This window comes from Photobacterium sp. TY1-4 (assembly GCF_025398175.1).
In the GTDB taxonomy this organism is placed as follows: domain Bacteria; phylum Pseudomonadota; class Gammaproteobacteria; order Enterobacterales; family Vibrionaceae; genus Photobacterium.
Window position 1 is genome coordinate 1,665,759 of sequence record NZ_CP099734.1, and the last position, 230,686, is coordinate 1,896,444.

The following is a 230,686-nucleotide window of genomic DNA, read 5'->3' on the forward strand; positions in this document are numbered from 1 at the left end:
TGGTACTCTCCACGGTAGGTGTGGTCGGTCTGCTTCTACAGACCGGAGCCAAAAATGGCACCTTTCAGTATAGGCTGTCGGGTCATCGCGGGATGTTGAGGAAAAGAAAACGCCGGCTTGAAAGCCGGCGTTTGCAACAGAATACGGACAGTTTAGGCCGCCAGCAGGGCGCTGAAATCATCCTTGCGCTGATTGAATCGGCTGACCAGATCGTCGATGTCGATTTGGCAGTAAGGCTTGAGCCCGCTCATCAGCATCCGCTTACGGCCGGTACCGACGACTTCGCCGTTCTCTTTGAAGCAAAACTCCAGGGTAACGCTACCGCGTTTGCCGTCGACATCGATGTCGGAACCGGTCAGTTCAACAGTGGGCGCACTGAGATCCAGACGCTCAAAATCCAGCTCCATGCTTTCATAGATCACCAGCGGGCGAGCCGGGTTGATCATGATTTGCTTGGATTCCATCAGCGGCACCATGATATGCGGGAAGTTCATCCCGGAAAATTGCACATAGTTCTTCGTCACTTGCTCAATCAATGGCTGATTGGTCGTGGTATCGCCACGCCGCGTAACGTGCAGATATTCTTTACCGGCGCCGTCTACCATCGAGAAGTCGGTGTCGGATTTTTGATCGATCCGTAAAGGGATCCCATCGGTGATCATGCCTGCAAACTCGAAGCGCATGGACTGGCTCAGACCGACCTTAGAGAGAATAACAGAGAAAAGCAGGTCGCCCGGCACACAGAATCGCTTATTGTCTTCATCGTGAATCGGGTTGAAATCTCCAGCGATTTTCTTGGCGAAATGGCTGGCTTGCTCACGGGTGAAAGACACTTCACTGTTCTGCTCAGAGTAATACGAATCTAACAACATGCCTAACTTATGAATACCTTGATTAATCAAACTGCCACGTAGTTTACATGAGAACTTCATCAGAGAGGTCTAGCCAGTGACAGGCGTTTATGGCTTGACTCCCGAAGGAAAAAAAGCTTACTGCGATGATGGTTTTTTCAACGCGCATCCAGTGTACCATGAAAGTCGTTCACCTTACCTCACAGTTTATGACCTTGATAAATATGAGAAAAATCTTTGGTTTGGAAATGACGGGCCAGTTCCTGCGGGTAGAAGCGAACGGTCGTCAATTGAGCCAGCGGTAGCCATTCGTAGCCAATTTGATTGGGATCGATCTGGCTTGCCGGGCTGGTGAACATCAACGCGTGAGCTTCGACAAAGATTTCGATTTGATGAAAATCCGGGGTCGGGAAGGGGATCGGGCTGCGTTCGGCGATGAAATCGCGGATGCAAAGCACGTCTCCCATTTGCGCTTCGGCGCCCAGCTCTTCGCGCAATTCTCTGTGGAATGTGTCTGCCAGCGTCTCGCCATGTTCGACGCCGCCACCAGGGGTGATGTACCAGACACCGTCGTTATCTCGATGTTTGCAGAGTAAAATGTGATCCTGTTTATAAAAAACGGCACGGACTGAAATACGAGGTGTCATTGGCTACAATTCCCCCTGTGTGATCAATGAAGCGCTCATTAAAGCAAAATTCTGAGATTTATAGGTGCAACGAGCCGCATAATTATGTAAGCTTTCTCTCACATAACAAAGCTAATGTACATTTTATTAGCAAATAAAAATGAATTCTGGCTGGGTTACTTTATCTGAGCGATAAAAAAGTACCGAATACGTACGACAATCATCTTCTAGACGTGTAGAAGCTCAGGAAAAAAAGTAGCACGGAAGCTGCAAATAAAAGCACTCAGTAAACGGCGGTTCGCTGCCGTTTGCTGAGTGCTACTAAAATCAACAACTCCCGCGTTAGAAACTATTCTCAGCGTTAGAAACGATTCCCGATTTAGAAACTATAGCCGTCCCGCCAACGGAATCATCCTCACCATCTCACCATCTCACCAATCTCCGCCCCCGGTTGTTCCGGTGTGATCTCAACCAGACTGCCTGGCAAAGTTCACGACAAAATCGGTAATTTGAGCCAGGTTATTGATGTCGAGTTGTGGTAAATCAGTGTTGGCCGCAACATTGGCGGCCACGGCGATAATGTTCGGGTCGTCCGGGTGCAGCCAGGGTTTGCCGACTTCCTGGCGGTGTAGCTCGATTTTCGGGAAGTTGAGCTGTTTGAACCCCTCCACCAGGATCAAATCTAATTGGGTCTGGTCCAACTGCGCAATCAGTTCAGGCAAGCTGGCTTCCGCATCCGGTGTTTCTGTGATCAAGGCGCGGCGGTACCGGGAGGAGATCAGCATCTGGCTCGCCCCGGCTTTGCGCAGCCGGTAACTGTCTTTGCCTTCTTTATCAATATCAAAGTTGTGATGGGCATGTTTGACCACGGCTACGCGAATACCGCGAGCGACCAGTTCGGGCAGCATGGCTTCCAGCAAGGTAGTTTTGCCGGTGCCGCTCCAGGCCGCGAAGCCCAGTAACGGCAGGGTTGCATTCATCTGGCTCATGATTCCTGTCCAAATTTCTCGAGTTCTTGTGGGGTATTCAGGTTTACAAATGCACGAGGCTGATCGCTGAAATCCACGGTGATCATCTTGCACTGCCTGTAGAGCAAAATGATTTTGCGATCGCCATCTTCCAGAAACTGCTCCAGTGTCGGTAAGATCCGCCGGTTGATGAGTGTCACGACAGGCTGAATATGCGCGCCGTCATGGGCGACGACGATCTCTGTATCTTCCTGGCAGGCGGCAGCCATCCGGGCCACCAGATCGCCCGGTAGGTTGGGGCAGTCACAGGGAACAAAGCCAATCCACTCCGTTTGCAGATGATGCAACGCCGCATGCATGCCGCCCAGCGGCCCCGGATAGTTTTGAATATGATCGCCAAATACTGGACCGTAGGCCTGGTAGCGATCCTGGTTGCGGTTGGCGTTGATGCTGATTGCGCGGGTTTGTGCCTGAAGTGTTTCCAGGACATGCTCAATCATGGCGCGTCCGTCCAGCGGGACCAACCCTTTGTCGTTGCCGCCCATGCGACTGGCTTGACCGCCAGCCAGAATGACCCAGTGCATATTCTCAGGTGTAGGCTTGCTCATGGTTTTCCTCTTCTACGAGCTGTCAATCTGCTCGCTCTTTTAACTGTGTACCAGAAATGCTCTATTGGCGGCGACATGGTGCTATCTGGACATTGCATGGGTCGCTGCATTGGTAGCAGGTGTTCACCTGCTGGGTGCCCCGTATCCGTAGATCTCGGGCCAGTGTGGCTGGCCGCTCATTCGATTCAGAACATGCTCATCCGCCAAGATTTCTAACCCTACCATATGTAGGGTGTTCATGGCTTCTGCGCCGCGCAATTGCGGGTTCTGAGTGGCGAATTTCAGACCATCGCTGACATTCGGGGGGGACGACGCGAAGAGAAGATTCGACGGTCTCGGTGTCATTGCCAAAGACATTCGCGCTGACCATGCTGACGGGGATCTGAGCATGCAGCTGTCGATTTAAAGCTGCCGTTATAAAGCAGTCGGTTTCAAGGGAATTGGACAAACAATAAAGGCATGATTAATTCATGCCTTTATGATGGGTTGAACCAACTGAATGTCGATCTTATCGTCGCCATATCGTTATCATCTTTTTGTTATCCGAAATTGTGTTACAGAAAGATCAGCCCAACAGCCAGAATTGCGGCAGCCGTGAACACGGTCCGGCGGATGATCCCCATATCGGTCGGTACAATCATTTCAATATGATTCATAGCAGCTCCTTTGTCGTATCGATGGTCAAAATACCTCTTCGGTTAATTTAAGTGTAGCTAACTCCAGCAATTTGTGTGAAAAAATTGTTAACTTTCAGTCTGGTATACGCCAATCAAGGCGGTTCATGATTGTGGGTTCGCGTCAGCCTACCGGAGCTAATAATGTGGGATGAGGAGCTGCTGCCCGGCGAAAATCGTTGACCCGGTCAAATCATTGGCACTCATGATCCGGGCAACCGTGGTGTTATTACTTTCTGCTAGCTCACTCAGGGAGTCACCCGGTTGAATATCATGAATAATAAATTTTTGCTTCACATATTCATCGCTGAGTCGGTTGTTGTAAAACGTTTGACGTGTCTCGTGCGGCAGCAAGATTTTGTTGTCCCGATTGGCATGGGTGTGACCGCTGAGATATCCCGGGTTCAGGGTATACACGGTTTGATTGTCGAGTCCGGCGTGCCGGGCAATCAGCTCCAGTTGCACCCGGTTGCGGACCACCACTTCCGTCAGCACTGGCTGGGGCTTGATTTCCAGTAACGGCAGATCATGCTGGTGGCGCTGTTTGACCAGGTCGGCCATGGCCAGTAGTTTGGGAACATAAAGCCGGGTTTCCTGCGGGAGTTTGAGCGACCAGAAATCGGTGGACACCTGGCTGGCGCGATTACGTTTAATCGCCCGCCGAACACGGCCTTCGCCGGTATTATAGGCGGCAATGGCATGGAGCCAGTTCCCGTTAAATTTATCATGCAGGTATTCGAGTAAATCCAATGCCGCTGTGGTTGACGTGACGATATCACGGCGTCCGTCATACCCCTGTAAATACTCCAGCCCGAATGTTTTTCCGGTCGGTCGGGTGATCTGCCATAACCCGGCGGCCCCTCGGTGGGAATAAGCTTTGGGATTGAAAGCACTTTCAACAAACGGCAGCAGCACCAGTTCGAGCGGCATGTTGCGCTTGTGGACCTGTTCATAGATATAGAACAAAAAAGGCTCGGCCCGTTTGGTGACTGTATCGAGGTGGTGCGGGTTGTTCAGGTACCAGTCTTTGTAGTAACGGATGCGCTGATCATTCGGCACCGGCAAATGAAAGGACTGACTGAGGACTTCCCATAAATCCTGCGGCACGGGTGGTGTGGGACTGGTATCAGCCAGAGTCGGCGCTTCCGTTGATGTTTCAGGCTCGGTAGGAAGCGGGATCACGCAATGGTGTCCTAATGATTCGAGTAATTCATCTTCATGTTGAAGCGGATCGGCTCCGGGAGTCTGCTCAACGAATTGTAATCCCTGGCAACCCGTCAGAAAGAGGGTGATCAACATTACTGCTCTGTACGTCATAAGCATTTCTTCCACTGAAGGAGCCCGAGTGAGCGTGGTTCAACTAAACAGAGTGTGATTTTTAGCCACAAAAAAGTGATAAGTTCATATATTTATAGCAGCAAAATAGTGATAGCACCCAAGCATGTACAGGGAGTCTGGCCAATATGCATGGGGATTCTTAAGATTGAGACACTTTGATACCTTTGATTCGGAGGCGCAAGTTTCAGCCCGGGGAAACGCTGTATTACACTGAGTTATATTGGTTGCCAAAAACCAATGGCAGCCAGGTAAGGCCAACAGGAGTGAATAAGATGGCAGATGTGCAATATCCAATCGGAACTGTCCTGAAGATTCGTTGTAGCACCTACTGGCATTACGGGATTTCAGACGGGGCTGGTGGCGTGATCCATAATTCGAAAAAAAGGCGTCAGGTTCACTATGACTCCCTGACGGAATTTGCCGAAGGGCGCGCGATCGTCGTCAGTGAGATTACCAGCACGAAACCTACGCAGGCTTACGCGTACGCTGCAGCACAGGTGGGGCGTCCTTATAATTTGTTCAGTCAGAACTGTGAGCAATTTGTCCGCGAAGCGCACGGGTTGTCTGTTGAATGTACCCAGTTTCAGCAATGTCTGTTGGCGTTTGCCGGCGGCTATATTGCACTCAATGCGCGGCTGCCGGTTCTGAGAATGGCCGGGATTGGCTTGTTGCTGGGCGCGGTCACGGCCCCAAGCGAGCAGCGGCCGTACCGACGCGCCGTCAAAGGGGCCAAATTGGCCGCTGCCGGTTCCATGTGGCTGGCGCATTGGGCCAGAAAATTGACCTTTTAGGCTCATCGTTCCGCCAGAGCGATATTGATTTATGACTATTGGATCTCTCCCACAGAATTCATGTCGCCGTACAGGTATGTTAATAAAAAGTAATTGAGTAATTACACTAATCGGGTGAGATTTCTGTGACGATTTTAATTGAACGTAACCATGATATGCCGATGGCTGATATTACGGCGCTGTCAGAGCAAATCGCTGGGGAGCTGGCGCAAGAATACGGGTTGAACTGGACATGGCAGGGGAACCGCCTGATGATTCGTCACGCTTCTGCCAGGGGTTTTTTGCTCTCGGAAGAAGGCAAGGTCACCATTGAGCTTAAGCTGGGGTTCGCCGCCAGTTTGTTTTCATCCAGCATTGAAAGTCATATCTCTGAGCGGCTCGACAAGCTGCTGCTCGCTAGTTAATCCCACCGTTGCTGTTTCCGGGGCCACTCACTTAGGCCCTGATTTCAAACCGTCTTTTCTACGCCAATTCGCAGTTTTACGAATCTTTGATCCAGCCCACGATAAATCGTTGTTTTAGTAAGACCATTCTAATTGAAATTCTTATTCTCTAGTTAAGCAGTCAGGCAATACCCACTGGCTGACACAGTTATCACAGAGATACGGAGGGCAGATTCATGGGCATCTTTAAACAGACTGCGGAAGAATCCAGAAAAGAGCAGATTCGGGACGCAATGGTTTACAACATCTGGTTAGCCGGCCTGGGCGCTTACGCGAAAAGTACCGAGGAAGTAAACCAGCTGTCAGATAAAGGCAAAAGTTTATTTGATGAGTTGATTGAACGGGGCCGGATGGTTGAGTCAAAAACCAAGGAACGCGTGCATACTGCAAGAACTCAAACCTCGGTTGCGATTGAGGAGCGAGTGCACACCATGGTTCAGAAATTGATTGGTATCGATAACGATCGTCTGGATCGGGTGGATGACAAAATTGATCAGCTGACCGCCAATATCGAAGCGTTACTGGCGCGTCAGGAGGCCAATGTTGGTAAGGCCGCTGCGAAACCGGCTGAAAAAGTGGCCGAAGAGAAAACTGCTACGGAGAAAACTGTGGCAACCCGTGCCCGTAAACCCGGCGTTGCTCGCCGTAAGCCGGTAAAAGCTGCAGCTTCTACTGCTGGCAAAGCGACCGCTACGACGGCATCGGCCGAAAAGCCATCGGTGGAAAAACCGTCCACGGCCAAGCCATCGGCGGCGGCAGGAGAGACGACCGCAACCAAAGCGGATGACAAAAAATCAGCCGCGGATTCATAACCCGCGGCAGGTGAGGGTGATCATACCAAAGCGCCATCACCGTTCAGTATGAATACCGGATATCAGCGGTTGCCGGTGAGAACATTAACTCTTTTTATCCAGCGTTGAATCGCGGGGGAGATGACGATGAGCGATAACACAGTAGTGAAAGCGGCGAAAAATGTCGTAGAAAGCGGTGAAGGGATTGCACGCAACATTTGGCTGGCGGGCCTGGGCCTTTACAGCCGTAGCCTGGATGAAGCGCAGCAATTGAATGAAAAAACCACACAAGCATTCGAGGAGCTGGTTGAGCGCGGTAAGCAGGTGGAAACCGAAGCGAAAGAGTGTATCGGTAAAAATGCCGAAAAGGCGACCGATGAGGTTGAAGCGGGGATGAACGATCTGTTCTATCGCTTGAGCGGCGTCGATCGTGAAAAGCTGGAGCGCATGGATGAGAAGATCGATAAGCTCACCGCTGCGGTCGAGAAATTGGCGACCGAAAAATAGTCGCTGATGCAGAATTACCACTTTTATGCCAGTCAGATCAATAGGTAATTCTGTCGGGTGAATGGTCGACCCAGTCAGCAGATCATTTACCTTTTAGGTTGCGCGTGGGCCATGCACGCGCACCTTTTTTCTTTTGCGAGTCAATCTGTTGTAAGACAAGCGGAAACTGACGGAGTGTGTTGGAATCGCCGTATCAGAGCAGTCAGGTCAGTGCAGCGAGAGTTGCCGGATATTGACCAGTACGGATATTACATTCTAAATTTGTAACTGAGATGTAATAAAGGTGGTGCTTATGGATAGTTGGCGAAATAGGGCTTTCAACAAGGTTTTATTTCGAATCATGCGGCAGCGGCTTGCCAATTGCCATTCGACCGAAGAAATGCGTGATTTGATTTTAAGTATTGATAACTATGGTGCTTTTATATCATCTCCCAGGGGGATGGAGGTGATCCCAACTCGCTTTGCCAATGTTCCCTGTGACTGGGTCAATATGCCGCACAGTAATGGAAAGCATATTATCCTCTACTTTCACGGGGGTGGTTTTTGCTTCCACAGTCCCAAAATTCACAATGCATTCCTCGCGCGGTTGGCGAATGCGACCAAATCCCGGGGATTGATGGTGAATTATCGTCTGGCCCCTGAGAATCCGTACCCGGCAGCACCGGATGACTGTTTCGCGGTGTATCGGGCTTTGTTAAACAAAGGCTATCTGCCGCATCAGATCATTCTGGCCGGAGATTCAGCGGGCGGTAATCTGGCGATGACGACGATGCTCCGGGTACGGGAAGCCAATTTACCGATGCCCGCCGGGGCAATCTTGATGTCCCCGGTGTCGGATATGGCGGTCACCGGCGAATCGGCCTTCAAGAAATGCAAGGATGATCCGTTTTTCGACCTCAGTACCTTGCTCTTAATGCGCAATAACTATATCGGCTCGCAAAATCCCTGTGACCCGGATATCTCGCCTTATTATGCTGAGCTGCATGGCCTGGCACCGGTCTTCATTACCGCCGGGACGGAAGAGTTGCTGATGGATGATGCTTTGCGTCTGGCTGAGAAGGTTGCAGATGCAGGCTGCGATGTGACGATTAATATCGTAAAAGGGGTGCCGCATGTTTATCCGCTGTTTTACCAGCTCAGCGAAGCACGGGAAGCCATTAAGCTGATGGCTGAGTTTGTCCTCGACCGTTACAAGCAAGCCAAGATGGAGCACAAGGAAGCCTGTTAGCCCGAATCAGCCTGCCAGCGACAAGCGCAGGCTTTCCCCACCAATCACTGTCAGCACACTTCGCTCAGGAACGCGTAGCGCTTCATCGCTGTATCATCCCCATTGTGTGCATGGCTTTAAGTTGAACTCATGGTTTGTTGCGGATTTGAATTTCTTGCGGGAGCTTGAGCCAGATATGTGTGCTGCACTCTTTCCGATTTGATTGAAACGCCTGTGTCGTCATGCTTTTCCGGACTGTATGTTGAGGTTTAGCGTGGATTCGATATGCTCACCCATGCATGAATAGCCGACCGTTGTCACAGGAGTTTTAGATGGAAGCGCAACAACTGACGTCGTACCTCGATGCATTACCGGCCGCAGAGCCCGGGTATCCGTTCGGCCCGGAAGCACTGGTGTACAAGGTGAAGGGAAAGATGTTCGCGCTGGTGGGCGAACATGCAGGTTCAACACGGGTGACGTTGAAATGCCAACCTGCTGACGGCGAGCTGCTGGTGAGTCAGTTTGACGGGATTATCCCGGGTCATTACATGAATAAGCGTCATTGGATCACGGTGTCTTTGGCAAGCGATGTCGATGATGCCATGTTGTGCGATCTGGTCAGTCAGTCATACGCGCTGGTTGTCAGTAAATTGAAAAAGGCTGATCGTGAGTCCCTGGTTATGCCGGAAAACCCGACGGTGGATTCATGAAGAGATGTGATAGGGTCGAACGTCTGAATTACGCCCTGTGGGAATTGCTAAAACTCTGATTGCAATGCTTTGATTGTATTGCTGGCGTATGTTCACGCCAGCAATGGATGATGAGTCAGGCTTGTGTTGTCTAGACGTCGTTGGATGACTTCGGCGTCGTTGGATTGCCTAGAAGTTGTAGGTGAGACTGACCGGGTTTTCGATGTCCTGAATGGTCGATTCCTGACGGCCTTCATATTTCGCCAGCACCGCATATTTTCCTTTCGAGACCTTCACCATCACTTCATTCCCCTGACCGACGGGTTGTCCGTCCAGGTAGAACTGCGCATGTTTGTTGCTCAGCAAACGGATATCAAAAGATTCCACCCCGACTTCCTTCACAATCTGAGCGTCGATCTTTTCATCATACTGAACAAACAGGTTCAGCCCAACCTGGTACTCGACATTGCCTTCGTAGTCCATGGTTGCTGCCATCACCTTGAAATTGTTCGTCGAGCTGGTGATGTCGATCTGACCAAAGCGATTTTCAATGGCATCATTGATCAGCTTAGATGTGGTTTGCTTGCTTTCAAAACAGGCGCGGATGGACTGGTAAGGTGAGCACTGGAGTTTGCCGGACACGGACATCGGGACTGGGTTGGCAAACTCGGCTTTCAGACGATTAACTGCCGCACTTCTGATGGCATTAAGCTTGTCGTTGTAGGTCTTCTTCGACTCGCGCAGCGCACCGTTGAGTTGGTCGATTTTATGGTTCAGTTGTTTAATCTGAGCGGCGTTCTTGCTGATCTGTTGCTGGTTTTGCTTGATGGTCTGTGAGGTTTTCTTCATGGCACTGAAGTAAAACTCAGTTTTCTCACCACTGCCTGACAGCATTTCATCGCTGAGTTTCTGCTGATAGTCCAGATACAGTTGCTTATCCCGGTTAATCGCAGTTTTCAGATCTTTGCTTTGCGTATTGAGCGAGAAGATCGTGCTGCTGACCTTAGTGAGCTCTTTCAGCTCGGTCGTGTTGTTGTACTGGGCTTGCAGCGCCTTGACCTGTTCGGTCTCGCTGTCGCTCAGTAACGTCGTGCCATGGCTGTTGAAGGACAAACCAATAGCAGCCAGAAGAATCGCTTTCTTAAACATGGGGTGATTAACCTTTGGCAATGATTACTTTCCACAGACATGCCAGGTTGTTTGGTTGTAGTACGACATATCTTAATCAAGCATTTACTGTAATCACAATTGTGAAAAGATGCATGCTTTTTATCTTGAATAGCCGTAAAAATAATACATTAATCAAGTTTTTACCCGTGGTTTTCCCGCTTGTTGCGATAGAAGGAAAAATAAGTAAGCGTTCACCAGTAGGTACTTGACCCGGTGGATCACTGGTTAAATACGCCTGGGTAGGTTGGCGGAGGGTAACTGCCTCACGATTTTCGTCAAAGCAGACAAGATCGGCGTACCTCGCTTATTGCAGGTTTCAACAAGTGAACGCATGCGCTCCTGAACTTGTCACCAGCATTAGATTTACGACAGCACGGACAAGTTGCATCAGGCAATCAGGCAATCAGGCAACGATAACGTCAGTTTCCTTCAGTGTCGGGAGTTGTCGTTGACGCTCTGTGAGGCTTTGTTTAGCTCCTTGCGGCCAGCAGAGCTTTGAGCTTATTCCGTTCAGCCCGTTCTTTAGGGCCATCGGAATATGGTGGTTTTGATGAGTTTGAGCAACTGATTTTCAGGTTGTCTTCGTAGTGGCGAAGTTGCTCCCAAAACTCTTCGATGAGCGCGTTAGCTTCGTTCGTCAACACCAACTTACTTTGACCGCATTTCACTAGCTGAGAATGTTCGGTTTTCATCATTTTTGGTAACAGATCAATGGTGCCGACAGCACATTCGTATTCTTACCTTATGTTCGAGTCCTGCTACAGAGGCGGATTGAAATTGTGAATACGATAGACTAGTAAGTCACCAGATGCGATTCGATTACATAATTCTTGGTGCTTTTCATCTTCTGATAAATTGCCCTGTAAAGGGTTATCAATCAATGATGCATAAAGACGGGAAATACAGAACTGCACCCCCCAGTTGTGCGAATGCGAGCTTAGTAAAAGATGAGCCTGTAGCTTGTTCTTAAATGAGTCCAATGAAAAACTGCTATCCATACCAAATGGGCAATGTTTGGCAGTTGTTATCAAATAGCATAGGCCTACACGATTAATAATAAGTGTGTTCGTAAACCTGGCTGTCCTTAGAATCGTGTTCAGATCCAAAATCAACCTCTTCCATCGTATTGTTCTTTCTTGCTTGCTTCTATTTTTGCAAATAATGCATTGGCTCTCTTCATTACAGTGTTTGCTGCCTTTTGCTTACGAGTATTGAGGAATTGATCAGAGAACTGTATGTAGCGTTTGGCCATCGCTAGCTGAGTTTTGATTAAAGGAGAAAAATCAGCAGGAACATCCTTTGCTACTTGGTTTACATCATTCTCTAAATATTGAAGCTGTCGCACAGTTTTCAGATTACGCAACCGTTCGTTGAAAGCGTTGAACTGGATCTCATAGTAGTCACTAGCCGCTTTGTATGGGAACTTGATTGAGTTATCTGATTGTTTTAATTCATGATATCTGTTAATCGACTGAACAGCATTAAACAGTCTCTCTCCCTTGGCTATCAGGGCAACATTATGTTCATCCTCTGAAAAATAGGTATCCCCAACAGCGATGAGCATTTTCAATCGTTGAGAATCAAGAGTGTTCATTGCGGTACGAAACTGGTCTGCAAAAACTGAATTAGCTGCAGAACTGGGCTTAAAGTCAAAATTATGATCAATCTGAGAGAGGTCCGTTCTCAAACGCGTAATGTCCTGTCCTATCTTGGGATCAAAGTAGCTACCTGCCTCCAAGATCGAGTTAATCTGATCGATGATTAAAGACTTACTTGATTGCCAGCTGAGAGTAATACGTTTGTTCATCTCGTTTAGAGAGTGAGAGTCTGGATAAAGACTCAAAGCTTCTTTAATAATGCTTTCAATTGCATAGTAGTCAGGGTAGCGGTTGGTGCTGTTGTTTAAAATAGAATCAATGCGATCTTGATACCAGTCGATAGCTTTATCTTGATTCAGGCGTAACAGAGTTGCCTTTAAAACGCTGCTTTCTGGTGGGAGTGTTGGCAATGTCTTCAGTAATGACTCGACAGGCAGCGCTAGTAGCTTTTCTTCATGGTCTTGTGCATTTCTGATATCGGTTAGCTGAGCCTGAAGCCCTGACCTTGCTTGGTTCAGAGAGTGATAGCCATAGGAGGCAGCAGCTGCCATAACTAATAACGAAGCAACGAGTACAGGAAAGTGACTCTTTTTCCGCGTTAGTAGCGTTTCGATCTCAGCAAAACTGTTGAGTCGCTCAGAGGGATTAAATTGGAGGCCGCTGAATAGCACCTTCCATAAGTAGCCAGGTAGTTGCTTAGGCCTAGTTAGTTTGAGAGCTTGTTCTTGAGCTTGGTTTGATGGTGTTCGATTGTAAGGGTGTTTACTCGTGACAAGCTCATAGGCAATGCATGAAAAAGCGTAAATATCATCTTGAAAAGAAGGCGAATTACCAGAAATTAGGCTCGGTGATGCATAAGCTGGCGTATAGCCGGCTATGATGCTGGACTCGTCATGTGTGATGGATGCATATTTATCGACACTTAGGCTCTGTGCCCGTGCTACACCAAAATCAAATATTTTGATGACGCCGCTTCGGGTGAGCATAATGTTACTGGGCTTTAGATCTGAATGAACGACGCCCATGCTATGGGCATAATTGAAAGCAGACACGATTTGCTTGAGCAGTGAAAGAGTCTTCTTCGGGGGTAGCCCGTTAGGACGAGAACGTAAGATAATATCTTCAAGTGTCTCTCCGTCTAAAAGCTCCATTACCAGATAATAAAATTTGTCGAAACCAAAACCGAACACTTTCACAATATTCGGGTGGCTTAGTGATTGTGTCTGTTTAGCTTCTTTTATCAGTAAATCGTTATAATCAGGGTTTTCAAAGGTATTTGACTGAAGTACCTTTATTGCAACATCTGAGGCATCAATACCTTCAGATTCTAAAATCAAATCCTTCGCTTGATATACCTCGCATAAGCCACCTCGACCGATAAGCGACACAATTCTGTAACGGTTATCAATAATATCTCCACTATCCAAGCTGGAATTTTTGTGGTCTGTATTATCTACAGAAGTGTTGATAATGTCATCATGGGTACTATTAACAGAGTGATCATCAGATAACTCAGCTGGCTTGATAACAGTTTCATCATTTTTCTGCTGTGATGAATCATCGGTAGCACTATTACGAGGGGTGCTTTCATTTTCCATAACTAACCCAAAGTATATTCGTTAACTAACAACACGACATAAATAACACTAATTAATCACAAGATCTAGAAGTTGGGCTGTTATACGCTGAAATTAGATCGATACAGATAATGAGAATATGATAGATTACATCGATTTTTTGATCTTGATGGAATAAAAATTAATCTTTAAATCTTTAGCGTTGATTTTTAAATGCCTGCCAATAGGATTCAACGGTTAATAAATGAAGTTCAATTTAGATATCTGTGCTTTCGTACAGGTGTCTGTGTTTCAGGGGCATTTACGATGCAGCTTACACTAGAGATAGCCAGTTATCACAAATACGCGACAGAGACTGAAATTTCTAAATCTTTCTCTTCGAGCGATCACGGCAGATTGATTACGCTTGGGCGGGTTAGAGAAAGTGATTGGTATTTACCTGATCCGGAAAGGGTTATTTCAGCCGAACATGCTCAGATTCTAATTACTAAGGACTCATTTGTTATAAGAGACGTATCTACCAATGGTTTATTCATAAATGGGTCAGCAAGCCCATTGGGCCCAAATAACACCTATTACCTTGAGCACGGGGATGAAATTAGTATATCCGACTATCAAATTAAAGTTTGTATACAAGCAGCTGAAATTAAAGATGTGAGTTTAGTCCAAAAAATAGAAGGAAGTGAAAGTGTAAGGCATAGTGAGTCTGAAGCAGATGAGATATTAGTTCAAGATTTTGGAATCTCCTCGTGTCTATTAGTTGATGATGCTATTAATACGCAGAGGAAGAGGCAAACATTAGAAATCGACTTAGATGAAAGTTTTCAGATACCCGACAATCACTCTGAAAAAACCAGAGCTGTAGGGAGCATCCCTGAAGATTGGAGCTTATCACTGGATAGCCAAGATCAATTGACCAAGGAGACGGCTGGACATGCTGAAGAAACCTTCGCTGCCTTGTCTTCAAAATCATCAACAACAGTTAATCTTGAAAACATTGATATCTACGATTCTTTTGTTAAGGGGTTGGGAATAAATCCAAGTATGATTCCGGACGCTTCGAATGAAAGGTTTTGGATATTAATGGGATCCTCATTAAGGCTACTACTGGAGGGTATCGCTGAAACTTTGCATAGCAGAACTGAATTCAAGCAGCAGAAGCGCTTAAATCAGACTTTATTCCAAAAGACAGAGAATAATCCAATAAAATATTCAGGGACTATTGAAGACCTTATACACAATCTATTTATCCGTGAAAGTACAAGCTTTATGGGCCCTGAATTGGCTATAAAAGAAGCTTTTGACGATATTAAAGAACACGAGAAAGCACTTCAGGCCGGCCTTGAAGGAAGTATTCAAGGGATTCTTACAGTTTTATCACCAAAGAATATAAAAGTAAGTAGCATAGATGAAGCAAAGTGGCGCCGAAAGCTATTCACAAGTGAAAGTAAAGACAGTTGGAATAACTATCAAAGTGTTTATAAGAAAATGACGAACGATATGAACGGTTACAAGTTTTATATGGATGATTTTAATAAAGCATATGAAACATACATCAATAGTAAGTAAGGTCATGCTATGAAGAATTTCGCTGTGTTACTAGTGTCGCTCATTCTACTGGGTGGTTGTACGGTCGCAAATTATGTTGTACCGGCCTATACAAAGTTAGAGTTCAGTGTATCTGAAGAAGTTAATCCGGACTTAAATGGACGACCGTCACCTGTTGTCGTCAAAGTGTATGAATTATCATCGAGAACCCTTTTTGAAAGTCATCATTTTTTCGAATTATATGACGAACCTGAAAAAGTATTAGGTCCAGATTTGATCGCTAGAGATGAGTTTGAGTTCTATCCTGGTTCCGAAAATTCATATGATGTAACACTTCAACCTGGTGTCAGGTATACAGGTATTTTAGTTGCATACAGAGATCTGGAAAATGCTCGTTGGAGAGAGATTGTTGAAATTGATAACACAGACTATGAAACCTATCAAATAGATGTTGGAAAGCTAGCTATATCCGTCTTGAATAAGTAGGCCCGTCCAAATCAAAGGAAATTAGAGATGAGTGATTTCAGTCGCGTGGCATGGACCGAGGGCATGTTCCTGAGGCCGCAGCATTTCCAACAGCAGGAGCGAGCATTTCTGAGCGAGTTGGCTTCAACCCTGGAGAAATCAAAGCCATACTATTGGGGTGTTTATAACATCATTATTGATGAATCATTACTAAATTTGTCTCAGTTTGGCATCATTACGTTGTCAGCACAAATGCAAGACGGCGTGTCGATAAGTTTACCCAAGAAAGATGCTCTACCATCTCCTTTGAAAATAGAAAAGAACACAAGGGACAAAACTGTCTATTTAGCCATTCCGGCGGATAAGAGCAATGGCTTAAATTTATCTGATTTAAACTCAACAAAGGTAACAAGATTTCATTTTGAGGATCATGAAATTGTAGACAATTCTGTTGGCAGCGAGGCCTCTGAAATTATTCAAGTCACGAAGTATAGCCTTGAGCTCACAACGGATGAGAATAGTTTATCTGGCTATGTAGTGCTCCCTATCGCAAGAATCAAAGAAGTCGATGATGACGGGAAAGTCGTTCTTGACGATAAGTTTATTCCGCCGACAATAAACTCTCAAAGTAATTCGAATATAAAACGTTTCATCCATGACCTTAGAAGTGTTGTAAAGTTGCGTGCAGATTCAATTGCAAGCAGGCTGGGGCAAGGACAAGGTACATCTAACTCAATCATTGACTTTTTGATGCTGCAAGCACTGAACCGATACGAGCCGCTTCTTATACATTTAGAGCAGACGAATGGAACGCATCCGGAAGAGATCTTTAGGATTATTTGTTCAATGTCAGGTGAAATGGCGACATTCTCTAGCCATAACAAGCGGCCGCCAATTTTACCGGTCTATCAGCATGATGAATTGACGACTGTTTTTGGCAGCTTGATGCTGGTGGTCAATCAATATATGAGTACGGTACTAGAACAAACAGCCTTGCAGCTAAATATAGAATCAGCCAAATACGGAATTAAAGTAGTCACTGTTCCGGATAAAACCCTTTTTGACTCTGGAGTTTTTGTTTTATCAGTGAAAGCTGATATTTCTGTTGAAGAATTAAGAAAGCGCTTTCCTGCACAAATAAAAATTGGTCCAGTTGAACATATTCGTGATCTTGTCAATAATCAGTTGCCTGGGGTTTCTATTTCGCCATTACCCGTGGCACCACGCCAGATTCCATACAATGCTGGCTATCACTATTTTCAGCTGGATCAGAAAAATAGTTACTGGAATAGATTAAGTGCAAGTGGCGGGATAGCGCTTCACTTGTCAGGTCGATACCCAAATTTAGACATTCAGATGTGGGCTATTAAGTAGCTCGAACAATTGAGGATATGTTGTGGCTGATTCAACAGTAATCAAACCAAAACCAGGCCGATTAGGATTGATGGAGACCAATGTCGGTGTAGTCAAGGCACCATCATTGAACTATGACAGAACAGTGGTTCATAAGAGCTCCACAAAGCTGGGTGTTATGCCACTCTCGAAAAATCCACTTGTCGAGGAAGCATCAATCATATTCTCAATTATTTTCAAGGTCAGAAGTGCTCCGGATAACGCGAATGTCGATAATCTGAAAAACTACTCAATTGATAGTCTGAAAAACTACGAACAGAGATTGAAAGATAATGATTTGTCACTGAGTGATATAGAATCTGCTAGGTACTGTTTGTGCTCATTTGTTGACGAGACCGTATTGAACACAACTTGGGGTGGTCGATCAAGCTGGTCTGAAGAAAGCTTGCTTTCTATTTTTCACATAGAAACTTTTGGTGGTGAATATTTCTATACGCTACTCGATGATGCACTGGCAGATCCTCAAAATAATCTTTTACTCATCGAGTTTTTATATATGTGTCTTTCTCTAGGGTTTATTGGGAAAATGCGTATTGAAGATAATGGTATGGATCAGATAGAAACTTATAGATATAAGGCTTTCCAGATAATAAAGAGAATGTCTGATAATACTGAATCTCTGATTAGCCCCACATACAAGAAGAACTTACTGATCGGGGTAAAACCGACTCAAGGTATTCCGCTGTGGGTGGTTACAGCAGTGTTTGCTGTGATGACCTTAGGAATCTACATGGGGTTTTCTTATAGCATCAATAGCTTGTCTGATCCTGTTTTTACTCGTATTAACAACATAGCTCAGTTAGAACAGGGTGCGGTTATTTCTGACAGTGAAGGCAATCCTTCAGTTAAGCACCTCAAGCAACTTTTACAAAGTGAAGTTTCTAAAGGGTTTATTGAACTGATTGAATTGAATGACAGGCTGAGGATTATTATTAATTCTAGTGAGTTGTTTTCCTCTGGTAGTGCTGAAGTAAAAGAGGGTATTTTGCCTATTCTTGCAAAAGTGGCTCGAGTTTTGGAATCAACAAATGGGCGTATTTTAATCACCGGACATACTGACGATCAGCCCATTTTTACGAGTAAATATCCATCTAACTGGCACCTATCGCTAGCCAGGGCAACAGCTGTTGCAAATATATTAGCAATGGGTTCTGAACTTCAAGGCCGTTTATGGCCGGAAGGAAAAGGGGATGCGAGCCCCAGGTATCCCAATAACTCAAATTCTAAGCGCGCCGAAAATCGCCGTGTTGAAATTGACCTGCTATTTAACTAATTTTAGGGCTGAAGATGTTTTACAGATTTATTCATTATCTTAAAGCAATTTTATACTCAAAGTGGGCTATCACTTTGATCGGCTTACTAGCGTTATCCTTCTTAATCTGGTTTGGAGGTCCGCTGATTGCAATTGCAGGCAGTGAACCGTTTTCTAATCCGATCGCAAGATTGGTAATAATCTTGTGCCTGACATTTTTTTGGGCAGGTATTAATATTTACCAAACAAAAAAAGAGAAAAGGAGCAATGAGGAGAATGTAAACTCTTTGTTGAATATTTCAGCGGAAGAGGATGATAAAGAAGGAATTGACCATGAGATCGAAACGTTACGCACACGAATTACCAAGGCGATCTCAATCCTAAAAACATCTTCATTACTGAAAGGAAAGAGCTTATATGAGCTGCCTTGGTATATTTTAATTGGCCCACCGGGAACAGGGAAAACAACTGCCCTGTACAACTCAGGTTTGGAGTTTCCGCTTAAAGACCAACTAGGTGATGATCCGTTGGCTGGGGTTGGCGGTACCAGGCACTGTGATTGGTGGTTTACTAATAAAGCTATTCTGATTGATACAGCAGGTCGGTATACGACACAGAACAGCAACGCTAAGCTCGATAGTAAAGCCTGGCTCGGATTTCTCGGTCTGCTTAAGAAATATAGGACTCAAAAGCCGATCAATGGTGCAATTATCACTATCAGCCTAACCAGCTTGATGAATGACACGCCTACTGAAAGAACACTTCAGGCGCGTGCAATAAAGCAACGCCTTCAAGAATTGAAAAATAGGCTGGGCATGAATTTCCCTGTATATGTTATTTTCACAAAGGCTGATTTGGTCGCGGGGTTTAATGAGTTTTTTGAAGGGTTAAGCCAGGCTCAGCGTGAGCAGGTTTTTGGCATAACCTTTCCAGAGCAGTCAAGCGAAGATGAACAGGGTGTGGTTTCTCAATTCAATCGAGAGTTTCATAGAATTTTAGAAAACTTAACTCAACAGATTAACGAAAAAGTTTTCAACGTAGGCGACAAAGAAAATCGCCTGCTGATTTACGAATTTCCAAAACAGCTTAGGATGTTGCAAGCAGCAGCGGATGATTTGTTGAAAATAATATTTATCCCTAATAGCTTTGAAGAGCCACCAATGTTGCGTGGGGTGTATTTAGTTAGTGCGACACAGAAAGGCACACCTATTGACAAGGTTATTTCTGATGCAACGCATAGTCTCGGGATGGGAAAATTTTCGTTACATCAACATGGTGGTCAGTCGAAAGGTTACTTTGTCAAAAACTTGTTCGAAGAGGTGATCTTTCCAGAGCAAGATGCTGGAACATTGAACCGTATGCATGAAAGAAATAGCTTATTGATTCGTCGTTGTGTCATTGGCGCAAGCTGTTTTCTTCTTGTTACTTCTACTGTGTTGTGGAGTTTGAGTTACCGCTGGAATATGCTTTATGTGGACAAAACTGAAGAAGCGCTAGATGAGTTCGATCTAATTACAGGGAATCGTTTATCAAAAGATACTGATATCGTTTCCCTGGTAAAGGCTCTGGACTATTTGAAACAATCACCTAATTCTATTTCAAAAAGTTTAGATGGTGAGGTTGTTGTTGCCAAAAACTTAGGGTTGTATCAAGGTAATAAGATTGGCGAGCCCCTTAATGCTGCCTATTATCGAGTATTGAAAGAACACTTTTCACCTCTTATTACCTCTGCTTTAATTCAGGATATGAATCAGAATCAGTCGTATTTGGAATATTTATATGAGTCATTGAAAACTTATTTGATGTTGTTTGATAGCGATCGATTTAATAAAGAGCAAGTTCTGAGTTGGTATGTTCAATATTATGATCGCAATTATCCGGGTGAGATAAATGCTGATCTCAGAACGTCTTTGTTAGTTCATACCGATGCCATGCTTGAAAGTGGTGTGAGAACTACTGACTATGACGATGATAGTGTAAGGGTGGCTCGCGAGGTCTTGAGTGATCTCCCACTCTCCGAAAGAGCATATCAACGTCTGAAGCTTGACTATAAATCAAGCCATATACCTGACTTCCGTATCACCAATGTCATTGGTAGCGATAGTCACTATATTTTCTACCGGGAAAGCGGGAAGAAATTGAGTGAAGGGATCCCTGGACTTTACACCTATAACGGATTTCACAGTATCTTTCAGTTAGAAAATCAAAGAATAGTCAAGCGATTGATGGAAGACTCATGGATTTATGGTGATGAAGAAATAGAGCTTTCGAAAATTACTAACGACGAAATTATGAAAGAAGTTGAGAGTAAGTATCATCAGGAGTACATCTTTGAATGGGAAAAATTAATTTCTGATCTCAGGCTCAAGGAATTTGATTCAGCTTCAGAAGGAATTGACATCGTTAACGTGCTTTCTGGACCGGAGAGGCCGATCCAGAACATGATCTATGCTATTCAGAAACAGTTAAAGTTAAGTACACTACCAGCTGGAGATGAGGTGACTAAAGCAGCGGAAATTGCGACTCATGCTGCAGACGTTGCGTTAGAAAATAAAAAAGCAAGAATTGAACGGTATCTTCCGGTGTCGGAAAGTAACTCTCGTGGTGATTTACCGGGAGAAGTTGTAGAAGATTATTTTTCAGAAATTATTGATGTTACGGAAAGTGACTTAAAGCAAATAAATAATTCATTGACTACCCTGGACAATGAACTGTTAAATATTGCGAATGTTCGTTCAGGAAAAGTGAGTCAGCTACCATTGTTAGCTACAAGTCATAATACAGATGTCAATAGTTCGTTCAGGAAACTAAGGGATACGTTACCTGAACCATTTAACTATTGGTTAGTAGAAGCACATAACAAAACAACTCAGCTATCTCAAGAAGGAACACAAAGTCAGCTCAATGACATCTGGCAAGATCAAGTTTATCGAGAATATAAAAAATCAATCCGTGGAAAATATCCTTTATCACCGAATTCACGTAATGAAGTGAAGCTGAAAGACTTCTCTAAGTTTTTCGGTTACGGTGGTGTGATTGATAGTTTCTTTAGTCAATATGTAGAGCAGTACGTAGATACTTCGAGAAGAAAATGGCGGTTTGTTAATAGTATTGGGATTAGTAATAGTTCACTACGTCAATTTCAGAGAGCAAGAGAAATTCGAAATAAATTTTTTGATCCGGGTACCCAAAATTTGAATGTTGAATTTGGGATGGAAACTGTTTATTTGGACCTACATATCAGTAATTTCCGTTTTGAGCTCGGGGATACATCGATGACTTATCGTCACGGACCGACACGAGTGAATAGCTTTAAATGGCCGACAAATGATCGAGATGATGGCGTCAGATTAATTTTTACGCCACCACAATCTGGGTTTTCCATCACTAAAGAATACCCGGGAGAATGGGGGCTATTCAGGATGTTCACACAAGCGAAGAATCAGCGTGCACAAACAGTTACAGACAAGATGATCAATGTTGATTTTAAAGGAAATAAAGTCGCAATGAAACTGTTACCTAGTAGTGTATCTCATCCATTTTGGCTTAAAGCACTGGAGAACTTTTCATGTCCGGCACGGCTTTAATATCTAAATTTGGCTACTTTGGCAAAGTGCCTGAGCGTGGGGATTATATTTATCATGATGTCTCTGTTGAATTTACAGAAGTTTGGAGTGAGTGGTTGCAGTCAGTACTCGCAGTGAGTAAAGAGCAGTTAGCAGAGCAATGGCTGGAAGCCTTTTTAACCAGCCCTGTGTGGCATTTTTCGCTATCACCGGGCGTTTGCTCTGACAAGACGGTGATAGGTACCATGATGCCAAGTGTTGACCAAGTTGGTAGGCACTATTTTTTTACCACGGTACGAGAAGTTAATAAGAACCCGTATGACTACTGGATGAGTCGAGACTGGAGTTTAAAGATTGAGCGGCACTTGCTTAAATTGTATGACGACGAAAATGCTCTGGAGCCTTGGCTCGCTACGTTCAGTGACAATGACTGGCTGATTGAAGATGAGCCTGTGCCATCATCGCCAAGAATAATGAAGGGCATGATTGTGGTTGACGAGAGTGAGTCAGATTCTGACTACTTTATACACCACTTAGCAGAGTCAAGTTTCGATAACTACTGTATTTGGTGGACCAGTGGATCACAGAAAATTCAGAAGTGTAAATTTATCACATCTGGCTTGCCTTTAGTGGGGCAGTTCTCAGCGATGTTAGATGGCGAATGGCAGAAATGGGGTTGGTGATGATGGACTATTGTTTGAACTTTTCATCATTCTCAAAAAGTCATGAGGGCAGGGTGCGCTCATATAACGAAGATGCTTTTTTTTGCTCTGATGCCAATGGCGTTTGGGTTGTTGCTGATGGGATGGGGGGGCATGAAGCGGGGGATTATGCCAGTAAATTACTCGTTGAACTGATTGAACATCATTTGAGTAAAGTAAACGAAGAAGATGTTGATACGGTACTTTTACGAAATATTGTTACCGAAGCAAATTACAAGATCAAACAGTACTCAATCAATGAGTTAAATGGGGAAGTTGTCGGAACCACGGTCGCAATATTGCTCATTCAGAATGGCCGTTATTACTGCCTTTGGGCAGGTGATAGCCGAATTTATCTCTATCGAAATAATCAGTTGGTTCAAAAGACACGGGATCACAGCCAAATCATGGATATGGTAGATCAAGGTATTTTGACTGAGGAAAGTGCAGAGCAGCACCCTATGGCGAATGTTATCACGAGAGCTGTAGGCGTTGAAAATGAGATAGACATTGATGAAGTATCAGACATTTTATGCGATGGTGATAAGTTCTTACTTTGCTCCGATGGTTTAACAAAAGAGTTAAACTATCATCATATATCTGATTGCCTTCGTGCCAGTGAGGTGAATGATTCTGTATTAGCTTTAATGCACTCAGCGCTGGTGAGAGGGGCTTCAGATAATGTTACTTGTGTCATGGTGAAAGTATCAGAACAAGTACAGCAAACCAAGTTAGAAACGACAGTCCCTATTTTTAAGAAGAAACGTTAAGCAGGTATTTATTGGTGAGTGATATGGATAACATTCAACTTGATTTTGAAGAGGTATTGAAACCTATTTCTGCCGAGAGTCAAACTGGTAATGACCCCCGTTCAGATACATCGCCTCATTCACCTTATTATCTGTTGAAGGATGTCAGGAATCAGGCTCGTGCGGCAGAAAGATTAGCGCTTATTGATAATGAGCCGCTATTAAGTTTGTCTGATAAATGGCGTCAAATTCTTAGGCAAGTCCCTGATCTTCTTGCTAACGAGGCAAAAGATCTTGAATATGCTGCCTGGTACATCGAGGGACTCACAAGAAATTATGGCTTTAAGGGACTGGGCACTGGTTTTAAAGTTGCTCGTTTACTAATTGAGGAATTTTGGGATGGCCTTTACCCGGAGCCTGATGAGGATGGACTGGAAACTCGCCTCTCTTCTTTGATTGGGCTCAACGGTGTTGATGGTGAAGGTACGCTTTTGATGCCAATTAGCTGTATTCCATTGACTGAGCTCCACAATGATAAATGCTTTTCATTGTGGGAATATGAACAAGCTGTTGATATTGAACGCTTTGAGCAAGACAAACGACAGCAAAAGATTGCGGCAGGCGGGACTTCATTAAAAGAGGTTAATGATGCGGTCTTGGCCTCGGGTGTTAACTTTTATCAGACATTGTATAAAGACATTGAATTTTCTATACAGGAGTTTGATGCGTTATCTGCAGTCATGGACCGAGCTTGTGGTACACCGGTACCAACTTCTCAGATTACGAAAAAGTTGAATGTTTGCAAAGATACAGTGGAGTATCTGGCAGCAGATAAGTTGCTTTTTATTACTCCTGATGATGAAAATTCGCCATCTGAAGTGCTGGATGAAGTTGTTGATCATATGAGTGGACGTAGTGAGTTGAGCATGGCTCTTAATTCGCGTAGCGATGCTATTGATAATTTAAAGTTAATCGCCGAATTTTTTAAAAAAACAGAGCCTCATTCACCAATGGCTTACGGTATTGAGCAAGTCATTCGCTGGAGTGCGATGTCATTACCGGATTTATTAGAAGAGTTAATATCAGATGGGGACGCTCGGAAAGGTTATTTCCGTCTTGTTGGTATTGTTTCAAACTTAGATGAATAGCGTAAATCTTCTCAGGTTGACTAGAAAGGGAGAGTAAAATGGAAAGTATCCATGGGAAATTATCAAGGGTACGTAAGCCGAGAGTACACATCACCTATGATGTAGAAACGGAAGGCTCTACAGTTAAGAAAGAACTTGCGTTTGTTGTTGGTGTGATGGGTGATTTTGCGGGGCAAAACACGAAAGAACTGAAACCAATTAAAGATCGTCGGTTTATACAAATTGATCGTGATAACTTTGACGATGTACTAGGTAAGATGAACCCGAAGCTTAGTTTTAAGGTAGAGAATAAACTCGCTAATGACGGAACTGATATTGAGGTTGATCTAGAGTTCAGATCAATGGCTGACTTTGAACCTGCTGCCATTGTAAACCAAGTCGATCCATTACGTAAACTGATGGAGACCCGAAATAAGCTACGTGATCTGATGACTAAAGTTGATCGCTCTGAAGAGCTAGAGAATTTGCTGGAGTCAGTGCTGAACAATACAAAGGATTTGCAACAGCTGTCTGATGAATTAAGCATAGGAAGCAAGGAGCCATCAGAATGAGTACTAGCACTTTAACTACGCATGATACGGATAGATCTGAGGAAAGCATCTCTCTGCTTGAACAAGCTATTTCCGCAACGAAACAAACAGATAGCTCCCGCGCCGAAGAATTGCTGCGTACGCTTACCCAAGAAGCGCTGAAGGGAACTGTTATCTGGAATAAAAACCTGACAGTCACGTTCAGAGAAGCGATTGCTGCAATTGATACAGCGATTTCTTCTCAGCTTGCTGAAATTATGCACCATGAACAGTTGCAGAAGCTTGAGGGTAGTTGGCGCGGGCTGAACTACCTGGTCATGGACTCAAACACCAGCCAGACGCTGAAGATCCGTATGCTTAATATGAGCAAAAAAGAGCTTCATAAAGATTTGAGTAAGGCTGTTGAGTTTGATCAAAGCCAGATATTCAAAAAGGTTTATGAGGCGGAATTTGGTACACCGGGTGGTGAACCTTATGGCGCGCTTATCGGCGATTACGAGTTTACCAACCACCCCGAAGATATCGAAACCTTGAGTTTAATGTCTAATGTGGCCGCAGCGGGATTTTCGCCATTTTTATCTGCAGCCTCGCCAGCTTTGTTCGGCTTTGATGAATGGACTGAGCTTGCGAAGCCTCGTGACTTGGAGAAAGTCTTCGAATCTCTTGAATACACAAAGTGGCGTTCGTTCAGAGAAAGTGCAGACTCCCGCTTTGTTACCCTGACGATGCCACGTGTGCTTGCTCGCTTACCATATGGTGAGGCTACGGCACCTGTTGAAGCGTTCCGGTATGAAGAATTTCAGGTCGATGAAGAGTCGGGCCTTTCTGTAAAAGCAGATCATGATGATTACTGCTGGATGAATGCCTCTTATGTGATGGGGGCTAAGCTGACAGGCGCCTTTGCCAAGTACGGATTCTGTACCGCAATTCGTGGTGCGGAAGGAGGTGGTCGTGTTGACAATTTGCCATCACACATTTTCTTGAGTGATGACGGTGATCCGGACTTGAAATGTCCGACAGAAATCGGAATTACGGATCGTCGTGAAGCTGAGTTGGGTAAACTAGGCTTCCTGCCACTTTGCCACTACAAGAATACGAACTATGCAGTGTTCTTCGGCGCTCAAACTTGTCAAAAGCCTGAGCAGCACAATAATCCGGACGCGACTGCGAACGCGGCAATTTCTGCACGCTTACCCTATATGATGGCGACGTCCCGGTTTGCGCATTACCTGAAAGTGATGGCGCGTGACAAGATTGGCAGTTACATGGAAGCGGAAGAAGTTGAGGCTTGGCTCAATCGCTGGATCCTGTCGTATGTGAACGCGTCTGAAGGTGGTGGACAGGAAATCCGTGCTAAATATCCGCTTGCTAATGCCAAAGTAAAAGTGAAAGAGATTCCGGGCCAGCCGGGTGTATACAATGCGATTGCTTGGCTGCGTCCTTGGCTACAGATGGAAGAATTGACAACGTCTTTACGTCTAGTCGCAAAAATTCCAGACATCGGATAACTACTGATTAAGAAGCTGGTGTAGAACCAGCTTCTTAATGAATGGGTGTGAATTGACTCAGTCCTCGATCAAATTTATCGAAACAGATCATTTATCAAGCTTTGCTGATAGCGAGAGTCATGCAGAGATCTGGTACGCGCAATCGGAGTTATTAGATAATTTTCTAAAAACTACCGAGAATCACTTGTCTCTGAGGATATGGTTGGAGAAAGAGCCAGATTTAAATATATCTGACTTAACCGCTGAAAGTATCAAGATGCTATTGCGGCGGGCAATTGAGTCGATTGATAAAAGGCTGAATGAACAAGTTAATGAGATCCTACACCATGAAGACTTTAAAAGATTAGAGTCAAGCTGGCGAGGGATACGTTATCTGACGGAGCAAAATAGTGGCGGCGAAACTGAGATGGCATGCAAGGTTAAAATAATCAATATTAACTGGAATGAACTCAGTCGTGATATTGGACGAGCGATAGATTTTGACCAAAGTGATTTTTTTAGATTAATCTATAGCAATGAATTCACTATGCCAGGTGGTGAGCCGTTTGGCTTATTGCTTGGAGACTATCGAATATCTCATAAGTCTCATTCGGGCTTGTCAAGTAATGACATTGATACATTACAAGGTATATCAAGTGCTTCTGCTGCTGCATTTTCGCCATTTATTACGGCTGCTGATCCTTCCCTCTTCGGTGTGGATCGCTTTTCAGATCTAGCTCATGTGAAAGATATCGCCGCACAGTTTTCGCAAGCAGAATATTTTAAATGGAGAAGTTTAAGAGAATCTGAGGACTCTCGTTTCCTGGGGATCGTTGTGCCAAGTATGTTGATGCGAGAGCCTTATAAGCGAGATGGTTCTCGACGAGAGTGTTTTTATTTCAATGAACAAATTCAAGATAGCGAGACAGATTACTTGTGGGGAAATGGCGCTTACGCCTTTGCTGCAGTCACGTTGAAAGCATTCTCGGAGTCGGGGTGGTTTAGTCAAATTCGAGGCATTGTGCCAGGACAATTTAAGCGTGGTTTGGTGTTTAATATACCCAAAAGCCGACTCAATTTGTCAAGAAATGTAGAAATGTTCAAGCCTGCTGTTGACTTACAAGTTGGTGATCATCTGGAAAAACAGCTGTCGGATGGTGGTTTCATTCCTCTGTCTGCCTTGTATCAGACCGAGTATCTTGCTTTTTATAGCAATGCCTCTGTTAATAAGCCTAGAAGATATGAGTATGAAAGTGCGAATGTGAACTCTAAATTATCGTCTATGTTGCAATATACATTGTGTGCATCTAGATTTGCGCACTATATAAAAGTAATGGGTAGAGACAAGATTGGTTCTTATAATACAGCCGAAGAACTTGAAAATGAGTTTCAGCGTTGGCTGTTTCAATATACCACTGCTTCAGATGAGGCTTCAGATGTAGTGAGGGCTAAATATCCGCTGAACGAAGCTAAAATTAAAGTTCGTGAATATACTGGAAAGACTGGTTATTTTTATTCCATTATTCACCTTCGCCCACATTTCCAGTTAGATGAAATGGTGTCCAGTATGCGGCTTATCACTGAACTCTCACCAAATAATTACACTACGGGATAAAGCATGAAAAAAATCAAAGAACTCATTCAGGAGTCTCAATTATCTGAAGCAATTGACTGTATCACTCAAGCTCTAAAATCTAGTCCAAGTGATGCGACCTTGAGAAGTACGTTCGTTGAATTGCTATGCATTAACGGCCAGTATGAGCGTGCTGATCAACAGTTGAACTTAATTGTTAAGCAAAACCCAGATTACTTGATTGGGGCGAATAATTTACGGCAGTTACTTCGCAGTGCTGTGGCCAGGGAAGACTTTTCTAAAGGCAAAGCAAGTGCTGTCATTATACGCAGTGGCGATCAAAGCTCGGAGAATTTACTCAAGTCAATATTCTCCTATATTCAAGAAGACTCTGAGAAATACTTACAATATATCAGAGCACTAGAAGAAAGTCGTGTGTCTTCGGCAGTAACTGTAGATGGAGTGAAGAGCACGACACTTCGTGACATTGATGATTCGCTGGGGGGCTATTTAGAGCTCTTTGGAACGGATGGCAACTATTATCTTGTACCAATTGATGCAATTTTAAGCCTTGAGTTCCAACCTGTTTCTTCGCTGGTCGAAATTGCCTGGCGTAAAGCTGTGGTAGATATTGAAGGGGGCTTGCAAGGAGAAGCTTTCATACCGATGACTTACCTCAATAGTCAGACAGATCAACACAAGCTGGCGCGGGAAACGGAGTGGGTTGAGCATTTAGCGAGTGATGTCTTTGTGGGGCAGGGGCAAAAAATGATGTTGTTTGGGGATGATGCTTTGCCCCTATCGCAGATAAAACGACTTGAAAAAACCACTGTATGATTTTGCAGGTCATCAGGCATGAATTTAAATCGACAATTACAGCCTTCATTTATCGATAAATTGATAGATGAGTCACCGGAAAGTGAGCGTGACTCGCTGAATTATTTTACCTGGCGTGACCTGAAGCATAGCGTCAGAAGAGATCTGGAAAATCTCTTGAACGCTAAAAAGCAATGGTTGATTTGGCCTGAAAGTTTAAGCGAGCTGGATAGATCTGTGCTGTCGTATGGCTTACCTGACTTCTCCTCTATGCCCTTGAGCAGCATGGACGGCAAGGAACGGCTCTGTGCCACGATAAAAGAAACCATCTTAAAATTCGAGCCAAGATTTATTGATGTTTCCGTTTCTATCATTGAGGAGGAGCAGCCTCTTGAGCGGACATTAAAGTTGCGAATTCATGCTTTGCTTTATACCCGGCCGGAACCGGAAGAAATTGCCTTTAACTCTGAGGTTGAGCCTGTGTCACTAGGGTTTACAATAAGCGAGTCATAATTATGAGTGATGAGATTTTAAAGTATTTCAATCGTGAGTTAGCTTACATCCGCCATATGGGAGGCGAGTTTTCTAAGCGTTATCCTAAAGTCGCGACGCGTCTCCGGCTAAGTGAAGAACACATGGAGGACCCGCATGTTTCCAGGCTTATCGAAAGTTTTGCACTGTTGACAGCTCAGACCCGACGGTCACTTGATGATGCCTTTCCACAGCTAACAGAAGCTCTGATCGGGCAACTTTTTCCAGATTTTTATGCGCCAATTCCTTCCATGGCGATGATAAAAATGTCGACCCAGAACATTACGGATAGTTGTCTTGAGCTGCCTAAGGGCAGTGAAGTTATAACCAGTGTGGAAGGATTTAAACCGTGTAAGTTCACCACAGCTTATGATACTGAGTTGTGGCCTGTGGAAGTTGTTGAAGCAACATTCGAGAATGCACCTTTTAAAGCGCCTAACCCAAGGTTCATCAAAACAACGAAATCTGTCTTAAAGTTAAAGTTGAAAACTGAGTTCGATAATGTTCACCTTTCAGAGTTAGATATCAGCAAACTCAGATTTTACCTGAACGGCCCGAGTCAGGTGAGCCTTGCCCTTTATCAGCTGATATTTAAGTCTAATCTTGGACTTGCATTCGCAGCGGAAGATGGTGGTGAAATCACGGCATTGCTGCAACCACGACATATACAGCCTGTCGGGTTTGATGAGAAACATCAAGTTGTTCCATATCAGAATCAGAGTTTTAATGGCTATCGCCTGCTCGTTGAAAACTTTATTTTTCCTGAAAAATTCTTGTTTTTCGAAGTTGCGGAGCTTGAAAAGAGCTTTTTCAGCGATACTGATGAGATTTATCTATATCTCTATTTCGATGATGTAAATGATTTTTTACCAAAGCAAGTGACAGAAGAAAATATTTTGCTTGGGTGCACACCAATGATCAACTTGTTTGAGCAAGAATTAGAGCCTTTTTCGTTAACGCCATCAACCAATGAACATCTTCTGGTACCCAGATATGACGAAGCTGAAATTAATGAAGTTGTTTATATCAAGAATGTTGATGCGTTTGATAAAAATGACAATCGAGTAAGTATTAATCCGTTTTACGGCAAAGGAGTGAGTAACTACCTTTGCGAAAATGAAATGTACTGGCATATCAGGCGAGAAATCAGTGACTGGGCAGGAGGGCACTCAGAACCGGGCTGTGAATGCTATTTGAATGTTGTCAACCATTTCGATAAAGAATTTTCAACGGATGAGCACGAAGAGTGGATCGTCGCAGTCACTGCGCAGTGTAGCAATAGAAACTTGCCAATTCGTTTACCCTATGGTGGCGGACAACCGAAAATGTCTGTGGTGAAGAAAATAGACTCGATCGGAAAGGTTGATTGTATCTTTGCGCCGACTCCCCCTGTGAGACCTGATTTTGAAGAATCTTCAAGGTGGCAGTTCTCAAAACATTTAACACTAAATCATTTCTCGGGGGATGACGGCTTACTCACCCTTAAAGAAGTGTTGAGGTTGTATGATTTTGAGAAAACACCTCAAAGTAAGGCCCTGATAGAGTCCATTACAGATTTGTCAGTAAGCCCATGCAATGCGCGTGTTGTTCAAAATGGCAAGGTTGGCTTTTGCCATGGCTCAGAGATCTTGATTGAGTTTAGTACTAATGATTTATCAGGGATAAATTTATTCTTCTTCGGCACTGTGCTGTCGAGCTTTTTCTCGCAGTTTACAGCAATCAACAGTTTTAGCCGCTTGAGTGTCAAGTTACGAGGCAGTAACCAGGATTATCATCGCTGGCCGGCACAAGCGGGTGGGAAGGCCTTGTTATGATCAATTTAAAGCTGATTTCATCGCTGAATACGGATGACTATTACGGAACCATTTATGCGCTGAAAAAACATACAAATGCCCTCGCTGATGAAACAGAGTTTGGCACTGATTGCCAGCCTGTTAATGAAACAATCAGGTTTTCCATTCCTCAGCACCTGGGGTTTACTGGCTCGGTCATTGATTCGATCCGTGTGGATAATGAAAGTGATGGTAAGGTCGTTGTCGATGTGAACTTGATGGGACTGACTGGCCCGAATGGTGCTTTACCAAGGCATTATACAGAACTCATTTTGGAACGGGTTAAAAATAAAGACACAGCAATGCGTGATTTCTTCGATATTTTTAATCACCGACTGATATCTCTTCAATACAGGGCATGGGAGAAATATCAGTATCATATTGCTTACGAAAGATATCTTACTCAGCATCAATCGACATTTGATGATGTGCTGAAGTCTATCACGGGCTCTATTGATGATATATCCGTTTTTTTTGGTGGTTTCTTTTCTGGCGACATTCGCAACACGTCAAGCCTCAAGTCGATGTTAGCGCAGGTGAGTGGTTGTGAGATTCATATTACGGAGTTCGTTGGTCGGTGGATAAGCTTAGATGCTGAGGAGCAGACTCAGCTTGCTACGCGAGTGAACCCGGAAGGTAATCATGCGAGGCTGGGTGTTAGTACGATGATTGGCCGGCGTGCCTGGGACATCTCATCAGCAGTCGAGATTGAAGTTGTTATTGATAACGAGTCTACCCTTTCCGCACTGATGAATAATGATGGATTAAAAGAGACACTTTTCAGGCTGGCGAGTTATTATTTGCCACCATCAATACAGGCAAAATGGAAAATATCTGCTGGTATTCAGAGTCTCCCTATATGCCGCCTGAGCCACCTTGGGCCTCGGCTGGGGATGGGCGGGGTACTATTCCCGAGTAAAAGTCGGATGAAGCAAAAAATAACAATTCCAATTCAGTGAAGACAGTCGCTGTCATAGAAAATAAGGATCAAACTATGTCAACAATGACATTGAAGTCTCTCGTAGACAAATTATCGCCAGGTTGTAAAAAGTCACTGGAAGCAGCTGCTGCCTTATGCAACAGCAAAACGCACACCAGTGTAGAGATTCATCACTGGCTGTCTGCATTACTTGAGCAACCTGATGACACTCTGAATGCCATCGTTCACTACTTCGATATTGATGCTTTTCAGCTCAACGAGCAACTTCAACAGAAACTTGATCGGTTTGAAACAGGGTGCTCTCAGCCACCGGGCCTATCAAGCCATATTGTGACTTTGCTCCGAACAGCCTGGATGTCAGCAACCATTGACTTTGCAGATGACACCATTTCCGTTGTGCACATTGTTTATGCGTTGGTCAGTGATGATAGCCTTGGCGCAATGATTTTCCGTGACATACCGCAACTGGCAAGAGTAGAACCGCAACGGCTGATTGTGGCCTGGCCGGAAATAGCGCCAAAAGCGGCAGGCCAAGCCGAATTGGACGGTTCGGAAAAGTCGCTAGGAATCAGTCAGCAGGCGCTTGAGCAGTTTACCATTGATTTAACAGAGCAAGCTCGTGAGCAGAAGTTAGATCCCATCTTGGGGCGCGATCACGAGATCCGCCAGATGATCGATATTCTCACCCGGCGTCGTCAGAACAACCCTATGTTGACCGGTGAGGCGGGGGTTGGTAAGACCGCGGTCGTCGAGGGGCTGGCACAGCGAATTGTACAAGGCGATGTTCCGGAATCGCTGCGGGATATCAGTATCAAAGTACTGGATTTAGCTCTGCTACAGGCTGGTGCCGGCATGAAAGGCGAGTTTGAAAGCCGTCTGAAGAGCCTGATAAAAGAAGTGAAGCAGTCATCTAAGCCAATTGTTCTATTTATTGATGAGGCACATACCCTGATTGGCAGCGGTGGGCAGGCAGGCCAAAATGATGCAGCTAATCTGTTAAAGCCTGCACTGGCAAGGGGCGAGTTGCGTACGATTGCTGCAACAACCTGGGCCGAGTACAAAAAGTTTTTCGAGAAAGACGCAGCACTGACTCGCAGATTTCAGGTTGTTAAAGTTGAGGAGCCTGATGAAGAAACCGCTGTTGTCATGTTGCGTGGTTTGCTCCCCGTGATGGAATCACACCATAACGTCATGATCACAGATAAAGCACTTCAAGCGGCTGTGAAGCTGTCTAATCGCTACATCAGTGGGAAGCAGTTGCCGGACAAGGCGGTTTCACTACTCGATACTGCTTGCGCACGTGTTGCTATGAGTCAGGTTAGTGTACCCAGTGATGTTGAATTATTAATTCGTCAGCAACAACAGGCTGAAGCTGAGCTTGCTATTCTGGAAAAAGAGCTTGTTACGGGGGCCACTGCGGCGGGCAGGATCGCTGAATTGAAAGCTCAGCAGGACAGTGTTGCTACGGCGCTCGAGCTGAAAAGAAGCAGTTGGCAAGCTGAAAAAGAACTTGTCACACAAGCAAGGCGACTGTCGCATAAATTGATCGATCAGACGGAAGAAGACAGCGAGGCTGATCTACAGACATTGCTACAAATTAAAGAGCGGTTGGATGCATCTGAAAAACCCATGGTTTTTTTTCAGGTTGATGAAGCACTGGTTGCCGAAGTCATTTCTGACTGGACTGGCATTCCGCTTGGTCGTATGCAGAGTGACGAAATAGAAACGATTTTGACATTGGATGAGCAATTGAAGGAGCGTGTTATCGGCCAGGATCACGCCTTGGCGTTGATGAGTAAAGTTGTTCAAACTGCTCGGGTGGGTTTAAGCGATGAGCAAAAGCCAAATGGCGTGTTCTTGTTGACTGGCCCTAGTGGTGTTGGCAAGACGGAATCAGCACTGGCGTTGGCGGAGCAGATCTATGGTAGCGAAGATAATGTTATTGTTATCAACATGTCCGAGTTCAAGGAAGAGCATAAAGTTTCCCTATTGTTGGGTTCACCTCCTGGATATGTCGGCTATGGAGAGGGCGGCGTACTGACAGAGGCTGTCCGTCGTAACCCTTACAGCGTTATTCTGTTGGATGAGATGGAAAAAGCGCATCCTGGTGTTCAGGATATTTTTTACCAGGTATTTGATAAAGGTACAATCAAGGACGGGGAAGGGCGAGAGATAGACTTTAAGAATACAATCATCATTATGACGTCTAATGTCGGAACGGAAACAACTCTGACACTATTTGAAGATGATGAAACAGCACCTACAATTCAGGGCTTGAAAGAAGCGTTAAATGACGATCTGTTGACCGTCTTTAAGCCGGCCTTTTTGGGAAGAGCCAATGTTGTACCATATTTGCCCCTAAATCAAGTCATGTTGAAGGAAATCATTCGACTGCAACTCGAAAAAGTTTCTGAACGGATAAGTAAAAATTACCAGGCAACCCTGAATTTTTCTGATTCGATTAGTGATTTGCTAATTGATAGATGCATGGATAATAACGCTGGTGCAAGAAATGTAATAAATTTCATTCAAAGTAACTTATTACCTGTGATTTCATCTGAAATCTTATATAAAGTGTCAGCAAAAGAATCTATTGAAGATATTATGGTTGATTATGTTAATAATGACTTTATCATAAATATTACTTGCTAATTATAATTTGCGAGCAAGATCATAGTACAAAATCCCTGTTCTTAATTAAGTAAAATAGGTGTGCAATAATCACCATCAATTAGAAATTACTTAATTGATTAATAGCATATTAATTTGTCTGGTGCTTTTGTTAACTATAGATAATCAGATAAATAATTCATCGTGACCCAATAGGGATTAACCAAGTAATGCTATAGGAGATTAGCATGCAATCTAATACTTATCTGAAATATGCCGATATTAAAGGTGAAGCTACAGCAGAGCAGTACAAAGATCTGATCACTTTGCTTTCTGTTGACTGGAGTGTAGGCCGTGAAATTACGTCATATACAGGTACAGCTCAGGACCGTGAAGCTAGCTCAACGCGTCTTTATGACATGACAATTACTAAGCTTCAAGATAAGGCGTCACCGGATTTATTTAAAGAAGCCACGATTGGTAAAGGCAAGCCTGCGACCTTCCACATCACTAAACAGGGTGAGAAGGTTGAGGAAATTATGAAGATTGAATTAACAGATGCCATGATTTCTCACTATAGTGTTTCGATTCAAGATGACCGTCCAGTAGAAACGATCACCATTTCTTATACTGAAATGATGATGACTGTAACGCCAACAGATGACCTGAACAACGTTCAAGCGCCGCTTGTTTATGGTTACAGTGGCGTTAAAGGGCAGCAAATGTAATTGAGTGTTTAAATACGGGATAGAAACTATCCCGTATTTATCGTTTTAGGTTTGGATAGAAATGAAGACATCGACACAAGAAAATAATATTATCCGTATTGATACTCCGTTGGGTAAGGATGTACTTCACCTTACAAAGATGGAGCTTCATGAAGGGATATCAGTTCCATTTTCTATTCATGCGTATGTTTACACAAATGGTGTGTTAATTAATTCTAAGGACTTAATTGGTAAGCCGGTTTCTTTCACTGTTCTTTATCATAGTGGTGATAGTGTATCAGAAAAGTACCTTCACGGTTATGTTTCTACTTTACGATCAAATGGCAGCCGTGTCGCGGCCAGTGCGGAAGGTGATAAATATCAAGACTATGTCATTGATGTCTGTCCCTCTCTGGATTTTTCCTATCAGCGTACAAATTGTAAAATCTATCAGAATTTAAATATTGAAGATATCGTAAAGAGCGTATTGTCAGTACACAATGTTAATATCAAAGTGGACTTGAAGAGAAGCTACGCTAAGTATGAATACAAAGTTCAATATCATGAAACTGACTTTGATTTTGTGCACCGATTACTTGAAGAAGAAGGTATTTTCTATTATTTCACGCATTCTTTATCCAGCCATACCATGGTTCTTTGTGATGATGTAACCTGCTATAAGCCCTGTGTTGAATCATCCGTTGCTTTCAGTACAGGGAGCCTGACTGAAGCACATATTCACCGTTGGATCGGGGGCCTTGAGGTCTCACCAGGTAAAGTTGCCAAGAAGGGCTATGACTTCATTAAGCCAGGAGCCAAGCCATCAGGCTCCCAAGCCGAGACATCATTGTCTAAGCAGCAATCTGCGACTGAGGTTTTCCATTATCAAGCGGGCTCTGAATTGAATGACAGAATCCAGGATCAGAGCGCGCTGATGCTTGAAGCACTGCAAAGAGATACGGAACTGTCTTCCGGTGCCAGTAATTGTCGAACATTTAGTGCCGGGCAATATTTTACTTTTAAATCGCACGAAGATAAGCGCCTTGAAGGTAAGAGCTTTCTTCTTACACATGTTTACCTGGAAATCGCAATTGCCAGTCAGACAGGTTCATCAAAATCTTCCCACCAAAGTGTACATAACCAGTTCTCCTGTGTACCGAAAGAAACCTTATACCGGCCAAAGCCTATTACCTCAAAACCGCGAGTTTACGGGGTTCAAACTGCCTGCGTTACTGGTGAAAAGCAGGATGAGATTCATATCGATAAGTATGGCCGTGTAAAAGTTCTTTTTCATTGGGATCGTGAAGGCGTTGCAGATAATACCAGTTCTTGTTGGATAAGAGTGGCGCAGTCGTGGGCTGGAAACGGTTGGGGGGCCTCATTCTTCCCGAGAGTCGGTCAAGAGGTTCTCGTCGAGTTTTTAGATGGCGATCCTGATCAGCCGATCATTACTGGTGCCCTTTATAACGGGAATAATCTTCCGCCGTACTCTCTTCCAGCGGAGAAATCAGTCAGCGGAATCAAAACACGCTCCACGAAAGAGGGCGGCGGTAGCAACTTCAATGAGATCCGGTTTGATGATAAAAAAGATAATGAACTTTTCTATCTTCATGCCGAGAAGAACTATCAAGTCTTTGTTGAAAATGATGCATCAGAGACTATAAAAAACAATCAGAGTGTTCTTGTTGAGAACGACCGTTTATCTCAGGTTAAAAATAATTATTCGAGTAAGGTTGATAACGATAGAAATGAAGAGGTTGGAAATAATAAGACTGAAAAGGTCGGTAACAATAAGTCTGAGAAAGTGAGTAATAAGCTTGAAATTGATGTGGGGAGTGAGATGGTCATTAAATGTGGTGGTGCATCTATCAAACTGTCCAGTGATGGTAGTATTGATATTAAAGGTACTAACATCAAAGTAAATGGCAGCAAAATTGCGCTTAAAGCCGGGATGATAAACCTTAATTAATGCTTTTTTTTACAAGTCGATTGGAATGATAGTTATGGGTTTACCTGCTGCAACAATTGGATGTTTTCATGTTTGCCCCAAAACAACCGCAAAAGTTCCTCATGTTGGTGGTCCAATTGTTGCGGGCTCAGGAAACGTCCTGATTGGCGGTGTTCCGGCGGCCAGAAAAGGCGATATGGTGATTTGTATCGGGCCGCCAGACTCAATTTCTGCTGGCTCCGGTAGTGTATTGATCAATGGTAAGCCTGCTGCTCGGCAAGGTGAATCAACCCGCCATGGTGGTAAAGTGGTTAATGGTAACCCTACCGTGTTAATAGGTTAAGGTTTTGTTCGTGAAAGTTGAACCTGTTTTGGCCTGCTTAGGAGAGAACCGAAATTACGAGATGATACTGGGGTTGTCTGATAAAGAATGGGCCACTCCGAACTTCATCGATACACACGATAACACACAGATCTTAGCGAACAGCTTTGAGTTGCATCAAGGTGAGGTGCTACCGCTAAGAATTAAATTTATTTTATCGCAATCACTTTCTGGCGCTGATATTCCATGGAAGTCGGCCCCTGTTATCTTGCTTCTGCCACAGCCGGAAAGTCACCAGACGATATATAATCATGATGATTTATATCGAGAATTGTTTTCTCAGCTTTGTGAGGTGATTGTCGATCTTAAAACTCACTCGCAATGCTTCTTATTTCCCTATGGCCGCAGTGCTCTCATTCTTGCGTGGAATAAAATTATTGCGCTACTCAGAGAGCACGGGTCTATCTGGGTTTTAGCCGTTGATAGCGATCCTCGTTTCAGGGGATTGGATAGCCCAGGTGGCTCGAGTAACGTTCTCATTGCGAATGAAAGTGTTTTATTGACGAAACTGTATCGCTCTGAAACAGGATTAAATTGCCAATGGCACAGTGTTGAAGCACAAACCCGTGACAAGCAGCCGTCCGTAGCTGTGGAGTCCCTGTTTCATCGCTTTAAACGGCAAAGTGGCGAAACGGTCCGGCAACTCTATGTACCCTATACCGATCACGAATCAGGCGCAGCCGAGTGGGCGAATGTATACAGCTCGCTCCATCCGCATGTTGATGCCAATACTCAGGTGGTGATGTCTGGGGCGATCGTGGGGGAGCTGGGCGCTTGCTCCGGCCTTTATAATCTTTTCCGTATTTATGAGAGTTACCAGCGTGAGATACATGACGGATTTACCTTGCAGCTCGAGTCATCTGAACAACTATACCGTGCTGTGGCTCTGTACAGTTGGCATCAATAAGTAGAGGTTTCACATGGATGGCTCGATGCAGGTGCAACTAAAGGCCAATGATGGAAAAGTGTATATTTTTACGTCGGCGAAGCTTGATGATGCGAAGTCGTTACCGCTCTCTTTTGCGACGATTCAGCTCGTTCGTGTTCATCTGAATAAATTTTCCCGTATGAAGCCTAAACCAGGCGCAGATCTTTTTGCCGTGCTTGGGATGATAGATTTCGGTGCAGAAGTACGAGCCAGAAGCCTCGGCGGAGCGAGTTTAAGTGGTGTACTTGAAAGTTTGGCTCAGGCTATTTTCGCAAAACAGCTGTTCGTCTATGAACTGCCTGAAGTCTTACCGGTGATTGTACACCAGGATGAGCCATCTCAGCCTCCTCGTCCACCTGCAGCGGTACCAAAACCCAAAGTCAGCCGTGATCAAAATAAGCCGGAGCCGGTTAGTCAGCTGAATCATACGCCGGCCTCTGCTTCGGTTGATGAGATGGAGTACAGTGGTGATCCGGTCTCGATGTCGACCGGCGAAGAAATACTTACGCTGGTGGACATTTCTCTGGCCGGGTCCTCTCCGTTAGTCTGGCAGCGTACATACCGTTCGTCATTGAGTCAGACCAATGTTGGGTTGGGTTATGGCTGGCGCAGTAATTTTCATTATGAATTAACTGAAGCCGCTCCCGAAATAAACGGCTGGCGCTTCACTGACGATATGGGCCAGGTACTCGACTTTGAAAAGGTTATGCCCGGTGCCGTCAGCTATCACATTTCCGCGGGGGCATGCCTATGGTACGAGCGTGCCGACCTCATTTCACTTACGCTAAACGATGGGCGTCAACTTAGGTTTATCCTGGCCGACAGCGAGTGGCGGCTGTCCAGGCTCAGTTTTGATTCCTTCAGCGGCTATGACTTGCGCTATTCCGGCAAGGGTCAGCTTGTTTTCATTTCGGCCAGCAGCGGACTTCAACTTGAATTGTTTTATGATGCCGCAGGGCTTCTTACACAGGTTCAGATCCCTGGCCATGCAGATGGCTTGTCAACTACCTTGGCTCACTACCATTATGATGAACAGGGGAATTTATGTGAAGCCAGCAACCGGCAACAAGAAGTCGAAACCTATCGTTATCAGGATCATTTACTGATCCAGCGTATCCGCCCGTCCGGGTTTAGTCACTATTTCTCCTGGGAAAGGGTTGGTTCAAACGCTCGGTGTAAAGAGCAGTGGGGCGATGATGGTTACTACCACTATCGGTTTGAATATGACAGTGAACAATACCTCTCCATCAGCACAGACAGCCTCGGGAACCAATGGCGATTTTTCCATAATGAGTATGGTCGTCTGGTAAAAAAGGTGTCCCCACTTGGCCATACGTGGCAGATTTCCTATGACGCACAGCAACGTAAAGTGGCTGAAATTACCCCGACCGGCGCTAAAACTGAGTACCGTTATAATCATCTGGGCCAGTTAATACAGCTGGTCTCACCTGATAAAGGTGTAATCTCATACTCATATAACGCCTTGGGATTGGTGGATCGCATCACGGATCGCGCCGGGCGTTCGTCATTTTACGATTTCAATAGCCTTGGCCGACTTCGTTCGGAGCGTCACCCGGGCGGGCTGTCTATTCATTATCAATACGACAGAAAAGGCAGAGTTGTTGAAATGGCCAGCTCCCGGGGAGTGGTGATTAAGAACTGGTGGGATCAACAGGGAAAACTGGTTGCCCAGCAGCGCAATAGCGCCCTGACACGTTATAGCTATAACTCATTGGGCGAGTTGAACGGTGTTGTCAATCAAGATGGCTGGGTGAAAGCGTATGTCTACTCGCGTGCAGGTGTTGTCACTCAAGTGAGTGAATATCATCAGGCCGAGCCAGAAAGCGTATTCACCCATCAATTCGACTATGACTGGGCCGGCCGCTTGCAAAGCATGCAAGACCCGCAGGGAAGAAAAACACACTTTGTCTATCAGGGGCTGTCCCAGCCGTGTGAAGTGATTCAACCCGACGGAAGCGGGCTGAAACTGGAATATGATAAAGAGCGTAACCTCACGGCCATACAGCGCAGTGACGGGGCGGTTTACCGGTTTGTTTATGACAGTGAAGAACGCGTCATACAGACTGTCGGATTTGATGGTCGTGTTCAGGACTATACCTATAACGGCGACGGTCAACTGGTGTCGGTCGCCGAGCAGGCCGAACGATTTGTCTGCTTCAGGCGAGATGACGCCGGCCGGGTGGTGGAGCAACGCAGCACGTGCGGCCAATCGACCTTTAGCAACTACTTTACTTATGACGAACTGGGGCGTTTAAAGCATGCCAACAACGCCCACAGAAAAGTCACGTTCGAGTACCACGATAGTGATCAGGTTAGTGCCGTCTGGCAGGATCACTGGCAGATCACGCACTCCTTTGATGCAAGCGGCAGGCGAGCTGGCACCCGGCTTCCTGACGGCAGTCAGGTGAGTTACCGTTATGCTGAGTCGGGCCAGTTGTCAGCCGTCGTGTGGCAAGGGGAAACCATCGTTGCCCGGCAATTTGACGTGTGCGACAGAGAGGTCGCGCGCCAGTACGCCAACGGGGTTGATGTCCAGCAAGCGTTTGATGCGCAAGGCAAGCTAGTCCGGCACTCCCTGCATCGCGCCGATCGGGGTGTGGTGACACGGCATTACGTCTATAACCCGGGGCAACAACTGGTCGGGATAAAAGATGATGAGCACGGCGACGCACACTTTGAATATGATGACCTGAATCAACTGGTTTTTGTCAAAAACTCGGCAGGTGAGCAGTTCCCGCGTTTTGACGGGTTTGGGAACCCGGCAGATGATAGCGTGGAGGTTGAAGATGACCGTCTGCTGCGCACGGAGACCCACCTTTACCGGTATGACAAATACGGGAACCAGGATCGCGTACAGAGTGACGCAGGGTACGAGCAGCGTCAGTTCAACGGTCTAAACCAGCTGGTGAGTGTCAAGACAGGTGGTAAATACTGCCAGTTTCTGTATGACGTGCTGGGACGCCGCAGCGCTAAGATCAGCGAGGAGGGCCGAACCGACTTTCTGTGGGATGGTAATCAACTGATTGGAGAGCACCGCAATGGCGACTTTACCTGGTACCTCTATGAGCCGGGGACGTTCAATCTGATTGCGATGTGCCGCCAAGGGCAGGTGTACAGCTACCACCTGGATCATTTGGGTACCCCGCTGAGCTTAACCGACCCGCAAGGTCGGGTGGTGTGGCAGGCGGAATATCAGGTGAACGGTGATGCCAATGTTATCATTGATGACATTCCGAATCCCCACCGCTTTCAGGGCCAGTATCATGATCCGGAAACCGGGCTGCACTACAACCGTTTTCGCTACTACGACCCGGATGCAGGGCGCTTTATCCACCAAGACCCCATCGGCCTGCTAGGCGGCATCAATCCGTACCAGTACGCCCCGAACCCCATCCAGTATGTTGATCCGCTGGGGTTAAGTTGTAAGGAGGGAAAAGTTGCCCCTTATAATGCGATGAGTCAGCCAGCCGCTATTCCTGAACTTGGCACTATAGAGCCAATCACAGGAAAGGCTTGGGCTGGTTTTCTTAAAACGATGATCAGTGATGCGACATTTGGCATTGTTTATGGTGATACCGGTTCAATACCTTTCTTACGTCCGGACCCGATTGATCGAGCAGATATGGCAGCCTACGAGTCGGTTGCTGGGCTTGAGCGCTACGCATCAACCGTAACCCCAACAGGTGCCGCAAACTTCGCTAAGAATGCAGTAACAGAAGGAATTCAGTTAGCGAAGCCTTCAAAAGCAGTGCGCGAGCTAGTTGATATCGTTGATGTCAAGAAAGTAGCTGGTGATGTTTTGCCTAACCCGATGGATGTGGTATCCTCAAAGAGAAAAACGGTTTCAAACACAAACAGAAAGCTATTCGGAGATAATCTAAACTCTAAAGTTGAACTTGAAGCTAATGCCTTAATAGTCGCAAATAAAACTGATGGAGTTGCCATTTCCCGAGCGGGTATACCTGAGTTGGGTATAGTGGGAGTGTCCTTTCAAAATATTCCTTTTTCTTTGAAGAAAGGAAAAACTTTCCCTGGTACCGAGCGGTTTGGTGAAAATAATGCATTTATTAAAATAACAGATCAAAATGCCTACCTTGATGAAGTGGCTAGGCTTTATGCGAAAACTGGCAATGATTTAAATCCGGTGATGAGAGATAAAATTAAGGCTCACGTAAAAGAAGGTACCGAGTTTGGTCTTCGTGATTATAAAGGATTAAAAGGTATACCGGGGCTTCATGCTGAGGTTCAGTCTGCAAATTATGTGTTGAATCAAGTGAAAGCAACACCAGGTTTTGATATTGGTAGGGTTCAGATCTCAACCTATAAAATTCAGAACAGTCCTGGCCAAGGTGAACCATTTACTGCTTGTAATCACTGTAGCGGTATTTTACAAGGTTTTGATATATTAACTGGGCATTGATGATGATAGTAATTAAAAGTGAACTTGAATATGATAGCTCCCAAAAGTTTTTCTATTCCGGGAGTGTGTTTAGTGGTGTCATCGCCGAAGTTGTAGGTGGTGTTGTGAACGCAACACTATTGTGTTACCAAGGGGAAGTAGTTGGTGACTACACTTTACCGTTTCCGCTTTATGAAACCAGCAAGTTAGGGATTGACGCAGATTTTTTAGAAGGAGACGATGAGCCTTTTAAATTTCGGGGTGAACCTTATAACGGAGTTGCTTTTTCTTTTTATAAGGGTGAGTGCTCGCTTGTGAAGCAGTATGAAAGCGGTGAAGAAGTCTCAAAAGCCGAATATTCAAATGGTCTTTTGCAAAGTTTAGAGCACATTGAACCGGATGATAGCCTGACGCAAGACTTTGTGTGGGATGAAGGTGGGAGTATTAAAGACTTCAGCATTCATGCGAGCGGTAAGTTTCAAATGGCTCTACATTTTGAGTCAAAAAATAAGATATCGTTATTGGTAGTACGTGGCGACTATTTTCAAAAAATAGGAGCTTTGAAAAAGTTGGTGTTAGTTGATCGGTTCGATCGTCCCGAATTTTTAAAGGAGGTTGGTGCCGGAGCAAAGCTAAATATATCAGGTCTGAGCATAACAGATAGCATGTTTGGTGATTTGCTGCAGGGGGATGGGTTGAAAGACACTCAACAGCTTCAAATTTATAATACCGGTATAACCAATGAAAGCTTCCGAGAAATAATTGGGCTGAGTAGGCTCACAGAGCTATATGTGGAATCTGACATATTGACAAGTGAAGAAGTAAAGTCGTTTAAGTTGGTTCATCCTAATTGTTATGTTCGGTTTAATGGTGAAGAAGTTATTGTTTAACTTTGAAGGCTGAGCGAACTACTTGATCAGCTTGTCGGGTTGTTTCTGGCAGGCGGTATTTAGGCGCAAGCTTTAAGATCCACTCATAAGCCGTTGTTAACGAAATTCGATGGCCAATAGAAACATAAATTGGTTTAATGTCGGTCTGAGTTCTTAATACATTACCAATTACCTCATTGTGATCAACAAGAGGTGCAATAGCGCCTCTTGTTGTATCTGGTTCTTGATACTCTCCGAGCAATCGCGTTTTACCGCAACCAATCGTTGGCACATCAAAAATTACACCCAAATGACAGGCAAGTCCAAAACGCCGGGGATGGGCTAGACCTTGTCCATCACACACAATTAAATCAGGTGTGCGTTGAAGCTTTGCAAACGCCTTAATTAATGGAGGCAATTCCCGAAATGAAAATAACCCTGGAATATAGGGGAAACGCTCTATATCTTCGGCGGTTGCCGTTTCAACAATCTCTAAAGTCTCGGCGTCAAGTATAACGGCAGCGGCAACCAATCTATCGTTGTCCTTCTGATAGGCAACATCAACTCCAGCAACAAGTTTTACTTTATTAACTTGGTCTGTCTTGACAACTTTAGTTGCTAGCTCTTGTTGCAGATTTAAAGCTTCTTCCTCGGATAAATTCCAAGGGTGATGAATGATAGGTTCCATAGGTTATTTGTTTGAGCTTACTGGAAGACTATTGGTCGTATGCTTTAAGAGCATTCCATCAATGATTGATTGTATAGCTTGCTGATCCTCTTCTAACATCTGTCTGACAGCCTCAAATTTCAGTTGTAGGTTGTTGGACTGTGCTTGGTTGCCTTTGTTGCTTCGTACTTGGGTGGTATGCATGCCGTACCTGTCTGCCACTTACTGTTGAGTATACTTATTGTCCTTCCAGAGTTTTAAAAACTGTTTAGAGAAGGGCCATTTTGATAAGCGCTAATAGTCTACTTATGATTGTATCATATGTTTCTGATGAGGGTATTCAAAATACCCGATTTCTTACCAAGTTTGGTGGTAATCCCCCAGAATAATAACAGCAGCAAAAAGTAGAATTTTCTCGTAACCTAAACGAAAGGAGATTCTGCATGAAAAAATCACGGTACACGGACAGTCAGATCCTAGCGATCTTAAAACAGGCAGAAGCAGGTACACCTGTGCCAGAACTCTGCCGCGAACATGGCATGAGTAGTGCAACTTTCTATAAGTGGCGCGCCAAATACGGCGGTATGGACAGGGTGAGATTACGTATGTTCAATTTTCGAACAGCTGTGATTTCCCTCGGGCTGGTTGAGTAATTATTAGACACCTCATGCATATCACACCTGTGTTAGATGGTTGAAAATTACTCTTTTTGTAGATCCCAACATGCCTTTCATGTGGTAATTTTACAATTTGTTAACTCGCGCTCTCACCCTGGTGGTATGGATGCCTCTCTCATGGCGCGGCTGAAAGAATTGGAAGATGAAAACCGTCGTTTGAAGAAGATGTATGCCGAGGAGCGCCTCAAGGCTGAAGTCATCAAAGACGCCATGGAAAAAAGTGGTAAAGCCCTGTGAGCGGCGCTTGCTTGCTCAGCATTCGGTGGCGCGATTTTCAATTAGCATTCGCAAGGCTTGCCGGTGGTTCGGCATCAGCGAAACGTTATCAGCCTAAGATGGCAACGGAAAATGATGAGATAGCTCAGTGGCTTGTCACGCTCACTTCTGAGCAAAGTGACTGGGGCTTCGGGCTATGTTTTGATTATTTGCGCAATGTTAAAGGCTTCCCGTGGAATCATAGCGGGTTTACCGTATCTATTGTGAGTTGGCACTGAACCTGCGGATACGTCCCCGGAGAAGGCTCAACCGAAACAAGCCGGAGCCATTTAAAAGAGATAACCTGATGAATATTTTTACGCTAGATGGGAAAAAAGTTTTTGACGGTAGTGAAGTTGAATTTGAAAAAAGATTCCTCTTTATATAGTTTAATAATCATAAATATGATTTTCCGGCGAAAGAGCTGAAGCCTATTTCTGAATTGATTAATTTTTCACAATGTGTTAGACCAAATGAAATTTCACTAATACTAGGATTTAAAATATCGTCGTTAGGAAATATGAACGTTTTTCATGGCAGAAAAAAAGGATTGAAATTATACTTCTATGTTAGTCAAACGGATACTAGACCATTGTTGATGATATTTTCCCTGGGCGAATATCAATTAGGAAGGGTGATGTGCTTTTTCGAGTCTGCAATAGAGATTTAATGTGAAGTAGTCAACGATAATCGGCCAAAATTTGATAAGTAAGCCAGAATCTTCGCGGGCTTGTTCGGAGTCAATCTGTCATTGTAATGCTCAGCTTGATCTGGTTGTAATAATCGATCAGATAACCTGATATCGAGTGTTTTTGAAGTTCTGGTCGCCATGGGCACCATATACAAATCGCTTCGGGCTATATTAGACTTCATCGCTTTGAACGTAAGCGGGTATTTCTACCCGCCTGGTGGTTAATGGGCTCTTTGCTATAGGGCAGAAGATCGCTGACATTTTGGCTGAGTGAAAGCGTATGTTTACTTGCGTGCAGGTGTTGTTACCCAATTGAGTGAATATCATCAGGCTAAGCCAGAAAGCGTATTAACCTAATAATTGTTCAACGATCTAAACCAGCTGGTGAGTGTCAAGACGGGCGGTAAATACTGCCAGTTTCTATACGATGCCTTGGGCCGCCGCAGCGCCAAGATCAGCGAAGAGGGCCGAATCGACTTTCTGTGGGATGGCAATCAACTGATCGGAGAGTACCGCAATGGCGACTTTACCTGGTACCTCTATGAGCCGGGAACGTTCAATCTGATTGCGATGTGCCGCCAAGGGCAGGTGTACAGCTACCACCTGGATCATTTGGGTACCCCGCTGAGCTTAACTGACCCGCAAGGTCGGGTGGTGTGGCAGGCGGAATATCAGGTGAACGGTGATGCCAATGTCATCATTGATGACATTCCGAACCCCCACCGCTTTCAGGGCCAGTACCATGATCAGGAAACCGGGCTGCACTACCGACCGAGGTGAGCGGGCTGGTCTAACTGACCAGCTCGTTCAACAGATCCTGGTGGGTGTAAAAAGGCGACTGGGCTGACTCGGTCAGGTAGGGTTCGACCATCGAAATCAATCGTAACACGCCGGCGCGGATCAGGTCATTTTCACTGTATTTGTCGTCCAGCAGGGTTTGATAATTGAGCCAGTTGAGGCTGACCAGCAGCAGGTTATCCGCCAGTAGCGGTAAGCTGGCTTGATCACATTTGAGTTTGCCCAAACTGATCAAATGCGCCAGCATATCTTTGCTGAGCTGACGGAGTTTGAGGATCAAGGCACGGATCTTTCGCTTGATCTGCGGACTCTGGCTATTGAGCGTCTCTAAATTTCTGAACAAGAACCGATAATGGGTAAACAACGCCATAATGGTATGCATGAACGGCCAGTAGTCGTTGAAATCTTTGACCTGCTTCGGGTACTCGTTGCTCAAGGTTGTCACGGAGTTTTGCAGCTCCGCGACCAGCGTAGCGATAATTTCATCTTTACCGCGGAAATGGTAATACAGGTTGCCCGGACTGATCCCCATTTCCGTTGCAATGATCAAGGTGCTGACCTGAGCGATACCGTCACGGTTAAAGAGTTCAAGGCTGACTGCTAAAATCCTGTCACGGGTTTTCATAAGAACTTCCTTGTGTTGAAACCGGTTTTCGCTAAGCGACTATTCCTCAGTCTCTAATTGCGGTAGTTTGTCACATAAAAACTGATACTCGCTTTGCATCTGTTGCTTGATGTCGTCGCAAATGAAGGAGACCAGTGTGCTGCCCACCAAAGGCACGGCAGAGGTTACGGTCATGCTGACATCGTTACGCGTGGATATTCCTGGCGTATCTCCCGGTTCGCTCAACAACATTCGGCCGCTGACGGACGCCGGAACGCCAATTAACTCGACTTCGATATCGCACAACAGCTGTTCGTTTTCCTGCCAATGCCAGCTTTCTGTCTGACGCACCGTGTTAAAGCTGCCGAGAAAGCGTTTGAGCACACCCGGGACGTTTGCCGGCACTTCTCGTTGGGTTTCAATGGAAAAGCCGTCTTCGGTTTCTTCGATTTTCAGGACCTGGATATTCCTGGCGCCCAGTTGCTGATACTTTTCCAGGATCAATGCTTCTTCACTGAAATAGCGGAGCAGGGTATCCAGATCTTCCTTGTACTCATGAATGGTGGTGACTTGCATAACGTTTCCTTCCGTTTTCCGATTTTATGTCTCACCAGACCATACCGGTGATGCGATTGCTATAATCTGGTCGGATGACTTAGTTTCAGTGTGCATCCGGAAGCACAAAACACAAACATCAGCCCTTTGAAATCAGGGCTGGATCAATATTCCATGTGGGTATTTTGACGATTTAGAGTAACTGTTCACAAAAGCCTGGCAGGATTTATGAAACGTACATGTGTTGTTACGTCTAAAGCAAAGTTTCACCGGAGAAGAAGACGAGCGGCAACTCATGGCTTTGATGTTATAGTTTGTTTTGATTGTAAAATTTACAGTTTCCATCGTTCATTGTTTGAATTGATGGATTTCTTCCGCGAGTGGTCTGTCGTACTCAATCGAAAATGCTATCAAAAAAGGGGTGGCAGAGTGTCGAGGGGGGCTGTGTTGCGGGGGTACGGCCACGGTAAGTGCCGTGTGAAATACCCGTAACACTGGTGGATGGCTGGTATTCTTTTAATACCTAATGCACTATAACTTTATATTTGATACACCATATTCGACCAATGTCGTATACAATTAACTTATAACACTATGAAAACAATGCTATAAATAGCTTATCCAGACAAAGAGGGCGGATTTATGCTTTTCCCATATCGAAACATTGTTGTATTGACCGGCGCGGGGATCTCCGCGGAATCGGGCATCCGGACCTTCCGGGATCAGGATGGGCTATGGGAAAGTCATCATATAGAAGACGTCGCCACGCCGGAAGGTTATCGCCGAAATCCTGCGCTGGTTCAGGATTTTTATAATCAGCGCCGTCAGCAACTGCTCAGTGAGACGGTGGCACCGAATGCGGCGCACCTGGCGCTGGCGAAACTGGAGCAAGAACTCGAAGGCAAAGTGACTATTGTCACGCAAAATATTGATAACCTGCATGAAGCCGCCGGTACCCAAAATATTATCCACATGCATGGTGAGCTGCTGAAAGCCCAATGCAGCCAAACAGGCCAAACCGTGAACTGGCAAGGTGATATTTCCCTTGATGATCATTGCCACTGTTGTCAGATGCCGGCGCCGATGCGTCCAAATGTGGTGTGGTTTGGAGAAATGCCGATTGGCATGGATCGTATTCATGATGCGCTGGTGGCAGCGGACTTGTTTATCTCAATCGGTACTTCCGGCGCGGTTTACCCGGCGGCCGGATTCGTCCATGAAGCCGCGATGCACGGTGCTCATACCATCGAGTTAAATCTGGAACCAAGCGAAGTGGAAGATGAGTTTGCCGAGAAACGCTATGGCCCGGCTTCGGTGCTGGTACCGGAATTGGTCGACGAGCTGCTCGCCTGCAAATAATATCTGGTGTATCGCCGCATGAAATCGCCCGCTATTAGCGGGCGATTGTCGTTCAGGAGCTGACACAAGTGGATTTGATGAGCCATTTGGCGCGGGTGAGATCGTAGAGCCAGTTGAACACCATGGCGTAAACCAGAAAGAAGACCACCACACCCAGATCCAGGATCAAGACGGTCCAGAAGTCCAATTGCAACGCCCACATGAGCAAAGGCACCGTGACCACCAGTAAACCCAGTTCAAACCCGAGTGCATGACCTGCTCTCATGAGCCATGTTCGAGTGATGCGCTGGTGACCGAAAATCTGATCAAACATCAGGTTATAGAGGTAGTTCCACACCATTGCCATCAAAGAGAGGAGCAGCCCAATCCCACCGACCAGTGTTGGATCATGACTGGTAAACAGGCTGGCGCCCAGCATCATTATGAGCAGTGCAAAACACTCAAACAGCAGTGAGTGGAGGAGCCGTTCTTTGATGGACATCGCTCTTTCGGAAGAGGCTGCTTTCCCAGTTGAGATAGGTTTTTTGATAGCAATAGCTTTTTGGGTCGAAATAGCTTTCCCGGTTGGCCGGGTTTTTTCGAGAATCATCGCATTTTCGATTGATCTGGTTTTTTCGGCTGACATCGCTTGTTCCTGGCATTGGCTGAATTGTGAAACCTGATATCAGTCAATTTATCGTTTATTCTGATATTATCTAGTTAGTTAATATCAGAATATTTGATGGTTATGTACAGTCTCGATCAGCTACAGATGTTTGTCACCGCCGCCCGGCTGGGTTCATTTTCGGCCAGCGCTCGCCAGTTAGGTAAGGTGCAGTCCGCGGTGAGCCAGGGGATTTCGAACTTAGAGATTGACCTCAATGTTGCGTTGTTCGACCGTTCGACCCGCAAGCCAACCCTGACCCGTGAAGGCAAGCACCTGCTGTCGTTTGCCGAAGCTATCTTGCAGCAGAATAAGGAGCTGGGAAGTGCTGCCCGGGCGCTCAGTGAACAAGAGGAAAGCGAGATTTGTATCGCGGTGGATGATCATTTGCTGGTTGATGCATTTTTCAGCCTGATGACTGCTTTTTCACAGCGTTTTCCCTCGACATCGGTGACGACGATTACCGCAGCCAGTGTAGATATCCCGGATTTGATCCGCCATGGTCGCGCGACCCTGGGATTGATGATCAGTGATTTGACGATCCCGCGAGATGTCGATATTCGCTATATCGGGAACCTGCGGTGTATTCCGGTTGCCGCACCCGATCATCCGTTGGCTAGGTTGGATACGGTGACGCCGTCCGATTTAATTCCGCATCGGCAAATCTTAATCAAGGGCGGGAAAGGGATCGCCACGGTGCATCAGCAACCTTTATCGGCCCGCTTCTGGTACGCGGATGATCACCGGACAGTAAGAGGGTTTATCGCGCGTGGCCTGGGTTGGACATACTTGCCAGAGCATAGTGCTGACGACATGATTCAGGCAGGTCAAGCCGTGGCGCTGGCGGTGACGTTTGATCAAAAGGCCTGGACAGTCCCGGTCGAGTGCCTGCAGGGGAAGGGACATCCGCCCGGACCGGCGCTCAAGTGGTTGAATCAGGCACTGAATACGCTGTTACCGGGGTAAGCTGCGATTGAGTCGACCGGAATGTTACAGGCAGGGGCCGGGCATAAAAAACTCGGGCCTGGGCCCGAGTTTGTAATCTGTGAAGCGGTTGGGGGGTTACTGACCCGCTTTCAGCTTCTGGAAGTACTCTTCGTACAGCGTATTCGCACTGCCGACATTGTTCTGCCATTCACCGGCATCCATCACTGCTTGTGGCGGGTAGATGTTGGTGTCGTTGACAAACGAGGCCGGCAGCAGTTTTTTCGCACCTGCAACCGGGGTCGGGTAACCGATTTCCAGCGCGACTTTCGCAGCGTTGTCCGGACGCAGCAGGAAGTCGATCATCTTATGCGCGGCTTCAACGTTCTTCGCGGCAGCCGGAATCGCCAGGCTGTCCATCCAGAAGATGGCACCTTCTTTCGGCCAGACAATCTCAACCGGCGCACCTTCCTGACGGGCCATATAAGCAGAGCCGTTCCACAACATACCCAGAGACGTTTCACCCGCCATGTACGGGTTGGCCGGGTAATCTGAGTTGAATACCAGCACGTTCGGCATGAGTTTCTTCAGCTCTTCATAGGCAGCTTTGATCTCTTCCGGCTTGGTGGTATTGGCTGAGTAGCCCAGTTTGCGCAGCGCAATGTGGAAGAACTCACGGGCATCATCCATCATCATCAGCTGGCCTTCCCATTTCGGATCCCACAGGTCCGCCCAACTACTGATTTCAGCTTTATTCATCATATCCGTGTTGACGCCAATCCCGGTTGCGCCCCAGATGTACGGAATCGAATAGTCGTTGTTTGGATCGAACGGCTTGCGCATGAAGTTCGCATCCAGCTGTTCAAAATTGGACAGCTTAGATTGATCGATTTTCTTCAGCATGCCTTCGTCACGCATTTTGGACACGTAGTAGGTGGAAGGGACCACCAGGTCGTAGCCTTCACCATGCGTCTTCAGCTTGGCATACATGGTCTCATTGGACTCATATGTTGAGTAGATCACTTTAATGCCAGTTTCTTTCGTAAACTGTTCCAGTACCTCGGCTGGGATATATTCAGACCAGTTGTAGAAATACAGCTCGTCGTCCGCCGCTGTGGCCATGCCGGAAAACATAGCCATCGCGCAGACGCTGCCGGTCATTAAAGAAGACCATTTGTTCATTGTTATATGCTCCAATTTAACAGGAATTCTGAGAGTATTCTCAGGCGAGGGTTCTTGCAGCTTAAAGTGCCGAAGAACGCGCTGTCGCCTTCCCTCATTTCGTTGCCATTGTGGGGAGGCTCCCGGGCAATGACGTTAACATACTGAGTTATCAGGTGGAATATTATAGCAGAAGTGGGCCAAAGCGCAGGCGGTGAATTGTTTCAGGGGGCGTTGTCTGTCGGCAATCTGAGCAGAATGGTCACAATTGCGAAGCAATCGGAGGCGGGACGGGCGTGCAGGCAGCCGATCAGCTGCCTGCAGCATTGGAGATTACTCTCCGGCTTTCAGTTTCAGGAAGTAATTTTCGTAGCGAATGTTCATATCGCCGACTGAATCCTGCCACTCACCGCGATCGAGATCTTCTTGCGGCGGGAACAGCGTCGGGTTGTCTTTGTACTTGGCATTTGACGCCTTAATCGCAGTCAGGTAGCCGGTATCTTCAGAGATCTTGGCTGCAATCTCAGGGCGCAGCAGGAAATCAATCATCTTATGGGCTGCATCGACATTTTTGGCATTTTTGGCAATGGCCAGGCTGTCGACCCAGAAGATGCCGCCTTCTTTTGGCCAAATCAGTTGAATTGGCAGACCTTCACGCTGAGCCGCGGCTGCTGAGCCGTTCCACAGCATGCCCAGGCCAACTTCGCCGGCCAGGTATGGCGCCGCCGGGTTATCCGAGTTGAACACCAGGACGTTCGGCATCAGTTTTTTCAGCTCTTCATAAGCTTCGTCGATCTGTTTCGGATCTGTTGTGTTGCCGGAATAGCCCAGCTTGCGCAATGCAATGTGGAAGACTTCACGCGTGTCGTCCATCAGCATCAGCTGGCCTTTCAGCTCAGGGTTCCACAGGTCAGCCCAGCTGTCGAAGTCAGCCGGATCATACATGTCGGTATTGACCGCCAGACCGGTCATTGCGATCACGTGTGGGATCGAATAATCGTTTTTCGGGTCAAAAGGCTTGTCCAGGTAATTGCTATCAAGTTCGTTGAAATTGGTTAGCTTTGATTTATCGATTTTCTGTAACATGCCTTCATCGCGCATTTTCGCAACGAAGTAAGTTGACGGCACGACCAGGTCATAACCTGCCGGGTGCGCTTTTAACTTCGCGTACATAGTCTCGTTCGACTCGTAAGTCGAATAAATCACTTTAATACCAGTTTCTTTTGTGAACTGTTCACGAAGCTCCGTAGAGATATACGGGCCCCAGTTCATAAATACTAATTCCTTGTCTTCTGCATTGGCGAAGCTGGAAAACAGCGCTGCTGCGCATGCAGTACCGGTGAGAAAAGCGGACCATTTTTTCATTTGATTATCGTCTCCAAAACCCGTTTAGGGTATTGATAAAAAACAAGTGGCCGAATAGGGCCACTTGCTCCGTTTATTGGCAAGGTGCCAAATTACTTAATTTTTTCCCGAGCTAAAAGCTGGGAGCTGATCACCAACACCAGGGAGACAATCAGCATAATGGTTGCCAGGGCGTTCACTTCCGGTGAAATGCCGACTTTAACCATAGAGTAAATCTTCAGCGGCAGGATCTCATAGCTCGGACCGGTCACAAAGGAGCTGACAATGACGTCATCTAGTGACAGGGTGAAGCTGAGCAGCCAGCCGGCAGCAACCGCAGGTTTTGCCAGCGGCAGGATGATTTGCTTCAGGATCACCCATTCGCTTGCGCCTAAATCTCGCGCGGCTTCCAGCATTTTGACATCAAAGCCTTTCAGGCGGCTGTACACAGTCACCACCACAAACGGCAAACAGAACGTGATGTGCGACAGCAGCAGGGTTAAAAAGCCCAGCTCAGCACCAATCAGGATAAACAGCGCCAGCAGCGATATCGCCATGACGATATCCGGTGACATCATCACCACAAACAGCATGCCGTTGACAAAGCCTTTGCCGCGGAACTGATAGCGGAACAGGGCGACGGCCGTCAGGCTGCCGATAATGGCGGCTGCGGTTGCCGAGAACACGGCAATGTTGATCGAGTGCCATGCCGCCTGCATCAGGCTGTCATTACTGACCAGTTGTTCATACCATTTGGTGGTAAACCCGCCCCATTTCATGCCGAACTTGCTGGCATTAAAGGAGTTCACAATCAGAATGATGATTGGGGTATACAGGAACGCATACACAACCGTCATCAGGCTGAATTTAAATAGGCGTCCCATTATTCCAACTCCACTTTACGGTTTAACAGCTTGCCGGCGCGGTAGTAGGCATACAACATGACGGCCATGGCGATTGTCAGTGCAATACTGGTTGCCGCGCCAAACGGCCAGTCCCGGGCGTTGAGCACCTGGCTCTTGATCACGTTACCGATCAGCAGGTTCTTGGCACCGCCCAGCAGGTCAGCCACATAGAACATTCCCAGCGCAGGCAGCAGCACCAGCAGGCTCCCGGCGATAATGCCCGGCATGGTGAGCGGGAAAATCACCTTCACAAAGGTCTGGAATTTGTTGGCTCCTAAATCCCGCGCCGCTTCGATGTAGTTGTGATCCAGCTTCTCAATTGCGGAGTACAACGGCAGTACCATAAACGGCAGCAGGATATACACCAGGCCAATCATCACGGCATATTCGGTGTACATAATGCGCAGCGGCTTATCAATAATATCCAGGTAGAGCAGGGTATTGTTTAATACGCCGCGGGTCCCCAGCATGATCTTCAGGCCATAGGTCCGGATCAGGGAGTTGGTCCAGAACGGTACAATCACCAGGAACAACATAAACGGACGCCACTTCACCGGCATTTTGGCGATCGCATAAGCGAACGGGTAGCCAATGAGCAGGCAGAGCAGGGTCGCCACCAGCGCCATATAGAACGAGTGCAGCATGACCTTGGCATACAACGGGTCAAACAGCCGGATATAGTTCTCGAGCGTGAAGGTCATCTCGATCAGGTTGGCATCATCCCGGGTCAGGAAGCTGGTTCCGATGATCATCAGGTTCGGCATGAAGACGAACAGGACCAGCCAGCTGACAATCAGCGTGATGATGATTGTCTGAAGATTAAGCTTCTTGTTCATCAGCCAGCACCACTTCCCAACTATCAACCCAAGTAACAGCGACTTTCTGATCAAGCGAGTGGTCTACATCCGGATCATCTTCGTTGAAAAATTCGCTGACCATGACCGATTGCCCGGATTCCAGTTCCACGACTGAATCCAGCGTCATGCCTTTGTATGTCCGCTCACGTACGTAGCCAATCATGCCGTTGGCCGAATCGCCGTTGTTCAGCTCTTCCAGACGAATATCTTCCGGACGCAGCAGCACTTTCAGCTTATCGCCGGCGTTGACCGGCAGCTTGCAGTGCAGCTTCGCTGGGCGGCCTTCCAGTTCGGTGAGAATTCGCTCATCATCCAGGCGCTCGGTCACGGTGGCGTCAAATACATTGATCTCGCCAATAAAGCGGGCAACGAACAGGTTTTTCGGCTCTTCGTAAATTTCACGCGGTGAACCATCTTGCTCAATGTTGCCGTTGCGCATGACGATGATGCGATCAGACATCGACAGGGCTTCTTCTTGATCGTGAGTTACGAAAATAAAGGTGATCCCCAGTTTACGCTGCAGCTGCTTGAGCTCAATTTGCATCTGCTTACGCAGCTTGTAGTCCAGCGCGGAAAGTGATTCATCCAACAGCAGAACCTTCGGCTTATTGACCACAGCACGAGCAATGGCAACACGCTGCTGCTGGCCACCGGAAAGCTGATGGGGTTTGCGCGGGGCATATTCATCCAACTGGACCATGCGCAGTGCTTCCATCACGCGAGGCTCAATGTCGCGCTCAGCAACTTTCTGCATGCGAAGGCCAAAGGCTACGTTGTCAAACACCGTCATGTGCGGGAACAACGCATAACTTTGAAAGACCGTGTTGACATGACGTTGCTCGGCTGGCAAATCGGTGACGTGACTGCCTGCGATGACAATGTCACCGGCGTCAGCATTTTCGAAACCGGCAATCAATCGGAGAACGGTTGTTTTTCCGCAGCCAGATGGGCCCAGGATGGTAAGAAACTCACCATCATTCACATTCAAATCAAGACCCGTGATGATTTGCTTTCCGTCAAAGCTTTTGCTCAGCCCTTTGAGCTGAATCACCGGCGCTTTCGTTGTTTCTGCAGCGTTCAATTGTACGTGATCTCCACCGTGGGGTTTCATCGGATCCCCCCAACTATTCGGATGAATTTAGGGGGCGCATGATAGTCGCCTAAACGTGTAAATTAAAGCGTTTTTTCATGGTTTTTTTAGCCTTATTTCATTGTTGTTGCCGTCTATGTATGGCAGCTGTCATCAGACCCATCATAGATAACATTTTTCGTGGGCAAAGTGATGACAGTCCCAATGTATTTCAGTGCGGAAAAAACATTGAAGGCGTTGTTTTTTCCGTGATGGGGGATAGCTGTAATGAATAGGTTTCGCTGAGTTTCGGTCAATTTGCGGGGGTGCCCACCAGGAATCTTGCGGATTTCGGGCCGAACGATTTTTATATCTATCTCAGCTGTCGTACAATCACGCCTTTATGACTCTGCAAAAGTTGATGAAACAGAATGAACAATAAAACTTTCCATGTGGGCGGCTCGATAGAGAAAGCGATGAATGGCAGCGCTGAACTTCAGGCGGTCGCCGTGCTCCAGGAAGCCTGGAAGGTCACAGCCAAACATTTCTTCACTTTCTTTCCCGCGATTGTCGGATTGTTCCTGGCTCAGGTCGCGCTGCTGATGGTCGGGCTGCAAGTACAGTTGGGCGATCCGGCGATCTTCTTCGATGCCATTATCTCTGGTGAAATGATCACCCCGGAGATTATTCAGGCCGGCTATATGGCAAACTTTTGGTCGGATGTACTGAGCGCGCCGCTCTACGCCGGTTTGAGTCTGATGGCCTTGAATCACGCCGTAGGTCTGCCGAGCAAGCCGAGTCATTTGGTGAAAGGTTTCCCGTTCACGCTGGTTTCCGTCGTGACCATGCTGTTGATTTCCTCGCTTCAGGGCGTTGGCAGCGCAATATTCCCACTCATCGGCCTGTTTTTGTCGATGGCATTCAGCATGGCGATCATTTTGGTTTGTGAAAAACGAATCAGCCCGCTGAAGGCGATTCAGTATTCTGTGGTTGCGACCATCCGTAAACTGTTGCCGCTGACGGCGATCTTCCTGGTCATTCTGATCCTGATTTCCCTGTCGTTTGCGACCTTCGGTCTGGGCCTGATTTGGACCGTGCCGTTTTTCTTCAACGTCAAAGGAATTATCTATCGGAACCTGTTCGGCATTACGCTCCAGGTGACCAATATGAAGCCGGGCAGTGGTGACGATCCATCAAAACAAGAAGAGACAAAGGTTTTTAACGCGTGATCCCCCTGAAAACAAAAATAAGAAAAAACACATGGATGATGGTGCTCGCCGGGCTGACGGCCTGTGGCGAGACACCCCCAACGACTCCGACAACCGCCAGTGAACCCCTCCATGCTGTTTACGCCACCAAGCCGGATTTCAGCGCCATCACGGATGTCAAGCAGCGCAAATCCACATTCTTTGATTACCTTCGCCCGGCGGTGGTGTTTGAAAACCAGCGCATTGAAGGCGAACGTCAGTTTCTGCTCGACATTCAGCAGCAAATGGATGCCGGGCAGCAGCTGGGGAGCGATGTGATGGCACAGGTGAATGATTTGTCCCTGGCCTATATGGTGACCTTAAATAGTGACGCGGTCACTCAGCCCTGGCTGGACAGCATGCTTAAACGCGTGGATGTGCTGCCCGAGAGCCTGGTGCTGAGCCAGGCTGCGAATGAATCCGGGTGGGGCCGGTCACGCTTTGCCGTTGAAGGGAATAACTATTTTGGCCAATGGTGTTATCGTGAAGGCTGTGGTTTGGTCCCGTCCGGTCGAACGGAAGGGGCAAGTCATGAAGTCGCGGTGTTTGCTTCGCCTCATCTGTCGGTGAAGGCGTATTTTATGAACGTGAACCGAAACCCTGCTTATGCCGAGTTACGGGAAATTCGAGCTTTACAGCGTCAGGCCGGCCAGCGTGTTGAAGGTCAGCGACTGGCGGAAGGGCTGCACCGTTACTCTGAACGTGGTCATGCGTATGTTGATGAAATCCAGTCCATGATCAAACACAACAATCAATATTGGCGCCAAGGATAAAGGATGAAGTTAGGCCATTGGCTTTTGGCTGGCATGTTGGCCAGCGCAACGGTATACGCCCAGGATGTTGCTGCTCAGAACATTGAACTGCGCTACAGCGCGCTGTATGGCAAGCTGAAGCAAAATGTGAAAGAAGGTCACGACGATGTGCGGATTGCCTTGTTCCTGTTGGAGCAAAACACAGGAGAAGTCTGTCGCATTCATCATGGCTCAATGCGCAAAGACAAGCACTATGAAGAGCTGGTGATCCCGGCCAGCAACGAGCTGCTTGTACCCATCGATAATAATCTGCGTCAGGCCAATCCGGATGTGACCTTTGTGATCGATGACGGCATTACCTGTGATATGTCCATGCAGGTGGTTGCGAATCAAACGTATGGCCAGCAGATCAGCCGGGCCGAGATTGCGGCATTGACCCCGCAAATGGATCAGCTTCTGGCGGATTTAGGCGGCATGTTCTCCAGCTGGTTTATGCCGGAAGTGGGGGGCGTTGTCCTGCATTTTGACCAAGAGATCGCCGATGGTTTGTCGACATCCCAAGGCAAAACCATTGCGGTGAACCAGCGCAAGGCGGTGATCAAACTGGCCGAGTTGTCGGAAGGTGAAGTGGTTTCCTTCCCGTTCCCGGCCAACAAAGTGACGCCGTGGATCCCAAAAAGCTAGTCTGACACCTTGCGATGCAACGCTAGTTTATTCGGCTTTCATCAGCGCTTTGAATACAAACGGCCCGGGTCATTGCCCGGGCCGTTTTTTCTATCCTGTTGAACGATCGTTTGCACAATTATTGAAACCCACGGTGCTTATGCCAGGACTTGCTGCATCTCAGTCTTGATGCTGTCGGACTGGGTGCCGAAGATCGCTTGCAGGTTATCGCCAATCACCAGGACTTCCCGGGCGCCCAACTGCTTGATCTTCTCAATGTCCGCTTGCTTGATGTCGTGTACAGACACGCGCAGGCGGGTGATACAGGCATCCACATGCTTGATGTTGGCTTTACCGCCCAGGGCACCAATCAAGTTTTCAGCAAGTTCAGAGCCGATTTCTGCAATCTGGCTGACCGCACTGGCTTCTTCTGTTTCCCGTCCCGGCGTCATCAGGTTGAGTTTGGTGATCAGCAGACGGAACACGGTGTAGTACATCAGCGCCCACAGCGGCCCGATGATGATAAATAACCAGGCATTTTGTGACAGTGGGTAGTAGATCAGAAAGTCGATCGCACCGTGAGCGAACGTGACACTGTGATGAATGTCCAGCGCACTGACCAGTGCAAAGCCGATTCCGGTGAAGATACAGTGGATCACATACAGGACCGGAGCGACAAACAGGAAGGAGAATTCCATCGGCTCGGTGATCCCGGTCAGCCAGGAAGTCAGGGCCGCTGAAACCATGATCCCACCAACCAGCGCACGTTTCTCTGGTTTGGCAGAGCGGTAGATCGCCAGGCCAATCGCCGGAAGTGCCCACATGGAGTACATGTAGCCGCCCGCCAGATTCCCCGCAGTTGGGTCTCCGGCAAGGTAACGCTGGATTTCCCCTTTAATCACGGCGCCGGTTTCCGGGTTGACGTATTCGCCGACTTCAAAGAAGAACGGCACATTCCAGATGTGGTGCAATCCGAAAGGGATCAGTGCCCGTTCAACAAAACCGTAAATACCAAAGGCTAAAGTCGGACTCTGATAGGCTGCCCAATGGGAGAAGGTGTCGATTTGATTGCCGATCGGCGGCCAGACGTAGCTCATGACGACCCCGAGGGCGATGGCGGTCACCCCGGTCACGATCGGGACAAAGCGCTTTCCGGCAAAGAAACCGAGGTATTCCGGCAGGCGGATGTTGTAGAAGCGCTTGAATAACACCGAAGCGATGGCCCCGATGATAATCCCGCCAAATACGCCGGTGTTGATGGTTGGGATCCCGATGACAGTGGCGGTTTCGATGCCGTGGAGCTTGGCCATCACCCCCATGGTCGCCGTCAGGATTGCAAATCCCACGGTGGCAGCCAGCGCTGCAACCCCATCGTTATCACTGAGCCCCAGTGCGACCCCGATGGCAAAGATCAGGGCGAGGTTGCTGAACACCGCGTCACCGGACATGGCCATGATGTCTGACACCACGGTAGGGAGCCAGGAAAAGTTTGCCGAGCCAATCCCGAGGAGCAGACCGGCAATCGGTAAGACGGCGACCGGTAACATCAGTGACCGGCCGATGCGTTGTAACAGACCAAAAGTAGAGTTGATCATCATTATCGTCCTTGTAGTAAGTGGTGCTTATGTTCAACGCTTACTGTACGGAATATAAATATCGTGAAGGTAAGGTATGGTTATCGGTTTGTAAGAAGACGCTTACAAACCCATTCAAAATTGATCTTTTTATGCCGGAGATAATTGATAGAATGAAATTTATAAAATATGTTTATTGTTTGTTCATTGCGACTTTGACCCGGTGAGACATAACTTTGCACAAGAAAACAATTCTGGTTGTCGATGATAGTGAAGAAATTCGGGATGCGTTGAGCGAATATTTAGGCCGTTCCGGATTTGAGGTTTTAACTGCTGCTGATGGGGATGAAATGTGGCAGCACTTTCACCGCCGGGAGCCGCATTTAATTGTGCTCGATATCATGTTGCCGGGCGATGACGGGCTGACCTTGTGCCGGGAAATCCGCACCCGCTCTCATGTGCCGATCCTGATGCTGACTGCGGTCTGTGATGAAGTCGACCGGGTCGCCGGGTTGGAAATCGGCGCCGATGATTACATGACTAAAACCTTCAGTCCGCGGGAGCTGCTGGCCCGGATCAAAGCCTTGCTCAGGCGTAGCCAGTTTAACCGCAGTGCTGTGACAAGCCGTCAAATTCAGTTTCTTCACTGGACTTTTGATACGGTCAAACGTCAGTTGATCCACGATAACGGGGAGATCACCCAACTGTCAGGTGCTGATTTTTCTTTGCTCAGCCTGTTGTTACAGCATCCGAACCAACCCTTAAGCCGCGACGATATTGCCCGCTTTGTCTGGGGGCGGGATGCCGATCCGCTGGAAAGGGGGATTGATGTGCAAATGAGCCGGCTGCGAAAACATCTGCAAGATGACGATCGCTCCATCATTATCACCGTCAGAAACAAAGGGTATATGCTTGCTGTCGATGCCCGAGGCGAATGAGGATTGGCCGGGGGGATGACGCAGTGAAGACCGGTTTTTTCAAATCCATCACGTTCCGGGTGGTGATCACCTTGCTGACCACGATTCTGATTGCCGAATTGCTGGCAGGGCTGATCTGGTATCAGACCAATAATGCCACCAAGGAAGAGAGTGCCCGCAATACCATCGCCAATATCACCAAAGCCGCTGCAGATACGTACAGCTATTTCCAATCCCTGCCGGTGAATTATCGCCATCTGATTTTGAACCAATTACGTGAAGTCGGCGGGACCCGGTTTTTTATCTCGATTAACCATCGGTATATCGAGATGGATGCCGTCACAGATTTGTCGTTCACCGATTGGTTAACCGTGTTTGCAGCCCAGCAGCTGAACCAGCAAGTCGGGGCTGATCGCCATGTTGCGGTGACGATTACCCGCCGGGAAGATATTCGCCTGTTTAATTCCGGGATTAAGCTCGCAGAGCTTCCCGAAATCTGGACCAAATACAGCCTGGTGCTCGGGGAGTTGGATTTACCGATTGTGGTGATGCAAATCAAAATATCTGAGCAGGAATGGTTCTATATTGCGTCGGTGTTGCCGGTCCCATTTTCTTCACTGACCAGCCAGTTCATTGATCAGCGCCAGTTGTTATTTCTGGCTGTGGCTTCAGCGTTACTGATGTTCGGTACGGCCTGGGTACTCCAGCGGGAAATCCGGCCGATTAAATCTCTGGCAAAAGCCGCAACACTGATGGGGAGCCCGCTGACAGTCGCTGAAATTGCAGAAGCCGGCAGCAATGAAACCCGCAGCGCCATTCACGCATTTAACAAAATGAACCGCCGGGTGAAGGCTTATATTCGGGATCGGGAAATGTTGTTCAGCGCCATTTCACATGATCTGAAAACGCCGCTGGCCTGCCTGAAACTTCGCACGGAGATGCTTGATGACGCGCGAACCCGCCAGCGGTTTGAGAAATTACTTGATGAAGTCGATTTAATGCTGAAAGGGGCACTGCAGTGCATCCGGGATACGGATATTCACGAAGAGCCGGAGTGGATTGATATCCAGCAGCTCCTGCAGGGATGTGCCGATTACCATAATCGCCAGCAGCCGCGGGTCACGATTTATCCTGCCCAGTCCAAACCCTACCTTGGCAAACCCATTGCCGTGAAGCGTTGCATTTACAACATCATTGATAATGCGGTGCTCTATGGGGAGCGTGTGGAAGTTCAGGTGACTGATTCGGCGGATGCGTTGCATTTACAGGTTCGGGATCATGGGCCAGGGATAGACCACAAGCTGCTGGAGAAGGTGTTTGAGCCTTACTACCGGGCAGGGAGAAAGGATGACACCGGTTCCGGGCTGGGGTTGACGATTTCCCGCAGCATTGCCCGCTCTCATGGCGGTGATCTGAAGCTCAGGAACCATGACGAGCAGGGACTGGAAGTTGAGTTGTGTTTTGCGAGAGACGGATGAAGTTTTTATTGATGAAGTTTTTATGGATATTGATCCTGAGCGGTTGGACGCTCACCGTAAATGCCGAACAGAGCGTTCATTTTTTGCATTGGTGGACCTCTCGGGGGGAAGCCAATGCGACTGCGATTGTTGAGCAAACCCTAAAAGCTTCTGGATATTCAGTGGCCAGCGTGCCGATTCAGGGCGGCGGTGGCGGGACCGCAAAATCTATTTTGCAGGCGAGGGCCATTGCCGGTAATCCACCGGATATGGCCCTGCTGGAAGGACCTGCCATTAAGTCTTGGGCGGCATTGGGCTTTCTGCATTCATTGGCGCCGGTTGCCCAAAAGCAGGGATGGAACCAGCACCTGAACCCGCTGGTACGCGATATTCACCAGTTCAATCAGGAATATGTCGCGATCCCGATCACCATTCACCGGCTGAACTGGGTGTGGGTGAATCATGAGGTTCTGGCGACCTATAAGCTTCCGGTGCCCCGGGACTGGCAGGAGATGCTGACCGTGTTTCGTCAGCTGAAGCAGCAGGGGGTCCCGCCATTGGCAATCGGGAACGAGCCGTGGCAGGTGGTGCAGTTGTTTGAAAATATCGCGTTTGGTCTGGGTGGGCCGGATTACTATCGCCGCGCTTTCATCGAGCTGGATGCTCAGGCGCTCGACAGCGCGGTGACCCGGGAAGCTCTGAGCCTGTTTCGCGACATCAGCGAGATTGCATTGCCGGACCTGACGCGTCAGCGCTGGGAAGAAGCAACTCAGGCATTGCTGAGCGGTCAGCGTGCTTTTCAGATCACGGGGGATTGGGTGGCCGGGGAGCTGATTGCACTGGCCGGGCAGTTTCCGGAGACCATTTCTTGTTACGCAGCCCCGGCCCGGCAACCTGGCTTTATTTACAATATGGACAGCTTTGCGCTGTTTAAAAGTCCGACCCTGAGCGAGCAACAGGCGAATGACATTGCAGGTGTGCTCTCCAGCCCGGACTTTTTGCGTCAGTTTAATCAGACCAAAGGCGCGATCCCGGCCCGTCGGGATGTATCTTTGGCCGGATTTAATGCCTGTTCGGTCAAGGCCATGGCTGATTTCCGGCAGGCGGAGCAAACCCAAACGCTGGTTCCCAGTATCATTGACTCCATGGCCGTCAGCCCGGTGATCCAGAAAGCAACCACCAGTGAGCTGTACCGGTTTTTCAATCATCCTTCGGTCTCCGTGGATGATGTGATCACGCATATCAAGAATATGGAAGCCAGCGGGTTAACACTGTAATACCATGATTTTGTGGCTGCGCCGGGCCTGATTCGCACCCCATAAGCTCCTGACGCGCGGTAATACACTCTGGCGAGTGTTTTACCGCGCTTTTTTCGACCTTCCGGCCGATAAATTCTCATCAATTCACGAAAAACTGATTCATCGCAATTCATTTCCCGAGTCTCTCGACGATACTTGGCTTGTATTTGGGAGGGAGGTAACAGTTTACCGCCCTCCGTTTTCACGTATCTGTACACCAGAATGAATACAACGAAGAGTGGGACATGGATAAATTAATTGATCGGTTTTTGCGTTATCTGAGTATCGATACTCAATCAGACGCTTCCTCAACCCACAGCCCAAGCACGGAAGGACAGAGAGTGCTCGCCGACGATATCAGGCAAGAGCTGATCGCATTAGGGCTGAGTGACGTCGATTTGGATGAACACGGTTATCTCATGGCCCGTTTGCCTGCGAATGTTGACTATGACGTCCCGGCGATTGGGTTTATTGCGCATCTGGATACGTCACCGGATGCCTCCGGCAAGCATGTCACCCCTCAGGCGGTTGAGAACTATCAGGGCGGGGATATTGCATTGGGGATTGGCGATGAAGTGCTGTCACCGATCCAATATCCGGAGCTGCACCGGCTCCACGGCCAGACGCTGATTATGACTGACGGGACCACGCTGCTCGGTGCCGATAACAAGGCCGGAGTCGCCGAGATCCTGACCGCTGTGGCGCATCTGATTGCCCATCCGGATATCCCGCATGGCGAGATTTGTGTTGGCTTTACCCCGGATGAAGAAATCGGGCGGGGTGCTGATCGGTTTGATGTCGAGAAGTTCGGCGCCCGGTGGGCTTATACCATCGATGGCGGACCGGTCGGTGAGCTGGAGTATGAAAACTTCAATGCCGCTGCAGCCAAGGTGACATGCAAGGGCGTGAACGTCCACCCGGGCACGGCTAAGGGGAAGATGGTGAACGCGATGCACATCGCCGCTCAGTTCCAGCTGATGATGCCGGCAGACGAAACCCCTGAGTGTACCGAAGGCTATGAAGGTTTTTATCATTTAGTGGCGATGGAGCCGTCTGTTGCAAATACCATACTGCATTACCTGCTGCGTGATTTTGACCGCGACGGCCTGGCAAAGCGTAAGACTGTGATGCAGGAAACGGTCGGTGCGCTGAATCGGCAGCTAGGAAAATCGCGGGTGACGCTGGAGATCACGGACAATTACGCCAACATGCGAGAGATGGTCGAGCCGCATCCGCATGTCATTGAATTGGCGAAGCAGGCCATGATTGCGTGTGACGTGCAGCCGGATGTCAAGCCAATCCGCGGCGGCACTGACGGTGCGCGCTTGTCTTACATGGGGCTGCCGTGCCCGAACATTTTCACCGGCGGTTATAACTTCCATGGGATCCATGAATTTATTACCCTGGAAGGCATGGAAAAAGCGGTCAATGTTATCGTGAAACTGGCTGAGAAGACCGCGCTTCATTATCGTCCGGCCTAGCGGCTGTGTTTTTCGTCATGCCTTATTTGGCTGTGGCGTCATCAGTGCCTTAAGACAACTCTTGATTGAGGTGCTGAACCCGATCCCTCCCATGTGTGCCGCTGTGCAGGCGGCACCATTTGCCAATATTTTCCCAATTTTCTTCTCTCTTCCATGTCTTTACTGCGAATTGTTTCCAGTTGCGGTAAGGTTCAAGCTATCTCGACTTCTGTCCATATTTGTACATGCACTACTTCTCTGATTGCTAATGTTTATAAATTTACACAGTAATCTCCCATTTGGGTTGGTTATCTGTGGTTGATGGTGCTAAAGTTGTCCATATATAGACATTGTCATAGTCAAGAGGTGGCGATGAACGCATCCCAAGCCACAAATCAGGCCATCCAGGCGAATACCGGGAATCAGGTATTGCCCGTCGTGTTTAATATTCTGGATAAATGGTCCTGTACCCAGGCGCAACAAATGGCGCTGTTGGGGCTGAGCAGCCGCTCCACGCTGAACAAGTACCGAAGTCATCCGGAATCGGCCAAGGTGTCGAACGACCTACTGGAGCGTATGAGCTATATCCTGAACATTCATAAGTGTCTGCGCATTCTGTTCAGTGCTGAAGAGAGTGTGTATCAGTGGGTCCAGAAGCCGAATGCCCATCCGTTTTTTGCCGGTCGTTCAGCCATGGATGTGATGATACAGGGCAAAGTCGTGGATTTATATCAGGTGGCATCTCGCCTGAATGCCTGGCGAGGTGGGAAATCGTAAATGGCATACCCACAGCAGCCCTTTCAGGATCAGCACTGTTTTCGTTTGATCCCATCTAAGTATCCGCCCATTAATTTGTATGAAGATGTCGCCTCGCCAGAGCAGCTCGAAGCGGTGTTTGCCGTCGAAGCCCTGACAAATCCACGTTTGTCGGAAGAAGTCGGCAATTTCAGCCAGATCCCGGCCGATGAACGGCTGGTCGGGATCCCGCATTGCAGTTATGTGATGGCGGCGTTTACCCATATCAATCCGGATGGCGCAAGGTTCAATACTGCGGACTTTGGCGGTTACTACGCCGCGCCGGATGTAAACACCGCCATTAAAGAAACCGTGCATCATATGGAGCGGGTGATGGGCTACACCCGGGAGCCGGCGCAGGATATTCAAATGCGCTGCATTGATGCCTGGTTCAGCGCCGAGCTGACAGATTTAACTGCCCAGCCTTATCTCGATTCTGAGCTGTATCACCCGACCAACTACAGCCATTCGCAGGAACTGGCCACAGAAATCAAAACTGCCAAGGGGGACGGGATTGTGTATCAGTCTGTCCGCCATCAGGGCCATGACTGTTATGTGCTGTTCAAACCGAATCTGGTCAGTAAAGTCTGCCAGACCCGCCATTACACTTACAAATGGAACGGAGTATCGGTGAACTCGGTGCTGGAGATGAGTTTGATCTGATCTCAACGGTTTCATCATTGGAGTGAAACAAAACGCCCTGGCATGTGCTCAGGGCGCTTTGTTTAACGTTACGGAGGTGAGGGCATTACGATTTCAGGTAACGCTCCACCAGATGGTTTCTGAAATGCTCCGCATTCAACCGCTCGCCGGTCGCTTCAATCAATAGCTTGTCGGTGGAGAGCGAGGAAGCTTTCTTCCAGATGTGCTTATCCAGCCAGTTGAAAATCGGCTGTAGATTACGTTCGCGGATCAGATTGTCGACGTTCATCTCTTTGCGCATCGCAGCCATAAACTGGGCCGCATACATGGCGCCCAGAGTGTAGGACGGGAAGTAACCAAAGCTGCCGTCGGTCCAGTGGATATCCTGCATACACCCGTCGGTGTAGTTTCCTTTGGTCGACAGGCCGAGGTACTCGGTCATTTTCTTATCCCACAGCTCCGGGATATCCGCGACTTCAATATGGCCTTCAATCAAGTCACGTTCAATTTCGTAGCGCAGGATCACGTGTGCCGGGTAGGTGACTTCGTCGGCATCCACCCGAATAAAGCCTGGATTGACGCGGGTGTTGAGCAACGTCAGATTCTGGCTCGACAGCGCCGGGTCATTGTTGCGCCCGAATGCTTCCGCAGCCAGGGGCGCCAGAATTTCAACAAACGGCTCACTGCGGGCGAGTTGCATTTCAAAGAACAGGCTCTGGGACTCGTGAATGCCCATGGAGCGCGCTTCACCAATCGGCAGGCCATGCCATTTCGTCGGCAGACCTTGCTCATAACGGGCATGGCCGGTTTCATGCACAACACCCATCAATGCGGAAGTGAAATCAGCTTCATCATAGCGGGTGGTAATGCGTACATCAGTCGGTACCCCGCCACAGAACGGGTGGACACTGACGTCCAGTCGGCCATGGTGGAAATCAAATCCAAGTTTGGTCATCACATCCAGACTCAGCGATTTTTGCTGCGCAATCGGGAACGGACCAGCCGGCTGAGTGACCTTTTCCGTGCCTTGTTTTTCGCGCACCTGGCGGATCAGGTTTGGCAGCCAGCGCTTCACGTCACTGAACAATTGGTCCAGCTCAGCCGTCGTCATGCCGGGCTCATACAAATTCAACAGTGCATCATAACGGCTCAAACCGGTTGCTTCCGCACGGATTTGCGCTTCACGACGGGCTAATTCAACCACTTTCTCCAGGTTGAGGCTGAATTCATGCCAGCTGTTGTTGGCTCGTTGGGTGCGCCAGGCGTGCTCACACTTCGAACCTGCCAGCGATTTTTCCTCTACGAGATCGGTGGGTAACAGGTTGTTGATCTGCCATGAACGCTTCATTTCTTTCAGGCTGACGGTTTCCTCTGCAGACAGCGATTCTCTTTCTGCCTGCGCAAACCAGTCGTCCAGGTGAGCGGCAGTTGCCAGCTCATGTTGCATAACAGCCAGTTCAGCCATGGCTTCCGAACGGGCTTCATTCCCACCTTCAGGCATCATGGCGGCCTGATCCCAGCCGCAAATTGCATTCAAGTGAGCGAGGCGAGAGAGCTTCTGATAATGTTGCTCTAGTTTTTTGTAGAAAGTCATTACCTATCCTTATGTTGACTACTACTTGGTAGATGAATCTCCTGCCAAGTTTTATGATCAAGCATAAAAGTTTTTGATTCGTTAAAAAATGGTAAACCGAAAAAAAATATGAATTTTTTGTAAAAATGAGGTCAGAGTATCGGGAGGTTGAAAAATAACCTTCTGTAAATAAAGAATTTTTTTTCATCGCTCCGTTCCTTGGTTTGACGCTTTGACGGGTTAATCAGTCAATTGTGTTGCCAAAACATAGCGTTTCAGATGAAAAGAACACGGAGTCGGCGGTTAATCGCTGTTTATCCAGTCAACGGGTGAGTGTTTCTGGATAAAGGGCGAGAAGTGGCTGAAAATACAAAGTAATTATGTTATTAGTTGCGCATTGTTCTGAGTTTCAGGGGTGGTTTGTAAGTGTGTATGACATTTGGTAAACCTTGGTAAAAGCCGCAAATATCCCCCTGACACTTCGATATACTGGCCCGAACCGGAAAAGAGGATTGGCGATATTACCATGCAAAGGACAACTCGACTTCGCGCAGCCGTGATTGGCACCGCGCTACTCTCTGGCATTTTTTCCACCGTATCCCTGGCGGCGCCAACGATTATCCCCGATCCACCGAGCCTGGGGGCACAAGGGTATGTTCTGATGGATTTCCACACCGGGCAGGTGTTGGCGGAGAAACAGGCCCACGAGAAACTGAACCCGGCGAGCCTGACCAAACTGATGACCAGTTACGTTGCCGGCCAGGAGATGAAAAGCGGCAATATCAGCAAGGATGACAAGGTTGTGATCAGTCGCAACGCCTGGGCAAAAAACTTCCCGGATTCCTCAAAGATGTTTATCGAGGTGAACACGGAAGTCGCGATGATGGATCTTTACCGTGGCCTGATCATCCAGTCCGGTAATGACGCCAGTGTGGCCATTGCTGAACACGCCGCCGGCTCAGAAGACGCGTTTGTCAGCCTGATGAACTCCTGGGCGAAGAAATTGGGGATGAACAACAGCTCGTTCTCGAATCCTCACGGACTCGACAGTGATGCGCTGTATTCGACACCGTACGATATTGCGCTGCTTGGTCAGGCGTTGATCCGTGATTTGCCTGATATTTACCGTCTCTACAGTGAGCGTTCTTTTACCTACAACAATATTACCCAGCGAAACCGTAACGGCTTGCTGGGCGATCGCAGCATGAATGTCGATGGTATGAAAACCGGCTATACCAGCGGCGCGGGTTACAGCTTGGCGAGTTCGGCAACGGAAGGCAACATGCGACTCATTGCGGTCGTCATGGGAACGAAAAGCGCGAAAGCCCGCGAAGCGGAAAGCAAGCAACTGCTGAACTATGGTTTTCGATTCTTTGAAACCTTGTCGCCACATCATCAAGGTGAAGAAGTCCTTAAAGAGCGGATCTGGAAGGGAGAGAGCGCTTCGATTTCGCTGGGAACAGCGACAAATACTTACGTGACCTTGTCACGGAATGACAAAGATAAACTGACTGCCAGCATTGAACTGAAAGGCAAATTGATGGCGCCGGTACAAGAAGGCGATGTCGTCGGTCAGATCCTGTACCAAGTGGATGGCGAAACCGTGGCGCAAGCCCCGTTGGTGGCCTTAGAGACTGTGACTGAAGGCGGCTTCTTTAGTCGGCTTTGGGATTCGATTCATTTGTTTTTCGTTGGCTTATTCAGTTAACGGTAAGTCACTTGTGAAATCACAGAAACGCTCCCTATTGGGAGCGTTTTTTTGTTCATTCTGCACCTTTGGTCGCGACGATCAGGGTCATTTCACCAAACGGGGTCTTGAGCGGATATGTGCTAAGTGATACCGGGTTGTTGGCTGCCAGTGTAGCTTCTAGCTGACCGTGACTCAGAGAAAGTGGGCCATTTGCCAGCTCTGCAGGTAATCGGCCTAAGACATGATAGAGGGGCTGGGTTCTGGTTGTGTTCAGTGCCTCATGAAAGCTAATGAAAGTGCCACCTGGTGCCAGTGACTGCCAGAGATCATCAATACACTGCGCTAGATCCCGGGCAAAATAGAGCGACATTGCTGCAATCATCAGTTGATACGGTCCACCGAAATCTCCCTGGTTCATATCACCCGGGCGTACCGAAACGTGTGAAGCCAATCGTGTATCGGTGAGCACCTCTTTTTGGAGGACTTCGCAGCAGGGTGGCAGGTCAAATAAGGTGATTTGACTGTTCGGTGACTGCTTCAAAATATCTCTGGCAAGCTGAACAGAACCTGCTCCCAAATCTAAAATCGTGAGTCCGTCACGCCAATGGGGGATGTCCCGTATCAAGGGCAAGAGGATAGGGTTGCGGATACTTTGATGAAAAGCTTGTAATCCTGAGGTCGCATTCTGCCAGAATTGTTCATTTCTCATATTCAGAACCGCGTGCTGTTCCTGTCGCGGACTGAGCCAGGTCAGCATGGTCTCCGGTGTGAGTTGTTTTATCCGTGAGAGATGAAGTAAAGTCTCACCAAGATATGATTCAGAATCACTGAGCAATAAGGGCCGATAGCTGTTTTTTACGGTATAGCCGGCGTTTTTTTTGTGCATGAAACCCAACGCGACACAAGCATTGAGCAGCAGCTCAAGTCGATCCGGGCGCCAGTTCAGGTCATTTCCAGCTTCCTCCGCAGAAGTACATTGTTGAAAGCGATCAAACAACTGATGAGTGAAAGTAAACTCAAGTAATTGCCAATGGATAGGACCTAACAGTGCCGAAAATAGCTTACTTTGTTCTGGGGTGCCGCATTGGGTTGTTGTCATGATTTAATTACCACTGATAATTCGCTGAAATCGAGAACGTTCGGGGCTGGGTATCTTCAACAATGATTCCAGCTGGCGTATTGACGGCTCGGCTAAAGATCGATTTATCGAAAATATTGTTGATGGCGAAGGCAAGCGTAAGCGAATCAATTTGATAGTCTGCACTGAAATCGACGATTTCATACGCGTCTTGTTTTAATGTGTTTTTACTGTCGAAGTAATAATCATCACTGCCACGGATCGCCAGCTCCGTCGAGACAGCCAGAATTGGCGCATAGCTTAATCCGACCGACCAGGTGTAATCCGGCGTGTTTGGTAAATCATTGCGGGATTGCCCCGGCGCGATAGGGGAGCCTGATGAGAATTTGCTTTCACCCTGCTGCAGACCGACTTGAACGTTTAGCCCCCATTGCTCATCAATTTGCCAGTTCAACAGTCCTTCAATGCCGTAGATATCCGCTTCTGAAGCATTTGATACTTTCTGAACCATCCCCGGCAGGATATCAATCATTTGCTTGTCATTGATCTGGTTGTAGAACAAGGCAAGATCTGTTTGGAGATTTTGGTCGAACCAATGACTCTGGTAACCCAGCTCAAAGCTATGCGTATATTCCGCTTCATAAGTAAAATTATCCCTTGAAATGGCAGAGCTGTAGTTAAAGCCTCCGGGTAAGTAGCCAGTCGACCAGCTGGCATAAGTCATTTGTTGTGGGTCAAGTTGGTAGCTGGCAATCACATTGGGTAGCCACTGCACTTCGCTGAGGTTGGCTGTGATCGGCTGTGGGCCAATACCGCTCATACTGCCGTCCTGATCGGTGTGTTCTACGCGCAATCCGGCGGTGACAGTAAGCGCGTTACCAAGCGGCACCTGAAGATGACCGAAGCTGGCAATGCCCCATTGTTCAATGTCTGTTCGACGGGGAGGGCCTGAAAAACCCATCGTGAAATCAGTATGGGTATCTTGCTGGTAAAGGTAGGTTCCGGCCGCCCATTGGATACCTGAGGTATGGCGGCTGACCAAACGGATTTCCTGAGAGACTGTGATATCGTGTAAATGTGATGTCGTTGCAGGGACCGGGCGAGGGCCGGTATCGGCATCAATCGTGAAGTCCTGCAAATAGTCCGTATAGCCGGTAATGGCTGTCAGCATGGTCTCATCAAATTCATGATCGACACGTAAAGCGTGCAGCGACGTGGTTTTGTCCTCATTGGACAGGGTGTTTTGATTGACGGTAAAACGGTCTGTTTTCATCGGGCCGGAGAGAAAACGCATAGTCGCTCTGCCGTTATTGCTGTCTTGCCAGCGGCTTCGGAGCTCAATCGTGGTATTTTCGCCTGGCGTATAGTTGAACCCGGTCATGACGTGCAAACGGTCATGATCATTTTCATCCGCGGACTGACGGAATGCGTTGTAGTAAGGACTCTCTGCATCAACGGCACGAATCGCAATTAAGGCAGCAAGACTATCGGTCCCTCCCTGAACGCCGGCTTCGAGCTGGTGGCCGGCCGCATGCCCTTTTCCGGCTTCTGATAGCAGATAGCTATACTCCCCCCAGCCTGAAGTCATATTGCTTGGCGCCAAGCTACTGATTTTGATCACACCGGACTCCGAATTACGTCCATAATAGCTTCCCTGCGCACCTTTGATCACTTCAACGTTCTCAATACCAAGAAAGTCAGGGGCCTGCCTGATACCCAGCGGTAACGATACGCCGTCAATCATATAGCCGACCGGGCTACTCAGGGCGGTATCGAAGGATGACTGACCACGAATAATCACTCTGGGTTGCACCGATGAGTTTTCCACAATAGTGTTCGCAACATACTGGCTCAGGCGTTCAATATTCTCCAGGGCCGGGGAGGCAAAGGCTTCCGCAGGAATTGAATGGCGCGTGGCCGGAATATTTGCACCAGACTCCGGCCAGTATTTTGCCTCGACAACCATGGTTTCATCCGGGGGGGGATGACTGATTGCATCTTGAGCATTCACGCAGGTTGCTTGCAGGATGCCAATCCAGATGAAATTCCTTTGTTTCATGTTCTTCTCTCCGTAGTACATCGAATGCGTCACTATAGAGGTTCTGTTTTTTTGCGATATCAAACGCAGAACAAACCAATATCAAAAGATGAACATGCCGAACACCTGTTCGCGCTTTGATAGAAAATAGCTCGCCGTTTGATATTGTTTGCAGGCTTTTTTCTCTATTACTGTCCGGAAAATCTTTATTAGCTGCTGAAATTTGCAACGCTAACGCACGTGAATACCACCATAGGAGAATCAAAAGTGAGTCAATTGCGTGATACATCCGTCAGTCAACAGCGTCCGGTTACGAACCAGAATCTCGACCTTCCCCTGGTACTGATCCTGCTTATGGCAATGGCATTGCCAATGCTTGTGCTATACGCCAACGGCGCACTGGCATCTCTGATGCTGGTCGAAAACTATATCAACCCGACAATACTCGGCACGTTTACGTTGTCAGCCTTTGGGGTCGCCGCCATACTCTCGCTCAATGCCGGACGTTGGGTAAAGAAATGGGGGATTCGCAGCGCGATGGTGTCTTTATTTCTTCTAACCGGGCTGTCGTTTACAGTATTAATTTGGGTGGAACACTGGCTGGGAATGGCCTTGGCCATTGCGGTCTGCGGTATTGCTCAGGCCCTTGCGAACCCGGCGACGAATCAGGCGATAGCGGCTCAGGTTCCGGCTCCTCAGAAAGCGTTGATGGTCGGCGTAAAGCAATCCGGTGTACAGCTATCAGCGTTGGCAGCCGGCTCTGTGCTGTCCATGGCGGCCATTACATGGGGCTGGCGGGCGGCGTTTGCATTGATGATTCCGCTTTGTCTCGGGATGGCTGGCTTGGCGGCCGGAAAGAACTGGCAAGCGAAAGTACCAGCACAGCGCGTTTCTGTCCGGGGAAAAGGAGACCAGCGCCTGCTGGCATCTTTGATGATCATGCAGGCGGGCGTCGGCATCACGCTGGCTGCATTTATTACTCAAATCCCGCTGATTGCAGCCCAGATAGGGATGACCACGCAACAAGCAGCATTCCTGATCACCTTATTTGGCGGGATGGGCATTGTGTCCCGCTTGATACTCACCCCGTTGGCAAGCAAATTTCGTCACGAATCTGAGCTGTTGCTAAGACTGTATCCTGCTGCCGGTTTAGCACTGTTGTGCGCATTTAATGCAACAGATGAGCTGCTATGGCTAATTCATGCTGGTGTTGTTGGCATCGGCATGACTTTGGTCGCCAGCAATGCGGTCGCGATGGCGATGGTGATTAAATATCCGGCTTTTGGGGATATTCCCACAGCATCGGGACGTGTTTCGGCGGCGTTCTTTGGCGGTTTGGCCATCGGCTCCCTTTTGTTCCAGATGGCCACAAATCTGACCCCGTTATTTCACGCGGGTCTTGGGCTGTTGCTGCTGTGTATGGCAATTTGTGGGGGCGCTGCGGTGTTTTTGCGGAACGCAACAACGCGGGATTCCTAGGATGTTACTGATGCGTGTTAGTTCAATGGCTTTGTTGCGGATGCACGGCGAGGGAGCTGGACTCCCTCGCCGTGTTTAGTCATGTTTAACTGATAGCGACGGCGGGGATGGGTTTGACTCGAATCAAGATGGGGACGATACCCAGCAGGAAGAGGGAAATGCCCAGAGGCACGGTCGGATGCCATTCATAGAGCAAGGCGCCGAGCAAAGGGCCAAACGCCATGCCCAACCCTTTGCCAATGATGTTGATTGATGCGGCGTAAGCCTGATGTGACGGGCCTGCGACTTTGCTGAGCAATGCGAGGTTGGCGGGGAACAGACATCCCATCGCGAGCCCAACCATGGTTATCCCCAGCAGTAAACCGATAAACATCTGAGTCTGAATCAGCGTAAACAAGCCAATACAACCGAGGCATACGCCTGCCAGTAAGAGCCGCACCGGATGGCGGATAGTCATGAAAGATATGATGCCCTGACAAACAGCCATGGCGGCCATAGCTGCCGTCAGCAGGGCTCCGCTTCGTTGGAGGGCATCTTGTGGTGTGAAACCAAATTGATCCTGTAATCGCAATCCCAGCGTCTGCTGCAGCAGACTGTAGATCAGGATCACGGTGAAAGTAATCAATACAAATGGGGCGATGACCGACAAGGGAAGCCGGGTATTGGCGGTGGCACACTGCGCTTGGGCAGGTTGATGGGTTTCTTTCCAGGCCGGGATCAAGCGCCAGTAGCTGATCAACATCAGGGCTGCGACGGCAATCAGGGCGTGCGGCAGAAAGGTGACGCCCATCGCCATGGCCAGTGTCCCGCCGAGTAAACTGCCGATGCCAAAGGTTGCTCCCATAAGGCCCATTCCGGAAACCCGATTCTGGGTACTGGTCATGTCCGTAATTTGCGCTTGTGCGCTGGGCATCAGGCCCGCGACAGTCACAGACTGACCCACCCGGATCACGAGAAAGACCACAAACATCGTCAGCGGCGCGAGTGCCAGCATGGGCTGCAAAGCGAATAACCCGGCAGAGAGCACCAAAAATAAGGCTGTGCCCACAATACCGTATTGAATCGCAGGTTTTCTGCCTCGCCGGTCAATTTGCTTTCCCCACGCCGGGGCAACCAGCAACATCGTCAACGCCGATAAAGACAGGACAGCTCCGGTTTGCCAGTCACTTAATCCAGCTACTCTGCCGGCAATCGGGAAACTAATCATAAAGATGCTGTGGGCAATCGCATTGCCGATCAATAACACCATTAACGGCATTAAAGTTTTTAAATGGGTTGGTTTTCTAATCATGGTGATGTTTCATCTGTTGTGAGCGATAGTCGATCGGCGTCAAGCCTTCCTGCTGCCTGAAAGCCTGCGTGAAATGGCTGGCACTGCTGAAGCCGCACAAGTGGGCAACCTCTGTAATACTGTGTGCGACATCGCTCAGGTAAGATTTCGCGAGCTCTAATCGATAGGCTCTGAGCCAGCTGAAAACCGTTTTGCCGTATGTCTTTTTGAAGTTTCTGTTGAGCCGGGTGTGGCTCATGCCGACGTCTCGGGCCAGGGCATCGAGTGTGGGCGGGTTAGTAATGGCGGTGATGAGGATCTGTCTGGCGCGCTCAACAGGATTGCTATAGGTGGGGGCTTTGCTTTGCGTCAGGTATACGGATTGGGCGAGGGGAACCAGCCAGTGGGCTAACAGCTCCAGTGCTCTGCCTTCAGCTTTCATGCGATCAAACGGATTATGGAGCGGGTTATCAATCAGAGGGGCAATCCAGCGGCTGTTTTCTTGCCGGGAAGCCACTTGTGCATGATCCATGGTAAAAATGGCATCAAACAGACGATCCTGATCGGAATAGGCGCGTTTCAGGCGGCTTGTGGGTATTTTGAGTACGGCCATTTCATGGCGGGTGTTGGCGCAGCTATAGCGGTAAAAGGTTCTGCCGTTGAGGTTAAATAGCCAAATATCACCGGCTTTAATCGTGTTGAGTGAGTTTTCGCTAAATCCTAAGCGACTTTCACCCGTGAGGCCGAATACCAGAAGGGTTGTCTCTACCGGATAGTCAATTTCGGACTGCAGTGGGGTTTCACTCTGGTATGTGCTTTTGGTAAAGCAAATATCTTCTGCAAGCTTGAAGCATCGGAAATGATTGCTTCCTTTTGGATCAGGGAGCTGAAGGTTATACCAACACATAGAGCCGGCATCGCCGGCAGCATGCATCTGGGGAGTGATCTGTTGCACCGACATAAGCGCAGGTACAGCCGCAGGTGCCCCGATGCTCGGCCGACTCAGCCCGAAGGTTTGATTCATTGTAGCAATACGTCCATTTGATTTAAGTGAGATTCATTCTCACTTGAGAACTATATATAAACCTTGGCTCATATTCAATACTGAAGCGTTAACGTAGCAAAGCCAGGGGTAGAAGACGTCAAAGAGGTCGGTTCAGACGGGCAGCGTGGTGATAGCGCTGTCGTAAAATATTTCAACCTGCAAGAAAAGTCCGTATAATCCACGCCCTATCAAGAATCCAGTCAGGAAATCTACAGTCGACCCAATCGACAGTGTGAGAAGTCGCAATGAATCAGAAAGATACAAGAAAAGATACACTTGAATTCAACAAACTCCAGAAGCGCCTGCGGAGAAATGTTGGCAATGCCATCATTGACTACAACATGATCGAAGAAAATGATGTGGTGATGGCCTGTATCAGTGGCGGTAAAGATTCATTTGCGATGTTAGATATTCTATTGAATCTACAAAAAGCTGCACCGATTAAGTTTGATGTTGTTGCAGTGAACCTGGATCAGAAACAGCCGGGTTTCCCTGAGCATATTTTGCCTGATTATTTCGAAAGCCTGGATATTCCATACTACATCGTCGACAAAGATACTTACTCGGTGGTCAAAGAGAAGGTGCCGGAAGGAAAAACAACTTGCGGCCTGTGTTCACGCCTGCGTCGCGGCACGCTGTATTCTTTTGCTGAGAAGATTGGTGCGACCAAAATTGCGCTGGGTCACCACCTGGATGATATCGTCGAAACCCTGTTTTTGAACATGTTCCACGGCTCGCGGATGAAGGCAATGCCGCCGAAACTGCGCTCTGATGATGGTCGGAACGTGGTCATTCGCCCGCTGACGTATTGCCGTGAAAAAGATCTGATCAAGTATGCGGAGCATAAAGAGTTCCCGATCATCCCATGCAACCTGTGTGGTTCTCAGGAAAACCTGCAACGCCAGGCGATCAAAGCGATGCTGGTTGAATGGGATAAGAAAACACCGGGCCGTGTTGAGAGCATTTTCAAGTCAATTCAGAATGTCAGCCCGAGCCAATTAGCCGACAAAGAGCTGTTTGACTTCGTTAATCTCCCGCTGGATCGTGACGGCGAGCGGGAAGAGTATGCTTTCACAGAAGCGGTTGTTTCATCGACCAATATCGACGAGTCTATGTTCATTGATGTGACTAACATTTAATCCTGAAGGGTCAGGAATACGAGCCCTCGTCTTCCTGACCGTCTTTCCATCCGACGCGTTACCAACACCCGCTTTATTCCCTCATTACCTTTCATTGACTTTAGGCGTCTCTGCCTAATTTTGAACTTGATGCCTGTTCCTTTTGTACAGATAACTGAACCGAATCATGCGCAACAGAGTTGCTATTTGTGTTCATTTAGTATTGTATGACTTTTCAAGGAGTATTTTGGGCTCGCACTAGACGAGCATCTTGTGAAGGAAAACAAATGGACAGAAAAAAAGTTGGGATTTTGATTTTTGATGATGTGGAGGTGCTCGATTATTGCGGGCCTTTTGAAGTTTTTTCGACCACACGGCTGAGTGAGGATAATCGCCGGGAGTCGCAATCACCTTTTGATGTTGTTCTGATAGCAGAACAGCATGCGCCGGTTGTCACCACGGGCGGGATGCGGGTGCTGCCGGATCACGATTTTCATGATTGTCCGGCACTGGATGTGTTAGTCGTCCCGGGCGGATGGGGAACCCGGCCGCAAATGGAGAACCCGCAGCTTTTGACCTGGTTAAGAGAGAGGGTCCCGACGCTGGAGCTGCTGACATCCGTTTGTACCGGCGCACTGGTACTGGGCAAGGCCGGATTGCTGGAAGGGAAACAGGTCACGACCCACTGGCGCTCACTGGACTGGATGCAGGAGCTGTTTCCGCACACAACGGTGCTGAAAAAACAACACGTGGTCGAAGACGGTGATTTGCTGACTTCAGCGGGCATCTCAGCCGGTATCGATATGGCGTTGAAAGTTGTGTCACGTTACTGTGGTGAGCCGGTTGCACGCGCCACTGCGAAGCATATGGAATATCCTTTCCCGGATCATAACGAACGTCGCATCGAGATTTAAAGGCTCTGCCATCGAGATCCGCTCACTTGTAAAACAGCCTCCGAATGGAGGCTGTTTGCTTTCAGGCGATCAACGTCAAGTCGTTTAATCTTGCTCCGGATGCGGGCTGAGCGGACTGACATAACCTTCCGGTTTTAGTGCCAGTAAATCACAGTTCAGGCGATCAATGGTATGTTCAGCGGTATTGCCAATGAAGACCGCGGACAACCCGGTTCGCCCGGTCGTCCCCAGGATCACCAGCTCGGCATCCAGCTCTTTGGCCACGCTGGGGATCACGTCTTCCGGTAAACCTTCCACCACATGAGTTTGTTCTTCCGGCAAACCGTGTTTATGGCGCAGGGCCTTCATGGAAGTCAGGTGGTGGCCCCGGACGGCATCGGAGTATGACGCTGGGTCAAACTCCGGCAGCTCAATGGTAATATTGACCGGCGTTGCCGGGTAGGCATTGACCAGATGCACCTCTGCATCCAGGGTATCCGCCATCGCCAATGCTTCTGCAACAATGGCATCGTTGAGCTTATCGTGAGTTTCGCTGTCCGCTGCCAGATTCACACTGGCGATGATTTTTCCGTTTTCCGGCCAGCTATGCTCTTTCACCATCAACACCGGGCAGGGGCACTTGCGCAGAAGGTGCCAGTCGGTCGGGGTGAAAATGACCGAACCAATTTTGTCATGATCATGGGTCGCTTTGATCAGCAGATCATGATTTTTACTGAACACTTCCGCAATGATGGCTTCATATGGACGGTTATGCCATACCACGCTCAAATCGATATGAAATCCTTTCTCTTTAAAGGGCTGAATAATATCTTTCAACCACTCTTCACGCTGCATAACGACGCCCCGGCGCATGGCCTGGCGTTCATCAGCCGATAGCATGGAAGTCATTTCGTACGAGAAATCGTAGATGGCAAGGAATAGGGTGATGGTGACGTCTTGCGAGCGTTTCGCAAGATCGACGGCGCGAGATAAGGCTGGTTGGTGATCCTGCTCCGGATCAGCCACAACAAGAATATTATTGTACTTGGTCATAATTGCCCCCTTACACAACAGTGTTGGCATCAAAACCAGTCTCAGATCCCCTTGAAAGGAATACTACCTAGTTGCCTGAATACCCTTGAAAGCAAATAGATAAATCAGAATGGCTTCATTAACTGTAACGTATCGCAGCAGTTATGGGGAGTTCAGAAAAGAAAAAAAGTGATACGGCGCAAGCTCGTATCACTTTCTTATTGAACCGGAATTCAGTGGATCAGTTATTGTTGCTAACGCCGGCCAGGCGAGACAGTTCTTCGTGATCCAGAATCGTAATGTACTTACCTTTGACGCTCAGCATGCCTGATTTCTGGAAGCGACCCAGCAGACGGCTGATCGTCTCGACGGTCAGGCCCAGGTAGTTACCGATATCGCCACGCGTCATGGTCAGGCGGAACTCACGAGGTGAGAAGCCACGCTGAGAGAAACGCAGAGAGAGATTGTACAGGAAGGCCGCCAGACGCTCTTCGGCATTCTTTTTCGACAGCAACAGGATCATTTCCTGATCGCCTTTAATCTCGTTACTCATCAAACGCATAATCTGTTTGCGCAGCTTCGGCATGCGGCCGGATAAGTCATCCAGGATTTCAAATGGGATCTCACAAACCATCGAAGTTTCCAGAGACTGGGCGAAGCTCGGATGCATCATTTCATTAATGGCATCAAAACCAACCAAATCCCCGGCCAAATGGAAGGCAGTGATTTGCTCATCCCCTTGCTCGGTGATGGTATAGCTCTTAATTGTCCCCGAGCGGATCGCATAAAGCGATTTCAGCTCATCGCCAGCCTTAAACAGCTCTTGTCCTTTTTGGATCGGCTTTTTACGCTCGATGATCTGATCCAATTGATCAAGCTCAGATTCGTTCAGCGTAAATGGAATACACAACTGACTGATACTACAGTCCTGGCAATGAATAGCACATCCACCGGACTGGACACGTTTGGTTGGAAGTTTGTCCGAAATCATAAGCCTGTCTAACCGTGTTGACGTAGGTCAATATTTTAACACAATATGAATCGATGTGACGAGAAATATAAAACCCTACAAAATTTGATTGATTGCGATATAACCAGTATGGACCCCGTACAAGAGGAGCATCAAGGCACTGGCTCGCTTGAAATAGAGATTCTTTAAAACCTGTTGGAGCTGCTGAGCCAGCGAACCGACGGCGATCATGGCCGGTAAGGTCCCCATCCCGAAAGCCAGCATAACCGCAGCGCCGGAAGACGCACTCCCGGAAACAGCAGCCCAGCTTAAGGTTGAGTAGACCAATCCGCACGGCAGCCAGCCCCAGAGCAGGCCAAACGGTAACGCGGCAGCAGGAGACTTGAGCGGCAGCAGGGACTTGGCCTGAGGCGAAATCAGTCGCCACAGATATTGCCCGAGTCGCTCCAGATGAGTGATTGCCTGCCACCACTGACCCAGATATAACGCCAGCAAGATCATCATGACCGCAGCCAGTAACCGCAGCGAGATCAGGGCAGTGGCATGACCGCTGAGGGCAGCCATGCCGGCAAACGCTCCTCCGATGATGGCGCCGGCAATCGCATAGGAGATCAGCCGTCCAGCGTTGTAGCAGAGCAGATACGGCCAGCGGCGTGTATCTTGTTGGCCGGGAATGCCGAGCGTGAGGGCGGCGGCGACCCCGCCACACATCCCCAGGCAATGCCCGGCTCCCATCAGGCCAATCACAAAGGCGGCGATAAAATCAGTTGAGATAGCTGCGTCCATGTTGGTTAATCGCGTTTTTTGGCTGGCTTGTCCGTGTTTTCGTTTTCACCCTCGTCAAACAGGATGTCGTAACCGCGGCGCTCCAGATCTTCAAATTGCTCACTCCTGACGGCCCAAAGAAAAATGCCGACAGCAATACAAACAAAAATGATCGCGATAGGTATCAACAGATAAAGACTAGACATTTTCTTTCAACAACCTCAAAGAGTTAGAGACAACAATGATTGAGCTGGCTGACATGCCTACCACGGCAATGTACGGGGCAACATAACCAGCGACGGCCAGCGGCAGGATCACCAGGTTATATCCCAATGCCCAGGCCAGGTTTTCCCGAATGATCTTGCGGGTTTTCAATGCGAGCTGACGCGCACGTAAGATGCGTGACAGCTTGTCGCCCAGCAATACCATATCCGCCGAGGATTTGGCAACATCCGTCCCGCCACCCATGGCAACAGAGAGGTGCGCGCCAGCCAGAACCGGGGCGTCGTTCACACCGTCGCCGATCATCAGGGCTACCTGATCTTGATTCAGGCTGCGCAGGTAGGCGAGTTTGCCTTCAGGGCTCGCACCGGCAACCAGCGTATCAATCCCGAGCTTATCCGCGACGGTCTGGGCATTGGCAGAGTGATCACCGGTCAGCATGGTTACCTTGATCCCAGCCGACTGAAATTGAGCGATAAGCTCTTTGCTGTCTTGGCGAATCGGATCATCTAGCTTAAAGGCCGCGACCGGTTGCGCATTACAGGTCAGCCAGACCTGGTAGCGGTTGTCGCATTGCATCAGCAGATGTTCTTTCTCCGGATGCAAATCCAGCGCAAAAGCAGCCTGGCCGATACGCCATTCGTCATTGCCGACCCAGCCTTTCAGTCCGGAACCTATGATGTTTTCTACATGATCGAATTTCAGTGCGGCTGAACGATGTTCGCGGAACGCTCTCGCAATCGGGTGGTTGGCGAATCGCTCCAGTTCAGCGGCATATGTCAGGGCATCCTGCTCTGAAACATTGCCCAGCAACTTGGTCTCAACCAGCCGGATGTTGCCTTCTGTCAGGGTGCCGGTTTTGTCGATCACCAACTGATTCACTTTACACAGGGTCTCCAGAACATGGCCACGGCGCAACAGGATGCCTAACCGACCTAAGCTGGATGTAGAGCAAGTCAGTGCGGTCGGCGTCGCCAGAGAAAGCGCACAAGGGCAGGTTGCCACCAGAACAGAGAGAGTGATCCACAATGCATCTTCAGGCCGTTGCTGCATCCAGTGCAACCAGGTACCCGCGGAAATGATCAAAATGGCAGCCACGAAATAACGGGCGACAATATCGGCGATCTCTGCCACTTTCGGCTTGGAGGATTGCGCTTCGTCTTGCAGCCGCACGATGTTGGAGATCAGCGAGTTTTGCCGATCCTGGGTCACTTTGAGGGTGATATTGCCGTCGCCGTTAATGGTTCCGGCAAAAACCTGATCCCCGACGGTACGCGGTACCGGCATGGGTTCACCGGTCAGCATCGATTCATCGATGGCCGTTTCACCTTGCAGGATTTCGCCGTCAGCCGGCAGGTTTTCGCCCGGCAGGACAATAATGATATCACCGACTTTCAATGTCTTGGCTGCGATCTGCTGTCCGTCTTCCAGGGTTGCCATTGCCGGCACCAGCTTGAGGAGGTTGGCGCTGGCTGCAGCGGCCTGACGGCGGGCGCGCATTTCGAGGAAGCGGCCCAGCAACAGGAAGAAGGTGAACATCGAAATGGATTCAAAGAAGACTTCGCCTTTTTCCATGACGGTCGCGTACAGGCTGGCGATGAACGCAAACAGTAAGGCAATCGAAACCGGGACATCCATGCCCAAGGTCCGGGCTTTCAGATTCCGCCAGGCATTGAGGTAAAACGGCAGAGCAGAGTAGAGCAATACCGGCGTGGCAAAGATCAGGCTGACCCAGCGCAGGTAACTTTTGAATTCAGGATCTAGATCCCCGAAAATCTCAAAATACAGCGCGACGGCCAGCATCATGACCTGCATGGTCGCAATCCCGGCGATCCCCAACCGGTAGAGATAGCCTTTCATGGTGCGGTGGTATTGCTGCTCTTGTGCATCGGCTTCAAAAGGCGCGGCTTTGTAGCCTAATTTATGAATGATGCCGAGTAAATGACTGAGTTTGGTTTGGTCTGGATCCCAGACCAGCAGGGCGCGGTGCGTGGTGGTGTTGACACGAATTGAGATGACGCCGGGCTCTCGGTTGAGTTGTTTTTCAATCAGCCAGGCACAGGCGGCGCAGGAGACGCCATCAAGAGAAAGGGAAACTTCCTTGCTGTTCTCAACACTGCGGACGAATTCCTGTTGGACCTCTTCGTGATCATAGAGCAACAGGGACTGTAGTTGTTGTGGAACCAGATCGGCTTTTTCGGCGGGCGCGGTGCGATATTCGTAATACGATGTCAGACCGCTGTCGACAATGGTTTGGGCCACGGCTTCACAGCCCGGACAGCACATGTCACGCAGCTCGCCCAGAATTTGAACTTGCTGATGGTAACCCGCCGGGACCGGGTCACCACAGTGGTAACAATCTTTGCTCATCCCTTATCCTGCCCGTACAGCGAAATCGGATCAGATGATGGCAGGGTAATACGCCCTTGCAGCATCCAGTCACCCTCGAATGGTTCGATTTCAACAAACCAAGGGCCTTGCAGTGGCTCTGGTGCACTGAAACGATACGCGCCTTTTAAATCGGGGCTGACCATTTGGGTAAAGTCTTTATTGGCTAGGGTCCGGTGGGTGAAAGTCACTCGAAGGTTCGGGTTGCTTTTCAGTTCACCTTTGTTGAAATTCACGACAATGTCTGACTCGGCGATACTCACCGATGCTTTTAGTTGCAGTGCATCAGCGACGCGCAAACGCGAAAGGTCAAGGTTAATGGCTTTCCCTTTCTTGTAATAATCTTCTGCGACGAGATCTACCTGGTTTTGAGAAAAGATATAGACAGCGGTCAGGCTGTAGATAATGGAAATGGCAGGGATAGAGAAAACGAACCAAGGCCAGAAATGCTTATACCATGGTTTACGCATAGTGATTACCTTTGACGCTTTGATGAAAAGAGCCCCTGAATGTAACAGGGGCTATGTATTAAGTCTCAGTTTTTATTACTAATTTATTAGATAATATGTAACTGATTTTAAACCATCCAATTACTTGCTGGTTTCGTTGCTCAGGCTCCAGACGTAGGCAGAGATCAGCTGAACTTTCTCTTCACCAAGCACGTCTTTCCAAGCCGGCATCACGCCTTGGCGACCGTGGGTAATCGTCGCTTCAACTGCACGGCGAGAGCCGCCGTATAGCCAAGTTTGGTCTGTCAGGTCAGGCGCCCCGAAAGCCGGGTTCCCTTTACCATCCGTACCGTGACATGCTGCACAGACAACGAAACGTTGCTGACCAGCTGCGGCATCTTTGGCGTTCACACTACGACCAGATAAGCCCAGTACATAGGTTGTTACATCGCGGACACCGTCTTCGCCCAGGGTATCAATCCAAGCCGGCATCACACCGTGACGACCTTGCATGATTGTGGTTTTGATCGTTTCCGCTTCACCACCATACAGCCAAGCGTCGTCAGTCAGGTTCGGGTAACCTAGCTGACCACGTGCATCTGAACCATGACATTGCGCACAGTTTTGGATGAACAGACGCTGACCCACTTTAATCGCGTCAGAATCGCCGGCGATTTCAGTGATAGGACGTAGTGCATGACCAGACGCATCATAGGCCAGGGTCTTGAACGTTTCACCGAAGGTTGCTTGCGCGTCATCCAGTTCACGTGCGTACTGATCCAGGCGTTGATCTTTCTGTGCATTGGCAATGGCGAGTCTAGACTCTTCCACGCTACGCACCGTCTGGTTCGAACTTTGCCAACCTAACAGGCCTTTAAAGTTACCCAGGCCAGGGTACAGCGCCAGGTAAACCAGGCCGAAGATAATGGTGCCCCAGAACATGTAGGACCACCACTTCGGCAGAGGGTTGTTGATTTCACGAATACCATCGTATTCGTGGCCCATATCTTCACCTTCCTCAACACCCATTTTGTCTTTGCTACACCAAACAAGAATGGTGGCAATACCGAAAATGGTGCCGAGCGTGATGATTGTAATCCATAGACTCCAGAATGTAGTCATGCTTCCTCGCTCCTGTCTTTCTCACGCGTTGCCAAATCTTGCTCTTCATCTGCAAACACAAGGTTAGCTGCTTCATCGAAGCGGGATTTTTGGCGTTTACTGTAAGCCCAAAGGACGATACCAATAAAGCTTGCGAACAGAATCACTGTCCAAATGCTATGAATGGTTCCAATATCCATTGTGGCCCCCTTACTTCATTGCGTGACCGAGAGACTGAAGGTAAGCAATCAGTGCATCCATTTCAGTCTTGCCTTTCACATCATCACTAGCATTCGCGATTTGCTCATCCGTGTAAGGAACACCGAAGTTGTCGCGGAACAGCGCTAGCTTGTCAGAAGTTAACTTGCCATCAAGCTCGTTTTCTTCCAGCCAAGGGAACCCTGGCATGTTTGACTCAGGAACTACAGCACGTGGATTACGAAGGTGAACACGGTGCCAGTCGTCAGAGTAACGGCCGCCAACACGCGCCAGATCCGGACCAGTCCGCTTGGAGCCCCACAGGAATGGGTGTTCCCAAACACTTTCACCGGCAACAGAGTAGTGACCGTAACGCTCCGTTTCAGAACGGAACGGACGAACCATCTGGCTGTGACACACGTTACAACCTTCACGGATGTAAATATCACGACCTTCCATTTCCAACGCCGTGTACGGGCGCAGGTTTTCTACCGGCTCAGTTGTTTGATCCTGATACAGGAGCGGCGTGATTTCTACCAGCGCACCAAAACTGATGGCGATGATGATCAGAATCGCTAGAAGGCCGACATTTTTTTCTACAATTTCATGACGATTATTAGCCATTGTCGAACTCCTTATGCTGGCTGCTCAGTTGCTTTCAGGCTTTCTTTCGGCGCGGCAATAGTCTTGTACGCGTTGTAGGCCATCAGAAGCATACCGAACAAGAACACAGCACCACCCAGGAAGCGAACAAAGTAGAATGGGTAAGAAGCCTGCAGAGATTCAACGAAGCTGTAGGTCAATGTACCGTCGGTGTTCACCGCGCGCCACATCAGACCTTGCATTACACCGGAGATCCACATCGCAACGATGTACAGTACCGTACCGATGGTGGCCAGCCAGAAGTGAACGTTGATCAGTTTGACCGAGAACATGCGCTCTTGACCGAACAGTTTCGGGATCAGGTGGTATACCGAACCGATCGAAACCATGGCAACCCAGCCTAACGCACCAGAGTGTACGTGACCGATGGTCCAGTCTGTATAGTGGGATAGGGCGTTAACTGTCTTGATTGACATCATCGGGCCTTCGAAGGTCGACATGCCGTAGAAAGACAGGGAGACAACCAGGAAGCGCAGGATTGGGTCGTGACGTAGTTTGTGCCATGCACCGGACAGCGTCATGATACCGTTGATCATACCACCCCAAGATGGTGCGAACAGGATCAGTGACATCACCATACCGACTGACTGAGTCCAGTCAGGTAGTGAAGTATAGTGAAGGTGGTGAGGACCCGCCCAGATGTACAGTGAAATCAGTGCCCAGAAGTGAACGATAGAAAGACGGTAAGAATAAACCGGACGTCCAGCTTGCTTAGGTACAAAGTAGTACATCATTCCCAGGAAGCCCGCAGTCAGCAGGAAGCCTACTGCGTTGTGTCCGTACCACCATTGAATCATGGCATCCACTGCGCCTGAGTAAATCGAGTACGATTTAGTCATAGACACAGGAATCGCCATACTGTTCACGATGTGCAGGACTGCTACCGTCAGGATGAAGGCACCGAAGAACCAATTCGCAACATAAATGTGCGAGGTTTTTCGTTTAATCATCGTTCCGAAGAAGACAATCGCATAGGATACCCAAACCACGGCAATGGCGATATCAATCGGCCATTCCAGTTCTGCGTATTCCTTACTCGTGGTCATACCCAGCGGCAGCGTAATTGCTGCAGACAGGATAACGGCTTGCCAGCCCCAGAAGGTGAACGACGCTAATTTTCCACCGAATAGTCTTGCTTGACATGTACGCTGTACTACGTAGTAGGACGTAGCAAACAGGGCACTTGTGCCGAACGCGAAAATCACCGCATTGGTATGCAGTGGTCGCAGACGGCTGTATGTCAACCAAGGTATGTCGAAGTTTAACGCCGGCCACACCAGTTGAGCGGCAATCAATACACCAACGCCCATTCCGACAATTCCCCAAAGTATGGTGGCTAAAGTGAATTGACGAACGACCGTATAGTTGTAGTTTTGTTCAAGCTGCTTTACTTGGCTCATGTTGCATGCTTCCAATTTTAATTGTTCAACTACACTCTCTTTCCTTGTGCGGACAACAAGTTGTCGCAATGCCACCCAAAACCCAATTCAGACGCCATGTTGCCTTTTTAAACATCATGGTATTTAAATTGCTATTTTGTTGTAAAAGTGGCATTTTCGGTGCACATAATACTTGAGATACAAAGTGATTGACAGGGTCAAGACCACACTCGCTTTACGGTTAAGCAACATTTATGTGAAAACTTTGAACTCTGTAACACGGGAAGCGCGATAAAAATGGCAGCAGAGAAATTGACACGAGCCAGACTGGTTCAAATTTTAGTCTTAATGATAATTCTCATCACAGCATTTGTATGGAGAACAGTAACCTACGAAAACACTAAGGTATTAGAGGATCATGCTGATCGGTGTCAAATTTCGGCAGAATCTTGTGTGTCAAAAAGTGAGGATGACCCGCTGGGACTCTCGCTTTCTCCCTTCCCGGTCAAGGCTAATACCGAGGTCCTCTTACATGTTCGTAACGCAAATGTAAAGCCTGCTGCAACGGTGGCTGGTGTCGATATGTTTATGGGGATAATCCCGGTCATCTTTGAACAGCAGGCGTCAGGCTGGGTCGGGCGTTTTCAGGTACCGGAATGTGTTCATAACACCATGAAATGGGCAGTGACAATCCAGGTGGGAGAGCGCAAAGTTATTGCCGATTTTGTCGTCAAAAAATAATCAATTCTGGCTGTTTCTTGGGTTGAAAACTGTGATTTTTCTCACTTTGAAAGGAATTCTTGAGCCAAAGTGTTACTTATTTGATAATAATTATGTCAATTTGCTGATAAAACAGAGAATACTGACTATGATTGTGGCAGTACGACACAAATAAATAAGAAATGTATGGACATCGCTACCAGTTACTCTGCAATACCTCGGACAAATGAAGCGGTCAATGATGTCATTTGTAAGATAAAAGAGAAGATCGCCAATCCAAAACTGCTGTTGGTTTACCTGACTGAGCAATATGATGATGCCGTGATCCAACGGGCCCTGGTCGCCGCTTTCCCCGGCGCCCAGATTCTGGGGTGTACTTCCTGCCAAGGCGTGATGACCGATGAAGGTTACTTTGGCGGCAATGGCCTGGCGGTGTGGGCAATGAGTGATTATTTCGGGGCATTTGGCAGCGCCATTGTCTCGACCCGGCAATCATCCTACGACATGGCCCGTCAGGCACTGCTCCGGGCAATTGCCAACAGCGGCAGGCCTGGGGAGCTGCCTGCATTGATCATTCTACATGCCTGTCCGGGGAACGAAGAAGAGGTGATCTGGGGCATTGAAGATGAACTCGGCATTTCCGTTCCGATCATTGGCGGAAGTGCCGCCGACGATCATGTTGTCGGGCATTGGAAACTGTTTACCCATGAGCAGCGCAGCCAAGAAGGTGTGGGACTGTGCGTAATGTATCCCTCCTGTAATGTCAGCTATTCCTTTCACTCCGGTTATGCCAGCACCGGCCTTCATGCAGTCGCCACCAAAACAGAAGGTCGTGAACTGATTGAGCTTGATCACCGCCCGGCCATTGAAACCTACCAGGCCTGGATGGGAGAGACCCTTTCAGGTGAGAACAGCATTATCTCTGAAAGCAGCCTTAACCCACTGGGGAGGATTGCCGGACAGGTGCACGACCTGCCTTACTTCAAGTTATCCCACCCGCTCCGGGTCACCCCGCGAGGAGGAATTGAGTTGTTTGCCGCCATCGAGGAAGGCGATGTCCTCTATTTTATGAAAGGGACAGAAGAGCAGTTAATCACCCGGGCTGGCCGGGTCGTGGACGCGGCATTTGATATTCACAATGCCCATCAGAAAATTGATCCGATTGGCGGGATCACCATTTACTGTGCAGGTTGCATGCGACGGGTGCAGCATCGGATGGATGAAGTCGCCCAATATGTGAATACAGCCATGCATCAAGCGCCATTTGTCGGTCCATTCACATTCGGTGAGCAGGGCCAGTTCGTCGGTGGCGAAAATGCGCATGGAAACTTGATGATCTCAGCCGTCTTATTTCACAGGGATTAAGCATGTCGAATTATGATTCAGAAAAATTGCAGGAAACATTGCTTGACCTGATGCGCAGCCACGAGCGCGAACAACAGCTGAGAGAAGAAAACGCGGCAATTCTTGCTGGTATTTCCGCTATGGCCGGCGCAAACACAAAGCGTCAGGTATTTAATAGTTTACTGACCGTATTGCGAAAATATATTGGGTTCGAGCACGCTCTGGTGCTGACCCGGGAAGATGAAACAACCCCGTTACAAGAGCTGGTAACCACGTGTCCTTTTTTTGAGTCGTCTATCTGGCCGGTAGGGAACACATTTATTCGGGCCCTGAATGGGGAAAGCATCGCTTTATTTGAGCCGAAGGATGTCGCTGAATTCCAGAACCTGCCGGCAATGATGTTGCATCATTGTCGCTCTGTGCTCCTGACCGGGGTGAAAGTCAGTTCCGGTGATGCGATTTTGTTGTTCCTGCATTCTGAACGGGGGCAGTTTGATCCCCGTAGCCGCCGGGTTCTGGACCGATTCCGGCCGTTACTTGAACGGGCCATTATCGACATCGATTATCGGGAACGACTGCAGTCTCTGGTTTCGGTTCGAACACAGGAATTGATCCACAGTCAACAACGCTTTAAAGATTTCGCGAAAACCGTCGGGGACTGGTTTTGGGAAATCGATACAGACTATCAGTTCACTTATATTTCAGCGCCACACCTTGCCAACCATATGATCGATAGTGGCAATATGCTGGAAGCCTTCGGAGACAGTTGTAGTGTCAGCAAGATCCTAAAAACGAAAATAGAACAACAGAAATCGTTTGAAGAGATTGAGTGGCAATTACCAGAGAGAGAAGGGGGGATCTGGATCAGTCTCAGCGGCACCCCTTATTTTGACAAGCATGGAAATTTACTCGGCTACCGGGGAACTGCAAAAGATATCACCCACAGGAAAAACTGGATCCGCCAACTCCAGGAAGCCCGTGAGCAGGCCGAATCAGCCAATAAGGCCAAATCCCAGTTCCTTGCTATGATGAGCCATGAAATCCGAACGCCGCTTAACGCCGTACTCGGATTTATGGATTCACTGGCAGACTCCGGTCTGGATTCCCAACAAGCTTATTTAGTCAATCAAATGGATCAGTCGGCTCAACTCTTGTTGACCATTATCAATGATATTCTGGATTTATCCCGCATTGAATCCGGGAGTTTTGAGCTGTTTAACACCGACATGGATATTGCGGACAGCGTTAACCTCGTTGCGAATCAGCTTCGTGAACAGGCGGTGAGAAAGAAAATTGATCTCCAGGTTCAACTATCCTCTGATTTGCCCCGAACCATCGTCGGCGATAAAAACCGGATATCCCAAGTGATGTTTAACCTGATCGGTAATGCAATTAAATTTACCAATCGCGGCCTGGTTTCCATCCAGGTGACGCGGCAACAGCAGAACATCGTGATTGCCGTGACAGATACGGGGATTGGTATTGCAGATGAAGCACAAAAGAATCTGTTCAATCCATTTATTCAAGCGGACGGTAGCATTACCCGGCAATATGGTGGCACCGGATTGGGTCTGGCAATTAGCCAGCACTTGATTGAAAAAATGAACGGGAAAATTACCTTACGTAGCCGACTGAACGAAGGCAGCTGTTTTACAGTTTATATTCCCATGATTGAGCAAGCTGAATGTTCCGTATCAGCGCAGCCGGTTATTCCGCCTGAGCCGGGGAAATCTCTGAACATTTTACTGGCTGAAGACAGCCATACCAATCAGCTCGTCGCCAGAATGATGCTGGAAAAGCGCGGCCATCATGTTGAAATCGCCAACCATGGTCGGGAAGCCGTAGAGAAACTCGAGCAACGCCATGAAGAATTTGATTTAGTCTTTATGGATATTTCAATGCCGGTCCTGGACGGCATCGAGGCGACGAAGCAGCTACGGAAACAACAGATCGATTTACCCATCATCGCGCTCACAGCCAATGCCATGCATTCCGATCAGGTTCAGTATCAACAAGCCGGCATGGATGGGTTTTTGGCAAAACCAATCAACAAAGCTGAGCTGGATGCCACGCTTCGAAAATACCAGTCGGAGACAGAAACGTTATAGCCAGTCGAGAACTGGCTCTTGTAATTAACACCGGATTTTGAAACGCCAGGCAAACTGACCATTTGCAGCAGGGTTTAAATATAGGTGTTAATTACCTATTTTATGGTAAATAGCGAATACTGTTAAATAGCTCAGCTTTGACAAGCGCACTGCAAAGCGGAGGGGCGAGAAAGCGAGGGGTTGGATGTGGAAAGGCATTAGATTTCATTCTCCGCACGCCTTATTTAACATAATATACATAATGCGCACTGAGTGGTACTTTTTTAACATGTAATGAGTCACTTTGGAAACCTGCAATCGATAGCCTTAAAAACCCTTTGGAAACAGTTAGTTAAATGAAGTCTTGGCCATTTTCGGCTTGTTGGTAACACGGTAATTTCTTGTGCCTGATATCAAGGCTTTGCTGACCATGATGGTAATTATTTGCGGATTCCGCTGTTTGATAGTCGTCATGAATCAACACCCTTGCAATCAATCGAAAAAAACTTTGATAAACGAATAATTTTTGCGAGGTTCATCATGCTGCATGAATCATTTAAACGACTCTTTTGGCGTACTTTCGATGGCATTGACCAAGCGGCAGCATGGTTTCATGTCCGTCCCATTACCGTTAAACGCTGGCTGTCCGGCGAAATTGATGTGAATCCGATGGCGGAAAAATTACTGATTATCCGGGCCCGTGGCTACCTGCCGGATGATACCCGTTGGCAAGGCTTCCGGATTGATGAAGACTATTGCGTAATTGTCACGCCTGAGGGTCGCCGTTTCAGCCCCAAGGAATTGGAATCATGGGCACTCCGCTATGATGAGTATCACGCGCTGAAACGGATGTACGAGCTGGACTATGTCCCGGTGCGAACCAATGTTGTCACGCCGTTGCCGTTTCGTGGTGGTCGTCGCCTGCAATCGCCACAAAGTGACACCGTGACAAAAGATAAAAAGAAGACTTATCGTAAGGCTAAAGCCAGACGTGTCAGCAAATAACTCGCCCGCCTGTAGTTATGAAAAAGCCCGCGATTGCGGGCTTGTCTTAATTGGTGTCGTACAAGTAACTTGAAATCAGCTCTGCATGGATGGCCAGCCCTTGCACGGTGCTCAACAGATGCTCTTCGTCCCAGTTCGGGTGAAGCTCTTTTGCAAGTGAATACATCGCATCTTCAAATGCATCACCATCAATGGCAACACCGTATTTACTGAACGCATCATTCAAAGCGAGATGAAAACGCTTTTGGTCACGTGGGTGTGATGTGTGCCAAGTTTCAATTTGAAGCCATGGTTTTAAGCATTCCTGCAAGTCTTCGATTGTCATACTTCCCTCTGACATTTAATCAAAATCAAACACTACACGGGATATTCTCACACCTAACCATAGGAATTCTTTGGTTTTTTATGACCATGGATAACATCACTCTTTTTCGTGACTCCACTCCAACTTCATAAGCCGCTTTTCATGCTGAGCCAGCATTTTTTGTAACTCAGCTAACACGGTTTCGTGGGCTTTGACAGCCCGGAACAGCAGATAACACATAATCAGGGTTGGCGGGTCGATACCCAGCTCGGTGAACAACTTAATCAGCTCGCCCATGTAAGCCCCCTAACCTGTTTTTATGCCAATTTTCGATGGCTTCCCGCAGCATCCGGCGGAATCCAAATGAGTCGATGTAGACCATTGCCAAGCCGTACCAGTAGTATTCCGGCACCGTGTTGAGCGCGGCGAATCCGACATCGATATACGGCACCATGCCGGGCACAAAGCACAAAACCATCGGCGTGGTGGTAATCAACAGCAGGTATTCGTCCTTCCAGCCGCGCTGGGCGATACTGAGCCGGTCAAGCTCGGCGGCGTTGTCGTCGCTGGTTTCAATCCGGCGGATTTTAGCCTGGGTCTCGGCTTCCCGGATGCGGTCGGTATGCTCCCTCGCCTTTGCTTTGTTGGCCTGCCACTGCTGGAACAGCGACAGACCGCCGGAAACCACCAAACTGAATAATCCCATTAGAGCCATCCTTTTTGCTTCATGTACTTGAGCGCGTAGGCACCGATAATCGCCCCGGCGACGCTGACGGCGATAGATGCCGCGGCTTTCTTGGCATTCATGCGAGTTTCACCCCTTTCATCACATCGCTGATTGGATACCGGTGGCCGACTTCCATTCGGGCCATGGCCTGAATAATCACCGCTGCGGTATCGTCATTCTCGACGTCAACCACTTGGTGCTTGCCGTAGCCGGTCCAACGGCTGACCATGTTGGCGTAATGGTCGCTGTTGTTTTCATGGCTGGGTGCGAAGGTATGCACAATGTCGTGAATGGTCTTCACGCCCCGGCGTTTGTAGCTGCGCAGGATGCGGGCCGCAGCCCGGAATCCCCATTTCGGCTCCTCGAAAATGGCGAACCGGCCGTCGGTGCCGACTTGGCCGCGCCATTGATTGCGCTCGCTGTATTCGATGTTTAGCGGATTGTGGTTACGGATGCCCCGAGCTTGTCCCATTGTCTTATCGTCCTGTGATTTGTTGCGTGAAATTCCGAAAATCAGCGCCATGGCGGCCATGAGGTATAGCGGCCAGTAACGCATCAGTAAAACCCGATACCGACCGGCATGGTGCTGTACTGAAGCCAGAAGTTAAAACCAAGGCTAAAGCTGGTTAGCAGCGTGTCGTAATCGGCCTGGCTAAATTGCACTGTGACTGAATCCGGCTTGATGTCAGTCACCACGGCGCTGGTATAACTTCGGCAATTGAGAATGATGTGTTTTTGAGGATTGAAGTAGTATGGTAAGTACCAATCAAAACCATATTTAACACTGCGGGTCGCGTCGTTTCTCTCAGTCTTAGCACTACTCAGGGAGACAAAATCCTGAAACATGCCGTAACTGTCAGGCTGATGATGTTCGACAAATCGGGTTGGGCTATCTCCGTCAACGTCACAATGCCAAAGGGCCGCGTTTTGGATATATCCGCTGAGACCGCCTTCAATTTTGATGTACAGCGCGACTGTACCCGTTGCAGACTGCCCCCACCGACGGGCTTTAAATTCCCCGGTCTCCAATGTAATTGGCTCAGTAACAGGCACATTCTGGTCAAACGTGTATGTTTGCTCTGACTGAGACGACCAGTAATTCTTTCTGACTTGGGCATCTGGAAATCCCACTTCGGCAATGCCGACAGTTACTTTTGTACCGACATCGCCAGCTATCGCAAATCGCCCCTTCAATCGGTTATGTTTGACGCCATTCGTCGGGACGTTTAAGACCTGATATAAGGTAAAATCAGAGGCGTAATACCTTACCCCTGCGCTTTCCTTGTCATAGTCACCGATAAAATATTCGGGTAAGCCAATACTGAAAATTCGAGAAGGCGCTACGGTGCTGGGGACTTCAACCGCCCAATGATTCACAACAAGCATCGAGCCGCGCCCATTACCAATAGTGCGAGACAAGTCCGGTGCCTGACCTGCAATCATGCAGATGTTTCGCGATGGAAGAGTGCCGCTTTCAGACTCAACGTAAGAAAATTCGTTGAATCGCGGATTCGCAAGCAGGTTTTTTGCCCCTTTCAGCCCCGCCATTTCCTGATACAGGGCTTCAACGGTCATTTCCATCTGGTCGGCCAGATATTCAATCTTATTGCGGGCGCTGCCTGCTGGCAGCAAGTCGCGAAGTGGTTTTGTCATCGTGTGACCTCAATCATCTGGAGAGTGTCGCCGTCGGTTCCGGTGAACGACAGCGCGGCACTGGTTTCGAGTTTCAGTTGCTCTCCGGCGGCCAGCTCCCAGCCGGTGCCAAGAACAATAGCGGCAGTGTTGGCCGGACCGGCTTTGAGCAGGATGTGACAGCGTGACGTATTTTCGGCAATGTCGATTTTCCCAGCGGTCACGGCCAGCGCGCTGCCGGACGCTTGCCCTGCAATCACCGGCTTGGTCAACAGCGGATTTGTCGCATATACCTTCACCGCCTGCCCGGTTTCGAGCTGCACTTTCGGCAGGCTTTTGACCGCAATTTCCTGCCCGGTGGCCAGCTTGACGTCAGGCAACCCAGTGACGGCGACTTGCTGATTTTCTTTCAGTGACACCGCCGGAAGTGACGACACCGCGATACGCTGATACTGCGCAATGCGGACCGCAGGCAGTTCCGACACTTCGACGCTCTGATAAGGGGCAATTTTTACGGACGGTATGGTGCCGATATTGACCTCCTGCTCGGGTGACAATGTCACCGACGGCAGCGTCGTAACCTCAACTTTCTGGCCGTCCGTAGGCGGGATGTAGCGACCGAAACCACAAATAATGGTGACGGTGCCCGCCTCGCCCATGTTCTCGACCGTGACCATGCCGGTCAGCTTGGGGTCGATAATCTGCGCGCCCTGCTTGAGCTGATAGCCGCCGCGCTCGGTGGTGACGCTCACCATGTCCGGGCAAGCGTCGATGTAGAGAAACTCCCCCACGGCCTGAAACTGGAGCCGCTGCCGTGGCTGCATGTATTGATTCAAACTCATGATTTACCCCTTCAACGTTAATAGGCCCAGAAACCCAAGCACCAACCCGACAGTGATAGTCATTTGCTTGGTAGTCGCAATCTGCCCGCCATCGGCATTGACCTCGGCCAGCTCTTTAATGGCCTGCAAATTTTCACTGTTCTGCTGAGCCTGATTGCCTGCCAGCCCGGCGAGCATTTGCAGGTTTTCGCCGTGCGCGCTGCTCACCTCATCAATGGCCTTGGCGGAAATCTCATTGCTGTACTGCAACGCCTCGCTGCCGAACGCGAACGCCGAGTTCAGCGCCTTGTTGTTGCTGTCGAGCGCATCGCGGCCAAAGTCGAGCGAGGCATCAATCGCGTGCTCGCCCATATCGAGCGCGGCTTTCGAGACTTCGGTGTTGCTTGTTAATGCCAGCTCGCCCAGCTCGGTGGCGGCTTCCATCGCCCCGTGGTCAGTCATTGTGACATTGACGTTAGAGTTGTTAACGCCGGACACAGCTACCCCGAGGTTGTCGCCACCGATGGCGTTTTGGCCGCTGGTATTGGTTGTGGTCGTAGTGTTCTTACTTGAACTTTTACCGCCGCCTCCCATCAGTCCCCCTGCATCATGAGTGACAACACGGCGTCATGCGCCGTCTTGTCGGTAATTGAAAACCCGAACCGCTTGAGGATACGGGTCATCCCTTGGCGCACGGTATGGTATTTAATTTGGCTGTAGCCCTGAGATTTCACTGCCTCGATAATCGTCGGGGCGGCCGCAACCAGCCCGCGCCCGGTCATCGCCAGAATTAGGTAGCCATTGTCTTCCGTGACTATGCCCACGAAGCGGACCGAGACGCCTTTTCCCTTGAGGTGATACAAGCTGGCCTGTTTGCGTTTTACTGCTTCGCAGCAAAAATCAAACTCCGCCTTGGCCTGATTTACCCCGTTGAACGCCGGACGCAACAAAGCAAGCTGGGCATTGATGTCGGCACGGTTGGGCCGTATCAGTTGAAAACGCATTAGCCCCCCTTGCTCGTCAGAATCCACATGCCCGCAAGGACAACAACAAGCAGCAACAGATTCGAGTTGCCGCCGCCCATGTTGATAGAACCGACGCGAAAGCCAGACTCGTTATTGGCTTTCGCGCTTGATGGTCCGGCAGCTCCGCCGCCCGCGTTAATCGGCATTGAACCGGAGTTCGTCACCCCCGGAATCATGAGTTACCCCCTGTCACTTTGTTGTAGAGCCACAGGGCAATCAGCACGGCAATCAACAGCTTCACGGTGCGGCTGACCGCCTCACCCGTGAACAGGCCGCCGACATAGCCGATACTTCCCGCCAGCAGCGGCCAGAACAATAACGGCATGGCTATTTCCCCCTTAGCATGAACATCATGAAGACCATCAGCACCAACATGCCCCCGCCGAGCAGCATCAACGTGGTGTTGCTGCTCAATCCACCCTGATTGTGGATAGGCTGGCCGGTTGGCTGTTTTGCTGGCTCCTCATGTTGCGGCGTGCGGTTTTCTTCCGGTGCAGACGAGGCCACATTGTCGGCCTCGTTTTGCATCCATGCGTCAACCCAGTTCCCACCGCCTTCCACAGCTGAATCCCAGATACCGCCGAGGGATTCGCCCCAGTCGTCAAGTAAACTCATGACTCCCCCTTAGGCGGCTTTGGACGGTAGCGCGTTCACCTGCTCCACAGCTTCCACAATCACCGGCACACTGCCGACGGAATTTTTATCCAGCTCAAAGGCCAGCTGGCTGCGGGCGGCGGTATTCAGCATGCCGTCGGCCCCGAAGCCGTAGCGGATAAAGTCGAGCGAAAACCAGCCGGTATTCTGCTCTTTCTTCGATTGCGCCAAATCGAAGGCGTTATCGGCCTTGGTGACGTTCAGCTCTTCGTAGCTGTCACGCAGGACGCGAACCCGGTCAATCGAGTCATCGAGGAAGTGAATCCGCTTGAGGTTCAGTGCCGGACTGCGCTCGGCAAAGTCGAACGGCGTACGGCCGGTCGCCGAGGCAAACCATGTCAGCTCATAGATGCGCGGCATGTAGTAACGCGTGGCTTGCGCTGGCAAGACATGCGCACGGGCACGGATTGACGGCGCTGGCGTCGCGTTGCCTTGGGCATCTGCGGCTGGTTTGGCTTTCAAGGTGATGTAGATGAACCAGATTTCACCGGCCAGCGTGACCAAATCGGTCTGACGCACACCGATTTTGGTGCGCAGCGTCGGGTCACCAAACGACAGCACGTAGCGGCCCGGCTCAGCGTAGTTTTTGCGGTGGGATTGCAGTTTGACCAGCGTTTCGCCGGTCACGTTGACCTTTGCAGAACCATTGAGCGAGACTTCAACGCGCTCAATATCTTTCGGGTCGGTGATGTTGGTGACCAGCTCGATGCTGTGATACGTCGGGCCAGAAACCAGACGCAGCGAGGCACGGTTGCCCCAGCCCACGCCTTCGACCGGGTCCAGCTCTTTCGGGCGTGGTGCAAACGGGGTTGCGATAATTTCCATCAGCGCCCCCTTACCCGATTGCGTCTTCGACGGCGTCAACGTTGTTTGACGCCCAAACCACGCCACCGGCGACGACCAATGCAATCAGCGCGGTGATTACATACCCTTTGGTTTTTGCATTCATGGTGCTTGCTCTCTGTTGTTGGATGAGAATTCCCCAACAGCAAAGCAAGCGATTTGGTTTTAAGGCAAACACAAAAAAGCCCGCTGAACCTATAGGTTAGCGGGCTTTTGAATATGTGAGGCAAATCAAAATCAGTAAAGGTTTAGAGTCAATGTTGTCTGAGAGATATAGCGACTAACTAACTTCAAAGATAAAGACCAATCGCCATTCATAATATTCTGAAGGTGGTTAGTCCACTTGATTGCATAATCCTCATCCAGATTTAGCCAGCTGGAGTCTTCACATTCAAAGCCTACGACAAAAACTAAGGCCATATGGGCATCAGGGTAGCCAGTATTGATGACTTCTTTTGAAAAACTTTCCACACCTAGTACATTAGCAAAATCTTTAGCACTAGCTCTATTTACACACAGCTCCTGACTAAGTGTAGGGTAAAATACCGCGACAAAAATGCTAACCATTCTTATAACCACTAAAAACCAATTTTGTGATTTTAGCCCCCCTTGTGATAGCACGTCGTATGTTTCCAAATGCCTTACATAGGTTTCAACTTCTCTTAGTGATAACTTAGCGTGTTCAATAAGGCGAGAAATAACATCCATTTTCCCCTCATTTAACAAAGAATCTGGAAGTTGGGAGCTACGCTCAACTAAATTCCTGTAGTGTATCAAAGATGTATTTACAACAGTGTGGCCATCCAAGTACTTATCGGGCAATGTTACTCTATATTTTACAAATTTATCCAAGTACTTTTCAGAATTAACGCTATCTCCATAACAATGGTTAATAGAAGCTTTTAGTTGATTTAAGTTGGTGACCAAGACAAATTTTACGCCTTTAATGTTAAATGTATGCTTAATAACTTCAAGCATATTCACAGCAAAGTTTGGTTTGCACCTATCTAGCTCGTCAATGAAGAATATGATTTTTTTATGTTCTGCTAAGCCTTCCAAAGTGCTCTGTAGTGCATCCAAGCTTTCAGATGCTTTCACATGGTCTTTTAGCATTGACTCTACTGATGCATCTATTGCCTTGTCAGCTACTTGCTTAATTTCTTTATCAAAGCCGTCTGCGATACTATCAGTATCTTGCTTTAGCAAATGACCAATTCCTGCTTTGATGGTTGTCTTTAAGCCATACCTAATAGCCGGGAGGATTTTTTTTATTACTGGTAGCCTTTCATCATCAGGAAGTAGTTTTAAAACTTCCGCAAGAATTGTGAGTAGCGGCTCATCTGCGTGGTCTGCCTTAAAAGCGTCCACATAAATTATGTGATGCTCATCAGAACCCCATAGTTTGATTAGTTTTTCGCAAAACTCAGTTTTACCGGTACCCCAGCCACCATCAAGGACTAATGGTGAAATATCAATATCAGATGAAAGCAAAGAGATTAAGTTCTGAGCTATTTTACGCCTAGCGAACTCATCACGGTTTTCGAATGAATATTCAGACATAGATGCACTCCAGTTGTCAGCCCCCTATTTATACTCTATCCACATGAAAATTTGAAAGAATATTAATCACCAAAGAATAACACCCTTCACCCACTCTTTCCCGTCCTGCAAGATGTACTCGAGCTTTTTCAGCTTGACGATTTCTGTGGCCGGAATGCCGGTTTTCTGCTGTAGGTAGCGGGCGCTGTCGTCGGCCTTCTGCATCATCACACAGGCAAACTGGCAGTTGTCGATAATGGTTTTCGACACCTCCTGCCCGCGCTGGAACATGTTCACGGTGTGCAGGCCGTACTTGCGTCCCAGCCGTAGAATCTTGCCATGGTAGCCAGTTGCTTTGCCCGCGGTATTGGTATGCTCGGCCACTTCCTCGCAAATCACTTTGAGCGGCTTTTTGTGTTTGCCGTTCCCGGCCCCCCAGACCACCATGCAGAACTTGTCGAAATCGGCTTCGGTGGTTTCGTGGTCAGGGGCATACGCAATCTTGAATCCCTGATTGGTTTTGCGTCCGGCATACAGCGCCTTGGCAAACTCTCTCAGGTTGGGATAGCTGCGGACCTTGCGCCCGGCCAGCTCGCCGTCGTAGTCCTTGAGCGGGTCAAAGATGGCCACTTGGTCGGTTGGTTTGATGAATTTCTTTTTGGCTGCGGAAGTTTTCCCGCAGCCTGACATACCAACCACATAAGCATGATGATTATTCAATGCGTTGTTTTGGTTGATAGGTTGGAGGCTCATGCCACCTCCTGATTAAAATCATCGTTTGCGGCTTCTTTTGTCCGCTTGGCCTGCTCACGGCGAGCGGCGGCGAGGTCTTCAGCCTTGAGCTGCTTCACCTGCATATAGCTGGACAGACTCAGCATCCCAATAGCGGCCACGGCCATGATTTCGTCCATGTACTTAGCGAGCCATGGCGGCGGGTTGCCGCCGTACTTCACAATCAGCGGGGCCACTTTCAGCGCCACCCCTTCGGCCTGCTCGGGGTTGAACGTGAAATCCGGGTGAACCATGGTTTTCATGGTCTGCTCGATGGTCATCAGGCCGACAAACACGATTCCGGCAGCAGCTTCCTGCTCGATATTGGCCTGCTCGGCCTTGGCTTCGGCGGTTGCCGGGTCAAAGTCATCGTCCAGGCTGTTCAGGAAGTCTTTTTCTTCCTGCTCGCAGCGGGTATCCACCGCCTCAGCTTGGCCAGTTTCCGCATCATGTACGGTCAGTTCATCTTCCATTGCGCTATCTCCTTGCTTGGTTTGGGTTACAGTCGGGTAATCGCCCCGCCGGTCAGGCCGCCGAGGATGATGCCGGTTAAGACGGCTTTCCACATGCTCGGCTTGTTTTCCGGCTCCGGTTCGGGTTGTTTCGGTTCCGCCTTGACCGGGGCCGGTACGGGAATCGCTTCCGGTTCGGTTAGCTGCGGCGCTGGTTTTGGCTCAGGTACGGGTTCCGGTTTCGGCTCAGAAACCACAGGTTCAGCGGTTTGCCCGGCTTGGTGCAGGGCTTCGAGCGTCGGGTAATGCACCTTGAACTTGCCCTGCCAATAAGCGCCGGTCTGCTGGTTGGTGCCGCAGTCATCACAAATCGAATACAGGAATTTCGCCCGCTTGCCACGGGCGCGATGAATGGTACGGACGTTGCCGCACTCGCAACGGTTAATGCCTTCGACTTTGTTGGTCGAGGTGCGTACCGGCATCACATCAGCCATGTTTGCCCCCTTGCTCCAGCTCGATGAGCTTTTCGTTGACGGTTTGCATCCACACCAACACCAAGCGCAGCGGAGCCATGATTTTGCTGGCAAACGGGTTGCGTTTGGCCTTCTCTACTTCGCCTTTCAGTTCGTTGGTAATCTGAGTCAGTTTGTCCATTGATTGTCCTTTCCGGTTAAACCGCAATTTGCAGTTGTTCATAGCATTCAAGCTCTGCCATCCAAGCCGATAACTGGCTGGTTAGCTGCTGCTCGGTCGGTACATCCCTGTTGTGTGGTGCAAGCGGGTCGTTTCTCATCCCTTGCCAGTAGGCCCGGCGCTCTTGGTGGCGCTGGTACTGCGGTGCGTATGCTTTGCGGGCCACCGCACTGGCTTGGGTGTATGCGTTGATGCTGTCGGCATCGTCGCTGCGCACGGTCATCGACCAACCGCGTGCGCCTGCCGCCCAAAGCAGAAAATCAAACGCTTTGGTTTCGGCTTGCTCGCCATCGAATGACATGCAGAAAATGTTGCGGGTATGGGCGTAAACCTCCCGGCTTTTGATATGGTCCCGGCTCGCCTTCATTTGGTTCTCAAGGCGGATAATCCGGGCCGTGAGCTTGTTAATGTCCTGCTCTGGTTTTTTGGTTCGTTTCGCTATCGCTTTCGCCTTAATGGTTTGGTCTAGTTGCTTTTCCAGCCGCTTGAGGTGGCGGTTAATCGGCTTGCGCCACTGCTCCAGCTTGTAACCGCATTCTTTGATAATTGCGGCCATGTTATCGGCCTCGAAACTGGCGATACATTCCCACGCCGGGGCGCGGCTGCAACGGGCGATGTTGTAGCGGTTGCCCTTAATCAGCCCTTGGTCGGCGTTTTCACCTTTGGCGGCATAGCCCACCGCCTTGATGATGTAGCTGCCGGCGGCCATCGGTTTCTTGATGCGCTCAAGGTGGGCAAATCCGTTACCCCATAACTTTTCTAACCGCTGTGCCCATGCCGGGAACAGGTTTTTCGGCACCGACCAGCGCAGCAACACATGCACATGCGGGTTCGGCTCGCCGTCGTCATTGGCCGGGCATTCCGCCACCCAGATGTAATGAAAATCAGCCGGGAGCTGCGTCGGGCCGACATTGCTCGGCTGGCTGTGGCCGGGAATGCGCTTTTCCGTCAGCTTGCAGTATTTGGCCCCGGTTTCGGTGTCTTGCTCTACGGTGTATGGGCTGTTCCAGCCGCGCTGATAGAGTTTCTTGGCCCCGTCGAGAAACCGGGAGACTTCCCGCCCGATGGTGGTTTCGGCCTCTCTAGTGATGGTGAATGCAGGCTCGGGCTTGAGAAACGTCGGTGTGTACGGCCCGGCAATCTCGCCGTTTTCGTTCATCACCTGCACCGTGCCGTCATCGAGAATCGTCACCGTCATACCGGGGTCATCGGCCATGGTGTCAATGGCGCAGTAAGGCCCGGCGATGTCTTCGACAAACGGGGCCATATTGCGCTTGATGCTGACCGGGGTATGGGTGCCGTCGGTACATTTAAGCTGCGGGCGGCCTTTGAGCATCGAGCGCGGGCCGCGCGTTTTGCTGGCTGGCAAAGGTGGCTCAGGCAAGGTGCAGTAAGGCGCGGCATCCCCTTCGACCATCCCGCCCATAATCCGGTTTCGCTCGGCTTGGTCGAATGTCAGGGTCAGGAAAGTGCAGAAACCGCCGTGACACGTGGCGACATAGGCACCGGCCTCGAAAATCTTGCTTACCGCCCGCTTGGTCAGTTGCTCGGTGTAGCGTTCCCCGGCCTGCGCATCCGGCGCGGCACTGCTCGGAGTCTGGGCGTAATGCTGGATTTTGCATTGCCCGGACCACTCCCGTTTCATCAACCGGACGACGCTCGGGTTGAAATCCGGCTCGACGTTTTTCGCCTGGCCCTTTGGCGACAGAATCCGGGCCTCGGTATCGCCATCCAGCAGGTCATACATGACGTCATGGTTGAAGACAGACTCAGGGTTATCTATCGCGCACTTGCGGCGCTGTAGGTGCCGCTCCTGTCGCATCAGGCGGTCTAATTGGGCCTGCTGTGGGTGTGTCGGACTTTTGCGCCCTTGGACAAGCCTATTGTTTTCGGCCCTGCGGGCCGCCGCTTCGCGGAGGTGTTCGGCGTCAATCTTCGGTTGAGATAACACCTGCTTAACCTGCTGACGGGCAAAGAACTGATTCAGCTCATCGAGGCTATGCAAATGGTTGCTTTTCTGGTTTTTGGAACCTAAAAAACCAGCTTCATAGCTGGCTAAATTCTTTTTGGTTCGGTCGGCGGGCTGAACGGCACCCGCGACATAGAGAAAATCGTTAGTTTTGAGTGTCATCAGTGACGGCCCTCTCTAACGATACATAACGCCCGGTTCGTACATCCCGAACCGTATTGATTGAAAAGTGGCGATTTGAGCAACAAACATCAGCCAACAGCTTAAATTCAGCCTCGACCGACTCAGGCACCCAGACCGTGACTTTCTTGAGTCCGAGCTGCATTTTTCGCTGCTCATATTTGGCATTCCGGGAACTCATATCGCCCCCATCAAGCTCGTTAAGTCACGGCGAGATTGCGAGGCATCATTGAGGAACTGAACCGCCAAACGGTGCGAGCCCGAAAGGCGGTAGCTGCGGGCCAGATTGATGCTGGCCCGGACTTCATTTTTAAGCAGCCGGTAAACCGCCGCCCCCGCTTGGGGGGCTTTGGTCGCTTGCTTAGGGATTCTCAACATGCGGCCCCCTTGCGATACTTCGCTAAGGCAGCCTGCAATTTGGGTGACTGCGGAATTTCGGACTTGCGCTTATTCAAGGCAACCAGATTGGAGGCTTTACTGGCATCAAACAGCTTTCGTAAAGTGTCGTACTCATGCTGATAAGCATACGCACAACTGATTAGCCGAGTAATGCTAGTGTAAGCGACGTAGGTGTCACTGGATTCATTGCGGCACACGCGCTGTGAGCGATAAAACTCTTTGAATAGATAGCGAGCGGATAAGTCAATCATGCCGCGCCTCCTTTCGCCAGAAGTGCGCGGCGGGACTGAACCTGAAAAGATCGGCTGTAGCGGTAGTCTGCGCACCCGCGTGGTAATTTGTTCACTTTCTCCGGTTTGGGCGTTGTCAGGCGGAGTTGCTTAAACCGAGCTTTGAGTTGTTCAAGATGTTCGAGTCTGTCCATGTCTGTATCCCCATACAAGCAAGTGCAATTAAGTGCTTATCATCTTGTGTCAACATTTATTCAACGTCAACTTGAGGGCAACTATGGTTATGAACAAAATGATCGCCTAAAATTTAACAAATACAGGGAATTGGCAGGCTTATTTATGACTTACACAAATACATTATTGGATATGGTCAAAAACAGATATGACCTACCCTCAGACTATAAACTTGCCCAGAAATTAGGCGTAAGCAGGTCACGTGTGAGTAAATGGAGAAATGAGCTAAACTCTATGGACTGGGATGTGGCTTTCCAAATAGCTGATTTACTTGGATTAGACGATCAAAATGTGGTTCATAGTCTGCTTGAGGACAAATATCAAAACCCTCGCCTAATCAATGCCTTACGAGATAAGCAACTAGCTTAATATTGCTTGTTCGAATTTTACCCTACTATACATAATGCGAACTGGGGGTGTAAGATCTAGTTAGAAATGTCAGGTTTGAGCCAGTTAGAAATGTCATGTTGAACTAACTTCAGAGCACTTTTTTCTAGTGAGTTATCTGGAGTCAATGAGATGTTGCTGACCATGACTGATGATGAATTACTGCGGATTAAACTTATTCAAGGCATTTGTGACAAACGGATCACTGGTGTTGAAGCTGTGCCCGTATTCTCAGCTTGAGTACCCGACAAGTTGATGGCCTGCGGGCTGATGATGCCACCGGGCTGCGCTTCACGATTACATGCTTGCCACGTGTGAGTCTTTTGCTCTGCATGGTAAACCATCGGTCTTTTACAGGATCGCTTAATTCAAGAAATGCGCCTGCTATGCATCGATGTCGATGATGGTTTTCGAGACTTCCTGACCGCGCTGAAACATGTTCACGGCGTGTAAGCCATACCTTGTGGATTTTCCGTGGTAGCCGTTTGTTTTGCCTGCGGATGCTGGTATGTTCGGCCACTTCTTTGCAAATCACTTTGAGCAGCTTTTTGTGCTTACCGTTTCCGGCACCCAGACCACCATGTAGAACTTGCCGAAGTTCGGTGATAGCAAATAGATTACTCAGGTCCGTATCAATCTCAGCGCTGATTTGTGCGAGTCATTACCGTGTCACTTTTTCACTTTGCGACGATTCCAGCTTTCGGCATGTCACCTACCCGCCCGATCTGTCCCTGGTACGCTTATAACGAGTGAGCCCCACCATACTATTGTTCAGATGATAAGTGATTTATTGTCATCAAATTTACACAAGGTTTGTGTCTGCGACTATTCTATTGATAACGGATACAGTAATTGTCATGAGATGCTGTGCAACCACATCTTCATGAGGTACCAAGGATCGACGTCGTTTTCTTGGTGAAGTATGAAATCGTGATGAGTTTGTTCAGATGAATAGCCATAGCTTTGATGCCTTGCTCGGTTCACTGGATTCGCTGACAGAGCGCCAGTTAGATCAGTTAAGAAGTGAGATTTCGTCCTGTCGACGAGTGACTCGCGATCAAGTCCTATCGGATGAGGAGCTGCTGATGTTTCGAGAAATGTTTGATGCCTTTGATACCAATGGGCATTAAACGTTCTTGTCCATCACGCCCAATTCATTGTCTGATTAAATGAGGTCTGCTATGTTCTTACGGCCATCTTTTTTGACTTAGTTTTTACGTCGTTGGCCTCTGTTGATACCGTAATCGGCTGTGGAAATTCATCCGTATTTTCTGTGAAAACCAAACAGTTACAGCGTCACTGAATTGATATAACCCGACCTCCCTCCTCATTCCTGTTGCACGTTGTCATCCTGATATACGGTCGTCCCTAAAGATACCGTGTGACACTGTGACGGCGTAGTTCTCCTAGCGCAACCTAGCCTCGTGTTTTCTCAAATGACAGAGATAAAAAAGCCCGCGGTTGCGGGCTCATTAACTGACGGCTTCGACAAGTTGACTGAAGCAATGCGCGCAACCTTCCACATTGGCGTAGATTGCTTTTGCATGCATCAGGGCTTCATCATGATTTCCATAATATCCGACGCAGGTCATTTGTTCAGGCGCTGGGAGTTGCGTGCAATCGTTTTTGTGAAGCTGATGACGGCGCGTCACACGATCTGGTCTATCGCTGACAAAGTACAAAGAAAAACTCATTGAATCACTCCTTTCTGTTGGCACATCCATATTGTGTTATTTTTGTGACAATATTATGACAACGAGTGCATTTCAGTATGGACAGTTGCCTTACGATTAAAAATTTAAAATAGTTTAAATTCAGGGAGTTGATTCAATTTCAGCTTGATGCTGGTGACGCTGTCACAGTGCGAAGGTCTGGTAATTTCGTGTCGTACAAACGTCTCGACTCGTACTTCCCCATCGCTAACAATCTTTCAGGTTGATGGTGATTTGGGTTTTGACTGAGTTCGCGATAAAGCAATGTTGGTGTGCCAGATGATGCATCTTTTCCAGTTGTTTTTTTGTCGGTTGTTTGTCGCCGGAGAAGATGATTTTGGGTCGTAATGTCACTTGTGTCACGGCGCTCTTCCCTTTGCTGTCTTGTTCAAGTATTCCCGCAGCATTGTCCTGGTATGCGTCGACAACAAACTGCTTCTTGGCTGCAATAGCCAGGAAAGTCAGCATATGGCAGCTGGATAGAGCGGCGACAAATGCCTCTTCCGGATCAACATTCTCTGCGACAGAATATGGCGACGGCACCACATGGGGGGATGACGAAGCTGGTACTTCAACCCCACCATCAAATCCCCACGTGTGGCCACGGCTAAATTGGTTATCACAAAAATTATCTTGAGCGCCTCGCCGCCATTGAATACACGCAGTGAATTCCGTCATCCTGACTCCGGTAGAAAAATCGTTTATCGTCAGCGCATTAAAACACAAAAGCCAGAAACCAGTAACCAAAATTGGCGCTAACGGGAAATCTGGGATTTCTCCTATCGCATGATCACCCAAGGTCTTGAATAATATACGCATTTTGTCTACTATGTCGCGCGCACATTGAAGTGGGCAATCATAACTAGAGTGACAAGGAATTCATCGGGTGAAGCGAGATCAGGGTTTTACATTACTGGAAATGGTCATTGTTTGCCTGGTGGTCGGCATTATTACCGTGACTGCGGCCCCTCGCTTCCTTGGACTGACGGATGATGCCCGGTATGCCATGCTGCAAAATCTGAAGAGTAATTTAAGGACATCGGTCGATATTTTTCATGGTAAGTGGATGATTGACGGTGAGCCTGATCCGAACGTCAGTGATGGCGAATGGGGATATCTCATTTCTAATCTACATTTTAACAAGTACGGGTATCCACGTATTATTGCCGAGCTTCAGGAGTGTGAACATATTTTGCAGAGCCTCCTGCCGGATTCGACTTTCTTACAGGAGAACGCGCTGGAAATCAGCATTGTCGGGGATAGCTTGGATGGCAACAAGTGCGTCTATGCGCTCACATCTTCATCGTTTGAGCTAACTTACTCAGAAACCAGTGGTCAGTTTGCGATCGGCCCAAATTTAAAGTGACAGTGTCATGTGGCATCAATCAGCCAAGACTCTCCTCCTACGGTTCAATCAAAGCTCATGGCTGGAACACAAAACAGCCATTTGTTAAATTACGTCAGATCAGTACGACATCCACCCTACGCAAAATATCACGCCTTGATCATGATTCAGGCAAACCCACTTGTGTCGTGATGGGCAGTGTTCTATCTTTATATGCATGAAAACCAATATGCTATCGGTGGCGTTGGAGTGGATGAAAAAAATACTGATTGTTGAAGATAACAAGCTTATGGCTGAGATTTTGGCGCAAGTCATTCGCCGCTGTGAGTCTTGTGAGATCGTCAAGGTAAATAATATCAACTCGGCCCAGAGATTACTCATCAGTGCAAGTTATCAACTGGATGGCATATTTCTGGATTTAAACATTGAAAAACCGCTGGATGGCTTAGAGCTCCTGAAATATATCAAGCAACATTTACCGGAAATGCCGACTGCAGTGATTACCTCGGAAAGCCAAGCTGAGGTCGTGAAAGAAGTTCTCACCTTGAACCCACATGATTACCTTATCAAGCCAATTTCAATGCAAAAAGTTCAACGAAGCTTATCAAAGTTTGAGGCAACGAAAGCTTCAGCAGCCCAGGCTGAATGATGTGTTCTCCCCCTTTTTCTATAACCACAATAGGAAGATCTTTCTGCTATAAAATGCTACCGCATCATAAATTATGACTTAAATGATAACTTAGCTCCATCAAAAATGAGTTGTGCTAACAGTGTTTTAACCTGCTCTAACCCATACTCATCAAATAATATTCCGCAATTATTGGCACCGCCGGACCTGTGAATACTCTTAATATGGCCTGACAGATGGTAAATTTTCAGAGTATTCGGGTTTTTGATGCTGACGGTGAGTTTATGCCCTTCATCGAATTGCGGGCCATTCATATCGTAGCGGAAGCAACAGCCATTTTTTGACAGATCTTTAAAGTCCACCAGCAAAGCTCTCTGTCCCAGGAGAATCTGCCCCTGGAGCTGTACTTCGTAACGGGCTTCACTTCGAAGTTGGAGTAGATCCATTGAACGCGGTAAGTCGAGAATGAGGAATCGGACAGGCTTTTCTACAATATGGGCAATTTGGGTTTTGAATGAGATCTGTGCACCTTCCCCTTTCTCGGAAATCGCTTTGATTGTGACCCAGAACCCTTCATGAAAGTAATCCATTGACGCTTGCGGGCTGACGACCGGATATTCGAGGATAATATTGTCTTTACCATTGGAGCCGATGAAAGTCGTTTCCGCTCTTAGTAAGCGGCCTAACGGAGTTTTAATGCTAAATGTCACTTCGCTACCATGATTCATCATGGCAATTCCCTGAAGTCCTGTGACGGTTTTCTCTCTTTCCCGACTTGCAAGCAGTCGTTTCTTTAGCAGGTTATCTGTGATGCTCAATCTCGTCCCTATCGAAACATTTCCACCTTGAATGAATTTTAATTGCTGTGGCTGAGATTACAAGCATCTATTAAAGCTTTTAATTCATAGGGTTAGATATGTGTCTGTATTTGGGGATTGTATTTAAAATTGTTTTTGTATCAATGAAGTTATAGTGCGTTAGGGGGTGTATTAGTTGAAAATCCAAAAAACATTTGGTGCCGTTGCCCCGCGTGAAATGCTATCAAACACGATGATTTCACAGTCTTCTCTTCAGAAGAAAATCCATCAAAGTAATTGATAAGTGAGTGTTTTTAGTTAGAATGCGTGCAAAAAACAAAAGTGATAATTTTCTATGGCAATTACAATTCGAAATACAGATGAGCATTACTATATGATCCGGGAGCTAAAAGCCCTGACTCAGAGTAATGTCACCACCAAAGCGCTTATTAAAGGCGGTTACCTCGCCGTTGAGCTGGGACAACAACTTGAAGACGAACGCCAACGACGAATTGAGGCGGAATCGAAATTGGCGGCGCTCAAGGCAACCGTCAACCAATATCTGGACAGTCACCAAGCTCTGAAATCGGCGGTCGATTAAACACATCTATTGCGGCATCTCGAAGCAGCCTTTCCCTGTTGTTGACTGTTCTGAGACTCAAAAAAGCCCTCTCATCAATGAGAGAGCTCTGGAGTACAAGCTGTCGAATTACAAGATGAAGCGTTTCACTTCGTTTTCAAGTTGCTGAGAAAGCTCATTGAGACGTTGTGCTGCATTCGCACTTTGAAGCGCTTCCCCCACCAACTCGTCAGAAACACTACGAATGGCTTCGGTGTTGCTGTTTAACTCATTGGTTACAGAGCTCTGCTCTTCTGCAGCAGATGCAATCTGGGTTGCCATATCACTGATCGTCTGAACGGATGCGTTGATCCGCTCCAAACTTTGGCTCGCAAACTCAGCATCCTGAACACTAGTTTCGGCGAGTTGACCACTTTGCAACATCAGGTTCATGGCTTCCTGGGTCGTACGTTGTAGTGTTTCAATCGTCCCCTGAATCTCTTGCGTTGAATCATGGGTACGCTGCGACAGCACCCGGACTTCATCCGCAACGACAGCAAAACCACGGCCTTGCTCCCCCGCACGTGCCGCTTCAATCGCTGCATTCAGTGCCAGCAAATTGGTTTGCTCAGCAATGCCCTGAATCGCTGCAATGATGGAGTTGATGCTCTGAGCGTGGTCGTTCAGATTCTCAATCACCTGGCGAGCACGATTCACTTCATCTGCCAGATTATTGATTGCTGGCTTTTGACCACTTGATCAACCCCACTTTGGCTGACCTGCATTGCTTCCTCAGCGTTTTGCGCTGTATTGTCGGCATTACCGGCAATCTCATGGGTCGCAGAAGACATTTCAGTCACGGCAGTCGCAACCAGGTTAATTTCATCTAACTGTCTGGCCACAGCGTCACTATTTTGCTTCGCGACATCAGCCGATGTGCGACAACCAATTCATCAAAACCCGTCTTTGGATCAAACTCACGCTGAAAGACCAGGTTTTCATAACTGGCCAGGCAAATTTCAGCTGTGTAAGACACTTGCCCTTCAACCAGATGCCCGCCATATACCCGGCCGGCTTGATCGGCGACCGAGATATGCAGGTGTGCGTGTTTCGGCGTTAATGTGCCGCTCAGCATCAGGATCTCCAAGGGGCCATCCAAATGCAGCACCTGCCGTTCATCTGCCAGACGGATCTCGACTTCAGTCAGGCAACCAACCCCGCTGAGCATTGAGCCAGCTTGAATCGTGTGCTGAGAGAGATAGTCGAGAATGGATTGTTTCAGGGGTTGCCCTTTGCTCAGGCGAAACGCATGCGGAGTCAGCATGATCTTCTTATCCGTTGTCGAGGATGGCTACAAAAAAGGCCTCATGTCACTGAAGCCTCTCTCATGTTCATCGGTTGTCGCCTTCAGGCCCTTCGGCCCCGTTTTTTCGTCGAGGAAGCATAAGGGAAAACATTATGGATACGTTGTTTCACCTTCGCAGGAATCGTCTTGGAAAATACCAACTTGGTGGTAAACCGATTTTTATAGACTTTAATTTTACCGGAAAACGGCTCTTTATGGGCAATATCCTTGCACCCAAGCAAAAAACCGTTTGGGATTTGGCCTTTAGAATGCGTCAGCTCACCATTTTCGAATGTCAGCACCATCACCGGGCGATCTTTAAAGACCAGAAAAACGACTGCAATAGCAAGAAGGATGAGATATTCCATTTCCGTACTCCTTTCTGTATCAGCATGCTACTTATAGGATAAGCGTAATCGAAAAAAACTATCTGAGCCGGTTTTCACTGCATGAAAATGGGCATCACCTGCAGCCCGGGATTACTCAAAATCGAGTAACTCATGGAGATCGTTTCTGATATCGAGTACCTTTTTACTGGCTTCTTCCGAACGATTACTTTCACTGATCAGATATTCAATCGTATCAGACAAGGTGCAATCCAGCATCCTGGACTTTTCTGCCAGCTTTTCCCAAACCCGGTAATCCAGGTCAATGGACTTTTTGCGAGTATGCTTCTGCTCAGCATTAAAATGGCGTTTGCGCTTGGCTCGGATGGCTTGTTTCAGCTTTTTATCCAGATCCGGCGCCATATGCTTGCTAATCCACTTGATTACCTTGGTCGGCTCGTGTTCAATAGCAAGTAAGTCCCGCACTGCGGTTTCAGCCTCACTGGTGTCTATATAGCAGGTGATCACCTCACCTTCTTTCCATTTTTTGACCAGGTACTTCCATTTCCAACCGGCTTCCAGGTTCTCAAGCTGCTGATATTTCATAGTTCGATGATTCTCAAACAAGGCTACAGTTAAACTGTGACAGTGTAACTGTAGATGACTTAAACCTCAATTCCCTTCTACAAATTTACCGATTGTTTTCAGCGTGTTCCGAGTTATTTCCAACAAATGATGAAATCCATGATACACCGACTCTATGACAACCGACCTCCGGCAACTGAACTTCCAGGGGCTCGTAAGCTATTGCGAATAAAGCGGCCTAATCCGTAATTCATGCGACGACTACCTATTATGCAGTCATTGATTCCTTTATACTGCTGTCTTTTTCACAGTAACGACATAAAGCTATAGCCCATGCATGAACAAACCTGGCGTACAATGACTCCAGACTACTCGAAGTTCCAAACTATCCTTGAACAATATGACGATCTGAGCCCTGCACCAACGGGAACCTTGCAAGATCGCCTCTCGGATGCGATACGCCGGTTTACAGCCGTTGAGTTACAGCCCCGCGTGCTTCGGATCACGGCGCCAGACAATAAAGTGTATCGTGACTATGTCATCGAATTGCTGACACACTACGAGCCAAAGCAGCAGTCCGCCCCGGAAAACAGCCCGATTATCATCGGCGAAAATGTGACCGAACAAAGCCTGTTCGGCGCAGTCTACCCGCCGCTTGAAGATAACAAGCTGGTAAAATCTCAAATCAAACACGGCCTCGTCCATCAGGCCAATCATGGCTACCTGGTTCTCTCTGTCACCAGCATTCTTGCCAACCCGAAGCTGTGGCCACGACTCAAAAGTGTTTTGATGAACGGCATGCTGGACTGGCAGCCGGCAAGTACGAAAACGTTATACCCCCTGCCGCCAGCTGAACAGCTGAACGTTAAGCTGGTACTAATTGGGGATCGCTATCTAATGGCTGAGCTGGAGAATGCTGAGCCGGACATCACATCAGGTTTCTCGATGTATGGTGAGTTTGAGCAGGACGTTGTGCTCGACAATCAAACTTTGCCGCTCTATCTCTCTTACCTCAAAGCGCTGACCCAAAAAGCGCAGCTGCCTGAGCTTGCCGATCACCACGCACTGCAAGTGCTGATGAAAGCCGGCGCCCGTTTCACTGAAGATCAGCGTCGGGTGCCATTGTGTCCGATCTGGCACCAGAGCCTGCTGTGTGAAGCTGCCATTGAATCCCAGGGCGAGAGCATCACTGCAGCGCATCTCAAAGCCTCATTCAAAGCCCGGGAGTACCGGGAGTCGTATCTGCCTGAGCGCGCGATTGAAGATATTCATCACGGACAAGTAGTGATTGACTGCCAGGGTGAACAAGTGGGCCAGGTCAACGGTCTGACCGTGGTCGAGATCCCGGGCCACCCGACTGCCTATGGTGAGCCGGCGCGAATTTCCTGTGTTGTCCACTTTGGTGACGGCGATATCTCAGACGTTGAGCGTAAAGCTGAACTGGGCGGGAACATTCACGCCAAAGGCATGATGATTATGCAAGCCTTTATCAGTACAGCACTGGATCTGGACCAGCCGCTGCCTTTTGCGGCCTCGATCGTATTTGAACAATCTTATTCTGAAGTCGATGGTGACAGTGCCTCGCTGGCTGAACTATGCTCTTTAGTGTCGGCGCTGGCGGTGCAGCCGATTAATCAGCAAATTGCAGTGACCGGTGCAGTCGATCAATTTGGCCGTGTCCAGGCCGTCGGCGGGATCAACGAGAAAATTGAAGGCTTCTACAAGGTTTGTGCGTTTCGCGGCCTGACCGGCAAACAGGGTGTCATTTTACCGAAAACAAACCTGGGTAACCTGTGCCTGAACGATGAAGTGATTGAGGCGATCCGCGCCGGTCAATTCCATTTGTGGGCAGTTGAAAGTGTTGATGACGCCTTACCGCTACTGACCGGACACGTATTCCGGGATGAGAACGATGACGCGGAAACCCTACTCAGCCGCATTGCCGAGCGGATTGAGAACATTCACCGCGGCGATCATGATCATCATAATCATTGGGTTACGCGTATTCGGAACTGGTTTGTCCAGCACTGATCCGAGTTGTTAGGCGTACATGTGTAAGCTAAATTGCCTCCATACATTTCAAGGAGCTAAATAAGTCTGATGAAACGCCAGCAATCTTATAACTACGAAGAACTCGTTGCATGTGGCAAGGGCGAACTATACGGTCCGGATTTCCCATCCCTGCCATCTGACAACATGCTGATGATTGACCGAATCATTGAAATCACCGATGAAGGCGGTGACCACGGAAAAGGCTTCATCCATGCAGAGCTGGATATTAGCCCTGATCTTTGGTTCTTTGACTGCCACTTCAAAGGTGACCCTGTCATGCCGGGCTGTCTGGGTCTGGATGCTATGTGGCAGTTGGTTGGCTTCTTCCTGGGCTGGAACGGCGGCGAAGGGAAAGGTCGTGCGTTGGGTGTTGGCGAAGTGAAGTTCACTGGCCAAATCCTACCGGAAGCAAAGAAAGTGACTTATGAAATTCAGCTGAAGCGTGTGATCAACCGCAAGCTGATCATGGGTGTCGCTGATGGCCGAGTCCTGGTCGATGGTAAAGAAATCTATGTTGCTAAAGATCTGAAAGTTGGCCTGTTCAAAGACACGTCTACATTCTGATTCTTGCTCAATGCAGTACATCGAAAAGGTCGCTCACGCGGCCTTTTTTGTGACTGTCTATTTTTTGTGGCTGTCCATTGTGACCCTGTCACTTACCCTGTAACGTTGTGTGACGACTTCACCGCCATCAATTCATATCAACAGAAACAACACCCTTGCCCGCCAGCTTGTTGTACTTCATTCGCTATACCATGCGCTGACTGGACATTCTCCATCTGATAATGACCTCCGGTGCGTTTGGTGGTTCAGGCTATGTCGTGACACCGTCACTCAAGAATACGTGGCAATAGACTGAGATTTGAGTATGCCGGTATTCCCTATCTTTCCAGGATGCCAGACGCCAGATAACAAAAAGCCCCTTCTCCTGAAAGGGGCCATATAAGGGTGATATGAAGGGATTTATTTATATAGGCCAGAGTGCAAGTCTTCCCTTGCTTCTCGCCAACCACCTAGCCAATTCGTACGGGCATCCGCCGCCTGATAGGGGCATTCTTCACTGGAACGACCATTAATACCAGCTTGATAGCCACGAGCCTGAGCGCGTTCCAAACGATCCCGCTTTTGTCTCTTCATAGTACAATTCCTCATCCTTATCTGCGTTTCTTGCAATTAAGTGTCATACTGATGGAGTTTTTGTGACTCCACTCTGTAAGAATTGGCCAAACGGCACTAATGATCAACCCCTGAAACAAGACAGGCTCACAAAGTGTGAGCCTGTATGAAAAATGAGCTTTTTTGACAAAAAACTATTTTTTCCGTCGGAACCCAATCAAGCCGAGCAGCGTCAGGGCCAACATACCCAATGACGCGCCACTGCGTTCCACTGTCGTTGCCTGCGCCGGACGCTGTTCAATTTCACCGCCAACAACAGGGACCAACTTCACGGCGACCACACGTTCGTCCGTACTACACTGTGCTTCTTTGGTTTGATCCTGATAACCGCCGTCACACTTAAATGCAGTGGCAGAGATCACCCCGGCGTCATTAATATCAGTGGCCTGCGCAATCCGGTACACATTGTTCGCATCACCGACATTCCCGCCATAGGTTAGATCATCAAGCATCCAGGCCGTGTTACCCTGTAATGGTGAACCTTCCACATCGCTACCCGCCAAATAGGTAAAGCCACGTTGACGACGTTGACGACCATTGGCCTGGTTCACGCTTTCAGAGTCAACCCAACCTACCATCTGATCCTTGTTATTGATCGCGGCCGGGAAGCCGTTCACACCGGTAAAGAAAATTGATGGGTTAATCGTAGAAGTCAGCTGAGTCAGACTGCCATTGGTATGGTCATAGACAAACATGGTTTCCGCGAATGAGCGGTTTTCAGAGTTCACACTCTTGCTCAGGCCAATCACCTTGTTATTAGCATTAATATCGGTCGCAGCAGAGAACAACAGCTTGCGCTCATTGCCTTGCTCGATATCCAATCCCGGGATAATCGTGCGATCCCACTGACCTTCACCCTTTGTCGGATCGAAGTCTGCCTTCGGCGTATAGATGGCAGCGCGGATCGCGTAATAATCCCCATTCACCGTATTTACAGCATTGTTGTTGATGGAGTCAGTTGAGAAGCCAGCCACCACCGGTTTGCCGTCAATCAACGCCACAGCACGAGCTGAAGCCTGGAAAGAGCGCTCTTGCGAACCATCCGGGTCCTGCGCCGGGTAGCTGTTGTTACTCCCGTCTACCCGCTGTGCCAACGGCACGGCGTTGCCGGATACAGCGCCGGCATTATCAACCGTCCAGAACACCGCATCATTGGCAAACACCGAGAACTGGCACTCCCGCGTATTGTACAGGGTATTCAGGTTATTCGTGGCGTAATCGCCACACTGAGAAAACAGGGAGCCATTCAGGTTCAGACGATCGTCGCCGTTACTGTCTGAAGGCAACTTGTCCGTGTCAGCTAGCTTGCTGGTGCTAAATGCGGCGCTGCCGACCACCAACAGCTGGCCGTTATACTCCACGGCATCCCAGGCCAGCGTCTGGCCCATCTGCGCCACCAGCCCTTCCGAGCTGTTCACCGGATTCAAACCTTCGCTCGCCCCAGCCGCATTTACAAACCCACGTTTGTTAAACTGGCGGGCGTAACGGTTGTTGCTCTCAAAGAAAGCGGAGCTGGTGATGCCCAGCTGATACGGATTCCCGGAAAACTCACCGATACGGTTCACCACGGCGTTGGTGGTGCTGTGTGAACCCACCAGCGTTCCCAGCTCGGCAACCGCAGCGGTGTCGTATTTCGACGCATCACCAGCAAAGGTTGTAATTTGAGACAACGCCCCAGCGGTGGTTTCTACCAGTGGGTAAGCATTACTGTAGTAGTTGTCGCTCCAGGCAACCTGTTCGCGATGCAGGCCTCCGAAACCACTGCCATCGTGGGGTTGGTTTTCATTACTGAACAAGCCGTAATAATTATCACGGGCCCATTCGTCACAGGTATTGAAGCCCAGATTATTGTTACAGTACGAACGCAGCGAAAACTTATCATTAATTTCCTGATAATTATCACTCAGGAAAGCCACTTCATGGCGATAGTCAACCCCGTCGGTCCCGAACCGACTTTCACCGAATACTGAATAAGTCCCGGCATCACAAGCCGTCGCAAAGCAGTTTTCCGTCCCGGTGCTCGGGGAAACCCCCTGAGCATAGAATTCAACACGTGACTGTAAATCCGACGTGTTCTTATCGTAATACTGCGCAGAGCCGACACCACTGCTGGCCCCATCAACTTCAACAACCTGATACACCGCCGCTTGCGCCTGCGTGGCACTGGCAATCAGTGCAGCGAGTGTCGATAACTTTAACGTCTTATGTTGCATTAGGATTCCTTCTGCATTGCTTCCAGCTCTTCCCACCGCTCAAATGCCTGCTCAAATTCAGCTTCAGCCTCAGCAAGGCGGTTCAGCGTCGCTTGGGTATCATTTTTCACATCTTGGAAGAAGGCAGGATCGTTAATCAGTTCCTGCAGCTGGGCAATTTCGTTTTCCAACTCTTCAATTCGCTGCGGCAGGTCTTCCAATTCCTTCTGAAGCTTGTAAGACAACTTCTTCCCGGAACGGGCACGGCTCGCCTGCTGCTTGTTCTCTTCTTTTTTCTTGGCTGCTTCGATTTGCGCGGCCTGCTCTTTAGCAAGCTGCGACAATGAATTGGCCCGCTGCTCCATGGCATCGTGGTAACCGCCGACATACTCGTCAATCACCCCGTTTCCTTCAAACAACCAGCTTGTTGTCGCCGTGTTATCAACAAATTGACGGTCGTGACTGACCAAAAGCAGCGTCCCCTGATAATTGGCAAGAATTTCTTCCAAAAGTTCCAAGGTTTCGATATCCAAATCATTGGTTGGCTCATCGAGTACCAACAAGTTGTTTGGTTTCAGGAACAGTTTGGCCAGCAGGAGTCGGTTTTTCTCGCCCCCGGACAGGGCTTTCACCGGCGTACGGGCACGGCGCGGATGGAACAGGAAATCCTGCAAATAACCCAACGCATGGCGGGTCCGGCCATTCACCGTCACTTCTTGCTTCCCGTCTGCCAGGTTATCCATCACCGTTTTTTCCGGATCCAGAATTTCACGGTACTGATCGAAGTACGCGACTTCGAGTTTGGTCCCGCAATGTAAGTGACCCTGTGACGCCTCCAGCTGCCCCAACAACAGTTTCAACAAAGTACTCTTGCCGCAGCCATTCGGGCCAATCAGCGCAATCCGATCGCCACGCATGATGTTAAAGCTGAAGTCTTTCACAATCGGCTTGTCGCCATAGCTGTAGGACAGATGTTCGGCTTCAAAAACAATTTTGCCCGAGCGCTTGGCTTCCTGAAGCTGCATATCCGCCTTGCCAACCACTTCCCGTCGTTCGCTGCGTTCGCGACGAAGCTGCTTCAGGGCTCTGACCCGACCTTCGTTACGGGTTCGGCGTGCTTTGATCCCCTGACGGATCCACACCTCTTCCTGAGCCAGTTTCTTATCAAATTCCGCATTCTGCTCCGCTTCAACGCGTAACAGCTCTTCTTTATCTTCCAGGTACTTTTCATAGTCACCCGGGAAAGAAACCAGCTGACCGCGATCCAGGTCAACAATACGGGTTGCCATCGACTGAATAAAGGCCCGGTCGTGAGAAATGAAGACTATAGAGCCACGGAACTCTTTCAGGAAACCTTCCAGCCATTCAATGGTGGCGACATCCAGGTGGTTGGTCGGCTCATCGAGCAACAGAATATCCGGATCGCACACCAGTGCTCGGGCCAGTGCGGCTTTACGCTGCCAGCCACCGGACAAGTCTTTGAGCTGAGTATTCGGCTCCAGTTGCAGATGCTCAAGCACCGCCGTGATTTTGTTGTCAAACTGCCAGGCATCGGCGTGATCGATTTTCTCCTGCGCTTTCGCCATTCGGGCAAAGTTCGACTCGCTCGGATCATGGCTGACCAGATCCAGCAGATGGTGATACTCACGCAGTACCTGACCCACTTCTGCCAGCCCTTCGGCCACAAAATCAAACACGCTGCCTTCGGCGTCACGCGGCGGATCCTGCTCTAAGCGCGATACACGCAGTTCAGACTGACGCTGGATCGTCCCGTCGTCCAACAGGACATCGCCGGCAATGATCTTCATCAGGGTCGACTTGCCGGCGCCGTTGCGACCGACCAGACAGACACGTTCATTCGGTTGAAGCAGAAATTCGGCGCGATCAAGCAGTGCATGATCGCCATACGCCAACTGCGCGTTACTGATTTTAATTAATGCCATTACTTTCTAACCATGCTGCAAGCTCAGCGGCATCAAACGGCCAGCCAAGTTCAGAAATTGAATCGTCGTGAAGTTGAACAGAGAGCACCGGAATGGTGACGCCGTAACGGGAAAAGAGCACATCATCGAAAGCGATATCCACCACTTGCACGCGCTCTTTCATCCCGGCATCCAGGAGCAGGCCATAGGCCTGCTCACAGAGATGACATCCTTCCGTGCTATATAACGTGATAAGCACTTAGTCTTCCTTGTGTGTGATAATCCAACAGTTGTGGATCTGCTTGTTGCGGGCAAAGTCCAGCGGCAACGTTTTATCAGAGATATTTTTAGCCGTCAGGCCCAGCTCTGCCAGTTTGTCGAAGTCCATTTTGAAGTGGCGCTTGTTGTTGGAGAATACAATCTGGCCACCCGGACGCAGCATCCGCTTGAGGTTTTCCATCAGCATGATGTGATCACGCTGGACATCAAAGCTCTGCGTCATACGCTTCGAGTTCGAGAACGTCGGCGGATCGATAAAGATCAGGTCAAAGCTTTCATCGACTTCCTGCAACCACTGCAAGCAATCCGCCTGGATAAACTGATGCTGGCGGCCAACCTGACCGTTCAGCGCCATGTTATCCTGCGCCCAACGCAGGTAAGTATTAGACATATCGACGGTTGTGGTCGACTTCGCACCACCACAAGCGGCATGCACCGAGGCCGAGCCCGTGTAAGCAAACAGATTCAAGAAGTCTTTCCCCTTGGCCATCTCACCCAATTTACGACGGGTGATCCGGTGATCCAGGAACAAGCCGGTATCCAGATAATCATACAGATTCACTTTCAGCTGCACGCCATATTCGTTCACATTCATGTGACGCTCAGCGCTGGACAGCTTCTGGTACTGGCTCTTCCCTTTCTGGCGCTCACGAACCTTCAGAATGACTTTGTCATTTTCCACACCCGTGACCTGAATCGTCGCACGAAGGATATCCATCAGACGGCGACGTGCCATTTCTTCCGGAACCGACTTCGGCGCGGCGTATTCCTGAATCACCAGAAAATCCTGATATTTGTCGATAGCCGCATTGTAGTTCGGCAGATCGGCATCATACAGGCGGTAACACTCGACGCCTTCTTTCTTCGCCCACTTGCTCAGCTTGGCAATATTCTTCTTCAGGCGGTTGGCGAAATCCGGCGCGACTTCGGTCTCTTCCAGTTTGCCTTCTGCTTCCCCTTCAACCTGCTGAACGCCGCCACCGGTGATCAGGTAAGTTTTCAGGACACAATCCAGGGCGCCGTTCCGCAGCTTGAATTGTTTGTCGGCACGCATCCGCAGGCAGCTCAACAACTCATTCGACGCCGAATAAATAGCCGCGCTTGAACCGGTAAACGCCAGTTTCAAACGCTTACCAAATTCTGTATACAGGCTGATCAGCTCCGGCGTTGTTCCCAGACGCTCACCATAAGGCGGGTTACACAGGATCACGCCATTTTCAAAACCAGTCGGACACATCAGCTGCGTCGCATCACCATAATCGAAGTCAATCAGCTCACTGACGCCGGCACGGGCGGCGTTCGCACGGGCAATACTCAATACTCGACGGTCCTGCTCACGGCCAAAGAACTTGGTTTCGACCTTCGCCGGGCCACGACGGGCTTTGACATTCGCTTCGGCGTGAATTTCCAGCCAGGTTTCACGGTCGAAATCTTTGATCGACTCAAATCCCCAACGTTTACGCTTGATACCCGGCGCAATATCCGCCGCGATCATTGCCGCTTCAATCAGCAAAGTACCGGAACCACACATCGGATCGAGCAGCGGTTTCTCCGATGTCCAGCCACTTTTCATCACCAGCGCAGCAGCATGGGTTTCACGCAGTGGCGCTTTACCTGCATCGGTACGGTAACCCCGTTGATGCAGGCCACTCCCGGCCATATCCAGACCCAACACCCCTTTTTCACCAGACAGGCGCATATGGATGCGAAGATCCGGGTTCTGACGGTCAATGTTCGGGCGTGGCATATCCGCTTTGGTAAAGCGGTCCACAATGGCATCTTTAACTTTTAATGCGCCGTACTGACTGTTACGGATTTCACGGTTGGTCCCGTTGAAATCGACAATAATGCGGGTATTGCTGCTGAAGTAATTCGGCCAGTTGATTGCCGTCGCACCCAGGTAGAGATCCATATCGTCACGAACGTCAAATTCGCCCAGCACCTGGATGATACGGGAAGCGACACGCGTCCAGAGACAACAACGATACGCTTCTGCCTGCGCAGCCTTAAAACGGACGCCGGCATGGACAACCTGGATCTGCTGTGCGCCAAGTTGTTCTAATTCTTCTGCAAGGAGGTTCTCAAGACCTCGGGAAGTGATAGCTAGATATTGATTCATGGGGTTCTTTTCACATATATGTTGCCGGGAATTATAACCGAAATCAGACCAAATACCTTGCGCTAAACCGCCCCGAACTGACTGTTTAACTAAAAAAGCGCCAACCCTTTCAACACACCATGTTTTTGAAGCGCCTCAGGTTCGCCCAACGGGAAACAATCCCGCATCGTTTAACGCGTTTCCTGATAAACACAATCTGAATTACCTGCAGTCCAGCATTGTTGATGTGAGTACACACTGCTGCATTTGTCAGCTGTTCCCATTCATCAACAATTGCCCCGCAACATTATCCACACACAGAAACAGTATCTTATACAATTGATTTTAAAAGAAAATAGTTAATCCACTCATCTCATCAAGTTGTTAACACTCAAGTTATGCGTGATTACTTACCAACCCAAGCGCCTTCTGGGCACGAATATAAAACCAATTCTTTCCTACCTGGAAACTATTTCCTGACGGGAAAATATGGCACCTGTTATTCGATTTCAGGATTGGGGAAATTGGGGAAGATCTTCATAAATACTTTAAAAATCAGCGCTAAAATAGTGGTACTTTTTTGCTCAATTTTGACAAAAAGAGGCAAAAAAAAAGTGCTAATTTTTTGGAAATTTCGAATTAAAGTCACTTAATTTGTTCAAAAATAAACCTTATTTTCGTTACAAATAAATGCCCTTATAAAAGTAGTGGATGTTTATTGCGCGGTTTAATTTCAGTGACTTCCCGATCTCAAACGTCGGAGACTCTCCTCTCCAGCGCTCAACAATAAAGCGCTTAATCATCGTCATGAGCTGGTCGGGGAAAGGAGCACGTCAGTGATGTTTGTTAAACGTATCCAGGAGACATTTGAAGGCACGTTTGCCCAATGGGGCATATCGTCAATTGGCCACACGACAGAAATCCATCCTACCGGCTCAGGCATTCATGGAAAGAGGACAGGGAGCGGTAGCGGCGATTCATCGCAGAGGTAGCGTCTGACAGCGTATTTGAGAGCAACTTAATGGGGACTGAGAGTGGACGTATCGCAGGGGACAGATGTTTTTAAATTGGAGGTAATGGCACCGGCCCAAGGCGGGCCTCGTTCAGCAGGAGAGATTTACCGGATGGGAATCATCCCCTGCTGTTAGCCAACAAGCGCAAAATTGACATGTTTTTCAATTATATAGGCTTGCATACGATCGTTCATCACCTTGATAGTGTCGCAAAATGCCATCTCTTTAGTACTGGTCAGTGACAGCGGCGACTCTTCCGCCAGCATACAGAGGCTGGCACAACCACTATTTTCGATCACCAGGTATTTTGCTGTTCCGAACTCGGTTTCCAGCGTCACGATATCCGCTTCTTGCGGTTCGCACGTCTCTCCCTGAGTGTGGAAAAACCAGCTTTTCGGCATCATGGGCTTGTGAAAACGACTAGCGGCCACCGCATTGAGGGCCAGTTCGGCTTTGCGGGGCTCGGAAAGCTCCAGATCCGCAATACTCTCCACAAAAGTCTGATACACACTGGCATCATCAACGGTAAAGTCTGTCCGTTCATAGGCAGCGGTGATCAGGTGCTTCGTCGGAATAGAGACCCGAAAAATCATTTCATCGCCCAAATCTAACATCAGGGAATCATGCCTTGAGTCAAAATACCATGTCCATGAGTTGTTAGGCTTCAGCATGTAACTACTCCAAAATCAGTTCTTTATACTGCTTATCCAACGACATAGAAAAAACTTTAGGAGAATTTTACTGTGCCGATATCAAAATAAAAGGGGAAATAAACTGCTGATCTTGATGAGATTCTGCTGAAAGTTTGACAAAAATCAGGCTTATTCGGATCTTGGGATAGTTACAGACAAAAATAAAGCCCCTCAATGATCATTGCAGGGGCTCTTCGAAATACGCTATCGAAACAATGGTTAAATATTGGTCACGATATCTTTCACCAGCTTCGGACCGTGATAGATGAAGCCGGAATAGACCTGCACCAGCTGCGCACCGGCCATCATCTTCTCTCTTGCCGCAACAGCAGAGTCGATACCGCCGACACCAATGATTGGTAGCGCGCCATCCAGCTCTTCAGCAAGACGACGAATCACTTCGGTACTGCGATTCTGTAGCGGACGTCCACTCAGCCCCCCTGCCTCATCACAATGCGGCATGTCTTTGACTAATGCACGATCTAGCGTGGTGTTGGTCGCAATAACGCCATCGATATCATTCTTGATCAGTGACTGGGCAATCTGGCTGATCTCATGATCTTCAAGATCCGGCGCGATCTTCAGCGCCAGCGGGACATACTTACCATGCTTCTCGGCCAGCGCTTTCTGTTTTTGCTTCAGTTGAGACAGGAGATCATCCAAGGCTTCACCGTACTGCAAGGAACGCAGCCCCGGCGTGTTCGGCGAGGAAATGTTTACCGTGATGTACCCTGCATAAGGATAAACTTTATCCATACAGATCAGGTAATCTTCTGCACCTTTCTCTACCGGCGTATCTTTATTTTTACCGATGTTGATCCCGATGACACCGTCATACTTGGCTTTTTTGACGTTCTCTACCAGTTGATCAACCCCGAGGTTATTGAAACCAAAACGGTTGATAATCCCTTCTGCCGGAATCACCCGGAACAAACGTGGCTTGTCATTACCAGGCTGCGGACGCGGAGTGACGGTGCCCACTTCGACAAAGCCAAATCCCATGGCGCCGAAGGCATCAATACATTCACCGTTCTTATCCAGACCTGCAGCAAGGCCAACTGGGTTTTTAAATTTGATTCCCATGACTTCGACGGGACGATCAGGAACGTGTTGTCGGTAGAGAAGATCGAGAGGAGTGCCAGTAAAGCGAGAAAGATTTTTGATTGCCAGATCATGTGCTTTTTCAGCGTCAAGCTGAAAGATTGCGGATCGAGCGAGGCGGTAAAACATTGTACCTCCTAATAAAAGCCCCGTATAAACGGGATGACATTATTCACAGAAATATCGCTAAATACAACGACTATTTTCGATTTTCTTCATCAAAAACAGCCCTTTTCTTCAATTACGCACCGTGATTGCATAAAAGTAACAGTTTTCAGGCAAACGATTACGCTATGGTAACAGGAAGATCACGCCGTCACGCTTCAGGTTCCCTCCCTTCGTTATACAATCGCCAAGCATGACAGCAAGATATAGCTTCCCTCCAAATCATAGCCATAAAAAAACCGCTATGCCGGAGCATAGCGGTTTCATTCAGTTCAGCGTCAATGTCGCTGTGCCTGGGGGCCTTACACGGCCGGACGGCAGTTCAGGTTCAGCAACATCAGCTCACGCAGGGCAACCGAGAACTTGGCGAACTCATGGGTGGTGCCCACTTTGAATTCAGCCAGCACGGTGTTCCAGCGCTGAATTGCAACCTTATGCTCAGCTTTCCAGTCTTTAATCAAGACTTCAGCTTCCTTCCCTTCCGGACATGCCGTGATCACTGCAGAAGTCAGCTGGCGTTGCTGCCAATCCAGATCTTCGCGGAACGAAGCGCGTGCCAGGGCCTGCCAGTGGTTCTCAACCGGCTGATTATGAACTTGCTGCAAGAACCAGTGTAGAGACAGGTCCGCACCCACCACAAAGTACACGCGGGAGATAAAGTTGATGTCTTTATCCAGCTCTTTGGTGATCTGGGCGATATCCAGCGCAGAGTACAGACTGCTCAGGCGGGCAATACCGTGTGCCAGCGCTTCAGGTACACCCTGTTCAATCATAACATTCGCTTGATCATCATGCTCTTTCACTTCTTCAGTGACAAGGTAACTTTCCAAATTATCCTGTAGTTTCTGGACAACTGGCTGGTAAAACGCAATTTGCTGTTCGATACCCAACTGGCGGTCACGGTTACGCAACATCCAGCGTGTGACGCGGCGCAGCATACGACGACAACGATACAGCATGTCGTATTGCACCTGGGCAGCAACCTCGTTATCCAGTTCACGGATCTGGTCGAAGAACTTGTCAAAGCCGTAAATCTCACGACCGACAGCATAAGCAGAAGCGATTTCGGAGACCGATGCCCCTGTCTCTTCCTGCAGGCGCGTCACAAAGTTACAACCCATCTCGTTAGACATTTGATTTGCCAGCGAGGTCGCAATCAGCTCCTGACGCAGCGGGTGCAGATCCATCTTATCGCTGTACTTCTCTTGCAGCTCTTTCGGGAAGTAAGCCGGCAACAGACGGGCATGGTAAGGATCGTTGGCGATCTCGTCAGTCACCATCTCCTCTTTCAGAACCATCTTGCCGTAGGCGACCAGAACCGCCAGCTCCGGACGTGTCAGGCCCATGCCTGATTTTTCACGCTCAGCCAGGGTATCGTCATCCGGCAGGTATTCCAGGTTCCGATCCAGCTTGCCTTCTTTTTCCAGGTGATGAATAAAGCGAATCTGCTCTTTCAGCAACTGAACTTGCTGCTGCTGCGTGACAGAAATTGACTCACTCTGGCAATAGGCATCATCCAGAACAATCTCGCCGACTTCATCTTCCATTCGCACAAGCAGTTCGTTGCGCTGCTTGTAAGTCAGGTCACCGCTGGCGACCAGACCATTCAGCAGGATCTTGATGTTGACTTCGTTATCTGAACAGTCAACACCACCCACATTATCCACAAAGTCGGTATTAACCAGACCACCGGTCTTCGCAAATTCAACACGGCCCAGCTGGGTCATCCCCAGGTTGCCGCCTTCACCGACGACCTTAGCACGCAACTCACCGCCGTTGATCCGCAGCACATCATTCGCACGGTCGCCTACATCCGCATTGGTTTCACTGGCCGCTTTGACGTAAGTCCCGATCCCACCGTTCCACAGCAGATCCACTTCCATTTTCAGGATCATCTGGATCAACTCGTTCGGCGGTACGCTCTGCTTACGGGTACCCAACAGTTTCTGGATTTGCGGTGTCAGCTTGATCGACTTGCTGCGACGGGAGAAGATACCGCCCCCTTCCGAGATCAGGCTCATGTCGTAATCTTCCCAGCTTGAACGCGGCAGGTTGAACAGACGGTTCCGCTCTTCCCAACTGCTCGCTGAATCCGGATTCGGATCCAGGAAGATATGCATATGGTTGAATGCTGCGACCAGGCGAATGTGTTTCGACAGCAGCATCCCGTTACCGAAGACGTCCCCAGCCATGTCACCGATCCCCGCACAGGTGAAATCAGTAGTCTGGCAGTTGATGCCCAGCTCACGGAAGTGACGCTTCACTGATTCCCAACCACCGCGGGCCGTGATCCCCATTTTCTTATGGTCATAACCGTTCGAACCACCGGATGCGAATGCATCGCCCAGCCAGAAGTTATAATCATCAGACACTGAGTTAGCCAGATCCGAGAACGTTGCCGTCCCTTTATCTGCCGCAACAACCAGATATGGGTCGTCGTCATCATGGCGGACCACGTCGGCTGGTGGCAGTAGGTCACCATCAACGATATTGTCGGTTACATCCAGCAGCGCACGAATAAAGCGCTTGTAACAACGTTGTCCTTCCGCCCAGATTTCTTCACGCGTCGTCAGCTGTGGCTGACGTTTACACACGAAACCACCCTTCGCGCCGACCGGCACAATCACCGTGTTCTTCACCTGTTGCGCTTTCACCAGACCCAGAATCTCAGTCCGGAAATCTTCCTGACGGTCAGACCAACGCAGACCACCCCGGGCAACTTTACCGCCGCGCAGGTGCACGCCCTCAATGTCCGGTGCGTACACGAAGATCTCGAAGAATGGGACCGGTGCCGGGATTTCCGGGATCTCAGACGGACGCAGTTTCAATGACAGCCATGGTTTCGGCTTGCCTTGCTCATCTTTCTGATAGTAGTTGGTGCGCTGGGTCGCCAGGATCATTTCCATGTAGCGGCGAATGATCCGGTCGTCATCCAGGCTTTCTACTTTATCCAGTTTCTTGTTCAGCTTCGCAATCAGATCCTGCTCAGCTTTTTCCGTGTATTTCTTCTTCGGATTGAAACGCAGCGCAAACAGGGACACCAGATCACGCGCCAGATCGCTGTGATTTGACAGCGTCTCTTCAATGTAGTGCTGACTGAACGGGAATCCGACCTGACGCATATAACGGGCGTAGCTTCGAACGATCGTGACTTGGCGACCAGTTAAACCGGCACACAGCACGAGGCGGTTAAAACCATCGCTTTCAATATCGTTATGCCAGATGGCTGAGAACGCTTCCTGGAAACGATCGCGCGCTTCCGTCAGATCGATTTCGTCACAGGCATTGAGCAACATCGCGAAGTCAAGGATCCAGTAGACTGTGCCGTTGGCAGTCACGATCTCGTACGGCGACTCCCCAATCACGCGCAGGCCGAGGTTTTCCAACATTGGCATCACATCCGACAGATGGATTGGCTCATCGCGGTGGAAAAGCTTGAGCTTCACAAAGTTGGAGTTCACGCTTTTTTCCTGAGGACGGTAGAACAGCATCCCCAGTTTGTTGTCTTCGCTCAGGCTTTCCAGTTGCTCGATGTCGGCAACCGCAGAGCCCGGCAGCATTTGTTCTTTATACGAGCGAGGGAATGCGCGCGCATAGTTCTTCGCCAGTGGCGTGCCTTTGTTTTCACCAAAGTTGGCAACTAACGAGGCGCTCAGGCGATCTTCCCAAGCGGCAGCAGCTTCAACCAGGTTGTGTTCGATGGCTTTGACGTCCACATCAAAGTTATTGTTATCTACGCGCACGATGTAATGAGTTCTCGCTAGCGGACTTTCAGAGAAGAAAGTCGTAAATTCGACATCTTGATCCGAACCGAAATACTCTTTTAGGATCATCTGAGTTTTACGGCGCAATTCAGTGTTGTAGCGCTCTTTGGTGACATACACCATGCAGGAGAAGAAGCGGCCGAATGGGTCGCGGCGCACAAACAGGCGCAGCAGATCACGGTCTTGCATGCGGACCACACCGCAGCCGACATCCAGCATTTCTTTCTCGTTGGCCTGGATCAGCTCATCGCGCGGATAGGTTTCCAGCAGGTTGTTCAGGGCTTTCCAGGAATGAGAACCTTCAGAATAGCCACTGGCTTTGAGGATCCGCGAGACCTTGTTGCTGATCAGCGGGATATTCATTGCCGTCTGGTGATAGGCCGTGGATGCGTACAAACCGGTGAAGCGATGCTCGCCGACCACATTGCCGTTCTTGTCGAAGCGACGAATACCAATGTAATCGGTGTAAGCCGGACGATGGACCTTCGACTTGCCGTTGCTCTTCGTCAAGATCAGCAGATCAGTTTTACGGGCTTCGAGGCGGGCAGATTCCGGCAGCTCAGATAATGTCAGGGAGCGGGCTTTGCCTGATTTACTCAGCAGACCCAAACCAGTCCCTTCGCAAGGGAGCAGCTCGTAGTCCCCTTCAATCGGCAACAAATCGTACTGATGGTAACCCATGAACGTGAAGTTATGACGCGTGACCCAATCCAGGAAGGCGATCGCCTCATCACGCTGTGCATCGTCAACCGGCAAATCAGCCGCTTTCAGTTCTTTGACGATCTCCTGCATTTTACCCTGCATGGCGTGCCAGTCATTGACCACCAGATCGACATCTTGCAGCACTTGTTCTAGTTCTTCTGTCAGTGCTTTCATTTCCGCCTTATCGTTCAGGCGGTCAACTTCAATATGGAATAGGGTCTGCAGATCACCATCCTGGCCACAAGCCTCAGTGATCACGCCCTGTTCATTGCGCTTGAAGTAATACGGGCCATTGAGCATCAGGTGGCTGGTGATCCCAAGGCGGGTCAGGGTCATGCGAACCGAGTCCACCAGGAATGGGCGATCCGGGGTCACAATTTCAACCACGGTGTGGGTCGATTGCCAGCCGTAACGGCTGAGGGTCGGGTTATATACCCGAACAGAGATTTGATCCGGTTTGTTTTGCACAAGGTGATGCCAAAGGCTCAGCACAGCACCATATAAGTCAGATTCATTCCTTTGCAGCAGATCGTCGTCTGCCAATTGACCTAATAATTTTTGAGCAAAAACTTCTACTAATGACTGCTGCGGGGTCTCAATCTTGTCCTGGATTAAGCCATACACTTTTTCAAGCAGTACCGGCACTATAGGGTCAGGTGCGGTCATAGCAAATGCTCCATCGTCATATTCTATTATCGATCTAGTATAGGGTTTTTATAACAATCCCATGGGCCAATCGAGGTGTATTGGCACACGGTATCGGTATTCGTTCTGTGAGGGCTATTGTAGGGTGTTTTGTTGCGAAAGGGTTACGATAATAACTCTGGAACAGAAAGAAAAAATCGAATATGTGACTAAGGTTAAGATTTTGACTGGTCGGAACATCTGGCGGTGGTGAAAAGAGCAGCGGCGCCCCTGAATAACGCGGTTCATTGGTCTAACCAATTATTAATACTATCAATTTTTGTAGTGGTAAATGGCTGAAAAATAGATGCCCTATTCGTTTAAAAACCACCCAACGCTATCCCGGTGAACCCATTGAACACATGCAGATGTTAATAAAAGGTAAATCAAAATATCCTGAACCCATCGTTCGGTGGCAACGACTCATGTTCAGACGAATCGTTCAGGTCATTTGTTCAATCGCTTCAATTCGGTTCTGGGCATTCACCGTCACCCGAAACCGCCCTTTGACTCCCAACTGGCTCAGGAACGGCCGAAACCGGGATGCCGGCAACTGGAGCTTCAACCCGTTATCAGTCACAACCAATACGGTGCTGGCCGCGCCTGAGTAATGATCCAGATATGACTGGTAACTGATGTACATTGAAAAGGTATAGTGTCTCATCATCTCACTTTCAGCGGTCTTACTCGTCTGCTTTTGAATAAAGCAGGCCCCCGTCTCCGGAGGCCTAATCCATATATGACTGACGGCTGGCTTACTGATCCAGTGCTTTTTGCACTTTTTCGTACAGATCTTTCGCCAGGTTCTCCAACCCTGCCAGTTTTTCCAGTTCAGCACGCATCAGCGCCTGGCGCTGCGTATCATACTGACGGTACTTCAGGAAAGGTTCGATCAACCGCGATGCCACCTGCGGGTTGCTGGTGTTCAACGCCGTCAGGATTTCAGTCAGGAACTGATAGCCGGAGCCGTCTTTGGCGTGGAAGCGTACCGGGTTGTTGGCACAGAAACTGGCCACCAGGCTGCGGGTCCGGTTCGGGTTCTTCAAATCAAATGCCGGATGTTTCATGGTTGCCCGGACATTGTCCAGCGCATTCTCAGCAGGGTTTTTACCTTGCAGAATGAACCACTTATCCATGACCAGACCATCATGCGTCCACTTCTCACTGAAGTCAGCCATCTGTGCTTCGCGGCACGGCAACTGCGCGTCATTCACCGCGACCATGGCCGCCATGGTGTCCGTCATGTTGTCAGATTGCTGATACTGAGCCGTCGCCAGCTGGTCGCCAAGCTCGGTGTTCGCCAGGAAGGCCAGGCAACGATTGCGCAGCGCACGTTTTGCCATCGCATCGTGGTCAATCGTATAAGCTGGTTGCGCCAGTGAATGATAAATGGCCGAGAACTCATCAACCATTTCGGTGGCCAGCACTTTTTCCAGCTCACTGACGACGTGGTGAATCGCGTCCACATCGACAGTGTTATACCAACCGGCAATTTCATTCTCGCTTGGCAGCGTCAGCACTTCTGCAATAAACGCAGGATCCAGGGTCTCATCCAACAGGACACCACGGAACGCATCCACCACAGATTCAGGCAGCGCGAAGGCTTCGCCCTGTTGTACACGGCTGACGTTTTCGCGGATGTATTTCGCCAGCAGGCTCTGACCGGCATCCCAACGGGCAAAGGCATTGCGGGCATGCACCATCAGGAAGATCAGATCTTCATCACGGTAATCGTATTCCAGAATCACCGGCGCAGAAAACTCACGCAGCATGGAAATGACCGGCTCATCATCGATTTGGTCAAACTCGAACACCTGCTCAGCTTCCGTCACATCCAGCACATGGTGAATGGCTTCGCCGTTACACTGTAATGCAATTACTTCGCCCTGGCGGTTATACAGCTCGATATCGAACGGAATATGCAGCGGTAATTTCTCCTCCTGACCCGGAGTCGGTGCTGTTTGCTGTTTAATCGTGACGCGGTAACGATTTTGTGCCGCGTCATATTCAGTTGCGACACTCACCACCGGTGTCCCAGCCTGGCTGTACCAGCGACGGAAACGCTCCAGGCTGATCCCGGACGCATCTTCCATCGCCAGAACAAAATCATCACAGGTTGCAGCCGTACCGTCGTGGCGCTCAAAATACAGCTTCATTCCGGCCTGGAAGTTGGCTTCACCCAGCAAGGTGTGCATCATCCGAATCACTTCACTGCCCTTCTCGTACACGGTCATGGTGTAGAAGTTATTCATTTCAATCACTTTTTCCGGACGAATCGGGTGCGACATCGGACCGCGATCTTCAGCGAACTGCGGGCCGCGCATAATCCGGACATTGTTGATCCGGTTCACCGGACGAGATCCCAGATCCGACGAGAACTCCTGATCGCGGAACACAGTCAGGCCCTCTTTCAGGCTCAGCTGGAACCAGTCACGACAAGTCACCCGGTTCCCGGTCCAGTTGTGGAAATACTCGTGACCAATCACGGACTCAATGCCCTGGTAGTCGGTATCGGTCGCCGTGGACGGGTTCGCCAGCACATACTTGGAGTTAAAGATATTCAGTCCTTTATTCTCCATCGCCCCCATGTTGAAGAAATCAACGGCAACGATCATGTAGATATCCAGATCGTATTCCAGCCCGAAACGTTCTTCATCCCATTTCATGGAGTTGATCAGCGAGGTCATCGCGTAATCCGCCCGGTCCAGATTGCCTTTGTCGACGAAGATTTCCAGTGCGACATTGCGACCGCTCTTTGTGGTATAGCTGTCACGCAGCACATCAAAGTCACCGGCAACCAGCGCAAAAAGGTAGCTTGGTTTCGGGAACGGATCTTCCCACTGAACCCAATGACGACCATTGTCCAGCTCACCCGCATCGATCCGGTTCCCATTGCTCAGCAGGTAAGGCATGGACGCCTTGTCAGCAATCACCTTGGTTTTAAAGCGCGCCAGGACATCCGGGCGATCAAGATAGAAAGTGATGCGACGGAAGCCTTCCGCCTCACATTGGGTACAGAAGCCCTCGCCAGACTTGTACAAGCCTTCCAGCAGGGTGTTTTCCTGAGGATTCACTTCCGTTTCAATCGTCAGCGTAAACTCAGCCGGGACATTGTGAATCGTCAGACCACTTTCGGTCTCCTCATACTCAGTCCAGCTTTCGCCATTGATTTCCAGGCGTACCAGCTTGAGACAATCACCGTCGAGCACCAGCGGTGTGGCTTGCCCTGCCTGTCGCTTCACCTGGCTGACCGCGACAACATGGGTTGCCGTGTCATGGAGATCAAACTCCAGATCAATATCCGTAATGGTGTAATCGGGTGCCTGGTAATCAGCGCGGTATTTGACTGTTGGCTGTGTGGTGGTCGGTTGTTCGGCCATATTCGTTTCCTTGTTTTTTCCGCCATGGCGTTCATGCCATGAATGAGCGGCTGACACCTGTCATTATTCTGTCTTTGCGGCTGACGCTCAAGCGCAGCCTGCCGGTTTCATAGACAAAGACCCCGGGAATTTTATTTTCCGGGGCATCATCATGCCTATAATTAAAAAAGTGATCATATCTCGCCACATGCCCCGAGATACCATAGCAAATACAGGGTTAAAATAACGAAATCCAGAAGATTACTCTTTATGAAAATAATATGGTGAGTGGACTTGTTGTTTTCAAGGTTTCGGCGTAAGGTACGTCCCTATTTTTTTAGTCTATTTTGGATGCTTACGGTCAAATTAGACTCAAAACGATGTAATATTCTCGGATTGCGATAGACAACTACATAAGCTATGACTCATACAGGACACACTGGGGTAATCGAATCCCTGCTTGATACTGATGCATACAAATTGCATATGCAACAAGCGATCTTTTATCAATACCCGAATATTGAAGCGGCTGCAGAGTTTCATTGCCGTAGCCAAGAAGACCTTCGTCCTTACTGCCGCGACATTCAAGCCCAGGTCGAACAACTGGGGGAGCTTTCTTTTTCTGAAGATGAGCTGGCCTATCTGGCGACGCTGCCGTTCTTTAAAGCCGACTACCTGGACTACCTGAAAACCTTTAAACTCAACAGCGATCAGGTCGAAATTGATGCATCCGGCGAGCAACTGAGCATTAAGATCACAGGGAAATGGCTTGATATCATTCTATGGGAAGTCCCTCTGCTGGCGGTCATCAGCGAAGTTCGCTCGTCAAAATGCTATCCGGAATCCTCGGCACAAGATGCCATTCGTCAACTGAAACTGAAGCTGGCAGACTTCTACCAAAGCGCAGAAGGCACCGATTTAAGTGAGTTTGCCCTGGTCGACTTCGGGACACGCCGTCGTTTCTCCAAAGCAGTCCAAGAGGCGATTGTCGACTATCTCTGCGAGAACATGCCGGAGTTCAAGGGAACCTCGAACTACCACCTGGCGCATACCCGCGGCTTGACTCCCGTCGGCACCCAGGCACATGAATGGTTCCAAGCCCACCAACAGCTGTCCGGGGAACTGGCTGACTCTCAACAACTGGCATTGAACCGTTGGTTGCAGGAATATCCGGACTCACTCGGCATTGCCCTGACCGACTGCATTAATATGGACGCCTTCCTGCGTGACTTCGATCTGCGCCTATCCGAGCGTTTCAGTGGCCTGCGCCATGACAGCGGGGACCCAATTGCCTGGGGTGAGAAAGCCATTCGCCACTATGAATCCCTGGGAATTAATCCAAAGAGCAAGACACTGGTTTTCTCCGACAGCCTGACCCTGCAGAAAGCGCTGGAGATCTACAAACACTTTGCGCATCGCATCAACCTCAGCTTTGGGATCGGGACCCAGCTCACTTGTGACCTACCCGGCGTCGATACGTTGAACATCGTCATCAAGCTCACCGAGTGTGAAGGCCGCCCGGTTGCGAAGATTTCGGATGAGCCGGGTAAGAGTATCTGCCGGGATGAAGATTACCTGTCACAACTGCGCCAAGCGTTTAAACTGGCGAACAGCTAAGGGAATAACATCCCCTATTCATGAAAAAGGCTTGCCCTGGGGCAAGCCTTTTTTTTGCTTCATCTCGGATCTCCGGGTAACCCGAAACAGAAACGCGTCATTCACGAACCATTACCGCTTCCATGCCGAATTGCTTGTTGGTCAGCGTCAGCGTATTTGATCCCAGCTGGAATTGGCTATCATGCTGCCCGTCTTCATAAATCAAAACAATCCGATCATCTTCGATAAAGTAGATCCCCTGGTGTTCACGCTTGCGACCATCATCACCGGAGACTTTTGCCGAAAACAGAAAATCCGGACGTAGTGAAATCTCCAGTTCGGATACCCCATCACCGACATCCCGGCCCGTAATTCGAGAGGAACGCCAGTTGCCCGGTAGATTTTCCGGTGCCAGCTTGGTAAACCGCGCGCCATCAAGAATAAACTGATTATAACTGAGCAAATAACTATGTTGTTGTTCCGGCTGATCTTTTGCCTGAAAGGTGACCGAGCTTTCATCGATATCGTAAATCCCTTCCCAGGCTTCAACCGTCCCATCGACCTGCAGCAGACGGATCACAAACTGATAGGAAGATTTAAACTTGATATTCATTGCCCGGTAGCTGACCCCTTCGGTACTGACCCCGTCATCGGTGCTGCTGAACCAATACCAATCCCCTAATAACAGCGGGTAATCAAACTCTGTTAAATCATCGGCATACGACAGTGAACTCAAAAATAAAGCAACAGCAATCAGTGACGACTTCAACATAGCTACCCCAACAACAAAATGAAGTTCTTCTTAAACCCTAGTCGGCAAATGGGCGCTATGCCTAAAAATGATGAGCAATATCACACTAATTCAAAGGGCCATCTTATTCTTAAGACAGTCTCAGTCGGCAGATCCTGCTTTAAATACAATCAGGTACCGCGCATCCGGGGCGTGGTGGCTACTCCTGTCTCCATGCGGCGTATAAAAAAAACGGTACCGAACCCGGTACCGTTTCAATCATTCAAACAAAGGGCTTCACCCCATAACAGTGGTGACTGTTAGCTGGAGACCTTAATGAGATCGGCCGTAATGGCGACTGCTTCATCAAGGTAAGCATCCGGCGCTTCGTAATCTTTTGGAATATCATCCAAAGTTGCGAACGCCTTCTTGCCCATCGCTTTCTGACGCTTGTTCAGGCGAGTCAGACGTTCAACGTCGTCTTTCTCCTGCTCAGCAATCCGCTTCTTCTCATTCAGAGAAATCGTATTGATGTCTTTCTCCTGCTGATAGCGCTTGATATCTTCCTGGATAAAGCTGAACTCCAAATCACGCTTGATGCGTTTTTCATGGTTCGCCACCAGGTTCGTCAACAGTGGGGAAAAGTTATGTACTTTCTGGTACTGCGCCGGTTTGATGCTATCCCAAGGCAAGGCATTGTCTTCAACACTTTCACCGGTTTCTGACGGATCAACGGCAGACGGGAACGGCACATCCGGGACAACCCCCAGGTTCTGCGTACTACCACCGTTTATACGGTAGAACTTCTGGATCGTGTACTGCACATGGCCCAGTGGCTGATCAAACAGATCATAAATATGATTCAGCGACCGGTGCTGCTGCACGGTCCCTTTCCCGAAGGATTGCTCACCCAGAACCACAGCACGGCCATAATCCTGCATCGCCGCAGCGAAAATTTCGGAAGCCGAGGCACTGTAGCGATTCACCAAGACAGTCAGCGGATGATCGAAATAAACCCGATCATCGGAATCGCCATTGACCTTAACCCGGCCATAGCTATCACGGACCTGCACCACCGGACCACTGTTGATGAACAGACCCGTCAGAGCTGTCGCTTCAGTCAGCGCCCCACCACCATTGTTCCGCAAATCGATCACAATGCCGTCAACCTGCTGTTCATTGAGCTTTGCCAGCTCTTTCTTGGTGTCTTCAGACAAGCCGACGTAGAAACTTGGGATCTCAATCACCCCGATCTTCCGCCCTTGCGAGAATTTCACCTCAGATTTAACCGCACGATCTTCAAGACGGATCTTATCGCGTACAATTGTGACATCGTAACTCTTGGTGCTACTCCCTTCCGGCAGGATCTGCAGCTTCACTTTACTGCCTTTCGGGCCCTTGATCAGTTGGACAACATCATCCAGACGCCAGCCAACCACATCCACCATATCTTTGCCGTCTTGCGCGACACCAATGATCCGATCCCCGGCAGAGAGACGTTTCGAGTCGGAAGCCGGCCCACCAGCCACCAGCGAGCGGATCACCGTATAGTCATCCACCACTTGCAGCACGGCACCAATCCCTTCAAGAGAGAGGTTCATCTCGGCCTGGAACTGTTCGGCATTGCGTGGCGACAGATAACTGGTATGCGGATCTACTTCGCGGGCAAATGCATTCATGTAGATCTGAAACACATCTTCATTATGCGTCTGTGTCAGACGCTTCAGCGCATTGTTGTAACGTTTGCTGAGCGTCTCTTTGATCTCCGGCCATTTCTTACCGGTCAATTTCAGATTCAGCGCATCATATTTGACTCGCTTGCGCCAAATCTCGTTGAGTTCGTTGCGATCTTTCGGCCATGGCAACTGAGAACGGTCAATCACGAAGTCTTCATCTGTATTAAAGGTGATTTCCCGATCCAGCAATGTCAGGGCGTATTGATAACGATCGTATCGACGTTTGAGAGACTGATTGAAAATATCGAAAGCAGCCGTGTTTTCACCACGTTTCAGTTGATCATCAAGCTGATGCTGCCACTGTTCAAACTGCTTGATATCGGAAGCAGTCAGGAAGCTTTTATTGAAGTCCAACATTTCAATGTAACGGTCAAAAATGCTGGCCGAGAACTGGTCGTCTAAGCTGAATTGTCTGTAATGCGAGCGAGTGAACCGCGACGCTATCCTTTTACTGGCCGTCGCATGTTGCTTTTCAGGCACCAGCGTCGGCAAATCACTTAGCGAATATTTAGCCTCTAGGGCTTGTGCTGAAGCTGCCAGCATCATGCCGGCAGCGATCAGTGAGAAACGGAATCGACATTTCATACGTCGAGCATTCTCCTTTACGAACGAAGGTGCTCCGCTTTTACAACCATGGTCAGTCCATTGGTCAAACGTACGCGCACATCGTCCTTATTAATTTCAACGATAGTCGCCGGCATGTTTCCGGTACCCATGTTGACACTGACAGACTTACCTACGATAACTTCATCAGCATTCAACGCACGGGTCGTTTCTGCAGGCTTTTTATTTAGCTTAGTCGTTTTTTGTTTGGTGCTCTTAGGTTTAGACGATTTAGCGCGAATTTTTTTCGCCTTGTCCTCACCTTCTTTGCCAGCAGCCGCTTTCGCTTCTGCCTGCTCTTTACGGCGAGCACGAACTCGAGCCTTGCTTTCCTCGAGCGCTTTTTTCGCGTGTTCTACGTGTTCTTCTTCCAATACGCCACACTCGTTGCCGTCAAGATCAACACGACTGGCGCCGGCTTTCACACCATGCAGGTAACGCCAGGAAGAAGTGTATTGACGCAGCGCAGTACGCAGCTGAGTCTTACTCACCTTCGGGTCTTCGCTCAGACGTTCCGCCAGTTCTTGGAAGATACCAATTTTCAGTGGCTTAGCTTCACCTTCAACGGTGAAACATTTTGGGAAACGCTCAGCAATGTAGGCAATCACTTCTTTACTGTTCGTTAGCTTTTCAGAGTTTTCCATGGACTTTCCTGACAATGCGAGTGAGACTCGCCTTTTGTACTTTAATCAAAAAGAAATTGTCTCGCTATTATAGTTACCTAGCACTGAAAAACCACTGTAAGCATTCAATTAGAGCCTTTTTTGTAGTTCCCTGACAAAACTCACTAGTCCATCCTCATCGGATTGGTCAAATCTTGACAAACTTGGGCTATCAATATCCAGCACACCGTATAATTCACCCTTCACACGAAACGGAATCACAATCTCAGAGTTACTGGCCGCGTCACAGGCAATATGCCCTTCAAACTGATGAACATCTGCAATGCGCTGCACTTTGTCCTCGGCGATTGCCGTCCCGCACACGCCGCGCCCGACCGGGATGCGCACACAGGCCGGGTTGCCCTGGAATGGACCAAGCACCAGCTGTTCGCCTTTCAAAAAGTAAAAGCCGGCCCAGTTAATATCTTCTAACTCCATAAAGAGTAACGCACTAATATTAGAGATATTAGCAATCAAATCCGACTCGCCTTCAATCAGTGATACCGCTTGTTTCGTGAGTCTTTCGTAAAACGCTGACTTATTTTCCATGGCTTACTCCTTGCTTAGCCTCTAAAATAAAACCCTTTGCAATAATAGGAATCATTATCACTGTGAAAGGCAACGAAAACCAAATGATTAACTGGTCTTGGCTGGTAACGCAAGCAAAACATCATCGGCCACGGCTAATTGCCGCCAATATCATCGCCGTTCTGGCGACGCTGATTAGTGTGCCCATCCCCCTGCTGATGCCGCTCATGGTTGACGAGATCCTGCTGGATAAACCCGCCCAGGGGATTGATTTTCTTAACTTTTTCCTACCACAATCCCTACAAACGCCCACCGCATACATTTTCCTGGTGCTGTTGTTTGTCGTGCTGATGCGAATCAGCAGCCAGGCATTAAATATTTTACAAAGTCGCCAGTTTACCCTGGTTGCAAAAGACATCACCTTCCATATTCGCCGCCACCTGCTCGACAAACTCGGCCGGATCAGCATGCGCCAGTATGAAGAAAAAGGCAGCGGCGGGATCACTTCGCACCTGATCACCGACGTGGAAACCATCGATAAATTTGTCGGTGATACCCTGAGCCGGTTTCTGGTCGGCCTGCTCACGGTGGTGGGCACCGCGGTGATCCTGCTGTGGCTGAACTGGCAGTTAGGGCTGTTCATTCTGTTGGTCAACCCGGTCGTAGTTTATGCTTCCAAGAAGATGGGCAACCGAGTCAAAACCCTCAAGCGAAAAGAAAACCAGGCATTTGAAAAATTCCAGCAGCGCTTGGTGGAAACCCTGGATGGACTCTACCAGTTGCGCGCTTCGAACCGGGAGCGGGAATTTCTGACCCAGCTCAAATCCAGTGCTGATAACATCCGTTACGACGCCGACAAGTATGCCTGGCAATCCGAAGCCGCCGGCCGGATCTCCTTCTTGCTGTTTTTGATCGGCTTTGAGCTGTTCCGGGCCATGGCGATGGTGATGGTGCTATTCACGGATCTGACCATCGGCCAGATGTTCGCCGTGTTCGGCTACTTGTGGTTCATGCTTGGTCCGGTTCAGGAGCTGCTCGGCATTCAGTTTGCCTGGTACGGTGCCTCTGCCGCCATGCAGCGGCTCAATGGCCTGATCGCACTGGAAGAAGAAGTCCGCCCGGTTGCGACCGTCAATCCGTTCCGAGCCGGAGAAAGTCTGCAAATTGATGTCCGTGATCTGCACTTTGCCTATGATGAGGATAAAGAAGTGCTGCGTGGCCTGAACCTGTCGATCCCGGCCGGGAAGCGGGTGGCGCTGGTCGGCTCCTCCGGTGGCGGGAAGTCGACGTTAATCCAGCTTCTGCTGGGGATCTATCAAAAAGACAGCGGCGATATCCTGATCAACGGCGCTCCGATTGAAGACGTCAGCTACGAAGCGCTACGGGAAAAAATGGCGGTGGTGTTGCAGCACCCGATACTGTTCAATGACACCCTGCGCAACAACCTCTGCATGGGCGCGCACTTTAATGATGAGCAACTCTGGCAAGCCTTGGACATTGCCCAGATGATGGACGTTACCGAACGGCTGACCAAAGGGTTGGATACCGAGATTGGTCGTCAGGGGATCCGCCTTTCCGGCGGTCAGCGACAGCGCCTGGCGATTGCCCGAATGATCCTGGCCAATCCGGATTTTGTGATCCTGGACGAAGCCACCTCTGCGCTTGATACCGCCACTGAAGCTGCTTTGCATAAAGCCCTGAATGAGTTTCTGGCCGATCGAACCACCCTGATTGTTGCCCACCGTTTATCTGCGGTTAAGCAAGCTGATTTAATCTATGTGCTTGAAGACGGCCAAGTCAGCCAGTCGGGAACACATGCTCAGCTCGTGAATGAAACCGGGTTATATCAGACCCTATATGGTTCAATTCAGTCATCAGCCACAGAAGTGCGAGTCGATCCACAAGGGGCTGTAGCCAGAGTGAATGTAAAATAATATAGTGTTCATAATTGATAATAGCGGCCCTTGAGCCGCTATTTATTTGCATAGTAAAGGATTAAACCACCATGTCACTGGCAAGACGATGTCCCGGATGCGATTTAGCCATCATGCCGCAAGTCGCCCAACAAGGACAAAGTGCCTATTGCCCTCGCTGCAATACCCGATTATACCGAGGCGGCACTTCACGCTTTAACAGTGAGCTGGCCATTGCCCTGGCGTGTCTGATCCTGTTCATTCCTGCGCATGTATTCCCGCTCATTACGATCCGCCTATTCGGCGTGATGATCCCGGCCACACTCCCGGCCGGGGGACTGGTCCTGGCGTCTGATTTTCCCATCGTGGCATTTCTGATCCTGTTTTGCAGCAGTATTGCCCCGCTTCTGGTCAGTCTCTCGGTGCTCGGCGCTCAGGCAGGTCTGAAATGGCGACGTTTTCGCTTGTTTCGCCTTTCCATCCTGACCATTGAACACCTGCGCAACTGGGCGATGTTTGATGTCTTTCTGATCAGCCTGGCCATTTCCAGCTTCAAAGTACAGGACTATGCTGAACTTCACATCGGCCCCGGCCTTTATTCTTTAGTCATTCTGCAAGTTCTGATGTCATTGCTGATTACCCGGGTCAGCGTCCATCGCTACTGGGAAGCCTGGCAGCCGGAAGGCGAACATACTGATGACGAACTGAAAGCCCAATGCCATAGCTGCCATTTAACTCAGGCTCAGGGCGAGCACTGTATGCGCTGCACTGCACCGCTGTATCACAGGGTGCCCCACTCGATTCAGAAGACCTGGGCATACCTGATCGCAGCCACGATTTTTATTTTCCCGGCCAACCTGTACCCGATTTCCATTTTTCTTAATAACGGTAAGCGAATGGAAGATACCATTTTTTCCGGTGTCGCATCGCTGGTGAACAATGGTATGGGTGGTATCGCAGCAATCATTTTCGTCGCCAGTATTGTGGTGCCGGTTGCCAAGATCCTCGGGCTGGCGTTTCTGCTGCTGGCCATCCAGTTCAAACGCCAGATCAACCACCGACACCGAATGGTGATCTACAGGATAATTCAATGGATTGGCAAATGGTCAATGATGGATCTGTTTGTGATTTCAATTATGGTCACCCTGATTGACCGTGACCAACTCCTCGATTTTACACCCGGCCCGGGCGCCATTGCCTTTGGGGTCGTAGTTGTGCTTACCATGCTGGCTGCCGAAAGCCTGGATTCTCGTCTGATATGGGACAATTATGAACGACAGACTCGATAACCAAGAACCAGAACCTGTGAAAATTAAACGAGATCGCGGCATCTCTCCCCTTTGGATCCTCCCTCTGCTCGCACTCGTTTTAGCCGGGTGGCTGGTCTACAAAGCGGTCAATGAAGCCGGCCAACGGATCAAGATCCACTTCAGTGATGCCGCCGGCCTGACGGCCGGTCGCACAACGATTCGCTATCAGGGCCTTGAGATCGGTATTATCCGCGATGTCATTCTGTCGAAGGATCTAAAGAGCATTTATGCCGAAGCAGACATCTATCCGGAAGCCGTCAAAACCTTGAAAGAAGGGACCCAATTCTGGCTGGTGAAACCCAAAGCCTCGATTACCGGTATTTCCGGGTTGGATGCGCTGGTGTCGGGCAACTACATTGCCATGCAACCCGGTCAGGGAGACAGTGCCTATGAGTTTACGGCACTCGATACCCAGCCTTCCGATCTGACGCTGGGAGAAGGACTGAAAATCCAGCTCCGCGCACCGAGCCTTGGGTCGGTGAATATCGGCTCTCAGGTCATGTACAAGCAGATCCCGGTAGGTGAAGTGTATAACTACACCCTGAGTGAGAGTAAAAAACGCGTCCTGATCGACTTGTTAATCAAACCCCAATACGCGGAACTGGTGACCAATAAAAGCCGCTTCTGGAATGTCAGTGGCATGAGCGCCAATGTCGGATTCAATGGCATTGATGTGCAATTTGAAAGTTTGTCGGCCATGATTGGCGGTGCCATTGCCTTTGACTCGCCGGATGAAGGCGTGACCATCCAACCCGGAAAACAGTTCCGCCTGTATCCGGATTTAAATACTGCCGGGCGCGGGATCGCAATCACCATCGAGCTCCCGGACAACAACAACGTCAGTGCCAACGGCGCGCCGATCATTTACCGCGGCCTGGAAATCGGCAAGGTCTCCGATCTGCGTCTGGATAAGCAGCGCCAGAAAGTCGTGGCGCATGCCGCCATCGAACCGAGCATGAGCGAGCTCCTGACCACCGGCTCACGGATCCTGCTGGAAGAAGCCGAAGTTTCTCTCACCGGGGTGAAGAATATCGGCAACCTGATCCGGGGGAATTTCCTGACACTGATCCCCGGCCACGGCGAAGACGCCCGACGTTTTGTCGCTATCACTCAGGATCAACTGCTGGAACAACAACCCGGTATCGCGACCTTCTCCCTCTACGCCGATCACAGTCACGGCGTAAAGCGCGGCACCCTGTTAAAACATCGGGGCCTGGAAGTCGGCCGTGTGAAGAGTGTCACGCTGGAAAGCAATCGGGTACGGTTCGATGTGGTTGTTTTGCCAGAGCACACGGCCCTGGTCCGCTCAGCCAGCCGCTTCTACTTAGACGGCGGGATTGATGCCACCCTCGGTGCCCAGGGGCTGAATGTCAACGTGCCGCCGGCCGATCAGCTGATTAGCCAAAGTATCAGCTTTACCAGTAGCGGTAGCCGCAAGATCCTGACCCACTACCCGCTTTACGCAAGTAAACAGCTGGCGACCCTGGCGGCCGAGCAGCAGCAAGGTCAGTCGACCTTTACCCTGTTCGCTGACGAGTTGCCGCCGGTTTCAGCCGGAAGCCCGGTACTGTATCGCAATCTGCCGGTGGGCGAAGTTAAGGACTACGCCCTGACCCGTGACGGCGTCACGGTCAGCCTGGCGATCAAGAACAAGTACCGTCATCTCATTCATAGTGAAACGGTGTTCTGGAATCGTTCCGGCGTGGAAGTTGAAGCCGGGATCGGGGGTTTCAACATCAAAGCCGATCCCCTGGCCACACTGGTCAAAGGCGGCATTGCGTTTGACACCCTACCGGGTATCGCAAACAAAACCGATCATCGCTTCAAGCTTTACCCGAGCCTGAAAGATGCGAAAAACTTCGGCCTGACCATTACCCTGACCGCCAGTGACGCCAAAGCCGTATCAGTGAATAGTGACATTCGCTATCAAGGCGTTAACGTTGGTAAAGTACTGGATATCATCCCGAATTTTAAATCAGGGAATGTCAGCATTCAGGCGCGCTTGTTCCCGCAATATGCCGGGCAACTCGCCAAATCCGATAGCCATTTCTGGCTGGTCACGCCGAAGATCAGCCTGTCCGGCACCAAGAACCTCGACTCTCTGCTCAGCAGCTACATTGCCGTTGAGCCCGGCACCGGCAGTTATTCTCAGACCTTCACGCTGGGAAAAACAGAACTGGCCAAAACCGGTCTGACGGTGATCCTTGAAAGTGAAGAGCGCGGCTCCGTCAGCGAAGGGACGCCGTTGTTGTATCGCGATATGCAAGTGGGTCAAGTCGTCAATGTGTCTCTGGGTGAGCTTGCCGATCGGGTCATTATTGAAGCGCAGGTTGAAGAATCCTACAGCCACCTGGTTCGTACTGACAGTGTGTTCTGGAATGTCTCCGGGCTGGATGTCACCATCGGCCTGACCGGCGCCAATGTGGCAAGCGGCACGGTCGATAGCCTGCTTCGCGGCGGGATTGCTTTCGCAACACCGGAGCAACAGCCTTTATCGCCGATTGCCGAACCAGAATCCCATTTCCTGCTGCACCGGCAAGCCAAGCCGCAATGGCGAGAATGGCGCACTGCCATTCCCCACCACTGAGACGTGACATCCCGGCCATCAGAGTCAAAGGAGCGCACCCGCGCTCCTTTTTTCATGTGAGGCCCCGCTGAGAATCGATTATTCACCGGCTTTGGTATAGACTCACGCCCCAAGCTAGTTAACTGAGACATTCCCTTGCATCCGAACATCCACCTTCCTGAAGCTTACCTTGAGCAGATCCGCCAAATCATGCCAGAGCACCTGAGCATGGATGAGTTCATCGCCTGCTGTAAAACCCCGCTCCGCCGCAGCATCCGGGTTAACACCCTGAAGATCAGTGTGGCTGATTTCCTGGCGCGGGTTGCAGACAAAGACTGGACGCTGACCCCTGTTCCCTGGTGTGAAACCGGCTTCTGGATTGAGCGTGAAGACGAAGACAGCGTGTCGCTTGGCAACACGGCCGAACATATGGCCGGGCTGTTCTATATTCAGGAAGCCAGTTCGATGATGCCGGTGACCGCCCTGCTCAAAGACAATGATCGCTTGGACTGCGTCCTTGATATGGCTTCTGCCCCCGGCTCTAAAACAACCCAAATCGCCTGCGCTATGGAAAACCGGGGGGCGCTGGTTGCCAATGAACTGGCGGCCAGCCGGATCAAAGTGCTGCACGCCAACCTGCAACGCTGCGGTGTGTACAATACAGCCCTGACCCATTTCGACGGCTGTGTCTTTGGCGGCTGGGCGCCGGAGTCTTTTGATTCTATTTTGCTCGATGCGCCCTGCTCCGGTGAAGGCGCAATTCGGAAGGACGAAGATGCCATGGCGAACTGGAGCCTGGCATCCGTTGCAGACATCGCAAGCGTCCAACGCGATCTCATCGTCAGTGGTTTTCAGGCCTTAAAACCAGGCGGCGTCATGGTCTACTCGACCTGTACCCTGAACTTGCAGGAAAATCAGCAAGTCTGCCATTATCTGAAAGAGACTTTTGGTGACGCGGTCACATTTGAGTCGCTGGGCGATCTTTGCCCGGGCGCCGAGCAAGTCCTGACAGAAGAAGGATTCCTGCATGTTTACCCGCAGGTGTTCGACAGTGAAGGCTTTTTCGTTGCCCGGATCCGTAAACATCACGCCGTTGAATCTCCAAAGGTGAAAAAGCGACTCGGGAAATTTCCATTCAACCTTGCCGGTGAAAAAGAGCAGGCACAAATTACCGCCAGCCTGAAAGCAGATTTGGATATTGCAATCCCGGCAGGAAGTGAGATCTGGCTTCGAGACAAAGAGGTCTGGCTGTTTCCGGCCAACCTGCGCGCACTACTCAGTGAAATTCGATTCCAGCGGATCGGTGTCAAACTCGCCGAGCAGCATAAGAAAGGCTACCGTTGGCAACATGAAGCGATCATGACGCTGGCAAGCGGGCGTGAATCCGTGGCAACGGCGCTGACAGCACCGCAAGCGAAAGAATGGTTCATGGGCCGGGATATCCGCCCGGAAAACTTCAGTGGCCAAGGGGAAGTGATTGTCACCTACCGTGACTACCCGATTGGGATTGGCAAATGGGTTGGCAACCGCATTAAAAACGGCCTGCCGCGTGAGTTGGTTCGCGATAAAAACCTTTTTGATTTCTGACCGGCATCACAAAGGGGATCATCAATAGGGATAGTAGAAAATAAACCTGACGCCAGGTTTGCAGCACAAGTGTCAGAATTGAATGACATTCTCATTGCCAAAACTGGCAAATTATACTGCTTGAACTACCATTGATAGTGTAATTGATCTCCATTTACTAACCAGTTAGCGCAAGGCTCTCACGAGCCATTCCCCTAAGCCCGAAACAGGAGTCGTTTCGGGCTATTTTTTGCCTTTTCGCTGCCATTCTCCCAGCCTTGATTCCCCATCTGAATCAAGGCTGAATCGAGCACACCAGAAAAAACCGCTTTCACCATGTCCAGCGAATGTCACGACAGTTGCTTCTGAAAGGGAACAACCGTCATCTTCATCAACCAAATCAGGCTTTATCCCGTTCTCAAGCAAAAACCTCATCCTCACCCAAAACAAGAATAAATTTAACCAATTGAATTAAAAGGAAAATATAAACATGATAGCTTCATCAATAAATTAGAACAACTTGCACGATATTTTCCACTGTCTTCGCCCGCTGCTCTCCCCTATATTGACTGCCAAGCACGCAACACAGTGAAGGAATGAACCATGTCAAACGTACTTGTTTTAAAATCCAGCATTCTCGGCGACTACTCCCAATCAAACGGCCTGATTGAACACTTAATGACTTCTTGGGCAGGTAAAACCACCGCAATCATTGAACGTGATCTGGCAGCAAACCCGCTTCCGGTTCTGGATGGAGAGCTTGCCGGTGGCCTGCGCGGCGGAGAGAACCTGAACGCCCGTCAGCAAGATGCGCTGGCCCTGTCTGATCAACTGATTGAAGAGATTCAAGTCAGTGACACCCTGGTGATTGGCGCGCCGATGTACAACTTCACGATTCCGACACAACTGAAAAACTGGTTTGACTTGATTGCCCGTGCCGGTGTGACCTTCTCATACACTGAAACCGGTCCGGTGGGACTCCTGACCGGGAAAAAAGCAATCCTGGTGACAACCCGTGGCGGCATGCACAAGGAAGGCGGAACCGATCACATGGTGCCTTACCTGAAAACGGTTCTGGGCTTTATCGGGATTACCGATGTTGAAGTGGTTTACGGCGAAGCCCTGGCCATGGGCGAAGAAATGGCCGCAAACGGCATTGCCGCAGCAAAAGCTGATCTCGAAAGCCTGAGCGCCTGATTACCTGATAATCACGCTGCCCCATCCCTTGCGGGCATCCGGAATGCCCGCAATCGATGCTACTGCTAAAAGTGACAAGATTGTTCTGGATTTTCCAGCCTTATCCGCCAATACGGATAAGGTTTTTTTTCATTATACCGACGCAAAAACCTGATATTGGGCCACCTGCTGCCGGAATAGGGACATCACGTCTGAAAACTCAGGAATGAGTGTCATCGTCCCGGTTTCAGGTTCATAGAACCCGATTTCGCGGTGTGCCGGTCGAAACATCAGCCTGAACCCCTGCGCGGTTGGCTGGATACCGAATTCATCCTCCCGGTAGACTTTCTGGTTGCTGTCATAACAGCCGGAAAAGAATCGTAACAGCTCATGTGCCGCCGGGGACTTAAACATCTGATCCCCAATGGTTGCACCATTGCAGTCCGAGGCTATCACCCGAAATCCCTGCTCACTGTATTTCATCAGCTCAAACAACCGGCGCCGTTGGGCCTGTGTTGGCTTCACTGCCGTATGCACGCGTCCGCGCGCTTCATAACGGATGATTCCGGTAGCAACCATCAGATTGACAATGGTTAGTTCATCACAAGCTCCTTGCATTTCTTTCGGCAACAATGCAGCCACAGCGCGGTGATATTGCCGATGGTCCAGATCCGAACGCTGCAAATTCAGTAAGTTGCCATCCGGCAATACATACCCGCCATCTTTCTGAATCCGCGTTACCCCAAAATGTGACACCAGTTGTGAGATCAATGCCTCACCGTTTTGTTGTTTTATGTTTTCCATAGCACCTATCCATCTGAAATAAGTCCCAAATTTTCAGATGGATTTATGATTCATCACTCAATAAGAAAAATCAGTGCGGCGGCTCTCATTATTTATAATATTCCCCATACAAATCAGCGAAGCTTCAACTTGCCCTCAAAAATATGGCGGCCTCGTAAGACTTCATCACCTCATGCGGTCAGCTCATACAGTGATTTGGAGACTGGACGATTCATCAACCTGGGCTATACTCAGTATTGAAAAGCGTTTCTTTCTGCCAATAGGTCTTACAGAGATGAGGGGAAAGAGGAGCAACCACGTAAGTTTCTGGGCTTGCAGCGTGGCCAACGAGAGCAGAAGCACAACCCTGTCATCGCTAACTCTCGACGCGCTTTTCACAATCATCCTTGAGCGGATCACCGACCTGCAGAATGCAGGTTTTTTATTGCTCATTTTCCAGAGTGTTCACAGGGCGCCGCCCCTCAGCAATTGCGAACTCACTGTGGCAACGCTCCGTGTATGCGGATCCCCCCGAGACTCTTGGTTTCCAATGCTGACGTTTCAACTCCGGTAACTGTCAGACTTCCCAATCCGGCGCCTCAGTTTGATTTGCGGGGGTCAACCGATCTTCCGCCCAGCTTAAGGCTGCCGTCACACATGGGAAACCCAGCGTACTGATCAACAGGATCAGACTATGGCGAATTTCTTCAGCGCTCGCCCCGGCCGCCAGGGCCCGCTGGGTGTGGCTGTGCACCGCCCCTTCCGAACGACAAGCTGCTGCCGCTGCCAGTTGCAGCAACTGTGCTGTTTTCTCGTCTATCGGCCCACACTGTTTGACCGTTTTTCCAAGTGATTCCACGGCGTCTAATAGTGATGGGTATTCTTGTTGCATCCTACGATACTGTGTTGATGGATGTTCCGACATAGCTCCTCCTTCACTCATAAGCTTCATCTGGGTAACTTCCGGGCACGGGCAGGTTGTGATAATGACGGCATAACGGCCATAGCCAACCGACAGTGTTGATGCCTGGCCCTTTGATGATTCGCCTCAGTTCAACCTTTCGGTCTATCAAGCGTAGCCGCTGAAACGGCACATTCGGTGTCCGAACTTCAATTCAAACCTGCCGCCAATCCTGAAGGACGACCCTGTCCATGCGGCAATAAAAAACCCGGCCAGGCCGGGTTTATGTATTCAGGGTCCAACGAAACACCTTCATTCATGGCGGTGTTTTCGCAACACGATTATGATTTAGGCTTTGAAGCCAGCTCCGCTTTTTTCAGCTCTGTCACTTTTTTGCTGATTTCACGGCGCTCTTTTGACAACTCTGCGCTGATAATAATGTGATCATCCACGCGGTCTTCATAATCGCCTTTCATGTTCTGGATGATTTCAACAATCTGCTCATGCGTCATATCTTCCTGGATGTAATCCAGCAGGTTTTCTAGCAACTCAACACGTTTCCGGTTATCACGGACCTTACGATCGTTATCCAGAATTTCACGCTTCAACTTATTTTTGCGGCGTGTCTGGCGGACCAATTCAAGGATAGTGCTCATGGTTTGTCCTTCTATGAAACTACAATTCCCGACTAAGCTCGTTATAACAGAAAGTTATGTTGTTACTCAAGTCACAATTTTACGCATCGAAAAAAATCACAGATTCTTTGATTTAGTCCCATAAAATCATATTTTTGCGAAATTGAAACGGCCCCCTTCATGATCGGAGGCACCTCACATAAGCAAGAAAATACTTACAATACAATTGTATAGAGTTTGAGAATCGTTCTAAATTTCGTCTTAAAGCTGTGAATGCAACCACAAAACAGCCACTTTAGTATTTGCAAACAGCATATCAATGCCTACTCTTTTAGTGTCAGTAGTGTTTGGCAGTGATGAAACAATATGAACGTAAGCACTTCAGTATCGGAACTTGTGTAAGCATGTTGTACAGAAGGAAGAGTTTCAATTGTCACCAAGGTTAAATATTTATTGGCGTATTGTATTGATGTAAAAGATTCAGGAGACAACATGTCTAAAGCAACAGGTACCGTTAAGTGGTTTAATGAAGAAAAAGGTTTCGGTTTTATCACTCAAGACAATGGCGGTGCTGACGTATTCGTTCATTTCCGCGCCATTACCGGTGACGGATTCAAGACACTCGCTGAAGGCCAGAAAGTATCTTACGATACCGAGCAAGGACCGAAAGGTCTGCAGGCAGCGAACGTCGAGAAACTGTAATAAAATTTTGCATAAGTATGAACAAGGGCCACTCAGGCCCTTTTCTCGTTTATAACGGCAAAGCGATTTCCTGTTATATTTTCATCCTTATAGAGGGGTTTATCACCAATATCCTGTAAATCCCAAAGATTCTGCTACCTTACGCTGATACTAAGTTCACACTTTCTTCGATAAAGGCTTAATTCCATAAGTATTTGCTTGCCCTCCCCATCGCAATATGGCTTAATACCCATCGGCCTGTAATGCAGTCCTATTTATGCAGCAAATTGAAATAGAAAACTTCGTTCCACCACTTTGCGAGAAGTGTCGTTGTCCTGAAGAGCTCCATTGTCCTTTTGTCCATAAGTAATTGATTATGCTGGCTTAAGTGCGCTGATATGCGCGAGATTAATATTTTTCAGGAGACATCACATGTCTAAAGCAACTGGTACAGTTAAGTGGTTTAACGACGAGAAAGGTTTTGGCTTCATCACTCAAGACAACGGCGGTGCTGACGTATTCGTACACTTCCGCGCTATCGCTGGTGACGGCTTCAAATCTCTGGCTGAAGGCCAGCAAGTAACTTTCGACATCGAGCAAGGCCAGAAAGGTCCTCAAGCTGCGAACGTTGAAAAAATCTAAGTCCCTTAGATTTTAAAGAATATAGAAAGGGTGCCATTGGCACCCTTTTTCTTTGGCTGTTTCTCAGCCATTGTTTTCTCTCCTGCCCAGCCCAAGCGCGTATCACAACGCCATGGCCGGGCAAGATAATACGTCTTAGTTACTCACATTCAGGCTGTAGCGTACGGCAGTCATATCGACCCAGCGCTGATAGCCCAGATAATCATTTCTCGAATCACTATGCATCGAGTTCCCCTGCTGACTAAAGGTGAACTCACCTGGAACATAATCCACACTTTCCGGCGCATCACCATCGGACAGTTTCACGTTGAAAGGCGTCGATGCATTGATCGACTTCGTCCGGTCGATCAGAGTCGCCAAGGTAGCCGAATGTTCGCCCGGATTCTCCACATCCAGATTAAAACGAAGTCCAAGCACCATCTCCCTCAACGCACTGCCTTCTTTATGCTGGTACAACCATGCACCGCCGATATTCTCAACCGCAATATGTTTGACGGCGAAGTCATAAGCCATCCCTTCCCGGATCCGATACAACGTCGAGCCCACATAGCCTTCGACGTAAAAATCCAAATTATACGGCCAGCGACTGTAGCTGTAATTTGACGATTCAATATTGCCGGCACGTATGCGAATATCTCCATCATCAAACTTATCATTGGCGTTGATATCAAAGGTCACCGTCAGTTGTGTATGCCCAACGTTCTGTGCAACCTCGTTGGCCAGTTCAACTTCGACATCCAGCCAGTTGTTGATTGATTTGCTGTTGAAAGCATAAGAAGAGTTTTCCGTATGCTCAACAATATCGTCATCAGAGGTACAACCCACCAAAGGTAACACCAAAATACTCGGCAACAGCAAAGCCAGTTTTTTCATTCTTATAAATCCTTTATTCCACAGCATAGACGACCACAAATTCGGGCGGTGGTGTTGCCTGTCGACCCCTTCACCATACCGTTAACTGTATAGGTCAAAACTCAGAGCAAAAATCAGTCGCCATTTTATCGTAAATTCAGCGACATAGACTAGAGGTTCGACGAAGGTATCAGCAATCTTGTTCTCTACCACATCCCGACTCAAGAGAACCCTATATCAATAAAGAGCCCATATAAATAAAAAACCGAGCGCTCTTCAACGCTCGGTTCCTGGGTCAATATCATTTGTGGTGATTCAGCGGTGCCGGTAGGTCAATGAAGTCAGGTCCACGCTGGAATTCAGGCCGGTGTAATCATCTTGCGGATCCGGTACCACCGCTTGAGCGTGCTGGCTGTACACACCCTCACCCGGAATATAATCTGCACTGTTCGCGCTCAACACCATGGCCACCTGGACCGGTGTGTCGCTCTTGATGTCATTCACGCGGGCCAACAGGGCACCAGCCTGTTCGGCGCCTAGTGGCGAATATTCAGGGGTTTTATTCACTTGGATAGCAAGGACAGAATCCAAGGCCTTCTCCCCTGTCCCCCCTTGAGCCTGTCCCAGCCATCCCAACCGTTTCACGTTGAGCACCACGCTTCCCTTAGGCTGGGTCGCATGCCCCTGATCAGACAATGCCTGATCTTGTAGCTGATATAGCGTGCCATGAAGCATACTTTCAACAATCAAGCTCGAATCAGTCAGCCAGTTCGGGTTTGAAGGCTCAGCCGTCACCGGTTGCAGTACTCGAAAGCGAATATCCCCCTCATCAAACACCGCATTATGATTGATATCATAGGTGATGGTGAGCGCCGGATGCGCCGGCGATAAACTATCGTTCACCTGGGCAAGCGGGTGTTGAAAGTTCAGTAACATCTCGAAAACTGCTGGAGCGCCGGCTTGTCCCGGGACAGAAAACGGCGCCGATTGCAGGCCAGCCATGGCTTTGGCTGACGTCCCGGCTGTGTTAATGATGATCTTGACGCTATCTGTCCCCTTGCGATTGCCGGTATCGATGACGGTCAGCTCAAATACATATTCACCGACTTGATCCGGGTAGATGAACCGCGCACTCAGTTCGTCGGCATCCAGCAACGTTACCTGGCTCGGGCCACTGCTCTGACGCCATTGAACCGACTTGGTATCATACATATCCAAATGATGTGTCACCTTCCCCTGCAGGGCTACCGCCGTGATCGGCGTTGAAATCACCTGATCATCCCCGGCGTGAACCTCCGGTTGCTTCTTTTTATCCCAATCATCGGCATCCGTGCTGCACCCTACGAGTAATACAGCCACAACCAAACACCAGAATCCTTTTTTTACGTTCGATAAACACTGAGCCACAACGCCTCCTTAATCTCTTCTGCTGAATCTTCTTAAGATGAAGTAAAAAACAAGACTAAAGTTAACAGGATAAGCGGCACGGGTCTGTGGCGATGCGAAGACGTTTCTGGACAGTTTGTGACAGGTTCTCAGACAGCGGACGTCACAGGCAACGGCATCTGTTTCGGCCACACGATGGTAAAATTTGCCCCCCCAAGTGCTGAATGATGAATCGACACCTGCCCTTTGTGCCAAATCGCTATTTGCTGGACAATCGCCAGCCCTAAACCATGCCCGCTGTGTCGCTCCCGAGGGGCGTTGTTTTCCTGTGCAAACGGCTCAAACACTTTATTCCACGCACTCTCCGGGAGCCCGCAGCCGTCATCTTCGACAACCAGCGAACACTGGTCCCCTTGACAGGTCAGCGAGACCCGAATTGTCGTTCGGGCAAACCGTCCGGCATTCGAGAGTAAGTTATTCAGGGCGCGGATCATCGCCCGGCTATCCACAATGAGTGCGCTGCCTCTCATCGCCTCACAACAGTGATAGTCGATCATCAAATCGGTATGCTCATCCTGAAAATGCGCCAGCTCCCGCTCAACCTGTTGTGCCAGGATGCACGCCTTGAACTGACTGACATCTGCGATGCGACTATACCGGGATAACACCAGGGTTTGATTAATCAGATGGTCTAAATCATCAATGCTGGCACGAATGACATTTTCATATTTATCTTTCTGCGCCGTGGTAGTTTCTTCACTCCCCAGCATCTCAAACGCAAAACGCAAGCGGTACAGTGGTGTGCGCAAGTCGTGGGCAATGGCATTGGTCATCTCCCGCTGGCCCAGGATCATTTCTTCAATGCTATCCGCCATTTGGTTAAACGATCGTCCCAGTCTTTCCACCGTTGAAGAGCGGGAAACTTTGGCCCTCAGCTCAAGCCGCCCTTCCCCAAAATCGTTGGCGGTGACAGCCAGACGATTCAGGTCGCGCCATAAGGGATAAACCCACAAAAACATCGCGGCAGAAATACAGATCACGAAAGTGATCAACAAGAGCACATAGTACTGCCCAAGAGGATATTGAATATCTATCTGATCCGCTTTCAACACGTAGGGCGTGCGAAGACGGTAATACACCGTCACCAGACCATCCGGTTGCTGCTGGACCACCGGCTGGCCGCTGACCATCGTCTCATTTTCTGTTGCAGACAACACCAGTTCTTCGTCAGTCTGCAAGGTCAGGGAAAATGGAAACTGCGGGCTCACCGACTGAAGATACTGAGGCCACTTAGTGACCGGAAGCGCATCCATCGATTGTGCCAGGAGGTGTAAAGTACCAACACTGTTACGGCTAACATGCTCCGTCAGGGACGGATTGAGCCCCAATGACAAAGCCCAGGGACTATTTTCAACCCGATGTAGCAACATACTGTGATCCGTGGTGGTCAATACATAAGTCCCCGCCATTAATTTCTGTTGTTGATCAGAATCGAGCGGTAATGCCTCAATTTGTTGTAGCCGCAGGGAATAGCCGAAGTTTTCCGATAACCCCGCAACCACCTCAGGCCACTGTGCCGATGGGACAGCCTGCAATTGTTGCTCTATCAGATAAAAGGTGCCGCGGTACGTTTTTTCGTAATAGTTTTCTTCCACATACGTATTGATCAGACCAATCGGACTCAACCCCGTCGGCAGAATTAAGAACAAGGTTGGCATAAAGACGGCAAGCCACAGCACCGCAAACGCTTTCAACATAATGTCAGATCCCCCTGGAAATTAACGGATACAAAGCTGATAGCCTTTCCCGCGCACCGTTTTAATCACCTGATCCTGCTCTTTAGCGTCCCCCTGAAGTGTTTTGCGTAACCGCGAAATGCGCCGATCAATGGAGCGATCGAGCCCATCGTATTCTAACCCTCTGAGTTGCTGAACAATATCTTCCCGGGTCACCACCTCACCATGGTGCTTGGCCAGCAGGCACAGGAGCTCAAATTCTGCGGTAGTGAGCTCGACCGGCAGGCCGTAAAGCAGCACCATGCGCCGGGTCAAATCAATCTTGAGCGCACCAAACTGATAGTCAAACGGCTGCTGTTCCGAGGGGGCGGATTGTTCCGATGAAGCGGATTGCAGCGGTGCGGCTCTGCGCAGCAATGCCCGGATCCGGGAGAGCAATAAGCGGGGCTGCACCTGTTTGATTACATAATCATCCGCACCTAACTCGAGTCCCAGCATCTGATCGATATCATCATCCAATGCGGTTTGCATTAAAATGAACCCCTCATAGTGCTGTCGGACCTGACGACAGACTTCCATCCCACTCAGGCCCGGCAGCATAATATCCAGAATCACCAAATCCGGTTGTTCATCAATGATTCGCGTCACCGCGTCTTGGCCATCACAAACCACCGACACGGTAAATTCGTAGCGCTCAAGGAAATCCTGAATCAACACCGCCAAATCAAGATCATCTTCAACCAACATGATCCGCTTATGCATGCCAACCTCTGATATATCATCCATGTGTTCAACGCCATCTCCTGTACTTTTCCACCGATCATACAAGATCTCCGGCACTAGACTGTGACAGTTTGTGACGACAATTGTTCTCTCCCGACTCCGGCTCAGGCCTCGGCTGGAATGGCAATCCGCTTCTGATATTGCGCCATTGCCATTAAGCACAGGGCTGCCGCCATCGAGACCACAATCACCGTCAACCAGGTTGTTTCAAATCCCCAATGATCAATCGCCAACCCTATCAGCGTAAAGCTTGGTAGCACAATCAGGTTTTTCATGGTGGTTAATACCCCCTGGATCCGTCCGCGATGGCTTTTAGGCGACTGATTAGCAAGATAAACCCCCTCTTTGGTCACCAGCAACACTTCGGCAGCCGAGAGGAAAAACCAAGCGAAGAAGTGAATCGGGATCGTGGGGAGCGCCATGACAAGCCCATACCCCACCGCGAACAGCAGACCCGCATACGCCAGGGTGACGATCTCAGCCTGATGGGTTGTCAGCCGCATTAACAATGGGGTGATCACCACCACCAGAATACAGGCGTAGGTCATCAACTGACCAAACAGCACCGGACCATCGGTATCGAATATATCATTCAGATACAGCGGGCTGGTCATCGTCATTTGGTTCAGGGCGATCCATAGAAGCGCACATAGCCCGGTGAAGACCAATAATCTTGGCCGCTGCTTGAGCACCTGCCAGACCGAGCCTTCCACTGCGCGCTCCAGCTCTGAATGTGTTTCATCCTCCGATGCATGATTGTGCCCATCGGTGCGGATGAAAAACATCACCAACCCAATCCCGACCAACGCAGCAATCCCGTTGCCCCAGAAGATCCAAGTAGTGTAATTCCAGAACAGATATCCGGCCACCAGCGGCCCTGCAGCAGAGCCCAGGTTAAATGCCAGGTAGCTTAACGACATCACCGCATCACGGTTGGTCGGAGTCGACAGATCCGCAACCAACGCATTACTGGCCGGAAGCGCAACCCCGAAAAAGAAATAGGCGGCAAACAACAGGATCGGGATCAACTGAGCATGATCGCTATAGAATCCACAAATCAGCAGGATCACCGCACCTGCCAGCTCCCCCCACACCATAATTTTTTTGTGACCCAGGCTATCTGCCAATTTGCCGCCGCACAGGCCGCCAAGAACAAACAGAGCCATCACGCCCATCGCCAGCGTACCGGCAACCGTCGCGGAATAATTCAGTTTTTCCGTCAACAAAAGCAGGAGAAAGGGAATGATGAAGTTGCCCAGGCCCAGAATAAACCGGGCCACAGCGATGACATAGATGTTACCCGGTAACCCACGATACAGCGCGAGCGAACGTAATAATTGATTCAGCATGCAGTTCCTTGCATTGATGCACAAGCACTGATAACTCCTGCCAGCGCGAAAAATATGTGGCAGCCGTTTCACCGAGCTGCCACGTCATCAAGAAAATTCAGATTGCGGGATCAGCTGACAATCGCTGACTGAATGCTCGATGAGATGATCTCATCAAACATCTCAGCCTGACCGGCAGGGAGTAACTGCCGGTGAATTTCCCGCCGTTTCGCTTCTCCGCAAAGGCGCTCTGCGATCCAGCCGGTTAAATACAAACTCGACAGGCAGCCACCCGCTGTCGCGATATTCCCATCGACTACCAGCGCCTGATCCTCAACCGTGGCGCCCATCGCTTCCAGGCTTGGTTTCGCATCCGGGTGCGTGGTCAGCTTCCGCCCCACCAGCAAACCTAACCGGTAAAGAATAAATGAACCGGCACAGATGGACCCAATCAACTGTCGTTCGGGATCCAGGCGGAAAGCCCCCATGAATTCAGGATCGTCAAGCACCGCCGGCACGCCTTTATAACCACTGACAAACAACACGGCATCTGCCGCGTTGGCTTGCGCAATATGGCCATCCGTTTGAACTTCGATGCCGAGTGTCGATGTATGACTTGCTTTGGTCCCCAGAACGCGAACCTGCCAGTCCTTATCGGAACGACCGAAGATATCTCTCATTAAAAAGAAATCAACATCGGTGAATTCATCAAATAAAACAATCGCAATTTGATACATAACGCCTCCCGGGGGGACAAGGTCCGGTTAACTGTTTGGGTCGTGAATGAAATCGAAAAAATGCGCATCTTCCGAAGCGACGGTAAAACCCAGCTTGTGGTACAACGCGACAGCCGGCGCATTATGTTTAAAGCAGCTGAGCGTCAGCGGTTTCCCTGCCCGGTGAGCTTCCTGTTGCAGCTGGTTCGTGATCGTCACGCCCAGCCCTTGGCCCCGCCACGACTCAAAGACCGCCAGCAGGTGAAGATGAACGCTTTGCTCGATGTGCTTATAACAGACCAACCCGACCTGCTCTCCCTGAAAGACAACCCAGTAAAACCACGCCGGTTGTAACCGGGACGCAAAGTAATGCTGCTGAAACGCCTCGTCCCAGCCAAAGGCGGCCTCGATCACGGGCTGCATCGACGATTTGAAAATTTCAAACGTTAAAGGCTGCTCTGTTTCACTTACGCCGATTAATTCTATGTCCATCACTCTGTCACTCCTTCGGGTTAATTCAGTGCGATCCTATGGCGTAAACGCGAGTTTCATAATATGTTGCGGCCCGGCGGCCCCACCAAGATACAACGAGCCGGTATCTTCAAACCCGCCACTTAAATAACAGTGCTTTGCCCCGGGGTTTTTACAATTGACCGTGAGGTACATTTGCTGGAACTGGGGATAAGCCTGCGCTAAGAAACCATTAAGTTGCTGCACGGCTAATTTCCCGAAGCCCTGGCCCTGATATTGCTGATCAATCAAGTAAGCTCTTAAACCAAGACTGCCCGGTTCAGCAAATTCATAGTTGTTGGCATACGTGGTATCAATCAGAAAGAAACCAACCACATGACCGTCTGACACGATCACATGGGGGTGAACGACGCTATCAATGTTGACCAGGATTTCATCGATGGTACCAACAAATGGTAGTTGCTCATCTGTCACACTTAATTGGATCACCTCATCCAAATGATGAGGCTTCATTGCTTCAATACGAATCACAGTTCTTCCTTATAACTGACTTAATTAGACATCCTGAAATATGCCGTGACACTTCAGGTCAACCACCAGAGCGACCGCTTATTCTGCGATTTCAAAGATAGAATCAATAATGATGGGCAAATTGCCGGTTCGGACACAATGGCAGTAACTGCCTTTGGGATCGCTTGCGGCGGGTAATACCAGCTCGAGCGATTCGAGCCTGCGTTCTATTTCCATCCATCCTCCATGATTGGGTTCAGTGTGACATCCTGTCACTGTAATATGCCATCGCGTTGATATATTAATACAATCATAACAATAAAGTAAAAAATGATGTGATAAGTGAAGGACATAGCCTCATCGACTGAGGCCACGGACTGAACAGCTACCGTCAGGTCGTAAAAAGCAAGGGAGCAGATTCCATCACGGACAGAAACAGCAACGCCGGACCAGGGTCCGGCGCTTATTCATATCAAAAGCTGTTCACGCATTACTGAATGCCGTGCAGTTCTTTCCAATTGCCCGGATGAACCACATAGCCAAACAGCGCATGTCCGCCGTAGATCAGCTCGGTTCCTTCCGGGATCCACAGCATTTGCCCCGGATACACCTTGTGCGTTTTCCCGTTGGCGGTCAGCTCAAAGCAGCCTTCGATCACGAAGACCACTTCGTCATAGAGGACCGTCCAGGCGACTTCGGCGCCTTCCCATTTGGCGAAGCCAACCCCGAGATTGGGAGAGACTTCCGGGCTCAGTGCCCGGGCCACATAAGCCATCCCCGGCGTGTCACCGCGAACGTTAAACTCGAGCGACTGACTGTCGATCACTTTCACTTGCTTCATAATTCACTCCGGCTTTGCCATTTGGCCAACTGAATTCGACTTCGAACGCCGAGGCCCAGGAACGGCTCGGGTGGATTCAGACTTGGCATCCCTGTCACCTGGCGGATATCGGTCAGCGCGGTGGAAGATGCCCCCATCACATAATCAGCCAGTAAGGTACCCGAAATAGTGCCCCACGCAGCGCCAACCCCGTTATCACAGGCGCTGGCATAAACCCCGTCATCCAGTTGACCAAAGAAGTTGGTGAAATTACGGGAAATCGCGTAGACACCGCCCCAGGTATGGGTAAACGGTACCTCCGCCAACTCCGAATAGCGCGCCTGAAACACCTGGCGATGATCGTTGTGGATCTGCTGCCGCACAGCATCACTGATACTGGCGCCGTATTTCGGTACATGTTTGTACGTGTTGCGGATCAGGATCCGCCGATCAGCCGTCATCCGCAGGGTGGTCCCGGCATGATCGGCCGGGGTCAGCCCCCAGTTAAGCTGCCCGCCATATCGCTGCATTTCTGCATCGGTCAGCGGCCGTGTCCAGCTGGCAAAAGTCATTACCGGCAGCAGGCGGTTTTTCAGGTAACCAAACTCACGGGTAAAGATACTGGTGCCGAGCAGCAGCTCAGGCGTATTCACCACCCCGTGATCGCCCTGCAAAACCCAGTTGTCACCCGCTTTGCGAAGGCTGCGAATGGGTGAGTTTTCAAAGACCGTTACATTCTCCGGCAAACTGTCACCCAGCCCGCGCACCAGTGCCGCAGGCTGCATCAGGTAACCCCCGGGGGTGTAAATGGCACGGCTGTAATAATTGGTACCCAGCACTGTGGCCAACTCAGCGCCGCCAACGTGCTCAAACGGCTCGCCAAGATCGGTCATCAGATGCTCAAAATGATCGAGATACGCTTCGCCGCGCGCGCCGACTGCACCCTGATATTTGCCGACGGCTGACCACTGGCAATCAATCCCATATTGTTTGACCAACCGGGACAGCTGTGAAATCGCCGACCGATTCAGAGACAGCAGCTTTTGCTTGTGCGCAGGATCAGGATGCTCAAGGGCAAACTTGTGCGGCAAATCGATCACAAAGCCGGAGTTACGCCCCGACGCTCCCTGTCCAATCCGCTGGGCATCGATGAGCACGATCCGGGATTCAGGGCTGAGTACCGCCAGTCGCCGGGCCATCGCCAGTCCGGCAAACCCAGCGCCCAGCACCACGTAATCCGCGTATTCTTCTCCTTTGAGCTGTGGTTTGCCCGGAGCATCGGGTAGCGCTTGATACCAGCCGCAGGTATGATCATCATTCGGTAAATGAATCATTTCCTCTCTCCCACTACGCTGCAGATTGTTTGAGGGACAACTGTCCCAGCCACTGCGACCGCAGGGACTGAACCTGTTTTCCGAGCAAGGCAAAGCCGGTCATCATCCCTTCCGGCGAATAGAACGCAGCTGTCAGATCATCGCCTTGCTGCTCGACCACCCATTCCCCTGCAGTGCCGGCGGCGACCGGGAAAACAGAAAGCGGCAGGATTGGCGTTTTCACCAGCACCGGCGTCGGTGACAAGGTCACAGGTGTCAGATGACCAAGCAGGCTTGCGGCCAGCGATGGGATCATCTGATTGATCGGCGCAATATAAGGCTGCCAGCCTTGGGCCGTTTCGACACAGTCCCCCAGCGAGAAAATATGCGGATCGCTGGTCTGGCCGTATGGGTTCACCGTGATCCCACGTCCGACGTCCAACCCGGCTTGCGCAGCCAAAGCGACATTCGGCTTGAGACCAACCGCGCTGAGCACCAAATCGGCCTCGAGCTGCTTACCGCAGGTCAACTGCAAGGTATAACCGGATCCCGGATTGCCTGAAGCCGGTTCAATGCTGGCAATACTGTCCTGCAGTGCCCAGGTAACGCCTTGCGCACTGAGTGCACTTTGCAGCGCTTCACCGAGTTGCTGCGGTATCAGGCGCTCCATCGGCCATTGGCCAAGCCCAATCACAGTCACTTCAAAGCCGCTTGCAATCAGATCATTGGCAAACTCACAGCCGATCAGGCCATCACCGAGGATCGCAATACGTTGCTTGCCTTCAAGCTGCTGCCGGAAGCGACGATAATCGACCAGGTCGTTCACGCTCACCACCCCGGTACGATCACCGGCAATCGGAATTTCAATCGGTGACGCCCCGGTAGCCAGCACGAGTCGGCTGTAAGCATAGGTGCCGATACTGGTGTACAACGTTCGGTTGTCACGATCGATCTGCGCTACCCGGGTATGCGGATAAATTCGGATATTCAGCCGTTGCTCCCATGCCAACGCGCTCTCACTCTGCAGGCCATCGCCGTCTTTGCCCATCGCCAACGCATTGGACAACGCCGGTTTACTGTACAGCGCGCCATCATCAGCAGTGAAGACGGTGATCGGCACATCGGCCGACTGTGCCCGGAGGGCGGCTGCCAGCTGATAACCGCTATGCCCACTGCCGATGATCACAATCGGCTCAACCGCAAATGTCGATTGACCCACTTCCTGCGGCGTTGGCTGATCTGCCGGGATCACACGACTCTCAGAGGTGCTCGACACCGCGACGACATCTGTCATTGCTTCCGTCTCGCCCTCGGTGATTTCAATCATTTCAAAATCGGCTTTGCCGACCAGACAATCCGGGCAAAGCCAGTCATCCGGCACATCTTCCCAAGCTGTCCCCGGCGCAATGCCATCTGAAGGCCAGCCTTGCGCTTCATCGTAAATTAAGCCACAAATGATACAGAGCCACTTTTTCATTACTTTGTCTCCAACGACCTTGTTGCATTGCCCTGCCCTGAACATCGGCACTCACGCCACCCTGACCCGTTCCATTCATCAAGGCAGCGTGAGGCAGATGAAAAGGAAACCAATGTTCTGGCCTACTACTCGTTACTGTCGTGCTGCAAGCGAATCGCGATGTTTCTGGTATGGACATAGCTATAAATCGCTTCCTGTCCTTTCTCGCGGCCAAACCCGGACAGCCCGACGCCGCCAAACGGGGTTTCAATGCCACCGGCGAACCATTCGTTGATAAACACCTGGCCGCCACGCAACTGCTGCGCCACCCGCAGAGTCTGGTTCAGGTTTTCCCCAAACACCCCGGCCACCAAGCCAAATTCAGTGCCATTGGCAATCGCCACAGCTTGTTGTTCGGTCTCAAACGGGGTGAGCACCAGCACCGGGCCAAACACTTCTTCCTGAGCGATGGTCATTTCGGGTGTCGCTTCAATCACCGTCGGAGCGACGAAATAGCCGGACAGTTCCGGGGCGTACCCGCCGGTGAGGATGTTGGCCCCTTCTGAACGGGCCTGTTCAATCATGGCGAGCACCCGCGTTTGCTGATCTTCAGAGACCAGCGGTGTGAGATCCGGCTGGCTTTCACCCTGACCGATCGTCAACCCTTCAGCCATCGCCACGACCGCGGCTTTGACTTCCTCATATCGATCCTGCTGCACCAGCAAGCGCGACATCGCAGAGCAAACCTGACCGGCATTGAAGAAAATCCCGACCTGAACGCTTTTCAGTAGCGTGTCCAGGTTGGCATCTTTCAGTGCAATCGCCGCAGATTTACCGCCCAACTCCATCACCGACGGCGTTGCTCGGTGCGCGGCATCTTTGAGGATCCGCTGACCGGTCGGCACCGAGCCGGTAAAGACGATCTGATCGACTTCCGGGTGCTGCACCAGATGGCTGCCGACTTCCGAGCCTTTACCACACAGCAGGTTGATCGCCCCTTGCGGGAAACCGGCGTTTTCAATTGCCTTGACCAGCAACGTCATCGCCAGAGGCGAGATCTCCGGAGATTTGATCACCACCGCGTTGCCTGCCGCCAGGGCCGGCGCCAGCGAGCGGGCGCAAATCGAGACCGGGAAGTTCCACGGCACAATCTGTACCGAGACCCCGAATGGCACGTACTGGGTAAAATCGACATAGTCTTTGCCGAGCGGGATCGACGTTCCTTCCAGCTTGTCCGCCATCCCGGCGTAATATTCGAAATAGCGCGCGGATTCCAGAAACTCATCTTTGGCGTCCTGCAGCGACTTGCCGTTTTCCCGGCAAGCCACCAGCCCACCTTCGTCAACCATCTCACGGATCGCCGCTGCAGCCTTGAGCATCCATTCAGTTCTGACCGCCGGTCGAACATCCGACAACAACCCTTCATTCACGCAGCGGCGGGCAGCGGCCATGGCCCGGTCCGCATCGGCAATATCGGCCTGGGCAATCGTGGCATAAGGATCCGCCGTGCCCGGATTCATCACCGTGAGAGAGCGGTTCGCGTCACACCACTGACCATCAATGTAATTGAGATAATGGCTCATGATCAGGCCTCCATCGCCGATTTCACTTGTTTGGCCAGCCAGGTCTGGAAGAAGTGGGTCGGTACATCCATCTCCGGCGAGAACACCCCGCCGCCAAAGCCAGGCGAGTGACGGCCCTGCTGCATGCCTTCCACGGCACCGATATCTTCTCCGAACACCACGCGCCAGGACTCCACGGTTGCGGTGCGACAGGCGGCGAATTCATCTTTGGTCGCTTCATCACCGACATAGAAGATACGCAGGTGCTCGATACTCTTATCGGCACTGATAGGTTCGATCATCATGGCGAAAGCATGATCCGCCTGGATCCCCAGCAAGACATTCGGGAACAGCGCGATATATTCGGCGTGGCGCAACTTATCTTCCGGCCAGCTCGGGAATTTCGGCAAGTGGGTGCCCGCAGTATCCGACAGGTTGTAAGCCAGACTTCCCTGACCTGCAAAACGCTCGTCGAACATGATGTTGTAGTGATCTTCAAGCCGCGAGTAGCTGTTCAGGCTCGGATGCACCCAAGGCAGGTGGTAGGCTTCGCAGTAGTTTTCCACCGCCAGCTTCCAGTTACTGTTGACTTCAATTTCCAGGTTGCCGCCCATGTTCACCCGGCGCAGCAGGCCGAGCCCGTCATCACCAAGGAATTGCTGCCAGCGTTGCTCCAGCGGTGCAATATGCTGCTCGAAACTTGGCGCATCGCCTGACAGATTGACAAACACCATGTCCATCCAGACCGCAGAGCGAAGCGGTTTCAGACCGTGTTTTTCACACTTGAAGCGGTCATCTTTGTGCTTGGCGATCCCACCGATATGCGGTGTGCCTTTCAGGTTGCCGTCCAGATCATAGGTCCAGGAGTGATACGGACAGCGGATCATTCCCTGCACCTCACCGGCTTCATGCACCAGCTTCATCCCACGGTGACTACAGACGTTATGGAACACCTGAACTTCCCCCTGGCGATTTTTCATCAGCAGCAGTGGCAGGTTCATGAAATCTACGGGCATCACATAGCCGTTTTTGACCAGATCGGAAGCAAAACCAATACAGACCCAGGTATTACCAAACACCTGATCGCGCTCAAACGTAAAGTATTCAGCGTTAGTGTAAGCGTCGTTCGGCATCCCGGTCGCCTCGCTGATGGGGTTGAGGACGCGATCGACCAGTTCAATAGGGATAATGGTTTGATTGACATTGCTCATATTCTTATCTCCGAAAATAGAGTGGTATCCAGTGCGCACAACATCGTGTTGTTGTTTGAAAAGCTATTTGAATCGTTGCTTGAATGGAGATGATTCTGGTTAACAACGTCGTAACAAACAAACGACTTTTTCGGAGGGTGTTAATGAGAAATTATCATTCGTGCATTGATCTGGGTTAATCAATTAAACCTTATTATTAATAAGACTATTAGTTACATGATCAACGCTCATCAATTGATGATAATTAATCAGTTGAAACCCGATCCGCCACTCTCTACCCTTTTCAAAAATTAACAAACACGCAACAACACTGAAGCATTGAACCCAAAATTGAATCCAAAGCACTGAGAGGGATGTCTATGAGAGCAACATCAGGGATACTGAAGGGACTCAACCCGACGGTGACGATTGCATCAAAAATTGTCGTCATTGGTTTTGTCCTGTTCTGCGCGATTCTCGCCAACCAGGCCGGACAATATTTCGAAACCATTTCCAGCATCTTATTGCAGAATATGAAGTGGTTTTATATTGGATTAGTCTCACTGGTGGTCGGGTTTCTACTGTATTTGATGGTCAGCCGCTATGGCCATATTCGACTCGGCAAAGACGATGAAAAACCAGAATTTAACTATCTGTCGTGGGTGGCGATGCTGTTCTCCGGCGGGATGGGGATCGGGCTGATTTTCTGGTCGGTGGCCGAACCGATGTGGCACTACGCCGACAATCCGTTTACTGAGGGTCTCACCAATCAGTCCGCGGCAACGTCCATGAAGCTGACCTTTTTCCACTGGGGCTTACATCCCTGGTCTGTGTTTATTATTGTTGCGCTGGCGCTGGCCTATTTTTCTTATCGTAAAGATCTCCCCTTTACCCTCCGCTCTATCCTGTACCCTTTGATTGGGGAGCGCATCTATGGCCCGATTGGTCATACGGTGGATATTCTGACCGTCGCCGTCACAGCCTTTGGGATCTCCCAAACGCTGGGGATGGGGGTGATTCAAATCAATTCCGGCTTAAACCAAGCCTTTGGTCTCGATATCAGCCTGGGCACCCAGCTGGTGATTATTGTCGTCCTCTGTACCTGCGCCGTCGCTTCTGTGCTGTCAGGCGTTGGTAAAGGGATCCGCCGCTTGTCGGAATGGAATATGTTACTGTCACTGCTACTGGTTATGGTGGTGCTCTACATCGGCCCGACCCGGTATATTCTCAACACCTTGCTCGAAAGCACCGGTGCTTATGCACAAAACATCGTTGGCATGAGCCTGTGGAGCGACGCGCAAAATGACTCCGGCTGGCAGAACTGGTGGACCGCCTACTACTGGCCATGGTGGATGACCTGGGCACCGTTTGTCGGCATGTTTGTCGCCCGGATCTCGAAAGGTCGTACCATTCGAGAACTGATCGGCGGTGCGCTGATTATCCCAACCCTGATCACCTTCTTGTGGATTTCTGTCTTCGGCGGCGCGGCGCTGAAAGTCGAGCAGGATGCCCGGATAGCCCACCAGGCACAGGTGGTCGCAGCACAAGAAGCCAATCAGGAACCACCGGCAGCATTTACCGGCGGCCCAATTCTCGAAGCGACCAAAGCCGATACCACCCGCGCATTGTTTACCTTGTTTGATAACTTGGATGCCGATCTGTTCGGAAAACTCCTGAGTACCCTCGCCTGTTTGCTGCTGGGGACGTATTTCATCACCTCGGCGGACTCCGGCACTCTGGTGCTGTGTACCCTGGATGCAGCCGGTGACAGTGAGCCGCCGACCTCTATCCGGGTGCTCTGGGGGATCATGATTGCAGCGATCGCCGGTGTGTTGCTCTATGCCGGCGGCCTGAAAGCCATGCAAACCGCATCAATTATTGCCGGTTTCCCCATTGCTATCTTTATTGCCGTGATGAGCTTCACCCTGTTCCACTGCATCCGCCGCGAGCCAAAACCGTGGGCCATGCTGCCGGAACACGTCCATCCGGAGCAAGAGAAACTTGACGGCCCGGTTGAGCCATTGGTGGAAGCCAAAACAGAAGCCGCGCCAGCAGCGCAGGCAACGTATCAAGCGAAGCCGGATCCAGACACAACACCACCGCTCACTCCAAAACCGTTACTCGGGTCATAAATCAAACTCAGTCCCGAAACACAACGAAAAAAGCTGGAACCTTGGTTTCAGCTTTTTTATTGCGTGAGCCAGACTTGCTTCTCTTCACGCTAGACCAGTCCTTTCTCTCCCACCGCATCCGGTAATTGCTGTAACAGCCATTCACGGAAACGCTTCACACTGGCCGGAACGAGGCCCCGGCCTTTCGGCTCAAGCATCGAAAAATTCGACGGGGTTTTTAATACATGCTCGACCGGCCTGACCAACACTCCACTTTGCAGGTAATCATCGACCAGCGACCCCCAGGCCAGGGCAATTCCCTGACCGTTAATTGCAGCCTGCAACAACATCGGATAATTATTGATATTCATCCGGTTCCTCGGCGTGATATTGGGCAGACCCACGGCTTCAAACCACTCTTCCCAGTTCACCCAGTCGCGCTGCGACTCTTCCAGGAACAGCAGAGTTTTGCTGAACACCGCTTCTGGCGCTGTGGGCTGGCCGATTTTTTCCAGGTAAGCCGGACTGCAGACCGGGAAGACTTCTTCTGAAAACAGCGTGGTGACTTCCATCTCCGCCGGCGGGGTCCGGCAGTAAAACAACGCCAAATCACAATCCAGCCGCCGTAAATCAAGAATATTATCCGAAGCCAGGATCCGCAGATCGATATCATCATGCTCATTCTGAAATTCAGCCACTTTCGGCAACAACCACAACGCCGCCATGGCATTGGTGGTTGCCACCGTGATTTTCTGCTCGCCCTGCCACTTCTTCACTTCTCCGGTAATTTGCGCAATATCCATCAGCGACTGACTCACCGACTGATAGTACTGCAAGCCGGTCGGGGTTAGGTGGATACTGCGATTGGCCCGGGTAAACATGGCTTTACCCAGATACTCTTCCAACTGACGAATTTGCCGGCTGATGGCACCCTGCGTTACGTTCAGCTCTTCGGCCGCTAGGGTAAAACTCAGATGCCGGGCCGAGGCTTCAAACGCAACGAGGCTGTTTAGTGGTGGTAGGGGTTTGATTTTCATGGTACTTCCAGTAAGGCTATCTTTAATTATTATGATGAGATACCGTGGGTCAGACCCCGGTATCTTCTGCTCATTCTGAGCAGAAATAACCAAACAACAATAAGGAAATTCGAAAAAAGAGAGGTGAGTCATCTTTGACTCAAGTACGGTCGAATGCCTTTGTTTAAAACACTGAAAGACTGATTTGTTTGAGGCTGCCTTTGGCAGAAAGGCAGCATCGAGTCATCACGATTAAAATCTAATGCACTCAAACCAAATGATAGCATTCGGTTGTTTACTTGATTTTAATGCCGCGGAAGATTGCAATCCATGTCTGAAATATAATATGTAAGAACAGCCTTTTTGGCAGCATTCTAGGGGTGTACCGACATTCGCCGCTATGCCGAGTCATCATGATTTCGGCGAGACCAAACACGGATCCACGTCACCACAAACGAAACCACCGCCAAAAGCAGAAACAGCCAAAACAACGGGATGAATCCAAACGGCTCCACCAGGAAACCGTTGTCATCAACGGATGAACCTATCAGATGATAACTCACCCCGCAGAGCAGGCTGATCCCCAGTAACACGACCGATAGCCAAAATGTTTTCAGGGTTTTCATGAATCGTGCACCTCTCGTCGGCTCAATTGATGCCTCATTTGAATACCTCGATCATTTCAGCAATGATTTTTCGATGATGCGCCGCTCGAGTCACAGCACCAGGCTCTATACACATATCATCTGCTCCTTCTGCAGTGAGGATCTGAAGCCCGATTTCTGAACATCGACTAAACGCACTATAGGGCGTTGCCGCACTCACCCTGCTCAGTTTGAGCTGTGGGATCTCTGACAGTGATTTTGCCGGGGCCAAAGCCGCATTTTCAGATCCGGAGAGATCAAGCACTGTCACCGGCACTGAAATCGCCTTTAAGCTCTGCTCGTCAAAGGTTTGGGTTAATTCAGGGTTGATCACCACATATGCTTTGATGCGTGGGTCCGTTGTTGTCCCGGTGATCAACTCATCCCGAATGGCTGTGAAATCAACTCGATTGGTTGAGAGCCATTGGCAGTCAATATTGACACCTTCTTGCTCACACGATGTTTTATAGGCGTCCGGGCTGATTTTTGCACCTGCAAGCGTCATCATGGCGGTTCCCCCAAGAAAAAATCCGGCGCCAAACACCCGGCGGTGATCGACATATTGATCCAGTGCAGGATGTTGCTTGAGGCTAGATAGTGCCAGAGAGATATCGCTGGGCCGGCGCACCAATTCGTGGGGTGCAGACTGCGGTTGGAGCGCATCAAAGCCGGGCGGTTTTGGCACCACCACGAAGTAACCTTGCTTGACCAAAGCGGCGGCAATCCAACCGGTATGCACAAATGCGGATCGCATGCCGCCATGGGACAACAGAACCACCGGATATTGCCCCGGCGCAATCTCAGCGTCCCGTATCACATCGGTACTGAGAAACACTTTACTCTGGCCAAAGGCTTCAGCGTCGCCCCGCGCATTGGTCGGATACCAGTAGTAAATCTCGACATCCCGCTGACGATCCGGGCTATATATTCGCTTTACCTGTAAGCCTGTCTCGGTACCGTCCACGGCATTGGCACTGAAAGACAGCATTAACATGCCGAGGAAACTGATCACTTTTTTCATACGTTCCTTTTATCCTGTGATTTCGGTGAAAATGCCAGCCTGCCACCAAACCATAGCCAAAAGGAATATTGAACAACACACCATCCGCAACAGCGTGCTTAAATCTGTGATCGACCTTTGAAAAGGCTGACTCAACTGTTGTTCAACGCACAACCAACGAAGGGTTGAATCCCTTAATTTCTCGAAAATGAATCCCCAACCGCCAATAAAAAACGATTTCAAACACGCCAAAAAACACGACATCCCATATACTGCTCTCTTCCGGTGAAACCGCGGCAAACATGAAAATCAGCGGGAGGGCAGCCACCGTAAAACGGATGCCGAATACCCATGCGATTGGAAAATATTGCAATAAGAACTGACCAGCCGGACTTTGCTTGTACACATAAACTAACCCCAACACCAAGATTGGTATGCTCAATGCCGCTGACGCGATGTCATAAACGTTATGGCTCGTCATAGGGGATGAACAATAGGCCGATGACTACCATATGTGCCAGAAAATACTGAAACAATTCCTTTTCACCCACCTGCCCCGCGGCAAGTTCTTTTTTCAGTGATTGAATATCCCAAAAATACATACCTAAATCCTTCTTAGGTCATACACCTCGAAAATAGGACACACTTACTTAAAAATTGGCTTATCAAAACATATGTACCAGGATGATTAAATTTTTTCCCGTTCAGGCAGTTCATTGAATACAAATACATAACTGAAAGAGTGACAACCTCGCATTATTACTGAACAAAGTGCCAATTGCAGACGTAGGATTTCCAAGATCTATATACCTTTGTGTTATACGGTGTAATAGCGTAACTAAATCACGCCTCCTAAAATCTCTTTATCGCCGAATAAAGAGTGGAAACTTAGTAATCACATACATTCGGTGCTGTCACAGCGCTTGTTCAATCGAAAGCAAATCATAAAAAAGGATGAAAATTATGAAGGAAATGAAATGTGAAATTCTCGCAGGTGTAGCACACTTAGAAGCCGTTTACATCAGTGATGCACAAAATGAAACTCCAGTATTTTTCTACAAGGGTTCACCTGAGCATTGGTCATTAACCTACTGGCAAGTTCGTCAAATCTGGGCAGAAAGAAATTTCAGCGCTAAGGAAAAAAGTAACAAACCAGATCGGGGTTTATTTAGAATTGGTCCCATGTACAACTGGTACTATAGCCATTCACTCTTTAACACACCTCAAGATCTTGAAAAACAGATTCAAGACATGCTCCAGTTTGCTTTAATCGGCGAAGTAAAAGCAAATGTTAATGAGACAACATTTGCTGAAGAAGCCACTGCATAAGATCAGGCTTGGAACAGCCATTGAAAGTCCACTAATGAAAACAAGAGAGAGGTGTATACCTCTCTCTTTTTAATATTTGAAATGTTGGGACATGTCTGCCTTAATGAATTCTTTGTCCAGAAGGATCATCAACTTGATGCCGTGGCAGCTCAAACTGGCAGTCTTCGTTAATCCAGTACCGGTCGGAAAAAACTGCGCTCATAGCTGATTATGCACTGGGTCTCTTCGGCAAATTGAAATGCACGAATACATTCCGGATCATCAAAAGACTTGGTGCGGTACTCCTCATAAGCCGCCAGGCTTGGAAAAGTAAATAATGCCAGGGCGATATTACTCGCCCCTTCCGATGGCAAAAAGTAGCCATGGTGTTGGCCGCCGAATTTATTCACCAGTGGGATCCACATTTTTGCATATTCCTCGAACGCATTGACCTTCGAAGGATCGATTACATATTTCAAATAACACGTCACCATTACCGCTATTTCCCTATTTTGTTCATATCAAGGTGTCGATGATTTCAGGTACCACTATCGCTGCTTCATCAATGCAACGGCTAACCCGGATGTCACAAAGGTCGCACCGGCGCCAATATTCAGCCCGGAGACCAGTTTCGGTTTATTTCGGAGCCAATTCGAAAGTTGTGATGAAAAGATTCCCATCAGGCTAAAACCCATTGCCGTCAGCGCAGCAAACCAGACCCCATAACCCACCATTTGCACGGTCACGGAGCCTAATTCCGGATTCACAAACTGTGGCACAAAGGCCAGCACAAACATTCCGGGTTTTGGATTCAGCGCGGCAGACAGAAAGCCGGTTGAAAAGATCACCTTCAAAGACTGTTTTTTAGCCGGCTCTAACGAAAAAAGAGTTCTCGAGCGCAGAACTTTTACCCCCAGCCAGATCAGATACGCGGCACCGACAATTTTCACGGCGTAAAATGCCAGTTCTGAGGTTTGAATCAACAAAGTCAACCCGAAGGTTGCCGCCAGGACATGAAACAGGATCCCGGCGCCCGAAGACATCCCGGAGATCACCGCAGCCCATTTCCCCTGGCTTAACCCACGGCCAATCGCCAGTAAATTATCCGGACCGGGAGAGATCACTAGTAGGACGCATGCAAGCGTGTATGTGACAAAAACTTCGAAAGGAAACATGCAACCTCCCTGCTGCATTGCCGAGGTGTTTCGAATAACACCGGAAGACTTCGGCTTGCCTTGTCTTACCAACAAGACCCGCAGAAATCTAAACACCGAATATTTTGAATACAATTCAGATCAAGTTACAGCCGTTTCTGTTTCATTTCAACGTCATCAATCGCTGCATCCAATGTATAAGAGCCGTCATTCGGCATTTCAGCACAAGAATCACTCAGGCTTTGGAACACGCGTTGCCCGAATAAATTGGTATAGCTGAGATCAATATTAAGTTGAGTGGTACTACATCTGCCCTGTGTTGTGGATAACAGCTCGAACATTTTATTGAGATCAGCGATCTTCTTCTCATCCAGCATCACATGTCCGAGGTACGTCGTCGATAAAGGACCATTTTTCGAAGAAAACATGCTGGCGTCTACCACATGTAATACATTATCCCGAATGGTTACCTCATACCGCTGATGATGGAAACACCCGAGAGACGAGTAACTTATCCTGGCATCGGATAGCTGACTGATGTCTTCCACGGTCATCGGTCCTTGTGCAGCACACCCGAACAACTCCGACAGCACCAACCCCATGAATCCTATTTTTTTCACTGAACAATCACTCAAGGCAAACCATCACAGTGTATACGTTTACTGTATACATCAAACTTATATTTTACTGATTCTTAACGATTTTTATAGCCTGTATATAGCTGTGGTGATATTGTGAGCTGTACGCGCTGTATTGAAGCAAATTTTCGTCCGCGCGGTAAAACGATGAGTCGTACCAAAGGAGATCAACATGGATCCAGTGTTTCAAATTCTCGACGTTATTTTGAACGTCGAAGTCTTTCTGCTTATTTTTGTTTTAGTCCTGCTGAAGAGCAGCGTGAAATTTGTGCCGCAAAACCGCGCCTGGTTAATCGAGCGCTTCGGTAAATACCAATCCACCAAGGAAGCCGGACTAAACTTTATTGTGCCGTTCATCGACCGCATTGCTGCCGATCGCAGCCTGAAAGAACAAGCGCAAGATGTCCCGTCACAATCAGCCATTACCAAAGACAATATTTCCCTGATCGTTGATGGTGTGCTTTATTTCCGGGTTCTGGACCCTTATAAAGCCACCTATGGCGTCGATGATTATGTGTTTGCCGTCACGCAATTGGCACAAACCACCATGCGTTCTGAATTGGGTAAAATGGAGCTGGATAAAACCTTCGAAGAACGCGACATGCTCAATACGAATATTGTAACCGCGATTAACCAGGCTGCAGAGCCATGGGGCATCCAGGTATTGCGTTATGAAATCAAAGATATTGTGCCGCCAAATTCCGTCATGGAAGCTATGGAAGCACAAATGAAAGCTGAGCGAGTTAAACGTGCGCAAATCCTTGAATCAGAAGGTGACCGTCAAGCCGCCATTAACGTCGCTGAAGGTAAAAAACAGTCGCAGGTTCTGGCCGCTGAAGCTGATAAAGCTGAACAGATCCTCCGCGCTGAAGGTGAAGCGAAAGCGATCATTGCCGTTGCCGAAGCGCAAGCCGAAGCCCTGCGTAAAGTCGGTGAAGCCGCCAATACCGAACAAGGTCAAAAAGCGATTCAGCTGGATCTGGCAACCAAAGCGATTTCAGCAAAAGAAGCAATTGCCAAAGAATCTTCCGTAGTCCTGTTACCGGATGGCAACACAGATGCCAGCTCGCTGGTGGCGCAAGGCATGTCGATTATCAATGCCATTAACCAAAAGCGAAACAGTTGATTTCAGAGAGTAAGTGATGGAATTCATAACCGAACATTTACCCCAAGTCCTCATGATCCTCGGCGTTCTCGCGTTGATCACTGAAGTCGCCGTGCTGGGAATGTCGACTTTCATCTTACTGTTCCTGGGACTGTCGTTACTGATCACCGGGATCTTGATGAATGTTGCTGTCCTCGACAGCACGCTGACCACGGCACTCTGGAGCAATACCCTGCTCACCGCCGCTCTGGCGATTGTCTTGTGGAAACCGCTCAAGCAGATGCAGGACAGCAAAGGGGCGAAAGAGATTCAGTCTGACTTTGCGGAGTTAACCTTCACCCTTGAAAGTGATGTGGACGATCGCGGGCTGACTCAGTACGCCTACTCCGGCATCAGCTGGAAACTCAAGAGTCGGCAGCCGCTTGCGGCCGGCACTCAGGTCAAAGTCGTCAAAAAAGAAGTCGGCGTGATGTGGGTTGAAGCGTTGGGGTCTTAACGTTAAGGCGCCAACAATTCCCGACCAGGCCACACCTCAAGGTGTGGCTTTTTTTCTCAAAATGCAGCTTATTTAGCGGCAACACAAACAAACGCTTCCTGAAAGAGTATTTCGGACTGAAGTTCTTGTGGCATTTTTGGAAAGACACCGAAAGCAAGATCCGCTTCACCATCAATCACCTGAGTGATCATGGCATCCCGGCTCCCCTGTGTGACAACCAGCTGAATATGCGGTGCAACCGCGCGAATTTCCCTTAACAGCTGAGGCAGGATCACCTGGGCACCATAATCAGACATCGCGATACGAAAAGTCCGATCGGCCCACTCGGGGGCAAATGCCGGAGACTCAAATAGCGTCGCGAGCAAAAAATAGCCGCCCTTTCTCGGGCGGCTATTTTTACGCTAGAAAATCAGAGTCGTGATTACATCAGGGGCAGCCAGCCCAGCAAGGCGAAGCTGATCGCCGCCGCTGCACCGGTCAGCAGCACATAAGGAAACTGGGTCCGGATATGATCGATGTGATCATTGCCGGTTGCCATTGATGAGACGATCCCGGTGTCACTGATGGGCGACGTCATATCTCCGAAAATAGCGCCAGAAATCGCCGCGCCGATCATCATGTGGGGATCAATCCCGGTTGCCACGCCGATTTGTACCCCAATCGGGATCATAATGGCGAAGGTGCCCCAGGAAGTACCGGTGGCCAGCGACATCAGCGCTGCAATCAGAAAGACGAAGCTTGCCGAGAACCCGGCCGGGATCACGCCTTCAATGCTTTGGGTGATGTACTGCCCTGTATGCATTTCTGCCGACAGGTTCCCCATCAGGAAAGCCAAAGTCATGATGGCACCCAGCGGCATCATCGATGAATAGCCAGCTAACAGATGGGTGAAGAATTGATCGACCGTCAGCACCCTACGGGCGATGAAATAGACGAAAGAAACCGCCGTTCCCGCCATCACCGCCCAGAAGACCGCGGTTGAGCCCGAGCCGTGGGCAATATTGCCGTCACCGGTGATATATAGTCCCACAGGTACCATCACAACCGTTGTCAACAACGGAATGATAAAGTGCAGCGGATGACCGTGTTGCTTCGTTTGCAGCGTCTGGACTTCATCATCACCTGCAATCGGAAACGCGCCGTCTCTCAGCGCTTTACCAACGGCGGCCCGTTGATCGGCCACTTTCATCGGCCCCCAGGATTTCTGGCTGAAGATGTAAAACAGCACGCTGGCAATGGAGAACCAGGCCATCAGGTTATACGGCATCGCGTGGAGCAGGATATTGAAGGGTTCCCCTTCCAGATAGCCCTGGCTGATCTGCACGCCGATGATCGCCATCATCGCCGCGCCCCAGCCATTCATGATGATGCTGGAGCAGCTCGCCACGCAGGAGGACTGAATAATGTAGGCCATTTTTTCCCGCGAAATATTGTACCGGCCAGCAAGATCCCGAGTGACCGTCCCGGCGGACATCAGCGAGATCGAACTTTCGATAAAGATCAACATGGTGGTCAACATCGCCAGCAGCTGAACGGCGTAGCGGTTGTTAATCACATGCGCTTTTTCGGTCAGCCAGTGTACCATCCCCTGAGTACCGCCAGTCACCTGCACCAGGCGAATAATGCCCCCTACCATAAAGCAGAACAGAATGGTGCGGGTATTGCCCGCAGAGGCAAAGACCTCAATCACTTTGTCCAGGGTGTGCTGCACGCCCGCCACCGGGTTAAAGCCAGCCATCACGGTATAACCCACCACAGCGCCGGCCAACAGCGACAGAATGACCTGACGGGTGAGCACCGCCAGGGTAATGGTGACCAGTGGAGTGATCACGGTCCAGATTCCGTAGTCTTGCATTAACATCCCTTAGCGTAGTGCGGCTTCAAGATCGGCAAGCAGATCCTGAATATCTTCAATCCCGACCGACAGACGCAGTGTGGTGTCATACACACCAATTGCGGCACGCTCTTCAGGCGTCATCGAGCCATGAGACATGGACGCCGAGTGGTTCAGCATGCTCTCGACCCCACCCAGGGACTCGGCCAGGACGAAATACTGCAGCTTGCCGATGAACTGCTTGGCCGTGTCCAGATCGCCTTTCAGACGCACCGTCACTACCGCGCCGCCGCTACGCATCTGTTTTTGGCACAGCGCATGCTGAGGGTGGCTTTCCAGTCCCGGATAATGCACTTCGGCCACGCTCGGGTGAGATTCAAGAAAACGGGCTACTTCCAGCGCGTTACTGCACTGACGCTCCATCCGCAGGGCCAGCGTTTTCATCCCGCGCAGCGCCAGATAGGCATCGAACGGCGAAGCAATCGCCCCCACGGTGGTTTTAATAAAATCCAGCTCTTTCGCCAGATCATCCCGGTTGGTGATCAGCGCCCCGCCAATCAGATCCGAGTGGCCGCCGATATATTTGCTGGTCGATAGCATCACGATATCTGCCCCCAGCGTCAGTGACGTCTGGTTCCAGGCGCTGGCGAAAGTATTATCAACACAGGTCAGTAGATTGTGCTCTTTCGCCAATTGACAGACAGACGCAATATCAACCAGCTCCAGCAGCGGGTTGGTCGGAGTTTCAATCCAGATCATTTTGGTTTCCGAACGGATATGCTGCGCAACCAAATCCAGATCATTGAGGTCGATATAATCAACGCTCAGCTGGTTATTTTGTTTCCGCAGGCGCTCGAACAGCCGGTAAGTGCCACCATAAACGCCTTTCATCGCAATGATATGCGAGCCGTGCGGCAGCAGCTCAACCGCCAGCGCCGTGGCCGCCATCCCGGATGCCGTTGCGGTGGCGTAACAGCCTTGCTCCAGCGCTGCCAGGGCTGTTTCGTAAGCGTGGCGGGTTGGGTTACTGACGCGGGAGTACGCAAAGTCCCCCCCTTCGTCGAGGTTCGGCTGAATAAAGCTGCTGGCCGTATAAATCGGTGGAAACAATGCGTTATGGGCGGCATCTTGTTGCTGGCCGCCATGGACGGCTAACGTTGAGATATTTTTACTTTTCATGGGTAATGAACCTATTCATGGGTGAAGAAACAGCGCCTGTATTCGTGGCAATGGTACGGAATACGGATTGATTTCAGCGAGCGGTTTCAGTGACGAGAGCAACCATCACAAGGGAGTAATCATTATAATATTCTTTGGTTTTAGTCCATTAATAGCATTTTACTCTAATATAGAAATCAACCAATAAGTGGCGAATTATCACACAAATGCCTGACTTTCTAAACACGTGGCCAGTCCAGGCACCTCTAAGCCGATGAAATGATCAGCAATCACATCGGTTGGACTGGCTTCCGGGGATAGAGCCGAGGATAAACAGCTGGGCTATGCAATAAGAACAGGGACACTCGGCAAAGCAAGCGCCCCTGGCACAGCAACGATGACTGGCTTCAAGAAAAGAGTTTTCGGTGGTGAAAGAAGCAACCGGCATGCTTCACCCCCTTCCCGACGGTCGTGGCTAAATTGACTGCTGTTCTAATTCAGGCGCCGACGCAAAAGCGTCCTGTGCCGGCCAACGGGCGGAGGTTGGCACTTCGCCCTCTTCCGGGCCGAGATTGTGTTTGAGTGCATGTATTAACTGCTTGATCAGAATCGCATAGATAAACATCATCGGCAGCCCTGCCACGACGCAGAGCGATTTGATGGTATCAATCCCGCCACCACACAAAAACACGCTGAAGCTGATCAGTGCGATTGCGCCCGCCCATAACAGTTTCACCCGATTATCCGGATCGCCGTTGAGAGACAACTCATGAGTCGTCAACATGGCGGTCGCAACGCTGGCGCTGGACATGGTGGTCAGCATCAGGAAAAACTGGATCACCAGAAAGATCGCAAGAATAGCTGATTTAGCCGGTAAGGTTTTCACCAGGGAGACCACCGCAAAAGTCAGGCCCCCGTCCGACATCCAGCTCTGGACCGGGAAACCGCCGATCAACTGCGCCCAGACCGCATACCCACCGAAAATAGAGATGAAAAACGCACAACCTAATGCACCCAAAGAGATCGTATAGAGGATCACCTCCCTTATCGTTCTACCCCGGGAGATCCGGGTGATAAACAACCCCATCATCATCAGGTAGGCGTAGTACCAGAACCAGTAATACTGCGTCCAGCTCTGCGAAAAACCGCTTTGCTGGACCGGATCGGTCCACAGTGACATCCTGAAGAAGCTGTCGAGCATCACACCGATGGCATCCGTAAAGTTATTGAGAATAAACTGCGGCTGCGATGAAACCAGCACAAACAAGGCAAACAGAATCGCAACGCTCACGGTATAGTCAGAAACCTTGCTGATCCCCTGATTGAATCCAACCAACATGACACACAGCAGTGCCATCACAAACAGCAGAATAATCCCGCCTTGCAGCATCAGGCTGTTTTCAATACCAAACAATTCAGAGACGCCGGTGCTGAGCAAAGTGACCGTCAGCGCCAGTGAGCTGGCAAAAGCCGCCAGCGTGCCGAAAATCGCCAGTAGATCAATGGTTCGGGCAACCACAGGATGATGGCCGACGACCGGAGCACACAAGGTTGAAAGCTTCAAGGTGCGTTTTTTCTGGACATAAAAGGCATAGGCAAACGGAATCGCCGGAAAACAGTAGATGGCCCAGCCAGTAATCCCCCAGTGGAAAATCGAGTAAGTCACAGCCCATGCAGCCGCAGTATAGCTATTGGGCTCGGCAAACAGCGGCGGCGACTGAAGATAGTACATTGGCTCTCCGATCCCCCAATAGATCAGCGATGCCCCGACTCCGGCGGTAAAGATCATGCCAGCATAAGAAAAGTTACTGTAGGCCGGTTGCTCGTCTCCCAGCCGAATCTCGCCATACTTTGAGAAAGCCAGCCAGAGCAGAAAACCAACCAGCGCCAGACTCCCCAGCTCAACCAGCCAGCCGAACCAGCCGGTGACAAACGCCATAGCATGATTGGCCATCGCCTGGGACTGCACCGGATAAGTCGAGGAGACCGCCAGTAATACCAGCACCAAGGCGATGGCCGGAAGCGCCAGGCCATAATTAAGATTTTTCAACGACATTTCTCCATGTCTCTAAGGCCTCGATGTGCGCCGGATGGATGCCGCAGCACCCGCCAATCACCGTGGCACCCAACGCATACCATTGCTTTGCAAAACTCAGATAATCCTCCGGAGTCAGCTCGCGCATCGACTGCAAAGTGTCATTAGCCTGATGATCGGATTTAATCGGGGTAAAGTTGTTGGCAAACACACCCAGCTCGAGCTCGGCACCGCAGGCGTCGATCACCGCTTTAGCGTCCTGTATCGCCTGAGCCATCACTTCGGGTGTGGAGCAATTGAAGAAAATGCCTTGCCCACCCGCAGCACACACCCGTTCAGCCGCATGTTTCACGCTCTGACCGGAGCGTAACTGAGCTATTTCAGAAACATCATCAGCTAAAGTAAATGCGTAATAGCAGTCTTGGCGGGTTTGCGATAAAACCGAATGGATCACCTCAAACTCTTCCAGGCTGGCGATTGTTTCTGCGATCCAGAGATCAACATAAGGTTTCTGAGCATCAAACAGAGCTGATGTAATGGCTTTCGCCGCCTCGGCTTCAAACAAATCCGGCCGGTAACTGCCGAATGCCGGCGGGATCGAGCCCGCAACCCGGATCCGCTGACCGTGAGATTCACCGGCTTGTTTCGCTACCGATTGCGCGATCACGGCCGCGTCCCGTGCCAGTTTCGCCCCTTCGGCCTGGTAACGATCCGCACCGAGGTGAAAAGGCACACAGGCATAGCTGTTGACGGTGATGATGTCGGCACCGGCATCGACAAAGTTTTGATGTGCGATGCGAACATGTTCGGGGGATTCAATGAGCGCCTGGGCACTCCAAAGCGGTTGTGAGAATGGCGCGCCGATGCGCTTTAGCTCCCGGCCCATCCCACCATCAAGAATTGTTATTTTTTTCATTATCCTGCTTCCATACAGCATTTATGGCAATGCCATTGAAGCATATTGTGAATCTTATCAAAGTGAAACGTACTCAAAGCCTACATGAAGAAAATTCAAGTAAATCCGGCTGTCACTGTTGCCCGAACTGACATGGCTCTACCTGTCGATGTGCGATAGCGCTCACAATTAATCATACAAATAACATCATTTGCAGTCTCATCGCGATCTTTATCACCTTTAGCCGTCAGAATAAGGTTTAGAATCCGCACTCCAAAATTGAATCACAACAATCAGTTAAATCATGAAAAGACATTACTTAGCCGCTGCCATCTGCCTCTCTCTTGCCGGACACGCCTTCGCCGCAGACGGTGACATCGTTGATGTGACCATTCTGGGGACTTCTGATATCCACGGCCATTTCATGCCCTGGGACTACGCCAGCGACAAACTCAACTTGCGCGGTAGCCTGAGCCAGATTGCCACCAAGGTGAAATCGATTCGTGAAGCTCAGGACAACGTGATCCTGGTTGATGCCGGCGACACCATTCAGGGCAATTTTGTCGAAACATTCAAAGATGAGCCGGTTGATCCGATGATGCTGGGCTTCAATGAAATGAACTACGATGTTTGGGTGCTGGGCAACCATGAGTTCGACTTCGGCCTCAATGTTCTTAACCGTTCACTCACCCAGTTCAAAGGCACATCTCTGGGCGGCAATATTAAGCGTCGCGACGGCAATCCTTTCCTGCCTGCTTACAAAATCATTGAAAAACAAGGTGTAAAAATCGGTGTCATTGGCATGGATACACCGATGACCCAAGTCTTTGCTGAAGGTACCAATCGCCTTGAGGGCATGACCTTTACCAACCCTTCACTTGAAGTGAAAAAGGTCATCCAACAGATTGACGATCAGGTTGATGCCATTGTGCTGGTCGCACATATGGGGATCGACAACGAAAATAACATCGAGGCCACCGGGGTCCGTGATATTGCCAATGCCAACCCGGAACTGGATGCGATTGTCGCCGGCCATATGCACACCCTCATCGACAAGGCGACCATCAACGGCATAATTATCACCGAGCCGGACAAATACGGCCGCGCCCTGTCCCGCGTCGATTTGCAGTTCGAAGAAAGAAACGGCCAGTTCACGCTGGTCAACAAAGACAGCTATACCTACAAAATCAAAGGCACGGCTTCCGATGCAACAATGGAAGAGCTCTATGCGCCCTACCATCAACGCCTGCGTGAGAATGCCAACCGTATCGTGGCTGAACTTTCCGGTGTTGATTTAGTGCCCGAGAATGAAATCAAGGGGATCCCGCAGGTCCATATTCAGGACACTGGTATCAGTGCGCTGTTCCAGGAAGCCAGCATGTACTATGCGCCGAAGGCCAACGTGATTGCCCTGCAGATCGATAACGACCTGGCCGAACTGGATGTCGGTCAGATCAAAGCCAAAGATATCGCCTACAACTACCAATATGCCGGTGGTGAAATCACGGTTTACGAAATGACAGGCAAAGAGCTGAAAACCTACATGGAATGGTCTGCCGGTTATTTTAACCGTGTGAAGGAAGGCGATGTGACGTATAGCTTTAACCCTGAGCGCCGCGCATCCAAATATTCAACCAATGACTTTTTCGCCGGGGTGACCTACACCATTGACCTGACCGAACCTGCGGGCCAACGCATTAAGTCACTTCAATTTGCTGATGGCAAGCACATCACGGATACCACACTGATCCGCATCGGGATGAACAGCTACCGGATGGGACACCTGACCAAAGCAGGCGGTGTACTTGAAGGACGTGACTTTCCGGTGCTGTTTGATACCGAAGCTGAATACGGCGAAGAGGCCGGCACGATTCGTAACCTGACGATCCGTTATCTGACCGAGGTGAAACACGGCAAGTACGAAGGCAAACCGATGCACCGTTGGGCACTGAGTGGACTGACGGGCTTCGAGCAGGAACGCAACATCGTGAAAGCGCTGATCAACGAAGGGAAAATTTCCGTGCCAAGCAGCGAAGATGGCCGCTACACCAACATTGCATCGATCAACGTCAAAGATAAGATCTTTACCACCCACGATGCGTTCAAACGCTATCTTGCCGCTATGGAGCAAAAGCTAAGCCAAACGTCTGACGATGCCGTGAAGCAGCAGATTGAACGGGATATCACCATTGCTAAGGCACTGAACCAAGCTTAAGCAGGCCGCCATAAAACTAAAAGCCTCTGTAAAAACGGAGGCTTTATCGTTCATTTCGAAATGGAGAGTTTCTGTTTCACTCTTCAGACTTCAGCGACTTTAAGATTTCTTTTTCTAATGCTGCCCGCCCCTCAATGCTCTGAAGCGGCGTCACCTGCCATGAAAAGACGCCCCATGCTGGAATATCCCGAAGCATCTGGTCGACTTCATCATGACTGTCTGCTTCGACAATCAGATAGAACGTCCGTGAGCCAAGCGGCAGGCCGCCTGCCACAATTGTCTTCTTTTTTTTCAGTTCGATGAGGTAATCGAACGTCGGCATAATCCCGTTTTCAAGCACCTGGATCACTTCTTTAGGCTCGGTAAAACCCGGCCCTTCCGACGTCGATACTAAAAAAAGCTCTGCTGATGCGGGCACTGAAAAACAGAGACTCAACAACAAACCACCTAATCGCTTCATATTCATGATGGACTCCTGATGTTCGTTTGCTGTCTAAGCATAGATGACCGGTGCCAGTGTGAGGAAAAGCACGACAAAACTGTACGCAAAAAAAAAGAGCCAACAGCGTTGGCTCTTTCAGTCTCACAGGGGTTGACCCGTGTTTAGATTAGAAGTCGTACGAGACGCCAGCATAAATGCTGCGGGCTTTCAGGATGTAATCCAGTTTCGTCGCCGTTTCATCCCGCTCTTCATCCGTCACATTTGTAACGCCCAATTTCAGGTTCAGGTTCTTAACGGCTTCGTAGCGAGCGCCCAGATCCATGGTCCCATACCCGTCCAGTTTTTCGCCCGAGCGCACAGATTGCTCACCGGTGTACTGATAAGACGTGTAAGCGTACAGGTTATCCATTGCCTGCCAGTCCAGTTGTACGTTTGCCGTATGTTGAGGCGTCAGGATCAGATCTTTGCCCGTCTTTTTATCTTCAGCATGGGTATACAGGTAGTTCACCGACACGCTTACGGTATCCGTTACATCAAACCACGCCATGGTTTCCACGCCCTTCACTTCAGCCTCATCCACATTGAAATGGCTCAGCTCCGTTTTGACGCGGTCCCAGTTCTCAGCCTGGATCATATCGTCGATGTCGTTCTCAAACACAGTCAGGCCAGCACCCCAACGGTCCGCTTCATAGCTGGTCCCCAGCTCATAGCTTATCGCGGTTTCAGCTTTCAGATTCGGGTTACCGACGACAAAACAGGCACCACGGCAAGCCAGTACGGAATACGCATCACTATACTGGTTCAGGCTCGGTGCCTTGAAGGCTTTCCCTACCCCGCCTTTCACAACCCAGTTCTCGTTCATTTTGTACACCGCGTAAGCACGCGGGCTGAACTCGCCACCGTAAACTTCGTGATCATCAAATCGGCCGCCCAGCGTAATTGCCAGATCCCCCAGGGAGAACTCATCCTGTAAGTAAACCGCAGCCTGGCTGTAGTTGACGGAATCACTCCCCAGAGTCAGGTTGTTCTTCAGTTTCGTGTCGCGGTATTCCGCACCACCGGTCAGCAGATGATCGCCCACATAGCCTGACAATTGCACGTCGACCGTATTGTTGGTCTGCGCAATATCACCGATGGCACGGTTGAGCTCAGAATCATCCATCAGCTCTGAACGGTCAAAGCTATAGCGCAATCGGGACTCAACATTTTCCCAGTAACCATGGTGCGTCAGTGCAACATTATAGCGCTCCAGTTCCTGCACGTTGTTCACGGCGCGGCCCCAGTTGTTCCAGTCCGCATCACGCTCATCTTTGCTATACAGCAGATCCAGGTCGATATCCTGCTGCTGATTTACCAGCCATTTCAAGTTCGAGAACACGCTCAGCTCATCACGCTCTTCCAGAACATCAGTATCCGGATTCACCGATTTACTTGTTCGCCAGGCGTCACGATCACTTTTTTCAACAATCAGGTTCGCCAGCAGGGTGTCAGGGATCAGCGCACCACTCACAAAAGCGTTCAGCTTGTGTGTGTCGCCGCCGGAACCTTCGGTGATCCCATCATATTGATAGCCCACAGAGCCCTGCACTTCTTCTGTTGGCTGACGTAGGATAACATTCACCACGCCGCCCAGCGCATCTGCACCATATAGAGAGGACATCGGGCCGCGGATCACCTCAATCCGTTCAACAGCTGACATCGGGATACTGGACAGATCAAAATCGTTACCATAAGCACTGGTCAGGGCATCCCGGGAGTTTATCCGGCGACCATTGATCAGCAATAAAGTGTAGTCTGCTGCCAGCCCACGGATTTTAATTTCATTACGCCCGTAGGACGTGCCTGGATTAATATTAATACCTGGTAGCTTCCGGATCGCTTCGGCAATATCGTTGACCACCAGGTTATCCAAATCTTCTCGAGTGACATAAGACACAGAGGCAGGTGCTGTCAGCTCCGGGTGTGCCGTTTGACTCGCGGTAACAACCATCACTTCATCCGTTGCGTTTTCCGCCATGGCTGTAAATGATGAAACAAGGCCCAAAACGCACAAAGCACGGTTTAAACGCGAGAGTTTGATAACACTATCCCCTTGATGCTGAAACATTTTTACACTCCAATAATAACAATGGCGCAAATGATAATTATTGTTATTTTTATCGTCTACAGAAGTTCAACAGATTAGAGAACGATTGTGACGTTCATCGCACAAATGCAATCAGTTTGATAGCAAAATGCGCATTAACTGGACCAACGGGGATGAATCATGACTGGTAAAGTTGCTTTTTAGATGAGTGAGTTGGGAGTTTGTACAAGGGAGAGATGGAATTTTCAGGGTGCGGAACAATAGCTACCAAGGCCAGCAAGCATATCCATAATTCGCGACTTTTGTGTCCAGCTGATCGATATAATTTACGTCGCTCATAGTTAGATCCTTTTAATCAAGAAAAGACGGCAAACCACGCTTGCCGTCTGTCATTACGAACCCGGTTACTGACCGCCGTCCATGATGTAATTCACCGCTTTCGCACCGGCTGCTGCCATCTGGGTCATGGCGTTCGAAGTGGCCTGCATTTGCGTCGCGCCGGTATGGGTAAACTCACGCACCTGCAGCTTGGACAGCGCCGACAGATCGCGCAGACCGTCCAGGTTCAGGCTTTGTGCCGAGGAGCTGGTTGTCTGATCCGCAACTTTCGGATCAACACGATCACGGTACGGAGATGGCAAAATACCGTCAGCCGAAGCAGCCTGAGTTTTATTGTTTTCTTCTGACATCATCGATTCCCTTTTATTCAGTTGTGCATGAATTCAACAAGTGATGATACGACAGATAACATCTGTCCCCATCCTCTTACTTCTGAAAGATGATGATACTGTTCTCAGTAATATTGATCGATTACACATCATTACGCGACCTGGGTTCCCCCTTCAATGCGCCGAGCAAAAACCATATCGCCGTACGGCAGATAGCCCTGCGGCATAAACGAATATGTGGAAAACGCCAACTGACAAATTTCAAAATGCCGAATTTCGAACAAAAAGGCCCGGTAATCCGGACCTTTGAGGGTGAGATAGTGATCTGCTAGGACACAACAGCACTTCTGGTACGGCGCTGATTAATGATCACAAACTGGGTCAGAATGATGATTAATGCCGCGGCAGACAGATAAAAGTCGTTCTTATAAATGGGCTGGTAGAGCATCTCAAAATTACCATCATCAAACGCATCCCAATTCATAAAATGCTGCAGCGCCGCAACATGTGCCCCGTAAAATGCAAAGATATTCCCCAAATGAAGCAGGGACCAGTGAGGATTTCGGAATATCATCAGCAGCCCCAACAAGCCAATCACCGATCGCTGCGTTCGACAATATGGGCAAGGATCGACAACCGAGAAAATATCCATGCCCCAGGTCACCAAAAAGACCGCCATCGCGCCAAAACCCAGCAGCCTGATCCGGCCTTCATTCAACACACTCAACATAAAATCCCTTCTTTAAAGTTAAATTTATCAACGAACAAGTGCTTCAAATAGACTTGCCCATTTAAGTTACCATCGGTATAGTTAACTGCAAATTACTAATGGTAACTTATTCAGATGACACAAATCCTTTACCGGTGTAATGGCGTGTACAGTTGGATGGCGATGAGTCGAAACAAGATCAGGGCTTTCCGGTGCACGCACTGCCCTCCTATTTTTTCAAATGTAAATCAATCATTTGAAATCTTAAGGAGGAAACAATGCAAGGTGTCAAAAGACGTATTACGTATGTGTTTTTTTATGAAGCCATTACTTTAGTGTTGATCAGTGTGGCTTTTCATTTCTGCGCTGATGATGATTCAGGGCATCCATTGATACTCGGGGTGATCACCGTGGTTCTGGCCATTCTCTGGAACACGCTTTACAACACTCTGTTTGAACGATGGGAAAAAACGTTAGTCACCAGAGGACGGGGCATTCGGAGACGGGTACTCCATGCAATTGGTTTTGAAGTAGGGTTCGTTGCCGTGACCTTACCAATATTTTCATGGTGGTTGAACATCAGCCTCTGGGATGCGTTCCTGTTAGATGCCGGTCTCACCCTGTTCTTTATGTTTTTTACCTTCTTTTATAACTGGCTATTCGATCTCATTTTCGGATTGCCAATGTCAGCACAGTAAGAAAAAGGAATGAATAATGGAAAAGTTTAACCTGAGAACAACCCAAACCGCAGACAAACTGGCTGCCCCTATCCTGACGGAATTTAAGGAAAAATACGGTATCATCCCGAACTTTTTTGCTGCCTTGGGTATCGACGGCGCGAGCCTGAGTGGTTACCTGGATTTTGAGAAAACGATTGAAGACTTCGGGAGCCTAACCGAGCGCCAGCGCGAGCTGATCTCACTCAGTGTGGCAAACTATAACCAATGTCACTACTGCGTTTGTGGCCATACTTTTTCAGCCAAGAAAATTGGGCTATCATCGGATGAATGTGCTGACGCTCAGCTGGCAATCGCTGATCATCCACTGGAGCAAGCCATATTATCACTGTCTCGCGCGATTCTTGAAAAGAAAGGCAATCTGAGCCAGGTCGATGTTGAGACCGCTATGTTTCATGGGTTGACAGAAAGTCAGATCCTCCAGGTTTGCTCCTGGACAGCATTGAATACATTTAGCAATTGGGTCAATAATATCACCCAACCGAAAATCGATTTCCCGAAAGTCGATTTCGCATAACCGAAAAAAGGAAAAGCCAAATTGAAGTCTCGTTTTAAAAAGGAAGAACGTTATAACCAGCTTCTGGATTTGGCTATTGAAATTGTGAGAGATCAGGGCACGGACGCCCTGACTCTGATCAGTCTCGCAAAGAAAGCGGGGGTGACGAAACCCATCACCTACAACCATTTTTCAAACCGCCAGCTATTGCTGTTTTCCCTTTATCGGCGGTGTGATGAAGCGCTGTCATCGCAAATGGATCACTTGAATACGAACCAGTCAAACAGTTTAAAAGATGCCGTGACCGTGTACGTCTCTTCTTATATCAACTGTATCGAAACGAATGGGAAACTCTATGATGATATCGTTTCGGCGTTAAAAGCCTACCCTGAGTACGCAAGTGTTGAAAACGATATCCGGGACTACTTCTGTCATGTGATTGAGAAAACCTTCTCACCCTTTGTGGCACCCGATGGTCACAGTTTAACCAAGCTGAAGCTGATTTCGATTTTCAGCATTACCGAATCGTTAGGGGGTTATTTGAAAGAAAACCCGCAAAACAAAAATGAGCTCATTGATGAAGCCGTCGAGATCATTTTAAGTATCTGCAACCATTAGAGCGATCCCTGATTCAGCCCTTATCCTCAATAAAGCCGACTTTTACGGAGCCGCCAGCATCAACTCTTTATCAATGCCGACGGTGTAGATACCTGGTGCAAAGTTGATGAGGAGAGCGGCAATGTTTAACTGCGCCCGCTCCCCTACTGTCGAAGTCTCGTACAAGGTAAACACACTTAAATCAGTGACACCGTCACAGTTGAAATTTGATGAATAATAAGACAGAGAAGGACTAGAATCCTCAATCTTTAACGGCTGCAACCGAGCCGTCAGCGCCTTTACTGATCAGCCACAAGGCGGTGTGGAGATGCTCCGGAATGGTGCCTGTCCATTTAATAAAGGACATCAGCAACCCCGCAAAAATGAGCAGAAATACCACAGTGCAAACGTTTAGCTGCCCCAAATAGCGCTGTTTTTAGACAGAAAAAACTTTAAATCCGACCATAAAGGTGACCCTAATCACATTTGAGTGGGTAATTATACAATACTCATTTTCAAGACATGATCTAAGCGTATCATCAGCATACCGTTATCATTTTTTGGTAGTCATTGATGTTTAAGAAAACACTTATTGCCGTCTCTTTAGCTGCTACTTCTCTCGCCAGCACATCAGCGCTTGCGCTCGAAAAAGTCGACCTGCTGATCAAAAATGCCACAGTCCTGACCATGGATCAGGAAAAAACTGTTTTCGACAATGGATTGGTTGCCGTCAAGGCAAATAAAATCTTCGCCGTTACCGACGGCGCTGATGTCAAAGATTACCAGGCCGAAAAAGTCATTGATGCCAATGGCGATATCGTATTGCCGGGGCTGATCAATACCCACACCCATGTTTCAATGACGGTCTTCCGCTCAATGGCCGACGATGTACCCGATCGTCTGCACCGCTACATCTTTCCGCTTGAAAAGAAACTGGTCTCCCGTGACATGGTCCGTATCGGGGCGCAACTGGGTAATGTCGAAATGATCAAAGGCGGTGTCACGACCTATGCCGACATGTACTATTTCGAGGATGAAGTAGCCAAGACCGTTGATCAGATCGGCATGCGTGCTGTGCTGGGCGAAACAGTAATCAAATTCCCGGTTGCCGATGCTGCCAATGCCGACGAAGGCATCCAGTACGCGCTGGACTTTATCAAAGAATATAAGGATCACCCGCGAATTACGCCAGCTTTTGCCCCGCATGCCCCTTACACCAATACCACCGAAACACTGCAGAAAATCACCAAGCTTTCGCTGGAACACGACGTACCGGTCATGATCCACCTTGCCGAGTCAGAGCGAGAAAATCAGGTGATCGCCGAGCGGAGCGGCGGTAAAACACCGGTCGGTTATATGGCCGATATCGGCGCGCTCACCCCGAACCTTGTCGGTGCTCATATGATCAATGTTGACGACAATGATATTGCCCTGCTGAAAAAGCATGATGTCGGTATTGCGCACAACATGAGTGCCAATATTAAATCGGCCAAGGGTGTTTCGCCGGCACTGAAAATGTTCGACGATGGTCTTCGCATCGGCCTGGGCACTGACGGACCCATGTCAGGAAATACCATCAGTACTATCGATGAATTTAACCAGGTTGCCAAAGTACACAAACTGGTGAACAAAGACCGCGCAGCCATGCCACCAGTAAAAGTCATTGAAATGGCGACTATTGGTGCCGCCCGTGCCCTTCACATGGAAGACACCATTGGCTCGCTGGAAACCGGCAAGCTGGCTGATATCATCATCATCGATACAACAGCACCGAACATGGTACCGGTTTACAACCCGTACTCTGCGCTGGTCTACTCAGCCTATGCAACAAACGTCAAACACACCATTGTTGACGGTAAGCTGCTGATGGAAGACCGTAAAATGCTCACTGTCGATGAAGATGCCATTCGCGAAGAAGCCTTGAAGTTCGCCGACAAAGTACGCAAGACCGTGGTAGAAAGCGGCGAAGTTGTCCAATAACCGTTTTGCCTGCCAAATAACCGGCAAAAGAGACATCTAATCAGGGCGGTCGCAATACCGCCCTTTCTTTTGTCACCCTCGCACGATTTATGTTTCAAACACGCTCCGTGGTCGGTTGAATGGGATCTGTCCATTTAACACATGGTTCTGCCCATTGAATTGGCTTCGTTGGTTTCCATTCCCCACCTCCCTTTGGTGTTTAAAGTTTGCTCGCAGTCTCAAATTTGTTGCACCTGACAGTCGAAATATTCCAATTGTGATATCCGGCCACCTTTTAACAAACCCTTACAATAAAATACCAACTGAAAACAAATAAAAAGATGTTACAACCATAAATTTCATATTCATCCACACAAGAAACTAGGTTGATCATTCAAATTCCAGTCTAATCGACTAAGGGGGTTGTTATGAGTACCACTGGAGCGACTGCCGTCAGAGCCACAAAGAAGAAACTCAGCTTTCCTTCCGCATATACCGTCTTGTTTTGCGTTGCTGCCCTGGTAGCCATGCTGACTTGGTTTGTTGATGCCGGCGTCTACAACAAACTGTCCTATCAGGGTGAAAGCTTTATGATCACCTATTCGGACGGGCGTACAGAAACGTTACCCGCGACGCAAGAAACACTGGACGACATTGGCATTAAGGCCGATCTGGAAAAATTCGTCAACGGCGACATCTATAAGCCCGTCGGTATCCCCAACTCCTACACCACCGTCGATCCAAACCCACAGGGGATCATGGATCTATTCAAAGCCCCGATCCAAGGCATGTATCAATCCATTGATGTCGTGTTCTTCGTGCTGGTGATTGGCGGGTTCATCGGTATCGTCAATCACTCAGGTGCATTCGGCGCGGGGATCAACCGCCTGTCACAGGTGATGACAGGTCGGGAAACGTGGCTCATTGTCATCGTCACAGCCCTGATAGCACTGGGCGGAACAAGCTTTGGCATGGCTGAAGAAACCATTGCTTTCTACCCGATCCTGGTGCCCATTTTCATTGCCGCAGGCTACGACGCGATTGTCGCCCTGGCCGCAATTTATCTGGGATCGTCCATCGGGACCATGTGCTCAACGGTCAACCCGTTCAGTACCATCATTGCTTCAAATGCCGCCGGAATAAACTGGACGCTGGGTTTAAACTCTCGTTTGGCGTTGCTGATTGCCGGCACTCTGGTTTGCATGTTGTACATCATTCGCTACGCGCAGCGGGTGAAAGCCGATCCAACCCAGTCACTGATTTACGACCAGAAACAAGAGATAGAAGCGCGTTTCCTGAAAAACATCGATACCGGTGCATCGGCAGCGAAACTCGAGAAACGTCACACGATCATTCTGACCCTGTTCGCCAGCACCTTCTTCATAATGGTGTACGGTGTCTCCAGCCTGGGCTGGTGGTTTGAAGAAATGACCACCCTATTCTTCGTCTCAGCTATCGTGATAGCGCTGGTTGATCGGATCCCGGAAAAAGAGTTCGTGCACGAGTTTATTCAGGGTGCCAATGACTTGCTCGGTGTCGCCCTCATCATCGCAATTGCCCGCGGTGTCACCGTGTTAATGGATGGCGGCATGATCAGCGACTCCATCCTTCATGCCAGCGCCAATATGGTGGAGGGAATGGATAAAGGCCTGTTCATTGTGGTGATGATGTTCCTGTTCGCAGGCGTGTCGTTCTTCGTCCCTTCTTCATCCGGTTTGGCGGTGCTGTCGATGCCCATCATGGCACCATTAGCCGATGTGGTCGGTATCCCACGGGACAACATTGTCAGCTCGTATCAATTTGGCATGGGGCTCATGGCCTTCATTACCCCAACCGGTTTGGTACTTGCCTCGCTGGCCATGGTCAATGTCACCTTCGACAAATGGTTACGGTTCGTGATGCCGCTTCTTGGCATTCTTGTTGCCATGGCAGCCGCAACCTTGCTGATCAGCGTTTATCTCTAATCCTACCAAAGATGTAAAAGGCTACCGCGAGGTAGCCTTACTTTACCTTGGAAAAAATAGCCAGGTTACACCATTAGTTCTTCTTGTATACTGTAATATTCAGGCTCTTCACCGAGTGTAGTGGAAAGTGTTTCTTTTCAAACTCTAGAATCAGTTGGAAAATGAAGGGAAATCCTGCCAATTGAGCCCAGAACCAGATGAAAGATACTGCACTTTATCAAGCTATCCTTGGCCTGCTTCCACCATGGGCTGTGGACTCTGTCCAGGTGGATAAAACTACCCAACGTGTTACCGTGACTATCGTCTACGAAAGCCATTTAGCAATCGCTTGTCCAACATGCTCGAAAGCTGTAAGAAAGCATGACTCACGAAAGCGAATATGGCGTCACTTGGATACATGCCAATTCGAAACTTATCTTGAAGCCGAAGTCCCGCGCGCTGATTGTCCCAAACATGGGATTCAGACAATTCCTGTTCCCTGGGCATCCCCAGGAAGTCGCTATAGTGAGCTCTTTGAGACAAAGATTATTGAAACGCTCCAATTCACTTCTCTCCATTCTGTCGCTAAAGCTTTTCGACTGAGTTGGGGAGCCATTGACCGGATAATGAAACGGGCCGTTTTACGGGGGCTCGCCCGGCGGAGTTTAAATAAGGTAGAAGATCTGCTGGTAGACGAAACAGCCTTTTGCCGAGGACACGACTATGTCACGGTTATGTCGAGCCGAACGGGTCAAGTTCTTGCTGTTGCTGACGGTAAAAGTGAACAAAGCTTGGCAACCTGCTACGAAGTACTGCCGAACATAGCTAAACAGCAGATCCGCTCAGTGTCGATGGACATGAGCCAGGCCTTTATTAATGCAACTGAGTCCTTCTTTGGCTCGCGATCGAAACGTCTGATTGCGGTTGATCATTTCCACGTGGCAAAAGTACTCACTAAAGCCGTTGACGATGTTCGCAAACAGGAGGCTAACAGCCTACCGACATTCCTCAAGCGAGAGTGCCACAGAACTCGCTACGGCTGGCTCAAAAGAAATGGAAACCTCGCAGGCCGCCTAAGGGAACGTATAAATATGCTGGCCAAGCTCATGCTTAATACTGGCCTTAGCTGGGCGCTCAAAGAGCAAGCAAGGCTGATCTGGTACGGAAGTTCGATCAGAAGAGCAAAAGACCAATGGCTTGAGTGGCTCGCTTTAGTCAAAGCAAGTGGAATCAAACCATTGATAACAGCAGCGACGACAGTGAAAAAGCACTTACCAGCGATACTCAATGCAATGCGTCTGAAGGCATCGAATGGCTTGGCGGAAGCTATAAATGCCAAAATCCAGTACATGAAACTCAGAGCTAAAGGCTTCAGAAACAAAGAGCGATTCAAGACAGCGATACTGTTCTATTTTGGGCGACTTGATATGGCTTTCCACCATGAACGATGAAGAGCCAATATTCACCATACCAATGGCACCGGAATGAAGGTTCCCACCGCTCACTTCGGTGATATATTGATTGTTACTTTTTTCCCATTTGGTTTGGTTATCTTTGGATCCCCATGGGCAATCCCAATAAAACTTACCAATCTCAACGTTGCCGTCATATAGTTTAATTGATCCTTCTGTACCCGATGCAGAATCTGAACGCCCGCATGCAGCAATCACTTTGATTTCTTTAGGTTCAATCTTGGTGCCATTGACATCCTTGATCGATAATTCAGAGTCCTTGTCATCATACTCGTAAAATTTCCCCCACTCTAATTTTGCGCCATCGACAGTAAGAGTAAAGTTCTCGGGGTTGATTGCGATTTGAATATTCTGTGCATATGCCATTTGACTGTCCTTTGCTAATTTTAGCGGTCGTGTTTGTTTGCATTTCAATACTACAACCCATCAACAAAAATGCTATTACAGCCGATTACACGAACTACCCCTTGAAAGCGTTTACCATCGGCATACACCCAAATAAAAAACTTGCGAAAGCTTCGAACTGATGTTATTTCAAGGCAAGCCTCATCCCCGTTTCGCTGGTTTCCAGCGAGCCGGCAGGCAGCAGCGACAACAGACCCAGAACAACAGCAGCCGAACAACGCTTAACTGTTGACGTCTTCATACAGCTCCCTCAACTGAGGGTGCTGCTGCAGCAACTTATAGCTCTTCTTTCGGTAGTACCAGTTGTTGGCAAACGTACCCGCGGCAAACAGAATACCAATGACGGTAGCCCAGTCCTGCAACGAGAACGCCCCGAAGAAAGCCAACAGCGAGGCACAGAAGTACGACAACGCTGAAGATAGCTTTTCCTGCATGCTTTCCACCCATACAAAAAAGCGCCACCGACCCGGAGATCAGCAGCGCTGTTTGATGTTGATAGTGCTAAAACGAAAAAACCCCGCCATCAGGAACGATTTTCAAACCTGATAATAATGAGCAACTTAAGGTATGGATAAATGCCAAAGGTCAATTCTAAAATTAACTTGCAATACAATTTCATCCTTTATGTGATAAACGTAGCTAAAAATCTTCTAAATAAAGATAACGCATGAAAATATCCCCTTGATTGCTTATAGTCAACTTACTATAGAACATATTTTTAAGAATATACTTACTAGAGGCCATGGACATGTATATTACACTCGAGCAATCTCATGAATTAGATAAAAACGTCAAGGGGAATGAAGTTGCAATTAGAAGTTTTATTTCTGATGTATTAACTAACGAATATGGTAGCCATGCTGAATTCAAGAGCGCCTTACAATCAATATCAATTTCTGAAAAGTTAATATATTCAAGAAGGTTCAATGCAAAGTTAAAAAGCTTTATAGAAAACTCCAACTATATATATGGCTTAATGTCAAAATGTAAAGAATCACTAGATTTAAAAAAATATGATAATGATGTGCCCTACATATCTGAATTGATCGATTTATTGCTGATATTCTTCAATGCACATTTTTCAGATAAGGAAATTGTAAAATCTTTCAGTTCTATTGAAGAGTTTCACTATTGCTGCACTTTATATCATAGCACCAGAAACAATCTATCTCATCCGGCCTCCCGTCCAATTACTAGCATTGATGCAAATAAGGTTTCATACTTTATCAAAAATATAACAGACTCACTTAACGATATTTATTACTGGTATCAGTCTAAAAGTAGCATATATGAAGGACTAACCAAATATGACAATATAGTTCAAGGTGGAACACTTAAGTATAGTAACCTAACAATGGCTGTATCAAGTCATAAAAATTTATTATGCAGAGAGACAATAATTAGCTGCTTGTATGAATCGTTATTAGGCAATGATATAAGACAAAGACTTGCTGGCTCGATTGTATTATATGGTTATGGCGGCGTTGGTAAAACAGCAATCACGACAGAGTTTCTATATCGAGTTATGAGGGACATCAGCGACGGTAATTACACAGACATAGAATATTTATTATTTTATTCAAGTAAAGATGAGTATCTTCGGAATAATAAGACAACTGGCGAGTTGTATATTGACACAGCCAAGCCAGAATTCTCAACCCTCAACGAACTACAGTTACTAATTTGTAACAGCTTACAGTTGAAAGATATATCCCAACTTTCTAGCTTTGAGGGCAGAGGGATAATAGCAATTGATAATATTGAAAACATACAGAGCGATGAAAAGGAGAAGATAGTAACATTCATAAAATCTTTACCTAGAAGCATTCAATTCATAGTCACTTCTAGAAATGAAGAGTCTTGCGAAGAAAAAATACACATAGAGGAGTTTAAGAATGACAGCACTGGCATAAAGTTTGTACAGGAAATAGTAGATTCAGAAGGATTCAATGTCCATATCAATCAAGAAAAAGCCACTTCAATTCTAGATGCATCGAAAGGTAATGCATTGATTATACTACAAGTCCTCAACATTCTTGACCGTGATGTGTCAACATTTGAAGATATAACCGCATCACTACTGAGCATGCGTTCTAAAAACTCGGAAATGATCGCAAACTTTATGTACAAAAACACTTTTGACAATGCTTTAAGGTACTTAGCACAGAGAAAATACCCTATAAATGATATAATGCAAATAATATCATTGTATGATGAAAAAATTGAACTTTACAGTATAAGTAAGCTCACAAAAGTTGATGTTAGTGACGCTGAGATCATATGCAATTATTTATTAGAAAGATTGATTTTAAAGAAAGTTGGTGAGTATTATGAACTAAATGATTTTGCAAAAAGATTTGTGTTTATAAAGTTACTCCCAGACAGGTTTGAACTTAGCAAAATTAAAGATAAGATTAGAAGCCACAAAGAAAGAATGAAAAAAAAGCTCAAAGAGTTAGATGGCACATTAAAAGGCAACTCTGTACTTCATCGAAATGTAACAGAATGGCAACCCAAAAACTATATTGACAAGATAGTTATAGCAGAGTTGTTTTCTCTGTATGGCGTAGCCATACGTTGTGTGGGAAGAAATGATAAGTCGGCATACGAAAATTACTTGAAGGAATTTAATAATCATTCTTTCATTACTAGCCATCCATATGTACCTCTTCAAAAAGCTCGTCTATTAAAAGAAGGGATTAAGAAGTTCTATCGTGGAAATGTGGATATGCTAAGCCAGGTTGAACATTCATATGAAGAGGCAATAGAATCTGTTGAATATGACTATCGTTACCTAATAGGTAGTAATGCTCATGCATCTTTACTTATGTTATTTGGAATATTCCTTTCTCAGGAATTATCAGATCATAGTCGTGCAATTAGATTCCTTGAAGATGCAAAAAATTATTATGGCTCAGATATAAACAAAAGCTGGTTCATAACGAGAAACTATTTAACCAGTGCGTATAAAAACATGTACATCGAAACTAATGACTCAGCTTACAAAGCTCAACTAATAAAAGTTGCACGGGAAGTCATTGAAAATGGGAAGTATGCAAGACAATGTAAATTCAGATTAAGAAATTATAAAGATAGATATATACATTGGATTGAATAAATAATCAAAATAAACCACCATTAATCCTAACATGATTTAAAAGTTCTACACTCAGGTGGAACTTTTAAATTACATCAAGGATTCTAGCTCAAGTTAATCGAAATATCATATATTTTCCCATATAAAATCAAGTATTTATTAATGATATTAAGCAAGAATTCGTGATAATTTATTATCAAATAACTTTATCATACTACTCTGCCGATTGGAGATGTTTGAAGCTCCAAATTCCTTCTTTAAAATTAGCTTACACCTTCTACATTACTTAACAATAATTAGTATAGTAATGGATTACCCACTGTATTGGATGCTCAAATCAACTAATTAATATGGGGAAAGTCCAGGGTCACCTTGATTGCCTTGTTAAGGCATTGTTACGGATATCTTCGACTGCTGTAGATCGCTCTTTCGATATTTCTACAGCTAAACACATATGTTCTATACGATCGATGATGCTCTTTACAAGAAAGCAGCCAACATAAATACCAACAATAAAGCTTAAAAGTGGATACGGTATATTGTCCAATGATATATCGTTAGTAGTTTTTACATATGTAAGATACAAAGCTAATATTGCAGGAAACAATCCTAATTTATCAATAGCCCCTATAAGAAACCCAACTCTGGATCTGAGCCTTTCCCTTTCGAAATTTAGTCGCCGAAGCAGTTCATCCAGCTGATAGGAATTTTCAGCTGATAGTTCTTTGATTAATTTTTCTTCAGATTCAATTCTTTTCTGTAGATCAATAAAGTAGCTTCTAGTTGGCATTGCTATATAGCGTAAATTCCAAACAAAAGACGCAATTGAGTATAAAATAAAAAGAGCACCAGCTATAAGGCTCAACCATCCAGCAACTTCTTTTTGTATATCAAAATATATTAATGGTAATGATATGAACGCAAATAATATTGCAAGACGAAGCGAGTATTTTTCAACAGGGTTACTGTAAAAATAATCAGCCAGATTACTTACGCTATCGTTTTTAACTAGTACTGTTACTATATCCTGCTTCATAAGCTCCCTAATACTCTAGCCCTAGCGCTAAGCACATGCGCCCATTTTTACACAAATGCCAAATTGATCACTGTATACACTACGGCCAATTAATGCCAGAAATGTCGTATAAAACGTGTCGACATTGTGCGACTTGTTAAGTATTAAAACAAAGGATGCTTTGAACATTCACCGACATCTTGTCCAATCAAACCACACCATTTTAAAAGTACATCTCTACATGATAAATAATGTTCTTTTGCCTTGTCAGCATTAATTTGCTTCTCGATTAATCTTGCCTCAACTTTTATAGGAGGTTGCATAAAATCAATAGTTAACATATCCCCCGGTTTTAGGTAATGATTGAATATTTTCTTGATATTTCTTCTGGATTATAATGAACTAATTCATGACGAATTTGAATAATATTATCAACACGTGAAAAAGGTCATCGTTAGATAGGCAGCATTCATCCATAGCTGAAAAGATTAGATATAACTTCCAAGCAGTATCACTTAATTTTCTCTGATTCTTGTAAGTCTTCTTACAGCGGTCAAAGTCAATTCGCTTCTCATCTGGTATAAACTCTTCAGCCATATGATTCACAAATGCTTCTACAAAAAGGCTGAATGAACAATGCTTTTTAATGAAGCTTATATTTTGTTGGTGATAGATCCATTATTTTTATTGAGCGAATTTTTAATTATTTTATGACCAATCTAGGAAGTACTGAGTTAAATATATATGTTGATATTCGACTGATAATTCTTCTTGATCATTTGCTCTAAATTTTGCCATTCTCCCTCCTAACAGCCTAAATTTTTATTCTACGAACAGCGTTCGTATATCTTTCTTGTACCGCCGAATATACGAAGAAGATTAATGAACCAAACTCGCTTATTGTGCAAACATACCTCCTAATGCTTTACCAGCACAACGTTCTGTATACAATCATATAAAATTAATTGAGTAAATAGACTATCCGTAATTAATGTCTATAATTTTATCAACTTTTGGCATAAAGTTCATACCCCGCCAGTTGCTCTTCCAGCCAGTCGTGTTTGTTGTACACGGCCAGTACACCGCCCAGCTCATGGCCCAGCATCTTTTCGACCACATGAGGCATCACACCAAGCTCAGAGGCACCGGTAGAAAGCGATCGGCGGAAGTCGTGGGTGCGCCACGCTTCTAACGGCAGACTGGCGCGTATGCGGCGGATATAGCGGTTGGCGGCTGAACTGCTGATCGGGGTGTTGAGGTCTTGCCCTGGGAACAGCGCGTCTTCGGTGACTAGCCACCTTCGCCAACAATAAAGATTGGGAGTCTTTAGCAGTTGAAACTGAGAAGATGGCTACGTTGGAAGCAATAATCGATTCGTTAGCTCGCGGCGTTTGTCGCGACTTTTTCTCTTCTGGTGAAGCCCGCTTCCTTCATACAACTTGCATTCTGAGTCATCAGCTCGGATGCTTGTTTCACATAACCATCCGAGGTTGAGGTGTCATACTTAGACTCATAGCGGCCCACCGAAATTGCCAAATAGACGTAATCCTGTATCGCTTTCAAATTTGCGTCATAGTTACAACTGTCTTTCGCAACTTGAAGTGCTTCAAGCTGAGCCACTTCACCTGTTGTGTTCACCCACTCATATTCTTTTTTAGGCTTGGCCGCGCAACCCGCTAAAGACAAGACTGCTGCAAGTATGATGATGTTTTTCAATGTGTTTTTCCTATTGATTACTGTGTCTCTAAAAATCGCATGCATCAGAGCACATCATATAATTTAAGTAAACAAATAGTTGCTCACAAACATCCAGAAAAGCAGTCAATCTACGCTTACTCTACCGCGATTTACTTATTCACCACTCCCACTCACTACTCCCACTCCCGCCCCAAAATCAGTTATCCTTCCAACCTAGGAAAAACCAACCCCCAAGGTTCACCATGGACACCATCAACCTCTGGCTTGAATTCATCAACGAGCTGCTCAAGCTGATCGGCTAGCGCTATTGTTCACGGTTTGAGCACTCAGGCACTGTCGCTAAAATCCAACCGCACCTGTGCCCATTCTTTGTTATCATGACGGCAGATAACACTTTATCCCGTGTAAAGGTCACAATGAGTAATCACGATAACCAGCCAACCCTGTTTTGGCTGGACTACGAAACCTTCGGTGCCAGCCCTTCTCTTGATCGTCCGTGTCAGTTCGCCGGGGTGCGGACGGATATGGATCTCAACATCATCGGTGAGCCGCTGGTCATCTACTGTAAGCCGCCGGTCGATTACCTGCCGTCGCCTGAGGCGTGTTTAATTACCGGGATCACGCCGCAGGAAGCCCATGAAAAAGGCTTACCGGAGCCGGAGTTTATTGCCCGTATTCACGAAGAGTTGTCGAAACCCAATACCTGTGTGATTGGCTACAACAACATTCGCTTCGATGATGAGGTGACGCGCTACACTCTGTATCGCAACTTTTTCGACCCGTATGCCTGGAGCTGGCAGAACGGCAACTCGCGCTGGGATCTGCTGGACATCATGCGCACCTGCTATGCGCTGCGTCCGGAAGGGATCAACTGGCCGGATAACGACGACGGCCTGCCGAGCTTCAAGCTGGAAGATCTGTCAGTCGCCAACGGCATTGAACACGCCAATGCGCACGATGCGATGGCCGATGTCCACGCCACCATTGAGTTGGCGAAGCTGCTGAAACAGAACCAACCCAAACTGTTCAATTACCTGTTCAGCCTGCGCCATAAGCGTAAGCTGCAAGAGCTGATTGATATTGCCGAGATGACGCCGCTGGTTCATGTCTCGGGGATGTTTGGTGTGGAGTGCGGCAACACCAGCTGGATTGTCCCGATGGCCTGGCATCCGGATAACAAGAATGCGGTGATCACGGTGAATCTGGCCAAAGACCCAACCCCGCTGATCGAACTCGATGCCGACACCCTGCGCGAGCGCCTTTATACCAAACGCAGCGATCTCGGCCCGGACGAGCTACCGGTGCCGGTCAAGCTGGTTCATCTCAATAAGTGTCCGGTACTGGCACCGGCGAAAACGCTGAAAGCGGAAGATGCGGCGCGGATCGGCATCGATCGCGAGCAGTGCCTGAAGCACCTCCAGTTGTTGAAATCACACCCGGAAGTGCGCGAGAAACTGCTGGCGATCTTCAGTGCCGATCGTGAATTTGAACCGTCGGAGAATGTCGACACCCACCTGTATAACGGTTTCTTCTCAACCGCCGATCGCTCGTCCATGGACATCATCCGGGAAACGTCGCCGGAAGAGCTGGCCAAGCTTGAGCTGAAGGTCGATGACAAGCGGATTAAACCGCTGCTGTTCCGTTACCGGGCCCGAAACTTCCCGATGACGCTGGACTATAAAGAGCAGCAACAGTGGAAGTTCCACTGCCAGGATTATTTCGAGTCTAACCTGCCGGGCTACATGCAGAATCTGGAAGAAATCGCGCTGTCCCATCAATCTGATGAGAAAAAGATGGCCATTCTCAAGGCGGTGTACGAATACGTGGAAAGCCTGGTCTAGTTTATCGGCACCATGATCTCCAGACTGAGACGGATAGCATCCCGCTAACACCTCGCGATATAAAGAAAAACCGCACCAGCCCCTCGGTCGTTACAGCCGGGGGGCTTTTTATTCCGCCATTATCTCAAGGTCACAGTTTGAACTTCAGGGGTTTGCCGACAAAACTTATTACGTAGGTATTTGTTCATCACACTCATTCCGCTTGGCCGTTTGAGTCTGAATAGATTGACTTTCTGACGCTCTCATTCCTTACCTCCCACCTGAATGGCATGAGAAGCGCTGAAGTCTAAGCTGTATCTGTTGGAGTAAAAGTGGCTGATATGACGACGAAAGCATTAACACGTTGCTACCGTTTTGAGCACGTAGATTTTGAGCCTGATTTAAGGTTGCTGGTCTGGAAAGATCATTCCGAAACCACGCTCACCCTGCATGAATCCCGGTTACTGGAAACCTTGTGCTACTTTGCCGGCGAAGTGATCAGCGCGCAGTGTTTGTTTGATAAAACCTTTATCCAGCTCGATCCCTACGAAGATGAAAGCCACGGCCATTTTGACCTCAACACCTTGCTGATGGCGCTGTCGAAAAAACTGGAACATGAGGGCACCATGGCAATCCCGATTGAAGTGCTGCCCCATTTCGGATTTCGGGTGCCGATGCCGGACAAAACCTGCCGCCATATCCATACCTTTAATAAACGGCCCAGACTGACGGATGAAACCAACCCCGCGCCTAAACTGGAATCTGCGACCGAGCATATTGTGAAGTACAGTTTGATGCACAAAATCTCCGTCTTTTTGCTGGCGGCGGCCGGGGTGGCGATTGTGGTTCTCTCTAACTACTAAGTCATCAATACGGGCTTTAACTGTGGCCTGAGTCACAAATATTTTGTATGATGATTGAGTCTTCCCACTTCGGAATTAAGGCTCATGGCTTATCTTCGTTCCTTTGCAATCATCCTGGTTTGCTTACTCGCCGGTAAAGCAATCCGGCACGTCACCGATCTGGCAATTCCCGGTAGCATCATCGGCATGCTGATCCTGTTTCTCGTGCTCTCGACAGGCATTATCCCGTCCCACTGGGCCAAAGAAGGCTGCCATCTGATGATCCGCCACATGGCATTGCTTTTTGTTCCCATTGCCGTCGGCCTGATTAACTATCTTGATTTAATCGCGGCCAACACGCTGCCAATCCTTCTCAGCACCCTCGGCAGTAGCCTGCTTGTCTTTCTCATCCTCGGACTTGCAGTCGATAAAAAGGAAAAACAATGATCTGGCTGGCAACAACGTTAATCGTTTTTTATTGTGCGCGATTCCTCTCCAAGAAAATCCAACACCCGGTGATCAACCCGGTTCTGATCTGCCTGCTGGTGATTATCCCCTTGCTGATGTGGTTCCAGGTGCCCTACACCACCTACTTCGAACAAAACCAATGGCTCAATGCTCTGCTGGAACCTGCGGTCGTGGCGCTGGCCTTTCCGCTCTATGAGCAGTTGGGTCAAATCAAACAGAAATGGAAAACCATCCTGTCCGCTTGTTTGGCCGGCAGTGTCCTGTCGATGATTTTTGGCGCAGCCATCGCACTGTCGCTGGGTATGGACGAGCAACTGGCCGCCAGTATTCTGCCGAAGTCGGTCACCATGCCGATCGCGATGGCCGTTTCTGATCAGCTCGGCGGCATGCCGTCGATTGCCGCAGTCATGGTGATTATGGCGGGCCTGTTCGGCGCTATCCTGGGTTATCCGCTGTTCAAGCTGTTCCGTATCAACTCACCGATGGCACGAGGGCTCACCATCGGCACGGTTTCCCATGCGTTGGGGACCGCCAAAGCGGCGGAAGAAAACCATCAGGAAGGCGCGTTCGGTTCACTCGCGCTGGTGATTTGCGGCGTCATCACTTCCCTGCTGGCGCCGATGGTTTATCCCGTGATCCTGGCATTATTCCATTAGTCAGTGACCCAACCCGCAAAAGTGTGGCATTGTGCAGGCAATCGAATACATTTTTAACTTATTGAAAAATATAGGTATAAAAATTCAACCCTGTGTGATGCCACTCTCAATTATGTAATGAATGAAACGAACATAACGTTAATGTGATAAATATCACACTCATTTAGGATGGCCGGGTCTACAATGTTTCTCCATACACAAGACGGAGTGACAAACTCATGCATACTAAAGTAATGGATGCTTTAGGCACATTACCGGCAGAACTGGCGGCTGCACTACAGCCTGTTTTGGAACAGCCAGACTTCGATGCAACCTTGAGTCCAGAAACGTTCCAGCAGTTGCTAGAACAAACTCAATTGTCAGACAGCGAACTCCGCGTCGCTCTCCTCCCTATTGCCGCTGCTTATTCTGTTGCTCCTATTTCTAATTTCTTCGTCGGTGCAATTGTCCGGGGGCAATCCGGCCGTCTTTACTTCGGCGCCAATATGGAATTCCTGGGCACCGGCTTATCCCAAACGGTTCATGCCGAGCAATCTGCGATCAGTCATGCCTGGGTCAAAGGCGAAACCGGCATCAGCGATATCACGATCAATTACAGTCCTTGTGGCCACTGCCGCCAGTTCATGAACGAGCTGACCACAGCCCAAGAGCTGATTGTGCAATTCCCTGAGCGTGAAGCCAAAACACTACAAGAATATTTACCGGAGTCGTTCGGCCCGGCCGATCTGAACATCACCGAAGCGCTGATGACCCAGGTCAACCACGGCTTGACAACCGAAGCGACCGAAGCCCTGATCACCGCAGCTTGTCAGGCGGCGAACCGCTCGCACGCCCCTTATTCCAACAGTTTTGGCGGGGTGGCGCTGAAAGCCAAAGACGGCCGAATTTTCATCGGCATGTATGCGGAAAATGCGGCATTCAACCCGAGCCTGCCGCCACTGCAAGTCGCGCTGATCAATATGAACATGGCGGGATATTCATTGACTGAAATTGAAGAAGCCGCGCTGGTTGAAGCCGCAGACGGGGCTATCAGTTATCTGGCGGATACACAAAATACGCTGGAAGCCCTGAACCCGGACATTCCGCTAAGCTTCGTTGCTGCTTAACCTCGGCCGGACGGTCACGATTTCCCTTCAAAAACCGCCAGTTGGCGGTTTTTCTTTACAAATTAGTTTCAACATCCAGCCACCGGGGTTATGATGCCGATAGACTTATTTATTACCTATTCATCATAATTTCATGTCACATCAACACAACCCGCTCCAGGGCGCCTGCTGGATGCTCAGCGCAGGACTTGCCTTCGCGATGGTCAACAGCATGGCGCAGTATTTGAGTGTCATGCTGCAGTTACCTTCCACGACTGTTGCGCTGATCCAGTATTTCATTGCCCTGGTGGCGATTTTCCCTTGGTTACAGAGTCTCGGACTGCGACGCGCATTGCAGACCAAACACTTCGGCATGCACTGCCTGCGGGTATTCCTGTCGGTCATTGGGATCCAGCTCTGGCTCTGGGCGCTGGCGTACCCGGTTCCGATTTGGCAAGGGATCGCCCTGCTGATGACCTCGCCGCTGTTTGCAACCATCGGCTCCGGTTTGTTCCTGAAGGAAAACGTCGGACCGGCACGCTGGGCAGCAACCCTAACCGGTTTCTGCGGCGCGATGATTATCCTGGAGCCGTGGTCCGATGCGTTTAACTGGGCCTCTTTACTGCCGGTCGGCGCTGCATTTTTCTGGGCCTGCTACTCCCTGATGGTCAAGCGCATGTCGGCGCATGATTCCCCGACCACCATCGTGGTGTACTTGCTGTTGCTAATCACGCCGTTTAACCTGTTCCTGGCCGTCCCGGATTTCACCCTGCCTACCGGCGGGCTGTCCTGGTTGCTGCTGCTGGGTGCCGGTTTACTCACCGCGCTGGCCCAATGGGCGATTGCCAAAGCCTACGCCGTAGCGGATGCCTCCTTTGTTCAGCCGTTTGACCATGCCAAGCTGCCGCTGAATGTACTGGCCGGCTGGGTTGTCTTCGGCTGGGTCCCACCGGGGCGCCTGTGGCTGGGTGCGGCGATTATCATTCTCTCGGTGGCCTTTATCACCCAATGGGAAAACAAACGCGCAGCCGCAATCAAACGCCAGCCGGCGTAAGCCCAAGACAATTTCAGGCAAGCGCTGAGATTTTCCAGACAAACGCTAAGCTATGCCAAGCAAGCTCTGAGCTATCCCGAACAAGCCTGAGCAACATCATTCAATCCCCGCCCTGTGCGGGGATTTTTATATCCGCAGGCATCCCCAGCCTTGCCATCCGCTATGGCTATCGAGTTCGGTATATACTTTTGATTCAACCCCGGCTTTCTTGTACTGCTGCCATCACTGTATCCCGAAGGGGACGATATGAAACTTCCCGGCATTATTTCCTGGTTCCTGGCGGTTCTGGTCACTGCCCTGCTGTCACCGGCGCAAGCCGAAAGTTTTATCACCATCGGGACCGGCGGGGTGACCGGCGTCTATTACCCGGCCGGTGGGGCCATCTGCCGGTTGGTCAACATTCAGCGTGAGCAGCACGGGATTCGCTGCGCCGTCGAAAGCACCGACGGCTCCATTTATAACCTCAATGCCATCCGGGACGGAGAGCTAGACCTGGGGATCGTCCAATCCGACTGGCAGTACCATGCCTATCACGGCACCAGTGTGTTTGCTGATAAGGGACCGTTTAAATCACTCCGCACTGTGTTTTCGATTTATACAGAGCCGTTTACCGTCGTGGCACGGACAGATGCGGGGATTAAGACCTTTGCCGATCTGAAAGGCAAGCGCGTGAATATCGGCAACCCGGGCTCCGGGCAACGGGGGACCATGGAGGTGCTGATGACGGCGATGGGCTGGACCACGAAAAGCTTTGCCAAAGTGACGCAACTCAACGCCGCCGAGCAGTCCCGCGCTCTATGTGAGAACAAGGTGGATGCCATCGTGTTCACCGTCGGCCACCCGAACAACACCATCAAGGAAGCCACCACTGCATGCAATAGCGTGATTGTGCCGGTGAGTGGCCCGGCCGTGAACAAGCTGATCGAGGAGAATGCGTTTTATCAGCTCGCCAGTATTCCGGGTGGGATGTATCGAGGGACCCCGCAAGCGGTCAGCACCTTCGGGATCCATGCCACCCTTGTCACCTCAGCCCGCATGAAGAACGAGGTGATCTACCAGGTCGCCAAGTCAGTCTTCGAGCACTTCGATACGTTCCAAAAACTCCACCCGGCATTCTCTGGCCTGGATCCCAAAGACATGATACACAACGGGCTGGCCGCGCCGCTGCATGACGGCGCCAAGAAGTACTTCCAGGAAGCCGCAATCACCAAGTAAACAAAAACTCAGTCTACGGATACCGGGCAAACTGGAGCTCAGCCAACTCGCTCTCTTCCAACTCACTCTCATCCAAAAAAGCAAAGCCCCAGGCCGGAGCAATCCAACCTGGGGCTGATAACAAGCCGTAACCGAGCGGGCTTTAGAAGCGGTAGCGCAGACCCAGCGCGCCTTCCAGCTCCATGTCGACATCCTCGACCACATACAGGGTCGGGCCGACTTCACCGTAGAACTCGAATTTTTCGACCGGCACTTCAAAACCAACCCCTGCGCGGACGCCGAGTTCATTGTCATGATCATGCTTGTGCTTATGGTCGTTATCATCGACGTACTGTGCCCCGGCGAAGGTATAGAAGCTGTTCAACTCGGGATTATTGGTCAGGGAGCCGAGGTTGAAGGTTTTATCCACCGCAACCCCGAAATCATCCACGCCCACGGAAAAGCGTAAATCATTGTGTTTCAACTGTACGCCGCTCATCGGGCTGCCAAAAAAGACACCGGCACTCTGGCCTGCTTGTGCTGACATTGGCACCGACAGCGCCAGTGCAAGACCTAAAACTATTTTTTTCATGGATAAAACTCTGCCATTGCTAAGCCTGGCAACAAGTTAACCTCAAACAGGTGTCTAACTCGACCCCCGGCTGCCAAACATGACACAACTTTGACAATATCTCAGGCCCCAAACAGCGCTTTAAAGCTGTTGCAAAAGGCATTGAAAGCGTGGCGCAGGGCTTCCAATACGTAGCGAACAGCTTCGAAACACGTGGTGACTTGCTTCAAAAACACGTGGTGAATCGCTGCAAAAACTCGTAGCAAGTCACAGCAAAGACATAAAGAGCAGCAACAAAGACGTGGCACAAAATACGCGTGCTCAGGTGCGCTGGTGAAAGCTTTTCCGCAATGCCGGACATTTAAACAACCAACGCGCAAACGTTTGCGCAAATTTGCAAATCCTGTATGATTCCCCGCAATATCAATACTTAGTGTAAGGAAACGTCATGTTAGGTTCAGCTACGCGTCCCGGTGCCACCCGTGTCCTGTTACTAGGATCCGGAGAGCTAGGGAAAGAAGTCGCCATTGAATGTCAGCGCTTAGGTCTGGAAGTCATCGCTGTCGATCGCTACGCCGATGCACCGGCCATGCAGGTCGCTCATCGCCAGCATGTGATTGATATGCTGGACGGCGATGCCCTAAAGGCTGTCATTGCCGAAGAGCAGCCGCACTACGTGGTGCCGGAGATCGAAGCCATTGCGACCGATACTCTGGTTGAACTGGAAGCCGAGGGCGTGAATGTTGTCCCGACCGCCAAAGCCACCCAACTGACGATGAACCGCGAAGGGATCCGCCGCCTGGCTGCAGAAACCCTGAGCATCCCGACCTCCCCTTATGCGTTTGCTGAAACTTACCCTGACTTTGTCCAAGCCATTGAGCAAATCGGCATGCCGTGTGTGGTCAAGCCGATTATGAGCTCCTCCGGGAAAGGGCAAAGCGTAGTCAAAACCCAGGCCGATATCGAATCGGCCTGGCAATATGCGCAGGAAGGCGGACGTGCCGGTGCCGGACGCGTGATTGTCGAAGGCTTTGTCGATTTCGATTATGAAATCACCCTGCTGACCGTCAGCGCTGTCGACGGAATTCACTTCTGCGCCCCGATCGGCCATCGTCAGGAAGACGGGGACTATCGCGAATCCTGGCAGCCACAGCAGATGTCCGACGCGGCATTGAAAGCGGCGCAGCAAGTCGCCGAGAAAGTAGTCCTGTCCCTCGGGGGTTGCGGTTTGTTCGGGGTTGAGCTTTTCGTCCAGGGTGACAACGTCCTGTTCAGTGAAGTCTCCCCTCGCCCACACGATACCGGCCTGGTGACGCTGATCTCGCAAGATCTGTCCGAGTTTGCCCTCCACGTGCGCGCTTTCCTCGGGCTGCCGGTGCATAGCATCCAGCAATTTGGTCCGGCGGCGTCTGCGGTGATCCTGCCCCAAGGCGTTTCCGACAACGTCCGCTTCGACAACCTGACTGCGGCCCTGGCGCGACCTCAGACCCAACTGCGCCTGTTTGCCAAGCCGGAAATCAACGGCCGCCGCCGTCTGGGCGTCGCCCTCTGTCGCCGGGAATCAACCGACAACGCGATTGAGGCCGCCAAAGCCACCGCAGCAGATGTCGAGGTCATTTTCGACTAAGCCTTTCATAGGGCTCCTGCGTGGCGCCCTGGAACGACAAAAGGAGCCCTGAGGCTCCTTTTGTTTTCATGCATCCTTGATGATACACGGATCAGCTTACGGCAACTCAATCAGCCAGACTTCTTCCGCAAAACGCGTCAGGCCTTTCTGGCGGCGCGGATGGCTCTCATCGGCTTCATCCCGCTCCAGATGAGTGATCTGGCAACCACTGAACAGTTGTGCCACTTCTTCCCCGGTGACAGAGAACGGCGGTCCGTCCATCTCGGCTTGCGGGTAATCCAGCGTCACCAGCAGGATGCGACCACCCGATTTGACCATCGACAGCAATTGCTCGGCATACATTTTGCGCATCGAAGGCGGCATCGCAATCAGTGCTGCGCGATCATAAACCACATCCACTGGCTCAATCTTCGTCGCGAAGAAGTCACCGCAATAGATGCTCACCTCATCAAACTCATACAGCGTCTGGCCGTTCCCGAGCGGGATCACAGTCGGCGTGTACAGATGCTCTGAGAAATACGCGCGCACAGCAATTTCGCTCAGCTCGATCCCAATCACCTGGGTATGTTTCTCTGCCAGCCAGGTCATATCCAGCGACTTGCCACACATCGGCACCAGCACGGTGTCTTCACGCGAGGGATTGAGGCGCGGCCAGTATTTGGCCAATACCGGGTTAGTATCGTTCAGGTGGAAACCAATGCGATTTTCAGCCCATCGGCTATGCCAAAATTCTGCATCCATTATCGGTAATTCTCTTCTCTGACTTGACGTGCTGCCTATCTGACCACAGTTCGGGCCTTTTATCCAGCCTCTGATGCAAGCCTATGTTCTGAAAGCAAAAAAGGATGCCGAGGCATCCTTTTCTACATACCCGGCTCTGTATGACAGAGCGAGGCGAAAATGTTCTTCAATTTTTCTTTATGAGCGTCATTGAACTCACAAAATGAACCAGACCGTTATGAGATTCGGAACAGTTTGATCGAATCACGACGTACGGTAACACCGCGGAAAGTGACCGGTTCCAGCAACGTCATCAGTTGCTTCGACACGAAGAACTTGCCACCGTAGCTGCGATCGCCGCCACGATTGACCCAGTCTGCAAATTCGTCTGCCAAGCTGAACATAGAGTTTCCAACAAGCAGAACTAAGACTTTTGCGACTTCACTGTCATTCTGTTTATTAAACTCAGCGTCACGAACTTTCTTACGGTATTCGTCGACAATTCTTTCCAGGCACTCAAATCTGCTCATATACACCACCACAAAAAAAGAGGAGCGGATACTACTGCTCAAACTCAATGAAATCAACCCATGCAGGGTGATTTCTTGCATTAAAAGCCATTATTTTTTCATGCTTATAACAAGTTCGAGCATTCTGATCATATCGATCACGATTTAGATCATATTTCCTATGCGGGTTAATAGTTATATTTTCAATATAGCTTTAAAGCGCAAGAAACAGAAAACACGGCGGTGCAATCATGAGCGAGACAAAACAAGCTGTTATCTTACACGGCAGCTTAAATACCGAATTTAAAACGATTGAGGCGATGGTGCGGATCTACTGTCGTGACCACCATCACAGCCAGGTCGTTTGCGAGCAATGCCGGGACTTTTTGCAGTACGCATTCACCCGGCTGGATCGCTGCCCGTATGGCGAAGCCAAACCCACTTGTCACGTCTGTCCGATCCACTGCTACAAGGCCGAATACAAACAACGATCTCAGCAGATCATGCGCTATGCCGGGCCGAGAATGCTCCTCCGACACCCGATTCTGGCAATCCGCCATCTGCTGGCGGAAAGACGACCGATCCCGGAGAAACCTGCTGCCGGCGTGTCTAATCGTCACAAGCGGAAACTGTTGAAATCACCAAACTGAACGAACCTCAGACCGAAATGGCTAAAAGTCCCGAGCTTTAATACCGATAGTAATCGACAACCTGGATTTTCGTGGTCTCATTCTCCCCGGCGAGCGTCAGGCTGAACGTGTTGTCGTCAACCATGGCGACCGTCGCCCCTTGCCTGCCGGTCACGTTCACCCCTTCAATTTTGTCGAAGCTGCGGGCATCGGTATAGTGCATATTGACGGTAATGGCTGTCTTCTGGCTTGCAGCCAGCTCAAATTTGCAAATCCCGGTCGGGCAATACATATCGATATTTGTCTGCGCCGTCACCTGAAAATGGTCGACATCCCGGGTGGGGGTCACCGTCACCTCAAGCGGTTCACTACAGCCGGACAGCAATGTACTCACCATTGCGAACCCGAACATTGCTAACCCGATGCCTGCCTTTCCTTTCATACATCCTCCGAACTAAATCATAACGTTTTATTCTAAGCCCCAAATGTAGTAGTCAACTAAATCCGGACACTTTGCAACTTCGCGACATCTTGTGCCAGCGTTCCTGCCTACACTCAGTCTGTTTTACTGGACACCACTGAAAACGTGGGTCATCAATAACAACAAGTTCATAGGGATCGTTTTATGAACACGTACGATACACTTTCAAGTTGGCAAACCAAAGATTCACGGCTATCACTTTACCTTTTCAACTTTCACCGTGCCGTACGCCCCAGCCGGTTCGCGGCAACCATCCTGGTCATGCTGACGGGCATGCTCGCCTGCCAATCCACCCTTGTGCAGGCTGAACCAAGCGCACAAAAATGGCAGAAGCCGCATAAACCGGACTCTACCGAGGCCATCCACCAGCAACTCCCCTTCTATCCTTCCCGCGCCAGTACTGACCGCCCCCTGAAACCGGAGATGTTTGAAAGCCCGGAGGTCTGCAAAGGCTGTCACAGTGAAATTTATCAACAGTGGCAACGCTCCGTGATGGCAAATTCCTGGAAAGACCCGATTTACCGGGCTCTGTTTAAGCGAGCCAGCCAGGCCACAGACGGACAGGTCGATAACTTCTGTATCGCCTGTCACAGCCCCATTGGCATGACCAGTATGAATGGCTCTGCCGCGACGTTAGAGGAGCCGAACGATAACCTGCCCGGGGTTAACTGCGAGGTCTGCCATAACATCCGTGGCATCACCGGCAGCGATAACGGTGCCTATATCCTGGCGCCGAACCGGGAGAAACACATCAAACTCGGGCCGCGTCATGACGCAAACTCACCTTACCACCAGACGGAATATTCGGATTTGCATACCAAATCCGAATTCTGCTCGGTATGCCATAACGTGTCTCACCCATACAACAGCACGCCCATTGAACGCACCTATGATGAATGGCAAGAGAGCGCCTATAACGAGCAAGGGATCCAGTGCCAGGACTGCCACATGACGCCCGGCCCCGGCCAACAAACGAATCCGGGGAGATCTGCCATCATGGGCAAAGAGCGTGAGCACATCTACTCACATGCGTTTTCGGGCGGAAACTCGACCCTGCACCAGTATTTCGACGATCCCATCGGTGCCGAGCTCGCCCGCGAGATGCTGCGCTCTGCGGCCACGATGGAATTTATCACCCTGCCGGAATCACTGGTTGCCGGGGAGCTCGCCACAATTCAGCTGAAAGTGTCGAATGTCGGTGCCGGGCACAAGCTCCCGACCGGTTTCCCGGAAGGGCGGGAAGTTTGGGTTGATTTTACGGTGAACAGCAATGAACAAACTGCGATTTACCGCTCAGGTGCGGTCGTTGACGGACACACCGAGCCGGGGACCCGGAGCTTCAAAGTCACCCTGGGGGATAAAAACGGCGATGTCGTCGATCTCAATGTGTGGGAAGTGGACCGAATTTTGTCGGATACTCGGATCCTGCCCCATGGCTACGCGATAGTCGAATATACCTTTCTGGTGCCGGATAACATAACCGGCCCGGTCACCCTGGATGCCAAGTTAAATTATTGGCCGTTCTCTCAACACCTGATTGATGAACTGCTTGGCGAAGGCAAGCTCACGGTGGATATCGTGACCATGACCACAGCAAGCGCTGAGCTTAAGGTCACCGATAAACCCGGCGGCACGATTGCCAAACACACGACCGGCGCTAAAACAGGAAGGCACTGAGCGGCGCTATTCCGGAAAGCCTGAAACAGATAAGCGCTTAAACAGAAAAACGCTAAGGCAGGAAATCGACGGGACACACTGTCAAACCGTGGCCCCAAAGCGAGCCGATTATCCGGCGAGGTGGCCTGAATGGCTGTCTCGTCGGTCAGGCTGCGCGTCGCAACACCTGACGCAACTTGGATTTCACCGAACGCCAGTGCGTCATCGGGACGTTGGGTGCGCGCGACAGCAAATACTGGTACTCCTCCGGTGAGGGATACACTTCACCGCCATGAGCGAGGATCAGGGACGATGGTGCCATTGCCATGATTTTCTTCAGCGAGTGGCGATAACGGTTGGGATAGAACACAGGAAATGGCGGAATATAGCGCCCTTTCACTTTCACCATCAGATCCGCGACATACACCGTATGGCTGGGCCGATGGTACAGCGAGAGATCGCGATCCGTATGCCCCTGGGTAAACAGCGCCTGCCACTCCGAAAATCCCGGTAGGCTATCCCCATCATTGAGCTTTATATCCGGCGTCAACGTGCAGGTATACCAGAGATTACGCCGGGGCTTTTTCATCCGTTTGGCGACCCATTTTGCCAGCAGAATATCAGTCAGATGCATGAGTTTGCCATCCACCCCGCTGTACCACTGGCCCGGCACATTCGCAGCAGCAACCCGGCACCCGCTCAACTGGCGTAGTTTGACCGCCGCTCCGGCATGGTCAGGATGCATGTGGGTCACCACCACCAGCTTCAGATCCGTAAACGGTCGATGCAGCTGTCCGACAATGAAATGTTTGAGCATGCCGATATCGGCTCGGCTACAACCATCAAGCAGCAATAATCCGTGCTCATATTCGACCAGGTAAATCGACTGAATGTAGCCTTCCAATTTATGGAGCTTCATGGTTTCGGACATCCGCATTTGTGAACAAGTTGTTAATCATTATGTTTCAACTCATCCGACCATTCAAGCGCGGTCTCCACAACTGACGCGAATTCAGCTGAAAATCACGAATTTGGCGGTTAATCATCGTAGAACATCACAATCAGGGATCTTCCCAGGCCGTCAGTTGCCCGTTTTCACATCGCCCGGTATCCAAGTTCCAATTGCGAAAAGCATCGGTCTCACCGGCTTCAAATACCGCCCGTGCAGTAATGTCCCAATACCGGACTATCTGCTGGACTGCCCGATCGAACACCTGATCATAATGCTGAACCCCCAAGGGCGTCTTCAATTCCCGGATATATGAATCATCCACCTGCTCGGGATAGACCAGCCCCAACTGCGCACCGACATGCCGGGCAAACGGCAGCAGTTTGTGCCCTTCTTCAATGCCGGTTAACACCGTCAGATAACCGGTATACCAGTCATGGATCATCGGTGATTCCACCGTCGGATCCCGGCCAAACGTAGCCATCAGGCATTGTTCCCACAAATTTGAGATCGCCGGATCCAACTGACGATTATCCTCTGCGTGGGTACAGGTGCCGATAGAGTTCGCCAGCCGCTCAATCCGGTGTTCTTCACTCAGACCAAAGCGCCGGCAAATATGCACATCTTGGTGCATTTCGCAGATCCGATGCTCCATCTGGTTCGCCTCATAGGGTCCGACACGTCGCTCAATGACCGGATGAATGGTGATATCGGTCGCCACATGTGCAACATAACCACACAACCAGGCAAAGGCTTTTTCCTGCGATGTCCCGGACAGTTTTTCCACCTCGGCAATACAATGGCGGATGAAGACCCCGACCTGCTCATAATGCATTCTGTCTGCCCAAGCGTTTTGAGCCAGATCGCCAATTTTCAGGTAGGGAAAATCCGGACTGACACTGCCCAACTCAATGAATTTCTGATGACGGCTCAGAATATTTCGGGCTTGCTGGGGTGCCGCTTGCAAGGCGGATTGTTGCACCTTCTCTGCGGCCAGATAGGCTGCTGAAATATGGGCATAAGCTCCGGGCATGACAGCTCCTTATCAACACACCTCAGCATAAAATTCGAGATGTCAAAAAGTAAAAAGCGCTTGCTTAAGTGTAGTGCAAACGCTTTTTGCCCCGAACTGGCTCACACATCGCACGGATCATGTGACTGTTGAGGTTGATCCTATTCCGAAGACCTACTGCACGGATTCGAACGGGCTGAGATCCATCCCTTCAATTTCACACACAGCCCGAATCGTCGATAGCGCGGTCATTCGCTTCAGGTAGCCCGCCAGATGCGGGAAATCCAGCGGTGATTTCTTGACAGGCAAACACCACTCAGCCAGCATAAACAGGAAGTAATCACAGGCGGAGATCTGCTCGCCGAGTAAATATTGCTTGTCTGCCAATTGATCGTTGATCACCGCCAGAGCATCGGCAATGCGATCATCCTGCGCGGCAATGACATTCGGAATCGTGCTTTCGTCATTGGTATGGCGATGCGGGTAATAGCGCACCATCAGCTCAGCCTGCAATGTATTATTCAGATACGCCAGCCACTGGAAAAACAGCGGACGCGCGCTGTTGCCCAGCGGCGGGATCAATTCATGCTCGGGATGTTGTTCACAAAGATGAATACAGATAGCCGGACTTTCAAAAATCGGCTGCCCCTGATCGACTAAGGTCGGAATTCTTCCCGCCGGATTCAGCTTGAGATAATCCGCTGATTTTTGGGAATTCGATTTCTTGTCCACCAGCACCAGTTCGTAATCGAGCCCCATGTGATTGAGCAAAAAGTGCGGTGCCAGGCTGGCGTTATTGGGGTAGTAATAGAGCTGATACATGATTCACTTCCTTTTGAAAATAGGTTATCTGTTAAGCCAGCTCATTCACGCGAATAAACTCGACCCCTTCAGGTAAACATTTCAATTTTTCTTTCAAAAATTCCGGATACAGCGGCACGGTGGCCAGCTCATCAATCGGGAGCCACTGAAAGATTAAGTCCACATCTTCCTCGATCCCTGAAAAAGCTGCGGTCCCAAATGGCAAGTTGCTCTCGACCAATGCCATCAGATAATAGGTCGACAGCTCATGAAAGCGCTTGCCTTCGAAGCCGAAGAAATTTTCAACATGCCACAATGGCCGAACGACAGTCGCCGTTTGACCCAGCTCTTCCTGAATTTCCCGGACCACAGTCGCCGCTGAGTCTTCAAACCATTCGACTCGGCCACCAGGCAGCGCCCAGAAATCATCCCCGCGCTTCTGATGCAACAACACATACTCTTCATGGACAATGACAGCCACACTGCGAAAGTTAAACACGCCTTCTGCGGATTTAAAATGAATCATCTTCTGCCTTAATTGCTGGATTAAACTTGCTAATTTGCTGACATCACATTCACAGGATCGGTTAGATCTCAAACCGGAAGAAATGCATCTTCAGGTCGACATCCAGATCCATTGAGTGCTCATAATTTTGCCCGACCGCTTGTCTCACCGCAGACTGCCAGAACGCGATCGCCGGTTCGTTCTCTACCAACACCCGGATTTGCCATTTCCCGGGGAGTTGATGGAGTAGATTCGCCAAGGCTTGTTTGCCAACCCCCTGCCCCTTGAACTTTCGGACAACAAAGAACTGATCAATGTCATAACGGGTTGGATCTTGCGGATAGCGGCGGATCAGGGCAAAACCCACCAGTTCCTGTATCGCAGCTTCGCTTTCCGCCAATTGACTCTTAACAACGATGAAAAACGGCTCATGTTCCGGTTGCGTCCAGTACCCGTCCAACAGCGCCGGACGATAGGTGTACTGCCCTTCATCCGTGAGCGGCAAAGCCAGACACGCTGCCATCTCGTAAAGGTAAAACTGAAACAAATGCTCCAGAGTAGGACGGTCACTTGGGGTGATCGGAACTAATGAAACTTTCATATAATGCTTTCCGTTGCGCTCTTCGGGTGAATTCATGTGCTCTCTCGCGAATGATCTGCGCTGTGGCTACTGGCTGATCTGTTCGGCTGTTTTTTTCTGCCGGATCGCTCCGTAGAGCCGTGCCCCCAGCACCGAGATCAGCAGCCCGACTAAAATCAGGCTGGCACCGACCGATTCCGTCACACTAAACTGCTCGTCCAGCAGCAGGCTGGACCCTAGCATTCCGACCAAGGGGATCAACAATGCAAACGGCGTCACCGCCGCAGCTTGATGGTTTTTCAGCAACCAGCCCCAGATCGCAAACGCCAGGAGTGTGGAGATATAGCCCACGTAGGCCACCGACAACCAGGTTTTCTCGGTCGTTTCCAACAGCAATGCTATAGGCGTCTGAGTCTCAAACAGGTAGGAAAGCGCAAAAAGCGGCAGCGGCGGCACGACACTGACCCAGACCATGAAATGCAACAGATTCACCGACGACATCTGCTTCATGATCAGGTTAGAGACCGCCCAGAACAGACCCGCCAGAATAATCATGGTGACACCGAGTAAGGTGGCATTGCCGTTCGAGGTGATGAAAAACAGGCTAAATCCGGTCACAGCAATCGCAATGCCGAAAATTTGAGACCGGGATATACTTTCCTTGAGCCACAGCACGCTGAGCAGAATGGTGAAAATCACCTGAGACTGCAACAGTAGCGAGGCAATGCCGGCCGACGCATCTTCTTGCATCGCAATGAACAACAAACCGAATTTTATCACGCCGAGGAACAGTCCGACGCCGAGTACATTCCAGACGGATGTTTTCGGAAACGGCACGATCAGGACCGCAGGCACGGCCACAATCAAAAACCGCAATCCGGAAAACATCAGCGGCGGCAACTCGTCCAGCCCGAACTTAATGACGGAAAAATTCAGTCCCCAAATCACCACAACCAGTAAAGCCAGCGCGATACTTCTGATGTCCATATCATTTCTCTCCAAACGGCAGCTTATTGCTAACAAGCTGCCGCGATTCAGTCAGATGGCAAGTCGCCGCTCCCGGCCATTTAAGCGGCCTTTCGCCCCTTGATGCCATACACCATCAAAACCAGCCAAAAAATGAAAAGCTCACCAGAATCTGGTGAGCTTTGTGTTTAGTTCGACAATTTGGTTTCGAGCGCTGCATGCAGCGTTTTCAGCTGTTCGAATTCGGCCTGGGTGCTGCAACGTACCAAGGGCACCCATTGATCGCCCGCTTCATCCGAGCTGCGAAACTCGGCACGCAGCTCGTATTTTTTGACCGTCAGTAAGGTAAAAGGCAAACATCCGACGAAGACAAATATTCCGAGTGACGGAACAAATGCCCATGTGGCCGCAGAAAGCACCAGCGCGATACAGACCGCTCGGAGCGCATGGTCTTTATAGCCCAGTTGCTTCAACGCCACCTGCTTCATTTTGTTCAGCGGATACGCCTCTTTCCGGACCAGCAACTCAGACGCTGTAATTTGAAAATCTTCAGCGATGTAAGAGCGACCAAACCGATTCGCTTGGAACCTGTTATTATGATGATTATCGCTCACGTGATTCTCCATGCTTTTAAAGGGATAAAAAACTACTTAAGTCATGGATTTACGAAGCAATTCACCAACTTATAACTGATGCCAATCAAAAATTCAACAGCTATTAATTCTCGATATAAGCATGCGATATCGGTATTACTCGCACCACTGCTCTCGGGCTATCTTATACAGACAGTGGCGTATCAAGGGGTGATCCGACGGCAACTTCGGATGGTCAAAATCCTGATTGACATTCAACATCCCGATTTTCCGCATCACACGCTGTGAAGGCTCATTCGTGAGTGTCGTGAACGCATAAACGGCCGGGGCATCCAGCGTCTCAAAAGCATACTTCAACGCCACTCGGGCTGCTTCCGGCGCATAGCCTTTACCCCAGTATTCAGCGGCCAGCCGCCAGCCGATCTCGACAAACGGGGCTTCCGGGATCCCGCTGTCTGCATCCTGACGATGCAGTCCGACAAACCCCATAAACTCACCGGTTTCTTTGAGCTCTGCTGCCCAGAATCCCCAGCCTCTGTCGGTGATTAACGTTCTGATAATGTCCGCTTGATGATCACTTTCTTCCCGGCTTAAAGGAGCCGGAAAAAATCGCATCACATGCGGATCCCCGCAAAGCCGGGCATATTCATCTAAATCACTGTCGCGCCATTGGCGCAGTTTGATCCGTTCACTTTCCAAACTATTTTCCATAACCAGAATGCTTTCCTTCTGCCACAAATGCCCGAACTTACCTACCCGTTACAGGGTCTTGTTATAATATGCCACCATGTCATCCTGACTCATGGCTGCTTCTTCCAAGTTCTGCTGCTGTTTTAAAATTTGTCCCAAGGATGGCAAGAGCGAGCGCTCGACCCGAAAATCGCCGTCCCATAACTTGGCCCGCATGATGGCTTTGGCACAGTGGAAGAACATGGATTCCGCTTTCACCTGAATCACCAATTTGGCTGGCTTATTCCCGTCCGGACACAGGGCCAGTCGTTCTTCATCGGTATACAAACTCGCAGTCCCTTTAATTCGCACCACTTCATCAATGCCGGGGACCATGATCATCATCCCCACCTGCGGGCGTTCCAGAATATTCTTGAAGCTGTCGAGGCGATTATTGCCTGAGCTATCCGGGATCAGGAGTGTTTTCGAATCGACCACCTTCACAAACCCCGGCACGCCACCGCGAGGGGAAACGTCGGTAAAACCGTCTTCATCAACCGTCGAGATAACGATAAAGGGACTATGCTCAATCAGGCGTTGAACATATTCATCAATCTGATAAATGGTTTTATTGCCAGCACGTTTGCTCGGCTTCCCATAAAGCTGCATCAGTTGTTCCAGTGTTTCAATTTGTTCCATCTCGACTTCCACTCCAATCTTAATCTGCCTGGTACGCCAGCTTCTTCAGCACTTGCGTTGAGAAACGCCGAACCCGGGCATGGTCAAATGCATTTGCTTACATGACCGTGTACATCATTATGCAATCTGAAGCACGAATAGTACCAACTAGTTGCACATGTTTACAGAATAAATTTGAAGGAAGACGCACAGTTAGCATGATTTTTGGCTATAACAGTGCACCATGATGATTTTTAATGGTGCTTCGCCAGCCACTGTTTGATATCCCGGACAACCTGATCGACCTCACTGGTGCCGTCCGCTTGCTTGAATGCGTGATCCAATCCAGCATAGGACTGATACGTGATATTCGACTTGGCTTTCATTAATTCCCTGGCCTGCTCCCGGGCGAGCTGCGGCGAGACGCTGAGATCCCCTTCCGACTGAACCAACATGACCGGGACATTGACCGTAGCAATCACAGCGGTTTGATCGAGTTTCAGCATCTCCCGCCACCACTGATAGCCATGACCGCTGACGCTCATTTCAAACGGGTCGCTGGTCGCGACATGGCGGGTAAACCCCATAAACCCTTCGGCACTCTCCTGATAAGCTGCCTCTGACGGGATCGACGCCTTCATGCTATGGAGGACATCTTCCACAAACCAACGTCCGCCGCCATTCAGCGCCACGCTCTGCGACACAATGTCACTTTCGGATGCCAGCAAATTCGCCACGACAGCCCCTTCACTTCCACCCAACAGAACCACTCTGTCATAGGCGGTTTGCGTCGTCAGGTGATCCAGCACCTGCTGATAATCCGCAACCCGCTGGCTGGGCGAATCATTCTGGATATAACTCGCCGGGCAATCTTCCCGCTCAGACTGCGCCACCCAAGCCAGGTTGGCATCGATGCCGTATTTTTCAACCGTCAGGACATCGGCCCCCGGCAGAACCACAGGGAACGTTTGGTTAATGAGCGGATTGTGATAGACACTATTGCAATCTGAGCCTTGGATCAGCACCAGCAGCGCTTTGCTTGCAAGCGCCGGTGCTGAGCGTTCGATGTAATAGGTGATTGTTGATTGATCGGCGCGCGCTAATGTTTGCGTGGTTTTCGCGGGTATCGTGCTGGCCTGCAAACCGGCAGAAATACAGGCGAGTGAAAAGAAGATCGTCGCTTTAACTATGTTGCACATGTTCATCAAGGCTCCCTGCCTGTCCTATTTCGAAGTTCCGGAACGATGCAGTGCCCGGCTTACAACATCATGGCTTTTAGTTGATTCAACACAGCTTCCGCCAACGCCCGGTGATTCACCGCATCCATATGGATGCCATCCTCAATGCTTGATATGCAGTGAGCTGCAGCATCGATAAAGTGACACCCAAACTGCGCAGCAAGTTCAGCATAAATTGGCGATAGCTGCTGGCTTGTCTCTAATGCCCCCTGAAATGAGAGATTGATCTCATGGTTTTGGGACACTCCCTAACCCCAAACATTCGAATCGCCGTAGCAAAGCACTGTTTTCATTAATCTCAATCTCATACTTTGGTCAAATCTTTGCGCATCGCCTTAAAACGGTAGTGCCTCATACTGCTTCACACTATCCAGACGCTCATCCCATTCAGCCTTACTCGACATAAACAAATGCGCATCGGGTCGATTGACGAGTGGACTATCCAGACTTCCCGCCGGGACGACGAGCAATGTCCCGCCCATCTGAACATTCGGCAAAGCGGAGCCGCATTCAACGCAGAACGACTTGCAGTGCCGGGTAGAGGGTAACTGAAACGTTTTCACGAAGGCCTGCCCTTGCAGCCAGGTTAACTGCGCAGTGGTGGAAAACAGATTCGCACCATGGGCTGAACCAGTATCCTTTTGGCAGCGGCTGCAATGGCAGAGATAGAAGCTATCGAACACGCCGTGAATTTCAAATTTGACGGCTCCGCATAAGCATGAGCCTGAATATTTGCAGGTCATCATATTCCTCGCTAACTGACTTTCACCGGGAGAAAAACCCCAAAAGATGTGTCTGTTTATCACCCGGTTTTGAGTCTAGACTGTGTGTATGTTCATCCAACCTAAGGACACACAATGATTGAACAAGGACAAAAGCTACCGGCAGTTACGCTCAGCGAACTCACGAAAGACGGCATGGTGACCCATGAAGTCGCCAAATTATTTGCGAATAAAAAAGCGGTGCTGTTTGCCGTGCCGGGTGCTTTTACCCCGACCTGTTCTGAAGCCCATTTGCCGGGCTATGTTGTCAACGCAGACAAACTCAAAGCCAAAGGTGTGGATCTGATTGCCTGTGTTGCGGTCAACGACGCCTTCGTCATGAAAGCCTGGGGAGATGCTCAAAATGCCTCTGAGATCATGATGCTGGCTGACGGTGACGGCAGCTTCACCAAAGCACTGGGCCTTGAGATGGATACAGCCGGGTTCGGCGGCCTCCGCTCTCAGCGCTATGCCATGATTATCGACAATGGCGTCGTCACTCAACTCAACGTTGAAGCGCCTTCAGGCTTTGAAGTCAGTAACGCCGAAACCATTCTCGACAGCCTGTAATTGCATAACGATTGGCCGGTTCATTCAAAACGGAAGCTTGGCTTCCGTTTTTATTCCCCGCACATTCAGCCCATATCCGTAAGCTGCGTCGACATGGCGGACAAATAAGTTTGAAGATCAGAAGTCGGCTGAAAATCGGGAGTAATCGGCAAATCTAAATTCAACCGTTGAATATCCGCAGCCATTTCCCCTTTTTCTTCAAACACTTCCCAACTGATCGGATTCATTTTTTCGATCAGGCCGCATGCCAACAACAGCCGGGCAAATTCGAGCGGCGAATACCCCTGCTCTTCTGCGATGAAATACTGAGGTTCATTCAGCGATTGAGCAATCATCTGATGATAAAAGCGAGCGGCATCTTCGACGTGAATATATTGGTTATAACCAACACTGGGAATCGCAACATCCCGTATTTTTTCTGATAAGGCCTCGGCATTTCTCACCAGTTGGCAGTCGCGGCTGCCATACACCAAGCTTGGGAGATAAACGATTTGCCAGCCACCGGCCAGCGCCCCTTCAATGGTCGCCACATCCTGACTGACACACGGAAAAGGCTTGAGTTGAAACGCCTCAAGATCAGACCGGGTTGAATGGCCAAACAACCACACCCCGGACGTATGAATTTTCTGTGCCTGCGGTTTGGCGAATTGAGTTAACGTTTTGAGCAGCGCCTGCTCGATCGCCACAATTTCTTCCGGCGAATGAGCCGACCAATGTGGCCTTGCACAATTGATCACGACGTCAAAAGAGCCGTAGGCATCCGTTGAATCACGCGAGACCACCTGACTGCCCGATACCTGCGCCATCGCTGCTCGGACATACGTATAAACCTCAAGGCCCTGTGATGTGAGATGCTCTTTGACATGCTGCCCCACATAGCCGTTTGCACCGGCGATCAAGACTTTCATCGTTCAGTCCACTTCGCCCGGCTCAATCCATAGACCGCGTGGTCAACGATCCGTCCATTGAGGTTTTCCGCTCGGGTGATCACACCTTCCAGCTCAAACCCCAAACGCTCACACACCCTGCGGCTCGGTCGATTCTCGACCGCGGCTGAGATCTGGACTTTTTCCATTGCCAATTGTTCAAAAGCAATTTCGATCATTTTCTCCACCGACTGACTGACGATGCCCTGTCCCTGATATTGCTGGCTCAACCAGTAGCCGATTTCGACTTTCTTCAGCTCGATGTGAATCGTATTAAAACTAATGTTACCGGCCACTTGCCCCTCAACGATCATCGCACAGGTCAACGACTTTCCGGCCGCATAACCTTGTAGCGCATTCTCAATGAAGGTCCGAAAAAACGCTTCCGAATCTGCATGCGCGGGCCAGGCCAACCACTGTCCAAGGCAGTCTCGCTCTTGCGAGACAATGTTCAGATATTGCTTTGCAAATGACGGCTGAATTAATGCCAGCGCCAAGCCTTCTTTCACTTCCTGTGTAAACATAAACGCCCTGTTTCTCATGATTCTTGATGATGATTGCGCTGAATGACTATTGCGCGGACTGTGCTTGGGTGTAAGCCATCAAATTTTCAAACGCCACCCGAAAATAAAGCGCGTAGCTATTGTGCTCCACATAGCCCAGATGAGGTGTGGCAAGTACATTCGGCAAACTCAGTAACGGCTCGCTTTCTATCGTTGCTGGCTCATTCTCAAACACATCTAATGCCGCCCGTTTGGTGGGATGTTTAGACAGTTCGTCATATAAAACTTGCGGCTCGACAAGCTCCGCCCGACTGGTGTTGACAAACAAGGAGTCCGGTTTCATCAAGGCTAAGTCAGCCTGAGTGACGCACCCTCTCGTCACCTCATTCAATCGAAGGTGTAGCGAAACAATGTCGGCAGCACAGAAAAATTGTGCTTTCGAACTCGCAGCCGCAAAGCCATCACGGGTTGCGTTGACCCTTGAGGCTTCACTCCCCCAGACCAATACCTGCATCCCGAAAACTTTGGCATATTGCGCGATACGTTGCCCAATTTTACCATATCCCCAAATGCCTAGAGTCAGCCCGTTAAGGGTTCGGCCCAACCCCAATTCACCCGGCTGTTGCCATTCCCCCTGTTGAAAATTGGAAACATAAGCCGGAATGTGCCGAGATGCAGACATGATTAATGCCCAGCATAATTCCGATGGCGCGACAGGGGATCCAACGCCTTCCAGCACTTTCACCCCGAACTGTTCGCATAACTGCGGGTCGATGTGATTGCTGACTTTCCCTGTCTGACTAATGACTTTCAGATCAGGTAATTTCGCTAACAAAGACTCGGTGATTTGAGTTCTTTCACGGATAAGCACCAGGGCTTCAATACCCGCTAACTGTTCAGCAAGCCGAGCTTCATCCTTGTATGTCTCCGTCAGCACCGTCACCTCATGATGGCGCAATAACTCAAAACACTTGAGATCTTTGACGGCGTTCTGATAGTCATCCAGAATTGCAATGTTCACTGACGCTCCCCTTGTCCTTTATCGGCGGTTATCCCTGAATCACGCCCATGGGCAACCCGATCTGATTCATTGACCACGACTTGGCTCATGGGCGTCATAATGTGGCAGATCGACATCTAAGCTGTCCCAGTTGGCTTTTGAGGTCACAAAGTTATGTGATAACGGTCTTTCTTCGATATCCGAATCCAAGACCCCTAACCGTAGTCGAATCCGACTTGGATCCGCTTCGTTCGAACTGAATAAAGGCGAGGCACACCGGCCACAGAAATGGCGCTTGCGGCCCGGCTTCATTTCGAAGTGCTGAACGAGCCCTTCTCCCTGTTCAATACGAAAGTCTGCCGTCTTCACAAACCCATTGGTCGCAAATGCTGTCCCACTTGATTTTCTGCACAGGGAACAATGACAGTGGATGATGTCTGTAATTTTACCGATGATGACAAACTGAACCCCGCCGCACAGGCAACTACCTTGATACATCTATTATTTCCTTTTAATTCCAGGTGTCTTCACAGTGAAAAATCAGAACCGCTTCATCGGCTTGACGTATGCGCCATCAATTTCCGGATGGCCAATCAGGCGACCATGAAAAGCAACCAAGCCCATATTTTTTCTGATCCGCTCAGCCCAGAACGCGCCAATCACGAAGCCAATACTACCCATGGTGGCCACCAGGGGAAGGCTGACCTGATCACGTGCAATACAAATAAGGGCGGCCAGAAAAATACCGCCACACATCGGTGAAACTGCGACTTTCAACCACAACAACACATGTACGAGTGCGGCATAAAATTTAATCATAGAACTCCATTTTCATGGTTATTTGAGAGGGTAAAACTATCTATAGCCACTGCATGATACCGGCCATAAACACCGCAATCAGACTGAACAAACTCAAGCTAAATGCAATGCTGCGCGCCAATTTGACATCTAAATAATAAAAAATCATGTACGCAATTCGGGACACCAGATAGAACAATGCACTCATATTGACCACACTGGGAGACGCCTGTGACAATAAAGCAAAAATCACAAACGTAATAAATATCGCCACACTTTCATTCATATTCAAATGCGTCCGTGTGGCACGAAACAGCAAATGGTCATGATTGTGTTCAACAGGATAACCCGGCACATGCTTTAGTTTTAAAGCAATCACATCTGCCATGAGCAGTTGAATAAACATCAACAGCCCCACGAAACCAACAACCATAATTGCGGTTTGATAATCGACGAAGTAAGCCAATTTACATCTCCTTATGTAAACATGTTTTTCGATAGGTCACGTTCAACCTAATCGCTGAAGACAGCTATCCTGATGACATCAACATGGTCACATCAATCAGGAAACCAGTAGTATCTTTTAAACCCTACAATTTTCAATAGGGATTGAATTGACATGGGATCATATTGATATATTGAACAATGCGAGCCCGCTGCCCCAGATTCGGCCTGCTGCCGTGCGGGAGCAAATGATTCCAGATCACCATATCACCGGCTTTCGCCCCGATCGGGATTGAACCTAACGCATGCAAATCTTCCTTTTGGGGATCAGTACCGGCAGGAAGATCCGCCAACCAACCCGCCAAACGTCGGTGAAAACCAGGAACCAACGTCAACGCTCCTTGTTCTGGAGGAGTATCTGTCAGATAAAGAATCCCCTGGGTACCAAACACCAACGGCTGATTAAAATTAAGGTCCCAATGCAGATCGGGGCCAGGGAAAGTGTGCTTCTCATTTTGAGGCGGATGAAACCCACAGCGATCCGCAGACATCCAAAGATCACTGGTTTTCCAAAGTTGCGAAAAAGCTTTATGAATACGCAATGAGCGTCGGTTCGTTTCAAATGCCGGGTGCTGGATCAACTCAACCATAATCCCATGTTGATTGCGAGCCTGGTACCAGGTATCCGGGTCATCTTCTGAAACATTGAGATGCGTTATAATCGCTTCTTTTGCCTCGCAGCAGTCTGTTGGCGAAACAGCATGTCTCAAAATCAGATAACCATGTTCATCCCAGAACGACAAATCATCATCGGTGAAAACAGGAGGCATGTCCTCAATCATTTGTAACCATTCAGAGACCCCCGCTGTTTGCTGTGTCCCCAAAAATGTTGACCGAAGCCGATCAAGGCGCAACGGTTCCGGCTTTCCGGCCGTCGCTATAATCCATGCTTCAAACTCGGCAAACGTCGGCGCATTTGCATATAGATAATTTAAGGTTTGGTGTAAGCCGATCCCTAACGCATCAAAGACAGCCCTATCCCACAGCTCTTCGCCCGATCTATCGATTTTCTTGCCATGTAGAATGGCTTGCGAAGCCGACCACACCCTTTTGATATGTGGAACACCATCCAGTCCCAATGCCGTTGAAGGTTCAATCGTATTTAAACTCTGCATCACAGAAGATCCTTTCTTTTCATTGATGGGAACATCTTTCATGCCATGATTGAGTATTACTGACCATGGATGATTTATATTTCTACGTTCATGAATCACAACAACGGCGATGACAATACGCTGGACAAAACTATTCGCCGATTCTGCCAGTTTAATCCCTCAATCGGCGAGATCGAGGATTAATGATCAACAACCGCCACACCGGCTTTCTCAGCGATCGTGATATATTGGCTAGGTTCTATTGCCTCCAGTTCATGACGGGTCTCTGCATCAACGAATACAAAATCATGAGCGTAATATAAAGCACCATTTACTTTCAGCACGCCTTCAAGCACATATATTTGCTCCCAACCGGGGTGATAATGCAAGGGGAGCTTCGCGCCTTTTTCAAACTTTAACAAAGCGGATCGTCCAGACTCGGAATCTTCCGAGAGCCAACTGAATTCAACACCGACATAAGGTGTTTTCGCCCATTGACGATTTTTATTTACACTTTCATGAATCACAATCACAGCCTCCAAAGAGCGTACAACAAAGAACCTCGTGTATTCAGCCATGTTAAAAGCTAAATACACGAGGTTGGGAGATCTATATTTCAATCGAAATGTTTAGGGTAGTGCGACTTGATACATCACCGGGCTTACTTGTTATCGCGATGGCTGTGACCACATTGTTTTTTTGACTGCGCTAAG

Annotated in this window: 222 protein-coding genes and 8 pseudogenes (1 of these 230 running past the window's edge); 88 read left to right on the plus strand and 142 right to left on the minus strand. The window is 49.3% G+C overall.

Annotated elements, in window-relative coordinates:
• Positions 1 to 152: 152 nt before the first annotated feature.
• The 5 genes and pseudogenes from NH461_RS07875 to NH461_RS07895 all read right to left on the minus strand — a co-directional run bounded on the left by NH461_RS07875 (position 153) and on the right by NH461_RS07895 (position 5,026).
• A complete protein-coding gene (locus NH461_RS07875) occupies positions 153 to 872 on the minus strand; it encodes a DUF3581 domain-containing protein (RefSeq protein ID WP_261602681.1) in 720 nt (239 codons plus the stop codon).
• A 179-nt stretch (positions 873 to 1,051) separates the two neighbouring features.
• A complete protein-coding gene (locus NH461_RS07880; protein ID WP_261602682.1) occupies positions 1,052 to 1,498 on the minus strand; it encodes an NUDIX domain-containing protein in 447 nt (148 codons plus the stop codon).
• A 455-nt stretch (positions 1,499 to 1,953) separates the two neighbouring features.
• Positions 1,954 to 2,466: pseudogene (gene mobB / locus NH461_RS07885) on the minus strand (molybdopterin-guanine dinucleotide biosynthesis protein B); the annotation flags it as partial.
• Positions 2,463 to 3,053, minus strand: coding sequence for a molybdenum cofactor guanylyltransferase MobA (mobA, locus tag NH461_RS07890; RefSeq protein ID WP_261602683.1), 591 nt, complete (start codon positions 3,051 to 3,053; stop codon positions 2,463 to 2,465). The pseudogene mobB and the gene mobA, both read right to left, overlap by 4 nt.
• 812 nt (positions 3,054 to 3,865) lie before the next feature.
• Positions 3,866 to 5,026 carry a transglycosylase SLT domain-containing protein gene (locus tag NH461_RS07895; RefSeq protein WP_261602684.1) on the minus strand — a complete coding sequence of 387 codons (1,161 nt, stop codon included), beginning with the start codon at positions 5,024 to 5,026 and terminating at the stop codon, positions 3,866 to 3,868.
• 311 nt (positions 5,027 to 5,337) lie between these two features.
• Between NH461_RS07895 and NH461_RS07900 the strand changes: the two genes are divergently transcribed.
• The 6 genes from NH461_RS07900 (at position 5,338) to NH461_RS07925 (ending at position 9,514) form a co-directional block, all read left to right on the plus strand.
• Positions 5,338 to 5,856 (plus strand): lecithin retinol acyltransferase family protein, encoded by a 519-nt coding sequence (locus tag NH461_RS07900; RefSeq protein WP_261602685.1) that lies wholly within the window; start codon positions 5,338 to 5,340, stop codon positions 5,854 to 5,856.
• A gap of 125 nt (positions 5,857 to 5,981) precedes the next feature.
• Complete coding sequence (locus NH461_RS07905) at positions 5,982 to 6,260, plus strand: polyhydroxyalkanoic acid system family protein (protein WP_261602686.1); 279 nt, start codon at positions 5,982 to 5,984, stop codon at positions 6,258 to 6,260.
• A 215-nt stretch (positions 6,261 to 6,475) separates the two neighbouring features.
• Positions 6,476 to 7,111 carry a phasin family protein gene (locus tag NH461_RS07910; protein ID WP_261602687.1) on the plus strand — a complete coding sequence of 212 codons (636 nt, stop codon included), beginning with the start codon at positions 6,476 to 6,478 and terminating at the stop codon, positions 7,109 to 7,111.
• A 126-nt stretch (positions 7,112 to 7,237) separates the two neighbouring features.
• Positions 7,238 to 7,597, plus strand: a complete 360-nt coding sequence (locus NH461_RS07915) for a phasin family protein (protein WP_261602688.1) — start codon at positions 7,238 to 7,240, stop codon at positions 7,595 to 7,597.
• 340 nt (positions 7,598 to 7,937) lie between these two features.
• The gene (locus NH461_RS07920; protein ID WP_261602689.1) at positions 7,938 to 8,825 is read left to right on the plus strand and encodes an alpha/beta hydrolase; all 888 of its coding nucleotides are present in this window, start codon (positions 7,938 to 7,940) and stop codon (positions 8,823 to 8,825) included.
• 311 nt (positions 8,826 to 9,136) lie between these two features.
• Entirely contained in the window at positions 9,137 to 9,514 is a 378-nt protein-coding gene (locus NH461_RS07925) for an MmcQ/YjbR family DNA-binding protein (RefSeq protein WP_261602690.1), read from the plus strand.
• A 168-nt stretch (positions 9,515 to 9,682) separates the two neighbouring features.
• Here NH461_RS07925 and NH461_RS07930 read toward each other — a convergent pair whose 3' ends face one another.
• From NH461_RS07930 to NH461_RS07940, 3 genes and pseudogenes are all read right to left on the minus strand, one after another.
• The gene (locus NH461_RS07930) at positions 9,683 to 10,642 is read right to left on the minus strand and encodes a hypothetical protein (RefSeq protein ID WP_261602691.1); all 960 of its coding nucleotides are present in this window, start codon (positions 10,640 to 10,642) and stop codon (positions 9,683 to 9,685) included.
• 520 nt (positions 10,643 to 11,162) lie between these two features.
• Positions 11,163 to 11,355 (minus strand): annotated as a pseudogene (locus NH461_RS25820) (DUF6444 domain-containing protein); the annotation flags it as partial.
• 416 nt (positions 11,356 to 11,771) lie between these two features.
• Entirely contained in the window at positions 11,772 to 13,859 is a 2,088-nt protein-coding gene (locus NH461_RS07940; protein WP_261602692.1) for a serine/threonine-protein kinase, read from the minus strand.
• 285 nt (positions 13,860 to 14,144) lie between these two features.
• Here NH461_RS07940 and tagH point away from each other — a divergent pair, with 285 nt between their 5' ends.
• The 22 genes from tagH (at position 14,145) to NH461_RS08050 (ending at position 44,274) form a co-directional block, all read left to right on the plus strand.
• On the plus strand, positions 14,145 to 15,407 hold the full coding sequence (gene tagH, locus NH461_RS07945) for a type VI secretion system-associated FHA domain protein TagH (protein ID WP_261602693.1): 1,263 nt from the start codon (positions 14,145 to 14,147) through the stop codon (positions 15,405 to 15,407).
• Between the two features lie 9 nt (positions 15,408 to 15,416).
• Positions 15,417 to 15,872: a type VI secretion system lipoprotein TssJ gene (tssJ, locus tag NH461_RS07950; protein ID WP_261602694.1), complete on the plus strand. Its 456-nt coding sequence runs from the start codon at positions 15,417 to 15,419 to the stop codon at positions 15,870 to 15,872.
• 27 nt (positions 15,873 to 15,899) lie between these two features.
• Positions 15,900 to 17,225: a type VI secretion system baseplate subunit TssK gene (gene tssK, locus NH461_RS07955; RefSeq protein ID WP_261602695.1), complete on the plus strand. Its 1,326-nt coding sequence runs from the start codon at positions 15,900 to 15,902 to the stop codon at positions 17,223 to 17,225.
• A gap of 22 nt (positions 17,226 to 17,247) precedes the next feature.
• Positions 17,248 to 18,537, plus strand: coding sequence for a type VI secretion system protein TssL, long form (tssL, locus tag NH461_RS07960; RefSeq protein ID WP_261602696.1), 1,290 nt, complete (start codon positions 17,248 to 17,250; stop codon positions 18,535 to 18,537).
• Positions 18,538 to 18,551: 14 nt separating this feature from the next.
• Complete coding sequence (tssM, locus tag NH461_RS07965; RefSeq protein WP_261602697.1) at positions 18,552 to 22,103, plus strand: type VI secretion system membrane subunit TssM; 3,552 nt, start codon at positions 18,552 to 18,554, stop codon at positions 22,101 to 22,103.
• On the plus strand, positions 22,085 to 22,765 hold the full coding sequence (gene tagF / locus NH461_RS07970) for a type VI secretion system-associated protein TagF (protein WP_261602698.1): 681 nt from the start codon (positions 22,085 to 22,087) through the stop codon (positions 22,763 to 22,765). Before tssM ends, tagF begins: the two co-directional genes overlap by 19 nt.
• On the plus strand, positions 22,744 to 23,553 hold the full coding sequence (locus NH461_RS07975) for a PP2C family protein-serine/threonine phosphatase (protein ID WP_261602699.1): 810 nt from the start codon (positions 22,744 to 22,746) through the stop codon (positions 23,551 to 23,553). The genes tagF and NH461_RS07975 overlap by 22 nt, the downstream gene beginning before the upstream one ends.
• 23 nt (positions 23,554 to 23,576) lie before the next feature.
• Positions 23,577 to 24,680: a type VI secretion system protein TssA gene (tssA, locus tag NH461_RS07980; protein WP_261602700.1), complete on the plus strand. Its 1,104-nt coding sequence runs from the start codon at positions 23,577 to 23,579 to the stop codon at positions 24,678 to 24,680.
• A gap of 38 nt (positions 24,681 to 24,718) precedes the next feature.
• Positions 24,719 to 25,231 (plus strand): type VI secretion system contractile sheath small subunit, encoded by a 513-nt coding sequence (gene tssB, locus NH461_RS07985; RefSeq protein ID WP_255387706.1) that lies wholly within the window; start codon positions 24,719 to 24,721, stop codon positions 25,229 to 25,231.
• A complete protein-coding gene (gene tssC, locus NH461_RS07990) occupies positions 25,228 to 26,718 on the plus strand; it encodes a type VI secretion system contractile sheath large subunit (protein ID WP_261602701.1) in 1,491 nt (496 codons plus the stop codon). Before tssB ends, tssC (NH461_RS07990) begins: the two co-directional genes overlap by 4 nt.
• A 202-nt stretch (positions 26,719 to 26,920) precedes the next feature.
• Positions 26,921 to 28,312: a type VI secretion system contractile sheath large subunit gene (tssC, locus tag NH461_RS07995; RefSeq protein WP_261602702.1), complete on the plus strand. Its 1,392-nt coding sequence runs from the start codon at positions 26,921 to 26,923 to the stop codon at positions 28,310 to 28,312.
• Between the two features lie 3 nt (positions 28,313 to 28,315).
• Positions 28,316 to 29,107 carry a type VI secretion system accessory protein TagJ gene (locus NH461_RS08000; RefSeq protein ID WP_261602703.1) on the plus strand — a complete coding sequence of 264 codons (792 nt, stop codon included), beginning with the start codon at positions 28,316 to 28,318 and terminating at the stop codon, positions 29,105 to 29,107.
• Between the two features lie 18 nt (positions 29,108 to 29,125).
• Positions 29,126 to 29,599 carry a type VI secretion system baseplate subunit TssE gene (tssE, locus tag NH461_RS08005; RefSeq protein WP_261602704.1) on the plus strand — a complete coding sequence of 158 codons (474 nt, stop codon included), beginning with the start codon at positions 29,126 to 29,128 and terminating at the stop codon, positions 29,597 to 29,599.
• Between the two features lie 2 nt (positions 29,600 to 29,601).
• Complete coding sequence (tssF, locus tag NH461_RS08010; RefSeq protein WP_261602705.1) at positions 29,602 to 31,431, plus strand: type VI secretion system baseplate subunit TssF; 1,830 nt, start codon at positions 29,602 to 29,604, stop codon at positions 31,429 to 31,431.
• Entirely contained in the window at positions 31,428 to 32,408 is a 981-nt protein-coding gene (gene tssG, locus NH461_RS08015) for a type VI secretion system baseplate subunit TssG (protein ID WP_261602706.1), read from the plus strand. Before tssF ends, tssG begins: the two co-directional genes overlap by 4 nt.
• Before the next feature lie 35 nt (positions 32,409 to 32,443).
• Positions 32,444 to 35,041: a type VI secretion system ATPase TssH gene (gene tssH, locus NH461_RS08020; protein WP_261602707.1), complete on the plus strand. Its 2,598-nt coding sequence runs from the start codon at positions 32,444 to 32,446 to the stop codon at positions 35,039 to 35,041.
• Between the two features lie 206 nt (positions 35,042 to 35,247).
• Positions 35,248 to 35,727, plus strand: coding sequence for an Hcp family type VI secretion system effector (locus NH461_RS08025; RefSeq protein ID WP_255387698.1), 480 nt, complete (start codon positions 35,248 to 35,250; stop codon positions 35,725 to 35,727).
• 61 nt (positions 35,728 to 35,788) lie between these two features.
• A complete protein-coding gene (gene tssI, locus NH461_RS08030) occupies positions 35,789 to 37,675 on the plus strand; it encodes a type VI secretion system tip protein TssI/VgrG (protein ID WP_261602708.1) in 1,887 nt (628 codons plus the stop codon).
• Between the two features lie 34 nt (positions 37,676 to 37,709).
• Positions 37,710 to 37,997, plus strand: a complete 288-nt coding sequence (locus NH461_RS08035; protein WP_261602709.1) for a PAAR domain-containing protein — start codon at positions 37,710 to 37,712, stop codon at positions 37,995 to 37,997.
• Positions 37,998 to 38,007: 10 nt separating this feature from the next.
• Positions 38,008 to 38,943, plus strand: coding sequence for a hypothetical protein (locus NH461_RS08040; protein ID WP_261602710.1), 936 nt, complete (start codon positions 38,008 to 38,010; stop codon positions 38,941 to 38,943).
• Between the two features lie 25 nt (positions 38,944 to 38,968).
• Entirely contained in the window at positions 38,969 to 43,405 is a 4,437-nt protein-coding gene (locus tag NH461_RS08045) for an RHS repeat-associated core domain-containing protein (protein WP_261602711.1), read from the plus strand.
• On the plus strand, positions 43,405 to 44,274 hold the full coding sequence (locus tag NH461_RS08050; protein ID WP_261602712.1) for a hypothetical protein: 870 nt from the start codon (positions 43,405 to 43,407) through the stop codon (positions 44,272 to 44,274). Before NH461_RS08045 ends, NH461_RS08050 begins: the two co-directional genes overlap by 1 nt.
• On the opposite strand, the gene nfi is transcribed toward NH461_RS08050, so the two are convergent.
• Entirely contained in the window at positions 44,264 to 44,941 is a 678-nt protein-coding gene (gene nfi, locus NH461_RS08055; RefSeq protein WP_261602713.1) for a deoxyribonuclease V, read from the minus strand. The genes NH461_RS08050 and nfi overlap by 11 nt on opposite strands.
• 422 nt (positions 44,942 to 45,363) lie before the next feature.
• Here nfi and NH461_RS08060 point away from each other — a divergent pair.
• The 3 genes and pseudogenes from NH461_RS08060 to NH461_RS08070 all read left to right on the plus strand — a co-directional run.
• A pseudogene (locus NH461_RS08060) lies at positions 45,364 to 45,510 on the plus strand (transposase); the annotation flags it as partial.
• Between the two features lie 159 nt (positions 45,511 to 45,669).
• Positions 45,670 to 46,141 (plus strand): annotated as a pseudogene (locus NH461_RS08065) (IS3 family transposase); the annotation flags it as partial.
• A gap of 786 nt (positions 46,142 to 46,927) precedes the next feature.
• Entirely contained in the window at positions 46,928 to 47,323 is a 396-nt protein-coding gene (locus NH461_RS08070; RefSeq protein WP_261602715.1) for an RHS repeat domain-containing protein, read from the plus strand.
• 10 nt (positions 47,324 to 47,333) lie between these two features.
• On the opposite strand, the gene NH461_RS08075 is transcribed toward NH461_RS08070, so the two are convergent.
• Positions 47,334 to 47,966, minus strand: a complete 633-nt coding sequence (locus NH461_RS08075) for a TetR/AcrR family transcriptional regulator (RefSeq protein ID WP_261602716.1) — start codon at positions 47,964 to 47,966, stop codon at positions 47,334 to 47,336.
• Between the two features lie 39 nt (positions 47,967 to 48,005).
• A complete protein-coding gene (locus tag NH461_RS08080; RefSeq protein ID WP_261602717.1) occupies positions 48,006 to 48,521 on the minus strand; it encodes a DUF2505 domain-containing protein in 516 nt (171 codons plus the stop codon).
• Between the two features lie 621 nt (positions 48,522 to 49,142).
• Between NH461_RS08080 and cobB the strand changes: the two genes are divergently transcribed.
• Entirely contained in the window at positions 49,143 to 49,859 is a 717-nt protein-coding gene (gene cobB / locus NH461_RS08085) for a Sir2 family NAD+-dependent deacetylase (protein ID WP_261602718.1), read from the plus strand.
• 52 nt (positions 49,860 to 49,911) lie between these two features.
• Here cobB and NH461_RS08090 read toward each other — a convergent pair whose 3' ends face one another.
• Positions 49,912 to 50,340, minus strand: a complete 429-nt coding sequence (locus NH461_RS08090; protein WP_261602719.1) for a PACE efflux transporter — start codon at positions 50,338 to 50,340, stop codon at positions 49,912 to 49,914.
• On the opposite strand from NH461_RS08090, the gene NH461_RS08095 reads away from it, so the two are divergent.
• Positions 50,333 to 50,521 (plus strand): hypothetical protein, encoded by a 189-nt coding sequence (locus NH461_RS08095; RefSeq protein WP_261602720.1) that lies wholly within the window; start codon positions 50,333 to 50,335, stop codon positions 50,519 to 50,521. The genes NH461_RS08090 and NH461_RS08095 overlap by 8 nt on opposite strands.
• A 59-nt stretch (positions 50,522 to 50,580) precedes the next feature.
• Positions 50,581 to 51,468, plus strand: coding sequence for a LysR family transcriptional regulator (locus NH461_RS08100; protein WP_261602721.1), 888 nt, complete (start codon positions 50,581 to 50,583; stop codon positions 51,466 to 51,468).
• Between the two features lie 96 nt (positions 51,469 to 51,564).
• On the opposite strand, the gene NH461_RS08105 is transcribed toward NH461_RS08100, so the two are convergent.
• The 5 genes from NH461_RS08105 to potA all read right to left on the minus strand — a co-directional run bounded on the left by NH461_RS08105 (position 51,565) and on the right by potA (position 56,774).
• Positions 51,565 to 52,608, minus strand: coding sequence for an extracellular solute-binding protein (locus NH461_RS08105; protein ID WP_261602722.1), 1,044 nt, complete (start codon positions 52,606 to 52,608; stop codon positions 51,565 to 51,567).
• Between the two features lie 312 nt (positions 52,609 to 52,920).
• Entirely contained in the window at positions 52,921 to 53,952 is a 1,032-nt protein-coding gene (locus tag NH461_RS08110; protein WP_261602723.1) for an extracellular solute-binding protein, read from the minus strand.
• A 92-nt stretch (positions 53,953 to 54,044) separates the two neighbouring features.
• Positions 54,045 to 54,815 (minus strand): spermidine/putrescine ABC transporter permease PotC, encoded by a 771-nt coding sequence (gene potC, locus NH461_RS08115; protein WP_261602724.1) that lies wholly within the window; start codon positions 54,813 to 54,815, stop codon positions 54,045 to 54,047.
• Positions 54,815 to 55,672: a spermidine/putrescine ABC transporter permease PotB gene (gene potB, locus NH461_RS08120; RefSeq protein WP_261602725.1), complete on the minus strand. Its 858-nt coding sequence runs from the start codon at positions 55,670 to 55,672 to the stop codon at positions 54,815 to 54,817. Before potB ends, potC begins: the two co-directional genes overlap by 1 nt.
• Positions 55,656 to 56,774, minus strand: a complete 1,119-nt coding sequence (potA, locus tag NH461_RS08125; RefSeq protein ID WP_261602862.1) for a spermidine/putrescine ABC transporter ATP-binding protein PotA — start codon at positions 56,772 to 56,774, stop codon at positions 55,656 to 55,658. Before potA ends, potB begins: the two co-directional genes overlap by 17 nt.
• Before the next feature lie 419 nt (positions 56,775 to 57,193).
• On the opposite strand from potA, the gene NH461_RS08130 reads away from it, so the two are divergent.
• Genes NH461_RS08130 through NH461_RS08140 form a run of 3 tightly spaced genes read left to right on the plus strand, consistent with a single transcriptional unit; the run spans position 57,194 to position 59,445 of the window.
• Positions 57,194 to 57,991, plus strand: coding sequence for a hypothetical protein (locus NH461_RS08130; RefSeq protein ID WP_261602726.1), 798 nt, complete (start codon positions 57,194 to 57,196; stop codon positions 57,989 to 57,991).
• A 35-nt stretch (positions 57,992 to 58,026) separates the two neighbouring features.
• Positions 58,027 to 58,782, plus strand: a complete 756-nt coding sequence (locus tag NH461_RS08135; RefSeq protein WP_261602727.1) for a glucosaminidase domain-containing protein — start codon at positions 58,027 to 58,029, stop codon at positions 58,780 to 58,782.
• Between the two features lie 3 nt (positions 58,783 to 58,785).
• Positions 58,786 to 59,445, plus strand: a complete 660-nt coding sequence (locus tag NH461_RS08140) for a DUF2987 domain-containing protein (protein ID WP_261602728.1) — start codon at positions 58,786 to 58,788, stop codon at positions 59,443 to 59,445.
• Positions 59,446 to 59,582: 137 nt separating this feature from the next.
• Here the strand turns inward: NH461_RS08140 and ptsG are convergent, their stop codons facing one another.
• On the minus strand, positions 59,583 to 61,019 hold the full coding sequence (gene ptsG, locus NH461_RS08145) for a glucose-specific PTS transporter subunit IIBC (protein WP_261602863.1): 1,437 nt from the start codon (positions 61,017 to 61,019) through the stop codon (positions 59,583 to 59,585).
• 215 nt (positions 61,020 to 61,234) lie between these two features.
• Between ptsG and NH461_RS08150 the strand changes: the two genes are divergently transcribed.
• The 6 genes from NH461_RS08150 (at position 61,235) to NH461_RS08175 (ending at position 67,588) form a co-directional block, all read left to right on the plus strand.
• Positions 61,235 to 61,936: a response regulator transcription factor gene (locus tag NH461_RS08150; RefSeq protein WP_315903241.1), complete on the plus strand. Its 702-nt coding sequence runs from the start codon at positions 61,235 to 61,237 to the stop codon at positions 61,934 to 61,936.
• 23 nt (positions 61,937 to 61,959) lie between these two features.
• Positions 61,960 to 63,393 carry an ATP-binding protein gene (locus tag NH461_RS08155; RefSeq protein ID WP_261602729.1) on the plus strand — a complete coding sequence of 478 codons (1,434 nt, stop codon included), beginning with the start codon at positions 61,960 to 61,962 and terminating at the stop codon, positions 63,391 to 63,393.
• Positions 63,394 to 63,404: 11 nt separating this feature from the next.
• Positions 63,405 to 64,649 (plus strand): ABC transporter substrate-binding protein, encoded by a 1,245-nt coding sequence (locus NH461_RS08160; RefSeq protein ID WP_261602730.1) that lies wholly within the window; start codon positions 63,405 to 63,407, stop codon positions 64,647 to 64,649.
• A gap of 266 nt (positions 64,650 to 64,915) precedes the next feature.
• Positions 64,916 to 66,151: a peptidase T gene (pepT, locus tag NH461_RS08165; protein ID WP_261602731.1), complete on the plus strand. Its 1,236-nt coding sequence runs from the start codon at positions 64,916 to 64,918 to the stop codon at positions 66,149 to 66,151.
• 351 nt (positions 66,152 to 66,502) lie between these two features.
• A complete protein-coding gene (locus NH461_RS08170) occupies positions 66,503 to 66,907 on the plus strand; it encodes an MbcA/ParS/Xre antitoxin family protein (RefSeq protein WP_261602732.1) in 405 nt (134 codons plus the stop codon).
• Complete coding sequence (locus NH461_RS08175; protein WP_261602733.1) at positions 66,908 to 67,588, plus strand: RES family NAD+ phosphorylase; 681 nt, start codon at positions 66,908 to 66,910, stop codon at positions 67,586 to 67,588. It begins immediately after the preceding gene.
• 85 nt (positions 67,589 to 67,673) lie between these two features.
• Here the strand turns inward: NH461_RS08175 and NH461_RS08180 are convergent, their stop codons facing one another.
• Positions 67,674 to 69,161 carry a carboxypeptidase M32 gene (locus NH461_RS08180; protein ID WP_261602734.1) on the minus strand — a complete coding sequence of 496 codons (1,488 nt, stop codon included), beginning with the start codon at positions 69,159 to 69,161 and terminating at the stop codon, positions 67,674 to 67,676.
• 505 nt (positions 69,162 to 69,666) lie between these two features.
• Here NH461_RS08180 and NH461_RS08185 point away from each other — a divergent pair.
• Positions 69,667 to 70,848 carry a D-alanyl-D-alanine carboxypeptidase family protein gene (locus NH461_RS08185; RefSeq protein ID WP_261602735.1) on the plus strand — a complete coding sequence of 394 codons (1,182 nt, stop codon included), beginning with the start codon at positions 69,667 to 69,669 and terminating at the stop codon, positions 70,846 to 70,848.
• A 55-nt stretch (positions 70,849 to 70,903) separates the two neighbouring features.
• Here the strand turns inward: NH461_RS08185 and NH461_RS08190 are convergent, their stop codons facing one another.
• Both NH461_RS08190 and NH461_RS08195 read right to left on the minus strand, forming a co-directional pair.
• The gene (locus NH461_RS08190; protein ID WP_261602736.1) at positions 70,904 to 71,929 is read right to left on the minus strand and encodes a class I SAM-dependent methyltransferase; all 1,026 of its coding nucleotides are present in this window, start codon (positions 71,927 to 71,929) and stop codon (positions 70,904 to 70,906) included.
• A gap of 7 nt (positions 71,930 to 71,936) precedes the next feature.
• On the minus strand, positions 71,937 to 73,988 hold the full coding sequence (locus NH461_RS08195) for a TonB-dependent receptor (protein ID WP_261602737.1): 2,052 nt from the start codon (positions 73,986 to 73,988) through the stop codon (positions 71,937 to 71,939).
• Between the two features lie 198 nt (positions 73,989 to 74,186).
• Between NH461_RS08195 and NH461_RS08200 the strand changes: the two genes are divergently transcribed.
• On the plus strand, positions 74,187 to 75,425 hold the full coding sequence (locus NH461_RS08200; RefSeq protein ID WP_261602738.1) for an MFS transporter: 1,239 nt from the start codon (positions 74,187 to 74,189) through the stop codon (positions 75,423 to 75,425).
• A gap of 85 nt (positions 75,426 to 75,510) precedes the next feature.
• Here the strand turns inward: NH461_RS08200 and NH461_RS08205 are convergent, their stop codons facing one another.
• Positions 75,511 to 76,716 (minus strand): MFS transporter, encoded by a 1,206-nt coding sequence (locus NH461_RS08205; RefSeq protein ID WP_261602739.1) that lies wholly within the window; start codon positions 76,714 to 76,716, stop codon positions 75,511 to 75,513.
• Positions 76,709 to 77,719, minus strand: coding sequence for a helix-turn-helix transcriptional regulator (locus tag NH461_RS08210; protein WP_261602740.1), 1,011 nt, complete (start codon positions 77,717 to 77,719; stop codon positions 76,709 to 76,711). The genes NH461_RS08205 and NH461_RS08210 overlap by 8 nt, the downstream gene beginning before the upstream one ends.
• A 266-nt stretch (positions 77,720 to 77,985) precedes the next feature.
• Here NH461_RS08210 and ttcA point away from each other — a divergent pair, with 266 nt between their 5' ends.
• Positions 77,986 to 78,879: a tRNA 2-thiocytidine(32) synthetase TtcA gene (gene ttcA, locus NH461_RS08215; RefSeq protein ID WP_261602741.1), complete on the plus strand. Its 894-nt coding sequence runs from the start codon at positions 77,986 to 77,988 to the stop codon at positions 78,877 to 78,879.
• Positions 78,880 to 79,145: 266 nt separating this feature from the next.
• Positions 79,146 to 79,772 (plus strand): DJ-1/PfpI family protein, encoded by a 627-nt coding sequence (locus tag NH461_RS08220; RefSeq protein ID WP_261602742.1) that lies wholly within the window; start codon positions 79,146 to 79,148, stop codon positions 79,770 to 79,772.
• 84 nt (positions 79,773 to 79,856) lie between these two features.
• On the opposite strand, the gene uspE is transcribed toward NH461_RS08220, so the two are convergent.
• The 10 genes from uspE to ccoN form a co-directional block, all read right to left on the minus strand.
• Complete coding sequence (gene uspE / locus NH461_RS08225) at positions 79,857 to 80,804, minus strand: universal stress protein UspE (RefSeq protein ID WP_261602743.1); 948 nt, start codon at positions 80,802 to 80,804, stop codon at positions 79,857 to 79,859.
• A 220-nt stretch (positions 80,805 to 81,024) separates the two neighbouring features.
• Complete coding sequence (locus NH461_RS08230; protein WP_261602744.1) at positions 81,025 to 81,774, minus strand: FNR family transcription factor; 750 nt, start codon at positions 81,772 to 81,774, stop codon at positions 81,025 to 81,027.
• 75 nt (positions 81,775 to 81,849) lie between these two features.
• Positions 81,850 to 82,539, minus strand: coding sequence for a sulfite exporter TauE/SafE family protein (locus NH461_RS08235; protein ID WP_261602745.1), 690 nt, complete (start codon positions 82,537 to 82,539; stop codon positions 81,850 to 81,852).
• Positions 82,540 to 82,544: 5 nt separating this feature from the next.
• Positions 82,545 to 82,724, minus strand: coding sequence for a cbb3-type cytochrome oxidase assembly protein CcoS (gene ccoS, locus NH461_RS08240; RefSeq protein ID WP_261602746.1), 180 nt, complete (start codon positions 82,722 to 82,724; stop codon positions 82,545 to 82,547).
• Positions 82,717 to 85,110, minus strand: a complete 2,394-nt coding sequence (locus NH461_RS08245; RefSeq protein WP_261602747.1) for a heavy metal translocating P-type ATPase — start codon at positions 85,108 to 85,110, stop codon at positions 82,717 to 82,719. Before NH461_RS08245 ends, ccoS begins: the two co-directional genes overlap by 8 nt.
• Positions 85,107 to 85,598 carry a FixH family protein gene (locus tag NH461_RS08250; RefSeq protein ID WP_261602748.1) on the minus strand — a complete coding sequence of 164 codons (492 nt, stop codon included), beginning with the start codon at positions 85,596 to 85,598 and terminating at the stop codon, positions 85,107 to 85,109. The genes NH461_RS08245 and NH461_RS08250 overlap by 4 nt, the downstream gene beginning before the upstream one ends.
• Before the next feature lie 120 nt (positions 85,599 to 85,718).
• Positions 85,719 to 86,699, minus strand: coding sequence for a cytochrome-c oxidase, cbb3-type subunit III (ccoP, locus tag NH461_RS08255; RefSeq protein ID WP_261602749.1), 981 nt, complete (start codon positions 86,697 to 86,699; stop codon positions 85,719 to 85,721).
• Positions 86,696 to 86,878 (minus strand): cbb3-type cytochrome oxidase subunit 3, encoded by a 183-nt coding sequence (locus NH461_RS08260; protein WP_261602750.1) that lies wholly within the window; start codon positions 86,876 to 86,878, stop codon positions 86,696 to 86,698. Before NH461_RS08260 ends, ccoP begins: the two co-directional genes overlap by 4 nt.
• Positions 86,879 to 86,888: 10 nt before the next feature.
• A complete protein-coding gene (ccoO, locus tag NH461_RS08265; protein ID WP_261602751.1) occupies positions 86,889 to 87,500 on the minus strand; it encodes a cytochrome-c oxidase, cbb3-type subunit II in 612 nt (203 codons plus the stop codon).
• Between the two features lie 11 nt (positions 87,501 to 87,511).
• On the minus strand, positions 87,512 to 88,939 hold the full coding sequence (ccoN, locus tag NH461_RS08270) for a cytochrome-c oxidase, cbb3-type subunit I (RefSeq protein ID WP_261602752.1): 1,428 nt from the start codon (positions 88,937 to 88,939) through the stop codon (positions 87,512 to 87,514).
• A 276-nt stretch (positions 88,940 to 89,215) separates the two neighbouring features.
• On the opposite strand from ccoN, the gene NH461_RS08275 reads away from it, so the two are divergent.
• The 4 genes from NH461_RS08275 (at position 89,216) to NH461_RS08290 (ending at position 94,074) form a co-directional block, all read left to right on the plus strand.
• On the plus strand, positions 89,216 to 89,659 hold the full coding sequence (locus tag NH461_RS08275; protein ID WP_261602753.1) for a hypothetical protein: 444 nt from the start codon (positions 89,216 to 89,218) through the stop codon (positions 89,657 to 89,659).
• A gap of 165 nt (positions 89,660 to 89,824) precedes the next feature.
• Positions 89,825 to 91,003: an FIST signal transduction protein gene (locus NH461_RS08280; protein WP_261602754.1), complete on the plus strand. Its 1,179-nt coding sequence runs from the start codon at positions 89,825 to 89,827 to the stop codon at positions 91,001 to 91,003.
• Between the two features lie 2 nt (positions 91,004 to 91,005).
• Complete coding sequence (locus NH461_RS08285; protein ID WP_261602755.1) at positions 91,006 to 93,090, plus strand: PAS domain-containing hybrid sensor histidine kinase/response regulator; 2,085 nt, start codon at positions 91,006 to 91,008, stop codon at positions 93,088 to 93,090.
• Between the two features lie 423 nt (positions 93,091 to 93,513).
• Positions 93,514 to 94,074: a phage protein gene (locus NH461_RS08290; RefSeq protein WP_315903242.1), complete on the plus strand. Its 561-nt coding sequence runs from the start codon at positions 93,514 to 93,516 to the stop codon at positions 94,072 to 94,074.
• A 46-nt stretch (positions 94,075 to 94,120) separates the two neighbouring features.
• Here NH461_RS08290 and NH461_RS08295 read toward each other — a convergent pair whose 3' ends face one another.
• The 21 genes from NH461_RS08295 to NH461_RS08395 all read right to left on the minus strand — a co-directional run bounded on the left by NH461_RS08295 (position 94,121) and on the right by NH461_RS08395 (position 106,507).
• The gene (locus NH461_RS08295; RefSeq protein ID WP_261602756.1) at positions 94,121 to 94,399 is read right to left on the minus strand and encodes a hypothetical protein; all 279 of its coding nucleotides are present in this window, start codon (positions 94,397 to 94,399) and stop codon (positions 94,121 to 94,123) included.
• A 96-nt stretch (positions 94,400 to 94,495) separates the two neighbouring features.
• Entirely contained in the window at positions 94,496 to 94,675 is a 180-nt protein-coding gene (locus NH461_RS08300; protein ID WP_261602757.1) for a hypothetical protein, read from the minus strand.
• Positions 94,659 to 95,084 carry a hypothetical protein gene (locus NH461_RS08305; protein ID WP_261602758.1) on the minus strand — a complete coding sequence of 142 codons (426 nt, stop codon included), beginning with the start codon at positions 95,082 to 95,084 and terminating at the stop codon, positions 94,659 to 94,661. The genes NH461_RS08300 and NH461_RS08305 overlap by 17 nt, the downstream gene beginning before the upstream one ends.
• A gap of 97 nt (positions 95,085 to 95,181) precedes the next feature.
• Positions 95,182 to 95,661: a virion protein gene (locus NH461_RS08310; protein WP_261602759.1), complete on the minus strand. Its 480-nt coding sequence runs from the start codon at positions 95,659 to 95,661 to the stop codon at positions 95,182 to 95,184.
• The gene (locus NH461_RS08315; protein WP_261602760.1) at positions 95,661 to 96,758 is read right to left on the minus strand and encodes a hypothetical protein; all 1,098 of its coding nucleotides are present in this window, start codon (positions 96,756 to 96,758) and stop codon (positions 95,661 to 95,663) included. The genes NH461_RS08310 and NH461_RS08315 overlap by 1 nt, the downstream gene beginning before the upstream one ends.
• The gene (locus tag NH461_RS08320) at positions 96,755 to 97,579 is read right to left on the minus strand and encodes a hypothetical protein (protein ID WP_261602761.1); all 825 of its coding nucleotides are present in this window, start codon (positions 97,577 to 97,579) and stop codon (positions 96,755 to 96,757) included. Before NH461_RS08320 ends, NH461_RS08315 begins: the two co-directional genes overlap by 4 nt.
• A 3-nt stretch (positions 97,580 to 97,582) precedes the next feature.
• A complete protein-coding gene (locus NH461_RS08325) occupies positions 97,583 to 98,152 on the minus strand; it encodes a chemotaxis protein (protein WP_261602762.1) in 570 nt (189 codons plus the stop codon).
• Positions 98,152 to 98,562: a hypothetical protein gene (locus tag NH461_RS08330; protein WP_261602763.1), complete on the minus strand. Its 411-nt coding sequence runs from the start codon at positions 98,560 to 98,562 to the stop codon at positions 98,152 to 98,154. Before NH461_RS08330 ends, NH461_RS08325 begins: the two co-directional genes overlap by 1 nt.
• Entirely contained in the window at positions 98,562 to 98,759 is a 198-nt protein-coding gene (locus NH461_RS08335) for a hypothetical protein (protein ID WP_261602764.1), read from the minus strand. Before NH461_RS08335 ends, NH461_RS08330 begins: the two co-directional genes overlap by 1 nt.
• A complete protein-coding gene (locus tag NH461_RS08340; protein WP_261602765.1) occupies positions 98,756 to 98,908 on the minus strand; it encodes a hypothetical protein in 153 nt (50 codons plus the stop codon). The genes NH461_RS08335 and NH461_RS08340 overlap by 4 nt, the downstream gene beginning before the upstream one ends.
• Before the next feature lie 2 nt (positions 98,909 to 98,910).
• A complete protein-coding gene (locus NH461_RS08345; RefSeq protein ID WP_261602766.1) occupies positions 98,911 to 99,198 on the minus strand; it encodes a hypothetical protein in 288 nt (95 codons plus the stop codon).
• A 9-nt stretch (positions 99,199 to 99,207) separates the two neighbouring features.
• Entirely contained in the window at positions 99,208 to 100,062 is an 855-nt protein-coding gene (locus NH461_RS08350) for a major capsid protein P2 (protein ID WP_261602767.1), read from the minus strand.
• 255 nt (positions 100,063 to 100,317) lie between these two features.
• The gene (locus tag NH461_RS08355; protein ID WP_261602768.1) at positions 100,318 to 101,640 is read right to left on the minus strand and encodes a KAP family NTPase; all 1,323 of its coding nucleotides are present in this window, start codon (positions 101,638 to 101,640) and stop codon (positions 100,318 to 100,320) included.
• A 66-nt stretch (positions 101,641 to 101,706) separates the two neighbouring features.
• Entirely contained in the window at positions 101,707 to 102,372 is a 666-nt protein-coding gene (locus tag NH461_RS08360; protein WP_261602769.1) for an ATP-binding protein, read from the minus strand.
• The gene (locus NH461_RS08365) at positions 102,369 to 102,863 is read right to left on the minus strand and encodes a hypothetical protein (RefSeq protein WP_261602770.1); all 495 of its coding nucleotides are present in this window, start codon (positions 102,861 to 102,863) and stop codon (positions 102,369 to 102,371) included. The genes NH461_RS08360 and NH461_RS08365 overlap by 4 nt, the downstream gene beginning before the upstream one ends.
• Before the next feature lie 26 nt (positions 102,864 to 102,889).
• Positions 102,890 to 103,336: a hypothetical protein gene (locus NH461_RS08370; protein ID WP_261602771.1), complete on the minus strand. Its 447-nt coding sequence runs from the start codon at positions 103,334 to 103,336 to the stop codon at positions 102,890 to 102,892.
• Positions 103,329 to 103,496: a hypothetical protein gene (locus tag NH461_RS08375; protein WP_261602772.1), complete on the minus strand. Its 168-nt coding sequence runs from the start codon at positions 103,494 to 103,496 to the stop codon at positions 103,329 to 103,331. The genes NH461_RS08370 and NH461_RS08375 overlap by 8 nt, the downstream gene beginning before the upstream one ends.
• Before the next feature lie 16 nt (positions 103,497 to 103,512).
• The gene (locus NH461_RS08380; protein ID WP_261602773.1) at positions 103,513 to 105,666 is read right to left on the minus strand and encodes a hypothetical protein; all 2,154 of its coding nucleotides are present in this window, start codon (positions 105,664 to 105,666) and stop codon (positions 103,513 to 103,515) included.
• Between the two features lie 195 nt (positions 105,667 to 105,861).
• Positions 105,862 to 106,062, minus strand: a complete 201-nt coding sequence (locus NH461_RS08385) for a hypothetical protein (RefSeq protein WP_261602774.1) — start codon at positions 106,060 to 106,062, stop codon at positions 105,862 to 105,864.
• On the minus strand, positions 106,056 to 106,334 hold the full coding sequence (locus tag NH461_RS08390; RefSeq protein WP_261602775.1) for a hypothetical protein: 279 nt from the start codon (positions 106,332 to 106,334) through the stop codon (positions 106,056 to 106,058). The genes NH461_RS08385 and NH461_RS08390 overlap by 7 nt, the downstream gene beginning before the upstream one ends.
• A complete protein-coding gene (locus tag NH461_RS08395; RefSeq protein WP_261602776.1) occupies positions 106,331 to 106,507 on the minus strand; it encodes a hypothetical protein in 177 nt (58 codons plus the stop codon). Before NH461_RS08395 ends, NH461_RS08390 begins: the two co-directional genes overlap by 4 nt.
• Here NH461_RS08395 and NH461_RS25825 point away from each other — a divergent pair.
• The gene (locus NH461_RS25825) at positions 106,506 to 106,916 is read left to right on the plus strand and encodes a helix-turn-helix domain-containing protein (protein ID WP_410000100.1); all 411 of its coding nucleotides are present in this window, start codon (positions 106,506 to 106,508) and stop codon (positions 106,914 to 106,916) included. The two genes, NH461_RS08395 and NH461_RS25825, sit on opposite strands and share 2 nt — an antisense overlap.
• A gap of 414 nt (positions 106,917 to 107,330) precedes the next feature.
• Here NH461_RS25825 and NH461_RS08405 read toward each other — a convergent pair.
• The 3 genes and pseudogenes from NH461_RS08405 to NH461_RS08415 all read right to left on the minus strand — a co-directional run.
• Positions 107,331 to 107,534, minus strand: a pseudogene (locus NH461_RS08405) (ATP-binding protein); the annotation flags it as partial.
• Between the two features lie 872 nt (positions 107,535 to 108,406).
• Positions 108,407 to 108,628 carry a hypothetical protein gene (locus tag NH461_RS08410; protein WP_261602777.1) on the minus strand — a complete coding sequence of 74 codons (222 nt, stop codon included), beginning with the start codon at positions 108,626 to 108,628 and terminating at the stop codon, positions 108,407 to 108,409.
• Positions 108,629 to 108,853: 225 nt separating this feature from the next.
• Entirely contained in the window at positions 108,854 to 109,324 is a 471-nt protein-coding gene (locus NH461_RS08415) for an OsmC family protein (RefSeq protein WP_261602867.1), read from the minus strand.
• A gap of 208 nt (positions 109,325 to 109,532) precedes the next feature.
• On the opposite strand from NH461_RS08415, the gene NH461_RS08420 reads away from it, so the two are divergent.
• Both NH461_RS08420 and NH461_RS08425 read left to right on the plus strand, forming a co-directional pair.
• The gene (locus NH461_RS08420) at positions 109,533 to 110,012 is read left to right on the plus strand and encodes a type II secretion system protein (protein ID WP_261602778.1); all 480 of its coding nucleotides are present in this window, start codon (positions 109,533 to 109,535) and stop codon (positions 110,010 to 110,012) included.
• A 232-nt stretch (positions 110,013 to 110,244) separates the two neighbouring features.
• Positions 110,245 to 110,640 (plus strand): response regulator, encoded by a 396-nt coding sequence (locus NH461_RS08425; protein WP_261602779.1) that lies wholly within the window; start codon positions 110,245 to 110,247, stop codon positions 110,638 to 110,640.
• 71 nt (positions 110,641 to 110,711) lie between these two features.
• On the opposite strand, the gene NH461_RS08430 is transcribed toward NH461_RS08425, so the two are convergent.
• Positions 110,712 to 111,437, minus strand: a complete 726-nt coding sequence (locus NH461_RS08430) for a flagellar brake protein (protein ID WP_261602780.1) — start codon at positions 111,435 to 111,437, stop codon at positions 110,712 to 110,714.
• Positions 111,438 to 111,771: 334 nt separating this feature from the next.
• Here NH461_RS08430 and NH461_RS08435 point away from each other — a divergent pair, with 334 nt between their 5' ends.
• Entirely contained in the window at positions 111,772 to 112,017 is a 246-nt protein-coding gene (locus tag NH461_RS08435; protein WP_261602781.1) for a hypothetical protein, read from the plus strand.
• Between the two features lie 108 nt (positions 112,018 to 112,125).
• On the opposite strand, the pseudogene NH461_RS08440 reads toward NH461_RS08435, so the two are convergent.
• The 4 genes and pseudogenes from NH461_RS08440 to matP form a co-directional block, all read right to left on the minus strand.
• A pseudogene (locus NH461_RS08440) lies at positions 112,126 to 112,916 on the minus strand (methyl-accepting chemotaxis protein); the annotation flags it as partial.
• Positions 112,862 to 113,299, minus strand: a complete 438-nt coding sequence (locus NH461_RS08445) for a PPC domain-containing DNA-binding protein (protein WP_261602782.1) — start codon at positions 113,297 to 113,299, stop codon at positions 112,862 to 112,864. The pseudogene NH461_RS08440 and the gene NH461_RS08445, both read right to left, overlap by 55 nt.
• 83 nt (positions 113,300 to 113,382) lie before the next feature.
• On the minus strand, positions 113,383 to 113,688 hold the full coding sequence (locus tag NH461_RS08450) for a DUF3634 family protein (protein ID WP_261602783.1): 306 nt from the start codon (positions 113,686 to 113,688) through the stop codon (positions 113,383 to 113,385).
• Positions 113,689 to 113,799: 111 nt separating this feature from the next.
• Entirely contained in the window at positions 113,800 to 114,252 is a 453-nt protein-coding gene (gene matP / locus NH461_RS08455) for a macrodomain Ter protein MatP (RefSeq protein WP_261602784.1), read from the minus strand.
• A gap of 312 nt (positions 114,253 to 114,564) precedes the next feature.
• Between matP and NH461_RS08460 the strand changes: the two genes are divergently transcribed.
• Both NH461_RS08460 and fabA read left to right on the plus strand, forming a co-directional pair.
• Entirely contained in the window at positions 114,565 to 116,262 is a 1,698-nt protein-coding gene (locus NH461_RS08460; protein WP_261602785.1) for a Lon protease family protein, read from the plus strand.
• 69 nt (positions 116,263 to 116,331) lie between these two features.
• On the plus strand, positions 116,332 to 116,847 hold the full coding sequence (gene fabA, locus NH461_RS08465) for a bifunctional 3-hydroxydecanoyl-ACP dehydratase/trans-2-decenoyl-ACP isomerase (protein WP_261602786.1): 516 nt from the start codon (positions 116,332 to 116,334) through the stop codon (positions 116,845 to 116,847).
• A gap of 399 nt (positions 116,848 to 117,246) precedes the next feature.
• Here fabA and rmf read toward each other — a convergent pair whose 3' ends face one another.
• The 10 genes from rmf to pepN form a co-directional block, all read right to left on the minus strand.
• A complete protein-coding gene (gene rmf / locus NH461_RS08470; protein WP_261602787.1) occupies positions 117,247 to 117,420 on the minus strand; it encodes a ribosome modulation factor in 174 nt (57 codons plus the stop codon).
• Between the two features lie 173 nt (positions 117,421 to 117,593).
• On the minus strand, positions 117,594 to 119,672 hold the full coding sequence (locus tag NH461_RS08475; protein ID WP_261602788.1) for a DUF3466 family protein: 2,079 nt from the start codon (positions 119,670 to 119,672) through the stop codon (positions 117,594 to 117,596).
• Positions 119,672 to 121,594 carry an ABC transporter ATP-binding protein gene (locus NH461_RS08480; RefSeq protein WP_261602789.1) on the minus strand — a complete coding sequence of 641 codons (1,923 nt, stop codon included), beginning with the start codon at positions 121,592 to 121,594 and terminating at the stop codon, positions 119,672 to 119,674. The genes NH461_RS08475 and NH461_RS08480 overlap by 1 nt, the downstream gene beginning before the upstream one ends.
• Positions 121,581 to 121,832 (minus strand): glutaredoxin family protein, encoded by a 252-nt coding sequence (locus NH461_RS08485; RefSeq protein ID WP_261602790.1) that lies wholly within the window; start codon positions 121,830 to 121,832, stop codon positions 121,581 to 121,583. Before NH461_RS08485 ends, NH461_RS08480 begins: the two co-directional genes overlap by 14 nt.
• Positions 121,833 to 123,971 carry a bifunctional 23S rRNA (guanine(2069)-N(7))-methyltransferase RlmK/23S rRNA (guanine(2445)-N(2))-methyltransferase RlmL gene (gene rlmKL, locus NH461_RS08490; protein ID WP_261602791.1) on the minus strand — a complete coding sequence of 713 codons (2,139 nt, stop codon included), beginning with the start codon at positions 123,969 to 123,971 and terminating at the stop codon, positions 121,833 to 121,835. It abuts the gene before it with no gap.
• 1,123 nt (positions 123,972 to 125,094) lie between these two features.
• Positions 125,095 to 125,634, minus strand: a complete 540-nt coding sequence (locus NH461_RS08495) for a cell division protein ZapC (protein ID WP_261599943.1) — start codon at positions 125,632 to 125,634, stop codon at positions 125,095 to 125,097.
• Between the two features lie 240 nt (positions 125,635 to 125,874).
• Positions 125,875 to 126,885 (minus strand): quinone-dependent dihydroorotate dehydrogenase, encoded by a 1,011-nt coding sequence (gene pyrD, locus NH461_RS08500; RefSeq protein ID WP_261599944.1) that lies wholly within the window; start codon positions 126,883 to 126,885, stop codon positions 125,875 to 125,877.
• A 338-nt stretch (positions 126,886 to 127,223) separates the two neighbouring features.
• A complete protein-coding gene (locus NH461_RS08505) occupies positions 127,224 to 132,053 on the minus strand; it encodes an NAD-glutamate dehydrogenase (protein WP_261599945.1) in 4,830 nt (1,609 codons plus the stop codon).
• Positions 132,054 to 132,513: 460 nt separating this feature from the next.
• Positions 132,514 to 132,735 carry a DUF2835 domain-containing protein gene (locus NH461_RS08510; protein WP_261602868.1) on the minus strand — a complete coding sequence of 74 codons (222 nt, stop codon included), beginning with the start codon at positions 132,733 to 132,735 and terminating at the stop codon, positions 132,514 to 132,516.
• Between the two features lie 91 nt (positions 132,736 to 132,826).
• Positions 132,827 to 135,451, minus strand: a complete 2,625-nt coding sequence (pepN, locus tag NH461_RS08515; protein ID WP_261599946.1) for an aminopeptidase N — start codon at positions 135,449 to 135,451, stop codon at positions 132,827 to 132,829.
• A 399-nt stretch (positions 135,452 to 135,850) separates the two neighbouring features.
• On the opposite strand from pepN, the gene pncB reads away from it, so the two are divergent.
• Positions 135,851 to 137,047 carry a nicotinate phosphoribosyltransferase gene (gene pncB, locus NH461_RS08520; protein WP_261599947.1) on the plus strand — a complete coding sequence of 399 codons (1,197 nt, stop codon included), beginning with the start codon at positions 135,851 to 135,853 and terminating at the stop codon, positions 137,045 to 137,047.
• A 97-nt stretch (positions 137,048 to 137,144) separates the two neighbouring features.
• Here pncB and NH461_RS08525 read toward each other — a convergent pair whose 3' ends face one another.
• The 4 genes from NH461_RS08525 to NH461_RS08540 form a co-directional block, all read right to left on the minus strand.
• On the minus strand, positions 137,145 to 137,798 hold the full coding sequence (locus NH461_RS08525) for a hypothetical protein (protein WP_261599948.1): 654 nt from the start codon (positions 137,796 to 137,798) through the stop codon (positions 137,145 to 137,147).
• Positions 137,799 to 138,076: 278 nt separating this feature from the next.
• A complete protein-coding gene (gene prc / locus NH461_RS08530; RefSeq protein ID WP_261599949.1) occupies positions 138,077 to 140,077 on the minus strand; it encodes a carboxy terminal-processing peptidase in 2,001 nt (666 codons plus the stop codon).
• 17 nt (positions 140,078 to 140,094) lie between these two features.
• Complete coding sequence (gene proQ, locus NH461_RS08535) at positions 140,095 to 140,739, minus strand: RNA chaperone ProQ (RefSeq protein WP_261599950.1); 645 nt, start codon at positions 140,737 to 140,739, stop codon at positions 140,095 to 140,097.
• 108 nt (positions 140,740 to 140,847) lie between these two features.
• Complete coding sequence (locus NH461_RS08540) at positions 140,848 to 141,306, minus strand: GAF domain-containing protein (protein WP_261599951.1); 459 nt, start codon at positions 141,304 to 141,306, stop codon at positions 140,848 to 140,850.
• Positions 141,307 to 141,389: 83 nt separating this feature from the next.
• Between NH461_RS08540 and NH461_RS08545 the strand changes: the two genes are divergently transcribed.
• The 5 genes from NH461_RS08545 to NH461_RS08565 all read left to right on the plus strand — a co-directional run bounded on the left by NH461_RS08545 (position 141,390) and on the right by NH461_RS08565 (position 149,837).
• Positions 141,390 to 143,219, plus strand: a complete 1,830-nt coding sequence (locus NH461_RS08545; protein ID WP_261599952.1) for an ABC transporter ATP-binding protein — start codon at positions 141,390 to 141,392, stop codon at positions 143,217 to 143,219.
• A 71-nt stretch (positions 143,220 to 143,290) separates the two neighbouring features.
• Positions 143,291 to 144,487, plus strand: a complete 1,197-nt coding sequence (locus NH461_RS08550) for a paraquat-inducible protein A (protein ID WP_261599953.1) — start codon at positions 143,291 to 143,293, stop codon at positions 144,485 to 144,487.
• Positions 144,468 to 147,095 (plus strand): PqiB family protein, encoded by a 2,628-nt coding sequence (locus NH461_RS08555; RefSeq protein ID WP_261599954.1) that lies wholly within the window; start codon positions 144,468 to 144,470, stop codon positions 147,093 to 147,095. The genes NH461_RS08550 and NH461_RS08555 overlap by 20 nt, the downstream gene beginning before the upstream one ends.
• A 135-nt stretch (positions 147,096 to 147,230) precedes the next feature.
• Positions 147,231 to 148,661: a 16S rRNA (cytosine(1407)-C(5))-methyltransferase RsmF gene (gene rsmF, locus NH461_RS08560; protein ID WP_261599955.1), complete on the plus strand. Its 1,431-nt coding sequence runs from the start codon at positions 147,231 to 147,233 to the stop codon at positions 148,659 to 148,661.
• Positions 148,662 to 149,243: 582 nt separating this feature from the next.
• Positions 149,244 to 149,837, plus strand: coding sequence for an FMN-dependent NADH-azoreductase (locus NH461_RS08565; protein WP_261599956.1), 594 nt, complete (start codon positions 149,244 to 149,246; stop codon positions 149,835 to 149,837).
• A gap of 132 nt (positions 149,838 to 149,969) precedes the next feature.
• On the opposite strand, the gene NH461_RS08570 is transcribed toward NH461_RS08565, so the two are convergent.
• The 3 genes from NH461_RS08570 to NH461_RS08580 form a co-directional block, all read right to left on the minus strand.
• Complete coding sequence (locus NH461_RS08570; RefSeq protein ID WP_261599957.1) at positions 149,970 to 150,620, minus strand: hypothetical protein; 651 nt, start codon at positions 150,618 to 150,620, stop codon at positions 149,970 to 149,972.
• Positions 150,621 to 151,176: 556 nt separating this feature from the next.
• The gene (locus NH461_RS08575; RefSeq protein WP_261599958.1) at positions 151,177 to 151,524 is read right to left on the minus strand and encodes a carboxymuconolactone decarboxylase family protein; all 348 of its coding nucleotides are present in this window, start codon (positions 151,522 to 151,524) and stop codon (positions 151,177 to 151,179) included.
• Positions 151,525 to 151,841: 317 nt separating this feature from the next.
• Positions 151,842 to 152,156, minus strand: coding sequence for a DUF496 family protein (locus NH461_RS08580; RefSeq protein WP_261599959.1), 315 nt, complete (start codon positions 152,154 to 152,156; stop codon positions 151,842 to 151,844).
• Between the two features lie 471 nt (positions 152,157 to 152,627).
• Between NH461_RS08580 and NH461_RS08585 the strand changes: the two genes are divergently transcribed.
• Both NH461_RS08585 and NH461_RS08590 read left to right on the plus strand, forming a co-directional pair.
• Positions 152,628 to 152,837, plus strand: coding sequence for a cold-shock protein (locus tag NH461_RS08585; RefSeq protein ID WP_255390498.1), 210 nt, complete (start codon positions 152,628 to 152,630; stop codon positions 152,835 to 152,837).
• 411 nt (positions 152,838 to 153,248) lie between these two features.
• Positions 153,249 to 153,458, plus strand: coding sequence for a cold-shock protein (locus tag NH461_RS08590; RefSeq protein WP_255390499.1), 210 nt, complete (start codon positions 153,249 to 153,251; stop codon positions 153,456 to 153,458).
• Positions 153,459 to 153,593: 135 nt separating this feature from the next.
• On the opposite strand, the gene NH461_RS08595 is transcribed toward NH461_RS08590, so the two are convergent.
• The 15 genes and pseudogenes from NH461_RS08595 to NH461_RS08665 all read right to left on the minus strand — a co-directional run bounded on the left by NH461_RS08595 (position 153,594) and on the right by NH461_RS08665 (position 167,602).
• Positions 153,594 to 154,331 carry a hypothetical protein gene (locus tag NH461_RS08595; RefSeq protein WP_261599960.1) on the minus strand — a complete coding sequence of 246 codons (738 nt, stop codon included), beginning with the start codon at positions 154,329 to 154,331 and terminating at the stop codon, positions 153,594 to 153,596.
• A gap of 294 nt (positions 154,332 to 154,625) precedes the next feature.
• On the minus strand, positions 154,626 to 155,669 hold the full coding sequence (locus NH461_RS08600; RefSeq protein WP_261599961.1) for a PKD domain-containing protein: 1,044 nt from the start codon (positions 155,667 to 155,669) through the stop codon (positions 154,626 to 154,628).
• A 176-nt stretch (positions 155,670 to 155,845) separates the two neighbouring features.
• Complete coding sequence (locus NH461_RS08605) at positions 155,846 to 157,453, minus strand: ATP-binding protein (protein WP_261599962.1); 1,608 nt, start codon at positions 157,451 to 157,453, stop codon at positions 155,846 to 155,848.
• Positions 157,454 to 157,474: 21 nt separating this feature from the next.
• Positions 157,475 to 158,218, minus strand: a complete 744-nt coding sequence (locus NH461_RS08610) for a response regulator (RefSeq protein WP_261599963.1) — start codon at positions 158,216 to 158,218, stop codon at positions 157,475 to 157,477.
• Between the two features lie 101 nt (positions 158,219 to 158,319).
• Positions 158,320 to 159,564, minus strand: coding sequence for an MFS transporter (locus NH461_RS08615; protein WP_261599964.1), 1,245 nt, complete (start codon positions 159,562 to 159,564; stop codon positions 158,320 to 158,322).
• Between the two features lie 110 nt (positions 159,565 to 159,674).
• Complete coding sequence (locus NH461_RS08620) at positions 159,675 to 160,280, minus strand: DJ-1/PfpI family protein (RefSeq protein ID WP_261599965.1); 606 nt, start codon at positions 160,278 to 160,280, stop codon at positions 159,675 to 159,677.
• Positions 160,281 to 160,307: 27 nt separating this feature from the next.
• Entirely contained in the window at positions 160,308 to 160,751 is a 444-nt protein-coding gene (locus NH461_RS08625; RefSeq protein WP_261599966.1) for a GNAT family N-acetyltransferase, read from the minus strand.
• A 36-nt stretch (positions 160,752 to 160,787) separates the two neighbouring features.
• Entirely contained in the window at positions 160,788 to 161,261 is a 474-nt protein-coding gene (locus NH461_RS08630; protein ID WP_261599967.1) for a GNAT family N-acetyltransferase, read from the minus strand.
• Between the two features lie 78 nt (positions 161,262 to 161,339).
• Complete coding sequence (locus NH461_RS08635; protein WP_261599968.1) at positions 161,340 to 161,477, minus strand: hypothetical protein; 138 nt, start codon at positions 161,475 to 161,477, stop codon at positions 161,340 to 161,342.
• 253 nt (positions 161,478 to 161,730) lie between these two features.
• Positions 161,731 to 162,081, minus strand: coding sequence for an ethanolamine utilization protein EutQ (locus tag NH461_RS08640; protein WP_255390506.1), 351 nt, complete (start codon positions 162,079 to 162,081; stop codon positions 161,731 to 161,733).
• A complete protein-coding gene (locus tag NH461_RS08645) occupies positions 162,078 to 163,394 on the minus strand; it encodes an NAD(P)/FAD-dependent oxidoreductase (protein WP_261599969.1) in 1,317 nt (438 codons plus the stop codon). Before NH461_RS08645 ends, NH461_RS08640 begins: the two co-directional genes overlap by 4 nt.
• A gap of 13 nt (positions 163,395 to 163,407) precedes the next feature.
• On the minus strand, positions 163,408 to 164,700 hold the full coding sequence (locus NH461_RS08650; RefSeq protein ID WP_315903246.1) for an NAD(P)/FAD-dependent oxidoreductase: 1,293 nt from the start codon (positions 164,698 to 164,700) through the stop codon (positions 163,408 to 163,410).
• A pseudogene (locus NH461_RS08655) lies at positions 164,689 to 164,850 on the minus strand (rubredoxin); the annotation flags it as partial. The pseudogene NH461_RS08655 and the gene NH461_RS08650, both read right to left, overlap by 12 nt.
• A 125-nt stretch (positions 164,851 to 164,975) precedes the next feature.
• Entirely contained in the window at positions 164,976 to 166,412 is a 1,437-nt protein-coding gene (locus NH461_RS08660) for an aldehyde dehydrogenase family protein (protein ID WP_261599970.1), read from the minus strand.
• Between the two features lie 2 nt (positions 166,413 to 166,414).
• Positions 166,415 to 167,602 (minus strand): aromatic ring-hydroxylating oxygenase subunit alpha, encoded by a 1,188-nt coding sequence (locus NH461_RS08665; protein ID WP_261599971.1) that lies wholly within the window; start codon positions 167,600 to 167,602, stop codon positions 166,415 to 166,417.
• A 359-nt stretch (positions 167,603 to 167,961) separates the two neighbouring features.
• On the opposite strand from NH461_RS08665, the gene NH461_RS08670 reads away from it, so the two are divergent.
• Positions 167,962 to 169,713 carry a BCCT family transporter gene (locus NH461_RS08670; protein WP_261599972.1) on the plus strand — a complete coding sequence of 584 codons (1,752 nt, stop codon included), beginning with the start codon at positions 167,962 to 167,964 and terminating at the stop codon, positions 169,711 to 169,713.
• An 89-nt stretch (positions 169,714 to 169,802) separates the two neighbouring features.
• On the opposite strand, the gene NH461_RS08675 is transcribed toward NH461_RS08670, so the two are convergent.
• The 5 genes from NH461_RS08675 to NH461_RS08695 all read right to left on the minus strand — a co-directional run bounded on the left by NH461_RS08675 (position 169,803) and on the right by NH461_RS08695 (position 172,954).
• Positions 169,803 to 170,729, minus strand: a complete 927-nt coding sequence (locus NH461_RS08675; RefSeq protein WP_261599973.1) for a LysR substrate-binding domain-containing protein — start codon at positions 170,727 to 170,729, stop codon at positions 169,803 to 169,805.
• 377 nt (positions 170,730 to 171,106) lie between these two features.
• Positions 171,107 to 171,334: a DUF3955 domain-containing protein gene (locus NH461_RS08680; protein WP_261599974.1), complete on the minus strand. Its 228-nt coding sequence runs from the start codon at positions 171,332 to 171,334 to the stop codon at positions 171,107 to 171,109.
• Between the two features lie 34 nt (positions 171,335 to 171,368).
• Positions 171,369 to 172,373, minus strand: a complete 1,005-nt coding sequence (locus NH461_RS08685; RefSeq protein WP_261599975.1) for an alpha/beta hydrolase family protein — start codon at positions 172,371 to 172,373, stop codon at positions 171,369 to 171,371.
• 142 nt (positions 172,374 to 172,515) lie between these two features.
• The gene (locus NH461_RS08690) at positions 172,516 to 172,758 is read right to left on the minus strand and encodes a hypothetical protein (RefSeq protein WP_261599976.1); all 243 of its coding nucleotides are present in this window, start codon (positions 172,756 to 172,758) and stop codon (positions 172,516 to 172,518) included.
• Positions 172,759 to 172,819: 61 nt separating this feature from the next.
• Positions 172,820 to 172,954, minus strand: a complete 135-nt coding sequence (locus tag NH461_RS08695; protein ID WP_261599977.1) for a hypothetical protein — start codon at positions 172,952 to 172,954, stop codon at positions 172,820 to 172,822.
• A gap of 361 nt (positions 172,955 to 173,315) precedes the next feature.
• Between NH461_RS08695 and NH461_RS08700 the strand changes: the two genes are divergently transcribed.
• A complete protein-coding gene (locus NH461_RS08700) occupies positions 173,316 to 173,681 on the plus strand; it encodes a hypothetical protein (RefSeq protein WP_261599978.1) in 366 nt (121 codons plus the stop codon).
• A 167-nt stretch (positions 173,682 to 173,848) separates the two neighbouring features.
• Here NH461_RS08700 and NH461_RS08705 read toward each other — a convergent pair whose 3' ends face one another.
• From NH461_RS08705 to NH461_RS08715, 3 genes are all read right to left on the minus strand, one after another.
• On the minus strand, positions 173,849 to 174,154 hold the full coding sequence (locus tag NH461_RS08705; protein ID WP_261599979.1) for an NIPSNAP family protein: 306 nt from the start codon (positions 174,152 to 174,154) through the stop codon (positions 173,849 to 173,851).
• 54 nt (positions 174,155 to 174,208) lie between these two features.
• Entirely contained in the window at positions 174,209 to 174,835 is a 627-nt protein-coding gene (locus NH461_RS08710) for a LysE family translocator (RefSeq protein WP_261599980.1), read from the minus strand.
• A 125-nt stretch (positions 174,836 to 174,960) separates the two neighbouring features.
• Entirely contained in the window at positions 174,961 to 175,434 is a 474-nt protein-coding gene (locus NH461_RS08715; RefSeq protein ID WP_261599981.1) for a hypothetical protein, read from the minus strand.
• A 190-nt stretch (positions 175,435 to 175,624) separates the two neighbouring features.
• Here NH461_RS08715 and NH461_RS08720 point away from each other — a divergent pair, with 190 nt between their 5' ends.
• The gene (locus NH461_RS08720; RefSeq protein WP_261599982.1) at positions 175,625 to 176,578 is read left to right on the plus strand and encodes a slipin family protein; all 954 of its coding nucleotides are present in this window, start codon (positions 175,625 to 175,627) and stop codon (positions 176,576 to 176,578) included.
• A gap of 16 nt (positions 176,579 to 176,594) precedes the next feature.
• Complete coding sequence (locus NH461_RS08725; RefSeq protein WP_261599983.1) at positions 176,595 to 177,053, plus strand: NfeD family protein; 459 nt, start codon at positions 176,595 to 176,597, stop codon at positions 177,051 to 177,053.
• A gap of 68 nt (positions 177,054 to 177,121) precedes the next feature.
• Here the strand turns inward: NH461_RS08725 and NH461_RS08730 are convergent, their stop codons facing one another.
• The 5 genes from NH461_RS08730 to NH461_RS08750 all read right to left on the minus strand — a co-directional run bounded on the left by NH461_RS08730 (position 177,122) and on the right by NH461_RS08750 (position 182,996).
• Positions 177,122 to 177,418, minus strand: a complete 297-nt coding sequence (locus NH461_RS08730) for a LysR substrate-binding domain-containing protein (protein WP_261599984.1) — start codon at positions 177,416 to 177,418, stop codon at positions 177,122 to 177,124.
• A gap of 56 nt (positions 177,419 to 177,474) precedes the next feature.
• On the minus strand, positions 177,475 to 178,908 hold the full coding sequence (locus NH461_RS08735; RefSeq protein ID WP_261599985.1) for a Na+/H+ antiporter NhaC family protein: 1,434 nt from the start codon (positions 178,906 to 178,908) through the stop codon (positions 177,475 to 177,477).
• A gap of 9 nt (positions 178,909 to 178,917) precedes the next feature.
• Positions 178,918 to 180,066, minus strand: coding sequence for a trans-sulfuration enzyme family protein (locus NH461_RS08740; RefSeq protein ID WP_261599986.1), 1,149 nt, complete (start codon positions 180,064 to 180,066; stop codon positions 178,918 to 178,920).
• 454 nt (positions 180,067 to 180,520) lie between these two features.
• Positions 180,521 to 182,095, minus strand: a complete 1,575-nt coding sequence (locus tag NH461_RS08745; RefSeq protein ID WP_261599987.1) for a BCCT family transporter — start codon at positions 182,093 to 182,095, stop codon at positions 180,521 to 180,523.
• Positions 182,082 to 182,996, minus strand: a complete 915-nt coding sequence (locus NH461_RS08750) for a homocysteine S-methyltransferase family protein (protein ID WP_261599988.1) — start codon at positions 182,994 to 182,996, stop codon at positions 182,082 to 182,084. The genes NH461_RS08745 and NH461_RS08750 overlap by 14 nt, the downstream gene beginning before the upstream one ends.
• A gap of 283 nt (positions 182,997 to 183,279) precedes the next feature.
• Here NH461_RS08750 and NH461_RS08755 point away from each other — a divergent pair, with 283 nt between their 5' ends.
• The gene (locus NH461_RS08755; protein WP_261599989.1) at positions 183,280 to 185,190 is read left to right on the plus strand and encodes a bifunctional metallophosphatase/5'-nucleotidase; all 1,911 of its coding nucleotides are present in this window, start codon (positions 183,280 to 183,282) and stop codon (positions 185,188 to 185,190) included.
• Positions 185,191 to 185,266: 76 nt separating this feature from the next.
• On the opposite strand, the gene NH461_RS08760 is transcribed toward NH461_RS08755, so the two are convergent.
• The 4 genes from NH461_RS08760 to NH461_RS08775 all read right to left on the minus strand — a co-directional run bounded on the left by NH461_RS08760 (position 185,267) and on the right by NH461_RS08775 (position 189,104).
• Complete coding sequence (locus NH461_RS08760) at positions 185,267 to 185,656, minus strand: hypothetical protein (RefSeq protein WP_261599990.1); 390 nt, start codon at positions 185,654 to 185,656, stop codon at positions 185,267 to 185,269.
• 142 nt (positions 185,657 to 185,798) lie between these two features.
• Positions 185,799 to 187,622 carry a TonB-dependent receptor domain-containing protein gene (locus tag NH461_RS08765; protein WP_261599991.1) on the minus strand — a complete coding sequence of 608 codons (1,824 nt, stop codon included), beginning with the start codon at positions 187,620 to 187,622 and terminating at the stop codon, positions 185,799 to 185,801.
• Between the two features lie 500 nt (positions 187,623 to 188,122).
• On the minus strand, positions 188,123 to 188,410 hold the full coding sequence (locus NH461_RS08770; RefSeq protein ID WP_261599992.1) for a hypothetical protein: 288 nt from the start codon (positions 188,408 to 188,410) through the stop codon (positions 188,123 to 188,125).
• A gap of 304 nt (positions 188,411 to 188,714) precedes the next feature.
• Positions 188,715 to 189,104 carry a disulfide bond formation protein B gene (locus NH461_RS08775; protein ID WP_261599993.1) on the minus strand — a complete coding sequence of 130 codons (390 nt, stop codon included), beginning with the start codon at positions 189,102 to 189,104 and terminating at the stop codon, positions 188,715 to 188,717.
• A 269-nt stretch (positions 189,105 to 189,373) separates the two neighbouring features.
• Here NH461_RS08775 and NH461_RS08780 point away from each other — a divergent pair, with 269 nt between their 5' ends.
• The 6 genes from NH461_RS08780 (at position 189,374) to NH461_RS08805 (ending at position 196,278) form a co-directional block, all read left to right on the plus strand.
• Positions 189,374 to 189,793 carry a PACE efflux transporter gene (locus tag NH461_RS08780; protein WP_261599994.1) on the plus strand — a complete coding sequence of 140 codons (420 nt, stop codon included), beginning with the start codon at positions 189,374 to 189,376 and terminating at the stop codon, positions 189,791 to 189,793.
• 16 nt (positions 189,794 to 189,809) lie between these two features.
• Positions 189,810 to 190,349 carry a carboxymuconolactone decarboxylase family protein gene (locus NH461_RS08785; RefSeq protein ID WP_261599995.1) on the plus strand — a complete coding sequence of 180 codons (540 nt, stop codon included), beginning with the start codon at positions 189,810 to 189,812 and terminating at the stop codon, positions 190,347 to 190,349.
• Between the two features lie 21 nt (positions 190,350 to 190,370).
• Positions 190,371 to 190,946, plus strand: coding sequence for a TetR/AcrR family transcriptional regulator (locus tag NH461_RS08790; RefSeq protein WP_261599996.1), 576 nt, complete (start codon positions 190,371 to 190,373; stop codon positions 190,944 to 190,946).
• Between the two features lie 552 nt (positions 190,947 to 191,498).
• On the plus strand, positions 191,499 to 192,905 hold the full coding sequence (locus NH461_RS08795; protein WP_261599997.1) for an amidohydrolase: 1,407 nt from the start codon (positions 191,499 to 191,501) through the stop codon (positions 192,903 to 192,905).
• A 407-nt stretch (positions 192,906 to 193,312) separates the two neighbouring features.
• Positions 193,313 to 194,848 (plus strand): YfcC family protein, encoded by a 1,536-nt coding sequence (locus NH461_RS08800; protein WP_261599998.1) that lies wholly within the window; start codon positions 193,313 to 193,315, stop codon positions 194,846 to 194,848.
• Positions 194,849 to 195,045: 197 nt separating this feature from the next.
• Positions 195,046 to 196,278, plus strand: a complete 1,233-nt coding sequence (locus NH461_RS08805; protein WP_261599999.1) for an ISL3 family transposase — start codon at positions 195,046 to 195,048, stop codon at positions 196,276 to 196,278.
• 18 nt (positions 196,279 to 196,296) lie between these two features.
• On the opposite strand, the pseudogene NH461_RS08810 reads toward NH461_RS08805, so the two are convergent.
• Both NH461_RS08810 and NH461_RS08815 read right to left on the minus strand, forming a co-directional pair.
• Positions 196,297 to 196,665: pseudogene (locus NH461_RS08810) on the minus strand (aegerolysin family protein); the annotation flags it as partial.
• A 260-nt stretch (positions 196,666 to 196,925) separates the two neighbouring features.
• A complete protein-coding gene (locus NH461_RS08815; protein ID WP_217393070.1) occupies positions 196,926 to 197,138 on the minus strand; it encodes an HP1 family phage holin in 213 nt (70 codons plus the stop codon).
• Positions 197,139 to 197,452: 314 nt separating this feature from the next.
• On the opposite strand from NH461_RS08815, the gene NH461_RS08820 reads away from it, so the two are divergent.
• Positions 197,453 to 199,822 carry an ATP-binding protein gene (locus tag NH461_RS08820; RefSeq protein WP_261600000.1) on the plus strand — a complete coding sequence of 790 codons (2,370 nt, stop codon included), beginning with the start codon at positions 197,453 to 197,455 and terminating at the stop codon, positions 199,820 to 199,822.
• Between the two features lie 346 nt (positions 199,823 to 200,168).
• On the opposite strand, the gene NH461_RS08825 is transcribed toward NH461_RS08820, so the two are convergent.
• The 4 genes from NH461_RS08825 to NH461_RS08840 form a co-directional block, all read right to left on the minus strand.
• Complete coding sequence (locus tag NH461_RS08825; protein WP_261600001.1) at positions 200,169 to 200,837, minus strand: hypothetical protein; 669 nt, start codon at positions 200,835 to 200,837, stop codon at positions 200,169 to 200,171.
• 143 nt (positions 200,838 to 200,980) lie between these two features.
• A complete protein-coding gene (locus tag NH461_RS08830) occupies positions 200,981 to 201,157 on the minus strand; it encodes a hypothetical protein (RefSeq protein ID WP_261600002.1) in 177 nt (58 codons plus the stop codon).
• A 665-nt stretch (positions 201,158 to 201,822) separates the two neighbouring features.
• On the minus strand, positions 201,823 to 202,149 hold the full coding sequence (locus tag NH461_RS08835; RefSeq protein WP_410000106.1) for a tyrosine-type recombinase/integrase: 327 nt from the start codon (positions 202,147 to 202,149) through the stop codon (positions 201,823 to 201,825).
• A 44-nt stretch (positions 202,150 to 202,193) separates the two neighbouring features.
• Positions 202,194 to 202,532 carry a hypothetical protein gene (locus NH461_RS08840; RefSeq protein WP_261600003.1) on the minus strand — a complete coding sequence of 113 codons (339 nt, stop codon included), beginning with the start codon at positions 202,530 to 202,532 and terminating at the stop codon, positions 202,194 to 202,196.
• 398 nt (positions 202,533 to 202,930) lie between these two features.
• Here NH461_RS08840 and sbcB point away from each other — a divergent pair, with 398 nt between their 5' ends.
• The 7 genes from sbcB (at position 202,931) to NH461_RS08875 (ending at position 209,654) form a co-directional block, all read left to right on the plus strand.
• Positions 202,931 to 204,355 carry an exodeoxyribonuclease I gene (sbcB, locus tag NH461_RS08845; RefSeq protein ID WP_261600004.1) on the plus strand — a complete coding sequence of 475 codons (1,425 nt, stop codon included), beginning with the start codon at positions 202,931 to 202,933 and terminating at the stop codon, positions 204,353 to 204,355.
• Positions 204,356 to 204,675: 320 nt separating this feature from the next.
• Positions 204,676 to 205,197 carry a transcriptional regulator gene (locus tag NH461_RS08850; protein WP_261600005.1) on the plus strand — a complete coding sequence of 174 codons (522 nt, stop codon included), beginning with the start codon at positions 204,676 to 204,678 and terminating at the stop codon, positions 205,195 to 205,197.
• A gap of 84 nt (positions 205,198 to 205,281) precedes the next feature.
• Positions 205,282 to 205,623 (plus strand): CidA/LrgA family protein, encoded by a 342-nt coding sequence (locus NH461_RS08855; protein ID WP_261600006.1) that lies wholly within the window; start codon positions 205,282 to 205,284, stop codon positions 205,621 to 205,623.
• The gene (locus tag NH461_RS08860) at positions 205,620 to 206,300 is read left to right on the plus strand and encodes a CidB/LrgB family autolysis modulator (RefSeq protein WP_261600007.1); all 681 of its coding nucleotides are present in this window, start codon (positions 205,620 to 205,622) and stop codon (positions 206,298 to 206,300) included. Before NH461_RS08855 ends, NH461_RS08860 begins: the two co-directional genes overlap by 4 nt.
• 218 nt (positions 206,301 to 206,518) lie before the next feature.
• Positions 206,519 to 207,406, plus strand: coding sequence for a cytidine deaminase (gene cdd, locus NH461_RS08865; RefSeq protein WP_261600008.1), 888 nt, complete (start codon positions 206,519 to 206,521; stop codon positions 207,404 to 207,406).
• A gap of 133 nt (positions 207,407 to 207,539) precedes the next feature.
• Positions 207,540 to 208,439 carry a DMT family transporter gene (locus NH461_RS08870; protein WP_261600009.1) on the plus strand — a complete coding sequence of 300 codons (900 nt, stop codon included), beginning with the start codon at positions 207,540 to 207,542 and terminating at the stop codon, positions 208,437 to 208,439.
• Positions 208,440 to 208,685: 246 nt separating this feature from the next.
• Positions 208,686 to 209,654: a TAXI family TRAP transporter solute-binding subunit gene (locus NH461_RS08875; RefSeq protein ID WP_261600010.1), complete on the plus strand. Its 969-nt coding sequence runs from the start codon at positions 208,686 to 208,688 to the stop codon at positions 209,652 to 209,654.
• A gap of 142 nt (positions 209,655 to 209,796) precedes the next feature.
• Here NH461_RS08875 and NH461_RS08880 read toward each other — a convergent pair whose 3' ends face one another.
• Entirely contained in the window at positions 209,797 to 210,225 is a 429-nt protein-coding gene (locus NH461_RS08880) for a hypothetical protein (RefSeq protein WP_261600011.1), read from the minus strand.
• Positions 210,226 to 210,652: 427 nt separating this feature from the next.
• Here NH461_RS08880 and purT point away from each other — a divergent pair, with 427 nt between their 5' ends.
• Entirely contained in the window at positions 210,653 to 211,831 is a 1,179-nt protein-coding gene (purT, locus tag NH461_RS08885; RefSeq protein WP_261600012.1) for a formate-dependent phosphoribosylglycinamide formyltransferase, read from the plus strand.
• A 96-nt stretch (positions 211,832 to 211,927) separates the two neighbouring features.
• Here the strand turns inward: purT and NH461_RS08890 are convergent, their stop codons facing one another.
• Both NH461_RS08890 and NH461_RS08895 read right to left on the minus strand, forming a co-directional pair.
• Positions 211,928 to 212,572 (minus strand): thiopurine S-methyltransferase, encoded by a 645-nt coding sequence (locus tag NH461_RS08890; protein ID WP_261600013.1) that lies wholly within the window; start codon positions 212,570 to 212,572, stop codon positions 211,928 to 211,930.
• A 215-nt stretch (positions 212,573 to 212,787) separates the two neighbouring features.
• Positions 212,788 to 213,081 (minus strand): hypothetical protein, encoded by a 294-nt coding sequence (locus tag NH461_RS08895; protein ID WP_007461536.1) that lies wholly within the window; start codon positions 213,079 to 213,081, stop codon positions 212,788 to 212,790.
• 230 nt (positions 213,082 to 213,311) lie between these two features.
• Between NH461_RS08895 and NH461_RS08900 the strand changes: the two genes are divergently transcribed.
• The gene (locus tag NH461_RS08900; RefSeq protein ID WP_261600014.1) at positions 213,312 to 213,710 is read left to right on the plus strand and encodes a nitrous oxide-stimulated promoter family protein; all 399 of its coding nucleotides are present in this window, start codon (positions 213,312 to 213,314) and stop codon (positions 213,708 to 213,710) included.
• Between the two features lie 37 nt (positions 213,711 to 213,747).
• Here NH461_RS08900 and NH461_RS08905 read toward each other — a convergent pair whose 3' ends face one another.
• On the minus strand, positions 213,748 to 214,131 hold the full coding sequence (locus tag NH461_RS08905) for a spore gernimation protein (protein ID WP_261600015.1): 384 nt from the start codon (positions 214,129 to 214,131) through the stop codon (positions 213,748 to 213,750).
• 183 nt (positions 214,132 to 214,314) lie between these two features.
• Here NH461_RS08905 and NH461_RS08910 point away from each other — a divergent pair, with 183 nt between their 5' ends.
• Positions 214,315 to 215,847: a multiheme c-type cytochrome gene (locus NH461_RS08910; RefSeq protein ID WP_261600016.1), complete on the plus strand. Its 1,533-nt coding sequence runs from the start codon at positions 214,315 to 214,317 to the stop codon at positions 215,845 to 215,847.
• A gap of 145 nt (positions 215,848 to 215,992) precedes the next feature.
• Here the strand turns inward: NH461_RS08910 and NH461_RS08915 are convergent, their stop codons facing one another.
• The 12 genes from NH461_RS08915 to NH461_RS08970 form a co-directional block, all read right to left on the minus strand.
• On the minus strand, positions 215,993 to 216,745 hold the full coding sequence (locus NH461_RS08915) for an MBL fold metallo-hydrolase (RefSeq protein WP_261600017.1): 753 nt from the start codon (positions 216,743 to 216,745) through the stop codon (positions 215,993 to 215,995).
• 142 nt (positions 216,746 to 216,887) lie between these two features.
• Positions 216,888 to 217,808, minus strand: coding sequence for a zinc dependent phospholipase C family protein (locus NH461_RS08920; protein ID WP_261600018.1), 921 nt, complete (start codon positions 217,806 to 217,808; stop codon positions 216,888 to 216,890).
• A gap of 153 nt (positions 217,809 to 217,961) precedes the next feature.
• Positions 217,962 to 218,609: a glutathione S-transferase family protein gene (locus NH461_RS08925; protein ID WP_261600019.1), complete on the minus strand. Its 648-nt coding sequence runs from the start codon at positions 218,607 to 218,609 to the stop codon at positions 217,962 to 217,964.
• A gap of 31 nt (positions 218,610 to 218,640) precedes the next feature.
• On the minus strand, positions 218,641 to 219,114 hold the full coding sequence (locus tag NH461_RS08930) for an NUDIX hydrolase (RefSeq protein ID WP_261600020.1): 474 nt from the start codon (positions 219,112 to 219,114) through the stop codon (positions 218,641 to 218,643).
• A 61-nt stretch (positions 219,115 to 219,175) separates the two neighbouring features.
• Positions 219,176 to 219,694, minus strand: a complete 519-nt coding sequence (locus NH461_RS08935; RefSeq protein WP_261600021.1) for a GNAT family N-acetyltransferase — start codon at positions 219,692 to 219,694, stop codon at positions 219,176 to 219,178.
• Between the two features lie 66 nt (positions 219,695 to 219,760).
• Positions 219,761 to 220,660, minus strand: coding sequence for an EamA family transporter (locus tag NH461_RS08940; RefSeq protein ID WP_261600022.1), 900 nt, complete (start codon positions 220,658 to 220,660; stop codon positions 219,761 to 219,763).
• Positions 220,661 to 220,827: 167 nt separating this feature from the next.
• On the minus strand, positions 220,828 to 221,253 hold the full coding sequence (locus tag NH461_RS08945) for a hypothetical protein (RefSeq protein WP_261600023.1): 426 nt from the start codon (positions 221,251 to 221,253) through the stop codon (positions 220,828 to 220,830).
• Positions 221,254 to 221,388: 135 nt separating this feature from the next.
• Positions 221,389 to 221,943 carry a GNAT family N-acetyltransferase gene (locus NH461_RS08950; protein ID WP_261600024.1) on the minus strand — a complete coding sequence of 185 codons (555 nt, stop codon included), beginning with the start codon at positions 221,941 to 221,943 and terminating at the stop codon, positions 221,389 to 221,391.
• A 48-nt stretch (positions 221,944 to 221,991) separates the two neighbouring features.
• Positions 221,992 to 222,600 (minus strand): pyridoxamine 5'-phosphate oxidase family protein, encoded by a 609-nt coding sequence (locus NH461_RS08955; RefSeq protein ID WP_261600025.1) that lies wholly within the window; start codon positions 222,598 to 222,600, stop codon positions 221,992 to 221,994.
• Between the two features lie 233 nt (positions 222,601 to 222,833).
• Positions 222,834 to 223,778 carry an alpha/beta hydrolase family protein gene (locus NH461_RS08960; protein WP_261600026.1) on the minus strand — a complete coding sequence of 315 codons (945 nt, stop codon included), beginning with the start codon at positions 223,776 to 223,778 and terminating at the stop codon, positions 222,834 to 222,836.
• A 59-nt stretch (positions 223,779 to 223,837) separates the two neighbouring features.
• Positions 223,838 to 224,062, minus strand: coding sequence for a hypothetical protein (locus NH461_RS08965; protein WP_261600027.1), 225 nt, complete (start codon positions 224,060 to 224,062; stop codon positions 223,838 to 223,840).
• A gap of 90 nt (positions 224,063 to 224,152) precedes the next feature.
• A complete protein-coding gene (locus NH461_RS08970) occupies positions 224,153 to 224,563 on the minus strand; it encodes a GFA family protein (RefSeq protein WP_261600028.1) in 411 nt (136 codons plus the stop codon).
• A gap of 111 nt (positions 224,564 to 224,674) precedes the next feature.
• Between NH461_RS08970 and NH461_RS08975 the strand changes: the two genes are divergently transcribed.
• Positions 224,675 to 225,148: a peroxiredoxin gene (locus NH461_RS08975; protein ID WP_261600029.1), complete on the plus strand. Its 474-nt coding sequence runs from the start codon at positions 224,675 to 224,677 to the stop codon at positions 225,146 to 225,148.
• A gap of 65 nt (positions 225,149 to 225,213) precedes the next feature.
• Here the strand turns inward: NH461_RS08975 and NH461_RS08980 are convergent, their stop codons facing one another.
• From NH461_RS08980 to NH461_RS09020, 9 genes are all read right to left on the minus strand, one after another.
• Complete coding sequence (locus NH461_RS08980; RefSeq protein WP_261600030.1) at positions 225,214 to 226,056, minus strand: NAD-dependent epimerase/dehydratase family protein; 843 nt, start codon at positions 226,054 to 226,056, stop codon at positions 225,214 to 225,216.
• Entirely contained in the window at positions 226,053 to 226,598 is a 546-nt protein-coding gene (locus tag NH461_RS08985) for a GNAT family N-acetyltransferase (protein WP_261600031.1), read from the minus strand. Before NH461_RS08985 ends, NH461_RS08980 begins: the two co-directional genes overlap by 4 nt.
• Positions 226,599 to 226,644: 46 nt before the next feature.
• Entirely contained in the window at positions 226,645 to 227,598 is a 954-nt protein-coding gene (locus NH461_RS08990; protein ID WP_261600032.1) for a D-2-hydroxyacid dehydrogenase family protein, read from the minus strand.
• 66 nt (positions 227,599 to 227,664) lie between these two features.
• Positions 227,665 to 228,075 (minus strand): GFA family protein, encoded by a 411-nt coding sequence (locus NH461_RS08995; protein WP_261600033.1) that lies wholly within the window; start codon positions 228,073 to 228,075, stop codon positions 227,665 to 227,667.
• A gap of 42 nt (positions 228,076 to 228,117) precedes the next feature.
• Positions 228,118 to 228,396, minus strand: a complete 279-nt coding sequence (locus NH461_RS09000) for a hypothetical protein (protein WP_261600034.1) — start codon at positions 228,394 to 228,396, stop codon at positions 228,118 to 228,120.
• A 40-nt stretch (positions 228,397 to 228,436) separates the two neighbouring features.
• Complete coding sequence (locus NH461_RS09005) at positions 228,437 to 228,841, minus strand: MAPEG family protein (RefSeq protein WP_261600035.1); 405 nt, start codon at positions 228,839 to 228,841, stop codon at positions 228,437 to 228,439.
• A 133-nt stretch (positions 228,842 to 228,974) separates the two neighbouring features.
• Positions 228,975 to 230,036 carry a phytanoyl-CoA dioxygenase family protein gene (locus NH461_RS09010; RefSeq protein ID WP_261600036.1) on the minus strand — a complete coding sequence of 354 codons (1,062 nt, stop codon included), beginning with the start codon at positions 230,034 to 230,036 and terminating at the stop codon, positions 228,975 to 228,977.
• 137 nt (positions 230,037 to 230,173) lie between these two features.
• Positions 230,174 to 230,551: a cupin domain-containing protein gene (locus NH461_RS09015; RefSeq protein ID WP_261600037.1), complete on the minus strand. Its 378-nt coding sequence runs from the start codon at positions 230,549 to 230,551 to the stop codon at positions 230,174 to 230,176.
• Between the two features lie 90 nt (positions 230,552 to 230,641).
• Positions 230,642 to 230,686, minus strand: partial view of a nucleoside deaminase gene (locus NH461_RS09020; RefSeq protein ID WP_261600038.1) — the end only. It continues 552 nt past the right edge of the window; 45 of the gene's 597 nt are visible here — the last part of the coding sequence; its start codon lies off the right edge, out of view — the gene reads right to left on this strand; the stop codon is at positions 230,642 to 230,644.

Bases quoted from the DNA above. Each gene is read 5' to 3' on its own strand.
- NH461_RS07875 (WP_261602681.1), bottom strand. From the start codon at position 872: ATGTTGTTAGATTCGTATTACTCTGAGCAGAACAGTGAAGTGTCTTTC.
- NH461_RS07880 (WP_261602682.1), bottom strand. From the start codon at position 1,498: ATGACACCTCGTATTTCAGTCCGTGCCGTTTTTTATAAACAGGATCAC.
- mobA (WP_261602683.1), bottom strand. From the start codon at position 3,053: ATGAGCAAGCCTACACCTGAGAATATGCACTGGGTCATTCTGGCTGGC.
- NH461_RS07895 (WP_261602684.1), bottom strand. From the start codon at position 5,026: ATGTTGATCACCCTCTTTCTGACGGGTTGCCAGGGATTACAATTCGTT.
- NH461_RS07900 (WP_261602685.1), top strand. From the start codon at position 5,338: ATGGCAGATGTGCAATATCCAATCGGAACTGTCCTGAAGATTCGTTGT.
- NH461_RS07910 (WP_261602687.1), top strand. From the start codon at position 6,476: ATGGGCATCTTTAAACAGACTGCGGAAGAATCCAGAAAAGAGCAGATT.
- NH461_RS07915 (WP_261602688.1), top strand. From the start codon at position 7,238: ATGAGCGATAACACAGTAGTGAAAGCGGCGAAAAATGTCGTAGAAAGC.
- NH461_RS07920 (WP_261602689.1), top strand. From the start codon at position 7,938: ATGCGGCAGCGGCTTGCCAATTGCCATTCGACCGAAGAAATGCGTGAT.
- NH461_RS07925 (WP_261602690.1), top strand. From the start codon at position 9,137: ATGGAAGCGCAACAACTGACGTCGTACCTCGATGCATTACCGGCCGCA.
- NH461_RS07930 (WP_261602691.1), bottom strand. From the start codon at position 10,642: ATGTTTAAGAAAGCGATTCTTCTGGCTGCTATTGGTTTGTCCTTCAAC.
- NH461_RS07940 (WP_261602692.1), bottom strand. From the start codon at position 13,859: ATGGAAAATGAAAGCACCCCTCGTAATAGTGCTACCGATGATTCATCA.
- tagH (WP_261602693.1), top strand. From the start codon at position 14,145: ATGCAGCTTACACTAGAGATAGCCAGTTATCACAAATACGCGACAGAG.
- tssJ (WP_261602694.1), top strand. From the start codon at position 15,417: ATGAAGAATTTCGCTGTGTTACTAGTGTCGCTCATTCTACTGGGTGGT.
- tssK (WP_261602695.1), top strand. From the start codon at position 15,900: ATGAGTGATTTCAGTCGCGTGGCATGGACCGAGGGCATGTTCCTGAGG.
- tssM (WP_261602697.1), top strand. From the start codon at position 18,552: ATGTTTTACAGATTTATTCATTATCTTAAAGCAATTTTATACTCAAAG.
- tagF (WP_261602698.1), top strand. From the start codon at position 22,085: ATGTCCGGCACGGCTTTAATATCTAAATTTGGCTACTTTGGCAAAGTG.
- NH461_RS07975 (WP_261602699.1), top strand. From the start codon at position 22,744: ATGGCAGAAATGGGGTTGGTGATGATGGACTATTGTTTGAACTTTTCA.
- tssA (WP_261602700.1), top strand. From the start codon at position 23,577: ATGGATAACATTCAACTTGATTTTGAAGAGGTATTGAAACCTATTTCT.
- tssB (WP_255387706.1), top strand. From the start codon at position 24,719: ATGGAAAGTATCCATGGGAAATTATCAAGGGTACGTAAGCCGAGAGTA.
- tssC (WP_261602701.1), top strand. From the start codon at position 25,228: ATGAGTACTAGCACTTTAACTACGCATGATACGGATAGATCTGAGGAA.
- NH461_RS08000 (WP_261602703.1), top strand. From the start codon at position 28,316: ATGAAAAAAATCAAAGAACTCATTCAGGAGTCTCAATTATCTGAAGCA.
- tssE (WP_261602704.1), top strand. From the start codon at position 29,126: ATGAATTTAAATCGACAATTACAGCCTTCATTTATCGATAAATTGATA.
- tssF (WP_261602705.1), top strand. From the start codon at position 29,602: ATGAGTGATGAGATTTTAAAGTATTTCAATCGTGAGTTAGCTTACATC.
- tssG (WP_261602706.1), top strand. From the start codon at position 31,428: ATGATCAATTTAAAGCTGATTTCATCGCTGAATACGGATGACTATTAC.
- tssH (WP_261602707.1), top strand. From the start codon at position 32,444: ATGTCAACAATGACATTGAAGTCTCTCGTAGACAAATTATCGCCAGGT.
- NH461_RS08025 (WP_255387698.1), top strand. From the start codon at position 35,248: ATGCAATCTAATACTTATCTGAAATATGCCGATATTAAAGGTGAAGCT.
- tssI (WP_261602708.1), top strand. From the start codon at position 35,789: ATGAAGACATCGACACAAGAAAATAATATTATCCGTATTGATACTCCG.
- NH461_RS08035 (WP_261602709.1), top strand. From the start codon at position 37,710: ATGGGTTTACCTGCTGCAACAATTGGATGTTTTCATGTTTGCCCCAAA.
- NH461_RS08045 (WP_261602711.1), top strand. From the start codon at position 38,969: ATGCAGGTGCAACTAAAGGCCAATGATGGAAAAGTGTATATTTTTACG.
- NH461_RS08050 (WP_261602712.1), top strand. From the start codon at position 43,405: ATGATGATAGTAATTAAAAGTGAACTTGAATATGATAGCTCCCAAAAG.
- nfi (WP_261602713.1), bottom strand. From the start codon at position 44,941: ATGGAACCTATCATTCATCACCCTTGGAATTTATCCGAGGAAGAAGCT.
- NH461_RS08075 (WP_261602716.1), bottom strand. From the start codon at position 47,966: ATGAAAACCCGTGACAGGATTTTAGCAGTCAGCCTTGAACTCTTTAAC.
- NH461_RS08080 (WP_261602717.1), bottom strand. From the start codon at position 48,521: ATGCAAGTCACCACCATTCATGAGTACAAGGAAGATCTGGATACCCTG.
- cobB (WP_261602718.1), top strand. From the start codon at position 49,143: ATGCTTTTCCCATATCGAAACATTGTTGTATTGACCGGCGCGGGGATC.
- NH461_RS08095 (WP_261602720.1), top strand. From the start codon at position 50,333: ATGGACATCGCTCTTTCGGAAGAGGCTGCTTTCCCAGTTGAGATAGGT.
- NH461_RS08090 (WP_261602719.1), bottom strand. From the start codon at position 50,340: ATGTCCATCAAAGAACGGCTCCTCCACTCACTGCTGTTTGAGTGTTTT.
- NH461_RS08100 (WP_261602721.1), top strand. From the start codon at position 50,581: ATGGTTATGTACAGTCTCGATCAGCTACAGATGTTTGTCACCGCCGCC.
- NH461_RS08105 (WP_261602722.1), bottom strand. From the start codon at position 52,608: ATGAACAAATGGTCTTCTTTAATGACCGGCAGCGTCTGCGCGATGGCT.
- NH461_RS08110 (WP_261602723.1), bottom strand. From the start codon at position 53,952: ATGAAAAAATGGTCCGCTTTTCTCACCGGTACTGCATGCGCAGCAGCG.
- potC (WP_261602724.1), bottom strand. From the start codon at position 54,815: ATGGGACGCCTATTTAAATTCAGCCTGATGACGGTTGTGTATGCGTTC.
- potB (WP_261602725.1), bottom strand. From the start codon at position 55,672: ATGAACAAGAAGCTTAATCTTCAGACAATCATCATCACGCTGATTGTC.
- NH461_RS08130 (WP_261602726.1), top strand. From the start codon at position 57,194: ATGAACAATAAAACTTTCCATGTGGGCGGCTCGATAGAGAAAGCGATG.
- NH461_RS08135 (WP_261602727.1), top strand. From the start codon at position 58,027: ATGATGGTGCTCGCCGGGCTGACGGCCTGTGGCGAGACACCCCCAACG.
- NH461_RS08140 (WP_261602728.1), top strand. From the start codon at position 58,786: ATGAAGTTAGGCCATTGGCTTTTGGCTGGCATGTTGGCCAGCGCAACG.
- ptsG (WP_261602863.1), bottom strand. From the start codon at position 61,019: ATGATCAACTCTACTTTTGGTCTGTTACAACGCATCGGCCGGTCACTG.
- NH461_RS08160 (WP_261602730.1), top strand. From the start codon at position 63,405: ATGAAGTTTTTATGGATATTGATCCTGAGCGGTTGGACGCTCACCGTA.
- pepT (WP_261602731.1), top strand. From the start codon at position 64,916: ATGGATAAATTAATTGATCGGTTTTTGCGTTATCTGAGTATCGATACT.
- NH461_RS08170 (WP_261602732.1), top strand. From the start codon at position 66,503: ATGAACGCATCCCAAGCCACAAATCAGGCCATCCAGGCGAATACCGGG.
- NH461_RS08175 (WP_261602733.1), top strand. From the start codon at position 66,908: ATGGCATACCCACAGCAGCCCTTTCAGGATCAGCACTGTTTTCGTTTG.
- NH461_RS08180 (WP_261602734.1), bottom strand. From the start codon at position 69,161: ATGACTTTCTACAAAAAACTAGAGCAACATTATCAGAAGCTCTCTCGC.
- NH461_RS08185 (WP_261602735.1), top strand. From the start codon at position 69,667: ATGCAAAGGACAACTCGACTTCGCGCAGCCGTGATTGGCACCGCGCTA.
- NH461_RS08190 (WP_261602736.1), bottom strand. From the start codon at position 71,929: ATGACAACAACCCAATGCGGCACCCCAGAACAAAGTAAGCTATTTTCG.
- NH461_RS08195 (WP_261602737.1), bottom strand. From the start codon at position 73,988: ATGTACTACGGAGAGAAGAACATGAAACAAAGGAATTTCATCTGGATT.
- NH461_RS08205 (WP_261602739.1), bottom strand. From the start codon at position 76,716: ATGATTAGAAAACCAACCCATTTAAAAACTTTAATGCCGTTAATGGTG.
- NH461_RS08210 (WP_261602740.1), bottom strand. From the start codon at position 77,719: ATGAATCAAACCTTCGGGCTGAGTCGGCCGAGCATCGGGGCACCTGCG.
- ttcA (WP_261602741.1), top strand. From the start codon at position 77,986: ATGAATCAGAAAGATACAAGAAAAGATACACTTGAATTCAACAAACTC.
- NH461_RS08220 (WP_261602742.1), top strand. From the start codon at position 79,146: ATGGACAGAAAAAAAGTTGGGATTTTGATTTTTGATGATGTGGAGGTG.
- uspE (WP_261602743.1), bottom strand. From the start codon at position 80,804: ATGACCAAGTACAATAATATTCTTGTTGTGGCTGATCCGGAGCAGGAT.
- NH461_RS08230 (WP_261602744.1), bottom strand. From the start codon at position 81,774: ATGATTTCGGACAAACTTCCAACCAAACGTGTCCAGTCCGGTGGATGT.
- NH461_RS08235 (WP_261602745.1), bottom strand. From the start codon at position 82,539: ATGGACGCAGCTATCTCAACTGATTTTATCGCCGCCTTTGTGATTGGC.
- ccoS (WP_261602746.1), bottom strand. From the start codon at position 82,724: ATGTCTAGTCTTTATCTGTTGATACCTATCGCGATCATTTTTGTTTGT.
- NH461_RS08245 (WP_261602747.1), bottom strand. From the start codon at position 85,110: ATGAGCAAAGATTGTTACCACTGTGGTGACCCGGTCCCGGCGGGTTAC.
- NH461_RS08250 (WP_261602748.1), bottom strand. From the start codon at position 85,598: ATGCGTAAACCATGGTATAAGCATTTCTGGCCTTGGTTCGTTTTCTCT.
- ccoP (WP_261602749.1), bottom strand. From the start codon at position 86,699: ATGACTACATTCTGGAGTCTATGGATTACAATCATCACGCTCGGCACC.
- NH461_RS08260 (WP_261602750.1), bottom strand. From the start codon at position 86,878: ATGGATATTGGAACCATTCATAGCATTTGGACAGTGATTCTGTTCGCA.
- ccoO (WP_261602751.1), bottom strand. From the start codon at position 87,500: ATGGCTAATAATCGTCATGAAATTGTAGAAAAAAATGTCGGCCTTCTA.
- ccoN (WP_261602752.1), bottom strand. From the start codon at position 88,939: ATGAGCCAAGTAAAGCAGCTTGAACAAAACTACAACTATACGGTCGTT.
- NH461_RS08275 (WP_261602753.1), top strand. From the start codon at position 89,216: ATGGCAGCAGAGAAATTGACACGAGCCAGACTGGTTCAAATTTTAGTC.
- NH461_RS08280 (WP_261602754.1), top strand. From the start codon at position 89,825: ATGGACATCGCTACCAGTTACTCTGCAATACCTCGGACAAATGAAGCG.
- NH461_RS08285 (WP_261602755.1), top strand. From the start codon at position 91,006: ATGTCGAATTATGATTCAGAAAAATTGCAGGAAACATTGCTTGACCTG.
- NH461_RS08295 (WP_261602756.1), bottom strand. From the start codon at position 94,399: ATGACAATCGAAGACTTGCAGGAATGCTTAAAACCATGGCTTCAAATT.
- NH461_RS08300 (WP_261602757.1), bottom strand. From the start codon at position 94,675: ATGGGCGAGCTGATTAAGTTGTTCACCGAGCTGGGTATCGACCCGCCA.
- NH461_RS08305 (WP_261602758.1), bottom strand. From the start codon at position 95,084: ATGGGATTATTCAGTTTGGTGGTTTCCGGCGGTCTGTCGCTGTTCCAG.
- NH461_RS08310 (WP_261602759.1), bottom strand. From the start codon at position 95,661: ATGCGTTACTGGCCGCTATACCTCATGGCCGCCATGGCGCTGATTTTC.
- NH461_RS08315 (WP_261602760.1), bottom strand. From the start codon at position 96,758: ATGACAAAACCACTTCGCGACTTGCTGCCAGCAGGCAGCGCCCGCAAT.
- NH461_RS08320 (WP_261602761.1), bottom strand. From the start codon at position 97,579: ATGAGTTTGAATCAATACATGCAGCCACGGCAGCGGCTCCAGTTTCAG.
- NH461_RS08325 (WP_261602762.1), bottom strand. From the start codon at position 98,152: ATGGGAGGCGGCGGTAAAAGTTCAAGTAAGAACACTACGACCACAACC.
- NH461_RS08330 (WP_261602763.1), bottom strand. From the start codon at position 98,562: ATGCGTTTTCAACTGATACGGCCCAACCGTGCCGACATCAATGCCCAG.
- NH461_RS08335 (WP_261602764.1), bottom strand. From the start codon at position 98,759: ATGATTCCGGGGGTGACGAACTCCGGTTCAATGCCGATTAACGCGGGC.
- NH461_RS08340 (WP_261602765.1), bottom strand. From the start codon at position 98,908: ATGCCGTTATTGTTCTGGCCGCTGCTGGCGGGAAGTATCGGCTATGTC.
- NH461_RS08345 (WP_261602766.1), bottom strand. From the start codon at position 99,198: ATGAGTTTACTTGACGACTGGGGCGAATCCCTCGGCGGTATCTGGGAT.
- NH461_RS08350 (WP_261602767.1), bottom strand. From the start codon at position 100,062: ATGGAAATTATCGCAACCCCGTTTGCACCACGCCCGAAAGAGCTGGAC.
- NH461_RS08355 (WP_261602768.1), bottom strand. From the start codon at position 101,640: ATGTCTGAATATTCATTCGAAAACCGTGATGAGTTCGCTAGGCGTAAA.
- NH461_RS08360 (WP_261602769.1), bottom strand. From the start codon at position 102,372: ATGAGCCTCCAACCTATCAACCAAAACAACGCATTGAATAATCATCAT.
- NH461_RS08365 (WP_261602770.1), bottom strand. From the start codon at position 102,863: ATGGAAGATGAACTGACCGTACATGATGCGGAAACTGGCCAAGCTGAG.
- NH461_RS08370 (WP_261602771.1), bottom strand. From the start codon at position 103,336: ATGGCTGATGTGATGCCGGTACGCACCTCGACCAACAAAGTCGAAGGC.
- NH461_RS08375 (WP_261602772.1), bottom strand. From the start codon at position 103,496: ATGGACAAACTGACTCAGATTACCAACGAACTGAAAGGCGAAGTAGAG.
- NH461_RS08380 (WP_261602773.1), bottom strand. From the start codon at position 105,666: ATGACACTCAAAACTAACGATTTTCTCTATGTCGCGGGTGCCGTTCAG.
- NH461_RS08385 (WP_261602774.1), bottom strand. From the start codon at position 106,062: ATGTTGAGAATCCCTAAGCAAGCGACCAAAGCCCCCCAAGCGGGGGCG.
- NH461_RS08390 (WP_261602775.1), bottom strand. From the start codon at position 106,334: ATGATTGACTTATCCGCTCGCTATCTATTCAAAGAGTTTTATCGCTCA.
- NH461_RS25825 (WP_410000100.1), top strand. From the start codon at position 106,506: ATGTCTGTATCCCCATACAAGCAAGTGCAATTAAGTGCTTATCATCTT.
- NH461_RS08395 (WP_261602776.1), bottom strand. From the start codon at position 106,507: ATGGACAGACTCGAACATCTTGAACAACTCAAAGCTCGGTTTAAGCAA.
- NH461_RS08410 (WP_261602777.1), bottom strand. From the start codon at position 108,628: ATGAGTTTTTCTTTGTACTTTGTCAGCGATAGACCAGATCGTGTGACG.
- NH461_RS08415 (WP_261602867.1), bottom strand. From the start codon at position 109,324: ATGACGGAATTCACTGCGTGTATTCAATGGCGGCGAGGCGCTCAAGAT.
- NH461_RS08425 (WP_261602779.1), top strand. From the start codon at position 110,245: ATGAAAAAAATACTGATTGTTGAAGATAACAAGCTTATGGCTGAGATT.
- NH461_RS08435 (WP_261602781.1), top strand. From the start codon at position 111,772: ATGGCAATTACAATTCGAAATACAGATGAGCATTACTATATGATCCGG.
- NH461_RS08445 (WP_261602782.1), bottom strand. From the start codon at position 113,299: ATGCTGACTCCGCATGCGTTTCGCCTGAGCAAAGGGCAACCCCTGAAA.
- NH461_RS08450 (WP_261602783.1), bottom strand. From the start codon at position 113,688: ATGGAATATCTCATCCTTCTTGCTATTGCAGTCGTTTTTCTGGTCTTT.
- matP (WP_261602784.1), bottom strand. From the start codon at position 114,252: ATGAAATATCAGCAGCTTGAGAACCTGGAAGCCGGTTGGAAATGGAAG.
- NH461_RS08460 (WP_261602785.1), top strand. From the start codon at position 114,565: ATGCATGAACAAACCTGGCGTACAATGACTCCAGACTACTCGAAGTTC.
- fabA (WP_261602786.1), top strand. From the start codon at position 116,332: ATGAAACGCCAGCAATCTTATAACTACGAAGAACTCGTTGCATGTGGC.
- rmf (WP_261602787.1), bottom strand. From the start codon at position 117,420: ATGAAGAGACAAAAGCGGGATCGTTTGGAACGCGCTCAGGCTCGTGGC.
- NH461_RS08475 (WP_261602788.1), bottom strand. From the start codon at position 119,672: ATGCAACATAAGACGTTAAAGTTATCGACACTCGCTGCACTGATTGCC.
- NH461_RS08480 (WP_261602789.1), bottom strand. From the start codon at position 121,594: ATGGCATTAATTAAAATCAGTAACGCGCAGTTGGCGTATGGCGATCAT.
- rlmKL (WP_261602791.1), bottom strand. From the start codon at position 123,971: ATGAATCAATATCTAGCTATCACTTCCCGAGGTCTTGAGAACCTCCTT.
- NH461_RS08495 (WP_261599943.1), bottom strand. From the start codon at position 125,634: ATGCTGAAGCCTAACAACTCATGGACATGGTATTTTGACTCAAGGCAT.
- pyrD (WP_261599944.1), bottom strand. From the start codon at position 126,885: ATGTTTTACCGCCTCGCTCGATCCGCAATCTTTCAGCTTGACGCTGAA.
- NH461_RS08505 (WP_261599945.1), bottom strand. From the start codon at position 132,053: ATGACCGCACCTGACCCTATAGTGCCGGTACTGCTTGAAAAAGTGTAT.
- NH461_RS08510 (WP_261602868.1), bottom strand. From the start codon at position 132,735: ATGAGACACTATACCTTTTCAATGTACATCAGTTACCAGTCATATCTG.
- pepN (WP_261599946.1), bottom strand. From the start codon at position 135,451: ATGGCCGAACAACCGACCACCACACAGCCAACAGTCAAATACCGCGCT.
- pncB (WP_261599947.1), top strand. From the start codon at position 135,851: ATGACTCATACAGGACACACTGGGGTAATCGAATCCCTGCTTGATACT.
- NH461_RS08525 (WP_261599948.1), bottom strand. From the start codon at position 137,798: ATGTTGAAGTCGTCACTGATTGCTGTTGCTTTATTTTTGAGTTCACTG.
- prc (WP_261599949.1), bottom strand. From the start codon at position 140,077: ATGAAATGTCGATTCCGTTTCTCACTGATCGCTGCCGGCATGATGCTG.
- proQ (WP_261599950.1), bottom strand. From the start codon at position 140,739: ATGGAAAACTCTGAAAAGCTAACGAACAGTAAAGAAGTGATTGCCTAC.
- NH461_RS08540 (WP_261599951.1), bottom strand. From the start codon at position 141,306: ATGGAAAATAAGTCAGCGTTTTACGAAAGACTCACGAAACAAGCGGTA.
- NH461_RS08545 (WP_261599952.1), top strand. From the start codon at position 141,390: ATGATTAACTGGTCTTGGCTGGTAACGCAAGCAAAACATCATCGGCCA.
- NH461_RS08550 (WP_261599953.1), top strand. From the start codon at position 143,291: ATGTCACTGGCAAGACGATGTCCCGGATGCGATTTAGCCATCATGCCG.
- NH461_RS08555 (WP_261599954.1), top strand. From the start codon at position 144,468: ATGAACGACAGACTCGATAACCAAGAACCAGAACCTGTGAAAATTAAA.
- NH461_RS08565 (WP_261599956.1), top strand. From the start codon at position 149,244: ATGTCAAACGTACTTGTTTTAAAATCCAGCATTCTCGGCGACTACTCC.
- NH461_RS08570 (WP_261599957.1), bottom strand. From the start codon at position 150,620: ATGGAAAACATAAAACAACAAAACGGTGAGGCATTGATCTCACAACTG.
- NH461_RS08575 (WP_261599958.1), bottom strand. From the start codon at position 151,524: ATGTCGGAACATCCATCAACACAGTATCGTAGGATGCAACAAGAATAC.
- NH461_RS08580 (WP_261599959.1), bottom strand. From the start codon at position 152,156: ATGAGCACTATCCTTGAATTGGTCCGCCAGACACGCCGCAAAAATAAG.
- NH461_RS08585 (WP_255390498.1), top strand. From the start codon at position 152,628: ATGTCTAAAGCAACAGGTACCGTTAAGTGGTTTAATGAAGAAAAAGGT.
- NH461_RS08590 (WP_255390499.1), top strand. From the start codon at position 153,249: ATGTCTAAAGCAACTGGTACAGTTAAGTGGTTTAACGACGAGAAAGGT.
- NH461_RS08595 (WP_261599960.1), bottom strand. From the start codon at position 154,331: ATGAAAAAACTGGCTTTGCTGTTGCCGAGTATTTTGGTGTTACCTTTG.
- NH461_RS08605 (WP_261599962.1), bottom strand. From the start codon at position 157,453: ATGTTGAAAGCGTTTGCGGTGCTGTGGCTTGCCGTCTTTATGCCAACC.
- NH461_RS08610 (WP_261599963.1), bottom strand. From the start codon at position 158,218: ATGGATGATATATCAGAGGTTGGCATGCATAAGCGGATCATGTTGGTT.
- NH461_RS08615 (WP_261599964.1), bottom strand. From the start codon at position 159,564: ATGCTGAATCAATTATTACGTTCGCTCGCGCTGTATCGTGGGTTACCG.
- NH461_RS08620 (WP_261599965.1), bottom strand. From the start codon at position 160,280: ATGTATCAAATTGCGATTGTTTTATTTGATGAATTCACCGATGTTGAT.
- NH461_RS08625 (WP_261599966.1), bottom strand. From the start codon at position 160,751: ATGGACATAGAATTAATCGGCGTAAGTGAAACAGAGCAGCCTTTAACG.
- NH461_RS08635 (WP_261599968.1), bottom strand. From the start codon at position 161,477: ATGGAAATAGAACGCAGGCTCGAATCGCTCGAGCTGGTATTACCCGCC.
- NH461_RS08640 (WP_255390506.1), bottom strand. From the start codon at position 162,081: ATGAAGCAAGTGAAAGTGATCGACAGTCAGTCGCTCGAGTTTAACGTT.
- NH461_RS08645 (WP_261599969.1), bottom strand. From the start codon at position 163,394: ATGATTCATTTACCGAATGATGATCATACCTGCGGCTGGTATCAAGCG.
- NH461_RS08650 (WP_315903246.1), bottom strand. From the start codon at position 164,700: ATGATTGAAATCACCGAGGGCGAGACGGAAGCAATGACAGATGTCGTC.
- NH461_RS08660 (WP_261599970.1), bottom strand. From the start codon at position 166,412: ATGAGCCATTATCTCAATTACATTGATGGTCAGTGGTGTGACGCGAAC.
- NH461_RS08665 (WP_261599971.1), bottom strand. From the start codon at position 167,602: ATGAGCAATGTCAATCAAACCATTATCCCTATTGAACTGGTCGATCGC.
- NH461_RS08670 (WP_261599972.1), top strand. From the start codon at position 167,962: ATGAGAGCAACATCAGGGATACTGAAGGGACTCAACCCGACGGTGACG.
- NH461_RS08675 (WP_261599973.1), bottom strand. From the start codon at position 170,729: ATGAAAATCAAACCCCTACCACCACTAAACAGCCTCGTTGCGTTTGAA.
- NH461_RS08680 (WP_261599974.1), bottom strand. From the start codon at position 171,334: ATGAAAACCCTGAAAACATTTTGGCTATCGGTCGTGTTACTGGGGATC.
- NH461_RS08685 (WP_261599975.1), bottom strand. From the start codon at position 172,373: ATGAAAAAAGTGATCAGTTTCCTCGGCATGTTAATGCTGTCTTTCAGT.
- NH461_RS08695 (WP_261599977.1), bottom strand. From the start codon at position 172,954: ATGTATTTTTGGGATATTCAATCACTGAAAAAAGAACTTGCCGCGGGG.
- NH461_RS08700 (WP_261599978.1), top strand. From the start codon at position 173,316: ATGAAGGAAATGAAATGTGAAATTCTCGCAGGTGTAGCACACTTAGAA.
- NH461_RS08705 (WP_261599979.1), bottom strand. From the start codon at position 174,154: ATGGTGACGTGTTATTTGAAATATGTAATCGATCCTTCGAAGGTCAAT.
- NH461_RS08710 (WP_261599980.1), bottom strand. From the start codon at position 174,835: ATGTTTCCTTTCGAAGTTTTTGTCACATACACGCTTGCATGCGTCCTA.
- NH461_RS08720 (WP_261599982.1), top strand. From the start codon at position 175,625: ATGGATCCAGTGTTTCAAATTCTCGACGTTATTTTGAACGTCGAAGTC.
- NH461_RS08725 (WP_261599983.1), top strand. From the start codon at position 176,595: ATGGAATTCATAACCGAACATTTACCCCAAGTCCTCATGATCCTCGGC.
- NH461_RS08735 (WP_261599985.1), bottom strand. From the start codon at position 178,908: ATGCAAGACTACGGAATCTGGACCGTGATCACTCCACTGGTCACCATT.
- NH461_RS08740 (WP_261599986.1), bottom strand. From the start codon at position 180,066: ATGAAAAGTAAAAATATCTCAACGTTAGCCGTCCATGGCGGCCAGCAA.
- NH461_RS08750 (WP_261599988.1), bottom strand. From the start codon at position 182,996: ATGAAAAAAATAACAATTCTTGATGGTGGGATGGGCCGGGAGCTAAAG.
- NH461_RS08755 (WP_261599989.1), top strand. From the start codon at position 183,280: ATGAAAAGACATTACTTAGCCGCTGCCATCTGCCTCTCTCTTGCCGGA.
- NH461_RS08760 (WP_261599990.1), bottom strand. From the start codon at position 185,656: ATGAATATGAAGCGATTAGGTGGTTTGTTGTTGAGTCTCTGTTTTTCA.
- NH461_RS08765 (WP_261599991.1), bottom strand. From the start codon at position 187,622: ATGGTTGTTACCGCGAGTCAAACGGCACACCCGGAGCTGACAGCACCT.
- NH461_RS08770 (WP_261599992.1), bottom strand. From the start codon at position 188,410: ATGATGTCAGAAGAAAACAATAAAACTCAGGCTGCTTCGGCTGACGGT.
- NH461_RS08780 (WP_261599994.1), top strand. From the start codon at position 189,374: ATGCAAGGTGTCAAAAGACGTATTACGTATGTGTTTTTTTATGAAGCC.
- NH461_RS08785 (WP_261599995.1), top strand. From the start codon at position 189,810: ATGGAAAAGTTTAACCTGAGAACAACCCAAACCGCAGACAAACTGGCT.
- NH461_RS08795 (WP_261599997.1), top strand. From the start codon at position 191,499: ATGTTTAAGAAAACACTTATTGCCGTCTCTTTAGCTGCTACTTCTCTC.
- NH461_RS08800 (WP_261599998.1), top strand. From the start codon at position 193,313: ATGAGTACCACTGGAGCGACTGCCGTCAGAGCCACAAAGAAGAAACTC.
- NH461_RS08805 (WP_261599999.1), top strand. From the start codon at position 195,046: ATGAAAGATACTGCACTTTATCAAGCTATCCTTGGCCTGCTTCCACCA.
- NH461_RS08815 (WP_217393070.1), bottom strand. From the start codon at position 197,138: ATGCAGGAAAAGCTATCTTCAGCGTTGTCGTACTTCTGTGCCTCGCTG.
- NH461_RS08820 (WP_261600000.1), top strand. From the start codon at position 197,453: ATGTATATTACACTCGAGCAATCTCATGAATTAGATAAAAACGTCAAG.
- NH461_RS08825 (WP_261600001.1), bottom strand. From the start codon at position 200,837: ATGAAGCAGGATATAGTAACAGTACTAGTTAAAAACGATAGCGTAAGT.
- NH461_RS08830 (WP_261600002.1), bottom strand. From the start codon at position 201,157: ATGTTAACTATTGATTTTATGCAACCTCCTATAAAAGTTGAGGCAAGA.
- sbcB (WP_261600004.1), top strand. From the start codon at position 202,931: ATGAGTAATCACGATAACCAGCCAACCCTGTTTTGGCTGGACTACGAA.
- NH461_RS08850 (WP_261600005.1), top strand. From the start codon at position 204,676: ATGACGACGAAAGCATTAACACGTTGCTACCGTTTTGAGCACGTAGAT.
- NH461_RS08855 (WP_261600006.1), top strand. From the start codon at position 205,282: ATGGCTTATCTTCGTTCCTTTGCAATCATCCTGGTTTGCTTACTCGCC.
- NH461_RS08860 (WP_261600007.1), top strand. From the start codon at position 205,620: ATGATCTGGCTGGCAACAACGTTAATCGTTTTTTATTGTGCGCGATTC.
- cdd (WP_261600008.1), top strand. From the start codon at position 206,519: ATGCATACTAAAGTAATGGATGCTTTAGGCACATTACCGGCAGAACTG.
- NH461_RS08870 (WP_261600009.1), top strand. From the start codon at position 207,540: ATGTCACATCAACACAACCCGCTCCAGGGCGCCTGCTGGATGCTCAGC.
- NH461_RS08875 (WP_261600010.1), top strand. From the start codon at position 208,686: ATGAAACTTCCCGGCATTATTTCCTGGTTCCTGGCGGTTCTGGTCACT.
- NH461_RS08880 (WP_261600011.1), bottom strand. From the start codon at position 210,225: ATGAAAAAAATAGTTTTAGGTCTTGCACTGGCGCTGTCGGTGCCAATG.
- purT (WP_261600012.1), top strand. From the start codon at position 210,653: ATGTTAGGTTCAGCTACGCGTCCCGGTGCCACCCGTGTCCTGTTACTA.
- NH461_RS08890 (WP_261600013.1), bottom strand. From the start codon at position 212,572: ATGGATGCAGAATTTTGGCATAGCCGATGGGCTGAAAATCGCATTGGT.
- NH461_RS08895 (WP_007461536.1), bottom strand. From the start codon at position 213,081: ATGAGCAGATTTGAGTGCCTGGAAAGAATTGTCGACGAATACCGTAAG.
- NH461_RS08900 (WP_261600014.1), top strand. From the start codon at position 213,312: ATGAGCGAGACAAAACAAGCTGTTATCTTACACGGCAGCTTAAATACC.
- NH461_RS08905 (WP_261600015.1), bottom strand. From the start codon at position 214,131: ATGAAAGGAAAGGCAGGCATCGGGTTAGCAATGTTCGGGTTCGCAATG.
- NH461_RS08910 (WP_261600016.1), top strand. From the start codon at position 214,315: ATGAACACGTACGATACACTTTCAAGTTGGCAAACCAAAGATTCACGG.
- NH461_RS08915 (WP_261600017.1), bottom strand. From the start codon at position 216,745: ATGAAGCTCCATAAATTGGAAGGCTACATTCAGTCGATTTACCTGGTC.
- NH461_RS08920 (WP_261600018.1), bottom strand. From the start codon at position 217,808: ATGCCCGGAGCTTATGCCCATATTTCAGCAGCCTATCTGGCCGCAGAG.
- NH461_RS08925 (WP_261600019.1), bottom strand. From the start codon at position 218,609: ATGTATCAGCTCTATTACTACCCCAATAACGCCAGCCTGGCACCGCAC.
- NH461_RS08930 (WP_261600020.1), bottom strand. From the start codon at position 219,114: ATGATTCATTTTAAATCCGCAGAAGGCGTGTTTAACTTTCGCAGTGTG.
- NH461_RS08935 (WP_261600021.1), bottom strand. From the start codon at position 219,694: ATGAAAGTTTCATTAGTTCCGATCACCCCAAGTGACCGTCCTACTCTG.
- NH461_RS08940 (WP_261600022.1), bottom strand. From the start codon at position 220,660: ATGGACATCAGAAGTATCGCGCTGGCTTTACTGGTTGTGGTGATTTGG.
- NH461_RS08950 (WP_261600024.1), bottom strand. From the start codon at position 221,943: ATGGAAAATAGTTTGGAAAGTGAACGGATCAAACTGCGCCAATGGCGC.
- NH461_RS08955 (WP_261600025.1), bottom strand. From the start codon at position 222,600: ATGGAACAAATTGAAACACTGGAACAACTGATGCAGCTTTATGGGAAG.
- NH461_RS08960 (WP_261600026.1), bottom strand. From the start codon at position 223,778: ATGTGCAACATAGTTAAAGCGACGATCTTCTTTTCACTCGCCTGTATT.
- NH461_RS08970 (WP_261600028.1), bottom strand. From the start codon at position 224,563: ATGATGACCTGCAAATATTCAGGCTCATGCTTATGCGGAGCCGTCAAA.
- NH461_RS08975 (WP_261600029.1), top strand. From the start codon at position 224,675: ATGATTGAACAAGGACAAAAGCTACCGGCAGTTACGCTCAGCGAACTC.
- NH461_RS08980 (WP_261600030.1), bottom strand. From the start codon at position 226,056: ATGAAAGTCTTGATCGCCGGTGCAAACGGCTATGTGGGGCAGCATGTC.
- NH461_RS08985 (WP_261600031.1), bottom strand. From the start codon at position 226,598: ATGTTTACACAGGAAGTGAAAGAAGGCTTGGCGCTGGCATTAATTCAG.
- NH461_RS08995 (WP_261600033.1), bottom strand. From the start codon at position 228,075: ATGTATCAAGGTAGTTGCCTGTGCGGCGGGGTTCAGTTTGTCATCATC.
- NH461_RS09000 (WP_261600034.1), bottom strand. From the start codon at position 228,396: ATGATTAAATTTTATGCCGCACTCGTACATGTGTTGTTGTGGTTGAAA.
- NH461_RS09010 (WP_261600036.1), bottom strand. From the start codon at position 230,036: ATGAAAGATGTTCCCATCAATGAAAAGAAAGGATCTTCTGTGATGCAG.
- NH461_RS09015 (WP_261600037.1), bottom strand. From the start codon at position 230,551: ATGGCTGAATACACGAGGTTCTTTGTTGTACGCTCTTTGGAGGCTGTG.